Below are 228547 nucleotides of genomic sequence, written 5' to 3'. Positions count from 1 at the left end.
TGTCGACCTCTTCGCCGACGTCCAGCTGGAGCAGCGAGGACTCGAGCGCCTCGACGGAACCAGAAGCGTCACCCTTGATGATGAGGTTGAGCTGCTGGACCTCGCCGGCCTTGAGCACCTTGTCCAGGTCCTCGAGGGAGACGCGGCGCGTGCGCTTGGCGAACGCGGCGTTGCGCTCACGGGCGGCACGCTTCTCGGCGATCTGACGGGCCGTACGGTCCTCGTCCACCACCAGGAAGTTGTCGCCCGCACCCGGGACGTTGGTCAGGCCCAGGACCTGGACCGGCGTCGACGGGCCGGCCTCGGCGACGTTGTTGCCGTTGTCGTCGAGCATGGCGCGCACTCGGCCGTAGGCGTCGCCCACGACCATCGTGTCGCCGACCCGCAGCGTGCCTCGCTGGACGAGGACCGTCGCCACGGCACCACGGCCGCGGTCGAGACGGGACTCGATCGAGATGCCCTGCGCGTCCTGGTTCGGGTTGGCCCGCAGGTCGAGCGAGGCGTCCGCGGTGAGGACGACGGCCTCGAGGAGGCTGTCGATGTGCAGACCCTGCTTGGCGGAGATGTCGACGAACATGGTGTCGCCGCCGTACTCCTCGGCCACCAGGCCGTACTCGGTCAGCTGACCGCGCACCTTGGTCGGGTCCGCGCCCTCGACGTCGATCTTGTTGACCGCGACGACGATCGGGACGTCGGCCGCCTTGGCGTGGTTGAGCGCCTCGACCGTCTGCGGCATGACGCCGTCGTTGGCCGCGACGACCAGGATCGCGATGTCGGTCGACTTCGCACCACGGGCACGCATGGCGGTGAACGCCTCGTGACCCGGGGTGTCGATGAAGGTGATCTTGCGCTCTTCGTCGTTGACCTCGGTCGCGACCTGGTAGGCACCGATGTGCTGGGTGATGCCGCCGGCCTCGCCCGCGATGACGTTCGTCTTGCGGATGGCGTCGAGGAGTCGGGTCTTACCGTGGTCGACGTGACCCATGACGGTGACGACCGGCGGACGGACCACCAGGTCTTCCTCGTCGCCCTCGTCCTCGCCGAACTCGATGTCGAAGGACTCGAGCAGCTCGCGGTCCTCCTCCTCGGGGCTGACGATCTGAACCGTGTAGTTCATCTCGCCCGCGAGGAGCTGCAGCGTCTCGTCGGAGACGGACTGCGTGGCCGTGACCATCTCGCCGAGGTTCATCATGACCGCGACGAGGGACGCCGGGTTGGCGTTGATCTTCTCCGCGAAGTCGGTGAGCGACGCGCCACGGGAGAGACGGATGGTCTCGCCGCCGCCGCGCGGCAGCATCACGCCGCCGACGCTCGGGGCCTGCATGGCCTCGTACTCCTGGCGACGCTGCCGCTTCGACTTGCGGCCACGACGCGCGGGACCACCGGGACGGCCGAAGGCGCCCTGCGTGCCACCGCGGCCACCGGGACCACCGGGACGGCCACCGAAGCCGGGACGGCCACCGCCGCCACCGCCGGGACCACCGGGACGACCGGCGAAGCCACCGCCGGCACCGCCGCCACCGGGACCGCCGGGACGACCGGCGAAGCCGCCGCCGCCACCGCCGCCACCCGGACGACCGGCGAAGCCGCCGCCACCCGGACGACCGCCGCCGCCACCGGGACGACCGCCGCCACCGGGACCACGACCGCCGCCACCACCGGGACCGGGACGCGGGCCGGCAGCGGGACGCTGCGGCATCATGCCCGGGTTGGGACGCGGACCGGCCGGGCCGGGACGCGGACCGCCCTGCGGGCGGGGCATGCCGGACGGCGACGGACGCGAGCCGCCCGGAGACTGCGGACGAGGACCGCCGCCCTGAGCGCCGGGCGCCTGCGGACGGGGACCGGCGCCGGGAGCGCCGGGGCCGCCGTGGCCGCCACCGGGACGGGGACCGCCCTGCGGACGGGGCGCCTGCGGACGGGCCATGCCGGTGGAGCCACCGGACGTGAAGGGGTTGTTGCCCGGACGCGGACCGGCCGGACGGGCACCGGGACGCGCACCCTGGCCACCGGGGCGCGGGGCGCCCTGGCCCGGACGGGCCTGACCCTGCCCCTGACCGGGACCGGCCGGACGGCCGCCCGGCTTGGGAGCACCGGGACGGGAGCCGGGACGCGGACCCTGGGCGGCCGGAGCCTGCGGGGCCTGCGGAGCCTGCGGAGCCTGCGCGGCCGGAGCAGCCGGCGGAGCGGTGAACTCCGGGGCTGCCGGAGCCGGGCGCGGCGCGGGCTTGGGACCCGGAACCGGACGCGGGCCCGGAGCCGACGCGGGGGCCGACGGGGCCGCGGGGGCCGACGGAGCAGCGGGCTGCTGAGCCGTCGGAGGCTTGGGAGCCGGCGGCCTCGGGGCAGCCGGACGTGCCGCCTGCACCGGAGAGGGCGCGGCGGGCTTGGGGGCGGCCTTGCGCGGGGCGGGCTTACCGGCCTTGCCGGTGCCACCGCCCTGGAAGGCGTCGGTCAGCTTGCGTACGACAGGCGCTTCGATAGTCGAAGACGCCGAACGGACGAATTCACCGAGTTCCTGGAGCTTGGCCATGACGACCTTGCTCTCAACACCGAACTCCTTGGCGAGTTCGTAGACCCGGACCTTAGCCACTTCGCTCCTTTGAGGTCCGGGGAAGCCGGACCGTCGCTAGTTCATGGGCGTACTCATCGCGTACTCATCGAGTGCTCATCGCAATCTCGACCTGCTTTCGACTCGCGAGGTACCAGGCCGCACGGGGGGTTCCATGCGACGTGCTTTTTTGCCGTGTTGCCTGCTCAGCAACTGTCTGTCTGCTCGACGTACTGGCGCAACGCCTTTATGTCGAGCGGCCCCGGGACGCGTAGCGCCCTTGGGAACGCCCGGCGGCGTACCGCCTGGTCGAGACAGACCGGATCGGGGTGTACATAGGCACCCCGGCCGGGCAGCGTACCGCGAGGATCGGGAACACACTGCTCCTGATCCGCCACGGTACGCAGCAGATCGTCCTTGGCCGCTCGCTGCCTGCACCCCACACAGGTGCGTTCAGGGCATGCGCGGGCGCGCGTCCGGCCAGACACTCCTTAGTCTACCTCCCCGTAGCGACCTCACCCCTTCGGGGCAAAAGTCGAACAGTTGCCAACTGCAGGCTGTCGTGATCTCAGCCGCGCACGGCCGAGATCTATTCCCCGTCCTCGGCCTGCTCGGTGTCCGGCCGGATGTCGATCCGCCAGCCGGTGAGCCGGGCCGCGAGCCGGGCGTTCTGCCCTTCCTTGCCGATCGCCAGCGACAGCTGGTAGTCCGGCACGGTCACCCGGGCGGACCGGGAGGCCATGTCCACGACCTCCACCTTGCTCACCCGAGCGGGTGAGAGCGCGTTCGCCACCATCTCGGCCGGCTCGTCCGACCAGTCGACGATGTCGATCTTCTCACCGTTCAGCTCGCCCATCACGTTGCGCACCCGGCCGCCCATGGGGCCGATGCAGGCGCCCTTGGCGTTCAGGCCCGAGCGGGTGGACCGTACGGCGATCTTGGTGCGGTGACCGGCCTCACGGGCGATCGCCGCGATCTCGACCGACCCGTCGGCGATCTCCGGCACTTCCAGGGCGAAGAGCTTCTTCACCAGGTTGGGGTGCGTACGGGAGAGGGTCACGGACGGACCGCGCACACCCTTGGCCACCCGGACGACGTACGAGCGAAGTCGCATGCCGTGCGGGTAGGTCTCGCCGGGGACCTGCTCCTGCACCGGCAGGATGGCCTCCAGCTTGCCGATGTCCACGAGCACGTTCTTCGGGTCGCGGCCCTGCTGGACCACACCGGTGACGATGTCGCCCTCGCGGCCGGCGTACTCGCCGAGCGTGGCGTCGTCCTCGGCGTCGCGCAGCCGCTGCAGGATCACCTGCTTGGCCGTGGTGGCGGCGATCCGGCCGAAGCCGGAGGGGGTGTCGTCGAACTCGCGGGGCTCCTGGCCCTCGTCGAGGTCCTCCGGGTCCTCCTTCGCCCACACGGTCACATGTCCGGTCTCCCGGTTGAGCTCCACGCGCGCGTGCCGGCGGCTTCCCTCGGTGCGGTGGTAGGCGATGAGGAGGGCCGACTCGATCGCCTCGACCAGCAGGTCGAAGGAGATCTCCTTCTCCCGAACCAAGCCCCGCAGGGCGCTCATGTCGATGTCCACGGCTACGCCTCCTCCTCTTCCTTCATGTCCTTTTTGTCCTTGCGGTTGAACTCGACCTGCACGCGCGCCCTGGCGATCTCCGGGAAGCCGAGTCTGCGGGCGGTGGCCTTGCGGCCCTTGACGCCGGGCACCTCGACGTCGATGCCCTCCTCGTCGACCGTCAGGATCCTGGCGACCAGCTCGCCGTCCTCGGCCAGCTGGAACTTCACGAGCCGGTCGGTGGCGCGCACGAAGTGCCGGTGCTCGGTGAGGGGGCGCTCCGCGCCGGGGGTTCCGACCTCCAGGTCGTACGCGTCGTCGCCCATCGCGTTGGTCTCGTCGAGCTTCGCCGAGAGCGCGCGGCTCACATCGGCGATCGCGTCCAGGTCCGCGCCCGTGTCGGAGTCGACGACCACCCGCAGCACCCGCTTGCGTCCGACGGAGTCCACGGCAATCTCTTCGAGATCCAGCCCCTGGGAGGTGACGAGCGGTTCCAGCAGCTCTCGCAGCCTCTCGCTCTGGGTGGTGCTCATCCGGGTGACTCCTCGGCCGCGTGTGCTGTTGTGGGATGGGTCGCGTGTCTGGTCAAAGGGTATCCGGTCGCAGGGAGTGTTGCCGTCCACCTGTGTCCGGCCGGTGCCGGTGAGTGGTGTGCGCGGGGCGCGCGGGTACGGTGATCACGGGCGTGCCGCCCGTTGCCGGTCTTCCTTTCGTACGAGTGCCCCGAGGACGTCTGCAGTGCCGTATCCCCCGCCGCCGCGCACCCCCTCGGGTCCGCGCAGAAGATCCCTGCTCGTCTCGGCCGCCGGGGCCGCCCTGCTGGTGGGCTGCTCGGCCGATCCGGACTCCGGCGGCGCCGCCCCGTCGGCGACCGCGCGGACACGCGCGCGTGCGGCCCGGGACAGCGCGGGGCTGCTGCAGCGGTACGACGCGGTGCTCGCCGCCCATCCGGCACTGGCCCAGCGGCTGCGGCCGCTGCGCGCCCAGGTCGCGGCGCACGCGCAGGCGTTCGGCGGCGCCACGGCCGCCGGCTCCCCCTCCCCCGGGGCCTCCACGGCGTCCCCGTCCTCGCCGTCCTCGCCGTCCTCGCCGTCCTCACCGTCCTCACCGCCGGCCGTCCCCGCCGCCGAGAAGGACGCCCTCGCCGATCTCGCCGCCGCCGAGCGCTCCCTCGCCGACCGCCGGGCGAAGGACCTGCTGGACGCGGACGGAGAGCTGGCCCGGCTGATGGCCTCGGTGGCGGCGGCCGGGGCGGCACACGCGTATCTGCTGACCGAGGGGGTCAAGTGAGCGACGAGGACGGGAAGGCCGAGCTGACCGCGCTGCAGGCGGCGCTGGCGGCCGAGCACGCGGCGGTGTACGGGTACGGCGTCGTCGGCGGGCGGATCGACGCGCAGCGCCGGGGCGCGGCACGGGCGGCGTACGACGCCCACCGGGCCCGCCGGGACGCGCTGGTGCGCGAGGTGCGGGACCTGGGCGGCGAGCCGGTCGCCGCGAGCGCCGCCTACGCACTGCCGTTCCCGGTGCCGGACGCGGCCTCCGCGGTGCGGCTGGCCGCCCAACTGGAGGACAGGGTGGCCGGGGTGTACTCGGACCTGGTGCGGGCGGCGACCGGTGCGCGGCGCGGCTCGGCCGCCGGGGCGTTGCGCGAGGCCGCGGTGCGGGCGGTGGGGTGGAGCGGGGAGAGCGTAGCCTTCCCTGGGCTCGCCGAGCGGGCCGGTGACGAAGCAGGTGCGGCCGGACCCCGCACCTCGGCGTCCCCGACGACGTGACCGCGCAGCCGCCCTACGGCCGGCCCAGGAGGAAGGAACAACTCGCGCATGGCTTTCGAACCGCCCCAGCGGCTGGTGCGGGCGCTCGGTGAGACGGTGCCGGCCGGGGACGACTGGCTGGTGCGGCTGCCGGAGGCGGCCGAACGGGCGGTCGCCCGGCGCGAGTTGAGCGTGGAAAGGGTCCAGGTGCCCGGCGGGCGCAGCAGCCTGGTGGTGCTGGTCCGGCGGGCGGACGGCAGCCCGGCCGTGCTGAAGCTGGCCCCGCCCCGGGCCCGCCCGGAGAGCGAACGGGCGGCGCTGGCGCACTGGGCCGGCCTGGGCGCCGTACAGCTGCTCGCGGCGGATTCCGTGCATGCCGAGGATGCCGCCGAAGGGGCCCTGCTGCTGGAGCGGCTGCACCCGGACGTGTCGGTGCGGTCGCTGCCGGAGGCGAAGGCACTGCTGGAGGCCGCGGGGACGCTGCGGCGGCTGTGGGTGGAACCGCCGGGCGGCCATGCGTTCGAGACCGTGGCGGAGCGGACCGGGCGCCAGGCCGAGGCGATGCGGGCGAGCGCCGAGGCCGATCCCGAGGCGGCCACGCTGGTGGACGCGGCGCTCGCGGCACGCGAGGAGCTGCTGGCCGCACCGCCCGAGCACCGGTTGCTCCACGGTACGTTCCGGCAGAGCAAGGTGCTTTCCGGGGAGCGGATGCCGTGGCTGGCGGTGGGGCCGGACCCGGTGGTCGGGGAGTGCGCGTTCGATCTGGCGCGGCTGGTGCGGGACCGGGTGGAGGATCTGATCGCCATGCCGTCGGGGGCGGCCACCACCCGGCGGCGGATCAAGCGGCTCGCCGAGTCCTTGGACGTGGACCTGGAGCGGCTGCGGGGGTGGACGCTGTTCCGCGCGGTGGAGTCGGGGGTGCGGGCACGGAGGGTGGGGCGGCCGAAGGATGCGGAGCTGTTGCTGGAGTTCGCCGGGTGGCTTTAGGAAGGGCCGGCCGGTGAGCGGCGGTCCGGGGCGGTACCGGCCGTCGTGACACCGCGGGTCGAGTCCGGTTGATCGCGCAGTTCCCCGCGCCCCTTTTTCAGCCGACGCCGGCCGAAGAAAGACCACGCCGGACAGCGGAGCCTTTGCCGGACTTCGCCCAGCGGACTCAAGGCGGACCCGTGAACGGCGGTCCGGGGCGGTACCGGCCGTCGTGACACCGCGGGTCGAATCCGGTTGATCGCGCAGTTCCCCGCGCCCCTTTTTCAGCCGACGCCGGCCGATGAAGGTGCAGGCCGGGCGTGGCGGAGTCGGGGCGGGCTCGGAGCAGGGGGTGGCGGTGGCCGGGGGTGACGCCGCGCCCGGAAGGGGCGCGGCGTTCGTGCGTGGTCAGGCCGTCAGGCCGTCAGGCGGGTGATGGCCTCCTCGACCGTCAGCTCCTCGCGCTCACCGGTCTTGCGGTCCTTCAGCTCCAGCACACCCTCGCCGGAGCGGCGCCCGGCGACCAGGATCTGCGGCACGCCGATCAGCTCCGCGTCGGTGAACTTCACGCCCGGGGAGACACCGGCCCGGTCGTCGACGAGGACGCGGACGCCCGCGGCGGCCAGCTTCTCGGCGACGTCCAGCGCCAGCTCGGTCTGCAGTGCCTTGCCGGCCGCCACGACGTGCACGTCGGCCGGGGCGATCTCCTTGGGCCAGCACAGGCCCTGCTCGTCGGCGGTCTGCTCGGCGATCGCGGCGACGGCACGCGAGACGCCGACGCCGTAGGAGCCCATGGTGACGCGGACCGGCTTGCCGTTCTGGCCCAGCACATCGAGCTTGAGGGCGTCGGCGTACTTGCGGCCCAGCTGGAAGATGTGGCCGATCTCGATGGCGCGGTCCAGCTTCAGGCCGGTGCCGCACTTCGGGCAGGGGTCGCCCTCCTGGACGACCACGGCGTCCACGTACGCGTCGACCTCGAAGTCACGGCCGGCGACCACGTTCCGCGCGTGCGTGTGCTCCTTGTTGGCGCCGGTGATCCAGGCGGTGCCGGGGGCCACGCGCGGGTCGGCGATGTACGTGACCTTCTCGCCCAGGCCCTGGGGGCCGACGTAGCCGCGGACCAGGTCGGGGCGGCCGACGAAGTCCTCGGCGGTGACCAGCTCGACGGCCGCCGGGGCGAAGTGCGCCTCGACCTTGCCCATGTCGACCTCGCGGTCGCCGGGCACGCCCACGGCGATGATCTCGCCGTCGACCTTCACCAGCAGGTTCTTCAGCGTGGCGGAGGCCGGGACGCCGAGGTGGGCGGCGAGGGTCTCGATGGTCGGGGTGTCGGGGGTGGGAATCTCCTCGAGCGCGGGGACGGCGGAACCGTCGACCGGCTTCAGCTCGTAGGCGATCGCCTCGGTGTTGGCGGCGAAGTCGCAGTTCGGGCAGTCCGCGAAGATGTCCTCGCCGGCCTCGGCCGGGGCCAGGAACTCCTCGGACTTGGAGCCGCCCATCGCGCCGGCGGTGGCGGCGCAGATGCGGTAGTCGAGGCCGAGGCGCTCGAAGATGCGCTGGTACGCCTGGCGGTGCAGGGCGTAGGACTTGGCCAGGCCCTCGTCCTCCAGGTCGAAGGAGTACGAGTCCTTCATCAGGAACTCGCGGCCGCGCAGGATGCCGGCCCGGGGGCGGGCCTCGTCCCGGAACTTGGTCTGGATCTGGTAGAGGATCACGGGCAGGTCCTTGTAGGACGTGCACTGGTCCTTGACCAGGAGGGTGAAGATCTCCTCGTGGGTGGGGCCGAGGAGGTAGTCGCCGCCCTTGCGGTCCTTGAGCCGGAAGAGCTCCTGGCCGTACTCGTCCCAGCGGCCGGTGGCCTCGTAGGGCTCGCGGGGCAGCAGGGCGGGGAGCGTGACCTCCTGACCGCCGATGGCGTCCATCTCCTCGCGGACGATCCGCTCCACGTTGGACAGGACCTTCTTGCCGAGCGGCAGCCAGGACCAGATGCCGGCCGCGGTGCGGCGGACGTAACCCGCGCGGACGAGGAGCTTGTGGCTGAGGACCTCGGCGTCCGCCGGGTCGTCGCGCAGCGTCTTCGCCATCAACTGGGACATGCGCTGGACCGGTGCGTTCGCCATGGTTCTCGTACTCCTGCCGGGAAAACGGTGATGGCAAGGAGGTTAGCCGGGCCTGCTGTGCCGGTGGAAATCGGTTATCTCCGACGCAGCGGCAGCGGGGCACCCATCACGGCGTACGGCCTGGGGGCGCTCGGGAAGTGGACCTGGCGGGCGAGGTCCACATAGCCGAGGGAGTGGTAGAGGCCGCGGGCCGGGCTGTCGGTGTCGATCGCGGAGAGGATCGAGCGGGGTTCGGCGGCGCCGTCGGTGATGGTGGTGATCAGGCGGCGGCCGATGCCGCGGTTCTGGTGGCCGGGGTGGACGTGCAGCTCGGTGATGACGAAGGAGTCGTCCAGCCAGGAGTCGTTGTTCCGGGCCCGCAGGTAGGGCTCCACGACGGTGGACCACCAGTGGGTGCGGGAGTTGGGCATGCCGTACACGAAGCCCACGAGGAGCCCTTCGCTGAGGGCGCCGAGGGCGCGCGCGCCCGTGTACTGCATGTGCCGCTGGACGATCTGACGGCGTACGGCCACCTCGTCGGCGCCGAGTCCGAAGGCTACGGCTTGGACCGCCAAGGCCTCGTCTACGTGGGCTGAGAGGTCCAGGGGCCCGATCACGACGTCCATGCGGGGGAGCGTACAGGGGGACCCCTCGACGACGCCCCGACGCCGAACTGCCCGGGGAACCGCCGGTCGTCACCCACCTCACCGGGCCGATCGGCGGAGGCCCCGCCCGACCGCTCACGAAGGCATCCCGGAACAGGCGGTGTTCAGCGGCGGCTCACGGGGACGGCCGGCCGCACCGGCGTCCCGGGCTCTTCCCTCTCCCTCTCCGCAAGAGGCTGCTCATGTCCGCAAGAGACTGCTCATGCCCAGAAGAGGATGCTCGTGAACGTCTAGAAGAGGATGCTCGTGAACGCGCCGACCTCCTGGAACCCCACCCGCCGGTACGTACTTCTCGCCGCCGTGTTGAAGTCGTTCACATAGAGGCTGACCACCGGGGCGACATCCGCCAGGGCGTAGCGCAGTACCGCCGCCATGCCGGGCGCGGCCAGCCCCCTCCCCCGGTACTCGGGAGCGACCCACACGCCCTGGATCTGGCAGGCCCGGGACGTCGCCGCGCCGATCTCCGCCTTGAAGACGACCTTGCCGTGTTCGTCGACGCGCGCGAAGGAGCGGCCGGAGCCCACCAGCTCGGCGACGCGGGCCTGGTAGAGCAGGCCGCCGTCCCCGGCCATCGGGGAGACGCCGACCTCCTCGGTGAACATCGCCACGCACGCGGGCATGATCGTTTCGATCTCGTCCTTGCGGATGCGGCGGACGTAGGGATCCGGGGCGATGTCGGCGGGCATGCGGTCGGTGATCATCAGCGGCTGGTGGGCGCGGACCTCTCTGGCCTGTCCCCAGTGCGGCTCCAGCAGGCGCCACAGGGCGGCGGTGGGTTCGGAGGGGCCGACGATGGAGGAGCAGCGGCGGCCGGCCCGGCGGGCCCGGTCGGCGAAGGCGCGCACGGCGCGCGGGGTGGCGCAGATGGGGACGAGGTTGGCGCCCGCGTAGCACAGGGACGTGAGCATGCCGTCCTCGTACCAGCCCCACATCTCGCCGCCGAGGCGCCACGGGTCGAGGCCCGCGAGCTGGACCCGCGAGGTCACGAAGGCGTTCGCGACCGGCTCGCGGTCGAGGACGGCGAGCGCGGCGTCAAGGTCGCTCGGATCGAGCACCCGTGAGGTGGTCTGGGTCAACACGTGCGGGGCCTCACCCTGGGGTTCTGCTGATCTCCGCACTATAGCTGCGCCGCTTTGGCCGCGCCTGTGAGCTCGGGGTACTGCGGTCTCTTGGCGAGTACCGGTGGCCACTTGGCGCGTACCGGTGCTCTCCTGCCGGGTACCGGTCGTCCTGTCGCCTGTCGCGCGGTTCCCCGAGCCCCCTCGGGGCGCGCCGCCGTTCAGCCCGCCACCGAGACCGACGGCTCGCCCGACGTGACGCCGTCCGCCTCCATCTGCTCGGCGAGCTTCATGGCCTCCTCGATGAGGGTCTCCACGATCTTGGACTCGGGGACGGTCTTGATGACCTCGCCCTTGACGAAGATCTGGCCCTTGCCGTTGCCGGAGGCGACACCGAGGTCGGCCTCGCGGGCCTCGCCGGGGCCGTTGACGACGCAGCCCATGACGGCGACGCGCAGCGGGACATCCATGCCGGTCAGACCGGCGGTGACCTCTTCGGCGAGCTTGTAGACGTCGACCTGGGCGCGGCCGCAGGACGGGCAGGAGACGATCTCCAGGCCGCGCTGCTTGAGGTTGAGCGACTCCAGGATCTGGAGGCCGACCTTGACCTCCTCGGCGGGCGGCGCCGACAGGGAGACGCGGATGGTGTCGCCGATGCCCTGGGAGAGCAGGGCGCCGAAGGCGACGGCCGACTTGATGGTGCCCTGGAAGGCCGGGCCGGCCTCGGTGACACCGAGGTGGAGGGGGTAGTCGCAGGCGGCGGCGAGCTGGCGGTAGGCCTCGATCATGACGACCGGGTCGTTGTGCTTGACGGAGATCTTGATGTCCCGGAAGTCGTGCTCCTCGAAGAGGGACGCCTCCCACAGGGCCGACTCGACCAGGGCCTCGGGGGTCGCCTTGCCGTACTTCTGCAGCAGGCGGCGGTCGAGGGAGCCGGCGTTGACACCGATGCGGATCGGGGTGCCGTGGTCCTTGGCGGCCCTGGCGATCTCCTTGACCTTGTCGTCGAACTGCTTGATGTTGCCCGGGTTGACGCGGACGGCGGCGCAGCCGGCCTCGATGGCCGCGAAGACGTACTTGGGCTGGAAGTGGATGTCCGCGATCACCGGGATCTGCGACTTGCGGGCGATGGTCGCGAGGGCGTCGGCGTCGTCCTGGGTGGGGCAGGCGACGCGGACGATCTGGCAGCCGGAGGCCGTCAGCTCGGCGATCTGCTGGAGGGTGGCGCCGATGTCGGACGTGCGCGTCGTGGTCATCGACTGGACCGAGACGGGTGCGTCTCCGCCGACCGCCACGGATCCGACCTGGATCTGCCGGCTCTTCCGGCGCTCGGCGAGCTTGGTCGGAACGGACGGCATGCCGAGAGAAATCGCAGTCATCTGCTGTGCAACCCCAAGTCGTGGATCAAGGTCCGGTCCCGTGAACGGCGGGCTCCAGGCTTCGAGATTACGACACCGGCCCCGGCGCGAGCACATCCCTCCCGGCAAACCCACTCGATGGAGGGCGGACCGGAACTCCCCCGCTCCCGGCTGCGCCCGAGCGGGGGACCCCATGGTTCCGGACCGTCCGGAACGTCGGACGACTAGGAGATTTTCACCGGGTTAACCACGTCCGCGATGAGTACCAGGACGGTGAAGCAGACGAAGATCCCGGCCACCACGTAGGCCACCGGCATCAGCTTGGCCACGTCGAACGGACCGGGGTCCGGCCGGCGCAGCACCCGGGCCACGTTCCGCCTCAGCGACTCCCACAGCGCGCCCGCGATGTGCCCGCCGTCGAGCGGGAGCAGCGGGAGCATGTTGAACAGGAACAGGGAGAGGTTGAAGCCGGCCAGCAGCATCACGAACATCGCGACCTGCTGGGAGGCGGGGATGTCCAGGGTGGCGATGTCGCCGGTGATACGGGCCGCGCCGACGATGCCCATCGGGGAGTCCGGCTCGCGCGGGCCGTTGCCGAAGGCCGCGTCCCACAGGGCCGGGATCTTGCCGGGCAGGGCGGCGAGGGAGTCGACGGCGTCGCCGACCCGGTCGGTCATCCAGGTCACGGAGTCGCCGAAGTTCTGCTGGACGACACCGGTGGCGGCGCTGAAGCCGAGGAATCCGGCCTTGACGTACTGGCCCTGGACGTAGGTTCCGCTGGAGTCCTTCTTGGCGACCTGGTTGGTGGCGATCCTGGCGTGCAGGGTCAGGTCCCGGCCGCCCCGCTCGACGACGATCGGCACGGTCTTCCCGGCGCTCTCGCGGATGAGGTCGGACAGCGCGTTCCAGTCCTTGGTCGGCCGGCCGTCGAAGGAGACGATCTTGTCGCCGTTCTTCATGCCGGCCGCCGCGGCCGGGGAGGGCTGGTCGGACTTCTTGCAGCTGTCGCGGTTCTCGCTCGCGGCGATGACGCAGGGCGAGACGGAGGCGACGGTGGTGGTCTGCTGCTGGATGCCGAAGCCCATCAGCACGGTGAGGAACAGGGCGATCGCGAGGATCAGGTTCATGAACGGGCCCGCGAACATGACGATGACCCGCTTCCACGGCTTGCGCGTGTAGAACATGCGCGTCTCGTCACCCGGCTTGAGTTCCTCGAAGGCCGCGGAGCGGGCGTCCTCGATCATGCCGCGCCAGGGCGAGGTGGAGCGGGCGGAGACCCGGCCGGCGTCGTCGGGCGGGAACATGCCGATCATGCGGATGTAGCCGCCGAGCGGGACCGCCTTGATGCCGTACTCGGTGTCGCCCTTCGTGCGCGACCAGACGGTCGGGCCGAAGCCGACCATGTACTGCGGGACGCGGATGCCGAAGAGCTTGGCCGTGGACAGGTGCCCCAGCTCGTGCCAGGCGATCGAGACGAGCAGGCCGACCGCGAAGACCACTATGCCGAGGATGAACATCAAGGTCGTCATGCACGCGCCTCCGCGGTTGCCGTCCGGTGTGCCAGTTCGCGCGCCCGGGCCCGCGCCCAGGTCTCCGCATCGAGGACGTCCGACACGGTGAGTGAGGTTCCCGTGGCCGGGGTGCCGTGTTCCTCGACCACCCGGGTGACGGTCTCCATGATCCCGTTGAAGGGCAGTGCGCCGGTCCGGAAGGCCTCGACGCACTCCTCGTTGGCGGCATTGAACACCGCCGGGGCGGTCCCCGCGAGCTGCCCCACGTGCCGGGCGAGGTTCACCGAAGGGAAGGCCTCATTGTCCAGCGGGAAGAACTCCCAGGTGGAGGCCTTGCTCCAGTCGAAGGCCGGCGCCGCGTCCGGGACGCGTTCGGGCCAGCCCAGCCCGATGGCGATGGGCCCGCGCATGTCGGGGGGCGTCGCCTGGGCGATCGTGGATCCGTCGGTGAACTCGACCATCGAGTGAACATACGACTGGGGATGCACGACGACCTCAATGCGGTCGAAGGGAATGTCGTAGAGGAGATGTGCCTCGATGACCTCCAGGCCCTTGTTGACGAGGGTCGCCGAGTTGATCGTGATCACCGGGCCCATCGCCCAGGTGGGGTGGGCGAGGGCGTCCTCGACGGTGACGTCCGCCAGCTCGGCCCTGCTGCGCCCGCGGAACGGGCCGCCGGAGGCGGTGACGACCAGCTTGCGCACGTCGGCGCGGGTGCCGCAGGCGAGCGCCTGGAAGAGCGCGGCGTGCTCGGAGTCGACCGGAATGATCTGCCCGGGCTTGGCGAGCGCCTTGACCAGCGGGCCGCCGACGATCAGCGACTCCTTGTTGGCGAGCGCGAGGGTGTGGCCCGCCTCCAGGGCGGCCAGGGTGGGCGCGAGCCCGATGGAACCGGTGATCCCGTTGAGAACGGTGTGACACTGCGAGGAATCCGCGGCGGCGACCTGGGTGGCCGCGTCCGGTCCGGCGAGGATCTCGGGCAGCGGCTCACCGGCGCCGTACCGCCCGGCCAGCGCCTCGCGCAGAGCCGGTACGGCGTCCTCGCGGGCGACCGCCACGGTCCGCACCCGCAGGCGGTGCGCCTGCTCGGCGAGCAGGGTCACGCGGCTGCCGTTCGCGGAGAGGGCGGTGACCCGGAAGCGGTCGGGGTTGCGCAGGACGAGGTCGATGGCCTGGGTTCCGATGGACCCCGTGGAGCCGAGGATCACCACGTCCTTCGGGCCGTCGCCCGTGAGGGGGTCATAGACGAGGTGGGGGTCGGCGAGGGGTGCCGGACTGGCGGGACTGTCGGTCATCCCTCCATTGTTGCCGCAAGTGCCGGCCGCCAGGACAGGGCATCCCTCGGGCGGGTGCGTTAACAGCTTTCGTCGCCGGATGGAGTGATTCTCCCGTTGTGAAGTCTCAGTGAAGATCATGTGATAACACTTCAGTCCTGGGCCGGTGGACGACCGGCCCGGGACGACTTCGCGGACGACATCCTTGGGGGGATTTCTTCATGCGTACTGTGCGCCTGCGCGCCGCCCTGCCCGCCCTGGCGGGCGCTGCCCTGCTCACCGGCACCCTGCTCAGCTCCCCGGCCGAGGCGGCCGGCGGTGTGTACATCCACCACGTCTGGTTCGACAGCCCGGGCTCGGACAACCGGTCCAACAAGAGCCTGAACGGCGAGTGGGTGCAGATCAAGAACTCCGGCCGCTCGGCCGTCTCGCTCAAGGGCTGGGTCCTCAAGGACGCCTCGAACCACAAGTACGTCTTCCCGAACGTCAAGATCGGCGCCGGGAAGTACATGAAGATCCACACCGGCAGCGGCTCGGACACCGCGTCGGACAAGTTCCAGGACCGCCGCGCCTACGTCTGGAACAACGACAAGGACACGGCCACGCTGACGAAGGCGAGCGGCAGCAAGGTCGACACCTGCTCCTGGACGACGCGGGACCCCAGCGACAAGTACTGCTGAGCGGCGGCGCGCCGAGCCACCCGGGTCCGGCCGCAAGGCGCGGAGCGACGGCCCAACACTGCGGCAAATCGCGCGCCTTCGGCCGCCCGGGATGGCATCCTTCCTGTTCGGCCCGTCAAACAGGGCCCCAAAGGGGGAGGAGCCACCACGATGAACCGCATCCGCACGACCACCGCCGTCCTGGCCACGGCAGGACTCGTCACAGCAGCTCAACTCGGTCTCGGAACGGCCGCGTCGGCCGCGACCCGGGCACCGCAGCGCAGCGGCTGCCCGGTCGACCTCGTCTATCCGAGCCGCTTCTACGTCGACTCGCACGGCTGGGTGACCAACGGCGGACTCTACTTCGGGATCAAGAACAAGAGCACCGGTCAGAGCTTCAAGAAGGTCACGTTCACCGTCACCGACGTCAAGAACATCCGCTTCGGCAAGGCCAGGCCCACGGGCGGCAAGGTCACCAAGAACACGTCGAAGACGGTGTCCGTGTACACGACGACGCTCAAGAAGAAGGCCGGCCTCGGCGTGCGGGTTCCCACGCACCTGCTCAACACCCGCTCCTACAAGGTGAAGTTCACCCTGAAGGGTTCGGGCTGGAACTGCGCCGCGGACCAGGGCACCTGGGGCGCGTGAGCCCCGGCAGCCCCGGTCCGCGGGGAGCCGCCTAGGCTCCGAACGGGCGGCGCGCGTTCTCGTGCGCGGACGGTCCGGGGGTCGCGTCGGCGATCCACGGACCCTCGCCCGAGGGGTCGATGACCCCTTCCTCCAGCCAGGTGTAGGCCCCGTCGAGGACTCCCTTGACCACCGCGCGGTCCACGTCGTCGGTGTTGGACCACAGGCGGGTGAAGAGCTCCTCGACGCGGATGCGGGACTGGCGGCAGAAGGCGTCGGCGAGCCGGTAGGCCTCACGGCCGTGCTCGCCCTCGCCGCGCAGCCGTTCGGCCCGCACACAGGCCGCGCTCATCGCGAACAGCTCGGCGCCGATGTCCACGATCCGCCCGAGGAAGCCCTGCTTGGTCTCCATCCGGCCCTGCCAGCGGGACATGGCGTAGAAGGTGGAGCGGGCCAGCTTGCGGGCGTGCCGCTCCACGTAACGCAGATGCCCGGACAGGTCCGTCTCATGCTTGAACTCGTGGTACGAGGACGGCAGTTGACCGGGTCCCGCGACCAGCTTCGGCAGCCACTTGGCGTAGAAGACACCCGCGTTCGCGCCCGCCTTCGCCTTGTCCGACAGGGACTTGTCGGGGTCGATGAGGTCACCGGCGACCGAGAGGTGGGCGTCGACGGCCTCGCGGGCGATGAGGAGGTGCATGATCTCCGTCGAGCCCTCGAAGATGCGGTTGATGCGCAGGTCGCGAAGGATCTGCTCGGCCGGGACGGGCCGTTCGCCGCGCGCCTTGAGCGACTCGGCCGTCTCATAGCCGCGGCCGCCGCGGATCTGCACGAGTTCGTCGGCCATGAGCCAGGCCATCTCGGAGCCGTAGAGCTTGGCGAGGGCGGCCTCGATGCGGATGTCGTTGCGGTCCTCGTCGGCCATCTGCGAGGACAGGTCGAGCACGGCCTCCAGCGCGAAGGTGGTGGCCGCGATGAAGCTGATCTTGGAGCCGACGGCCTCGTGCAGCGCGACCGGCTTGCCCCACTGCTCCCGCTCGGCGGCCCACTCGCGGGCGATCTTCAGACACCACTTGCCGGCACCGGCGCACATCGCGGGCAGCGACAGCCGGCCGGTGTTGAGGGTGGTGAGCGCGATCTTCAGACCGGCGCCCTCCGGGCCGATGCGGTGGGCTGCCGGGACCCGCACCTGGTGGAAGCGGGTGACGCCGTTCTCGATGCCGCGCAGGCCCATGAAGGCATTGCGGTTCTCGACGGTGATGCCCTCGGAGCCGGCCTCCACCACGAAGGCGGTGATGCCGCCCTTGTGTCCCTCGGACTTCGGTACGCGCGCCATGACGACGAGCAGGTCGGCGACCACCCCGTTGGTGGTCCACAGCTTCACTCCGTCGAGGACGTAGTGGTCGCCGTCCGGGACGGCGGTCGTCGCGAGGCGGGCCGGGTCGGAGCCCACGTCCGGCTCGGTGAGCAGGAAGGCGGAGATGTCGGTGCGGGCGCAGCGGGGCAGGAAGGCGTCCTTCTGCTCCTGGGTGCCGAAGAGCTTCAGCGGCTGCGGCACGCCGATCGACTGGTGGGCGGAGAGCAGGGCGCCGACCGCGGGGCTCACGGAGCCGACCAGGGCGAGGGCCTTGTTGTAGTACAGCTGGGTGAGGCCGAGACCGCCGTACTTGGGGTCGATCTTCATGCCGAGGGCGCCGAGTCCCTTCAGGCCCGCGACGACCTCGTCGGGGATGCGCGCCTCGCGCTCGATGCGGGCGGAGTCGATCGTCGTCTCGCAGAACTCGCGCAGCCCGGCGAGGAACTCCTCTCCGCGCCGCACGCTCTCCGGGTCCGGGAGCGGGTGGGGGTGGATGAGGTCGAGCCGGAAGCGTCCGAGGAACAGCTCCTTGGCGAAGCTGGGCTTGCGCCAGTCCTGTTCCCGGGCGGCCTCCGCCACCTGACGGGCCTCGCGCTCGGTGACGTTGGTGCGTTGGGTGGTGGGGGCGGACATTGAGGCTCACCTCGCCGCGAAGAGGATGATGGGGGCCGTTCGTTACCGAACAGTGCTACTGGATCGTTGGTACCCGAAACGGGCCGACCCCACCACCCCTCGCGGTCCGATCGGTGGACATCTCGGCCGTCGCGGGCCGGGGCACAGCCGTCGAGGTGCTGGGAGGTCCTCCGTGTGCAGGGCGGCCCGCCGGTGCCCGGGCCGACCGGGGGAAGGGCCCCGGAGGATGGCGGATTCCGGGGCCCTTCGCTCACTCGGGGCTCGTGTTCCGGATGTAGCCCGCTGCCCTTGCGCCGGTCACACCGAGGGTGAAGCTCGCGACGAGGGTGCTGCCTCCAGCCGTGGCGACGGCGGTCAGGCTGCCGCCGAGCTGATGGAACAGGAAGGCTGCGAACTGTCCGAGGATGATCGAACCCTCGGCGATGACGGCAACTACGAACTTGTTCTGCGTGCCATCCGACGAACCGTGTTCGGCCATTTTTTCTTTTCTCCGCGTCTCATGCGCTAATGCACAATCACATCCTTGAGAGGTTCAGGGGAGTTGTGGCGGCCGATGGGCCACCGCCTCCCTCATGGACGTCGGGGCACGGGCTTGTCGGGGCCCTCGGACCGGATCACGGCCCTCTCGAGTTGTGCGGCAAGCCCCGCAGGATTACATGTTCACGCCATCGGAACATCGGCTCTCCTCTCCATTGCATCCCGGCCTACCCCGCGGCCGCCGGAGCCAATCGCGCGCGACAGCAGCGCCCCTCCGGGTCAACTACGCTTTCCCGCAGGCGTGTTCGCCATCATTCTCGCCCTGCAGGTCCGGACCCTCCTTCGACGGGCAACCCCGGGGACACCGGGGGCCGACCGGCGGACACGCTCCGCATCTCTCGCGTGTACACATCAAGGCGACAGGGTCCGCCGCGGCGGACCCGCGCCGTCCCGGCCCAACGCGCGCTCGGCCCTGTCCCGGACTAGAAAGGAAAGAGAACCGGGTGTGCCGGAGGGAGTGACCAGTGATGCAGATCCTGGTGGACCTCGCCCGTTGCCAGGGCTATGCACAATGCGTGTTCCATGCGCCGGAGATGTTCGCGCTGCACGGCGAGGAGTCCCTGCTGTACCACCCGGGAGTCCCCGACGAACAGCACGAACGCGTGCGTCAGGCCGCGGCGGCCTGTCCGGTCCAGGCCATTCTGCTGGGCGAGGAGGTGAACCCCGGTGCCCGATGACCTTCGGGAGGGCCGGATCGTCGTCGTCGGCGCTTCGCTGGCAGGGCTGCGGGCCGCCGAGAAGCTGCGCGAGGAAGGCTTCACCGGCTCCCTGACCATCGTCGGGGACGAGCCCCACCCGCCGTACGACCGTCCGCCGCTGTCCAAGCAGGTGCTGTTCGGCAAGATCCCGGCGCACAGCACCGGGCTGCCGATGCGCCGTGACCCGGAAGCGGAGTGGCGGCTGGGAGTGCGTGCCACCGGACTGGACATGGCGGGCAAGCGGGTGCTGCTGGCCGACGGGGAGCCGCTGCCCTACGACCGGGTGCTGATCACCACCGGGACACGGGCGCGGCCGTGGCCGAATCAGGAGGAGTCGGCCCTGGACGGAGTGTTCACCCTGCGCACCAGCGACGACGCGGAGCTGCTGGCCGAACGCCTGGCTGCCGGACCGCGCCGGGTGCTGGTGATCGGTGCCGGCTTCACCGGCTCGGAGATCGCCTCGGCCTGCCGGGAGCGCGGTCTGGAGGTCACGGTCACCGAGCTCGGCCCGGCACCGCTGGTGGGCGCGCTGGGCGGGACGCTGGGGAAGCTCGCCGCCGTCATGCACCGCAACCACGGCGTGGACCTGCGCTGCGGGGTCAAGGTCACCGCGCTGCGCGGGAACGGCCGCTTCACCGGCGCGGACCTGTCCGACGGCAGCCGGATCGACGCGGACGTGTGCGTCGTCGCCATGGGGGCGGTACGCAACGTCGAATGGCTGGCGGAGTCCGGGCTGGCCGCCGGCCCTCGCGGGGTCGCCTGCGACGCCGGATGCCGCGCCTTCACCATGTACGGGCTCGTCACCGACAACGTCTTCGTGGCCGGTGACGTCTCGCGCTTCCCGCACCCCTTGTTCGACTACCAGCTGTTGTCGCTCGAACACTGGCGCAATGCGGTGGAGCAGGCCGAGGTGGCCGCCCACAACATGGTCAGTCCGGAAGCGCTGCGGCGCCCGCACCTCGCGGTCCCCACGTTCTGGTCGAGCCAGTTCGGGCTCAACATCAAATCGGTGGGCGTCCCCACCTTCTCCGACCACGTGGTCATCGCCCAGGGCTCGCTGGAGGCTCGCCGTCTGGCCATGGTCTACGGCTACCGCGGCCGCGTGACCGCCGCGGTCACGGTCGACATGGCCAAGTCGCTGGAGTACTACCAGGACCTGATCGAGACCGCCGCGCCGTTCCCGCCCGCGGCCGGCGCCTCGGACCGTCCCCCGGCGGCCGAAGTCCCGATCCCTTCCGATGTGCCGGATCCGAGCGTGCTCTCCCACGGTCCCACCGTCGCGCTCACCGGTCACCTGCCGGACCGCCGACTGGTCATGACGCGGCCCACCGGGTGACCCACCGCCCCGCCCGTCCACGAGGAGTCCCGCCATGACCGCCGACACCCTGCTGGAGCGGATCACCGACTACGCCAACCGCCCCGACCCCTGGCCGCTGTACACGGAGCTCCGGGAGGCCGGTCCTGTGGTGCCGCAGCGGGACGGCAGCTATCTGGTCGGCACCTACCACGAGATCGTCGCCCTGCTGCACAACCCGCGGATCAGCGTGGATCCCCGCAACCGCAGCGTCCCGGACGCGGCGCCGTCCGAGGAACCACGGAGGCTGCCGTTCCTGCGGCTGGACGACCCCGAGCACCACAGGCTGCGGACGCTCGCCATGCGGCCGTTCGGCCCGCCGCACAGCCCCGGCCGGGTCGACGCCATGCGCGGCGAGATCACCCGGATCACCGAGGAACTGCTGGAGTCGCTCCGGGACCGCAAGCAGATCGACATCGTCGACGATTTCGCCTACCCCCTGCCCGTCACGGTCATCTGCCGGCTGCTCGGTGTCCCGCACGAGGACGAGCCGCTGTTCCGGGCGTGGACGGACACCCTCGTCGCGGGCGCCGACATCGGAGCCGACGAGGCGAGCAGGCAGCCGCAGAAGGCGGCCCTCCAGGCCCAGCAGGAGATGGGCCAGTATCTGCTGGGCCTCGCCCAGCAGCGCCACGGCCGGCCGACGGACGACATGCTCTCCGCGTTCATCAACGAACCCGACGCCGCCCTGCGGCTGACCCCCGAGGAACTGGCGGAGACGGCGATACTCCTGCTCATCGCCGGACACGAGACCACGGTCAACCTGATCACCAACGGTGTGCTCACCCTGCTGCGCCGGCCCGAGCAGCTGGACCGGCTGCGCCGGGAACCCGATCTGATGCCGCGTGCGGTGGAGGAACTGCTGCGCTACGAGCCCCCGGTCCACATGCGGGAGCGATTCCCCCTCGCCGACGTGGACTTCGCGGGCACCACCCTTCCCAAGGGCGCGACCGTGATCCTCGTGCTGGCGTCGGGCAGCCGTGACCCGAAGCGGTTCCCCGACGCGGACCTCTTCGACCCCGCCCGCCCGGACAACGAGCATCTCGGCTTCTGCAGCGGTGTCCACATCTGCTTCGGCGCACCGCTCGCCCGCACCGAGGCCCAGACCGCACTCGGCGCGCTGCTCCCCCGCCTCGGCGCCGCGACCCTGGCGCAGGACCCGCCCCCCTACCGGACCAACGCCATGCTGCGCGGCCCCCGCCACCTCCTCGTCGACTGCTGAACCCGGCAACCCGGCAGGCTCCGGGTCGCGCCGCGCAGCCGTCGTCAGGCGTCGTCAGGCGTCGTGCGAGGGGATGCGGACGGCGAGTTCGGCTGCGAAGTGCCGGGCCTGCGCCCCCCAGTCATGGTCGGTCGCACCGAAGTGCTGCAGGACGTCCAGCAGCTCGTGCGCCTCGGACAGGGTGAAGAGCGGCAGACGCGGCTCGCAGAGCTCCGGCGCGCCGAATGCGGGATCCAGAAGTTCGCCCATGCCGGACGCAACGGATGGCGGCGGCCCAGGTTACGGGGTACGGGCGGACAGGCGCACCAGCCGGCAGGCGCACAGGCCGGCAGGTGCACAAGCCGACAGGCACACAGGTCGGCAGACGCACAAGCCGGCAGACGCACAGGCCGACGGCCCGGGGTGTGCGACCCGGGCCGTCGGCGTCATGACTGTCGGGGACCGCGTCCCCGGAGCGGCAGCGCCGCGTCAGCCGTGGCGGCTCGCCTTCACGAGAGCCGGTACGAAGCGCAGGGCGTCCACCGTGCCCACGCCGGTGGCCATGTCGTAGCCGTTGACGGCCTTGTAGCCGGTGACGTGCTCGTAGCTGTTGTCCGTGCCGTCGTTGACGTCGACGATGCCGGTGCCCCGGTGCTTGGACAGGCTGTACAGCGCCGCGTTGATGTTGCCCAGCCGGTGTCCGGCCGCCTGGTCGGCGAGGGCGACGACGCCCGAGAAGAGCGGGCTCGCCTCGCTGGTGCCGCCGGAGACGTCCCAGCCGATGGCGGTCGGGTCGTAGCTGGAGTAGACCCAGGCGCCGCCGTTGACCGCGGCGGCCATCGAGATGTCCGGGGTGCCGCGGCGGGCGCCGACGACGTTCTTCACGCCGTTCTGGAAGGCGGGCCGGGAGAAGACGTGGGACTGGCCGCCGCCGCCCGCGCCGTAGTCGTTGTAGACGCTGTCCGGCTTGACGCGCTCGCCCTTGTCGTTCAGGTGGAGCTGGGTGCCGCCGATCGAGGTGACCAGCGGGTCCGAGGACGGCCAGGAGTTGACGCGCTTCTTGTAGTAGTTCTTGCCGTCCGCCTGCATGTCGGTGGCGCCGCCGTCGCCGGAGGAGGCGAGGACGGTCACGTGCTTGCGGTCCGCGTCCTGGAAGGCGTAGCGCAGCTTCTTGATGCTGGTGAAGTCGCCCCTGCCGAAACCGGGGAAGGTGTTCTCGGTGGCGCCGAAGCTCTGGGTGATGACGTCGCCGACGCCCTGGTCGATGAGGTGCTTCTCGGCGGACATCATCTCGGGCAGACCGGTGGTTCCCTCGGTCTCGGAGACGGCCGTCTCCACCAGGACGATCTTGGCACCGGGCGCCATGGCGTGGGCCATCTCGACGTCCAGCGCGGTCTCGCCGGCCCAGCCGGTCATCTCGGAGTTCTTGGGGTCGAAGGCGGGGACGTGACCCCACTTGACCACCTTGACCTTGGTGCTGGGCAGCCCGAACTGCTTGCTGTAGACGTCGAGGTCGTGCTGGACGGTCGGGGAACCGAACGAGTCGACGATGACGATGGTGCGGCCCTTGCCCGTGATGCCCTTGCGGTACAGCGGGTTGAGGTCGTACGCGGTGCGGTACTGGAGCGGGGTGTAGCAGTTGATGTGCCACTTGGCCTGGCACTGCTCGCTGGAGAGCGGGCTGGACACACCGTGGACCAGGTTGTGGCCGACGACGGCCGGAACCGCCTTGGTGTGCGGTACGGCGGCGGGCGCGGCAGCGGTGGCGCCGGCCTGCGAGGTGGTCGCCAGTGCGGCGGCGACGAGGGCGGCGGTGGCGGCCGCGGATGCCGCGACGCCACGCCCGGTGCGGGCTATGTGCATGAATTCCCCTGAGTGGCCCTGAGACGCCCGGAGTCGGACGAAAGTGGTCTGGGCGCATCTCATCGGGCGGGTCATGCACAGGACAAGAGTATTGAACTTTCGATGTCGAATCCTTTACCCGGTCCGTACCCCGGGGTGCACGATCCGTCGGGGCGGCGCCCGCCTCCCGCACCGGGCGGACGGGCGGCGCCCCTCTCGGGCCCTCGTCAGCTGAAGAGGACCGACCGGAGCTTCAGACGCTCGCTGCCGTACCCGGTGAGCGGGCGCAGCGAGAACCAGTCCCCGTCGCAGTCCGGTCCGGTGAAGACCACCGCGGTCGCGTCGGTCCGGTTGCGCGGGGAGTGGGCCGGGGAACTGGCGCCGGGGTCCGCGACCTCGGGCAGGGTGATGCACTCCCCGCTCGCCGGGTTCTCCAGCACCGCGATGCGCGGGGTGCCGTCCAGGCCGGTGTAGGCGTACTGGAACCGGCCCTCCGCGGCGGAGGCTGAGGCCGGAACGGTCAGGACCAGGGCGAGGGCGCCGAAGGCGGCGACCACGGCTTTGCTCAGACGCATGGAAAGGGTGTCCCTTCACAGGAAACGGCGACGTGCGGGAGTTTCCCTTCCCAGGTCACGCCACCGGCTGCGGCCGCCGGCCCGCCGAATCGATCCCCCCTCACCCGAATGGCCCACCGGCCCGCGGGCGCCCGCACACACGAACGGCCGCAGCCCCCGCACAGTGGGCTGCGGCCGTTCTGCTGACCTGTCCGTGGCAGGTCAGAGCGCGAGACCGGTGAGGACCAGCACGCGCTCGTATGTGTAGTCGTCCATCGCGAACTTCACGCCCTCGCGGCCCACACCGGACTGCTTGGCGCCGCCGTACGGCATCTGGTCGGCGCGGTAGGACGGAACGTCGCCGACGACGACACCGCCGACCTCCAGCGCGCGGTGGGCGCGGAAGGCGACCTGCAGGTCGTGGGTGAACACACCCGCCTGGAGGCCGTACTTGGAGGAGTTGACGGCGGCGAAGGCCTCGGCCTCGCCGTCCACCTTCTGCACGGTCAGGACGGGCCCGAAGACCTCCTCGCAGGAGATCGTCGTGTCGGCCGGCACCTCGGTGAGCACGGTCGGCGCGTAGGAGGCGGCCTCGCGCTTGCCGCCGGTGAGCAGCTTGGCGCCCGCGGCGACGGCCTCGTCCACCCAGGACTCGACACGCTTGGCGGCGTCCTCGCTGACCAGCGGGCCGACGTCGGTCTTGGCGTCGCCCGGGTCGCCGGTGACCTGGGCCTCGACGGCGGCGACGATGCGCGGCAGCAGGCGGTCGTACACGGACGCGTCCGCGATGACCCGCTGCACGGAGATGCAGGACTGGCCGCCCTGGTAGTTGGAGAAGGTCGCGATGCGGGTCGCGGCCCAGTCCAGGTCGGCGTCGCTCGCGAAGTCGCCGAGGACGACGGCCGCGCCGTTGCCGCCCAGCTCCAGGGTGCAGTGCTTGCGCGGCACCGAGTCCATGATCGCGTAGCCGACCTTCTCGGAACCGGTGAAGGAGATCACCGGCAGGCGCTCGTCCTGGACGAGGGCGGGCATGCGGTCGTTGGAGACCGGGAGGATCGACCAGGAGCCGGCGGGCAGCTCGGTCTCGGCGAGCAGGTCGCCGATGACGAGGCCGGAGAGCGGGGTGGCCGGAGCCGGCTTCAGGATGATCGGCGCACCGGCGGCGATGGCCGGGGCGATCTTGTGGGCGCACAGGTTCAGCGGGAAGTTGAACGGCGCGATGCCGAGGACGACGCCCTTCGGGAAGCGGCGGGTCAGCGCCAGGCGGCCCTGGCCGCCGGCGTCGGTGTCGAGGCGCTGGGCCTCGCCGCCGTTGAAGCGGCGGGCCTCCTCGGCCGCGAACCGGAAGACGGAGACCGCGCGGCCGACCTCGCCGCGGGCCCACTTGATCGGCTTGCCGTTCTCGGCGGAGATCAGCTGGGCTATCTCCTCGGTGCGCTCGACCAGGCGCTTGCTGACGTGGTCGAGGGCGGCGGCGCGGACGTGCGCCGGGGTGGCGGCGAACTCGTCCCGCACGGCGTACGCGGCGGCCACGGCCTCCTCGACCTGGGCGTCGGTCGGCACGCTGACCTTGCCGACGAGCCGGCCGTCCCACGGGGAGGTGACGTCGAAGGTGTCCTCGCCGGTGACCTGGCGGCCGGCGAGCCAGAAGGCGTGGGTGGAAGTCATAGGGAGTCCCGGCCCTTCCGCGTTGGGGGGTGTTCTTACGGTTCGTGGTCCACGGTAGGGCGGGGGCGGGCGGGGGTCGCTTGTCCGAGTCGTACTGATGGCGGACGGGGATGCGCCGGTTTGGCGTGGTGCCCGGCCGAGGCGGCCCTCCTGGCGCCCGTGCGCCTGTCCGCCCGTCCGCCTGTTCCGCTGAGATCAGCACCGCACGGGGCATGTTCGCCCGCCCGCCCGTGCGCCTGTCCGCATGTCCGCCCGGACCTCGGGCTCCGGACGGGCTCCCTCCCCCGGCTCACGGAGCCGTCCGGGACGGCTACTCCGGCGAGGTCGCCTTCAGCGCCAGCCACAGCTCCATCCGGACGTCCGGGTCGTCCAGGGAACGTCCGAGGATCTCCTCCACCCGCCGCATCCGGTACCGCAGCGTGTGCCGATGGACTCCGAGGTCGGCCGCCGCCGCGTCCCACTGGCCGTGACGGGAGAGCCAGGCCCGCAGGGAGGCGACCAGATCCCCGCGCCCCGTCGCGTCGTGCTCGTGCAGGGCCCGCAGCAGCCCGTCGGCGAACGCCTTCACCGCGTCGTCGGCCAGCAGCGGCAGCACGGACCCCGCCGCGAGCTGCTCGTGCTCCACCAGCACCCGTCCTCGCCGCCGTGCCACCGACAGCGCCTGCTCGGCCTGCTTGTAGGCCGCGGCCGCGGCGATCGGTCCGACGGGCGCGGACAGGCCTACGACCAGTTCGTCCTCCTCCCCGGCAGCCTGCTCGGGCACCGCCCGCGCGGTCTCCAGCGTCGCCGCGTACGCGGCACACCCGGCCACCGCCGCACCCTCGTCCGCGGCCAGCACCACCAGCCGCTCCCCCTCGGGTACGACCAGCACGGCCTCCCCGGCACGGGCCGCCGCCGACTCCGCGGCCTCCGCGATCCCGGCCAGCGCATCGCCGTCCGCCTCCGCCCGGCCCCGCGCGGCCGGGCCGGGCACCGACTCCGCGACGATGATCCGGAAAGGCGCGTCGAGCAGCCCGCCGTACAGGTCCCCGGCGACGGCCCGGGCATGGTCCGGCTCGCCGGCTAGCAGCATGCGCAGCACCGCCGCGCCGAGCCGCTGCTCGGCCGCGTGCAGGGAGCGGGAGCGTTCGGTGGTGAGGGTGAGCAGGGCGATCGCGGAATGGACGGCGTACCGCTCGGCGGTGCCGAGGGCGGCGGCCGTACCGACGGCGAGCGCGGCGCGCGGGCGCCGGCCGGTCCCCAGGGAGTGCAGCTCCACCCGGTCCTCGTTGTCGGGTCCGCCCACCACCGAGGAGGCGGGTGCGGGCCGCTCCCGGAGCCGTTCGACCTCGGCGGTGAGCCGGGCGGCCCGGCGGCCGGCCCATTCCGGTGCGGTGGCGACCACGGCGCCCGAGGCGTCGTACAGCGCCGCCCACCCGTCGACCTGAGCGGCGAGCGCGGCGAGCAGGCCTTCGGGGCCGGCGTTCAGGGCCTGCCTGGTCAGCTCGCGCTGGGCGGCGAAGCCCGCCGTGACCGCCCGGTACTGGTCCGCGGCGATGGCGGCGGACACGGCCTTGCTGATGGCGAGGAAGGGGGTGCGGCGGGGCACCTCCAGCAGCGGCAGCCCCTCCTCCTCGGCGGCGACGACGAGGGCCTCGGGGATCTGCTCGTAGTTCACGCCGACCGCGAAGCCGAGCCCGACGACGCCGGCACCGGCCAGCCGCTTCACGTACCGCCGCATCGCCTCCGGATCCTCCGCGTCCAGCTTGAGCGCGGTGATCAGCAGCAGCTCGCCGCCCTCCATGTAGGGCACGGGGTCGGCCAGCTCGCTCACGTGCGCCCAGCGGACGGGCACGTCGAGACGGTCCTCGCCGGCCCGCACGGTCAGCTTGAGCGCGGAGTGGTGGACGAGCGAGGCGAGCGTCGGGGGCATGAGGCCTTCAGGGGGAGAAGCGGAACAGCAGGTCACGGAGATCCGGTGATCATCGTGATCATTTGGCCGCCGCGTATGAACAGCCTATGCCGATTCTGCCTCCCCGTACGGTCCCTCTCCCCGCACGGTCCCTCTCCCCGTACGGTCGCACGCAAGGTCTCACCGCGCGGCCTCACGCAAGGTCTCATCCCGCGGCCTCACGCAAGCTCCCGCCGCAGGGTCCCGGTCTCACCGCAAGGTCGCGGTCGCACCGGGAGGTCGCACGCAAGGTCGCGCCGCGAGGTCTCACGCGTGGTCGCAGCGTACGGTCCGTGATGGGCCCCGTACGGCCGGCCGGGCCTCAGCCCCGCAGGTCCACCAGCAGCGGCGGAGCGTGCTCCCCCTGCACAGTCGTCAGCGACAGCACCGCGTGCCCCGGCGGCACCCCGTGCGCCAGTTCGGAGGCCGACCAGCGCTCGCGTTCGACCTTCCGCACCGTCACGGCGTCCGTGGTGACCGGCTTGCCCGTGCCCAGCTTCCGCACGGCGTGGATCATCCGGGTCAGCGGCTGGTCCGCGAACACCGTGTGCTTGGCGACCTCGGTGGTCTCCACCCACTCGGTGCCCCACACCTGCGCGAACTGGGCGCCCTCCCAGGTGGTGACGCCCGAGAAGGCGACATGGCAGCCGACCGCGGCGAGCAGCGGCTGACGCAGTTGCTCCGGTACGTCGCCCAGGGCCCTGAGGTTCAGCACGACGCCGGCGTTGTTCTGCCGCAGGCGCCGCAGGGAGCGCACGGATTCGGCGGTGATCGCGTGCGTGGCGTCGTCCAGGACGAGGCAGGCGAACAGGGACCGGTCCCGGCGGGCGGTCATCGCGGCCGTGAACTGGACCAGCAGCAGCCGGGTCAGCAGCCGGGCGGCCTCGGGGTGCGCGCGCTCCGGCAGGTCGACCCTGACCCGCAGCGGGTGGTCGAGGGAGCGCAGGGTGAAGGGCCGCGCGTCCGGGGAGGTGTCGAAGAAGCCCGTGAAGGCCGGGCGGTCGAGGCAGGCGATCCGGTCGGCGAGCACGACCCCCGGGTCCCCGGGCAGGCCCGCCTGCCGTGCGCGGGCGTCGAGTTCCCGGTGCAGGGCCGGGTGCGTCTCGGGGTCCAGCAGTGCCCTCAGCCCGTCCAGCGCCGAGGGCGCCCCGTCCAGGAGTTCCCGCAGCTCACCGACGGACGGGAACCGCCCGTGGGCGGCCCGGAAGGGGCCCAGCAGCTGGGCCAGCACGGTCCCCGCCCGGCGCAGGTCGACCTCGCCCAGGTCTCCCACGAGGGCGTCCGCGAGGAGCGCGGCGGCCTCGTCCGGGTCGTCCGAGCCTCCGTACAGGTCGAGGTCGTACACCGACGCCTGGTCCCCCGGCCGCACCACGATGTCGTAGCCCTGGTCGGCCCCGAGCGCGGTTCCGGCGGCGGACACGACGACGAGCGCCGCCTGCCCGGCCAGCGCCTGGAGCGCGAGGGACTCGGCGACGGGCCGCACCAGGCGGTCGGTCTTGCCCGCGCCCGAGGGGCCCACGGCCAGCAGGGAGGTGCCCAGCGTGCCCGGGTCGACGGCGGCGCCCACGTCCCGGCGGGCCGGCGGCGTGCGTTCGGCGTCCGCGTACCGGCCGATGCGCACCTGGGAGGTCAGCAGGTCGTGGACGGCGGTGCGGGCGGGCAGGTCACGCTGCCCCGACGGGTGCGCACAGGCGAGCGCGCCCTCCCGGAGCACCGCCGAGCCGAAGGCGTCCAGGCGCGAGGGGTGGGCCACCACGGAGGTCCAGGCGCGGCGGATGCGTGCGCAGTCCACGTCGTTCATCCGGCCGGTGCGCACCTCCTCCGCCAGCCGGTCGGCCGCCGTGTGCTGCCCGAGGGAGCGCAGCTCGGGCCAGTCGGCCGGGGTCTCGGCGACGGCCTCCTGGGACGTGTGGGACCCCTCCTCGGGGCGGCGCCGTGCGCGCAGCAGCCCCCGCCAGCCGCCCAGCACGGCGAACGGCCACAGGCCCAGCAGGGTGAGCAGCGTGTTGAACACGCGCAGCCGGTGCACGGTGCTCACGTCGGTGGGCCCGAAGAGCCAGTCGGACGGGGTCAGGCTGACGGCGAGCCGCTCGTACGGCAGCAGTTCGCGCCAGACGACCAGCCAGACGACCAGCGCCCCGAGCGCGGCGGCGCGCACCGCGCGGGAGGGCTGCGGACGGGCGATCACGTACCGCTGTGCCAGCTCTTTCCAGTTGCCGACCCGCCCGAAGTAGTAGAGCACCAGGGTGGCGAAGAGGCTGTCGTAGACGGCCCGTGCCGTGAGCGCCGCACGGGGCTCCGACAGCGGTGTCCACCAGTCGGACGGCGTCACCAGTTCGAGCAGGATGTTCTTGTGGGGGACCAGGTTGTTGGCCCACAGCGACCACACGAGGAGCGCGGCGAGCAGTGCGCCGACCGCCCCGGCCAGCAGCGCGCGGTCGGACACCCGGTCGGGCGCGTCCTCGCGGCGGGGACGGTACCCGTAGCGCCACAGCCCCGGCTCGGCCGCGGCGCGCGGGGTGAGCAGCCAGGCCAGCAGGCCGCCGGCGTCCGTGCCCGGTGCCCCGGGCTGGCCCGTACCGGGCTGGTGGGCGGGACGCGGCGGGAGGGCCGGGGCCGGTGGATACGCGGCGGGTCCCGACGGCGGCGGGCCGGCCTCACGGCCCGTACCGCTCGGCGGCGCGGAGGGCCGCGGCACGCCGTGCCGCCGCGTGCCGCGTGTGTCCTGCGTGCCGTCCGAGTCCATCGAGCCTGCCCCTTGACCAGCCGTTCCGTCCACCGTCAGCGAGCCAATCTAACGCGCCGGCAAGGGGAGTTCACTGCTTACGCGGCCGAGAGGACGGCCCGTCTGGGCGCACGCGCCGCCCGCTGCTATGTCCACGGCGGACAACCGGCGTCCCCGACAACGCCCACATGGAGCATGCCCACCCCTCACACCCCGCCTTAGCCTGCGAAAAAGAAGGTAAGCGTCCGTAATACCCCAGGAGCCCCGCATGACCGCACTTCCGCAGGAGCGCCGCGTCGTCACCGCCATTCCCGGACCGAAGTCGCAGGAGCTGCAGGCCCGCCGCCTCGCCGCGGTCGCGCAGGGCGTGGGCTCGGTGCTGCCCGTCTTCACCGCGCGTGCGGGCGGCGGCATCATCGAGGACGTCGACGGCAACCGCCTCATCGACTTCGGCTCCGGCATCGCCGTGACCTCCGTCGGCGCCTCCGCCGAGGCCGTCGTACGCCGCGCGAGCGCCCAGCTGGCCGACTTCACCCACACCTGTTTCATGGTCACCCCGTACGAGGGCTACGTGGAGGTCGCCGAGGCCCTCGCCGAGCTGACCCCGGGTGACCACGCCAAGAAGTCCGCGCTGTTCAACTCCGGCGCCGAGGCCGTCGAGAACGCCGTCAAGATCGCGCGTGCGTACACCAAGCGCCAGGCGGTCGTCGTCTTCGACCACGGCTACCACGGCCGTACCAACCTCACCATGGCGCTGACCGCCAAGAACATGCCGTACAAGCACGGCTTCGGTCCCTTCGCGCCCGAGGTCTACCGCGTCCCGGTCGCCTACGCCTACCGCTGGCCGACCGGTCCGGAGAACGCGGGCCCCGAGGCCGCCAAGATGGCCATCGACCAGATCACCAAGCAGGTCGGCCCGGACAACGTGGCCGCGATCATCATCGAGCCGGTGCTCGGTGAGGGCGGCTTCATCGAGCCGGCCAAGGGCTTCCTGCCGGCGATCAGCCAGTTCGCCAAGGACAACGGCATCGTGTTCGTGGCCGACGAGATCCAGTCCGGCTTCTGCCGCACCGGCCAGTGGTTCGCGTGCGAGGACGAGGGCATCGTCCCGGACCTGATCACCACCGCCAAGGGCATCGCCGGCGGTCTGCCGCTGGCCGCCGTCACCGGCCGCGCCGAGATCATGGACGCCGCGCACGCGGGCGGCCTGGGCGGCACCTACGGCGGCAACCCGGTCGCCTGCGCCGGTGCGCTCGGCGCCATCGAGACCATGAAGGAGCTGGACCTCAACGCCAAGGCGAAGAACATCGAGGCGGTCATGAAGTCCCGCCTCGGCGCCATGGCCGAGAAGTTCGACATCATCGGCGACATCCGTGGCCGCGGCGCCATGATCGCCATCGAGCTGGTCAAGGATCGCGCCACCAAGGAGCCGAACCCCGAGGCGACCGCCGCGCTCGCCAAGGCCTGCCACCAGGAGGGCCTGCTGGTCCTGACCTGCGGCACCTACGGCAACGTGCTGCGCTTCCTGCCTCCGCTGGTCATCGGCGACGACCTGCTGAACGAGGGCCTCGACATCATCGAGCAGGCCTTTTCGCGCATCTGAGCGAGGCCTGTGCCTCGTGGTCCGTACCTCTGAAGGGCACCTGCGGCAGGCGGTGTGAAGAAGGTGTGCGGGGTGGATGACGGGACGCGATTCCGTCTGCCCAAGCGCCTCGGGCTGCCGTAGGTTCTACCCAGATGAGAGATACACCCCGTCCACAGGGGACTGTGGACGGTCTCAGGCCGGGGCCTCCCCAGCTTCGACCTGGTCGTGCCCTCGCGCACACAACCGGGGCCTGACGGCTCCGGGATCTCCTCACCGATCGGACGGTCGCCGCCCCAAACCCCCCGGGGCGTGCGACGTCCCGGTCCGGACGGCCGCCTCGGAACCACCCCCCCTGTTCCGGGGCGGCCGACCTCCTTTTCTGCGCTCGACGGGCCCTCCGCCCCGGCGGCCTTCCCCCCTCCTCGCGCGCTCTCCCCCTGGCGGCCTTGCTCTCCCTCCGGGCCCGCACCTGCGAAGCTGGGGCCCGTGTCGACCACAGCCCGCCGTGTCCTGCTCCTCGGCCTCCCGGCCCTTCTCCTCGCCCTGATCACCTGGCAGGTCGTCGTCCACGGCCCGCTGCTGCGCCTGGACGCGCGGGTGAGCCGGGCGCTCGTCCACCCGGACCGGTTCTCCGAGCTGCTCGCCGACCTCGGCAATGTCCAGGTCGCCGTGCCGGTGCTCCTCCTTGCCCTGATCTGGTGCGCCTGGCGCGGCCGTGCGACCGGTATGGACCTGTGGTGGCTGCCCCCGGCCGCGGCGGCCGTGCTGATGGCGCTGGTCCCGGCGGTCGTCGTACCGCTGAAGGACTGGACCGCCCGGCCGGGGACCCCCGTGGTGCCCCCGGCCGTCGGCTACTTCCCTTCCGGCCATACGGCGACGGCGGCGATCGCGTACGGCTCCGCGACCCTGCTCCTGCTCCCCCGGCTCCGCACACCCGCCGCCCGCCGGTCCCTGGCCGGCGGCTGCGCGGCCCTCGTGCTCGGGGTCTCCTACGGGCTGGTCCGCCGGGGCTGGCACTGGCCGCTGGACGTGGTGGCCAGCTGGTGCCTGTGCACGGTGCTGCTGACCACCCTGTCCCTGGTGCTCGGCGGGGCCGTCAGCCGAAGTACCCGTCGAAGGTCTTCTGGAACTCCCAGCCGGAGTAGCGGTCCCAGTTCACCGACCACGTCATCAGACCCCGCAGAGCCGGCCACGTCCCATGGGTCGCGTACGAGCCGCAGTTCGTCTTCTTCGTCAGGCAGTCCAGGGTCCTGGTGACCTCGGACGGGGCCACATAGCCGTTGCCCGCGTTCGTCGACGCCGGCATGCCGATGGCGACCTGGTCGGGGCGCAGCGGCGGGAAGACGTTGTTCGCGTCGCCCGCGACCGGGAATCCGGTGAGCAGCATGTCGGTCATGGCGATGTGGAAGTCGGCGCCGCCCATGGAGTGGTACTGGTTGTCCAGACCCATGATGGGACCCGAGTTGTAGTCCTGGACGTGCAGCAGGGTGAGGTCGTCGCGCAGGGCGTTGATGACCGGGAGGTAGGCCCCGCAGCGCGGGTCCTGGCCGCCCCACTTGCCGGTGCCGTAGAACTGGTAGCCGTTCTGCACGAAGAACGTCTCCGGCGCCATGGTCAGCACGAAGGCCGGGCCGTACTTGGCCTTGAGGGTCTTCAGCGCCGAGATCAGATTGACGATCACGGGCGTGGTGGGGTTCCTGAAGTCCGTGTCGTTCGCGTCCAGGGACAGCGAATGGCCCTCGAAGTCGATGTCGAGGCCGTCGAGGCCGTAGGTGTCGATGATGTTCGAGACGGAGGAGACGAAGGCGTCCCGGGCCGCGGTCGTGGTCAGCTGGACCTGTCCGTTCTGGCCGCCGATCGAGATCAGCACCTTCTTGCCGGCCGCCTGCTTGGCCTTGACCGCCGCCTTGAAGTCGGCGTCGCTCTCGGCGTTGGGGCACTCGGTGACCGGACAGCGGTTGAAGCGGATGTCACCGGAGGTGGCCGAGGTGGGCTCGCCGAAGGCGAGGTCGATGACGTCCCAGCTGCCGGGTACGTCGGCGAGGCGGGTGTATCCGGAGCCGTTGGCGAAGGAGGCGTGCAGGTAGCCGACGAGGGCGTGGGCGGGCAGGCCGGGCGAGCCGCCGCCGGTGCCGGCCGTGGTCGTCGCGGTCACCGTGGCCGACCTGGCGGACTCGCCGGCGTCGTTGCCCGCGGTGACCTGGAACGCGTACGCCGTCGACGGCGCGAGTCCGGTGACGGTGGCCGAAGTGCCGCTCGCCGTCTGGACCTTGACCCCGTCGCGGTAGACCGCGTAGCCGGTGGCCCCGGTCACCGCCGACCAGGACAGCGCGACGGAGGAAGAGGTGACGGCGCCGGCCCTGAGGCCGGCGGGCGCGGCGGGCGGCTGCCCGGCGCTCGCGCCCGGACCGACCAGGGAGATGTCGTCGGCGTAGTAGGCGCCGGTGCCGTACCAGCCGTGGGTGTAGAGGGTCACCTTGGACGTGGTGGCGCCGGTGGTGAAGGTGGTGGTCAGCTTCTGCCAGTCGGCGGCGGACCGGGTCCAGGTGGAGACGTCGGTGGTGCCGGTGCCGTTCGCGCCCAGGTAGACGTAGGAGCCGCGGACGTATCCGGACAGCGTGTACTGCGCGTTGGGCTGGACGGTCACCGTCTGGGTGCACTGGGCGTAGTCGCTGCCGGCCGGGGTCGCCTGCAGCGCGGAACTCCCGCTGTGCACGGGCGTGCCGACGGTCGTACCTGCCGTACAGGTCCAGTTGTCGAGGCCGGATTCGAAGCCGCCGTTGCGGGCGAGGTCGGCGTCGGCCGCACGGGCGGCCGACGAGAGCGCGGTGATGCCGGGTACGGCCAGCAGCGCGGCCGTGAGCAGGGTGAGGACCGATCCGGGACGTCTGGCACTGGGTGCGCTGCGGGCGCGTTCCACAAGGACCTCCGGCAAAGGGGGAGTTGGAGGGGGCGGAGCGCACTCAACTTGGTCCAGACCAATCCTCTTGTCAAGGTGTCCGGGTGCTACCCGCCCTCACCCCCGCCCCGCACCGGCCCCGCCGCCGCCTCGTGCATCGCCAGTTCCAGCAACGCCGGGTCGGTCAGCGTTCCGGACCCGTCCGGCGGCATCAGCCAGCGCACCCCGTGCGTCGCCCGGCCCGGGTACGGCACGACGATCCAGGTGCCGGGTCCGGCGGTACGGATACCGGTGCCGAGCCAGCGGGCCGCGGTACCCGGCGGCACGAAGAAGCCCACCCGGCTGTCCCCGAAGTCGGCCAGCACCGGGCCGGGCCGGTCGAGGACGCGGGTGAGCACGTCGAGCGTGGAACAGCCGAGGTCACCCGGCAGGATCAGCACGTCCCAGGCCTTGCCGGCGGGCAGCAGGGCGACCCCGAGGGGGCTGCGCTCCCACTCCCAGCGGCAGGCCTCGGGATCCGGCGCGACGGATGCCAGCCATTCGACCGCTGTCTTGGCCCCAGTCATGAGAAGACCTCCCTCTCTCTCGCGGACGCGGTCACGTCCCGAAGGAGAGGGAGGCCTTGCGGCGGGCATTACGCGGGTTGCCGCTCCCCTTTCGAGTGAGCCGGATCACACCTTCCCGGGTGGGCCGCCGACCCTGCCAACGACGGTCGACCCGGCAGCAGAACTTCTAGTGCTTGCCGCAGTGGGACGTGTGGTGCCTGTCCCAGCAGTGGAACTTGTGATGCTTGCCGTGGTGATGGTGGTGGTGATGGTGATGGTGGTGGTGATGGTCGGCCACGCTCACCGTCGACGTCTCCGGCATCGGAGCCGCCGACGCGGCCGTGGCCGGCAGAAGGGCGCCGCCGGCGACAAAGGCGGCCGCCGCGGCCACGGCAGCGAAGTTCAGCCGGCTCCTGGAACGAGAATCGTCGCGCTTCCGAATGACTCGGTTCATGATTTCCTCCTGCTCGTTGATTCCGGTGCGGCCTCACCGTTTCCGGTCAGGCCGTGCTTCAAGTAGGCCGGAATCGCCCTGCAGGGTCACGCTCCGAGGATTCGGGACTTGACCGAGCCGAAAAGCATGGGTAAAAGACGCAAAAGACAAAGGCCCAGGTCGGTGACCTGGGCCTTTGTCTCAGAAAGGGCTCGGCGGGCGGGCTCAGCTGTCGAAGCCCAGCCCCAGCCGGTCCATCGCCCGCAGCCACAGATTCCGGCGGCCGCCGTGCGCGTCGGCACGGGCCAGCGACCACTTGGTGAGCGCGATTCCGGTCCAGGCGAACGGCTCCGGCGGGAACGGGAGCGGCTTTTTGCGGACCATTTCGAGGCGCGTGCGCTCGGTGTCCTCGCCGTCCAGCAGATCCAGCATCACGTCGGCACCGAAGCGCGTGGCACCGACGCCGAGGCCGGTGTAGCCGGCCGCATACGCCACGCTCCCCTGGTGGGCCGTGCCGAAGAACGCCGAGAAGCGCGAGCAGGTGTCGATCGCGCCGCCCCAGGCGTGCGTGAACCGGACGCCCTCCAGCTGCGGGAAGCAGGTGAAGAAGTGGCCGGCGAGCTTGGCGTAGGTCTCCGGGCGGTCGTCGTACTCGGCGCGGACCCGGCCGCCGTAGTGGTGGATCGCGTCGTAGCCGCCCCACAGGATCCGGTTGTCGGCGGACAGCCGGAAGTAGTGGAACTGGTTCGCCGAGTCCCCGAGGCCCTGGCGGTTCTTCCAGCCGATCGACGCCAGCTGGTCGGCGGAGAGCGGCTCGGTCATCAGCGCGTAGTCGTAGACCGGGACGGTGTAGGAGCGTACGCGCCGCAGCAGACTCGGGAAGATGTTCGTGCCGAGCGCGACCTTGCGGGCGCGGACCGCGCCGTACGGGGTGCGTACGGCCATGCCGGCGCCGTACTGCTGCAACGACAGGGCGGGCGTGTGCTCGTAGACCCGGACGCCGAGCCGGATGCAGGCCTGCTTCAGGCCCCAGGCCAGCTTGGCCGGGTGCAGCATGGCCACGCCCCGGCGGTCCCACAGTCCCGCCTCGAAGGTGGGCGAGGCGACCTGCTCGCGGACGGCTTCGGCGTCGAGGAACTCGATGCCGTCCGCGAGGCCCTTCTGCTCCAGCTCCCGGTGCCAGTCGCGCAGCTCCCAGGCCTGGTAGGGCTCGGTGGCGACGTCGATCTCTCCGGTGCGCTCGAACTCGCAGTCGATGCCGTGCCGGGCGACCGCCGCCTCGATCTCGTCGAGGTTGCGCTCGCCCAGCTTCTGGAGCCGGCGGATCTCGTCCGGCCAGCGGGCGAGGCCGTTGGGCAGGCCGTGGGTGAGGGAGGCGGCGCAGAAGCCGCCGTTGCGGCCCGAGGCGGCCCAGCCCACCTCGCGGCCTTCCAGCAGCACCACATCGCGCTGCGGGTCGCGCTCCTTGGCGTTGAGCGCGGTCCACAGTCCGCTGTAGCCGCCGCCGACGACCAGCAGGTCGCAGGTCTCGGTGCCGGTGAGGGCGGGCTCGGCATGCGGCTTGCCGGGGTCTTCCAGCCAGTACGGGACCGGCTGGGCTTCGGAAAGAGCGGCGATCCAGTTGTCTTTGCCACGACTCATGGCGCTTGGGGCCATGATTTCAACTCCCTACAGAGCTTTATGCCTTGCGACTGTTACGGCGATTGGTGATGAGCATGGAGACCAGGACGAACAGTACGGCGACCAGGAACATGGCCGTACCGATGACATTGATCTGAACGGGCGTTCCGCGCTGCGCCGAACCCCACACGAACATGGGGAAGGTGACGGTCGAGCCCGCGTTGAAATTGGTGATGATGAAATCGTCGAAGGAGAGCGCGAAGGACAGCAGCGCGCCCGCGGCGATTCCGGGTGCCGCGATCGGCAGGGTGACCCGCAGGAAGGTCTGCACCGGGCCGGCGTACAGGTCCCGGGCGGCCTCCTCCAGCCGCGGGTCCATCGACATCACGCGCGCCTTGACCGCGGTGACGACGAAGCTGAGGCAGAACATGATGTGCGCGATCAGGATCGTCATGAAGCCGAGTTGTGCACCCATGTTGAGGAACAGGGTGAGCAGCGAGGCGGCCATGACGACCTCGGGCATGGCCATCGGCAGGAAGATCAGCGAGTTGACGGCGCCGCGTGCGCGGAAGCGGTAGCGGACCAGCGCAAAGGCGATCATCGTGCCGAGTACGGTCGCGCCGAGCGTCGCCCAGACGGCGATCTGGAGGCTGATCGACAGCGAGCCGCACATGTCGGCGACACCGCACGGGTCCTTCCACGCGTCCGTGGAGAACTGCTGCCACTCGTAGTTGAAGCGTCCCTTCGGCTTGTTGAAGGAGAACACCGTCACGATGACGTTGGGCAGCAGGAGATAGGCGAGCGTCAGGAGACCCGCGATGACGACGAGACGACGCTTGAGCCAGGTGACGAGTGGCATCAGACCAGATCCTCCGTCCCGGACCGGCGGATGTAGACCGTGACCATGAACAGGATCGCGGCCATGAGGATGAAGGACAGGGCGGCGGCCGTCGGATAGTCCAGGATCCGCAGGAACTGCGTCTGGATGACGTTGCCGATCATGCGGGTGTCGGTCGAGCCGAGGAGTTCGGCGTTGACGTAGTCACCGGCGGCCGGGATGAAGGTCAGCAGCGTGCCGGAGACCACGCCCGGCATCGACAGCGGGAAGGTGACCTTGCGGAAGGTGGTCCACGGCTTGGCGTACAGGTCGCCGGCCGCCTCGTGCAGCCGCCCGTCGATCCGCTCCAGCGAGGTGTAGAGCGGCAGGATCATGAACGGCAGGAAGTTGTACGTCAGTCCGCACACCACCGCGAGCGGTGTGGCGAGGACGCGGTCGCCGGCCGTCCAGCCGAGCCAGTTGGTGAGGTCCAGGACGTGCAGCGAGTTCAGGGTGTGCACCACCGGGCCGTTGTCGGCGAGGATCGTCTTCCAGGCCAGGGTGCGGATCAGGAAGCTGGTGAAGAAGGGCGCGATCACCAGGACCATGATCAGGTTCTTCCAGCGGCCCGCGCGGAAGGCGATCAGGTAGGCGAGCGGGTAGCCGAGCACCAGGCACAGCAGGGTGGCGGCGGCCGCGTAGAAGACCGAGCGCAGGAACTGCGGCCAGTACTCGGACAGTGCGTCCCAGTAGGTCGCGAAGTGCCAGGTGATCTTGTAGCCCTGCTCCAGGGAGCCCGTCTGCACGGACGTGGAGGCCTGGTAGATCATCGGCAGCGCGAAGAAGACGACCAGCCACAGCAGGCCGGGCAGCAGCAGCCAGTACGGAGTGAACCGGCCGCGCTTGCGCGGGGGCTTCTTCGCGGCTTCGGCGGGGGCGAGAGGCGGGGGCGCCTCGGTGAGCGTCGACATGTCTATGCGGCCTCTTCCTCGACGGTCTCCACGCCGGCGTCGATGTCCTGGGACGCGTCCAGGCCGAAGGTGTGGGCCGGGCTCCAGTGCAGGACGACCTCGGCACCGGGGACGAGCCGGCCGTCGCGTTCGACGTTCTGGACGTACACCGCCAGCTCGTCGCAGACCGGGCTGTCGATGACGTACTGCGTGGAGACGCCGATGAAGCTCGCGTCGGCGATCTTCCCGGTGAGACGGTTGCGGCCGTCGGGGATGGTGCCGGCGTCGTCGGCGTGGGTGAGGGAGATCTTCTCGGGGCGGATGCCGACCAGCACCTTGCCGCCGGTCCTCGTCGGGGCGGAACATCGCGCCTCGGGCAGGACGAGCTTGCCGCCGGCGGCCTTGAGCACGATGTCGTCGCCGCTCTTCGTGTCGATCTCGGCCTCGATGAGGTTGGAGGTGCCGAGGAAGTTGGCGACGAACGTGGTCTGCGGGTTCTCGTACAGGTCGGTGGGGGCGCCGAGCTGCTCTACGCGGCCCGCGTTCATCACGGCGACCGTGTCGGCCATGGTCATGGCCTCCTCCTGGTCGTGCGTGACGTGGACGAAGGTGATGCCGACCTCGGTCTGGATGCGCTTGAGCTCCAGCTGCATCTGGCGGCGCAGCTTGAGGTCCAGGGCGCCGAGCGGCTCGTCGAGCAGCAGCACCTTCGGGTGGTTGATCAGTGCGCGGGCCACCGCGACACGCTGCTGCTGGCCGCCGGAGAGCTGGTGCGGCTTCTTGCGCGCCTGCTCGCCGAGCTGGACCAGGTCCAGCATGTCCTCGACCTGCTTCTTGACGCTCTTGATGCCGCGCCGGCGCAGGCCGAAGGCGACGTTCTCGAAGATGTCGAGGTGCGGGAAGAGGGCGTAGGACTGGAAGACGGTGTTGACCGGCCGCTTGTACGGGGGCAGGTGGGTGACGTCCTGGTCGCCGAGGTGCACGGTGCCGGAGGTGGGTTCCTCCAGGCCGGCGATCATGCGCAGGGTCGTCGTCTTGCCGCAGCCGGAGGCGCCGAGCAGGGCGAAGAAGGAGCCCTGCGGCACGGTCAGGTCCAGCGGCTGTACGGCGGTGAAGCCGTTGTCGTAGGTCTTGCCGATCCCGGCGAGGCGGACGTCGCCGCTGTTGTCTGTCGTCGTCATCGTCGTCGTCACGCCCCTGTGAGCTTCGAGAACTTCTGCTGGTAGGCCGTCTCTTCCTTCTGCGTCAGGGCGCGGAAGGCATGGGACCTGGCCTGCATGGCCTTGTCGGGAATGATCAGCGGGTTGCTCGCCGCCGATTTGTCTATCTTGGCGAGATACGGCGCCACTCCAGCGACCGGGCTCACGTAGTTGATGTAGGCGGCGAGCTCGGCCGCGGGCTCCGGCTCGTAGTAGAAGTCGATGAGCCGCTCGGCGTTCGTCTTGTGGCGCGCCTTGTTGGGGATCAGCATGTTGTCGGTCGAGGTCATGTAGCCGCTGTCCGGGATGACGTAGCCGACGTCCGGACTGTCGGCCTGGAGCTGGACGATGTCGCCGCCCCAGGCGATGCACGCGGCGAAGTCGCCCTTGGCGAGGTCGGACGTGTAGTCGTTGCCGGTGAAGCGGCGGATCTGGCCCTTGTCGACGGCCTTCTGGAGGCGGGCGATCACCGCGTCGAAGTCGTCGTCGGTGAACGTCGACGGGTCCTTGCCCATGTCGAGCATGGTCATGCCGACGCTGTCGCGCATCTCGGTCAGGAAGCCGACGCGGCCCTTGAGCCTGGGGTTGTCCAGCAGGTCGGAGACCGACTTCACCTCGATGCCGTCGAGCGCCTTCTTGTTGTACGCGATGACGGTGGAGATGCCCTGCCAGGGGTACGAGTAGGCGCGGCCCGGGTCCCAGTCGGGGGCACGGAACTGGTCCGACAGGTTGGCGAAGGCGTGCGGCAGGTTGGACTGGTCCAGTTTCTGGACGTACCCCAGCCGGATCATGCGGGCGGCCAGCCAGTCGGTGAGCACGATGAGGTCGCGGCCGGTGTCCTGGCCGGCGGCGAGCTGCGGCTGGATCTTGCCGAAGAACTCGTCGTTGTCGTTGATGTCCTCGGTGTACTTGACCTGGATGCCGGTCCGCCGGGCGAACGCGTCGAGCGTGGGATGGCGCTTGCCCTTGTCGTCCACGTCGATGTACTCGGGCCAGTTGGAGAAATTGACGGTCTTCTCCTTGGCCGAGTGATCGTCGGCCGGCACGCCGCCCTGCGTCTTGGTCGCCGCGGGGATTCCACAGGCGCTCAGCGCCCCGAGTCCACCGATCGCGAGCGCGCCCCCGGCGGAGGCGCGCAACAACGACCGGCGGGGCATGGCGGCCCGGCCGCCCTGCGGACTGCGCCGTACGGCGGCCGCTTCGGCCGGGGTCGGGCGGTCGGGCTCGTACTGCTCCATGCTCGTGGTGCCCTTTCGGGAGAGATCGGCCGGGTGGACGGCCGGGTCGTTTCTAGCGGTCCCCGAAGATGGTGCGGTGCCAGTCCTTCCTGGCCACCGCGGTGTTATCGAACATTACGTGCTTGACCTGCGTGTACTCCTCGAATGAGTACGCCGACATGTCCTTGCCGAAGCCGGAGGCCTTGTAGCCGCCGTGCGGCATCTCGCTGATGATCGGAATGTGGTCGTTGATCCACACGCATCCCGCCTTGATCTCACGGGTGGCGCGGTTGGCCCGGTAGACGTTGCTGCTCCACGCCGAGGCGGCCAGCCCGTAGGGGGTGTCGTTGGCCAGCCGGATGCCCTCATCATCACTGTCGAACGGAAGTACGACCAGTACCGGGCCGAAGAGCTCGGACTGGACGATCTCGCTGTCCTGGCCGGCGTCGGCGACGAGGGTGGGCCGGTAGTAGGCGCCGTCCTTGAGATCACCCTGCGGGGCCTCGCCGCCGGTCACCACGCGCGCGTAGCCACGCGCACGCTCCACGAAGCCGGCGACGCGGTCGCGCTGGACGTGCGAGATGAGCGGGCCGAGGTCGGTGCCGGGAGCGAACGGGTCCCCGAGGCGCACGGTCTCCATCAGGGCGGCCGTCCGCTCCACGAAGGCCTCGTACAGCGGCCGCTGCACGTACGCGCGCGTGGCGGCCGTGCAGTCCTGCCCGGTGTTGATGAGCGCGCCCGCGACCGCGCCGTTGACGGCGGCCTCCAGGTCGGCGTCGTCGAAGACGACGAAGGGCGCCTTGCCGCCCAGCTCCAGGTGGAGCCGCTTGACGGTGGCCGTGGCGACCTCGGCGACCCGCTTGCCGACAGCGGTGGAGCCGGTGAAGGAGGTCATGGCCACGTCGGGATGCCCGACGAGGTGCTCGCCGGCCTCCCTGCCGGTCCCGGTGACGATGTTGATCACGCCGTCCGGGATGCCCGCGTCCGTGGCGGCCTGGGCGAACAGCAGCGAGGTCAGCGGGGTCAGCTCGGCGGGCTTGAGCACGATGGTGTTGCCCGCGGCGATCGCCGGAAGGATCTTCCATGCGGCCATCTGCAGGGGGTAGTTCCAGGGGGCGATCGACCCGACGACCCCGATGGGCTCGCGCCGGACGTACGACGTGTGGTCGCCCGAGTACTCACCGGCGGACTGTCCCTGCAGATGCCGGGCCGCGCCCGCGAAGAAGGCGGTGTTGTCGATGGTGCCCGGCACGTCGAACTCGCGGGTCAGCTTGAGCGGCTTGCCGCACTGCAGGGACTCCGCACGGGCGAAGTCCTCGGCGCGCTCGGCGAGCACGGCGGCGAACCGGTGCAGGGCGTCGGAGCGCTCGCCCGGGGTGGCGGCGGCCCAGCCGGGGAAGGCCTCGCGCGCTGCGGCGACGGCCGCGTCGACGTCGTCGGGGCCGGCCAGCTCGTAGGTGTACACCTCCTCGCCGGTGGCGGGGTCGACCACGGCGTGGGTACGGCCCGAGGTGCCCTTGGTCAGGCGACCGGCGATGAACTGCGCGCCATCGGCGAATCGATCCTGTGCGGGGAATCGTTCCGGGGTGGCGGTGCCCGGGTTGTGCATGTCGCTCTCCTCCGCCGTGTGCCCCGTCCCGGGGGTGGGTGGCGTAGCTCCAGCTCGATTTGAGTGCCGATCCTGACAGAGCAATAAGCCTCCAACAAGTGATTCCGTTGTTGCCTTTTGGTTACGCGACGGAATCTGTCGACCAGGTGTCGAGTCGGCACGGAAAAGGGCGGACGGAGTGTCAGTGGTGCGTGCCAGACTCGCGTGCATGGGGAAGATCGACGACACGGAAGCCCTGATCAAAGAGGTGCGGACAGGCGCCCGCATCAAGTATCTGCACTTCTGGGGACACCGGCCGCGGCCGGACGGCCGGATCGGCGCGAGCTGTCTGAGCCAGTGGTGGCCGTCACCGTTCGTGGTGGGCGGCGTGCACTACGCCACGGCCGAGCACTGGATGATGGCCGGCAAGGCGCGGCTGTTCGGGGACGCGGAGGCCGAGCGGCAGGTGCTGGCGGCGGAGCATCCGGCCCAGGCGAAGAAGGCGGGGCGGCTGGTGCGCGATTTCGACGAGGCGGCATGGGAGCGGGAGCGCTTCCGGATCGTCGTCGAGGGCAGCGTCCACAAGTTCGCGTCGGACGACGGCCTGCGGGGGTTCCTGCTGGGCACCGGTGACCGGGTCCTGGTGGAGGCGAGCCCCGTGGACCGGGTCTGGGGCATAGGCCTGGCGGCGGACGACGAGGCCGCGTCGGATCCCGAGCGGTGGCGGGGGCCGAATCTGCTGGGGTTCGCGCTGATGGAGGCGCGGGAGCGGCTCACCGCCTCCGGGGGCTGAGCGCCCGGAGGCCGGCCCGGGGACCGAGCGGGCCTCCGGGGCCGGGAGGGCCTCCGGGACCGGGTCAGTCCTGGGCGAGCAGGGGTGCCGACACGCGGGGAGCCGAGTTGTAGTAGGGGTCGTAGTCGTCGTCGTGCTTCTTGTTCTCCTTGATGGCGGCCACGATGACGAAGATCATGAGCGTGAGCACGACCAGGCCGATGATGATGCCGATGATGCCCGTGATGAAGCCCGCCTGGGCCTGGCCGTGGTTGGTGGCCTCTCCGCGCTCGGCCCGCTTCTTGGCCTTGACGCCGAGCACCACGGCGATGACGCCGAGCACCACGGACAGCACGCCGTAGAGACAGAACAGACAGCAGGACAGGATGCCCAGCACCATCGCCGCGGTGCCCATGCCGTTCTGCGGGGCCATCGGCATCCCGGGCCAGCCGTAGCCCTGCGGGTACGCGGGGTGGCCGTAGCCGCCGGGCGTCGCCGGGCCCTGCCCGCCGGGGCCGTAGGGCGCGGCGGGCGGAGGCGGCATGGCGGACTCGGTCCAGCCCTGGGCCGGCGGCGTTCCGGGCTGACCGTAGCCGGGCGCACCGAAGCCGCTGCTCGGCAGGGACGTCATGGTGGCCTGGTCGTGCACGGTCGGCGGCTGCACCGGAGGCTGCTGCGGCGCGGAGCCCGGGGGCTGCGGCGCATACCCGGGCGGCTGGTCCTGCACCGCGGGCTGCTCCCCGGGAGCGCCCGGCCGCGGCCCCTTCTCCAGCGAAGGCTTGCTCTCCGGCGGCGCCCACGGGTCGAAGCCCGCGCCTCCGCTCCCACCCTGCTGCCCCTGGTCAGCCACGTTTCCAGCCCCCTCGGTCGATCGTCAGGCCATGGTAAAGCGTCCGTTCGGCGGCTCTCAGGCGGGTCCACCGCTCACCCGGGTGCCGTCATCACCGCCACCGGCCCGGCCTACGATGAGCCCGATTCACCGATCAGCCGATCACCCGCGCCCACCACCACGGACCATGCTCCGAGGGCGCCGTTCCCGGGGAGGAACCCTTGACCGACCGCGATCTGCACACCTTCATCGCCGGACTGCCCAAGGCCGAGCTGCACGTCCACCACGTCGGCTCCGCCTCCCCGCGCATCGTCTCGGAGCTGGCCGCCCGCCACCCCGACTCCAAGGTCCCCACCGACCCCGAGGCGCTGGTCGACTACTTCACGTTCACCGACTTCGCGCACTTCATCGACGTGTACCTGTCCGTCGTGGATCTGATCCGCACCCCGGAGGACGTACGGCTGCTCACCTACGAGGTGGCCCGTGACCTGGCCCGGCAGCAGGTGCGCTACGCCGAGCTGACGATCACCCCGTTCTCCTCGACCCGGCGCGGCATCGACGAGCTGGGCTTCATGGCCGCGATCGAGGACGCCCGCAAGGCGGCCGAGGCGGAGTTCGGGACCGTACTGCGCTGGTGCTTCGACATCCCCGGCGAGGCCGGTCTGGAGGCCGCGGAGGAGACCACCCGGCTCGCCACCGACGACCGGATCCGCCCGGAGGGCCTGGTCTCGTTCGGGCTCGGCGGGCCCGAGATCGGCGTACCCCGGCCGCAGTTCAAGCCGTACTTCGACCGGGCCATCGCGGCCGGGCTGCACTCCGTCCCGCACGCCGGGGAGACGACCGGCCCGCAGACGGTGTGGGACGCGCTGACCGAGCTGCGCGCGGAGCGCATCGGGCACGGCACCAGCTCGGCGCAGGACCCCGCGCTGCTCGCCCATCTCGCCGAGCACCGCATCCCGCTGGAGGTCTGCCCGACCTCCAACATCGCCACCCGCGCGGTCCGCACCCTCGACGAGCACCCGATCAAGGAGTTCACCGCGGCCGGCGTGCTGGTCACGATCAACTCCGACGACCCGCCGATGTTCGGCACCGACCTGAACACCGAGTACGCGGTGGCCGCCCGCCTTCTCGACCTGGACGAGCAGGGCGTGGCCGCCCTCGCCCGGAACGCCGTCGAGGCGTCCTTCCTGGAGGGTGCGGACAAGGCCCGGATCGCGCGGGAGATCGACACGTACACCAGCGACTGGCTCGCCCGCTGATCCCTGCACCACGGTCGCGGTCCGCACGGCCACAATGGGGGCCATGCAGACCGTGACCGCCGTGGCCCACCGCGGCGACCCCTACCGCTTCCGCGAGAACACCATCGACTCCCTGCGGTCCGCGCTCGAGGAGGGCGCGGACGCGGTGGAGGTCGACGTACGGCTCACCCGCGACGGCGTCCCCGTGCTCCTGCACGACGGGACGCTGAAGCGGCTGTGGGAACACGACCGTCCCCTGCTCTCGCTGTCGGCGGACGAGGTGCGCGGGCTCACGGAGGGCAAGGTGCCCACCCTGGAGGAGGCCCTGACCGCGACCGAGGGCAGCCGGGTGATGGTGGACCTGTGCGGCCGGGTCGACCGCCGGACCGTGCGCAGGGTCATGGACGTCGTACGGCAGGGCGGGGCCAGGGACCGCGTCTACTACTGCGCGCACGCCGAGGCCATGCTCGCCGTCCGTGCCGAAGACGCGTCCGCGGAGATCGCGCTGACCTGGACGACCCTGGCCCGGCCCCGGCCCGCGCTGCTGGAGGCGGTGCGCCCCCGCTGGCTCAACTACCGCTTCTCCCTGGTCGACCGGGACCTTGCGGCCCGTGTCCACCGCGACGGGTATCTGCTGTCCGTCTGGACCCCGGACACCCGTCGCTCCCTGCGCCGTCTGCTCGACCTGGGCGTCGACTCGATCACCACGAACCGCATCGGCACCCTGCACGCACTGCGCAACGGCGGCTGACCGGCGCAGCGCCGCCCGGCACAGCGCCGCCCCGCGCCCCGCCGCCCGGCGCCCCGCCGCCCGCGCGGCGCCCCGGCCGTCCTCAGGCGGCAGGGGCCGCGGAGCCGAGGGTCTCCAGTCGCTTGATCTTCTGCCGTACAACGTACAGCGGGACGGCCCCGAAGACGCCGAAGGACATGTCGATCAGGCTCCACCAGAAGGGAATTCCGCGCACCGGTCCGCAGATGAGTGCGAGCGGGACGATGCCGGCGCAGGCGATCATCCCGAACTCGACGACCCAGATGTTGCGGACCGGGTCGCGGTAGGGCCCGTAGAAGGCGACCGCGATGACGAGGTGGGCGAAGGCCAGCCAGTCCGTGCCGTACAGCACGAAGGGGTACTTGGCGTCGACGGCGTCCAGCCCCTGCCGCACCCGCGTGATCCAGCCCATCAGTCCCGGCAGGTGCTCCGGCACGGACAGGGACCGCAGCGCCTCCTCGGTCCAGCGCAGTTCGTGCACCAGCGGGAAGGCGGTGGCACCGCTGAGCACGAGGCACACGACGAAGGAGACCAGCCAGACGCGGATGCCCTTGAGCAGGGCGGCTCTGTCGCTCATGGCACGACCCTACGCCTGGAATTGAACATGTTCAAAACAGTGGACGGAGGATTTCCCCGCTCACCCCGCTCACCCCGCTCACCCCGCTCACCCCGCTCACCCCGCTCACCCCGCTCACCCCGCTCACCCCGCTCACCCCGCTCACCCCGCTCCAGCGGCCCCTCCCCCTCGCCTCACCCCAGCGGCTCCTCCAGCGGCACCTGCCGCACCCCCGGCAGATGACCGTCCAGTTCACCGGGTTCGAAGCGGGACATGCCGACCGCGTGCCAGAACTCGCCCGTGACGTCTCCCTCGTACTTGTAGCCGCCGGAGGGCGACAGGGCGGCCCAGCCCCCCGGCACGCCGACGAGGGTGGCGCGCAGGGTGGGCGGCGCGTCGGCGGTGACGGTCCACAGGCGCACCGTGCCGTCCTCTCCTCCGGAGGCGAGCCGGGAGCCGTCGGGGCTGAAGGCGACGGCCAGCACACGGCCGGTGTGGCCGGTGAGCACGGCGGTCCCGGCACCGGTGCGCGGATCCCACAGGCGCACGGTCCGGTCGTCGCCTGCGGTCGCCAGCAGGGGCCGCAGCGGATGCGCCGCCGCCGTCCACACCTTGCCGGTGTGGCCGGTCAGGCGGTGCTCGATCTCCCCGTCCCGCCAGATCACCGCCGTACCGTCCCACGAGGCACTGGCCAGCCAGGAGCCGTCGGGTGCGAACGCCACGGCGTACACCCGGTCCCGGTGCCCGTCCAGGACGGCGGTGATCCTGCGGCCGGCCAGGTCCCAGATCCGCACCTTGCGGTCGTCGCAGCCGGTGGCCAGGGCCGTGCCGTCGCCGCGGAAGGCGATCGCGCGGACCCGGCCGGAGTGCTCGGTGATCGTGGCCACATGCGCTCCGGTCACCCGGTACCACAGCCGCACCGTGTCGTCGTCGTTGGCGGTGGCCAGCAGTTCGCCGTCGGCGCTGAACGCCTCGGCCCACACGTGGTCCGTCTCGACGTCCAGTTCGCGCTGGTACTCGCCGGTGGCCGCGTTCCACAGATAGATGTCGCCGTCGCTGCTCGCGGTGGCCAGCAGGGCGCCGGCGGGACCGAACGCCGCCGAGACCAGCCGGTCGCTCTGCCCGGTCAGCTCCCGCAGCCGCCGGCCCGAGCCGGAGTGCCAGACGCGGACGACACCGTCGTTGCCGCCGGCCGCCAGCATCGAGCCGTCGGCGCTGAAGGACAGGGTGCCGATGCGGCGCCCGTGGCCGCGCAGGATGCGCCTGCCCTGGCCGGTGGAGGAGTCCCAGAGGCGTACGACGCCGTCGTTGCCGCCGGTCACCAGCAGCGGGCCGGCGCCCGGCGCGGGCGCCTCGCCGTGCGGCCGGAACTTGCACACCCACACCGAACCGCGGTGCTCGGCGGGCTGCCGGTTCAGTGGTACGGCGACGGGGTCGGACTCCGGGTCGATCCGCCACAGCCGGACCACTCCGGCGCTGTCCCCGGCGGCGAGCTGTGTCCCGTCCGGGTCGAACAGCACCTGGTAGACGGCACCGCGGCAGCCGCCGAGCAGCCCGGCGCTGCGCCCCGCGGCCAGGTCCCACAGCCGCACCTCGCCGTCGGTGTCGCCACTGACCAGGAACCGGCCGCCGGGATGGAAGTCCAGTGTGTAGACGCGCCCGGAGTGACCGGTGAACTCGTGCCGCCGGGTCCGGGTGGCGAGGTCCCACACCCGTACGGTGCCGTTGCGCCGCTCGTCGCCCCGGTCGCCGGTGGCCAGCAGGGTGCCGTCCGGGCTGAACCGCGCCCGGTACACGGCGCTGCGGTGACCGCCCAGTTCGCCGCTCTGCCGTCCGGTGGCCAGGTCCCACAGGCGTACGACGGTGGAGGCGTCCCCGGTGACCAGGGTGGTGTTGCCCGGCGAGAACGCCACGGTGTAGACGGGCGCGGTGTGTCCGGGCAGCCGGTGCAGGGGGGTGGCGGTGGCCGGGTCCCAGACGGTGACCACGCCGTCGGCGTCGCCGGTGGCCAGCAGGAGTCCGTCGGCGTCCAGGGCGAGCGGCCAGACCCCGCGCGGATGGATGTCCAGCCGGTGCAGACAGCGTCCGGAGACCGGGTCCCACAGCCGTACGGTGCCGTCGGAGCTGCCGGTCGCCAGTACCCGTTCGCGGAACTTGACCGCGTAGACCCGTCCGGTGTGGCCCTCCAGGGTGCGCAGGGCGAGGCCGGTGGCGGCGTCGCAGACCAGCACGCCGCCGTCCTCGCTGCCCACGGCGAGCAGTTCGCCGTCGGGGCTGTAGGAGATGGGCTCCGGCAGCCGGCTGGTCTGCATGTCGAAGCCGTAGGGGACACCGACCGCGGAGGGCCGGAAGCCGGAGTCGACGGCCATTCCGGGGGCGAGCGCGGCGGCGGCCAGTTCGGGCGTCCCGGCCAGGTTCCCGGTGGTCGCGGAGATCAGGGCCGCCTGCCGCCACCGGCCGCCGTCGACCCGGGCGCCGGTCAGATCGGTGCGGATCAGCCGGGCCCGCCGCAGATCGGCGCCGCGCAGGTCGGCGCCGCTCAGATCCGCGCCGTCGAGCCGGGCGCCGGTCAGCCGCGCGTGCCGCAGGACGGCGCCGCAGAGGTTGGCGCCGACCAGCCGGGCGTCGGTGAGGTCGGCGCGGGTGAGGTCGACTCCGGAGAAGTCGCGGTGCGACAGGTCCTCGCCGGCCAGGGCGGCGCCGCGCAGGTCGGTGTGGGCGGGCACGCGCAGCCGGCTGAGGATCTTCACGGCGTTGGCGCGGCCGGCCTCGGTCCCTTCGGGGTCGTCGCCGCCGCCCAGTTGCTGCTCGGCCCAGGCCTGGCAGACCCGGTGGTCGGCGAGGTCGCACAGGAACTCGACGGCCAGCGCGCTCAGTTGCCGCCGGGTCAGCAGAGCGGTGTCCTCGGCGGTCAGCCGGCGGGCGCACTCCCGGGCGACGAGCCACTCCACCACCGAGCCGTGGATGAACCGGAACAGGCCCTCGTCGCTGCGCACCAGCAGGCTGCCGGAGCCGATGGCGTGCGCGGTCTGCGGCACCGACAGCCGGGTGCCGGCAAGTCCGGTCAGGGTCTCGGCGACGTCGGTCAGCTCGTCCAGGCGCAGCGAGTCCTGGCCGCTCTCCCACAGCCTGAGGGCGAGCGCGGTGACCGCGTGCCACAGCTGGTCCGCGCTGAGCCCGGGCGCCCGGCCGGGGCCCGTGCCGGCGCGCTGTTCCTCGAAGGCCAGCCAGGCGGTGAGCACCTCCTGGTAGAGGCCGGCGGGGCTGAGCGCGCGGCCGGCGCCGGCGACCGCGCGCAGCTGGTCGTCGTCCAGGTCGGCGACGAAGCCGAGCAGCCGGGGGTTGCGGCACAGGGCGAGCAGGTCGGGGATGGCGTCGAGGAGCCGCAGCCGGCGGTCGGCGGCCCGGGCGTCGCCGTCGTAGCGGTTGACCAGGTAGGCGCGGATCTGCTGCGCCGTGAACTCCTGGACGGCCAGCACCCGGCGGTGCGGGAGCAGTCCGACGCGCTCGCCGAGCGCGGTCAGCACCTGGCCCTGGGAGCGGAAGTGCTGAGTGCGGCTGCTGACCAGGATCTTGGCGCTGTCCACGGCGGAGTCCAGCAGCACCTGGAGGCGCTCGGCGGCACGGTCGTAGGTGACCTGGTTGACGAGTTCGTCGAAGCCGTCGAAGAGGAGCACGATCCGGCCCTGCTGCAGCATGTAGCGGAAGGCGCGCAGATCGATGTTGTCGACGCCGTGGGCGGCGAGGTGGGCGGCGACGAGCCCCTCGAAGGAGTAGGCCCGGTCCAGGGCGTGCAGTTCGACCAGCAGGGGGACGAGGTGCGGCAGTTCGGCGGGGATGCGGCGGGCCAGCTCGCGCAGCGCGAAGGTCTTGCCGTGCCCGAAGTCCCCGAGGAGCAGCAGGAAGCGGCCCTGGTCGGAGTCGAGCAGCCGGAGCATCTCGTCCACCAGACCGTCGCGGTCCTCGGCGTCGAGGCGCTCCGCCTCCCGGTACCGCTGCGGCAGGTACATGCCCGGTGGATAGCGGGGGTCGGTGCGCAGCCGCTCGCTCTGCCCGGCGACGTATCCGCGCAGGTCGAGCAGGCCCTGGAACTCGGTGAAGCTGCGCACCCGCACGCCCCTGCGGCGGGCCGCGTCGCGCAGGTCGCGGGCGGGCGGGGGGCCGTCGTGGACGAGCTCGGCCTCGGTCTCGGAGTCGGCGGCGTGCACGAGGGCCACGAACCGGTCGATGTCCTGCGCGGTCGGGGTGCCGGTGTGCACCGCCACCCGCTGCTGGCGCACGAAGCCCGACTGGCTCCAGGTGACCAGGAGTTGCGGCACCGGTCCGTCCACCTGGCGGATCTGGGCGCCTTCGTGGCGGGTGCGGCAGACCTCGGTGACCCGGGCGAGCAGGATCTCGGCCGGAGTCTGCACCGCGCGCGGCTCGGGCTCGGTGCGCGGCGGCCCGTCCGGTGCCGGGCCGTCCGCCGGGCCGTCCGCCGGGCCGCCCGCCGGCGGGTCGGTGTCCTGCGGCCCGAAGGCCCGCCGGGCCCGCCGCCACTGGACCGGGCGGCGCTGCGGCTCCCCCGGGCCCTGCCAGGTCGCCAGGCCCTCGCGGGTGACACGGAGCAGCTGGTGCCGGCCCGGTCCGACGGCGCCGATCACCGGCACCTCGCCCGAGGCGGTGGCCAGGACGGGCAGCGCACCCGGGTCGGTGGGGCCGTGCAGCAGCAGATGCAGCCGGGGTGCGGTCAGCCGGGTGAGCACATCGGTGTCGCGCAGCGGCCCGGCGCCGTCCGGCGGGGCCGCGGTGCGGCGGGCCGCCGGCGGCCGGGCGGCGCCGGGTGAGTGGCGCAGTACGCCGATGCGCAGCCAGCCCTCGGCCTCGTGCGGGCGCAGCGCCTGGGCGAACCAGGCGGCCTGCTCGGGGCCGACCAGACCGTACTGGTCGTCGCGGCGGTGGCTGTAGGCCATCGAGGAGTTGAGTCCCGCGATCACGGTGTGCAGTTCGGGCACGGGGAACAGGGTCCACGGCTGGTCGCTGTCGAAGACCACGTCGAGGCCCTGGTACAGCTCCTGGAAGAGCCCGGCGAAATGCCGCCACTTGGGCCAGTACGGCGGCCGGGGCGGCATCTCGTCGGCCTCGCAGGTGCTGAAGTAGGCCTGGCAGGCGGCCTGGTTGACGTCCTGGCCGCCCGGGACGAGGGCGACCCGGTGCGGTTCGAGACCCAGTAGCGCCCGCATCCCGGTGAGGAAGGACAGCGCCTGTTCGAACTCCCGGCGGCTGCCGCTCGCGGTCAGGTCGCCGGTGACCACCAGCAGATCGGGCGGGGGCGCTCCGGCGTCGTTGAGTTCCACCAGGTCGCCCCAGATCGCCGCCTGCAGCTCGGCGGGGTCCAGGCCGCGCCCGAACGCGGGTCCGGCCAGATGGAGCAGGGTGACCGCCTCCCGCTCCCGGGCCTCGCCCAGGGCCCGTGGATACGACGGCGGGGCGGCGGGCCGGCGCCGCCCGGCCCAGCCCGGCCGGCCGAGCGGCCGGCCCGAGGACGGCAGGGACGGCAGGGACGGCACGGTCGGCGGCGTCGGCGGCGGGTGGCCGTTCCCGCCCGGGTAGTCGGGGCGCAGGGCGGGCCGGGCGCGGCCGTCGAGGGCCTGCCGGACGCGGGTGAGCAGCAGATCGCGGGCGGCCGACGGATCGGTGACCGGCACCAGGTCGACATAGGTGATGGTGGCCAGCAGCCCCTCCACCGGGATGTCCTCGACCCGCACGGTGAGCAGTCTTCGCTCCGGCGCGTCCGGATCCGCCCGCAGGGCCGCCTGCCACTCCATCCGGCCGTACCGGGAGCGCTCGTAGTTGCGCGAGAGTACGGCGATGACGGCGGCGGACTCGCTGACGCCGCGGTCCATGAAGTCGACGAAGTTCGTGCCCGGCACGAAGTCCCAGGCCTGGAGCACCGTGCGGTAGCCGGCCTCCTCCAGGGTCCAGGCGATCCAGGACGCCCAGCGTTCGTCGGCCGGCGAGTAGCTGATGAAGAAGTCCAATGGCCCGGTGTCCCCCGGGGTGATCTGACGAGCCACCATGTATCCATGATGCCGTGGGAAGAGAGCGCGATACCGGCCGTTTCCAGGCGTTGAAGGGCCCTCGGGTCACAGCGGGGCACGGATGTGCGACGCTTCCAGGCGTGCGTGTCTCTCTCCGTCTGCATGTCCTCGACCGGGTGGCGATCGGGCTGTTGGCGACGGGGCTGGTCTGCGTGGCGACGGGCGTGCTGCCCACCGGCTCGGCGTCCGACGCGATGACCCGCATCGCCCCGCTGCTGGCGTTCCTGGGCACGGTCGTCGTGCTGGCCGAACTGACCAGCAGGGCCGAGGTGTTCGACGTTCTCGCGGCCCGTGTGGCCCGGGCCGGCCGGGGCAGCTACCCGCTGCTGTTCCTGCTCTGCGTGGCCTTCGCCTCGCTCACCACCATCGCCCTGAACCTGGACACCACCGCCGTGCTGCTGACCCCGGTGATGCTGGCGCTCGCGTCCCGGGTGGGCATCGCGCCGGTACCGCTCGCGATGACCACGGTCTGGCTGGCCAACACGGCGAGCCTGCTGCTGCCGGTCTCCAACCTCACGAACCTGCTCGCCGCCAACCGGGTCGCGCTGTCACCGCTGGGGCTGGCGGGACGCATGTGGGTACCGCAACTGGCCGCCATCGCCGTGACAATGGCTTGTCTGTGGCTTTTCTTCTGGCGGCGGGGCAGGCGTGGGGCACCGGAGCAGGCGCCAACGTCGCCCGTGGACGGCCCCCGGCCGGCCGCCGCGCCGGTCTCCGGACCGGGCGCGGCCCGCGCCGACGACGTGCGCGCGGACACCGCTGACCGGTATGTGCCCCCCGGGGTGCACCGCCCCGCCGACCCGGTCCTCTTCCGCGTCTGCGCGCTCGCCTGCGCCGGTTTCCTGCTGGCCATCCTGGTGGCCGACGTACCGCTGTGGATGGCCTCCGCGACGGCCGCTGCGGTGGCGGTGGCGGCGTTCGCGGTACGGCACCGCTCCGCGCTCCGGCCGTCCCTGATCCCCTGGCGGCTGCTCATGATGGTGCCGGGCATGTTCCTCGTGGTCGAGACCGTCGACGCGCACGGTCTGCACGACCTCCTCGCGGCGGCGGTCGGCCACGACGGCGGCACGCTCGGCCTGGTCCGTGCGGCGGCGGTCGGCGGCGGCCTGTCGAACGCCCTCAACAACCTCCCCGTCTACCTGGCCGGGGAGGCCGCCGTCCCGGTCGCCAACCACGACCAGCTCCTCGCCCTGCTGATCGGCACCAACGCGGGCCCGGTGGTGACGCCGTGGGCCTCCCTGGCGACGCTGCTCTGGTACGAGCGCTGTGTGGCGCACGGGGTGCGTGTACCGGTGGCACGCCTGATGGGAACGGGCGCGGTCCTGGCCACGGCGGCGGTGCTGGCGTCGGTGACGGCGCTGGCGCTGACGCGCTAGGTGTGTGTCCCGGGAGGTCGGTTCATGCGGTCCGCCCGGTGATCCGTGAGAAGGCCCCTGGTTCCCGGCTGTCCGTGGCCCGCATGCGACGGTCAGGGGCGCTCGTGGCAGCGCCCCTGACCCGCCCTGCCTTTCCGCGGGGCCGTTGTCCGGTCAGGCTGCGGAGACCGCGCACTGGCCGCGGTCGGCCTTCATGGGGCCGGCGGCGCTGGGCCTGACCTCGAAATCGAAGATGGAGGTGGGGATGTACAGCGAGCAGCAGGCGTTGGGGATGTCCACGATGCCGCTGATGCGTCCCTCTACGGGAGCGGAGCCGATCAGCAGGTAGGCCTGCTCTCCGCTGTAGCCGAACTTCTTGAAGTACTCGACGGCGTTGAGGCAGGCCCGGCGGTAGGCCAGCGTCGCGTCCAGGTAGTAGTTCGTGTCCGTGTCGTGGTCGACGGATATTCCGATGAAGGTGAGGAACTCCGTGTACCTCGGCTCGACGTTGCCCGGTTCGAACACCGGGTTGGTGGAGATGCCGTACTTCTCCATGCCGCCCTTGATCAGGTCGACGTGGAAGTCGATGAAGCCGCCCATCTCGATGGCGCCGCAGAAGGTGATCTCCCCATCGCCCTGGCTGAAGTGCAGGTCACCTCCGGAGAGCTTGGCGCCTTTGACGTGTACGGGGTAGAAGACCCGCGATCCCCGGGTGAAGTTCTTGATGTCGTGGTTGCCTCCGTTCTCCCGGGCCGGCACCGTGCGGGCGCCTTCCTCGCCTATCTGCCGCGCGAGGTCCCCGGTGGCCGTGCCGGCGAGCGCGTTGCTGGCGTCCGGCGGTACGGCGAGCGGCGGGACCCGGTTCGGGTCGGTGTCGATCAGCGCCTTCTCGCGGGCGTTCCAGCGGGCGAGCATCTCGGTGGACGGGGCGGTTCCGAACAGCCCGGGGTGGGTGATTCCGGTGAAGCGGATGCCGGGCAGGTGGCGGGAGACCGCCTGCTGGCCGTGGAAGTCCCATATCGCCTTGTAGGCGTCCGGGAAGTAGTCCGTCAGGAAACCTCCGCCGTTGGCCTTGGCGAAGATGCCGGTGTAACCCCAGCTCTGGCCCGCCGCGTCACCGCTCTGCTGGGGCACGGGGCCGAGGTCGAGGATGTCGACGACGAGCAGGTCGCCGGGTTCGGCGCCTTCCACGCCTATGGGTCCGCTGAGCATGTGCGGGATGGTGAGGTCGATGTCCCGTACGTCGTTGGCGGAGTCGTTGTTGTTGATCTGGCAGTCGGTCCAGTCACGGCATTCCATGCGGAACTCCGCCCCTGGCTTCACCATGACGGCCGTGGGGACGTCCGGATGCCACCTGTTGTGTCCGGGGACGTCCTGATCACGCATGGACTTGGTCTGGTCCACTTTGAAGATGACTTCGGGCATGACAGCCTCTCAATTCCGATCCGGTCAGGACGTTGTGTCCGTACTTCCGGCTGCCCCGGCCGGGGCGGCCTGCCGCGGCTTCCTGGTGAGCGGCCACAGCAGCCCGAACACGACGACGGCAAAGACTCCGAGAGCGATGGCGATCTCCGTGGTGTGCTTCCAGTAGCCGGACAGCAGCAGGGCCGCGGGAATGACACCGGTGACCCAGCCCTCGATCGCCGTCACCCAGCCCACGTAGTCGGTCAACTGCGTCTTCTTCAGGCCGAGCAGCAGGAAGAACAGGAACCACAGGAAGGCCCAGTAGAGCCAGATGACTCCGAACGGGTAATCCTTGAAGAGGTGGAAATTGACGAACGAATACCCCAGGGCCACGATGGCCACAAAGAGGGAGTAGTAGCCGATGCAGTTATTTTCGATCTCGGCGAGCAGGGCAATTCCCACATAGAGGTAGGTGAAACCGAACAGATAGATCCCGGAGGCCGCCAGAATCTTCATGGGGTCATCACCGGCCGTGAAGATGAGGTAGGTCGGCGTCAGTACCTGCAAGGCGCCCACGAAAAGGTTGAAAATCCCTGCGGACTTGCCGTCGACCTTCCCGAGCAGCAACAGCCCGTTGATGAACAGCACCGCACCGACGAAGAGCAGTCCCACGTTACCCACGGAGACGCACCTCCTAGGTTCGAGCGGGGAGGACGTCCGTGTCCGGATGTCGACGCAAAGAAACGTTCTGCCGTGCCGATCAGCCCCTCAGGGCCGCGGCAACCGTGACAGCGCGGGGTGCGGTTTTCTACGCACCCTCCTGCCTGGCGGCACTTCGGACACCACCGCCGGGCTCTCACGGGACTGTTCCTCCCGGGCGTGGAGCGCAGCGACCGAACTCGAGGTCCGTGCGAAACCGGGGGCGGAGTACACACGCCGTCCCGCACCCGCGCAATCAGGGCAGTCCCAGGCTTTGGGTGCCGTGCCGATCGGCAACTGCACTTCGAATGCCCCGCAGCAGCTGCATAGATATTCGTAGGTTGCCATCAGCAGCCTCCGACGCTTCTTTTCTCACTTCCAGGAGACGTCTCGTAAATCTCTGTGTCAAGCCAGAGATGCCGGCCGGCGACGAGTGGAGAAGGCCGCACGAGCGCCACGGAAACATGCCGATAAAATTGGTGTGCGGGCCGTGGCGACGGATTCGCGTCACCGCAGGCTCGGCACCCCGTCACGGGCTCGGGATTCTCGAGGGGAGCGGCGCCGTGGGAGAGGCGCTCAGGCTCAGGGACGCCCGGCGCCGGCACGTGCACGTGTTCACCGTCGTCGCCGTGGGCGGATCGGCGGGCGCCTGCGCGCGGTACGCGGCCGCGTTGCTGTGGCCGGCCGGCGCGGCGGACTTCCCCTGGACCACGCTGTGCGTGAACGCCGTGGGATGCCTGATCATCGGTGCCTTCATGGTGGTGATCACCGAGGCGTGGACCGCGCCGCCGTTGCTGCGCCCGTTCTTCGGCACCGGGGTCCTCGGCGGCTTCACGACCTTCTCGACGTACTGCGCCGACATCGAGCGCCTGGTGCGGGAGGACAGGGCCGGCATCGCCCTGGCCTACCTGGCACTGACCGTGGTCGCGGCGATGACCACCGTGACGATCGGCGTGGCCGGCGCCCGCAGACTCCTCCAAGCGATGAGGGGATGAGGGGATGAGGGGACCGAGATGAGACTCCGAGGACGCGCACTGCATCTGGCGATATTCGTCGACGACACCGACACGTGGCATCACAAGCCCCTGTTCACGGAGATCGTGCACCGTGCCCACCAGGCCGGGCTGGCCGGGGCGACCGTGCTCCGCGGCGTGGAGGGGTTCGGCGCGAGTTCGATCGTCCACACGACACGGCTGCTGTCCATGGCGGAAGACCTGCCGGCGGTGGTCGTCATCGTCGACGAGGAGGAACGGATCCGCACTTTCCTGTCACAGCTGGAGGAGTTGCCCATCGAGGGTCTGATCACCGTGCACGAGGTCGAAGTGGTCCGCTACGCAGGCCGGGAGGCCGAGAGCGAATGAGATTCCTGCTGGTCGCACTCGGCGGCGCCGTCGGTGCCCCCTTGCGGTACCTCACGGACCGGGTGGTCCAGGCCCGTCACGACACCACCTTTCCGTGGGGCACCTTCGCCGCCAATGCCACCGGGTCGATGATTCTGGGCGCGCTGACGGGAGCGGTCCTGGCCGGGGCCGCCTCGCAGAATGTGCAACTCCTCCTGGGCACCGGCCTGTGCGGAGCCCTGACCACGTACTCCACGTTCTCCTACGAGACGCTGATGCTGGCCGAGGCCGGGGCGAGGTTCCTCGCGGCGGTCAACGTGCTCGTCTCGGTCATCGCCGGACTCGGGGCCGTCTTCCTCGGTCTGACCCTGGCGCAGGCCGTGTTCGGATAGGCAGCGGGTGCCCGACGTTCTGCCCGCATGCCTATCCACCCGCATGCCTGTCCAATGGTCCCGTGCCGTTGGCGGGGATTGAAGCGGCGGCACGCACTCGACTAAAATCGGAAGATCCTCGGTGTCCGGCCCGGTTTACCCCTACAGCGGACGCACCGATGGAGGACGGCCATGGCAAAGATTCTTGCGGTGCTCTACCCCGACCCGGTCGGCGGATACCCTCCGGACTACGCCCGTGACGAAATTCCCAGGATCACCGGATATCCGGGCGGACAGACCGCGCCGACCCCGCGAGCCATAGATTTCACCCCGGGCCAGCTCCTCGGCTGTGTCTCGGGCGAGCTGGGACTGCGCACATTTCTCGAGGACCGGGGCGACACCTATGTCGTGACCAGCGACAAGGAAGGGCCCGGCTCCACCCTGGACCGCGAGCTGCCCGATACCGACGTGGTGATCTCGCAGCCCTTCTGGCCCGCTTACCTGACCCCCGAGCGGATCGCCGCCGCTCCCCGCCTCAAACTCGCGATCACCGCGGGCATCGGCTCGGATCACGTCGACCTGCCGAGCGCCATCGACCACGGCATGACGGTGGCGGAGGTGACGTTCAGCAACAGCATCAGCGTCTCCGAGCACGCCGTGATGCAGATCCTCACCCTGGTGCGCGACTACATGCCGGCCCACGAGTGGGTGACCGCCAAGAAGGGCTGGAACATCGCGGACAGCGTCTCCCGCTCCTACGACATCGAGGGCATGGACGTCGGCGTCCTCGGCTCCGGCCGCATCGGCCAGGCGGTACTGCGCCGCCTCAGGCCGTTCGACGTCCGCCTGCACTACCACGACGTGCACCGGCTCCCCGAGGAGGTCGAGGAGGAACTGGGGCTGACCTGGCACCCCGACGCGCGTTCGCTGGCCTCTTCGGTCGACGTGCTGTCGATCCACACTCCGCTGCATCCGCAGACGAAGAACCTCTTCGACGACGACATGATCGGCGCCATGAAGCGGGGCTCCTACATCGTCAACACCGCACGCGCGCTCATCTGCGACCGGGACGCCGTGGTACGCGCGCTCAACAGCGGGCAACTGGCCGGTTACGCCGGTGACGTCTGGTATCCGCAGCCGCCGCCCGCGGACCACCCGTGGCGCACCATGCCGCACGAGGCGATGACACCGCACGTGTCCGGCTCGACCCTCTCGGCACAGGCCCGCTACGCGGCCGGTACCCGGGAGATCCTGGAGTGCTGGTTCGACGGGCGGCCCATCCGCACGGAGTACCTGATCGTCGACGGCGGCGGGCTCGCCGGAGCAGGAGCACGCTCCTACACGGTCGCCGGATAGCGAATAACGCCGGCGGGCGGGAAATCAGCCGGAGATTCACGAAGATCCACCGGGCGAATGGGGCATGGCCTTCGCAACGCGTCGCGCCCACTGCGGTCTGCACCCTTGTGAGGCGATTCACCCCAAAACCACTGGACCGGGCCCAACCGATGCCTTTAGCGTCCTTAAATAGGTTGATTTTTTTCCTTATGCGAAGGCACCGGCGCCGCGCATACCGTCTCGCATACGACCCTGGGTGTACGCCGGGAAGGTGGATCAGTGAGCAGCATGGACGCCGTATGGGTACGGAGCGTGAATGGCATTCAGATGCATCACGTGACCGACCTTCAGGATGCCGGAAGGTTTCTGGGCAACGCAGCGATGGCATTGCGGGCCGCACACGTGAGGACCGGCACCGACCACTACTCCGGCATCGCCGCCGAGCTCAAGGTTCTGATGGAGCGCGTGCGAGAGCTGGAGGACGAGGCGCGGACGAAGATGCACGACCTCCACTCCACCGATCCCGAGCGGTTCGCCCGCTGCCGGGACGGCCACGAGCCCTGGCCCGGCGAGATCCCCGCGGGGTTCATCCCCCGCCACACCTGCCGGGACGAGTGCCTCTACCACGACCACGACGTCCTCGACGCCCTCATGCAGTGCACCTGCGGCCAGCCGCCGTGCCGGGCCTGCGAGATCGGCGGAAAGCTCTGATCCGTTCGTCACGGCAGCCGTGGACGAGCCGGGTTCACAGGTAGTCGTCGTACGGCGAACGGGGCCGGTCGGCGCCCGTGCCGTCGGTGGAGTGCCGCGAGGGGGTGACCCTGCCAGGAGTGGTCAGGCGACGGCGGCGCCACAGCAGGCCGGCGGCGAGGAGGACCAGCAGGGCCGGCGGCAGCACCCACGCAGTGGGCAGGCCCGGTCCGGACCCACCCGATCCGTCGCCGGCCACGGGCTTACCCGGTCCGTCACCGTCACCGTCCTCGGACGTGCCGTGTTCCGCTGCCGCCTGGCGCGGAGTGCCGGAGCCCAGCCAGAGCGGGTCGTCGGCCCCGGCCCCGCCGGCCGGTGTCGTCAGGGAAGCCCCGATGTCCTTCGGCAGATCCGAGTAGCGCTCGGCGAAGGAGCTGTCCGGGAGTTTCCGCAGCGGCACGGAGGTGAGGTCCACGCCCCCGTACACATAGGTGTACGTGTAGATCGTGTTTCCCCTGGTCTCCTTGCGGGTGTAGCGGTAGTCGCCCTTGGTGTACGAGCGGACGTACTGGTCGAAGGTGTCCCTGGGCTTCCAACCGGTCCTGGTCGTCCAGGAGTTGATGTCACCGTGGTCGACGAGATCGCGGTAGGTGGTGTGCCGGGAGACGCTCAGGTCCCGGTACCACTGGGCGGCGACGCGGGAGAGGTGGACGCGGCGCAGGTCGGCGTAGTGCGAGTCGGTGTTCACCAGCCGGGTGAGCCTGGGCAGGATCAGGCTGCGGAAGAGCGACTCGTTGTGCCTGCGGGTCGACTCGTCCTCCTTGGGGCAGTCGCCCAGCTCGCTCTGCCCTTTGGGGAGACGGATGTACTCGGACTCCATCCTGACCCTGAGCGGCGCCTTGAGGATGTACAGCTTGTCACCGTCGACGTGGACGTCGGCCGGGTCGGGCACGATCCACACGCGTGACGACGAGCAGGTGCCCTGCAGCCGGTCGTGGTACTCCTTGCCCAGCTCCGTGGCCGGGTGGATGAGCCGGCCCACGTCCTTCTTCAGCCGCAGGTCCGCCTGGAGCATGACCCGGCCCACGTCCGTACGGCCCATGTCGGCGTCGACGATGCGGTCGGGTTCGGTGGGGTTGAGGTTCACCCAGAACGTCGAGGGGTTCAGCTCCAGCCAGACGAAGAAGGCGTCCGAACTGAGCCGGGCTGCGTTCGTCCCGTCCGTCGGAGAGGTTACGCCGGTGGTGGAGGCGGGGGCCTCGAAGGAGTACTGCAGGCCGCTGCCGTCGCCCGGGTCGGAGAGGTAACGCAGCTGGAGGGCGGAGAAGTCGATGCCGCCGGGTGCCTGGGCGACGGGTCCGGCCAGTGCGCGGCCCAGCCCGCTCGGGGCGGCCCGCTCAGCGGCCTTCGCGTCCGGCTCCCCGCAGTCGGCCGCCACGACGTGGCGGCCCGCCGCTCGTGCGAGGACACCGGAGCCGCCGCCCGTGAGCGGCGCCGCCAGCGGTGTCGCACAGGGTGCCGACGGCGTCTTCCCCCACAGATTCGCCAGCCGTTCCGCCTCCCGCGCCCGCTTGTCCAGCGTCCGCTGCCGCGCGCGTGCCACCGCCTTGGCGTTGCGCTCGCGGTCCGCGTCCGTCATGTTCGCCTCGTGGTCCGCGACCGCGGCGGCGTTGAGGATGCGCTCCCTGCGCTGGTACGAGCCCTCCCCCTGCTTGGTCATCCAGCGCACTTCGGTGTTGGCCGGGATCTTCGGCGCGCATCCGTCGCACGGCGACAGGTCGGAGTACAGGAGGAAGGTACGCGCGGGGTCCGTGACCCCCATGTACGTCAACTCCTGCGAGAAGAAGCGGATTTCGGAGTGCGCCCCGTCGACGTCGCCGGTGGAGGGGTTGTTGAAGGTGGGCACGATCACGAACCGCCCGACCTGCGGACGTCCGGCAAGGCCGAGCGACGTGTACAGCGCGGGGTCGTTCCGCTTCAGCTCCTCGGCCTCGACCACGCGGTAGCCGGTGGTGTCCACCTGGTCGAGGCCGGTGATGTCCACGAACCCGATGGCCAGGTTACGGCCGTAGGCCCGGTCGAGCCCGGCGGTCTTGCGCGCCTTCCACGCCATGTTGCCGACGGGGTCCTGGAACCACCTGGTGATCTGCTTGCCCCGGGGCTTCGGCGCCGGCTGCTTCTGCGCCCTGCCCTGGGCGGCGGTGTCGGCGGCCGCCGCGGGCCGGGCCGCCGCGACTCCCGGCGGCGGCACGGGCGTCAGCGTCAGCGCGACGGCGGTCGCACACGCGGACAGCCCCAGTGCGGCGCGACGTCTGAGAACACGGCATAAGAGTGCGGACAGCATGGGCTGCGGCTCCTTCCCCCGTTCCCGCGATTGTCCCCCTCGGCACCCGGATTCACCGGACGAGGCACCGACATCTTCACAGTGCCGATACAGCTCCGATGAACACCGACCAGGCGCGCGCCGTGAAGACGACCGCGGGACCGGTGGGGTTCTTGCTGTCGCGGACCGGGATGTGGGTGGGGGAAGCGGCGTCGTTCACTTCGAGGCAGTCGCCGCCGCTTTCACCGCTGTACGTCGACTTGCGCCAAGAGGTGACTTCGACGCAGTTGCTGCTGCCCCCTTCGCTGTACGACGACTTGCGCCAGCCGGACAGCACCGAGGCGTCAGGAATGGTGTGCTCGCTGCGCTTCATGTTCGTAATCCTCCGCGACGGACCTCAGCAGGTCCAGGGAACTTCGGTGCGACAGGGCATCGCCCAATGCGTGATCGTAAATCTCCTGGCACTCGCGCACCATGGACGGCAGTTCCATGATCCGCCCGCTCTTCACGCCTTCCGCATAGGCGATGGGCGGAAGGTCTTCGAACCACATGAGGGAGAGGAAGCCCGCCTGTAGGGCATGGGCGCCCAAGGCATACGGGAGCACGTGAACGCGGATACGGCGGCTCGCACCCAACTCTGCGATGTGACGCAGCTGCTCGCACATCACGACCGGCCCGCCGACCACACGCCGAAGCACTGCTTCATCGAGGAGGCAGCAGACCTCGGGTGAGTGGAAGCTGTCGAGAATGCGGGCTCGTTCCAGCCGCGTGGCGACAAGCTCGTCCAGTTCTTCGTCGCTCTTGCGCGGATGGCCGAAGCCCAGGACCTCGTATGCGTACTCCTTGGTCTGCAAGAGCCCCGGCACCACCGCAGGCGCATACTCCCGGATCTCTGTCGCCTTGCCCTCGAACTCCAGCGCATCCTCGAAGTACTCCGCAACCTTCCTGCCATCCAGCGTCGGCAGGAACCGCTCGAAGAACCCGCCCGTGTCCAGCACCTGATCGATCCGCCGCGCATCCTCCACATCCGGCCGTCGGCGCCCCGCCTCGATATGGGCGATGTGTGTGCGGGACATCACGACACGCTGGCTCAGCTCCTCCTGCGTGAGCCCGCCGCCTCCCTCCTCCGCTTCAGCTCCTGCCCGTACTGCTCCCGCGAGCGCGGATTGTCCTCGATGGCCACGTACTCAACTCCCGCAAGTGCGCACTCCGTTGTCACGCTCCGTCATCTACCGAGGTTACCCAGACCCACCTCACTCTGTGTCTGCATCACCACGGAAAGTGAAAGGCGTTGGCATGCAGCAGGACGAGGAAGAGGACATGATCGGCGCGTACCTCACGCTGAGGGTGCCCCGGGACGGGGGCCGGACCTGGGGACCGAGGGTGACGTACCGGCCGCCGAAGGACGCGGCGCCGATGGACCTGTCGGGGCGGTTCCCGCCGTGTGCGTGCCCCCGGTGCCGGGAGAGGACGCGGACGTAGCGACGAGGTCGAGCAGGTACGGCAGCACGTCGGGGCGCCCCGCGACGAAGGAGCGCCCCGTGTCCGGCCCGCTGAAGCCGCCGCCGAACTCGGCGCCGTCCAGGTGCCGCAGGGCCATCCCGGCCTCGCGGGCGAGCAGCGCACCGGCGGGCAGGTCGATGGCCTCGGCGCGGTAGCCGACGAAGCCGTCGATGTCGCCGCGGGCGAGCATGGCCCAGGCGACCAGGGGTGCCCAGAGCTGGAGCAGGCGCCGGGAGCGGAGTTCCAGGGTGTGCTTGAGGGCGCAGGCGGTGGGGTCGTCGCGGGCGACGGCGTGGCCCTGGGTCCAGGCGAGGAGCGGTCCGGCCGCGGGGAGCGGCCGTTCGCGGGCGGGGGCGGCGAGCCGGCCGCCGGGTCCGTGCGCGCCTGCGCCGCGCAGGGCGGACCAGGTGCGGCCGGTCATGGGGTCGTGGACGACGCCCACGACGGGGACGTCGTCCACGCACAGGGCGATGCCGACGACGTAGACGGGCAGGCCGATGACCACGTTGTTGCTGCCGTCGAGCGGGTCGACCAGCCAGGTGCGGCCGCTGCCGTCACCGGCGCCGTCGTGTGCGCCGGACTCCTCGGCGAGGATGCGGTCGTGCGGGAAGCGGTGGCGGATGCGGCCGACGACGAGTTGTTCGGCCAGGAGGTCCAAGTCGGTGACGACGTCGCCGAGCCGGCCCTTGGGACGGGCCGAGAAGCCGTCCGGGAAGCGGGACCGCAGGAGTGCTCCGGCCTCCTCCGCGGCGGCGACCGCCGTGCGGTGCTCGGGGGCGAAACCGGCCGGCGGGAGGGAGGGGTCAGGGTTCGGGCTCATGGATCCTCCTGAGGGCGGCCCGAGCGATCCGGGCGGTCTCGGTCGCGTCGCAGGTCCGGCGGACCATGCGGTGGCCCGGGGCCGACAGCGGGCCCAGGGACAGGTCCACCCGGCCGGGCAGGGTCCGTCCCAGCACCAGGGTGGCGGTGGGGCGGCCGTCCGGCACCGTGGTGGTGTGGAATTCACCCGCCGGGAGGGCGTAGGTCTGGCCGCGCCGGCTGGTCTGTTCCGCGCCGGGCAGACAGCGCACGAGCCGCTCGGTGGGACGGACGCGGTCGACGCCGGAGGGGTCGCTGAGCACCTCGAACACGCGGTGGGTGGGTTCCCCGGCCGTGTCGTCGACGTCCATGCGCCGGTTGCCGAGGCGGCCGTACAGGACCGTACTGGTCAGGTCCCAGCTGTGGCAGTGCACTTGGGGCACCGCTTCGGCGGGCTCGGCCCCGAAGGCCCCGAAGGCCCCGAAGACATGGACGCAGACCCCGTCGTCACCGTCGCGCAGGATCGGCAGACAGGCGAACCCCAGGGGGTGGTGCACCGCGCTCAGGGGGCGGCGGCCCGAGACGATCCGGTGCAGTTCGGACGCGGCGTGCCGCGTCAGCTCGGCGGTGGCGTGCCGCCGGGCGGCCCGTTCCAGGGCCGGGTAGTCCATCGTGTCCCCCTTGGCCGGAACACGGCGCTCACCCGCGGTAGGGGTTCTCCGCGCGCAGCGCCTTGTCGATGATGTCGCCGACGTCACGGTCGGTGAAGCTGGACGACAGCGGCAGGCCGAGCCGGTCGAGCAGTCGTCTCACCTCGTCGACGGTCGGCTCGTCACTCAGCGGGACGGCCTCCCGCAGGTCGAGCTTGACCGCCTGCTCCCTGTTCTGGTGCAGCTCGGTGACGTAGTAGTCGTACAGCGGCCGGTCCCGCTCGACGTACAGGCTGACCCGGCGCGGGTCGTCCTGGGTGATGATCAGGCAGGTGTCGGAGAGGTCGAAGCGCAGGGCCGGGGCCACCGAGGAGAGGTGGACGTCGATCTCCAGGGTGTCCAGCCGCTGCCGGTGCCAGACGGCGGCGACCACGGTGGCGTACGACTCCTTACGGGTGCGCTCGGTGGTCCACCGGGCGAAGTCGCCGCCGTGGTCCTGGCCGAAGGTGCGGCGGAACCGAGCGTAGGCGGCGCAGGCCTGGTCGTCGGCCGGGTTGACGATGTCGATCTTCATGCTGAGGGAGCGGCGCTGCCGCTGCGCCTCCAGGACGCACTCCGGCAGGGTGACGGCCCGCAGGTAGGTGCCGGTGCCGCCCTTGAACACCCAGCGGGCGGTGTTCCGCCGGGCCCGCTCGTGCGCCAGCGCCACCTCCGCCCCGGCCAGGGTCCGCACCATGGCCAGGTCCTCGATGGCGCGGCTGGTCCCCTCGGTCGCCCGGTGGATGTCGGCCACCCGGCGTCTGCGTTCGGTCAGGGAGCCGAAGACGAGCCCGGCGAGGACCAGCAGGGTGGCGCCGGAGACGATGTTGGAGTCCATGTTCTGGTTCAGGACGTCCATGATCCCGACCACCAGGGCGACACCGATGGCGACGACCCCGTCCGCGTTCCTGACCGCCCAGGCGATCGAGTCCTCCAGCCGGTGCCCGGCCCCCTCCGTTGTCCTGCGCGTCACGTCCACCCTCCCCCGACGGTGGCTTCCATCGTAGGAGGAACGGCACGCCCGCAGCCATGCCTCAATCGGCCTTAGCGGCCGGCGGCCTGGACGGACGTGTGCGCCCCGCAGGGACGGGATGTCCCGCGCGGTGCGAGGACGCGCCGGAGCCAGCGGGTGCGGGCGTCGCGGGCCTCCTGGCTGAGAGCCGCCCGTGGTGCGAAGGTGTCGAAGCCGTGGCACGCGCCGGGCCATACGTGCAGTTCGGCCTGGCCGCCTGCCTGCCAGAGCGCCTGGGCGTAGGCCACGTCCTCGTCCCTGAGGGTCTCGGCCGACCCGACGTCGATGTAGGCCGGGGGCAGCCCGGACAGATCCGTGGCGCGGGCGGGAGCCGCGTACGGCGGCAGGTCCGCGGCGCCGTACCGGTCGCCCAACAGGGCCTGCCAAGCGGTGGCGTTGGAGATCCGGTCCCAGGTGTCGAGGCCGGCCATCTGGTGGCTGGAGTCGGTGTCGCCGCGGTCGTCGAGCATCGGGCACAGGAGCAGCTGCCCGACGGGGGCGGGGCCGCCGCGGTCACGGGTGAGCAGGGCGAGTGCCGCGGCGAGTCCGCCACCGGCGCTCTTCCCCCCGATGACGACACGGTCCGCGTCGACTCCGAGTCGGGCCGTGTGTTCCGCCACCCAGACGAACCCGGCGTAGCAGTCCTCCACCGGTCCGGGGTACCGCACCCGCGGCGCCAACCGGTACTCGACGCTGACGACGGCCAGCCCCAGCGGGAGGGCCCATTCGCGCAGCAGCCGCGGCAGGACGGACCACGCATTGCCCGTGATCATTCCGCCGCCGTGCATGTAGTACAGCAGCGGCAGCGGCCCGGCGATCCCGGCGGGCCGTGCGCTCACGAGCGTGACGTCCGGCGCGCCCGCGGCGCCCGGCACCCGCAGCTCATCCACCTCGAACCGGCCGCCGGCCCGGAGATCCGCGAGCCTCGGCCGGGGCCGGGCCGCGGCGTCCCGCGCCTGCCGGACCGCGAGGTTCTCCGGCGTGAACGGCTCCCTCACCCCGTCCCCCGACTCGGCCAGCACCGCACTCAGTTCGGGGTCGAGAGGGGGCGCACCGCCGGCCGTCCGCGCGAGGTCCATGCGGGTAGTCAATCACCTGCCGGGCCGGAGGCGGTGACCGCTAGTGGGTGAAGTCGATCGGGCCGGAGCGGTCGACGAAACGCCCCGAGCCGGCGCCGGGCCCTTCGGTCGCGAGACGTACGACCGCGTCGGTGCCTTCGGTGACGGTCTGGAAACCCCTGTGGGCGTTGAGGTCGGTCGCCGTGTAGCCGGGGTCGACGGCGTTGACGCGGATGTCCTTGAAGGCCTTGGCGTACTGGGTGGTCAGCATCGTCAGGGCCGCCTTCGAGGCGGTGTAGAGCGGCGAGATCACCGTGGACTCGACCCGCGACGGGTCGTGGGTGATGGCGAGCGAGCCCAGTCCGCTGCTGACGTTGATGATGACCGGGTCCGCCGAGCGGCGCAGCAGCGGCAGGAAGGCGGTAGTCGTCCTGATCGCGCCGAAGAGGTTGACGTCGAACACGCCGATCGCGTCCGCGCCGGTCAGCTCGCCGGGGTCGACGTGCCGACCGGTGACGCCGGCGTTGTTGACCAGAACGTCGATCACGCCTTCGTGCGCGGCGACGTCGGCCGCCGCGGCTGCGACGGAGGCGTCGTCGGTGACATCGATCGGGACGAACCGCGCGCCCAGCGCGGCGGCTGCGGCAGCGCCCCGCTCCGGATCGCGGGCCCCCACGATCACGGTGTGCCCGAGTGCGACGAGACGGCGGGCGGTCTCGTAGCCGAGTCCCTTGTTGGCTCCGGTGATGAACGTGGTCGTCATGTATGCGATCGTCCTCGGCTCAGCGGATCCGTGCCAGGGACTGCCGGGCCGCAGGAACGGCAGTCCCGGGTTCGAGCCGGATCCGCGCCGAGGACTCCTGGGCCGCGGGAAGAGGCGTCATGGGGAGGGCGGCGCCGCGTGGAGGGGCGGCGCCGCGGCCGGTGCCATCCGGCGTGCCGGTGCCATCCGGCGTGCCGGTGCCATCCGGCGTGCCGGTGCTATTCGGCGTGCTCCCCTGCCGTGACCGGCTCGGCGAGACCTGCCGTCCACTTCTCCTCGATACGGCCGAACTTCCACACCAGCAGGGCGACCGCCCACGTGGCGAAGAACAGCCCGACGATGACGTAACCGATGATGTTCAGGTCCAGGCCGGAGACCCAGTCCCAGAACGCCCCGTGCAGGTCCGCCTTCTCGGCGATCAGGCCCAGCAGTTCGACGGTGCCGATGATGAGGGCGACGGCCACGGACAGGCCGGTGATGGTGAGGTTGTAGTAGACCTTGCGGACCGGCTTGGAGAAGGCCCAGCCGTAGGCGAAGTTCATGAACGAGCCGTCGATGGTGTCCAGGAGCGACATGCCGGCCGCGAACAGGATCGGCAGGCACAGGATGGCGTACCAGGGCAGGCCGGAGGCGGCGCCGGAACCGGCGAGCACGAGGAGCGCGATCTCGGTCGCCGTGTCGAAGCCGAGGCCGAACAGGACGCCCAGGGGGTACATCTGCCACGGCTTGGTGATCGACTTCATCACGCGGCCGAGGAGCCGGTTCATGAAGCCGCGGTTGTTGAGCTGCTCCTCCAGGGCCGCCTCGTCGAAGTGGCCGGAGCGCATCTCACGGAAGACCTTCCAGATCCCGGCCATGATCACCAGGTTGATGATCGCGATGACGTAGAGGAAGGTGCCGGAGACGGTCGTCCCGATCCAGCCGGTGACGCTGTGCAGCTGGGAGTCGTCGTTCTCGACCGGCCCCGCCAGCGACTTGACGCCGAGGGAGAGCAGGAAGGCGAGGGCGAAGACGATGGTGGAGTGGCCGAGGGAGAACCAGAAGCCGACCGACATCGGCCGCTGCCCCTCGTTCATCAGCTTCCGGGTGGTGTTGTCGATGGCGGCGATGTGGTCGGCGTCGAAGGCGTGCCGCATGCCGAGGGTGTAGGCGGTGATGCCGATGCCGATGCCGAAGGTCTTGGTGCCCAGGCTGTAGTGCTCCGGGGCGACGATCGCGACCAGGATGAACCAGCCGATGACGTGCAGCGCCAGGATGAAGGCGGCCATACCGCCCACGCGTGCCCATTCCCTGCGGGTCATCGACGTACGTATGCGGTGCCACGAGATGCCGCGGGCGGCGGCCGGAGCGGTCGGCCGGGCGGAGGCGGAATCAGGAGCGGTGGTCATGGGGCGTGACCCTTACTTTTCGGCTAGCGGCTGTTTTCAGCCGCGCCTTCTAGGTTTCTGCGAATTGGTTGCAGCTACAAGATGGCCGCAGCAAAGGCCATGTCAGGTTTCGGTCAATGGCTCGAAAAGACTGCTGCTCAAGGCGGGCGCACGGATCGAGCCGGAACACCTGCTCGGGATCGGGCACGGCGCGCACACCCTTGAGGACGGCCGGCCCGGGGGCGCCGCCGGACCGAGGGCGAGGGTGCTCTGCGGACCGCGGGCGTAGGAGCCGACGCCTGGGGGGGGGGACAGGTGCGCACTCCACCGGGCGGCGACTCGCACGCCCGTGCTCGGTTCACAGTCCGGCTGCGCTTATTGCACCATGGCCGCCGGGATGGCCGGGACCGCTGGGATGGCCGGGACCGCTGGGGCATCGGGGACCCGCTAGGTCATCCGGGGCATCCGGGTCTGCACGGGCGACGAGCTTCTCAGCCTGCGCGCCCGCCCGCCGTCCATGGCCGCACCGGCACGGCCGGGCGGCTCGGCGCCGGGACGCGCGGGGTCACAGGGGCTGGATCCGTGCGTGCAGGAGACAGAATTCATTGCCCTCGGGGTCGGCCAGGACGTGCCAGGTCTCGGTACCGGTCTGGCCGACGTCGGCGGGCCTGGCGCCGAGAGCGAGCAGCCGCTCCAGCTCGGCGTCCTGGTCGCGGTCGGTGGCGTTGACGTCGATGTGCAGCCGGAGCTTCCCGGCCCGCGGGACGCTGCTGGGGCTGAGGACGAGGGTGGGCTGCGGGCCTCCGAAGCCGGCGTCGGGCGGCCCGATCTCGATGCTTCCGTCGTCTTCCCGGCCGAGTTCGACGTAGCCGAGGACCTCGCTCCAGAACGCGGCGAGCCGGCCCGGGTCGGCAGCGTCGATGACCAGCTCACTGATGCGGCATGCCATGCCCGTCAGTGTACGGAGACAACCCGGGGGCCGACCGCCGTCCGCGGCAGGGCGTCCGACGACGCGGAATCCCCGGCACCGATCACCGTCCTGGCAGGATGGCGGCATGGAACGTGTGCTTGGAATCGGTGGATACTTCATGCGGGCCGCCGACCCGGCGGCCCTGACCGCGTGGTACCGCGACTGCCTGGGCCTGGACGTCGATGAGAACGGCCTGTGGCGTCAGGAAGCCGGGCCCACGGTGTTCGCGACGTTCGAGTCCGAGACCGACTACTTCGGGTCCCGCGCCCAGCAGACCATGCTCAACTTCCGGGTCCGCGACCTGGATGCGATGCTCGCGCAATTGCGCGCCAAGGGAGCGGACGTGGCCGAGGAGACGCAGGACATGGAGGGTGTCGGCCGCTTCGGCTGGGTCACCGATCCCGAGGGCCACCGGATCGAACTGTGGCAGCCCGCCTGACCACGCCTCCAAGCAGCCGGTGAGGCGCCGACGGCCCACCGGGCGACCGATGGTCCGACGGTCCCTCTCCTGTGCCGAGCGGAACCCCTCGTCACAACGTCTCCCGGCGCCCCTACAAGCCCACGATCTTGTTCCACCGCTTGGCGAACTCCACCCGTTCCGTCGACGTGATGTCGCGGGCGATCGCGAGCCGCTTGCGCATCGTGGTGTCGGGGAAGATCAGCGGGTTGTCGGCCAGGGCTGCCGTGTCCTTGTCCTTGGAGGCGGCCAGCACCTCCTTGGCCGCCGGGACCGGGCAGACGTAGTTGACCCAGGCGGCGAGCTTCGCGGCGACCTCCGGCTCGTAGTAGTAGTCGATCAGCCGCTCGGCGTTGGCCTTGTGGCGGGCCCGGTTGGGGATCATCAGGGAGTCCGACCACAGCTCGGCGCCCTCCTCGGGCACGAGGAAGCGGATGTCGGGGTTGTCCGCCTGGAGCTGAATGACGTCCCCGGAGTAGGCCTGACAGGCCAGGACATCGCCGCTGACCAGGTCCTTGGTGTAGTCGTTGCCGGTGAAGCGGCGGATCTGGCCCCGCTGGACCTCCCGCTCCACCTGGTCGCAGACCCGGTGGAAGTCGTCCGCCGTCCACCGGGTGATGTCCACGCCGTTGCCCTGCATCAGCAGCGCGAACGCCTCGTCGAGTCCGGACAGCAGCGTCACCCGCCCCTTGAGGTCGCTCGCCCAGAGGTCCTTCACATGCCGGATGTCGCGGCCCAGCTTGCGGCGGTTGTACGCGATCCCGGTGATGCCCGACTGCCACGGCATCGTGTACCGGCGGCCCGGGTCGAAGCCGGGCGAGCGGAGCAACGGGTCCAGGTACTTCGCCACGTTCGGCTGCCGGGCGCGGTCCATCCGCTGCACCCAGCCGAGCCGCACGAACCGCGCGCACATCCAGTCGCTGACGACGATCAGATCGCGGCCGGTCGACTGGTGGTTCATCAGCGCGGGGCTGATCTTGCCGAAGAACTCGTCGTTGTCGTTGATCTCCTCGGTGTAGTCGACGGAGATGCCGGTGCGCTTCTCGAAGGCGTCCAGCGTGGGCCGCTTGTTCGGGTTCTTGTCATCGGTGTCGATGTACAACGGCCAGTTCGCCCAGGTCAGCTTCCGGTCGGCGGCGGACTCGTCGGGTACGGCACGGTCACCGGGCTTGACGTAGGCGGCGGGCACCCCGCAGCCGGCCAGTGCGCCGAGCGCGGCGGTGCCGCCGAGCGCGCGCAACAGGGAACGGCGGGAGACGGAACGCGGAAGCGAGGATGTCTGGGGCACTACGGCAGCATGCCTCGGTGCCCCGCGCACGGACAATCGACGCTGCGTCGAGCCCACCGGGCGGGATCCGACACCTTGTCGATCAGCGATGGCCCGTCGGTCGGCGCGATGGCCCGTCGGCAGCGGCGACGGCGGCGGTGACGCCCCGCGCCCGCTGCGGGGCGACAGTGTGTCGACGGCGGAGTTTGTCGGCCGCCGACGGCGCGGCACGGTGGCGGCGCAGGCGCGGCAGACGGAGCGGCCCCCGGACGGGGAGGTGTCCCGTCCGGGGGCCGAGGTCCCTGGTGCCTTTGGCGTCCCTGGTGTCCCTGGTTTCCCTGGGGTCCCTGCTGCGGACGAGCCGCACGAGGCCCCTGACGCCCCTGAGGCCCCTGAGGCCCCTGAGGCCCCTGAGGCCCCTGAGGCCCCTGAGGCCCCTGAGGCCCCTGAGGCCGACGATCCCCGCACGAGGTATCTGAAACCCCTGCTGCGGACGAGCCGCACGAGATCTCCGGGGCCCTAGAGGCCCTTGAGGCGGACGAGCCGCACGAGGCCCTGAGGCCCGTCCCTGAGGCCGGTCCCTGAGGCCCCGGTGCGGCTGAGCCCTCCGCGGTTTACGCGTCCAGCGACGTCATCACGTGCTTGATGCGCGTGTAGTCCTCGAACCCGTACGCCGACAGGTCCTTGCCGTAGCCGGACTTCTTGAAGCCGCCGTGGGGCATCTCGGCGACCAGCGGGATGTGGGTGTTGATCCACACACAGCCGAAGTCGAGCTTCTTGGACATGCGCATCGCGCGGCCGTGGTCCTTGGTCCACACCGAGGAGGCGAGGGCGTACTCGACGCCGTTGGCCCACTCGACGGCCTGGTCCTCGTCCGAGAAGGACTGCACGGTGATGACCGGGCCGAAGACCTCGTTCTGGACGATCTCGTCGTCCTGGTTGAGCCCGGAGACGACGGTCGGGGCGTAGAAGTAGCCCTTGTCGCCGACCCGCTGGCCGCCCGCCTCGACCTTGGCGTGGGCGGGCAGGCGCTCGATGAAGCCGGCGACCTGCTTGAGCTGGTTCGGGTTGTTCAGCGGGCCGAACAGGACGTCCTCGTCGTCCGGCTGCCCGGTCTTGGTCTCGGCGGCAGCCTTGGCGAGCGCGGCCACGAACTCGTCGTGGATGGACTCCTGGACCAGCACCCGGGTGGCGGCCGTGCAGTCCTGGCCGGCGTTGAAGAAGCCGGCGACCGAGATGTCCTCGACGGCCTTGGCGATGTCGGTGTCCTCGAAGACGACGACCGGAGCCTTGCCGCCCAGCTCCAGGTGGACCCGCTTGAGGTCCTTGGAGGCGGACTCGGCGACGGACATGCCGGCGCGTACGGAGCCGGTGATGGAGGCCATCGCCGGGACGTCGTGCTCGACCATCGCGCGGCCGGTGTCACGGTCGCCGCAGATGACGTTGAAGACGCCCTTGGGCAGGATCGAGCCGATGATGTCGGCGATCAGGACGGTGGAGGCGGGGGTCGTGTCCGAGGGCTTGAGGACGACCGTGTTGCCCGCCGCGATCGCCGGGGCGAACTTCCACACGGCCATCATCATCGGGTAGTTCCACGGGGCGACCTGCGCGCAGACGCCGACCGGCTCACGACGGATGATCGAGGTCATCCCGTCCATGTACTCGCCGGCGCTGCGCCCCTCCAGCAGCCGGGCCGCACCCGCGAAGAAGCGGATCTGGTCGACCATCGGCGGGATCTCCTCGGAGCGGGTCAGCCCGACGGGCTTGCCCGTGTTCTCCACCTCGGCCGCGATCAGTTCCTCGGCGCGCTCCTCGAACGCGTCGGCGATCTTCAGGAGGGCCTTCTGCCGCTCGGCCGGGGTCGTGTCGCGCCAGGCCGGGAAGGCCGCCGCGGCCGCCTCCATCGCGGCGTCCACGTCCGACGCCCCGGACAGCGGAGCGGTGGCGTACGCCTCGCCCGTCGCGGGGTTGACCACCTCGGTGGTCCGTCCGTCGGCGGCGTCCCGGAACTCACCGTCGATGTAGTTGCGCAGACGACGCAGCTCGGTGCTCACTGCCGGCCTCCTGATCTGGTTCGAGGGTTCAAGCTGTGCAGCTCGTCCAGCCTGTACGGCTGTCCAATCACTGAGACACCCACCCTAGTCGCCGGACCCACGTTTTCAACACCCCCATCGCCACCACTTCTGCGAAATCCGCAAGTCTCGGACGTGCAAACAACGAATTTCATCGCTACGGCCTTGCGATACTGTCGAGACGTCGTGCACAGTGAGGTCGTGGCCAGTCGAAGCGCAGACCAGAGGGACTCGTCCCGCGAGTCCAGGAACGGCACCCCCCAGCTGGATGCCGTTTCCCTCGCCATCATTCAGCAGCTCCAGGAGGACGGCCGCCGGCCGTACGCCGCGATCGGCAAGGCCGTCGGCCTCTCCGAGGCGGCCGTGCGCCAGCGCGTCCAGAAGCTGCTGGACCAGGGCGTGATGCAGATCGTCGCCGTGACGGACCCGCTCACCGTGGGCTTCCGCCGACAGGCGATGGTCGGGGTCAACGTCGAGGGCGATGTCGAGTCCATCGCGGAAGCGCTGACCGGCATGTCGGAAGTCGAGTACGTGGTGATGACCGCGGGCTCGTTCGACATCCTCGCCGAGATCGTCTGCGAGGACGACGACCACCTGCTGGACGTCATCAACAAACGCATCCGGGCGCTGCCCGGCGTGCGCTCCACCGAGAGCTTCGTCTACCTCAAGCTCAAGAAGCAGACCTACATGTGGGGAACCCGATAACCGTGAGCTCAAAGGACCTCAGCCGCACCGCGTACGACCACCTGTGGATGCACTTCACCCGCATGTCCTCGTACGAGAACTCCCCCGTCCCGACCATCGTCCGGGGCGAGGGCACCTACATCTACGACGACAAGGGCAAGCGCTACCTGGACGGTCTGGCGGGTCTGTTCGTGGTCCAGGCCGGTCACGGCCGCACGGAACTCGCCGAGACCGCCTTCAAGCAGGCCCAGGAGCTCGCCTTCTTCCCGGTGTGGTCCTACGCCCACCCCAAGGCCGTCGAGCTGGCCGAGCGCATCGCCGACTACGCTCCGGGCGACCTGAACAAGGTCTTCTTCACCACCGGCGGCGGCGAGGCCGTCGAGACCGCCTGGAAGCTCGCCAAGCAGTACTTCAAGCTGCAGGGCAAGCCGACCAAGTACAAGGTCATCTCCCGTGCGGTCGCCTACCACGGCACCCCGCAGGGCGCCCTGTCCATCACCGGTCTGCCAGGTCTGAAGGCCCCCTTCGAGCCGCTGGTGCCGGGCGCGCACAAGGTCCCGAACACCAACATCTACCGTGCCCCGCTGTTCGGCGACGACCCGGAGGCCTTCGGCCGCTGGGCCGCCGACCAGATCGAGCAGGAGATCCTCTTCGAGGGCGCGGACACCGTCGCCGCGGTCTTCCTTGAGCCCGTGCAGAACGCCGGCGGCTGCTTCCCGCCCCCGCCCGGCTACTTCCAGCGCGTGCGCGAGATCTGCGACAAGTACGACGTGCTGCTCGTCTCGGACGAGGTCATCTGCGCCTTCGGCCGCCTGGGCACGATGTTCGCCTGCGACAAGTTCGGCTACGTCCCGGACATGATCACCTGCGCCAAGGGCATGACCTCGGGCTACTCCCCGATCGGCGCCTGCGTCGTCTCCGACCGGATCGCCGAGCCGTTCTACAAGGGCGACAACACCTTCCTGCACGGCTACACCTTCGGCGGCCACCCGGTGTCGGCGGCCGTGGGTCTCGCCAACCTCGACCTGTTCGAGCGCGAGGGCCTCAACCAGCACGTCCTGGACAACGAGGGCGCGTTCCTCTCCACGCTGCAGAAGCTGCACGACCTGCCGATCGTCGGCGACGTCCGCGGCAACGGCTTCTTCTACGGCATCGAGCTGGTGAAGGACAAGCACACCAAGGAGTCCTTCAACGAGGAGGAGACCGAGCGCGTCCTGTACGGCTTCCTCTCCAAGGCCCTGTTCGAGAACGGCCTGTACTGCCGTGCCGACGACCGCGGCGACCCGGTCATCCAGCTCGCCCCGCCGCTGATCTCCAACCAGGAGACCTTCGACGAGATCGAGCAGATCCTGCGCGCGACGCTGACGGAGGCGTGGACGAAGCTCTGAGCCTGCCCGCTCCGCGCCTCACGCCTGTGACCAGCTGATCAGCACCGGCCCCGGTGCCGTCCGTTCGAGTGAGAACGGCGGCCCGGGGCCGTGTGCTGTCCAGGCTCCCCGCCCCGGCTGCCTAGCGTTCCTGTGACCGATCGGCCCAGCCTTCGTTCCCCCGGACGGGGGAACGAACACGGGAACAACGGATCAGAACCGAGGTGTACGCCCATGGAGGCCCCGCCGGACAACGACGTGCTCTGGGCACGCTCGCTGCACTTCAGGCACCGGGACGGCTCGCCCGGTCTCGCCGGGGTCTCGCTCGGCGTGCGCGAGGGCGAGATCCTCGCCGTCAGCGGCCCGCGCGGCAGCGGCAAGACCACGTTGCTGCGGTGTCTGTCCGGACAGGTCAGGGCGGAGCGCGGCGAGGTCTGGTTCAACAGCGCACCGGTGCACACGATGGGGCCGACGGCCCGTGAGCGGCTGCGCCGCGACCGGTTCGGCTGGATCGACCCGGCCCCCGCACTCGTCCCGGAGCTGAACGTCTGGGAGAACGCCGCCCTCCCCCTGATGCTGCGCGGCACCGACCGCCGCCGGGCCAAGGTGGCCGCCCTGGAGTGGCTGGAGCGCCTCGACGTGGGCGACCAGGCCCGCCGGCGCCCGCACGAGCTGCGGCAGGCCGACCGCCAGCGCGTCGCCATCGCCCGTGCGCTCGCCCCCGGGCCCACGGTCCTCTTCGCGGACGAGCCGACCGCCCCGCTGCACCGCGCGGACCGCGCACACGCCCTGCGCACACTGACCACGGCGGCCCGCTCGCACGGCATCACCGTCGTGCTGGCCACGTACGACTCCGATACCGCGGCCCTCGCCGACCGCACGGTCTCCCTGCTGGACGGGCGGTGCGTGAAGACCGTGCACCTGCCGGACACACCGGAGGCGGAAGGCCGGGCCGCGTGCTCGCTCTCCGTCTGACCCGCGCCGCCCGGCCCGCCGTCCAGCTGCGCCGCCTCCTGGTGGCCGTGGCCTCCGCTGGCACCGGCTTCCTCCTCCTGTCCTGCCTCGGCTACGCGATGGGCCACCCCGGCACACCGGGCGCCGCCGTGCCGCGCCTGGCCTGGTGCGTGGTCCCGCTCGCCGCCACCTCGCACTTCGCGCTCGCCGTGGCCCGCACGGACCCCGGCACCAGGCCGCGACCGGGCCTGTCGGCGCTCGGCCTGGGCCCCGCCCGTCTGATGGGGATCTCGGCGCTGACCACGGCCCTGTTCTGCACCCTGGGCTCGCTGCTGGCACTGGTGGCCTTCCTGCATCTGCGCGGCGACCTGACGGGCATGCCCTTCGACGGCGCGGCGGCCGGTTTCCTGGCGGCGGACCAGCCCCTCCCGGTCCCGGCGACCCTGACCCTGCTGGCCCTGCTCCCGGCGATCGCATCGGCGACGGTGGCCCTGACCCTCCGCCCGACGGACCCCGGCCCGTGCTCAGCGGGCCCCGTCCGCGTCCTCGGCCGCTTCGGGCTGCGGGGCGACGGCACCCGGAAGGGGGCCACGGGACGCGTCGGAACGCAGAGCAGCCGTAGGCAGAGCAGCCGTACGGGGAGCAGCAGCACGGGGAGCGGTCGCACCGACAGCAGTCGTACGGACAGCAGCGCAACGGGGCGCAGCAGCACGGAGAGCTGCGGCACAGGGAACGGCCGCACCGGGGCCGGCGGTTCGCCCACGGCGCGCGGGGAAGCCGACGACGGTGCACGGACCGCCGGTGACTCCTCACCCGCCCCGGGCACCGCGTCAGGCCCCGGGCCGGCGACGCCGGACGCCGGCTGGCCCGATGCCCTCCGCGGCAGCCGGCCCGGCCGTGCGGCGACCGGCCTGCCCTGGGGCATCGCCACCCTCGCCGCGGGACTCACCGTGCAGACCTACGCGAGCCGTTCCGCGCCCGTCCCGGCCCTCACCCACCTGCCCGTCGACGGCGTGTCCGTGCTGGCCGGCTGGATCGTCACCGCCGTGGGGCTCGTGATCGCCTCCCCCGGCCTCACCGACCTCTGCGGCCGGCTGCTCCAGGCCTGGCGCCCCGGGGCGCTCCGGCTGCTGGCCGGCCGGGTCCTCATGGCGGAGGCCACCCGGATCGGCCGCCCCCTCGGCGTGGTCTGCGCGGTGGCGTCCGCCGCCTACGCCATGGCCGTCCTGTACGACCGTCCCGCCACCGCCTTCGGCCCCCTCACGGCCCTGGGTGTGCTGGTGGTCGCCGGTTGCACGGTGGCGACCCTGCTGACGGCGGCCGTGGAGGCCCGCCAGAGCCGCGCCGACACCATCGCCGCCCTGCTGCGCCTCGGGGCCCCCGCCACGATGCTGCGCAGCGCCGCGGTCCTGCGCGCGGCCGCGCTGCTCGCCCTGTTCGGCCCGTTCACCCTGGTGGTCGCCAACCTGGCGGCGCTGCCGAGGGCCCGCTGAGCCGTCGCGGGAGAGCCCTGCGAAAAGTTCTCCGGCGACCGATGAGTTCCGCGCCGGAGCGGTGTCCGTCCCATCGAACGACAGCGAGCGCACGGACCCGAGGGAGAGACCCCATGTACCAGCAGATGATCTTCGTGAACCTGGTCACCGGCGACGTGCCCGCCACGAAGAAGTTCTTCACGGAACTGGGCTACGGCATCAACCCGCAGTTCAGCACCGACGACTGCGCCTGTGTCGTGATCAGCGACACGATCGTCGCGATGCTCATGACCCGGCAGCACTACGCGCAGTTCACCGGGAAGGAGATCGTGGACTCGACCAGGTCCAGCGAGGTGCTGCTGTGTCTGAGCGCCGAGAGCCGCGAGAAGGTCGACGAGCTGGTGGACAGGGCTGTCGCGGCCGGCGGCAGTGCCCACGGCGAGCCCCGGGACCACGGCTTCATGTACGGCCGTGCCTTCGACGACCTCGACGGCCACACCTGGGAGGTCATGTGGATGGACCCGGCGGCGGTCCAGGGCTGACCCCTCACGAACCGAACGTCCGTGCCTAGCATGGGCGGGTGCATCCGACACCCGCCCAGCCCCATCACGCCGACCACGACCGCGAGATAGAGTCCCTCGCCGAGTTCGACGAGGTCATCGCCCGGCACGGCTCGCTCGCCCGGTTCCGCGTCCAGGCAGTCGATCTGACGGCCCGTACGGACGCCCTGCTCTCCGTCGACAGCACGGGCGCCGTCTTCCTCGGCTGCCCGATGACGCCCGAGGCGGCCGCCCGCATCAGGTCGTCCGGAGCCCTGGTGTTCCCGCCGGTCCCGGGACTCCCCTTCGACCCCTACCGCGGCTTCGTCTACACGCCCGGCGAACTGTTCGAGTCACTCGACGAGGGCTACGAGGGGACACCGGATGCCAAGGCCTACGCCTGGTTCCAGCGGACGAAGTCCGACGGGGACGTCTTCGCCTCGATGCTGCGCGCGATCCACGACGACGCCGTCTCCGACGCGCTGGACGAACTCCTGGCCGGCGCCCGGGTGGTGGGCGTCATGGGCGGCCACGCGATGGCCCGCGGCACGGACGCGTACGCCGGGGCGGCCCGGCTGGGCCGCGAGCTGGCGCGCGCCGGGTTCACGGTCGCCACCGGCGGCGGACCCGGCGCGATGGAGGCGGCGAACCTCGGCGCCTACGCGGCCCCCTTCGACGACACCATGCTCGACGACGCGCTGCGCCTGCTCGCCAAGGCCCCCTCGTTCCGGCCGTCCGTCACCGACTGGGCGGGCGCCGCCTTCGAGGTGCGCGAACGCTGGCCCGGCGGCGGGGAGTCGGTGGGCATCCCCACCTGGTTCTACGGCCATGAGCCGCCGAACGCCTTTGCCGCGCACATCGCCAAGTACTTCGCCAATGCGACACGCGAGGACGGCCTGCTGGCCCGCTCCACCGCCGGAGTGGTGTTCCTGCCGGGCGCCGCCGGGACCGTACAGGAGATCTTCGACAACGCAACGCCGAACTACTACGAGTCGCGGGGCGGCCCGACGCCCATGGTGCTGGTGAACGAGGAGCACTGGACGCGGGAGTTGCCGGCCTGGCCGCTGTTGCGGTCCCTCGCCCGGGGACGTGCCATGGAGTCCCGTATCGCCCTCGTTGACCGGATCGAGCAGGCCGCGGAGGCGTTGAAACGTCTCTGCAGTTAATAAGCAGGCAAAGCCAACGGCTGTCGGAGGCATATGCATTGACACTCCTTATGGAGCGCTTATAAACCTGTGAGCCTCTTGGGGGTGCTGGGACCTCACCTCGCACGTCGTCCCTTCCCTCCATCATCCCCCCGCAGTTGTGCACTCTGTAAAGGACAAACGTGTCCATAACCCGCCGCAGCGCACGCCGTTCCGTGCGCATCCTGGGTGTTGCCTCCGCTTCCGCCGCACTGGCGCTCGGTGTCGCCGGCCAGGCACTCGCCTGCAACATCAGTGAGTTCTCCGCCGCCGCCACCTGCACCGGTGACAAGGGCTCCCTCGTCGTCACCGACAAGGACGCCTCCGGCACCCCGGCCACCATCACCGTGTTCCTGAAGAGCGACGCCGGCGTCGAGACGCAGGTCGGCAAGGCGCAGGAGATCAAGGGCACCGCCCAGGGCGCCACCGTCAGCTTCTCCGAGGACTGGAAGCCCAACGCGACCTACCGCGTGCACGTCACGGCCGGTCACATCGTCGACGAGGACGTCAAGCCCGACCTCGTGACCCCGTCCACGGCCTGCAAGAAGGAGGAGTCCTCGACTCCGACCCCGCCGGCCACTCCGTCGCCGAAGCCCTCGAAGCCCACCGCGACCCCGACCCCGTCGTCCTCCGAGAGCAGCTCCGCCCCGGCGGGCTCGCCGAGCAACGCGCCGTCCCCGGCGGCCGGTGACTCGAACCTCGCCGAGACCGGTGCGAACTCCAACACCGGCCTGATCGCCGGTGCCGCCGGCGCCCTGGTCGTCGTCGGCGGTGGCGCGGTCTACTTCGGCATGCGCCGCCGTGGAGCGAAGAGCGGCAGCTGACGCCGCACTTCGCACACCGCTCGTACACCGCTGCGGCCCGTCCCCGTATCCCCGGGGGGCGGGCCGCAGTCGTGTTCAGCCGGAGGTGGCCCCGAGCACGACGATTTCGGCCGCGTCGAAGCCGGCGCCCACCTCGGCCCCTGCCTCCGGCGCGTCCCGCAGCGCGCACGCCGCTTCCAGGAGCGGGCCGCCGTCCCGGGGCCGCAGGCGGACGGCCACGTGGGTGCCCCTGAAGGTGCGAGCGGTCACCGTGCAGGGCAGGCCCTCGTCGGCCGCCACGAGCCGGACTCCGGCGGGCCGCACGAGCAGCGGGCGGTCGCCCTGGGGCGAGCCCCCGGGCACCGGCAGCTTGCCCCACGGGGTGTTCGCGACCGTCTCCGCGACGGTCGCCGGGACCACGTTGTCGAAGCCGAGGAAGCGGGCCACGAACTCGTCGGCAGGCCGCTGCCAGACCTCCAGGGGCGTCCCGGACTGGGCGATGCGCCCGTCCCGCATCACCACCACCCGGTCGGCCAGCGCAAAGGCCTCGCCCTGGTCGTGGGTCACGGCGAGCACCGTCGTACCCAGCCGCCCGAACAGCTCCCGGAGTTCGACCACCAGCCGCTCCCGCAGCGAGCGGTCGAGCTGGCCGAGCGGCTCGTCCAGCATCAGGAGCCGGGGCCGGGGAGCCAGCGCCCGGGCCAGGGCGACCCGCTGCTGCTCACCGCCGGACAGCGCGGCCACGGCCCGCCGAGCGGCCCCCGGCAGTCCGACCAGCTCCAGCAACTGCCCGACCTCGGCGTCCCGTTCGCCCTTGGGCACCCCGTGCATGCGCAGCCCGAACGCCACGTTGCCGCCGACGTCCCGCTGCGGGAAGAGCTGGTGGTCCTGGAACATCAGCCCGACGCCCCGCCGGTGCGCGGGCACACCCAGCTGGTCGCGGCCGTCGAGCAGGACCCGGCCCCCGTCCAGGGGCTGCAGCCCGGCCACCGCCCTGAGCAGCGTCGACTTCCCGCTGCCGCTCGGCCCCAGCACACAGACCACCTCGTGCTCCGCGACGTCCAGGCCGACCGAGTCGAGCACGGGCCGCCCGCCGAAGCGCACGGTCGCGGCCTCCAGGCTCAGCAGCATCAGAACTCCCCCGTCCGGTCGGTGCGCAGCCGCTCCAGGACGAGCAGGGCCACCGCGCACACCACCATCAGAATCGTGGACAGGGCCATCGCCTGCCCGTAGTTGAGGTCACCGGGCCGGCTCAGCAGCCGGGCCACGGCGACCGGGAGCGTCGGGTTGTCGGGCCGCGCGATGAACACGGTCGCCCCGAACTCCCCGAGCGACACGGCGAACGCGAACCCGGCCGCGACCAGCAGCGCCCGCCGCACCAGCGGCAGATCGACCTCCCGCCACACCCGCCAGGGCGAGGCCCCGAGCACGGCCGCCGCCTCCCTGAGCCGTCCGTCCACCGCCCGCAGCACGGGCAGCATGGTCCGTACGACGAAGGGGGCGCCCACCAGCGCCTGCGCGAGCGGTACGAGGATCCAGGACTGGCGCAGGTCCAGCGGGGGCTTGTCCAGCGCGATCAGGAATCCGAAGCCGACGGTCACCGCGGAGACGCCGAGCGGCAGCATCAGCAGCGCGTCGAAGCCGCGCACCAGCCGGCCCGCGTCCCGGCGGGCCAGCGCGGCGGCGGCGAGGCCTCCGATCAGCACGGCGATGGCGGTGGCGGCGACGGCGTACTCCAGGGAGGTCCACACGGCGTGCAGCGGTGCCACGAGGAAGGTGCCGCCGTCGGCGTTCGTCAGCGCCCGGTAGTAGCCGAGGCCGGGCGCGTCGAGGGAGCGCCGTACGAGCACGGCGAGCGGCAGGACCAGGAGCAGGGAGATGGTGACGAGGACCCCGGCGAGCAGCGCCCACTGCCCGGCCCCGCGCGGCCGACGGGCGGTCACGGAGGGATCCACCAGGCGCAGGGCGGTCTCCCGCCGCCGGACCGTCCAGGCGTGCACGGCGAGGATCGCGCCCACCGCGGCGAACTGGACGAGGGTGAGCACGGCGGCCGTCGACAGATCGAAGACCTCGGAGGTCTGCCGGTAGATCTCCACTTCGAGGGTGGAGAAGGTGGGCCCGCCGAGGATCTGCACCACACCGAAGGAGGTGAAGGTGAACAGGAACACCATCAGCGCGGCGGCGGCCACGGCGGGCATCAGGGCGGGCAGGGTGACCCTCCGCCAGGCCCGCAGGGGCGATGCGCCGAGCATCCGGGCGGCCTGCTCCTGCCGCGGGTCGAGCTGGGCCCACAGCCCGCCCACCGTGCGGACGACGACCGCGTAGTTGAAGAAGACGTGCGCCAGCAGGATCGCCCACACGGTGGTGTCCAGCCGCACGCCCCACAGGTCGTCCAGCAGTCCGCCGCGGCCGACCAGCGCCAGGAAGGCGGTGCCGACGACGACCGTCGGCAGCACGAACGGAACCGTGACGACGGCCCGCAGCAGCTGCTTGCCGGGGAAGTCGAGGCGGGCGAAGACGTAGGCGGCGGGCAGGGCGAACAGCAGGGTGAGCGCGGTGGAGGCGAGCGCCTGCCAGGTGGTGAACCACAGCACGTGCCGGATGTCCGGCTGCAGGACGACGTCCGCCATCCGCCCGAACTGCCAGGCGCCGTCCACCTTCAGCCCGCGCGCGACGATCGCGGCGACGGGCCAGGCGAAGAACACGGCGAAGAACGCGACGGGCAGGGCCATGAGCCCGAGCCGCGCCGCGCTCGCCCGTCGGCTCCCGGCCGCGGTCCCGGCTGCCGCACCGGGCGCAGCGTCGGCCCCGGCTCCGGCCGCAGTGCCGGCCGCGGCCCCGGCTGCCGTGTCGGCCGCGGCCCCGGCCGCTACTTCAGAACGAGCGACGTCCACGACTTGACCCACTGGTCGCGGTCGGCGGCGATCTTGCCGGGGGCCATCGTCTCGGGACTCTTGGCGGCCGGCCCGTACTCGGTGAAGTCGGCGGGCACCGCGGCGCCCTTCACCACCGGGTACACGAACATGTTCAGCGGCATGTCCTGCTGGAACTCCTTGGAGAGCAGGAAGTCGATGAACGCCTTGCCGCCCTTGGTGTTCTTCGCGTTGCTGAGCAGCCCGGCGAACTCGATCTGCCGGAAGCAGGTGCCGGCCGAGACGCCGGTCGGGGCCGTGCCGGGCCGCTTCTTGGCGTAGATCACCTCGGCGGGCGGCGAGGAGGCGTACGACACCACGAGCGGCCGGTCGCCGCCCGCCTTCCGGCCTCCGGACGAGCCGGAGAACTCCTGGTCGTAGGCCTGCTCCCAGCTGTCGACGACCTTGACGCCGTTGGCCTTGAGCTTCTTCCAGTAGCCCTGCCAGCCGTCGTCGCCGTACTGCGCGGCGCTGCCCAGCAGGAAGCCGAGGCCCGGCGAGGAGGTGGCCGCGTTCTCGGTGACCAGGAGGTTCTTGTACTCGGGCTTGGCCAGGTCGGCGAAGGACTGCGGCGGGGTCAGCTTGTGCTCGCTGAAGTAGGCCTTGTCGTAGTTGACGCAGATGTCGCCGTAGTCGACGGGCGTGACCCGGTGCTTGTCCCGGTCGAGCTGGTAGGCGGCGCCGACCGTGCCGAGGCCCTTCGCCGCGTACGGCTGGAACAGGCCGTTGTCGAGGGCTCTGGACAGCAGGGTGTTGTCGACGCCGAAGAAGACGTCACCCTGCGGGTTGTCCTTGGTCAGGATCGCCTTGTTGACGGCCTGGCCGGCGTCGCCGCCCGGCAGGACCCTGACCTTGTACCCGGACTGCTTCTCGAAGTCCTTGAGCACGTTCTTGGAGACGGCCCACGAGTCGTGGCTGACGAGGGTCACGGTCTTGGAGTCCGCCGAGCCCTTGGTGTCCGTCGATCCGCACGCGGACAGGGTGAGCAGGCCGAGGCCGACCGTCGCGGCCACGAGGGTCTTGGTGTGCACGTGAATGTCCTCCTGGGGGTTGGCCAGGAAGAACGCGGCCCCGCCCGGTCCTTCGGAGCAGGATCCGGGCAGGGCGCAACAGCATGAGTGAAGACCGAACTTCCTACCCAGAATGACCTGGGCGAGGTTCAGAGGGTCTGCGGCCCGATTGCCGCACTCTCAGCGCTGTGGCGCTCCCCTGTCGGAATGTGAAGTTGTGGTTCGCCCGGCCAGATTACCGCTCGGTGGCCGCGAGCTGACCGCACGCCCCGTCGATCTCCTGCCCCCGGGTGTCCCGGACGGTGACCGGCACCCCGTGGGCGGCGATCGCTTCCACGAACGCCTTCTCGTCCTCGGGCCGCGAGGCGGTCCACTTCGACCCCGGCGTCGGGTTCAGCGGAATCAGGTTGACGTGCACGGGCTTGCCCTTGAGCAGCCGCCCGAGCCGGTCACCGCGCCAGGCCTGGTCGTTGATGTCCCGGATCAGCGCGTACTCGATGGACAGCCGGCGCCCGGACTTCTCGACGTACTCGAACCCGGCGTCCAGCACCTCGCGCACCTTCCACCGCGTGTTCACGGGGACGAGGGTGTCGCGCAGCTCGTCGTCGGGGGCGTGCAGGGAGATCGCCAGCCGGCACTTGAAGCCCTCGTCGGCGAACCGGTGGATGGCGGGCACGAGCCCGACGGTCGACACGGTGATGCCGCGCTGCGACAGCCCGAGTCCGTCCGGCGCGGGGTCGGTCAGCGCGCGGATGGCGCCCACCACCCGCTTGTAGTTGGCGAGCGGCTCGCCCATCCCCATGAAGACGATGTTGGACAGCCGTGACGGGCCGCCGGGGACCTCGCCGTCGCGCAGCGCCCGCATCCCGTCGACGATCTGGTGGACGATCTCGGCGGTCGACAGGTTCCGGTCGAGCCCCGCCTGCCCGGTCGCGCAGAACGGGCAGTTCATCCCGCACCCCGCCTGCGAGCTGATGCACATGGTCACCCGGTCCGGGTACCGCATCAGCACCGACTCCACGAGCGTGCCGTCGAACAGCCGCCACAGCGTCTTGCGCGTCGTGCCCCGGTCGGTCGACAGGTGCCGGACGACGGTCATCAGCTCCGGGAACAGCGCCTCGCGCAGTCTGTCGCGCGAGCCGGCCGGGATGTCCGTCCACTGCTCGGGGTCGTGCGCGTAGCGCGCGAAGTAGTGCTGCGAGAGCTGCTTGGCGCGGAACGGCTTCTCGCCGATCTCGGCCACGGCGTCCTTGCGCTCGCCGGGCGTGAGGTCGGCAAGGTGCCGCGGCGGCTTCTTGGCTCCGCGCGGGGCGACGAAAATGAGTTCTCCGGGCTTAGGCATGGCTGTACCAGTGTCTCAGATCCAAATGGGTGACCTGGGGACTCAGCCGTGCGGGTGATCGTCATCGGTCGTCCCCGGCCGTCGGGGGTCTCCCTCGAACGGCCCGCAGACGGCCCGGGCCCCCATGGCCGTGCGGGCGTCTTCGCAGGTTGGAGCCCTGCATCTCCGCCGGGCGGCCGGCATGCGGGCCGCCGGCAGGCCCGCGGTGTCCGTGACGCAGTCCACCTGGAATCGAATGCGTGGACGAATCCCGGCCGTCCCGTCCGGAACTGCCGCTCTTCACGTGGAGCATCCGGTGTGCACGGCGTGTCCTCGGCCACGCCCTGACGTGCCCGGCCGATGTCCTTCAACCAGGTCGGTGCTCCTCAGCCGGTCGACGCCTTCGGCGTTCCCTCCCACGCGCGTGGGGTCCGGCGCCCCGGGACAAGCGCTCGGCTGCCCGCGCTCGACGGAGAACCTGCGCCGTTCCTGCTCGTCGCCGGTGCCGGAAACCGCTTGGCCGGACCCGGTGGGCTCCCTACGCTGTGCCCATGCCTGCCGCGAAGACCTCGTACGTCTGCCTGTCCTGCCGGGTCTCGTACCAGCAGCCGTACGGCCCGTGGCGGGAGCAGCGGACCTGCCCGCGCCGGGCCGACCTGCCGTGACGAGCCTGGACGCCCTCGCCCGAGCCGTTCCCCCGCCGGCCGACCCGGTCGACGCCCGTGGGGACTGGGCCGAGGCGGAGGCGCGGCTCGGGGTACGGCTGCCCGCGGACTACAAGCTGCTGGCCGAGACCTACGGCTGGGGCGAGTTCTGCGACTACCTCTATCTGCGCACGCCGTTCGGGACGCGTCCGCACAACCGCCTGGAGCGCTACGACGGCCTGCTGGTCTGGGGCTCCACGATGGACGCCGACCGGCTGTGCTGGCGTACCGAGGGGGACCCCGAGACGTGGCCGGTGGTGGTCGTGGGCCGGGGCGCCGGGCGGGAGGAGTTCGCGCCGGGTGCGGCCGCGTTCGTCGAGGGCTGGGCGTCGGGGCGGCTGCGCTCCGCGGTTCTGGCCGAGATGGAGCAGGATCTGGCGCCCTGGTTCACTGCGTCCCGGCCCCGGTTGCACCGCTGCCTGCGGCTGTCGGAGGGCTCACGGCCGTACGCCGAGCGGCTGCGGATCCTGCGGGACGTGCTGGCCCCGACCGTGGACCGGGGGTCGTGGCAGTCCGAGGACGGTGAGCGGGGCCAGGACCACTTCGCCACGGCCGGCCCGGACTGGCACCTCACCTACGAGCGTTCCCGCCCGCACCAGATCCGCGTCTCCTTCCCGCCCGAGGACCGCACCCAGGTCCGCGACCGTCTCTTCGCGGCCGTACGGCTCATGGGCTGCACGCTTCTGGAGATCACCACGGCCGGGGGCCGGCCGCTGGCGGACTGGGACGCGGGCGACACCTAGGACTCGCCTGGCTGAGCGGACTGGGACTCAGGCGACGCCCGGCGCTCGCCCGGCCGGCGGACCGGGACGCGGGCGACGCCTACCGCTCGCCTGGCCGGCGGACCGGGACGCGGGCGACGCCTACCGCTCGCCTGGCCGGCGGACCGGGACGCGGGCGACGCCTACCGCTCGCCTGGCTTAGCGGGCTGGGACGCGGGTGACACCTGGCGCTCGTCCGTCCGGCCGGCCGACGGTGGGTTTCGGCCGTTCCGTGAGCGGTCGGCTGACGGCAGCGGGCCCCGCCCTGTACTCAGGACGAGGCCCGGAAGCCGTTCGCGGAAGCACCCTCACGCGGAGCCGACGAAGATCACCATCAGCAGCCACACCACCGGAGCGGTCGGCAGGAGGGAATCCAGGCGGTCCATGATGCCGCCGTGACCGGGAAGCAGGGTGCCCATGTCCTTGATGCCCAGGTCGCGCTTGATCATGGACTCGCCGAGGTCGCCCAGAGTGGCGCTGGCCGCGACCGCGAGGCCGAGCAGCAGGCCCTGCCACCAGCTGCCGCCGTCGATCAGGAACTGCATGCACAGCGCGCCCGCGACCATGGCGAACAGCACCGCGCCGAGCAGGCCCTCACGGGTCTTGCCGGGGCTGATGCGCGGGGCGAGCTTGTGCTTGCCGAAGCGCCAGCCGACGGCGTACGCGCCGGTGTCGCTGACGACCGTCAGGAGCAGGAAGGTGAGGACGCGCCAGGGGCCGTCGTCGGCGGTGAGCATGAGCGCGACGAACGTGGCCAGGAAGGGCACGTAGAACGCCGCGAAGACGCCCGCCGTGACGTCCTTGAGATAGCCCTCGGGCGGCTCGGTCATGCGCCAGACCAGGACCGCGAGCGCGGTCAGGGCCATGGCGACCCAGGCGCCCTCGACCCCCCGCACATACCCGGCGACCACCATCGCCGCGCCGCCGACCGCGAGCGGCACCAGCGGCGCCTTGATGCCCTTGCGCTCCTGGAGCCTGCTGGTCAGCTCCCACAGGCCCACGACCACGGCGACCGCGACCACGCCGACGAACACGGCCTTGACGATGAACAGGGACGCAATGATCACCACACCGAGCCCGACACCGACCCCTATGGCCGCGCTCAGGTCACGGCCCGCGCTCTTCTTCTGCGGCGCTGGCGCCGGCTGCGGGGCGTCGGGCATGGGCTCCGGATTCTGCGAGAGATTCTGCGCGGGGCTCTTGGGGTGGCGGTGAGTGTTGCTCTGGGGGTGGGGCTGGGGGTGGGGGTGGGGGTGGGTCTGGAGGTGACTCTGGGTGTGGCCCGGCGTCGGATGCGGCACCGGACGTGACGTCCCGTCCCGGAACAAGGGGCCGCTCAGCCGAGCGGCCCCCCGGTCGTCGTCCTGGTGGTCTCCGCCGTACGCGGTCCCGTCGGGCACGAGGGGCATGGGGCGAGTCTGTTGCGCCTGAGGCGCATCGTACGCGGGACCCGCCGGGGCAGCCCCCTGGACAGGCCCACGCTCAGTGGGCCCCCAGTACCCGGATTGCGGCGGCGCCCCCCAGGAAGAGTCGCTCATCAGACTTCGAGCAGCTCCGCTTCCTTGTGCTTCAGGAGCTCGTCCACCTGGGCCACGTACTTCGCGGTGGTGTCGTCCAGCTCCTTCTCCGCACGGCGGCCCTCGTCCTCGCCGACCTCGCCGTCCTTGATCAGCTTGTCGATCGCGTCCTTGGCCTTGCGGCGCACGGAGCGGATGGAGACCCGGGAGTCCTCGGCCTTGCCCTTGGCGACCTTGATGTAGTCGCGGCGGCGCTCCTCGGTGAGCTCCGGGAACACCACACGGATGATGTTGCCGTCGTTGCTGGGGTTGACGCCCAGGTCGGAGTCGCGGATCGCCTGCTCGATGTTGCGCAGCGCGGTCTTGTCGAACGGGGTCACGACCGCCATGCGCGGCTCCGGCACGGAGAACGAGGCCAGCTGGTTGATCGGCGTCAGCGCACCGTAGTAGTCGGCCACGATCTTGTTGAACATCGCCGGGTGCGCACGGCCGGTGCGGATCGCGGCGAAGTCCTCCTTGGCGACCACGACGGCCTTCTCCATCTTCTCCTCGGCCTCGAGGAGGGTCTCTTCGATCACCACTTGCTCCTGCGTGTCTTGAGTGAGGCCCGGCTGCGGTTCCTCTTCGGGGCGGCGGCCGGCTGCGTCGCGTCTTCTTCCTGCACGGTTCCCGACCGGCAGGACATTGTCCATCCCCCGGCCAGGGTGCGTCCCGTCCGTCCCCCGGACAGGTGTCGTAACCCAGGTGGTGACGGGGGTTCGCCGGTCAGGCTTGGCTGCCCTGGTCACCCACCAGCGTGCCGATCTTCTCACCCTTGACGGCCCGCGCGATATTGCCCTCGGCGAGCAGCTCGAACACGAGGATCGGGAGCTTGTTGTCACGGCACAGCGTGACGGCGGTGGCGTCGGCGACCTTGAGGTCGCGGGTGATGACCTCGCCGTAGCCGAGGGCGTCGAACTTGACGGCGTCGGGGTTGGTCTTGGGGTCGGAGTCATAGACCCCGTCCACACCGTTCTTGCCCATGAGCAGCGCCTCGGCGTCGATCTCCAGGGCGCGCTGGGCGGCGGTGGTGTCGGTGGAGAAGTACGGCATGCCCATACCGGCGCCGAAGATGACCACGCGGCCCTTCTCCAGGTGGCGCACGGCGCGCAGCGGGATGTACGGCTCGGCGACCTGGCCCATGGTGATGGCGGTCTGCACCCGGCTGTCGATGCCCTCCTTCTCCAGGAAGTCCTGGAGGGCGAGGCAGTTCATCACGGTGCCGAGCATGCCCATGTAGTCGGAGCGGGCGCGGTCCATGCCGCGCTGCTGCAGTTCGGCGCCGCGGAAGAAGTTGCCGCCGCCGATGACGACCGCGACCTGCGCCCCGTCGCGCACGACGGCCGCGATCTCGCGGGCGATCTTGTGCACCACGTCCGGGTCCACGCCCAGGCCGCCGCCACCGGAGAAGGCCTCTCCGGACAGCTTCAGCAGAAACCGGCCGCGTACTTTGCCGTCGTCGCTCTTCTGGGCCTTGGTGGTCATGGAGATCCCGCCTCTTTCACGTGTTGCACATACGAAGAAGGCCATTGCCGATGGGGTCGCTTTTCGCTCCCATGCGCGGCAATGGCCTCCTCGTCAGATCTGCTGCCGTCCGCCACAAGCCCGGGTGTGGCGGTGTGCGCGGACGACTGCTGTCGACCCTACCGAGAATTCTCCGGGGGTCGCGCGTCGATCGCGGTACGGACTCAGATGCCGACCTTGATGCGCGAGAAGCGCTTCAGGGTGACACCGGCCTCGTCCAGCACCTTCTGGACCGACTTCTTGTTGTCCAGCGCGTACGGCTGGCCGAGCAGCGTGGCGTCCTTGAAGAAGCCGTTGAGACGACCCTCGACGATCTTGGCGATCGCGGCCTCGGGCTTGCCCTCGGCGCGGGTGGTCTCCTCGGCGACACGGCGCTCGGTCTCGACGACCTCGGCCGGCACGTCGTCCTTGGAGAGGTACTTCGGCGCGAAGGCGGCGATGTGCTGCGCGATGCCCTTGGCGACCTCGGCGTTCGGCTTGTCCAGCTCGACGAGGACACCGATCTGCGGCGGCAGGTCGGGCATCGTGCGGTGCATGTAGGCGGTGACAAAGCCGTCGGTGAACTGCGCGAAGCGGTCCAGGACGATCTTCTCGCCGAGGTTGGCGTTGGCCTCGTCCACGAACGCCTGGACGGTCTTGCCGGCCTCGATCTCGGAGGCGAGCAGGGCCTCCAGGTCGGCCGGGTTCGTCTTGGCGACGTGCTCGGCGATGGCCTTGGCCACGGCCTGGAACCTGTCGCCCTTGGCGACGAAGTCCGTCTCGCACTTCAGCTCGACGATGACGCCGGAGGAGTTGTCGTCGGCGATGATGGAGACCACGGCGCCGTTCTCGGCGGAGCGGCCCTCGCGCTTGGCGACGCCCTTCTGGCCCTTGATGCGCAGCGCCTCGACGGCCTTCTCGACGTTGCCCTCGGCCTCGTCCAGCGCCTTCTTGCAGTCCATCATGCCGGCGCCGGTGAGCTCACGGAGCTTCTTGACGTCGGCGGCGGTGTAGTTCGCCATGAGTCTGTGAGTCTTTCTCGAAGTCTTGGGAGATCTCGGAGATCTGCACGGTCCGTGATCCACATGTAGCCGTGGATCCCGGACGCTGTGCCTACCTACGGGTGAACAGCGGGGGCGGACTTCATGTCGCCGCCCCCGCCGTCAACCCTGACGTCAGGCCTGCTCGCCCTCGGCGGCCTTCTCGGCCTCGGCGGGGGCGGCCTCGGCGGCCGGAGCGGCCTCGGTGGCCTCGGTGGCCGGAGCAGCCTCGGCGGCCGGAGCAGCCTCGGCGGCTTCGGTGGCCGGAGCAGCCTCGGCGGCCGGTGCAGCCTCGGCGGCCGGAGCCTCGTCCTTCTTCTCGCCCTCGAGCAGGTCGCGCTCCCACTCGGCGAGCGGCTCGCCCGCGGCCTTCTCGCCCTTGTCACCGGTGGCGACGCGAGAGCGGGAGATGAGGCCCTCGGCGACGGCGTCGGCGATCACACGGGTGAGCAGGGTGACGGAGCGGATCGCGTCGTCGTTGCCCGGGATCTTGTAGTCGACCTCGTCGGGGTCGCAGTTGGTGTCGAGGATCGCGACGACCGGGATGTTGAGCTTCCGGGCCTCGCCGACCGCGATGTGCTCCTTCTTGGTGTCCACGATCCAGACGGCGCTGGGCACCTTCTGCATCTCGCGGATACCACCGAGGGTCTTCTCCAGCTTGGCCTTCTCGCGCGAGAGCACGAGAAGCTCCTTCTTGGTCAGACCCGACGCGGCGACGTCCTCGAAGTCGATCTGCTCGAGCTCCTTGAGGCGCTGCAGACGCTTGTAGACGGTCGAGAAGTTGGTGAGCATGCCGCCCAGCCAGCGCTGGTTGACGAAGGGCATGCCGACGCGGGTGGCCTGCTCGGCGATGGCCTCCTGCGCCTGCTTCTTCGTGCCGACGAACATGACCGTGCCGCCGTGGGCGACGGTCTCCTTGACGAACTCGTAGGCGCGGTCGATGTACGACAGCGACTGGAGCAGGTCGATGATGTAGATGCCGTTGCGCTCGGTGAAGATGAAGCGCTTCATCTTCGGGTTCCAGCGACGGGTCTGGTGACCGAAGTGGACGCCGCTCTCCAGCAGCTCCCGCATCGTGACGACGGCCATGGCCGTATCTCCTTGAAATTCTCGGTTGTGCCGCGTCCGCCGGACGGCGGCCGCGCCTGACGCCCGCAATGCGCCGTGCCGCAAAGGACCGAGGAGCGCTTGGTACGAACCGTTCCGGGTGCCGTACCGGGGCGTGCGAAGTCGACCCGGTGACCCGGATCGCCAGAAGAAGTGTACGGGACCGGCGGGGCACCGGGTGACGCCGCTCTCCACAACCCGCGAGTAGTCCACAGACCCCGGCCGTGACCGACAGGGCTGCGGGAGGGTTCCCGCATGCGACGAACGAGGCGATGCACGGCCTGGGCGGCGGCTTGGCTGCTGGCCGGCGCGGTGACGGTACTGGCCCCCTTGGCCTGGGCGGACACCTCCGCTCCGGTGCCCGCGCCACCCCCCGAGGAGCGAGTTCCGGCCATCGCCCGCACCTGGCCGGTGGGCGTCCGACCGGTGGTGGTACGGGGCTGGGAGCCTCCGGCGACGGTGTACGGCCCCGGGCACCGCGGCGTGGACCTGGGCGCACCCCCGGGTGCGCCGGTGCGCGCGGTCGCCGCCGGCCGGGTGACCTTCGCGGGCCGGGTGGCGGGCCGGGGCGTGGTGTCGGTGGAGCTGACGGGGACGGATCTGCGGACGACCTACGAGCCGGTGCGGCCGTCGGTGGAGAAGGGGGATGCGGTGCAGGCGGGCGAGGTGCTGGGCGTGGTCGAGGCCGGGGGTTCGCACTGCCCCGGCACGTGTGTGCACTGGGGTCTGCTCAGAGGCGGGACCTACCTGGACCCGCTGTCGCTGCTGCCGCCGTGGCTGCTGCAGCGGGGGCCGTCGCGCTTGCTGCCGGTCCTGGGAGTACCGCTACCGGCCTAACTGTGCCCACCCCGGCCGGCACGGGCACAGCCGCGTGCGACTCCGGCGGGTCCCGGCGAAGGCGCATGTGACTCCGGCGGGTCCCTGTGCAGCGGCGTCCGTCTGCGGCGGGTCCCTGTGCAGCGGCGTCCACCTCCGGCCAGTCCGGCGAAACCTCGCCCACCTCGGGCCGACCTCTGCGAAGCTGCGTGCGCCTCCGGCCAGTCCTGCGAAACCGCGCCCACGTCGGGCCGACCCCTGCGAAGCTGCGTGCGCCTCCGGCCGACCCCTGCGAAACCGCGCCCGCTCCGGCCGACCCCCGCCAAGCCGCGTCCGCCTCCGGCCGGTCCTGCGTGGGTGCAATCGGTCCCGGCCGGTGCCGGCGAAGGTCAGCCCTTTACTCCTCGCAGGGCCATGGCCACGGCTGCGTCCGTGATCGCGGCAGGATCCTCCGCCGCCCCCAGCTCGATCCTCCGCACCGCCGCGTCCACCACCCCCTGCAACAGCATCGCCGCCAGCCGGGGCTCCGCGTGCCCCATCTCCGCCAGCGCATCGACGACCATCGCGACCAGTCCCCCGTGCGCGGCCCGGATCTTCTCCCGCGCCCCCGCGTCCAGCTCACTCGCCGAGATCGCCACCACGGCCCGGTGCCGCCGGTCACCGACCAGCGCCAGCTGCTGCCGCACATACGCCTCGACCTTGCCCTCGGCCGAGGGGGCCCGCTCCATCGCCGTCGCGACCTCCGCCGCCCACAGGGGGAAGTCGACCTCGCACAGCTCTTCGACCACTGCGGCCCGCGAGCGGAAGTACTCGTACACGGACGACCGCGCCAGCCCCGTACGCTCGGCCAGCGCGGGGAAGGTCAGTGCCTCCGTCCCGCCCTCGGACAGCAGGGACCGCGCCGCGTCCAGCAGGGCGGCTCGCTGCATCGACCGGTGCTCGGCCACGGAGGCCGCTCGAATCCTTGGCACGTCAACCACTTTACGGACGCGCCCCCTGGAACGGGAGCGACTCAGCGCCCGAAGCTCGCCAGCTTGGCCCGCAGCTGCAGCACCGACTTGGTGTGGATCTGGCTGACCCGGCTCTCGGTGACCCCGAGCACATTGCCGATCTCCGCGAGGGTGAGCCCCTCGTAGTAGTAGAGCGTGACGACGGTCTTCTCCCGCTCGGGCAGTGTGTTGATCGCCCGCGCCAGGAACCGCCGCAACTCCCGGTCCTCGGCCACCTCCACCGGATTGTCGGCCGCGGTGTCCTCCAGCGTGTCCATGAGGCTGAGCCGGTCCCCGCCCTCGCCGCCGACGTGCAGCAGCTCCTCCAGGGCGACCACGTTGGCCAGCGACAACTGGCTGAACACGGCGTGCAGTTCGTCGACCTCCATGCCCAGCTCGACGGCGACCTCTCCTTCCGACGGCGTCCGCCGCAGCCGCGCCTCCAGCGTGGCGTAGGCCCGCTCCACGTTCCGCGCCTTCTGCCGGACGGACCGGGGGATCCAGTCCAGCGCCCGCAGTTCGTCGATCATCGCGCCCCGAATCCGGGTGATCGCATAGGTCTCGAACTTGATCTCCCGGTCGATGTCGAACTTCTCGATCGCGTCGATCAGCCCGAAGACGCCCGAGGAGACGAAGTCGGCCTGCTCCACATTGGGCGGCAGACCGACGCTGACCCGGCCCGCCACATATTTGACGAGCGGCGAGTAGTGCAGGATCAGCTGCTCCCGCAGCCGGTCGTCCCCCGTCGCCTTGTACGACCGCCACAGTTCGTCGAGTGTCGAGGGAGCCGGCGGCCGCACGCTGCCACCATCGCGGGCGGCTGGGGGGATCGCCGCCCGGTCGGACCCGGAGGTGTGCTGGGGCATTCGTCGCCTTGTGCCGTTCTGCCGTGAAGTGCTGTGAAGTGCTGTGAAGTGCTGCGTGGTGAGGCAAGTGAGCGGTGGTGAGGTCTCGTGGGGGGAAGTACGCCACCTGGGTGAGCTGTCGGTCTGATGTCGAGTTGGCGCGGTCTGCGCCCGGACTTTCGTGAGCGTAGCGTGACTGGGGAGTCGCGGTGCGCGAACAGCGAGGCTCCACCCGTGCGCGGGCCGGTTTCCTGGTCCGCACCATCACACCCCGGACCTCGCCCTGTGTGACCGGCCGAAGACGCCAACTCCGGGAAACCTCAAGGTCGTAGGGGCTTCCCCCGGACGGCCGAACACCCTCGGTCAACATGGACCACGACCTCCGCGGACGGAGATCATCGCCTGGCGTGTCAACTTCCAGCCGTCGCCGTGTCGTTCCACGTAGCCAAGTGCTCGGAGTTCGTACAGTCTCGCGATCGCCTCGTCCGGCGTGGTGCGGGCGCCGCGCGCGATCTCCCCGGCGGCGGCCGTGCGGTTGCCGGGCAGGGCGGCGAGGACAGCCCGGGCGGCGGGTTCCAGCAGGTCACGCGGGAGAACGGGGCCTCTTCGGGGTGGGGCCAGCTCACCCATGTCGCCCACGAGTTCGACGACCTCCGCGGCGTCGGTGACGAGGGCGGCCTCTCCGCGCAGCAGTTCGTGCACGCCTGCGGAGAGTGAGCTGGTGACGGGGCCGGGGACACCCATGGTGAACCTGCCGAGGCGCTGGGCGGCCCGCGCGGTGACCAGCGAACCGCTGCGGCAGGCGGCCTCCACCACGACGGTGCCCCGGGTGAGCGCGGCGATCACGCGGTTGCGCAGGATGAAGCGGCTCGGTGTGGGGTGATCGCCCGGCGGCAACTCGCCGACCACCAGCCCCTGCTCCGCGATCCTGTTGATCAGCGCGGTGTGGCCGCGGGGATAGGGACGGTCGATGCCGCAGGCCAGGACCGCGACGGTGGCTCCGCCGGCGGCGAGGGCACCGCGGTGCGCGGCACCGTCGATCCCGTACGCACCCCCCGACACGACGACCCACCCCCGCTCGGCGAGCCCTGAGGCGAGGGAGGCCGCCGCATGCGCGCCGTACTCGGTGCAGGCGCGGGCTCCCACGACGGCCACGGACCTGAGCGCCCACATCCGCAGTCCCGGCGCTCCACGCACCCACAGCCCCGTCGGCCGGGCGTCCCCCAGATCATCGAGCTGTCGCGGCCACTCTGCGTCCCCCGGACACACGAACCGCATCCCCGCGGCTCGCGCGGCCTCGAGGTCCCGCTCCGGCTCGGCCCGCGCGGCCCGGGCCAGCAGTCCGGCCCACCGCGTCCCGCCGACCCCGGGCAGCGGCTCCCCGCCCTTCCGTAACCGCCGCACCACCTCCCCCACCCCGAACTCCCGCAACCACCTGCCCGCGACTTCGTCCCCCGGCTCCATGACCCGGGCGAGAAACACCCGCCCGGCCAGTTCCTCGCACCTGGCGTCTCCGCCGGTCACGGCGGGGTCGAAGGGACCACTGCAGTCCGTCATGCCCCACCTGCCCCCGCGAGCGCGTCACCCCGGGTTCCGGCGAGCGGTCCTCCGGCGTCTTCCGGGAGGACCACGCGCCGGTTGCCGCCGCGCCGCTCACCGCCGTACGGCTCGGGCCACGTCCCGAGGCCGGGGTCCGCAGGGAGTCGGACGCCGGTCCGGCCACCGCCGTACGGCGTGCGACGCCCTCTGCGGGGCCCAACCGGGCCGGGCCGGCGGAGCCTTGCCGGCCCGGTCGCCGAGGGCGCCCTCCCCCTCATCGGCCGATTCCTTCGAGGACTGCGCCGCGTCGCACGCCGGTGCGAAGTTCCAGGGCCCAGTTCACGTCGTTCGCCGAGGGGCGGTCCCGGCCGGCCAGGTCGGCGAGCGTCCAGGCGACGCGGAGCACACGGTCGAGGCCGCGGGCCGTGAGCAGGCCCCGGTCCAGGTCGTCCTCGGCCTTGGCGAGGGCCCCGGGCCGCACGTGCCAGCGGGTGCGCAGTTCATGGCCGGGCACCTCGCTGTTCGTCCGCCAGGGCAGCCCCTCGTAGCGGCACGCGGCGCGCTCCCGGGCGAGCCGGACCCGGTCGGCCACGACGGCCGATGTCTCGGCACCGGTGTGCAACCGGAGCAGCTCGGCCTTGGCGACCGGCTCCACGGTCACCCGCAGGTCCACGCGGTCCATCAGGGGACCGGACAGCCGGGCGCGGTACCGCTTGATCGAGGACGGCCGGCATTCGCAGATGTCCTCGCCCCTGCCGTGCCGGCCGCACGGGCACGGATTCGCGGCCAGCACCATGAGGAACCGGGCCGGCATCCTCAGCATGCCGGCGGCGCGGGCGATCACCACGTGCCCCGATTCCAGCGGCTGGCGCAGGGCGTCCAGGACACTGCTGTGGAACTCCGCGGCCTCGTCCAGGAACAGGACACCGTGGTGGGACAGGGATACCGCTCCGGGCCGTGGCAGTCCGTTCCCGCCGCCGACGAGGGAGGCCATCGTGGCCGAGTGGTGCGGAGCGCAGTAGGGGGGTTTGTCGACCAGCGGATGCCCGGGCGGCAGCATTCCGGCCACCGAGTGCACCGCCGTGACCTCCAGGGACTCCTGCCGGCTCAGTGCCGGCAGGAGCCCCGGCAGCCGTTCGGCCAGCATCGTCTTGCCGGCGCCGGGCGGCCCTTTGAAGAAGATGTGGTGCCTGCCGGCCGCGGCCACCTCCAGTGCCGCCCGGGCCATGTGCTGCCCCGCCACATCGGCGAGGTCCGGGGCGTGCACCCCGCGGGGCGCGCCGGTGCCGAGCCCCGTCCCCGGCAGGGCCAGACCCGCGAGGAAGGGGTCGGGGCGGATGTCTCCCGGCACGGGTTCCTCGTCGGGCACCGGTTCCTCGGCGAGGACGGCGATCAGCTGCCGCAGGCTGCGCACCCCCAGGACCGAGACGCCCGGCACCAGCGACGCCTCGGGCACCGCGCACTCCGGTACGACCACCTGTTCGTATCCCGCGTCGGCCGCGGCGAGGACCGCGGGCAGGATCCCGCGGACCGGACGGACCCGGCCGTCCAGGCCGAGTTCGCCGATCATCACGATGTCGGCCAGCACGCGCGGGTCGATCCGCTCGGCGGCGCCGAGGACCGCGGCGGCGACAGCCAGGTCGAAGCCGCTGCCACTCTTGGGGACGGACGCGGGGCTGAGGCCCACCGTGAGCTTCCTGGACGGCCAGGCACCGCCCGAGTTCACCACGGCCGCCCGGACCCGGTCGCGGCTCTCCGTCAGGCTCTTGTCCGGGAGGCCCACCAGGGTGAAGGCGGCCACTCCGGGTTCCAGGTCGGCCTGGACCTCGACGACCACTCCCTCGACGCCGGCCAGGGCCACCGAGCACGTACGCGCGAACCCCATCTCAGGCCACCCCCCGCGCGTGCTCGACGGCCGGGGCGCCGCGCCGGGGCAGGAGGACGCCGATCAGGTCGATGCGGACGCCACCCGGCGGGGCTCCTCCGTGGCTCTGGATCCAGCGTTCGGCAAGGGTCAGCAGGCGTTGTGCCTTCTCGGGCGTCACGGCGGCCATCGGCTGTTCGTAGCCGCCGCCCCTGCGGGTCTTCACCTCGCAGACCACCAGGACGTCGCCCTCCCGGGCCACGATGTCGATCTCGCCCGTCCTGCCGCAGCGCCAGTTCCGCTCCAGGACGGTCATCCCGGCCTCGCTCAGCCGCCGCGCGGCGAGCCCTTCCCCGTACCTGCCGAGTGCGCTTCGTGCGTTCATGTCGGCACCACCTCCGGTGCCAACGGTCACGCATCCGACCCGATCGAGTTGATCTTGGTGTGCTACTCACCGGTTGTGGACAACTCGGTCACCCACACGAGCGACCTCACCCGCCGGGAAGCTCCAGGTCGCTCTTGTTCAGCTCTTCGATGTTCACGTCCTTGAACGTGAGGACGCGTACCTGCTTCACGAAGCGGGCCGGCCGGTACATGTCCCAGACCCAGGCATCCGCCATGGACACCTCGAAGAACACCTCGCCCTGGACCGAGTGCACCTGCATCTCGTAGTCGTTGGTGAGGTAGAAGCGCCGCTCCGTCTCGATCACGTATTTGAACAGACCGACGACGTCTCGGTACTCCCGGTAGAGCTTGAGCTCCATCTCGGTCTCGTACTTCTCGAGGTCCTCGGCGCTCATGGCATGTTCCCCTTCAGCCGTGCGATCCCACCATTGTGCGCCAGTCCGACGAGCCCTCAGACGATTTCCGTGTCCAGGGTCACGGGCCTGGCGGGGGGACCTTCGTCGAGCAGCGTGCGCAGCAGCTCGGCGAGTCTGGTCGGATACACCGTCTCATGCGCCCGGGTCAGTTCCTGACACGTCCACCAGCGTGCTCCGGCGACACTGCGCCGCTCCAGCTCCGTCAGCCCCAGCGCCCCGGTGGCCGTCTGGGCCGTGCGGGCCAGGTAGTACCACTCGTCCTGGTCCCAGCGGCGGCCCGCGAACGGGAAGGAACACCTGCGCCGCCACAGCACAGGACCGAGTTCGACGTCGGTGATGCCGGTCTCCTCGGCGAGTTCCCTGAGCGCGGCCTCCTCCCGTGTCTCCGTGCCCTCCAGGCCGCCGCCGGGGGTGAACCACCAGTCGTCGGCCGGATCGTCCGGCTCATGGCCGTGCAGGAGGAGGATGCGGTCCTCGGGGTCGAGCAGGACCACCCGGGCCACCTTGCGCAGGCCGCCCTCGTAGGTGTCCTCGCCCGTCCGCCTGGTCTCAGCGGACACCGGCGGGCTCCGGACGGGTACGGGTGCGGGAGCGGCCCAGCCGCTTCTCGATCGGGCCGTACGCGCCGCCGCCGAGGATCAGGACGACGCCGGCGACGATCAGCAGCTCGATGGTCCCGAGCGGACCCGGCCGGGAGAGGGCGCCCAGGGTCTCGAACCCGGTGGGGCGCTTGAGCATGCCGTTCATGGGCCAGACGACGGCGTCGACGCGGGCGGAGACGGCGCCCCGGGACACCGTGCCCTTGGCGGCGTCGGTGAGGTGGGCGGTGGAGTCCAGGGAGCCCTGGCGCTCGTCGCCGAGGAGGAAGAGCCGGCCCTCGGGGACGGTCACGGTCGGGATGTTCTGGTTCTCGGCCAGGCTGCCCGCCGGCAGGTACGGCTCGTCGATCTGCTTGCCGTTGACGGTGAGCTTGCCGTTCGTGCAGCAGGAGACGGTGTCGCCGCCGACCGCGACGACCCGCTTGACCACGTTGGCATTGGTGACCCAGCTCTTGTCGCGGAAGACGACCACGTCACCGCGCCGCACCTGGTCGCCGTCGACGCGCTGGGCCAGCACCCGGTCGCCGACGTGGATCGTCGGGGACATCGAGCTGGTGGGCACGGTGTACGGCCGGTACGCCACCGCTCCCCACCCGAATCCGCCGAGGAACAGCACCAGACCCAGTGCCACGGCCAGCCCGGACAGTCGCTGCCCGATCCGGCTGCCGCCGGCCGGTGCCGTGCCTGTGCCCGCGCCGTGCGGGGCCGTACGCGTCGTGCTCTCGCCACCCATGGACCCGCACCCTACCCGGCGGTACCGGGCAGGGGCAGCCCCTCTTTCCCGGCCCGGTCAGCTCCTTACCGCTTCTTGGACTCCGGGCGCTCCGCCCGCCTGCGCCGGCGGGCCGCCAGCGGCAGCACCGGCAGGACGGCCGCGACGGCCACGCCCTCGGGGGCCACCGTCAGGGAGGCCGCGGCGGAGGACTTCTGGTCGAGGCCCTGGTCGAAGGTGTCCGGTACCGGCAGCGTGCCCCAGCGGTTGATCGGCCAGGCCTTCACGATGGCGCGGCCGACGACCTTGTCGACCGGGACCATGCCGTGGTTCTTGTCGGACTGGTTGTAGCGGGAGTCACGGGAGTTCTGGCGGTGGTCACCCATCACCCAGATGTAGCCCTTGGGGATCTTCACCTTGAACTGGCCGCCCTGGTCGTCCTGGGTGCACGGCGTGTTGCCCGGGTAGACGTACGGCTCGTTCAGTGCCTTGCCGTTGACCACGAGGGGGCCGGTGCCCTTGCACTGGACCGTGTCGCCGCCGACGCCGATCACCCGCTTGATCAGGTCCTTCTCCTCCGCGGACGGCATCAGGCCGATCCAGCTGAGCACCTTCTGCACGGGGTTCGGGGTGGGCGTCGGCTCGCCCGCGAGCCAGTCGGCCGGGTCGTGGAAGACCACGACCTCGCCGCGCTCCGGCTTCGAACCGAACCACGGAGTCAGTTTGTCGACCAGGACGCGGTCACCCTGCTGGAGGGTGTTCTGCATCGAGTCGGACGGAATCGAGAACGCCTGCACCAGGAACGTCTTGATCAGAAGCGCCAGGACCAGCGCGATGACCACCAGGATCGGCAGCTCTTTCCAGAAGGAGCGCGGCTTCTTCGGCTGGCGGGCGCCCTCGCCCGTGCCCTCTCCCTCGGCCCGAGGCTCCTGCTCGTCCCCGGACCCGTCGTCGGCCGCCGAGAAGTCGGAGTTCCCGGAGGTCACGGCGCCGTCCTGAGCGGGACCGTTCGCCTCCACGGGGTGCCCGCGGTGCTCCTCGCCGTCGTGTCCCGACCGTGCGCCAACCGCCACATCCCCCACGCCAACTCCTTACTCTCTGCCGCCGCCTGCCCCGGATACGGTGCAGGCCCACCACTCCCATAACGAGCGGGAGTTCCGCAGGGGTCGGGAGTCGGGTCATTCCGTTCGGATCGTCGGGGGCAACCCTATGCGACGGCCGAGGGGCCGCGGTCGACCCCGACACGGTGTTCGCAACGCTTGCGAAGGTTTTAGGTTCGTCGAGACTGGTCCAGTGGCCGACGGGCCAGCCGATGACCATGGCCCGGCCGACCACCGAGTTCTCGGAGACCGTTCCGCCGTACGGGGTGTTCTGGTGGGCGCGGGAGTCCGCGGAGTTGTCCCGGTGGTCGCCCATGACCCACAGGCGTCCCTTGGGCACGGTGATGTCGAAGGGCGTGGAGGACGGGGAGTTGCCCGGGTACAGGTAGTCGCCTTCGGTCAGCGGGACGCCGTTCACGGTGACCCGGCCCTGCGCGTCACAGCACTTGACGTGGTCCCCGCCGACCCCGATGACCCGTTTGATCAGGTCCTTCTCGTTGTCGGAGGGCAGCAGGCCGATGAAGGTGAGGCCTTCCTTGAGCTGCTTGACGCCGACCGGGTCGTGCTTCTTGGCGGTCTGCTCGTCGGCCAGCCAGCCGCCCGGGTCATGGAACACGACCACGTCCCCGCGCTGCGGCTTGGAGCCGAACCACGGGGTGAACTTGTCGACCAGGACGCGGTCGCCGATGCGGATCGTCTGCTCCATGGAGCCCGAGGGGATCACGAACGCCTGGACGAGGAAGGTCTTCAGGACCAGCGCTATGAGGACGGCGACACCGACCAGCAGAGGGATCTCCCGGACGGCCGATCGCCTGCGCTTGCGCTTCACCTTGCGCTGGAGCTTGCGCCGCTCCGCGCGCGTGCGGCCGCCGGCCGGCGCCGTGATGCGGCGGGAGCCGGTGGGCAGCAGGTTCTCTGCGGGCGTGCTGGGCACTCCGCGCGGCTTGCCGCGGTTACCCATGCGCGCCCTCCGGGGCCGGGACGCGCGCGTAGGCGGGGGGCCGCGTCAGGTGCGTCCAGTGGGCGTACGGCCAGGCGATCCAGTCGGCCCGGCCGATGACGTCGCCGACGGGGATCATGCCGCCGCCGGGCGAGCCGAGGTGGTCGCGGGAGTCGCTGGAGTCGCTGCGGTGGTCTCCGAGGACGAAGAGGCGGCCCGCGGGCACGACGACGTCGAAGGGGACGCTGGAGGGGCTGTCCCCGGGATACAGGAACGCCGTCTCGTCGACCGGCCGGCCGTTCACCTGGAGCCTTCCCTCCTTGTCGCAGCAGACAACGTGGTCTCCCCCCACCCCTGCAACGCGCTTGATGTAGTCGGCGTCCCCGAAATACCCGGTCCCGTCGAAGACAATCACGTCGCCGCGGCGCGGCTGCGCACCGAAACGGTACGCCAACTTATTTACGAGAACGCGGTCGCCGATCCTCAATCCCTGTTCCATCGATCCGCTCGGAATCTGGAACGGTTGCACCACGAAAGCGTTGAGGAGCAGCAAAAACGCCAGGCAGACGAAGAGGGTGAGGGTGATCCTGCCGCCGGGCACCCACTCGGCGACCCGCGACACCAACGCGAAACGCGACCGGCCCTCCGTGCCCCGAGTGGTACCGGGGCGGGAGGAGCGGTCGCGTTGCGTCGGCTGTGCTTCGGTGTCCATCGGGGCCAGATGCTATCCGGCCCCGCTGTGACTCCGGGAAAGCGCTCAGTTGTCGCGCTTCTCCTTGATCTTCGCGGCCTTGCCGCGCAGGTCACGGAGGTAGTACAGCTTGGCGCGACGCACGTCACCGCGGGTGACCAGCTCGATCTTCTCGACGATCGGGGTGTGCACCGGGAAGGTGCGCTCGACGCCGACGGAGAACGAGACCTTGCGGACCGTGAAGGTCTCGCGGACACCGGAGCCCTGACGGCGGATGACGACGCCCTTGAACTGCTGCACACGGGAGCGGTTGCCCTCGATGACGCGGACGTGGACGTTGACGGTGTCACCCGGGCGGAAGGCCGGGATGTCGCTGCGCAGCGACGTGGCGTCGACGGAGTCGAGCAGGTGAGACATTTCGTCTGCTTTCTTCGCTGATGCCACAGGTCATCAACGGGAACTAGGTGTTCAAGAGGTTGTGCCGTGCGCGTCGGGACGGGCGTCGTGTCCCCCTGTGGCAGGGGCGCACGCCGGACGAGCGCACAACAGCCGCCTATTCTTCCACGGCCTCGGTCCTGCGCCAAAATCGGCCGTACGGCTCGCCCGCCGGGTCCGGGGACCAGCCCAGGATGGACAGCATCTCCCGGTCCTTCTTGTCGAAGGCCTTGGGGTCGCAGCGCTCGATCAGGTCGGGCCGGTGGGCCGTCGTACGCCTCAGGGCCTCGTCGCGTCGCCAGCGGGCGATCCTGCCGTGGTGGCCGCTGAGCAGCACCTCCGGGATGTCCCGGCCGCGCCACAGGGGCGGCTTGGTGTAGACGGGGCCTTCCAGGAGGTTGGCCATCGCGCCGGGCGCGAAGGAGTCGTCCCGGTGGGACTCGGCGTTGCCGAGGACGCCGGGCAGCAGGCGCGCGACGGCCTCCGTGATCACCAGTACGGCCGCCTCGCCGCCGGCGAGGACGTAGTCGCCGATGGACACCTCGTAGACCGGCATCCGGGTGGCGTACTCGTCCATGACGCGCCGGTCGATGCCCTCGTAGCGGGCCGGTGTGAAGATCAGCCAGGGGCGTTCGGAGAGTTCGACGGCCAGTTCCTGGGTGAACGGGCGGCCGCTCGGGGTGGGGACGATCAGCGCGGGTGCCCGAGCGCCGGTCTCGTAGCCGTCGGCGAGGGCCGAGTCGAGGGCGTCGCCCCAGGGGTCGGTCTTCATGACCATGCCGGGGCCGCCGCCGTAGGGCGTGTCGTCGACCGTGTTGTGGCGGTCGTAGGTCCAGGCCCGCAGATCGTGCACGTGGACGTCGAGCTGTCCACGCGCGCGTGCCTTGCCGACGAGGGAGACGTTCAGGGGGTCGAGGTACTCGGGGAAGATCGTGACGACGTCGAGGCGCATCAGGACTCGTCCTCGTCCCGGGAGGACGCGATCTCGGCGCGGTCGTCGATCAGGCCCGGCGGAGGCGCGATGACCGCCCTCTGCTCCTCCAGGTCGATCTCGGTGACGATCTCCTGGACGAAGGGGATCAGCACCTCGCTGCCGTCCGGGCGCTCCACGATGAAGAGGTCCTGGGAGGGCAGGTGCGAGACCTCCGTGATCCGGCCGACCTCCGTGCCGTCCTCGGTGACCACGTCGAGGTCCATGAGCTGATGGTCGTAGTACTCGTCCTCGCCCTCGGGAAGTTCCTCGGGGTCGATCTCGGCGATCAGCAGGGTGTTGCGCAGGGCCTCGGCGCCGGTGCGGTCGCCGACGCCCTCGAAGCGCAGGAGCAGGCGGCCGCTGTGGACGCGGCCGGTGGCGATGGTGAGCGGCCCGGTGCCGGCCGGGTCGGTGGCCAGAACGGCGCCCGGGGCGAGCCTGAGCTCGGGCTCGTCGGTACGTACCTCGACGGTGACCTCGCCCTTGATGCCATGGGCGCGGCCGATCCGTCCGACTACCAGCTGCACGTGTACAGATCTCCTGTCGTACGACTGCGGGCCGGGGACGGCCCAGTGGCCCTCCCCGGCCCGAGCCGGTTGCGATGAAGCGTCAGCGGACGTGGTCCACGTCGACGAGGTCGACGCGGACACCGCGACCGCCGATGGCGCCCACGACGGTGCGCAGAGCGCGCGCGGTACGGCCGTTGCGGCCGATCACCTTGCCGAGGTCGTCGGGGTGGACCCGGACCTCCAGCACGCGCCCGCGGCGCAGGTCGCGCGAGGCGACCTGCACATCGTCAGGGTTGTCGACGATGCCCTTCACGAGGTGCTCAAGCGCCTCTTCGAGCATGCTGCTCAGGCCTCGGTCGACTCGGACTCAGCCGCAGCCTCGTCCTTCTTCTCAGCCTTCTTCTTCTGGGTGATCGCCTCACCCTTGCCCTCGTCGTCACCGCCGAGAGCCTCGAACGACGGACGCGTGGCCTTGGGCTCGGCGACGAGCAGCGGCGCCGGGGCGGGCTCGCCCTTGAACTTCTGCCAGTCGCCGGTCTTCTTCAGGATGGCGAGGACGGGCTCGGTCGGCTGCGCGCCGACACCCAGCCAGTACGCCACGCGCTCGGCGTCCACCTCCATGACCGACGGGTTGTAGGTCGGGTGGTACTTGCCGATCTCCTCGATGGCCCGGCCGTCACGGCGGGTACGGGAGTCGGCGACGACGATGCGGTAGTGAGGCGAACGGATCTTGCCCAGACGCTTCAGCTTGATCTTGACTGCCACGGGAGTGGGTTCTCCTGGATTTGACGTGGGTGGGCACGGCGAGAGAGCCGCGTGGGGTTGCGGTACCCGAGTGCCCGATGGACGCGTCAGCCGGAGGAGAGAGGGGTCCTATGCGACTGTCGAGTACAGCTAGCCATTGTGCCATACCCTGCGGACCGCTTCCGGCCGAGGCCCGAGAGGCGGGTGTGCGTGGAGGGGCGCGGATGGGCGTGGGCATGCCGTTGGGGCACCCGGCGTGGAGGTGAGGGACGTCGGGTGCGCCTGGCCCGGCCGGGGGGAGCCGGGTACGGCTGCCACGAGCAGCCGTACCCCTAGCTCGCCGCCGCTCCCACGACCTCCGGGATGCGGAACGGCTTGCCGCAGCCGCCGCACACGATGGGAGCCTGGGCCAGGACCGACGGGACCACCCGGACGTTGCGGCCGCAGTCGCAGACCGCCTTCACGCGGACGCCGCCGCCGGAGGAGCCGTGCCGGGCGGCCGGGCCGCGGAAGGTGCGGGAGGTGTCGGCGGAGGTGGCCACCGTGTGGGCCTTCAGGGCGCGCTGGAGCCGCTCGATCGTCGGGCGGTAGCGCCGCTTGGCCTCGGGGTTGAGAGTGACCAGGGAGAACCCGCTGCTGGGGTGCGGTTCCTCGGGGTGATCCAGACCCAGCTCCTCGGCGATCGCGAGGAATCTGCGGTTGTGGTAGCGGCCGGCTCGGGAGGTGTCGCGTACGCCGCGGGCGGCGGCGATGCCGTGGACTGCCTCATGGAGCAGCCGTTCGAAGGAGAGTTCGTGACCGCACGCGGACGACGACTCTCCGATCAGGGACTCTGGCGCGGCAAGGTCCGGCAGCTCGGGGTGGTACCGCTGAATGTCGGCCCACGCCTGTGCCAGCTCTGCGGCGAGAACAGGTGGTGTCTGTGTCGTGCTCACGTAATGACAACGAGCGGGGGTGCCGCTGTGTTCCTATTCCGGGGCATCCCAAATAATTTGCACGTACCCGTCAGTTGCCACTGATGCGTCCTGACGAGGGCGGGTGCGCTGATCTGCGGAGAAGCCTCACAGCTCATACCAAGCCGGTGCGTAGTCCGACGTACGGCCCAGCACGTAGACCCGGTGCGGCTGCGGTCGGCGGAAGGCACAAGGGGCCTTTCGGCCGCTCTCGTGGATCGGGCCCTGTCTCACTCAGCGCCCGGGACGCCGGCGACGTTACCGGGTGCCGGTGCCTGCCCCGGCACCGGGAGGTCCCCGAGGTTGCGTGGATGTGAAATCTCGCCACAGTGGCGTGCCGGCCCCAAGCCGGGCCCCACGACCCCTGGACGGCACCGCGAGCCGGGAGTTACCTGACATACGTGGATGGTGCGAGCGCACGGCACGGGGGCCACGCAATCGGGCACTGCGGCGAACTGTCGGCGGATTGGGGCGCTTACCTATGACACCTACGCTCGTGCGGGAACACCTGTCTCACGCGGGTTCCGTACCGTTCCGCGTGAACCAGTACGCACGCGCGCGTGACTGGTCCGAGATCCAGGAGCGGATGCTGGTCCCGCTCTACGAGGCCGTCTACGAGCGACTTGAAGTGGGCCCGGCCACCCGGCTGCTGGGCCTGCACTGCGGTTCCGGGCTCGCCCTGCTGATGGCGGCTTCCAGAGGGGCCGCGGTCACCGGTGTCGATGCCTCCCCCGAGCGGCTCGCCCTCGCCCGCCAGCGCCTGCTGCCGGATCCGGTGCGCGCCACGCGCGCGCGTGCGGCCGCGCGGCTCGTCGACGGCTCGCCCGCGGACGCGGCCGGCGCGCAGACGCCGGCGTACACCGTGGTGACCGTCTTCGAGCCGATCGGCTGCCTGGCCGGGGAGCTGGCCAGCGCGCTGCCGCTGGCCGGGCGCGGCGCGGCCGTGGTGCTGGCCGGCTGGGGCCCGCCGGAGCGCTGTGCCACCTCCTCGGTCCTGCGGGTGGCGACCAAACTGGCCGATCCCCTGCGCAGCGCCGGGAGCTGGCGGCCCGCCCGCCGCGACGACCTGGAGGAGGTCGCCCAGCGGGCCGGGCTGAAGCCGGACGGCTCGGGGCGGGTGGCCTGTCCGTTCGGGTACGCCGACCTCGACAGTGCCGTACGCGGTCTGCTGTCGACGGGCCTGTTCGACGCGGCCGTCGCGGCGACGGACCCCAAGCAGGTGGACAAGGAGCTGACGGAGGCGCTGCACCCGCACCGCCGCCCGGACGGGACCGTCTGGATGCCGAACGTGTTCCGTTACCTGATCGCGCGCGTGCGCTGACGCTCCGAGGGAGCGAGGCTCCTTCGGTGGGCACTCTTTCGTGGGAGCCCCTTCGGTAGGCGCTCCTTCAGCGGATGCCCATCGGTAGGCGCTCCTTCAGCGGATGCCCATCGGTAGGCGCTCCTTCAGCGGATGCCCATCGGTGGGCGCTTCTCCGCGGGTGGCCGGTGGGGCCCGTGCGGCGGGGCGCACATGGGTACGGCCCCGCGCCCCTGTGACGGCGCCGGCTACGCCTCGGCGTCCTTGGCGAGGCGCGTGATGCCCGCGATCCGGTAGGCGTCGGCCTCCTCCAGCGTCTCGCTCTCCAGGAGCGCCTGGGCCAGTGCGTCCAGCCGGCCGCGGTGTTCGCGGAGTTTGCGGCAGGCCTCCTCGTAGCAGCCGTCGACGATCCTGCGCATCTCCTCGTCGATCACGTCGAGGGTGTGCGGGGCGGCCGAGAGACCGTAGGCCTGCTGGGCGTCGCTCGGGAGGGCGGACAGTCGGCCGACGCGTTCGCTCATGCCCCAGCGGGCCACCATCCCGCGCGCGATGTTGGTGACCTGTTCGAGGTCGTTCTCCGCTCCCGTGGTGACGACCCCGTAGACGACGTCCTCCGCCGCCATGCCGCCCAGGGCGCCGATGATGCGGCCGCGCAGGTACTCCTCCGAGTGCGCGTACCGCTCCACCTCGGGCGTGGACATCGTCACGCCGAGTGCCCGGCCGCGCGGCACGATGGTGATCTTGCGGACCGGGTCGGCGCCGGGCTGCAGCATGCCGAGGAGAGCGTGGCCGCTCTCGTGGAACGCGGTGCGGCGGCGGTCCTCCTCGGGCATCACCAGGGTGCGTTCGGCGCCCAGCTGGACCTTCTCCAGCGCCTCGGACAGGTCCGCGCCGGTGACCTGGGACTGCTTGCGCTTGACCGCGAGGAGGGCGGCCTCGTTGGCGAGATTGGCCAGATCCGCACCTGTCATGCCCGGGGTCACCCGGGCCAGCTGGGTCAGGTCGACGCCGGAGGCGAGCGGGATCTCCCGGGTGTGGATGCGCAGGATCGCCTCGCGCCCGCCGCGGTCCGGCGGGGACACGCTCACCACCCGGTCGAAGCGGCCCGGCCGGGTCAGCGCCGGGTCCAGGATGTCCGCGCGGTTCGTGGCGGCGATGACGATCACGCCTTCCGAGCCCGAGAAGCCGTCCATCTCCGTGAGGATCTGGTTCAGCGTCTGCTCGCGCTCGTCGTGGCCGCTCATCGACGCGCCACCGCCGCGCATCCGTCCGATGGTGTCGATCTCGTCGATGAAGATGATCGACGGTGCCACCTTGCGCGCCTCGGCGAACAGCTCACGCACGCGGGAGGCGCCGACGCCGACGATCATCTCGATGAACTCGGACGCCGAGGCGGAGAAGAACGGCACGCCGGCCTCTCCCGCCACCGCCCGTGCCAGCAGGGTCTTGCCGGTGCCGGGCGGCCCCGCGAGCAGCACACCGCGCGGGAGCTTCGCGCCCATCGCGCGGTAGGCGTCGGGGTGCTCCAGGAAGTCGACGACGTCGTCCAGCTCGCCCTTGACCTCGTCGATGCCGGCGACGTCCGCGAACGTCGTGCGCCCGGTGCCCGGTCTGAGTCCGACCGGTTTCGGTGGTGCCTTCCGGCCGAACATGCCGCCCGCGCCGCCCAGGCCCGCACCCATCCGCCGTGCGAAGAAGACCCACACGGCGACCAGGAGCACGATCGGGATGAGGGAGATCAGCAGGTTGGACAGGAAGCCGCGCTCCTGCACGACCGGCCGGGCGGTCACCGTGACCCCGTGGCTGCTCAGGTTCTGCCACAGCTTGTCGTCCGCGAAGGCCGGACGCTGCGTCTTGAACTTGGTGTACGTGCCATGGCCCTCGGGGTTGGCCTGGGCGCTCTTGAGCTGGCCCTGGATCGCGTCGCCCTTGGAGTAGATCTTGGAGACGTTGCCGTCGCCGACCTGCTTGCTGAACTCCGTGTACGAGATCGTCGGCTCGTTGCCCTGGCCGAGGTAGTTCAGCCCGACGTAGGCGAGCAGGAAGACGATCACCGCGGTGATGAGCAGACCCCACCACTTGCCGCCCCAGCGTCCGCCGGTCCGCCGGGGCGTCTCGTCCGGGGTGCCCTCGGCGCGCCACGGCTGGTCAGGGGCCTTGCGTGGGGGCGCCGCATTGCTCATATCTGGACGTTACGGCACATGACGGCACACGGCACACGCTGAGGGCGCCCCCCTTGGCAGAGGAGCGCCCTCAGTGACGTACGGCTTCGGCGGGTGACGGCCCGGGAACGGCGTCAGCCCGAGAACCGGGCCGGCGCAAGAACCGGGCCGGCGAAGGAACCGCGTCAGCCCATGAACTTCTTGAACTCGTCGGGCAGCTCGAAGTCCTGGCCGCCCTGCTGCGGCAGCCCGAAGGCACCGCCCTGCGCGGCCGCCTCGCGGCGCTGAGCCTCCTCCAGCTCCTGCTGCTTGCGCTTCATCGGGTTGCCCGAGCGCTGCTTGCCCTTGGCCTTCTTCGGCTGCTTCTTGCTCCGGCCGGGGCCGCCGCCCATGCCCGGGATCCCCGGCATGCCGGGCATGCCGCCGCCCTGGGCCATGCGGGACATCATCTTGCGGGCCTCGAAGAACCGCTCGACCAGGTTCTTCACCGCGCTGACCTCGACACCGGAGCCCTTGGCGATACGGGCGCGGCGCGAGCCGTTGATGATCGTCGGGTCCTGGCGCTCGACCGGCGTCATCGACTTGATGATCGCGGCGGTGCGGTCGACGTCCCGCTCGTCCAGGTTCTGGATCTGGTCCTTGATCTGGCCCATGCCCGGGAGCATGCCGAGCAGCTTGGAGATGGAGCCCATCTTCCTGACCTGCTCCATCTGGGCCAGGAAGTCGTCCAGGGTGAAGTCCTGGCCCTTCTTGGACGCCAGCTTCGAGGCCATCTTCTGGGCCTCTTCCTGGCTGAACGTCTTCTCCGCCTGCTCGATCAGGGTGAGCAGGTCACCCAAGTCGAGGATGCGGGAGGCCATCCGGTCAGGGTGGAACGCGTCGAAGTCGTCGAGCTTCTCGCCGTTCGACGCGAACATGATCGGCTTGCCGGTGATCTGCCGGATCGAGAGGGCCGCACCACCGCGGGCGTCGCCGTCGAGCTTGGAGAGCACCACGCCGTCGAAGCCGACGCCGTCGCGGAAGGCCTCGGCGGTGTTGACGGCGTCCTGGCCGATCATCGCGTCGACGACGAAGAGGATCTCGTCCGGCGAGACCGCGTCACGGATGTCCGCGGCCTGCTGCATCATCTCCTGGTCGATACCCAGGCGGCCGGCGGTGTCCACGATCACGATGTCGTGGACCTTGGACTTCGCGAAGTCGATGGAGTCCTTGGCGACCTTCACCGGGTCACCGACGCCGTTGCCCGGCTCCGGGGCGTAGACGGCGATACCGGCGCGCTCGGCGACCACGCTCAGCTGGTTCACTGCGTTCGGGCGCTGGAGGTCGCAGGCGACCAGCAGCGGCGAGTGGCCCTGCTCCTTGAGCCACCGGCCGAGCTTGCCCGCGAGGGTGGTCTTACCGGCACCCTGCAGACCCGCCAGCATGATCACGGTGGGGGGCTGCTTGGCGAAGCGCAGGCGCCGGGTCTCGCCGCCGAGGATCGTGACCAGCTCGTCGTTGACGATCTTCAGGACCTGCTGGGCCGGGTTCAGCGCCTTGGAGACCTCGGCACCGAGCGCGCGCTCCTTGACGTTCTTGATGAACGTGCGAACGACGGGCAGTGCCACGTCCGCCTCGAGGAGCGCGATGCGGATCTCACGTGCGGTGGCGTCGATGTCCGCCTCGGAGAGCCGTCCCTTGCCGCGCAGGTTCTTGAAAGTCGCTGACAGGCGATCGGAGAGAGTGTCGAACACGGCGCTCGCGGTCCTCGGGGTCGGTGATGGCTTCTGGGAATCGCCCTCCAGGGTATCCCGGCGGTGAACTCACCGGGGCAGGGTCATCCCCGCAGGGTCTCCTCCAGCACCCTGGCCAGCGATGCCGCGTCCTGTGCCGGCAGGGGTGCGCCCGTGCCGGTGGTGACGTAGAAGGCGTCGACGGCGTTGGAGCCCAGCGTGCTGACGTGCATGCTGCGGACCCGCACCCCCGCCTTCTCCAGGGCCATGCCGATCCGGTGCAGCAGCCCCGGAGCGTCCTGGGTCCTGACCTCGATCACGGTGGCGTGGTGGGAGGCCGCCGGGGCCACGGTCACCCGGGGCGGCGGAGCGGCCCAGCCGCGGCGGCGGGGGTAGGCCGCGTCACGCTCGGCGAGGCGGCCCGCGATGTCCAGGGAGCCGTCCAGGGCGCGGACGAGATCGGCGCGCAGCCGGGCCGCCTGGGGCAGCGAGCCGTACTCGGCTGCGACCCGCCAGTCGAGCAGCAGCACGGAGCCGTCGTCGACGTCGTCGGGCAGGCTCAGGGCACGCAGCTCCGCCGTCCGCACGGTCAGGCGGTGCACGGCGAGGACTCCGGCGACCGCGGGCAGCACGGCGGGCTGGTCCGGTACGGCGATGAGCAGCTCGACGCCGAGCGGCTCGGGCTCGCCGGCGGCCTTCTCCTCCGGCGCCGGCTCGGTCTGCGCGCGCAGGGCGAGGACCGGGCTGCCGGTGCGGAAGGCCTCGATGGCGAGGCGCTCCTGCTCGGCCGTGGGGGCGCCGGGCTCGGGTTCGTCGGGGGTGTCTCCGGCCAGGACGGCCGCGACGCGCCGTACCAGGTCGGCGACGAGGGAGCCGCGCCAGGAGGACCAGGCGGCCGGGCCGGTGGCCAGTGCGTCCGCCTCGGTGAGGGCGTGCAGCAGTTCCAGCGTGCTCTGCGTGCCGACGGCCTCGGCGACCGAGCGGACCGTCGCCGGGTCCTCCAGGTCACGGCGGGTGGCCGTCTCGACGAGCAGCAGGTGGTGGCGGACCAGGGTGGCCAGCACCGCCACGTCCGTGCGGTCGAAGCCGATCCGGGCGGCCACGTCCCTGGCGATGATCTCGCCGGCCACGGAGTGGTCGCCGGGCCAGCCCTTGCCGATGTCGTGCAGCAGTGCGGAGACGAGGAGCAGGTCGGGGCGGCTGACGCGGCGGGTCAGCTCGGAGGCGCGCACCGCCGTCTCGATCAGGTGCCGGTCGACGGTCCAGATGTGGACGGCGTTGCGCTGAGGGCGGCAGCGGACCCGTTCCCAGTCCGGCAGCAGGCTGCTGATCAGGCCTTCCGCCTCCAGTGCCTCCCAGACGTCGACGGTGGGGCGGCCCGAGCCGAGCAGGGTCACCAGCTGCTCGCGGGCCTCGGCGGGCCAGGGCGTGGGCAGGGGGCGCGCGGTGGTGGCCATGCGCCGTACGGCGTGCAGGGAGAGCGGCAGGCCTGCCTGGGCGGCGGCGGCCGCGGCGCGCAGCGGGAGCACGGGGTCGCGTTCGGGGCGCGCGGCGCGGGCCAGCACCACCTCGCCGTCCTGTTCCACCACGCCCTCGGCCAGCGGGGAACGCTCGGCGACCGGCTTGGCGCCGCCCAGCATGGCGCGCAGGCGTGGCCGCACGGCGCGCGATCGCAGCACGCGCCCCACTTCGCGCCAGGTGACGTCACTGGCGTACGAGATCACCCGCGCGGCCTCGTACACCTGTCGCAGCAGGGTGTCGGCGTCCAGCAGACCCAGCTCTGCCGCCACCTGGTCCTGTTCCTGGAGGGCGAGCCGGTCGGTGGCGCGGCCGGTGGCCAGGTGGAGGGCGTCACGGACGTCGAGCAGGCGCCGGCGTGCGTCCGCGAGGCCCTCGCGCGGGGCGTCGGCCACCCAGGAGGCGGCCACGGCGCGCAGCGCGGTGGCGTCCCTGAGGCCGCCGCGGGCCTCCTTGAGGTCGGGCTCCAGGAGGTAGCGCAGCTCGCCCTGGCGTTCGGCGCGGTCGGCGCAGAGTTCCTGGAGTTCGGGCAGCCGCTTGGGCGCCTGGTTGCGCCAGTCGGCCAGCACGGCCGTACGCAGTCCGGCGGTCAGACCGAGGTCGCCGGCGAGGTGGCGGGCGTCCAGGAGGCCGAGCTGGACCTTCAGATCCTCTCCGGCCGTCCTGCGGGCCTCCGCCGGGGTCCGCACGGAGTGGTCGAGGGCGAGGCCGAGGTCCCAGACCGGGTACCAGAGGCGGTCCGCCAGGGCGGCGACCGCGCTCGGATCGCCGCCGTCGTGCAGCAGCAGGAGGTCGAGGTCGCTGCGCGGGGACAGCTCGCCGCGGCCGTAGCCGCCGACGGCGACGAGCGAGACGCCGCCGCCCGGGTGCCCGGCCGCCGCCGTGAAGAGACCGGCGAGCCAGTCGTCGGTCAGCCCGGCGAGGGCGGCACGGCGCGGCGGCCCGGACCGCGCCTCCTCGGTGAGGAGGCGCAGCCGGGCCGCCGCATAGCCGCTGGGTCCCGCGTCATCCGCTTCGTTCCGCACATCCGTACCGGTCACCCAGCGACTCCTGTCCTTGTGCGTGTCAGAGCGCGTCCGGGCCGCGCTCACCGGTACGGACCCGTACGGCCGTCTCGACCGGCAGGGACCAGACCTTGCCGTCACCGATCTTGCCGGTGCGGGCCGCCTTGACGATGACCTCGATGAGCTGCTCGGCGTCGCCGTCCTCGGCCAGCACCTCGATGCGGATCTTGGGGACCAGGTCGACGGTGTACTCGGCCCCGCGGTAGACCTCGGTGTGGCCCCGCTGACGACCGTAGCCGCTCGCCTCGGTGACCGTCAGTCCGTGGACGCCGAAGGCCTGGAGGGCCTCCTTGATCTCGTCGAGCCGGTGGGGCTTGACGACGGCGGTGATGAGCTTCATGCGTCCACCTTCTTGCTCGGAGTGCCGGCCGGAGCGGAAGCGGAGACGCTGCCGAGGACACCGCCGCCCGCGCCGCTGAAGTCGTATGCGGTCTCGGCGTGCTCGGCCTGGTCGATACCGGAGATCTCCTCGTCCTCGGTGACCCGCATCCCGATGGTCCTGTCGAGGAGGAAGGCGAGGATCGCGGAGGCGATCAGGGAGTACGCGAGGACCGCGCCGACACCGGCGCACTGCTTCCACAGCTGGCTGAAGCTGTGGTCGCCGTAGAAGACGCCGGTCGCGGTGGACTGGCCCTTGCCGGTGGCGAAGAAGCCGATGAGCAGGGAGCCGATGATGCCGCCGACCATGTGGACGCCGACGACGTCGAGCGAGTCGTCGTAGCCGAACCTGAACTTCAGGCCGACGGCCGCGGCACAGGCGACACCGGCGATGGCGCCGACGGCGATCGCGCCGAGCGGGGAGACCGCGCCGCCGGACGGGGTGATCGCGACCAGGCCGGCGACCGCACCGGAGGCGGCGCCCAGCGTGGTGAACGCACCGTGCCGGATCTTCTCGTAGGCAAGCCAGGCCAGCATGGCGGCGGCGGTCGCCACCTGTGTGTTGACGAACATCAGCGCGCCGACGCCGTCGTCGTTGCCCAGCCAGGAGCCGGCGTTGAAGCCGAACCAGCCGAACCAGAGCAGACCGGCGCCGAGCATGACCAGCGGGAGGCTGTGCGGGCGCATCGGATCCCGCTTGAAGCCGACGCGCTTGCCGATGACCAGGATGACGCCGAGCGCCCCGGCACCCGCGTTGATGTGGACCGCCGTACCGCCCGCAAAGTCGATCACGCCGAGCTTGTAGGCCCAGCCGTCGGCGCCCCAGACCCAGTGGGCGACGGGGACGTAGACGATCGTGACCCACAGGGCGATGAAGAGCGCCCAGGCCGAGAACTTGACGCGGTCCGCGAGGGCGCCGCTTATCAGGGCCGGCGTGATGATGGCGAACATCATCTGGAAGACCATGAAGACGAAGATCGGGATGGAGTAGCCGTCCCAGAGCTCCGTCAGCCCGATGTTGCTCAGGCCGAACCAGTCGGAGTTCCAGCCGATGAGGCTGTTGTTCGTGCCGAAGGCGAGGGAGAAGCCGTAGAGCACCCACAGGATGGTGACGATGCCCATGCTGATGAAGCTCATCATGAGCATGTTGAGCGTGCTCTTGACGCGGACCATGCCTCCGTAGAAGAAGGCCAGGCCTGGGGTCATGAGCAGTACCAGGGCGGAACAGATGAGCATGAAGCCTGTGTTCGCGGAGGACAGCTTGGGTGCCTCCGCGGCAAGCATGATGGCTGGTGCCATCGGCGTCTCCTCGTCGATTGGTACGGCCCCGTGCGGGCGGTGCCTGTGCGGTCCGGTCAGTGAGGGGTGGGCCGGTTATGCGCCATGAGACTGACGCAGCGCGGTTTCGGTCGGAGCCCCTCGTTGTTTCGCCGGGGTGACGAAGGCGCATGGCGTGTTACGCGTGCATGAACTGCCGGATGTCCGGCGCACCGATCGTTATCGTGACGCAACCATCGCGCACGGCACGGCAACCACGCACTCGCGCGTGGCGCGGCGACCACGCGCCGGGCACCGCGACGGCGGGCAGCCGGGCTGCCGGGAGCGGGGCGGGGCGGGGTGCAAAAGAGGGGTGCAAAAGATAGGGACCGGCCGCGGCGGGCCTCTCGATGACCTGGCATGGGGGAGCCGAGTCGGGCAGTTCGGGAGGACCGGCCGCGGCCGGAGCATGGGGGTCCTGCGGTGGTCAGACGGCCTCGGCGGTCTCCGGCAGATCGACGGCGAGCTGGTCGGTGAGGTCGACCACGGAGCTGAGGTCGCCGAAGTCGCGCGCGGCCGTGTCGACCGTCTTCCGGATCCGGGTGTTCACGCGCTCGGAGCGGACCTTCTTGGCGATTTCCATGGCCTGTGAGGCGTACTCCGTGCTCCGCTCGGGCTCGCGCCGGAGCAGGTGCACGGTGGCCATGCCGATCAGGTTCAGCGCATACGACCGCTGGTGCTCGCTGTCCTTGGCGAACAGCTCCACCGCCCGCTGCATCAGCGGCTCGGCGAGGGAGGCGTAGGCGGGGCTGCGTCCGGCGACGTAGGCCAGGTCGCGGAAGGAGTGGGAGTTCTCGCCGTACAGCTCGGCCTCGGAGAAGAAGCGGATCCAGTCGGGGTCCGGATCGTCCCACTCGTCGGCCTCGGAGAAGGTGTCCTCGGCCATCCGGACCGCCCGCTTGCACTTGCCGGGCTGGCCCATGTTGGCGTAGGCGCGGGCCTCCATCGCATACAGCATGGACTGGGTGCGCGGGCTCGCGCAGTCGCGGCTGCCGTACTGCGCGAGGTGGATCAGCTCCAGGGCGTCGTCGGGTCGGCCGAGGTGGATCATCTGGCGGCTCATGCTGGAGAGGATGTACGAGCCGAGCGGCTTGTCACCGGCCTCCTTGGCCGCGTGCAGGGCGAGCACGAAGTACTTCTGCGCGGTGGCCTGGAGCCCGATGTCGTACGACATCCAGCCCGCGAGTTCGGCCAGCTCGGCGGCGACCTTGAAGAGCAGGCGGGTGGTGGCCTCGGGCTGGGGTTCCTGGAGGAGGTCGGTGACCTCGTGCAGCTGGCCCACGACCGCCTTGCGGCGCAGACCGCCGCCGCACTGGGCGTCCCACTGGCGGAACATCTGCGTGGTGGACTCCAGCAGGTCCAGCTCGGGCTTGGACAGGCGGCCGGGCCTGCGGGACTCCAGGAGCCGGTCGGGCTGGGGCTCGGGCGCGAGCGGCGAGGAGGGGGCCGGCACGAGCCAGCGCTGCATGGGCTCGATGAGGGACGGGCCCGCCGACAGGGCCAGCGAGGTTCCGAGGAAGCCGCGCCGCGCCAGCATCAGGTCGCTGCGCGAGAACTCGCTGAGCAGGGCCACCGTCTGCGGGCCCGTCCAGGGCAGGTCGACACCGGACGCGGAGGGTGACTGACGGGCGGCGCGCAGGCCGAGGTCCTCGATGGAGACGACACAGCCGAAGCGCTCGGAGAACAGCTCGGAGAGGATCCGCGGGATGGGCTCGCGCGGGTTCTCCCCGTCCAGCCAGCGCCGCACGCGGGAGGTGTCCGTGGAGATGTGATTGGCGCCCAACTGGCGTGCCCTGCGGTTCACTTGGCGGGCCAGCTCGCCCTTGGACCACCCGCTGCGCACGAACCACGAGCCGAGCAGCTCGTTGGGGCCCTTGTCAGCGTTTGTCACGCTACCGTTGCCGCCGCCCACTGGAACGCCCCCATCCTTGAGATCACTTGTCGCCGTTGCGATCGTCGGTCGCCCCGAAAGGGAGACCAGCACGCGCCAAGCCCTAACAGAATGCCGGTAAATACGGCTTCTCGTCTGCCGGTTCTCACCGTTCGAACGAGATGACGACTTGCCTCCGGCATACCCACGGGTGCATGTGCCTTCAGGCCTCGCACACTCACAGTAATCCTACGATCACTGGTGCAGCCATGGCGATCCCAGAAACGCCACCATTCGCCACCCCTTCGAATGAACTCACGGCCACCCCCACGCGATTCACTTGACATAGGACGACCAGGAGTAGGCGGAGTGAAGCACTCAGGGGCGCACAGCCCCCGGTGCACCACCTGCGGTGCTGCGAAGCGCTGCCTTGCCCTGACGGCAGCGAGGGAAGTCGGAGCCGTAGCGTCACGTTCCGCTTTCGTCTCACTCCGTGTCGTAACCACCGGCGCGCTGGACCCGTTGGAGGGGGCATGGGCTTCACGATCGGCGGCATTCGCGAGATCCGCTCCGGCACGCGTCGGCGCGGCCGCTCGTCCGAGTGCACCGCGGTCGCCGAGTTCACCGGACTGTGGGGCTGGGAGGTGGTCCCGGGGGCCCGGGCCGCGGCCGGCGCCTGCTCGTGCGGTCACTCCGAGTGCCCGGCGCCGGGCGCCCACCCGCTCGACTTCGCGCCCCAGGTTCCGGCCGGAGCCACGCTGGACGACGTGACCAAGGCCTGGTCCGAGTTCCCGGGCGCCTCCGTGATGCTGCCCGTCGGCCGTGCGTTCGACGTCATCGAGGTCGCCGAGCCCGCCGGGCGCCGCGCCCTGGTCCGCCTGGAGCGCATGGGGCTCCCGCTCGGCCCGGTCACCGCGACCCCCGACGGCCGTGCCCACTTCTTCGTCGCCCCCGGCGCCGCCGCCGAACTCCCGAAGCTGCTCTACCGCATGGGCTGGGACGACCCGTCCGCCCTGGATCTGCGCGGTCTCGGCCCGGACAGCTACGTCACCGCCCCGCCCTCCGACCGGGGCGGCCTGGGCCCGGTGCGCTGGCTGCGCCCGCCGGCCCTGGACTCGGCGACGAGGCCTCCGGCGGCCCGGCTGCTGCTGGGCACGCTGGCGTACGTGGCACACCGGTCGCGGGCCCGGGCATGACCGCGCCGCAGGGCCCCGTACATGGCGAAGCGCCCGTCCCCCACTGCACTTCGGGGCGGGCGCTTCCTCGAACGGGGTGAAGGTCCCGCCCCACGGCGGTCAGTCACCGATAAGGGCATCCACGAACGCCTCCGGCTCGAACGGCGCAAGATCGTCCGCGCCCTCGCCGAGACCGACCAGCTTGACCGGGACGCCCAGCTCGCGCTGGACCGCGACCACGATGCCGCCCTTCGCCGTGCCGTCCAGCTTGGTCAGCACGATGCCGGTGATGTTCACGACCTCCGCGAACACCCGGGCCTGCACCAGACCGTTCTGGCCGGTGGTGGCGTCCAGGACGAGCAGCACCTCGTCCAGCGGCGCGTGCTTCTCGACCACGCGCTTGACCTTGCCCAGCTCGTCCATGAGGCCGGTCTTGGTGTGCAGGCGGCCGGCGGTGTCGATGAGGACGACGTCGACCCCCATCTCCTTGCCCTCCTTGACCGCGTCGAAGGCGACGGAGGCGGGGTCGCCGGCCTCCGGCCCGCGCACGGTGTAGGCACCGACGCGCTCGCCCCAGGTCTGGAGCTGGTCGGCGGCGGCGGCCCGGAAGGTGTCGGCGGCGCCCAGGACGACGGTGCGCCCGTCGGCGACCAAAACACGGGCGAGCTTGCCGGTGGTGGTGGTCTTGCCCGTGCCGTTGACACCGACGACCATCACGATGCCGGGCTTGCGGTCCTCGGGCTCGGTCTTCACCGTGCGGTCGACGTCGGTGCCGACGAGCTTGAGCAGCTCATCGCGCAGCAGACCGCGCAGTTCGTCGGGGGTGCGGGTGCCGAGTACCTTGACGCGCTCGCGCAGGTTCTCGACCAGCTCCTGGGTGGGCTGCACGCCGACATCGGCGGTGAGCAGCGTGTCCTCGATCTCCTCCCAGGTGTCCTCGTCGAGGTGCTCACGGGACAGCAGCGTGAGCAGACCTTTGCCGAGGGCGTTCTGGGAGCGGGACAGGCGGGTGCGCAGGCGGACCAGCCGGCCCGCGGTGGGCTCCGGGATCTCGATCTCGGGCGCTTCGACGGCCGGGCCGGCGGGAGGCTCCTCCACGGCGACCGGTGCCGAACCGCCCGGGAGGTCCACCTCCTCGATGGTCCGGCGCGGTTCGTCGCGCGGCGTCTCGGCCTCGTCGCCGACGTGCGGCTCGGCCGGGGGCGCGGTGATGTCGGGCGTCGTGGGCGGAGGCGGGGGCAGCGGCTTCCGGCGCCGGCTGCCGATGACCAGCCCGCCGAGCGCACCGAGCACGACCACGGCGATGACTACAGCAAGGATGACGGTTTCCATAACCCGACCAGTATCGGCCATGCGTTCCGACGGGACCCTGATTGTGGCTTCCTCCGAGGGACAAAGGCCCCTGTACGGTATGAGTCGGATCAAAGTACGATGGCACCGACTCCGTCAACGCGCGTAGAGTCCGGACGTCCCCTGTCCCCCCACCCTGAGGCACCCCTCTTTCATGAGCAAGACAGCCGAGACCGAAGGCGCTCTCGAAACCCGCGGCATCGAGCAGGTACCGGACCACGAGCGCACGGCGAGAACCCGTGAGCTGTTCCCCACCTGGGTCGGCGCGAACATCAGCGTGCTGCTGCTCACCATGGGCGCGAGCCTCGTGGTGGCGTACCACCTCAACATCTGGCAGGCGCTCGTCGTCGCGGTCGCCGCGCCGGTCGTGTCGTACGGCCTGGTCGGACTGATCGGCATCGCGGGCAAGCGGGGCGGGGCGCCGGGCATGGCGCTGTCGCGCGCGGTCTTCGGGCAGCGCGGCAACCTGCTGCCCGGTTCGCTGATCTGGGTCGCCCGCTGGGGCTGGGAGACGATCAACGCGGTGACCGGCGCCTACGCGATGCTCACCATCCTGGACATCGTGCTCGGCATCAAGGCGAACAGCGTGCTGGATATCGTGATGCTGCTGGTCTTCGTCGTCGCGACGTTCGCGATCTCCGGCCTCGGCATCAACGCCGTGCAGAAGTGCAACAAGTACGCGACCTATTTCTTCGGCGTCTTCTCGGTCCTCGTCCTGGTGTACCTGGCCGTGAACACCGACTGGTCGAAGGTCATGGACCACAGCGCCGGGTCCACGGCCGCGGTGATCACCGGCATCGGCATGATCGCGGCGGGCGGCGTCAGCTGGATCCCGACCGCCCCGGACTTCACCCGCTATCTGCCGCGCACCGCGTCCTCGAAGGCGATCGTGGGCACGGCGGTCGGCGGCGCCGGGATCGTCGTGCTGCCGATGGTGCTGATGGGCGTGGTGATGGCGGTCTCCACGCCGGACCTGGCCTCGGCCTCCGACCCGGTCTCCTTCCTCGGCGAGATCCTGCCGACCTGGATCGCGGTCCCGTACCTGCTGATCGCGCTGATCGGCATGCTCCTGATCAACTCGATGTCGATGTACTCGGCGGGCTTCACCGCGCAGACCCTCGGTTTCAAGGTGCCGCGCCACTGGGCGGTCTCGGTCAACGCGGTGATCTCGCTGGTCTTCGGCGGTGTGCTGATGCTGGTGGCGACGAGCTTCCTGGGCTCGTTCATCGCCTTCCTGTCGCTGCTCGCGGTGGCCTTCTCCGCCTGGGTCGGCGTCTTCGGCGCGGACATGTTCCGCCGGACCGAGTACGACGGCCGGGCCATGAGCGACACCACCCGCACCAGCGCCTACTGGTACCGGGGCGGTTTCTCCCCGGCCGCGGTGGCCGCCTGGGCGATCGGCCTGGTGGCGGGCCTGATGTTCACCACCTCGGACTGGTTCACCGGCCCGCTCGCGAAGAACAACGTCATCGGCGAGTACGGCCTCGGCTGGGTCGCCACGATCGTGATCTCGGGCCTGCTGTACCTGGCCCTGCCGAAGCCGGCGGTGGTGAGCCCCGCGGCCGGGCAGCCGGCGGAGGAGCCCGAACCCCTGGCCGTCTGACGCACTGTCAGCTACCGTCCCCCTCCACCGAGTCCTACCGGAGGGGGACTTCCCATGCCCGTCACGGTCGTACGTTTCAACCTCGTCGCACCCGGCGCCACCCCCGCCTCCCTCGCCGCCCGCTACCGGGCCGCCCTGGAGATGGCCGCGTACGCGGACGAGCACGGGATCACCACCGTGCAGACGGAGGAGCACCACGGCGCCGACAACAACTGGCTGCCCTCGCCGTTCGCCTTCGCGGGCGCGGTGTTCGGGGCGACCCGGAACATCGCGGTCACGGTGTCGGCGGTGATCGGCCCGCTGCACGACCCGCTGCGGCTGGCCGAGGAGATCGCGGTGCTGGATCTGCTCAGCGGCGGCCGGCTGGTGACGGTCGCCGGCATCGGCTACCGGCCCGAGGAGTACGCCCTGTTCGACGTCGACTGGAAGCGACGGGGCCGGCTCCAGGACGAGCTGCTGGAGACCCTGCTGAAGGCGTGGACCGGCGAGGAGTTCACCTACCGGGGCCGTACGGTACGGCTCACCCCGCGCCCCTGCACCGATCCGCACCCCCTGCTCCTGGTCGGCGGCTCCTCCAGGGCCGCCGCCCGCCGGGCCGCCCGGCTCGGCCTGCCGTTCTTCCCAAGCGCGCACCTGCCGGAGCTGGAGGCGTACTACAAGGAGCAGCTCACGCAGTACGGCACCGAGGGCTGGACGATGATGCCCGCGGCCGAGACCCCGCTGCTGCACGTCGCCGAGGATCCGGACCGGGCATGGGCCGAGTACGGCGGGCACTTCCTGCACGAGGCGCGGACTTACGCCGCCTGGCAGTCCGGTGAGATCAGGTCGGCGGTGAAGTCGGCCGCCACGACGGTCGAGGAGCTGCGCGCGGAGGGCGTCTACCGGATCCTCACGCCGCAGGAGTGCGCGGCCCAGGGCCTGGACAGTCTCGTGCTGCATCCGCTGGCGGGCGGGATGCCGGTGGAGGAGGGGTGGCGCAGCCTCAGGCTGTTCGCGGAGCAGGTGGTCCCGGCGCTGGGGGGCTGAGCTGCGTCGATATCCGGTGGTCCGGCCGGGTCCGGCGGTGTTCCACTGGGCCATGAGTCTTTGTGTGGACGTGGTCGTCCGGGGACCGAACGGCGAGTTCGACGTGCTCGACGTGCCCGAGGGGTGCAACGACTCGGCCGGATTCGAGTCCTGACGCTGGAAGGTGTGGGGATCGGACGTGGTGCGCTCGCTGGGTGCCCGTTACCTTCCCTTGCCGGACGGCGAATGGATGGAGGTCCCGACCGAGGAACTGCCCGGCTTCCTGGAGGAGATCGCCCTGCTCCGCGCCCACCTGGACATGATCGCCGCGGCGCTCGGGGAGCATCCGTCGGGGATCGAGAGCCGTCTGGACAACATCGAGTCGGCCACCCTGCGCGCCCGGCGGCTCGGAGCCCGCGTCCTCATCTGGTGACCGCCGCACACAGCACCGCCGCCCCCGGTCCGGGCAGTGGCCGGGCCGGGGGCGGCGGACGGTACGAGGAGAGGGGCAGCGGGGACTTGGCCCTTCTCCCCGAGTCCAGGGGGCTGCTCAGCCCATCTCCTCCAGGGACTTGCCCTTCGTCTCCTTGACGAACTTGAGGACGAACGGGATGGAGAGCGCGGCGAAGACCGTGTAGATCACGTAGGTGCCGGACAAATTCCAGTCGGCCAGCGACGGGAAGCTCGCGGTGATGGCCCAGTTGGCGATCCACTGCGCGGCGGCGGCCACGCCCAGGGCGGCGGCGCGGATCTTGTTCGGGAACATCTCGCCGAGCATGACCCAAACGACCACACCCCAGGACAGGGCGAAGAAGAGGACGAACACGTGGGCGGCGATCAGGGCCACCCAGCCCTGGGTCGCGGGCAGCTTGCCGTCCACCAGGTGGTACGAGAACGCCCAGGCCTCCAGGGCCAGACCGACGGCCATGCCGACCGAGCCGATGAGGGCGAGCGGCCTGCGGCCGATGCGGTCCACGAAGATCATCGCGATCACGGTGCCGACGATGTTGATGATCGACGTCGTGAAGGAGTAGAAGAACGAGTCCGCCGGGTCGACGCCGACCGACTGCCACAGCGTCGAGGAGTAGTAGAACGCGACGTTGATGCCGACGAACTGCTGGAAGACCGACAGGCCGATACCGACCCAGACGATCGGCTTGAAGAAGAAGCCTCCGCCGAGCAGGTCCTTGAAGGTGGACTTGTGCTCGCTCTTCATCGCGTGCTCGATCTCGGCGACGCGGGCGTCCAGGTCGGAACCCTTGCCCTCGACCTCGGCGAGGATCTCCTTGGCGCGCTCGCGCTTGCCGACCGAGAGCAGGAAGCGGGGGGACTCGGGGATCGCGAAGGAGAGCAGGCCGTACAGGGCGGCCGGGACGACCATGACGCCGAGCATGACCTGCCAGGCCTCCAGGCCCATCAGCTTGCCGCGCTGGTCACCGCCGGCGGCGTTGAGGAGACCCCAGTTGACCAGCTGCGAGATGGCGATACCGATGACGATCGCGGCCTGCTGGAAGGAGCCGAGGCGGCCGCGGTAGGCGGGCGGGGCGACCTCGGCGATGTAGGCGGGGCCGATGACCGAGGCCATGCCGATGGCGAAGCCGCCGACGATGCGCCAGAACGCGAGGTCCCACAGCGCGAACGGCAGCGCCGAGCCGACGGCGCTGATGGTGAACAGCACGGCGGCGATCTGCATGCAGCGGATGCGGCCGATCCGGTCGGCTATGCGGCCGGCGGTCGCGGCGCCTATCGCACAGCCGATCAGGGCGATGGCGATGACCTGGGCCAGCGCGGCGGAGCCGATGTCGTAACGGTCCCGGATGGCCTCGACGGCGCCGTTGATCACGGAGCTGTCGTAGCCGAAGAGGAAACCGCCCATCGCGGCTGCCGCCGCGATGAAGATGACATGCCCGAGATGTTCGGGGTGAGCCGTCCCGGCTCCTGGCTGGGGTGCCTGCGCTGTGCTGGTCACGTCTTCTCCTCGGGCCACCGGCAACGCTGCCGGGTGGGGGTGAGCCCTTCCAGGATTCAAGTGGCGCACACGTCCGCACCGCTCACACCTGAAGGTAAAAGCAACGTTGCAGAGACTATGCCTTCAAGTTTCGAAGTCAATAGTTCAACTGCTGTGAGCTTTGAGATATGCCCGCGGGAGTTGTGTTCACTTCTTGAACAAGTCGTGAACGGCGGCCGGTTGCCGGAACCGCTCCTATCGCAGCCGCTGCGAGATGACCTTTGACACACCGTCGCCCTGCATGGAGACGCCGTACAGCGCGTCGGCGACCTCCATCGTGCGCTTCTGGTGCGTGATCACGATCAGCTGCGAGGCCTCCTGCAGCTCCTGCATGATCCGGATCAGCCGCTGGAGGTTGGTGTCGTCGAGGGCGGCCTCGACCTCGTCCATGACGTAGAAGGGGCTCGGCCGCGCCTTGAAGATCGACACCAGCAGCGCGACGGCGGTCAGGGACCGCTCGCCGCCGGAGAGCAGGGAGAGCCGCTTGACCTTCTTGCCCGGCGGACGCGCCTCGACGTCGACGCCCGTGGTGAGCATGTTGTCGGGATCGGTCAGGATCAGCCGTCCCTCACCGCCCGGGAACAGCCGGCCGAACACGCCCTCGAACTCGCGGGCCGTGTCCCGGTAGGCCTCGGTGAACACCTGCTCGACGCGCTCGTCCACCTCCTTCACCACCTGGAGCAGGTCGGCGCGGGTCTTCTTCAGGTCTTCGAGCTGCTCGCTGAGGAACTTGTGCCGCTCCTCCAGGGCCGCGAACTCCTCCAGCGCCAGCGGGTTGACCTTGCCCAGCTGCTGATACGCCCGCTCGGCGGCCTTGAGCCGCTTCTCCTGGTCGGCGCGGAGGAACGGCTTCGGCTGATTGCGGGGATGCTCCGGGTCCTCCGGCAGCACCTCCCCCTCGGCGGGCGGGGAGGGCGGCACGAGCTGGTGCGGGCCGTACTCGGACACGAGCCCGGCCGGTTCCACGCCCAGTTCTTCCAGGGCCCTGGTCTCCAGCTGCTCGATCCGCAGCCGCTTCTCGGCGCCGAGCACCTCGCCCCGGTGCACCGAATCCGTCAACTTGTCCAGCTCGGACTTGAGTTCGCGCCCTGCGGTGCGCGCCGCGGTCAGCTCCCGCTCGCGCACGGCCTTGGCGGCCTCGGCGGCGGCCCGCTCCTGCTCGGCCCGGCCGAGAGACACCTCGACATGGGCGAGCAGCTGCCGGGCGCCGGCCGCGACGGCCTCGGCGACGGCGGCCTCGTGCCGCAGCCGGGCCTGCCGCTGCTCGGCACGCGCGCGTGCCTCGCGCTCCGCGCGGGCGCCCCGGTCCAGCGCGTCGGCCCGTCCGGCGAGACCCTTGACCCGCTCCTCGTGCGTACGGACCTGAAGGCGGGCCTCCATCTCGGTCTGCCGGGCGTTGGCACCGTCGGCGACGAGCCGGTCCCGTACCGAGGTGTCCGGTTCCTCCTCGACCGGCATCTCCTCGGCGACGGCCAGCCGCTCGGCCAGCTCCTCGGCATCCTGCGCGGCCGTCTCCAGCGCCTCCTGCGCACGTGCGGCCGCCGCGGCCGACCGCTCGGCCTCCCCCGCGGCCCCTCGCGCCTGCCCGGCGAGCCGGCCGAGCTGCTGGGCCACGGCCGACTTCTCCCGGTCGGCGGCCCGGCGCCGTTCGCCCAGCTCCTCCACGAGCGCGGCGGCCTCGACGCGCCGCTCGGCCGCCGCGCGCTGGGCCTCGCCCAGTTCCTCGCAACGCACGGCCAGCTCCTCCAGCTCCGCCGCGGCCTCGTCCACGGAGGCCTGCACCTCCAGCAGGCTGGGCGCCCCGGCCGACCCACCGTGCGCGAAGTGCGCACCGAGCAGATCGCCTTCGGCGGTGACGGCGGTGAGGTCGGGGTGGGCGTAGACGAGGTCCTCGGCGTCTTCGAGCGTGCCCACGACGACGATCCCGTGCAGCAGCCGCCGCACGGCGGGCATGAGTTCAGCGGGGCCGCCGACCAGATCGGCCGCATACGCCTGGCCGACGGGGCGGGGCACCTCGGGGGCCGGGGGGCCCGCGAGCAGCAGTGCCGCACGCCCTCCGTCCTGCTTGCGCAGCAGCCGGATCGCCTCGGCCGCCGATGCCGGGTTCGTCACGGCGATCGCGTCGGCCGCCGCGCCGAAAGCGGCGGCGAGCGCCACCTCATGGCCCGGGGCCACCGTGAGCAGTGCCGCCGCCGGGCCGAGGACTCCGGTCAGGCGGTCCCGGGCGCCGAGCAGTATGCCGGTGCCGTCCTTGCGGCGCAGGCCCAGCGCCAGCGCCTCGTGGCGGGCCTGGGTCGCGGCGCGCCTGCGTTCGGCCCCGGTGGCCGCCTCGCGGGCCGAGCCGAGCGCGGCCTCCGCCTCCGCGAGCCGCCGTTTGGCCGCCTCGTGCTGCTCGGCGAGGTCCACGTCGTCCGCGTCGAGGCCGTCGACCTCGGCCTTCAACGCCTCGTACTCCTCCTGGGCCGAGGCCGCGCGGTCCTGGGCCTCGTCGCGGGCGGCGGCCAGCCGGTCGATCTCCGCCTGGGCGGAGGCGGCGCGTGAGCGGGCCGCGTTGACCTGGCCGGAGAGCCGGGCCAGTCCCTCGCGGCGGTCGGCGATGGCGCGGGCGACGTCCTTCAGCCGGCGTTCCTCGACCGCCAGCTCGCGCTCCAGTTCGGAACGGTGGGCGACCGTGTCGTCCAGGGCACGCTGGGCGGCCTCCAGTGCGGCCTCCAGCTCGGCCTCCTGCTCACGGATGCGGGCCGCCTCGCGCTCCAGGTCCTCGGGGTCGCGGCCGCGGCGCTCCTCGGGGGGTGCCGAGGTGGCGCTCTTGACCCGGGCGTCGGCCAGCGAGATGGTTCCGCGCACCCGCTCGGCCAGCTGGGACAGCTCGTACCAGGTCTGCTGGGCACCCTGCAGGCGCGGGGTGAGCCGGCGTACCTCGTCCTCCAGCAGGGCCTCGCGCTGGAGCGCCTTCTTCAGTTCCTGCTCGGCGGCTTCCTTGCGTTCCTTGAGCGCGGCCTCGTCGGCGATCTCGGCCTTGAGCGCCCCGCGCAGCCGTACGAGGTCGTCGGCGAGCAGCCGCAGGCGCGCGTCGCGGAGGTCGGCCTGGATGACGGCGGCCCGGCGCGCGACCGCCGCCTGGCGGCCGAGCGGCTTCAGCTGGCGGCGCAGCTCGTCGGTGAGGTCCTGCACGCGCGCGAGATTGGCCTGCATCGCGTCCAGTTTCCGCAGCGCCTTCTCCTTGCGCTTGCGGTGCTTGAGTACACCCGCGGCCTCCTCGATGAAGGCCCTGCGGCCCATCGGGTCCGCGTGCAGCACGGAGTCGAGCTGGCCCTGGCCGACGATGACGTGCATCTCGCGGCCGATACCGGAGTCGGACAGCAGATCCTGGATGTCCAGGAGACGGCAGGTGTCGCCGTTGATCTGGTACTCGCTGCCGCCGTTGCGGAACATGATCCGCGTGATGGTGACCTCGGCGTACTCGATGGGCAGCGCCCCGTCGGAGTTGTCGATGGTCAGGGACACCTCGGCGCGGCCCAGCGGCGGGCGGCCGGTGGTGCCGGCGAAGATGACGTCCTCCATCTTGCCGCCGCGCAGCGACTTGGCGCCCTGCTCGCCCATGACCCAGCTGAGCGCGTCCACGACATTGGACTTGCCCGAGCCGTTCGGGCCGACGACACATGTGATCCCCGGTTCGAACCGGAGCGTGGTCGCCGATGCGAACGACTTGAACCCGCGGAGGGTCAGGGCCTTGAGGTGCACGCCGCTGGACTCTACCTGCCGCCGCTATCCCACTCCACGAACACTCGCAACCGTTCCCGGAGACTGGGACGCCGCCGACGGACAGCCGCCCCACACCCACGGTTTCACCGTTGAACTTGCAGGGCACACCAAACGTTAAAGAGGGTGAAAGGATGCGCGGGGGAAAGAAAGAAGGGACGCCGAAGCGTCCCTTGCAACTCTGACAACGGGGATTCCGTAATCTGACAACTGTGCGGTTGATACGGGCAGCCCAACCGCTGCGACTGCTGTCGTGGAGCGATGCAGCGATCAGGTGAGCGCAGGCTCCGCCTGGTGTGCGTCGATGCTCTCCATGATCCTGTCCTGAGAGGCGGCAGCCGTCAGCGCGTCATTCTCCGCCTGGATCCGTACCAGCTCGGACTCCAGGTCCTGGACACGCTGCTGCAGCCGTCGCATCTCGGCGAGGAGTCGAGGGTCGGAGCCGCCGACGTAACCGAGAAGCGCCTTTGCCATGATGGATGGTCCTCCACACTGAGTGACCGACCGATGCGGTGTGGGTCGTGAGGGATTCGCACCCGCGGTGCTTGGCACACTCGAGTGTTGCTCTGCCGTTCTTACATGCCAAACAGCTAAGGTGCGCGGGGCTTTCAGCGTCTCACCAAAAAGTTTGACGGTCAACACGATCACGCCCTGTATTGACGGGCAAACCCGGGGCGCACGGCCTTCGAGCGGCGGTGCTGCGTCTCCTGCGGGGCCCTCAGGGCGTGACGATCAGCTGTACCAGCGGAGCCTGCCATGCCGTGCTCTTCTTGGCAACCACCAGGACGTTTCTGCTTCGAGCATGTGCCCGGGGCAGCTCACCAGGCACCGGCCTGCAGGGCTTTACAGAAACGACTCAGCGGATGGCGAAGCCGTCGTAGCCACCGCGGGGTGTGTCCCAGATCTCGGTGACACCGGCCACGGCCCCGGGCGTGTCGTCGCCCTGGAGCCAGTCCAGCAGTCCTTCGCATCCCTCGCGCGCGCCCTCCGCGACGACCTGGACGCGGCCGTCACCCAGATTGAGAGCAAAACCACTCAGGCCGCCTATCTCCAGTGCCTTCGCACGTGTGAACCAGCGGAAACCCACGCCCTGGACGCGTCCGCGCACCCAGGCGACCAGCCGTACATCCTCGCTCATGGGTGCAACCTAACCGGCCGATGTCATTTGGAACACTTCCTCCCCCGACGGCATGCGGTACCGTCCGAACCCAATGAATCCCATTTGAAACTCGCTCGATCGAGTGAGTCGGGTTGGCCAGAAGGAGTCACGCGCCATCACGGCGCCGGGCCGACCGCGAGGACACCGCGAGGACGAGGAAGAGGGCAAGGACATGGGACGCCACCGTCGCTCCGCCGCCGGCCGCGCCACGGGGGCCGCCCACACGCACGGCCCGGCCACGGGCAGCGAGGACGCACAGGACGCGTACGCGGGTGGACACGCGCCCAGGGGCATCGCGCCCTACCTGAACCCGGAGGCGTACACCGAGGCCAACGCCCGCAGCTCCGCCTACCTGTACGCGATGGAGGCCCAGCCGTCGCCGGGCGCCACCGGCGACGGCGGCTTCACCCCGGACGGCGGCCCGTCCCGGGACCACCGGCACCGGAGCAGGATGGCCAAGCCGGTGCGCACCGGTCTGCTCGGTGTCTCCGCCGCCGTCGCCCTCGGCACGATCGCCGTGGCCACGGGCGCGGTGCCCGGCCTGGAGAAGTACCAGCTCGGCGGCAGTACGCACGCCGCCGGCGGCGACCGGGTGCAGGCCGCGGGCTCCCCGTCCAACACGGCCGCCGAGCAGGGCGGCACCTCCGGCAGCGTGACCGGTCCGGGCCACAGCGGCTCGCCCACGAGCCGGAACACCGGGCACTCGGCGTCACCGACCCCGCCCGCCTCCCCTTCCTCCCCGGTCTCCTCCTCCCCCTCCGCCCCGCCCTCCCCTTCCGCCCCGGCCTCTCCCACGCGCACGGAGAAGCCCTCGCAGAAGGCGACGCCGAAGCCGCGGCCGACGGACAGGGCCGCTCGGTCCACGCCCCGGCCGTCGCGTACGGCGACCAAGGCGCCGACGGCGGGTTCCGCACCGGTGACGGTCTCGACGGAGGCCGCCGCCGAGACGGAGGTGCTGAAGCTCGTCAACGAGGAGCGGGCGAAGGTCGGCTGCACCGCGCTGTCGGCGAACTCCACGCTGACCAAGCTGGCCGAGTCCTTCAGCGGCGACATGGCCGCGCGGGACTTCTTCGACCACACCGACCCGGACGGGGCGACTCCGTGGGACCGGGCCGCGAAGGCGGGCGTCACCGATCTCGGCGGCGAGAACATAGCCCGCGGCCAGGCGGACGCGGCGGCCGTGATGGCGGCCTGGATGGACAGCCCCGGCCACCGCGCCAACATACTGAACTGCGACTTCAAGACCCTCGGCGTCGGCGTGCACTTCGGCCCGGGAGGTCCTTGGTGGACGCAGGACTTCGGCTACTGAGACAACCGCAGGTCAGATACCTCGGCGCCGCTCCGGTCCGCCTCGGGGCCGTCTTCCGGACCTTCGGCGTTCCCGAAGACGCGACCGACGGCGGCCGGGGTTCGGGTCACGCTCGACGGCATCGGGTGCGTGTACGGGCTGCGTGGTGACAGGACTCATCGGCAGATGAGTATGCCGCCCAGGCAGGTGACGCGAAAAGCGCCTTCTGCCCCAATGGCCTCGTTGACCCGCTCTCGCGCGCGCTCGATCGTCTCCGGGAATGGAACGCCCATCTTGTCCGCCCATGCCTCGTACGAGGCCAAGTGCGCGACAACCGGTTCAGCCTCGGTCACCTCGATCACCCCGGAGAGGGGGATCGTGCGGATCTCGCCGAAGACCGTACCGAGGATCGCCGGCGCGTCCTCCAAGGTGAAGCGGGCCGACAGCTGCACCCGGGCCGGCCCTTCCTGGATGCCCAGCACGTCGCCCGCGGCCTGGCGCCAAAGGTGTTCCAGTTCCAGCTTGTCGGTCCCGCTGTTGGTGGAGACGATCGCGATACCGCCGGGCGCCAGTACTCGGCCCAGCTCCCGCACTGCCTGGGCCTGGTCCTCCACGTGGTACAGCATGTGCAGCGCAAGGACGGCGCCGAGGGCTCCATCGGCGATGGGAAGCTGTTGCACGTCCGCGACGACGGCTCCCGGGATGGCACCGAGGATGCCGTGAGACAGGTCCATAGGGAGCACGGCCAGGTCGGGACGGTCCGCCCGCACCCGGGCAACGAACTTCCCGTTACCGCAACCCACGTCCGCGACCGCACCGCGTATGCCGGCAAGCTCGTTCACGACGATGCCCGGAAGATCATGGCTAGGGGTCTGCCATTGGTAGAGGGACTGGCGGGCGGCCAGGTGCTGACCCGTGCCGTACGCCTTGGTGGAAAGAAGGCTGCGATCGGTGACCAAATGATCATGCGTGGGATGGGCGGCCATCGGGGCTCCGTGGGGTTGCTGGCGAGAGCGGGCCGGACGGTCACCTCGTGAATGTGCGCGCGGAGATCGACTGCCGACTGTGCGCCACGGTACGGCTCGCTTCCGAGGAGTGCGGCCAGACTGCGGAGCCTGATGGTGATGCTCGCTGTGTATCCCTCGGCGGTGAACACCTCCGAGAGCTTCGCGCCGGCTCCCTCGACCTCACCGCTGGCAAGGTATGCCGTGGCCAGGTCCAGGTGGGCGGCCTGTAGATCGCCTGGGGAGCGGTCGCCTTCAGGCCTGGCCTGGTACAGCTCCACGGCGCGATCGGACGCGCTTATGGCCTGCCGGAGCTGCTCGTCGCCCCCGACGGCCAACAGGGTGGTACCGGCGTAGGCCCACTGCTTGGCCTCGGGAAACGAGAAGACCCCGGGCAACTCGTCGGGTCCTGCAGTGCCCCGTGCCTCATGGGCCAGTGCAAGCATCCGCAGTGCACTGTGGTTGTCCCCTTCGGCTGCGCGGGCACGTGCCGCCAAGCTCAGCAGCCGGACCTTGATCGTTCCCGTGCCGGGGCCTCGACCCTCGTTCTGCCCGGCCTGCGCAAGGTCTCCTGCCCGCCGGTAGTCCCCCGCCCAGTAGGCGGCCAGTGACTGGAACGACCGTGCCCATGCGCGTAACTGTGAGTGCTCCGAGATCTCCGCGCACTGCACCACGGCGCGGGCATGGGTAGCTGCGGCGGAGCGGTCCCCCAGGTCGAGCGAGACATGCGCCGCAAGACCGGACAGCCACCCCGCGACCACGTACAGGTGACGGGTCTGGCTGGGGTGCTGTCGGCCCCCAGTAACCGGTACACCTCGCCCCGAGCCGTGCGGATCTCCGGGACCAGGAGGGAGAGAGGCCGGCTGACGAAGTCCCGGGCGAGTCGTTCGACGTCAGCGTCGAACTGCTCCAGTACGAGGGCGTTGACGTTGGTCTCCGCCGCATGCCGAGCCAGCCGGGCGGACAGCTCCGTATCGGCGGCCAGGGGTCGGACATCACCAGGTAGAGCCTCTGCGGCCGGCGTTCCTTCCGGTGCGGCGGACCCCTTCGGGTAGAGACCCAGGTCCGCCTCGCCGGCGACCTGGAACACCGCGCACAGGGCGGCTCTGTAGTCACCGGAAGGCCATGTGATGGCTCCACGTTCAAGGCGGGATACCCAGTTCGCATCGAGCTCCGGGTCCCGCCCGGTGGTGACCTGGACCTGAGCGCAGACGCGCTCCGCGACCTGGGTCTGAGTCCATCGCTGGGCGTTCCTGAGTCTACGGAGAGCTGCGTTCGCCATCATCCCGCCGTCCGCTGGTCGAGTCGGGGCGGCGAAAGCGTAGCGGGAATCTCTGCCTTGCGCGTGCCTTCAACATGCCTAGCGGAATGCCCTGTTGGGCGTCTGGCCAGCGGAGTTGACTGATCTCAGCCGCCCGGAGGGGCGGTCTCCCCCTCGCAGCGGGCCGTAGGTACGTCCGAAACGTCACACCTGCGGCCCGCTGTGTCCCCGGAGTGCAGTGCCCGAACGAGACCGAGGAGAGGCGCAGTGTCCACCAAGAGCCGTATTCGTCAGCGTCAGACCGTGCCCGGCTGGGTCAGCGAAGGCACCCTCATCCGCGACCCGCTGAGCGGCCGTACCGGCATCGTGCAGTTCATCGGCGAGTTCGAGGACCCGAAGACCTGCGTGGTCATGCAGAACACCGTCTTCGCCCGGCCGGAGGGCGGTGGGGTGGAGTGGGTGGTCGAGGACCCCTCCAGCCTGGAACGCGGCTGACCGCACACGCCCCTTGGGGCTGGCGCCAACAGCTCGCCGTCCTCCTGTATTCGTCGCCGTCGGCGTCCTGATGGTCACCCTGGCCGTAGCCGGAGACCCCGGGAGCTGACCCACAGATTCCCCGCCGGGCCCCCGACGGGGACCCATCGAGATCAGGAAGGAGTACGGGATGAACGAGAACGCTCCCACCGAGCAGACCAGCGGCCTGCTGATCGGTGTCCGCCGCATCGCCGCGGCCCGCTCGCGTGCCGAGGAAGCCTCGGACAACACCGGCGGCAAGTCGGACATGAACGACACCTGATCGACCGAGGAGACCCACGGTGATTGATTCCGCATCGTGGGCCGAGCGTCTGGGCGGGGACACGTTCCTCGCCCAGACGTGCTTCCGGGCCCACAAAGTGATCCGCTCCAATGGCACCGCCCACCCCGCGCTGCTGGCCTGGGATGATCTCAATGAGATCGTGGCCGCTCACCGACTCGAACCGCCTCGGATGCGGCTCTCCCGTGCCGGGGAAGCCGTCCCCGCCACCGCGTACTCGATCCTCCGCACGAGCCGTCGCGGGGTGCCCTGGTACCAGCCGCAGCCTGCAGAGTTCCACGCCCGGCTTGCCGAGGGCGCGTCCCTGGTCATCGACGCGATCGACCAGATCCACCCGCCCGTCCGGGAAGCCGCGGCCGGCCTCGAACGGTTCTTCCGCACCCCTGTACAGGTCAACGCGTACGCCTCGTGGACCGCCGAGGAAGCCTTCGGCACCCACTGGGACGACCACGACGTGGTGGTACTCCAGCTCGAAGGCTCCAAGCGGTGGAAGATCTACGGCCCCACCCGCCAGGCCCCCGCCTGGCGCGACGTGAAAGCACCCGAGGCCCCGACCGGCGAACCGGTCGCGGACATCCTCCTGACGCCCGACGACCTGCTCTATCTCCCGCGCGGCTGGTGGCACGCCGTGAGCGCCGACCAGGGCACCACATCCCTCCACCTCACCTTCGGACTCGCCACCCAGACCGGCGCCGAGTTCCTGGGCTGGTTGTGCGACGACCTCAGGGCGAGCGTGAACGTCCGGGCGGACGTACCGCGTTTCGGCACCTCGGAGGAGCGGGCGGACTACCTGGCTGCCGTACGAAAGGACGTACTGGCCGCCCTGGACGACCCTGCGGTTCTGGACCGCTGGGAAACTTCCCTGGACGCCACACACCCCGGGCGCCCGCGCCTGTCGCTGCCCCACCTCGCCGCCGTTCCTGCCGAAGCGGGCATCACCGTGCAGGCCACCGTGCCCCGTGCCCGCATCGGCCAGGACGACCAGGCCGTGACCTTCGCCGGGGCGGGGAACGAGTGGACCTTCGCCCTCCCCGTCGCCCCGGTTCTCCGCCTCCTCGCTGGTGGACCGCCGGCCACCCTCGCGGACTTGGCCGCCGAGTCCGATCTCACTCTCGTGCAGGTGGCAGAGGTCGTCTCCGCGCTGGTTGCCGGTCAGGCGGTCGCCGTGGTCGGGGGTTCCTCATGACCGCTTCGCTGGGACTGGGGACGTACCGGGTGCGCGTCGTTGAACGGGCGGCCCGCACCGCGTGCGCCGACGGGCTCGTGTGGATTGACACCGCCCCCAACTACGGCAGCGCCCACCAGGCGCTCGGCACCGTCATCGCCGACCACCCGCGCGCCATGGTGGCGACGAAGACAGGCTTCTTCGCCCCGGATGAAGGCGCGGCTGCTCTTCGAGCCGGGCTCCTCACCGGCGCCCAGGTCCGGGCCGGACACAGCCTCGGCCCCGGCTTCGTCCGCTGGCAGACGGAAAGGTCCCTGGCCGCTCTCGGCCGGATCGACCTCGTGTTCGTCCACAACCCGGAGCACGCCGGCCTCTGCCCCACGGAGCTTCATCCGGCGCTTCGTGATGTGTTCGCGGCGCTGGAGGAGTTCGCTGCCACGGGCAGGATCGGCGGGTACGGCGTGGCCACCTGATCGGGGTTTCAGCACGACGCCTTCTCCGTATCCGAACTCCTGGGTCTGGCCATCGAGGCCGCTGGTTCGGGTGAACATCACCTGAGGGCCGTCCAACAGCCGGTTAGCCTCGTCATGGCAAGGCCGATCGCCCTCGCCCTCGACGGCAGGGGCCCTCTCGTCCTGGCCCGTGCGGCGGGCCTGATCACCTTCGGCTCCTCGCCTCTGCACGGCGGCGAACTGCCCGGCCTCATCACGCCCGAACTCGCCGAGTTCATCCGCCCGGGGGCCTCGCCAGGCACCGCCGGTCTCCTCGCTGCGGCCTCCTGCCCGAGCCTGGACGTGGTACTGCTGTCTGCTGGCACCGCTCCCCATTGGGCCGCCGCAAAGGCCACCATTGCCGCCCCGCTCGACCCGGGCCACCTCAGGAAGGTCACCGATGTACTCGCCCAAGGATGAGACCACCCGGGCACGTATGGAGGACGCCCTGGCCCACGCCGCTGCCCGCCTGTCCACCACGACGACGGGGGCGCCGGCCTGGGGATGGCTCGGCCGCACCATCGGCAGCTGCACCGAGGGCGGCCACTGGCTCCGCGTCCACTGCGGCGAGGCAGCCAAGACCCCCGCCACCCGGAACGAAGGGATCGCCCTCGCCGAGGAACGAGTGTCCGACAAGGTGTCCCGCCCTCACCTCCACGACCGGTACCGCTGGGACGGCGGCGAGTACGTCTTCGAAGCGGAGCTGATCGACTACATCGCCCAGCCCGTCATCTCGCCGGAAACGCCCGATCTCACCGAAGATCCGGGCCTGCCGGACTCCTGGTGGACGACCCTGCGGGAGAGCCTGGACACCCTCAGCACCGCCGAACCGCCCCGCGAGACCATCCGCCAGTCCTGGGCCGACCGGGTCTTCCCTGAATTCCTGGGGATCGCCGCCCCGGCCATCACAGAACGCGTTACCGGGCACGCCGACCTTCAGTGGGCCAACCTCACCCACGATCCCCTCGTCATTCTGGACTGGGAACGCTGGGGCGCCGTCCCCGTCGGCTACGACCCCGCGATGCTCTACGTGAACAGCCTCCGCGTCCCCGCCGTCGCCGACCGCATCCGTGCCGAGTTCGCCCACGTCCTCGACACCCCCGGCGGCCGAATCGGCGAACAGATCGCCCTCGCCGAGATGCTCCAGGCCGTGGGCCGTGGCTGGTACGTCGAGCTGGCCCCGCTCCTGCGCCAACGCGCTGAGGACCTGACGGGGGTCCGTCCTCCGGCCCCCTCCCCCGCCCGTCCGACCGCCTGATCGTCGCCTCCCGCACAAGCCCCAGCGCACCCCTCCGCGCTGGGGCTCAGCTGCGTCAACTCCCGCCCCATCTCCGGCATTTGATGCCGACAAGCCACAGGCTCTCCCACCGCCGCATAAGCACAGGTCAGCATCTTGTGGTCCGACAAACCATGGTCCACGCCTGGTCCACACACCATGATCCAAAGCGGTACACGGGCGGGTCAGGGTGAGACAGGACCGCATGCCGAAGGGGTGCCCTTGGCCGGGACACCCTTCTGATCAGCACCTTCTCTGACCTGCTGAGGTGAGTGTGGGACTTGAACCCACGGTGACTCGCGGAACGTGCGCAGGACGCGGCTTGTCGACGCAGCCCCCGCGCCCTGAACCGACCGCTCACGAAGATGCCGACGCCTGAAGTGGAGCCAACAGGCCGGAGAATCCGCGGGTCACGCCCGCTCTGTCCCACCTCGCTCCGCACGTGGGGCCCTGGCGTCGAGGGCCGTGGTCCGGCAACGGCCGGACATCGGGGCGGACTGACGCCGCTTGTGTTCCCTGCGCGCCGAGGTCGGCGCGCTCCCGTTCACTCACCGTCATCGTCGGGGGTGCGCGGCCGCCCACCTGCACATAACGTCGCAGGTGGGGGCCAGCCAGGGAGTGGACATGAGCCGAACCAAGCGCAGCAGGACCCTCAGCACGGCTCGTAAGCGGACGCCGAGGATCGCGTCCCGCATCGTGACGGCACCCGGACCCGAGTCGCCGCGGCCGGCGCCGACCGGTGATCGCACCCTCCCGCACGCCCCCCCGCGCCGGTCCCTCCGCATGCGCATATCCGAGACCAACCCCTGGTCGGTCACGCTGATGAGCTTCCTCTTCCTGGGGGGCCTGGGGGTGTGCGTCCTCGGCGCCGTGCTCTCCACGTCGGTGATTTTGGACATCGTGGCCCCGGGCGAGGGGCCGACACCGTCGCAGACGCTGATCATCGCCACCGCGGTCGTCGCACTGGACGTCCTCCTGGGCACCGCCGTGGCATGTCTGTACGGCTTCATGCACAACTACACCGCGCGGTTCAACGGCGGTGTCAAAGTGACCCTGGCCGACGATCTCAGCGATCCGACACCGGCAGGAACCCAGGAAGAACAGGCGCAGGATCCGCAAGAAGCGCCGTCTCCGATCTCGATGGAGTGACCTCCCAGCTCATCGGTCGACCGCATACTCGATCTTCCAAACTGCGACGGCCGCGGAATGGTCCCGGGGCCGTCCCCGGGCCGCCGGAGGGCACTCAACGACGACCGACGCTGCAACCACCGACGGCCAAGTCGCGGGTTGCAGCGTCGGCTGGGCGCAGGGTCGCAGGTCACAGACCCGGCCCTGCGCTTCTTCGGCTACTGAGGCAGCCCGCAGGGCGCCGGGTCCGTCACGCGGTGGCGCGACCCCGCGCGAACACCTGCGCGGTCTGCGTCACCCGGCGGCCCAGGTGCTCGGCCGTGGCGATGTCGGCCTTGTGCACGCCCTCCGGGCCCTCGTCCACATTGGTCTGAGCCGCCGCGCCGGCGAAGACGCCGAGGCGGTTGAGGTCGTGCTCGCTGGCCTCGCTGTTGTTCCAGCCCGGGTGCAGGCCGAGGTTGACCCAGTGCATGCCGTGCTGACCGGCGAGTATCTGGAAGAACTGCAGGGTGTGCAGCTTGTCGCCGCTCTTGGAGCCGGAGTTGGTGAAGCCGGCCGCCAGCTTGTCCTTCCAGTCCTGGCCGAACCAGCGCTTGGAGGACGCCTCGGCGAAGACGTGGAAGGCCCCGGACGCGGTGCCCATGTAGGTGGGCGAGCCGAAGACGATCGCGTCGGAGCGGTCCAGCGTCTCCCACTGCTCGTCGGTGATCTCGTCGACCTTGATCAGGTGAACCTCGGCACCGGCCTCGGCGGCACCGGCGCGGACGGCCTCGGCGAGCACGGCGGTGTGGCCGTAGCCGGAGTGGTAGGCGATGGACACGACAGGGGTGGTCACGATGATCGCTCCTAGAAGCAGGCGAATAACACGATGGACCCGAACGGGCAGCTCGGAAGCAGCAACCCCAGGAAAGCACTAACTTCTAGATAGTGCAACCCATCGGTTAGCGCTGCGCTCGCGTACCCTTGCCCCATGACCAGCACCCAGGACCTGACCGACGCCCGGGACCAGGACGACCTCGCCTACGACGTGTTCGCCAAGGCATGCCCGTCGCGCGGCACGCTGGAGCACGTCACCGGCCGCTGGGGCGGACTGACGCTCGGCGCGCTGTACGAGGGATCGCTGCGCTTCAACGAGCTGCGCCGCCGGGTCGACGGAGTCAGCGAAAAGATGCTGTCCCAGACCCTGCACGCACTGGAGCGCGACGGACTGGTCCACCGCGAGGCCCAGCCGACCAACCCGCCCCGCGTGGACTACGACCTGACCCCCCTGGGCCACCAGGTCGCCGAACGGCTGCTCGCCCTCATCCACTGCGTGGAGGGCGCCATGGACGACGTCCTCGCCGCCCGTGCGCGCTACGACGAGACGCGCGGCGGCCTCTGACACCTGGGGCAGAAGTAGCTGGACCGGTTCATCCAGGGGCGGCGGCGCATGGGGGTGCCGCAGCGTTTGCAAGGCAGGCCCTCGCGGCCGTACGCGTCCAGGGACCGGTCGAAGTAGCCCGATTCGCCGTTGACGTTGACGTACAGGCTGTCGAAGCTGGTGCCGCCGACGGAGAGGGCCGCGTTCATGACGTCCCGGACGTGGCCGAGGAGTTCGGCCGTACGCGGGCGGGTGAAGGTCGCCGTCGGACGCTCGTAGTGGACGCGGGCGCGCCACAGGGCCTCGTCCGCGTAGATGTTGCCGACCCCGCTGATCAGGGACTGGTCGAGCAGGGCCCGTTTGATGGTGGTGCGCTTGCGGCGCAGGGCCCGGTGGAAGGCCTCGTCGTCGAACAGGGGGTCCAGGGGATCCCGGGCGATGTGCGCGATGACGTCGGGCAGGCCGTCGGGGGTGTTGTCGTGCAGCGACAGACCGCCGAAGGTCCGCTGGTCCACGAAGCGCAGCTCGGTGCCCAGGCCGTCGGCGAACCGGACGCGGATGCGCAGATGCTTCTCGTCAGGGGCGTCCTGCGGCTGGACCAGCAGCTGGCCGCTCATGCCGAGGTGGGCGAGGACGGACTGGTCGGTCTCCTCCAGCGGCAGCCACAGGTACTTGCCGCGCCGGCTGGGTGTGCCGATGTGGTGGCCCTTGAGCCGGTGCGCGAAGTCGTCCGCGCCCGCGACGTGCCGGCGCACGGCACGGGGATGCAGCACCTCGACCTCGGCCACGGTGCGATGGGCGACCCACCGCTCCAGACCGCGCCGGACGACCTCGACCTCGGGCAACTCGGGCACAGGGCTCCTCGGGCAGTTGTGCGGGGCAACGGCAGCGTAGCGCCGGCGCGGAGCGTTCCGGCAGCCGGGCCCGGCAAGCCGGCCGCCGGCCGTGAGACCGCAGGACGTGCACGCCTCGGCGCCCGCGCCCCTTGCCCGTGCCCCGGGCAGGGCGTGCACGCCTCGGCGTCGGCGCCCCTTACTCGTGCCCGCCGCGGATGAGCCGAGCGCCCGCCCCCGGTGACTACGGGGCGGGCGCTCGGGTGTGCTCACTCAGGCGGGCGTGGACGACGTGTCGTCCGTGACGGCCTCCTCGGCCGTCGCGGCCTCCTCGGCCGCCTTGGCACGCTCGTCCGCCGCGGCCCGGATGGCCCGCCAGGCGGACTCGGCGGCCTGCTGCTCCGCCTCTTTCTTGCTGCGGCCGGTGCCGGTGCCGTACGAGACGCCTCCGACGCGGGCAGCAGCAGTGAAGGTCTTCTCGTGGTCGGGTCCGGTCTCCGTGACCAGGTACTCGGGCACGCCGAGCCCCTCGATCGCGGTGAGCTCCTGGAGACTGGTCTTCCAGTCCAGGCCGGCTCCGAGGTTCGAGGACTTCTCGATCAGCGGGTCGAAGAGCCGGTGCACCAGCTCGGACGCCGCTTCGAGGCCCCGGTCGAGATAGACCGCGCCGATCACCGCTTCCAGGGTGTCGGCAAGGATGGACGCCTTGTCCCGGCCGCCCGTGCCCTCTTCACCACGGCCGAGCCGGATGAAGGCGCCCAGGTCGAGGCCACGTCCGACCTCCGCCAGCGCACGCGAGTTGACCACCGCGGCCCGCAGTTTGGCCAGCTGGCCTTCGGGCAGGTCGGGGTGGGTACGGTACAGCGTGTCCGTGACGACGAGGCCGAGCACGGAGTCCCCGAGGAACTCCAGCCGCTCGTTCGTCGGCAGACCGCCGTTCTCGTACGCGTAGGAACGGTGGGTCAGCGCGCGCACCAGAAGGGCGGACTCGAGCTGGTAGCCGAGCCGCCCTTCCAGGAGCGTATGGGACGAGGCCTGGTTGTCCGCCTTCTTCTTGGCGGGTGCGTCCGCCTTGGCGTCTTCCGCCTTCTTGGGACTGGACACAGTGCCTCTCACCAGCCCGCTCAGACTTCGAGGACCTGGCGCTTGTTGTAGGTGCCGCAAGACGGGCACGCAATGTGCTGCTGCTTGGGCTCGTGGCAGCGCTCGCACGCAACCAGGGTGGGGACCGCAGCCTTCCACTGCGACCGGCGGTGGCGCGTGTTGCTGCGCGACATCTTCCGCTTCGGAACAGCCACGGCTACTTCTCCTGCTTCTCGGCGGCGGAAGCTGATCCTGGCCCGTCGCCGCTCATCTCGTCCTTCTCGCCGGGTTCGAGCGAACCGGCGAGTCCCTGCAGTGCCGCCCAACGGATGTCGACGGCGTCGTGGTGGTGGTCCGGGTCGTCCGTGAGCCGCGCTCCGCACTCGGAGCACAGGCCCAGGCAGTCGTCCTGGCACACCGGCTGCATCGGCAGTGCGAGCACCACCGCATCGCGCAGCAGAGGTTCGAGGTCGAAGAGTCCGTCCTCGAGGAAGAACCTGTCCTCGTCGTCCTCGGCGTCGTCGCCCGGTTCCGCGATCACGCGGCCCCGGTCGTCGGCGTCAGGGTACGAGAACAGCTCCTGGAAGTCCGCTTCGAGCTCCAGCCCGACCGGCTCCAGACACCTTACGCACTCCCCCTCGGCCTGTGCACGGGCGGTGCCTGTGACGAGCACCCCTTCCATGACCGACTCGAGCCGGAGGTCGAGCTCCAGCGGGGCGCCTTCCGGCACCCCGATGACTCCCTGGATACCGAGGTCCCGGGGGGCGTCGATCGTGCGGGTCAGGCGCTGCAGCGCGCCAGGACGCCGACCCAGCTCGTGCGTATCGAACACGAGGGGGTTGCGGTGGTCGAGGCGGGCGTTGGAGGCCATTCCTGCTTTCGATCTTTGAACTCGAGGGGACGCCGCCCGTCGGTGTTGCGGGCAGCGGTGATCGCGGACGTACACGCGACCGAACAGCCAGGATACTGGACCTTTCGCTCAGGGCCCAATCCGGTGGTGGCTACAGGCCGCGGCCCTGCTCGTAGGCCCGCAGCTGCTCCGCGCTGATCATGCCGGTGTCGAAGAGGCTGGTCTCGTCGAGGGCATAGCCCTGCTGGGCCTGCTGGGCCTGCTGGGCCTCGTAGGCGGCCTGCTGCGGGTCGTAGCCCTGGAAGGGGGCACCGCCCGCCTGGGCGTAGCCGGCGGTGGAGGAATAGGGGTCGGCCTGCTGATAGCCGTACGGGTCGTGCTGGGCGTAGTCCTGCTGCTGCGGGAAGCCCGCGTACGGGTCGGGCTGCTGCTGGACCGGGGCACCGCCCGCCTGGGCGTAGCCGGCGGCGGGGGCGTACGCCGGCTGCGGCTCGTACGACGGCTGCTGCGGCGGCTGGGCCTGGGGCTGAGGCGGCTGCGCCGGGCGCTCGGCCGGGGTGTCGGCGAGGGCCGCGAGGTCGGCGAGGTAGTCGGCGTCGCTGGAGTGCTGGAAGGTCGTGGTGTCGTCGGCGAGGGCGCCGAGGTCGTCGCTGGCGATCCGGCCGTGCAGTTTCTGCCGGCCGCGGCCGACGGCCTCCAGGGTCTTGGCCAGGACCGCCTCGAAGGCGCCCAGCTTGACGTCCACGTAGGCGTCGGCGTCGTGGCGCAGGGTCTCCGGGTCCTGGCTGCGCTCGGGGGCGTCCTCGTCCTCGTAGCCGTTCTCGTCCAGGCCGGGCCCGGTGCCGAGCAGCTTCTCGCGGCCGCGGCCGACCGAGCCGAGGGTCTTGGTGAGCACGACCTCGAAGTTGGCGAGCTTGGAGTCGACGTAGTCGTCGGCCTCGGCGCGGACCTCCTCGGCCTCCCTGCGGGCCTCGGCCAGGATCCGGTCGGCCTCGGCCTGGGAGCGCCGGGCGATCTCGGTGTCGGAGATCAGCGAGCCGCGTTCGGCGTGGGCGTTGCCGATGATCCGCTCGGCCTCCTGGCGGGCCTGCTCGACCATCTGCTCGCGGTCACCGATCAGTTCCTGCGCCTGCGCGAGGGAGCCCGGCAGGGCCTGGCGCACCTCTTCGAGCAGTGCGAGCAGGTCGGCGCGGTTGACCACGCATGACGCCGACATGGGCATGGACCGGGCGCCGGAGACCGCGGAGACGATCTCGTCGAGCTTTTTCTGGACGTCCACCTGTGCTCGCCACTCTCTACAGCTGTGTTGGAGACGGACGGGACGACTGTACGGCCCTGAGGTGACCGCCGGACACCGGGTGACGGCCGGTCACCTCAGGACCCGGCTCTCCGTGCGGTCCCGGTGTCGCGCTCAGTTCTGCTCGAGGCGGCCGGCCAGGGCGGTCAGGACCTGCGGCGGCACCAGATGGGAGATGTCGCCGCCCCAGGCCGCCACCTCCTTGACCAGCGAGGAGGAGAGGAAACTGTAGGTGGGGTTGGTGGGTACGAACAGCGTCTCGACCCCGGTGAGGCCGATGTTCATCTGGGCCATCTGGAGTTCGTAGTCGAAGTCGCTGACCGCGCGCAGGCCCTTGACGATGGCCGGGATGTCGCGCTGCTTGCAGAAGTCGACGAGGAGGCCGTGGAAGGCCTCGACGCGGACGTTGGCGTAGTCGGCGGTGACCTCGCGGATCAGCTCGATCCGCTCCTCGATCCCGAACAGGCCCTTCTTGGACTTGTTGATCATCACCGCGACATACACCTCGTCGTACAGACGGGAGGCGCGGGCAATGATGTCGAGGTGTCCGTTGGTGATCGGGTCGAACGACCCGGGACAGACGGCGCGGCGCACTTGTGATCCCTCGCTCTCCGGTCCGGTCATCGTGCGTCTTCGCACGTAGAGGCGGCGCGACCGTACCAAAACGTTCCCTCGCCGTAGCGACGGGACCGTAGAGCCTCGAAGCCGTCCGGCCAGTGGAATTCGCCGCCTCTGGTGCTGCGCTCCACGGTGACGAGGGCTTCGGCCGCGAGCCAGCCCTCCGTGCGGAGTGTGAGCAGAATCTCCCGAAGATCGTCGTCCGTGACGGCGTACGGGGGGTCGAGGAAAACGAGGTCGTACGGTTCGGCCGGGGGCGGTGTCCTGATGATCTGTTCCGCTTTGCCCGCTCTCACCTCGGCGCCGGGCAGGCCGAGGCTCTTCACGTTCTCCCGGACGACCTTGGCGGCGCGGGCGTCCGCCTCGACCAGCAGGGTGTGTCCCGCGCCGCGGGACAGGGCCTCCAGGCCCACGGCGCCCGAGCCGGCGTAGAGGTCGAGGACGCGCTCTCCGTCCAGCGGGCCGCCGAGGAGGGACTGCCAGGTGGAGAAGAGTGCCTCGCGCGCGCGATCGGAGGTCGGGCGGGTTCCGGTGCCGGGCGGTACCGAGAGGCGGCGTCCGCCGGCCGTGCCGGCGATCACGCGGGTCATTTCGAGGTCCTTCTCCGTGGGCGGCTTTACGGGGTCAGTCTGGCAGGCGGGCGTACGGGGCGCTTGGTGCCCCGGGCTCCGGCAGGACGGCGGCGGGGCTCCGGGGACGCGCCCCTCGGTACGGCTCGGAGCCCGGGGAAATCCCCTGGGCAGCCCGGGCGTGCCACGGCGTCAGCCCTTCTCCAGGTACTGCTCCCGCTCCTCGTCCAGCAGGGCGTCCAGGGCCGTGCGCAGGCCGGGGAGGCGCTCCAGACCGGGGTCGGCCGCCACGACCGCCGCCGCCTCCTCTCTCGCCTCCGCGATGACCTCCTCGTCCTCGATGACCGCGAGGACCCGGAGGCTGGAGCGGGCGCCGGACTGGGCCTGGCCGAGGACGTCGCCCTCGCGGCGCTGTTCCAGGTCGATGCGGGAGAGCTCGAAGCCGTCACGGGTGGAGGCGACCGCGTTCAGGCGCTGGCGGGCGGGGCTCGCCTCGGGCATCTCGGTGACCAGGAGGCACAGTCCGGGGGCGGAGCCCCGGCCCACGCGGCCGCGGAGCTGGTGGAGCTGGGAGACGCCGAAGCGGTCGGCGTCCATGATCACCATGGCGGTGGCGTTGGGGACGTTCACGCCGACCTCGATGACCGTGGTGGCCACCAGGACGTCCGTGTCGCCCGCCGCGAACCGGCGCATGACGGCGTCCTTGTCGTCGGGGTGCATACGGCCGTGGAGGACCTCGACCCGCAGGCCCTGGAGCGGGCCGCCGCTCAGTTGGTCGGCCACCTCCAGGACGGCCAGCGGGGGGCGCTTTTCGGCCTCGTCCTCGGGGGACTTCTGCTTGCCGGACTTCTTCGGGTCGGCCGCCTCGTCGATGTCGTCGCCGATCCGGGGGCAGACCACGTACGCCTGGTGGCCGTTCGACACCTCCTCGCGCACCCGCTCCCAGGCCCGGGCCAGGAAGTGGGGCTTGTCGGCGGCGGGGACGACATGGCTGGCGATCGGCGAGCGGCCCGCGGGGAGCTGGTCCAGGACGGAGGTCTCCAGGTCGCCGAAGACGGTCATGGCAACGGTGCGCGGGATGGGCGTCGCCGTCATGACCAGCAGGTGCGGGGGCTGCCTGCCCTTCCCGCGCAGGGCGTCGCGCTGCTCCACGCCGAAGCGGTGCTGTTCGTCCACGACCACGAGCCCGAGGTCGTGGAACTGCACCTTGTCCTCGATCAGCGCGTGTGTGCCGATCACGATCCCGGCCTCACCGGTGATGAGGTCCAGCAGGGCCTGACGGCGGGCGGCGGCCCCCATCGAGCCGGTGAGCAGCACCACCTTGGTGGCGTGTTCGGCGCCGCCCAGCATGCCTCCCTCGGCCAGCTCGCCCATCATCTCGGTGACCGAGCGGTGGTGCTGCTGGGCGAGGACCTCGGTGGGCGCGAGCATGGCGGCCTGGCCGCCGGCGTCGACCACGGCGAGCATCGCGTGCAGGGCGACGAGTGTCTTGCCCGACCCCACCTCGCCCTGCAGCAGCCGGTGCATGGGGTGCTCGGTGGCGAGGTCGTCGAAGATCTCCTTGGAGACCTTCCGCTGGCCCTCGGTGAGGGTGAAGGGCAGGCGGTCGTCGAAGGCCGCGAGGAGGCCGTCCGGCTTCGGGGAGCGCGCCACGGCCGGGAGTTGGGCGTCGTCGTGGCGGCGGCGGGCCAGGGCGATCTGCAGGACGAAGGCCTCGTCCCACTTCAGGCGGGCGCGGGCGTCGGCGACATCGGCCTTGGTGTGCGGGCGGTGGATCTTGAGCAGGGCCTCGGGGAGGGGGACCAGGCCCCGGCCCTCGCGCAGCGTGGGCGGCAGCGGGTCGAGGGCCTCCTGGGCGCTGGGCAGTACCGTCTGGACGGCCTTGCCGATCTTCCAGGACTCCAGCTTGGCGGTGGCGGGGTACAGGGGGATCAGGGCGCCGGCCCAGGTCTCGACCGCCTCCTCGCCGTCTCCTCGCAGCAACTCATAGGCGGGGTGGGCCAGTTGGAGGCGGCGGTTGAAGACGGAGACCTTGCCCGCGAACATCGCGCGGGTGCCCGGCAGCAGCTCCTTGTGGGGTTTGTGCACGCCGTTGCCGAAGAACACCAGCTGGAGCCGGCCGCTGCCGTCCGTGATGGTGACCTCCAGCCGCTGCCCCTTGCCGCGCGGGGCCTTGGCGGAGGCGAAGGAGTGCAGTCGGGCGTCGGCGACCTGGGCGACCACCGTGACGTGCTCGTCCATGGGGAGGTCGGCGAGGTGCGTGAGCTGGCCGCGCTCCTCGTATCTGCGGGGGTAGTGGTGCAGGAGGTCGCCGACGGTGTGCAGGCCGAGGTGCTCGGCCATCACCTTCGCGGTGGCGGGGCCGAGCACTGACTTCAGCGGTTGTTTCAGTGGTTCTTCCAGTGCGGGCACGAGATCCATTGCACACCACACCACCGACAATGCCGCACAGCTGCCCTGCGGATTCGTCGGGCCACGCCGTTTACATCCGGGAAAGTGCTGGTCAGGTAGCCCGTTCCGGCTCTAGGATGGCGCGCTCCGGCCATCCCCCGCGGTCACCGCCCCATCCGGGACCGCCCGACCCCGCGCCGAACGCGTGCTCCCCCCACCGGCGCTGCGACGATGGACTCCCAGACCTCACAGTCATCCCAGGCATCCCAGTCACCTCATACGTTCCAGGTCGACCTGCGTGGTCTGGTGGACCTGCTATCCCATCACCTCTACTCGAGCCCCAGGGTCTACCTGCGCGAGCTGCTGCAGAACGCCGTGGACGCCATCACCGCACGGCAGGCCGAGGAGCCCGGCGCCCCGGCCCGGGTGCGGCTGCATGCCGCCGACGGCGGCCTGCGGGTGGAGGACAGCGGCGTCGGACTCACCGAGTCGGACGTGCACAGCCTGCTGGCGACCATCGGCCGCAGTTCCAAACGGGCCGACGGCCTGCAGGAGGCACGCTCCGACTTCCTCGGCCAGTTCGGGATCGGCCTGCTCGCCTGCTTCGTGGTCGCCGAGCGGATCCGGGTGGTCAGCCGCAGCGCCCGTACGCCCGGGGCGCCGCCGGTCGAGTGGACGGCGAGCGACGACGGCTCGTACACCGTGCGCACCCTGCCCGACTCGGCACGGCCCGAGCCGGGCACCACCGTGCATCTGACGGCGCGGGCCGGTGCGGGCGAGTGGCTGGCCGCGCCGCGGGTGCTCGCGCTCGCCCGGGACTTCGGCTCGCTGCTGCCGTACGACATCCGGGTCGGCGAGGAGCCGGTCACGGACCTCCCGGCGCCCTGGGACCGCACATATCCGAGTCCCGCCACGAGAAGGGTCGCGCTGGCCCGGCACTGCCACGAGCTGTTCGGTTTCACCCCGCTCGACTCGATCGGGCTGGACGTGCCGCTGGCCGGGATCCGCGGGGTGGCGTACGTGCTGCCGGCGGCGGTCAGCCCGGCGCAGCGGGCCACGCACCGTGTGCACCTCAAGGGCATGCTGCTGACCGAGCGCGCCGAACAGCTGCTGCCCGACTGGGCGTTCTTCGTGCGCTGCGTCCTGGACACCGACAGCCTGCGGCCCACGGCCTCGCGCGAGTCGCTGTACGAGGACGAGACGCTCTCCGCCGTACGGGAGGCGCTCGGCGAAAGGATCCGGTCCTGGCTCACGGGGCTCGCGGCCGGCGACCCGGAGCGGCTGGCCGCGTTCCTCGCCGTGCACCACCTGGGGGTGAAGTCCCTGGCCCGGCACGACCGGGAGATGCTGCGCACGATGCTGCCGTGGCTGCCCTTCGAGACGACCGACGGACAGCTGTCCCTGGAGGAGTTCGCGCAGCGGCATCCGGTGGTGCACTTCACGCGGACGGTCGAGGAGTACCGACAGGTCGCGCCGATCGCCTCCGCCCAGGGCGTCGGCGTGGTCAACGGCGGCTACACGTACGACGCCGAACTCGTCGAGGCGCTGCCGTCGGTGCGGCCGCGGACGGTGGTCGCCGAGCTGGACGCGGACACCGTGACCGCCCACCTGGACGCGGTGGACCCGGCCGAGGAGCTGGCGCTGTCCGGCTTCCTGGCGGCCGCGCGGGCCAGGCTCGACCCGCTGGGCTGCGACGTCGTCCTGCGTGCCTTCCACCCGCTGTCCGTGCCCGCGCTCCACCTGGACGACCGGGCCGCCCGGCACGAGCAGGCGCGGGCGGAGGCCGAGGAACAGGCGGACGACCTGTGGGCGGGCATCCTGGGCTCGCTGCGCGGCAGCGCGACGCGCGCGCGGCTGGTGCTCAACCATCTCAACCCGCTGATCCGCAGGATCAGTTCGCTGGGGGACCCGGAGCTGATCGGCACCGCGACCGAGTCGCTGTACGGGCAGGCGCTGCTGATGGCGCAGCGGCCGCTCAGGCCGGCCGACTCCGCACTGCTGAACCGGGCGTTCATCGGCCTCCTGGAGTGGGCCACGCACAGGGAGGACGGCCGCTGATGGGCGAGTTCACGGACTTCGACGCCCTGCGCCGGGCGATGGCGGAGAACTCCGAGCAGCCGGAGGGCCCGGCGCGCAACGCGCGCGCGGAGCTGCTGCTCGCCGAGGCCGAGAAGCTGAACGTCCCGCTCGCCGTGATCGAGGCGCTCGGGCACCAGCTGAAGGTCTACAACTACAGCTCCGAGAAGGACCGGATGTTCGTCCCGTTCGCGCGGCTGCTGCGCCTGTGGGACGAGCGTCCGGAGGACTTCGACGAGTACGAGGCGCACTCCCTGCACTGGGTCTTCAAGTGGGTGTCGGCGGGCATGCTGGACCAGCCGCACATCCCGCTCGGCTCGATCGAGAAGTGGCTCGGCGAGATGGAGTACCGCTACCGGCTCGCCGGACACTCCGAACGGGCCGTGCGCAGCGCCGAGTTCAGTGTGGCCGCGCACACCGGCGACCTGGAGCGCGCGCAGCGGGCGTACACCGCATGGCTGGCCGCGGACCGGGACCGGATGGCCGACTGCCACGCCTGCGAGCTGCACGGGCAGGGCGTGTGGCAGGTCGCCTGCGGCCGGGAGGCCGAGGCGCTGGAGCTGTGGCGGCCGGTGCTGGAGGGCGAGTACAGCTGCGCCCACGAGCCGCACACGGTGCTCGCCTCCTCGCTCGCGCCGCTGCTGCGGCTGGGCCGTCCGGACGAGGCCCGCGCCCACCATCTGCGGGGCTTCCGCCTCGTGCGCCCCATGGAGAGCATGCGGGGCGCCTACGCCGACCATGTGGAGTTCTGCGCGCTGACCGGGAACGAGGCGCGCGGTCTCGAACTGCTCGCCGAGCGGCCGGCGTACTTCACGGACACCGGGCATCCGCGCAGCCGGCTGGAGTTCCTGACCGTGGTGACCCTGCTGATGGACCGGCTGACCGAACTGGGGCTGGGCGAGCGGCAGGTACCGGGCCCCGCCGGACGGTCGTGGACCGCACGCGAACTGGCCGTCCACACGCGCGCGCAGGCCCTGGAACTGGCCGCGCGGTTCGACACGCGCAACGGCACGTCGTACGTCGGCGACCGCGTCCTCGCGCGCATGGCACAGCGCCCGCTGGTGGAGCGGCTGGCGCTGGGGGTGCGGACGGCGCGCTCCACGCCGGCGCCCGTGGCCGCGCCCCAGGCACCCCGGCCCGCCTCCCCGCCGGACCTGTCCACGCTGCTCGACGAGGCGCGCCGGATGTCCGACACCCTGCAGCCGCACGCCCTGGAGGCCTGGGCGGCGGTCGCGCGGGCCGCCGGGGACGACGCACTGGATGCGCGCGACCGCGCGGAGATCGCCGATCACGAGGCGATGGCCCGCGGCCCCGAGGGCATCGCCCTGTTCGAGCGGGCCGCCGCGCTGTACGCGGAGGCGGGCGACCCCGGTGAGGCGCTGGCGGCACGCGCGCGCGGCGCGTACGTACGCGCGCTGACGGGCGAGGTGACCGCGGCGCTGACGACGGTCGCCGGGCTCTACGACGAGGCGCTCGCGCTGTACGCCGAGGGGGGCACCGGCGTACGGCAGACGGCGTCCGTGGTGATGAGCCGGGCACGGATCCTCATGCGACGGGTGCACGAGCGGGCGCCGGGTGCCCCGGATGCACCGTGGGCCGCGGAGGAGACGGTCGCGAACGGACCGTGGCCGGGCCCGGACGGCGACGCGGCGGACACGAGCACCCAGGCCGGCCCCGCCCTCGGGCACGCCCAGGACCCCCTTGCGGACTCCGGGGCGGCGGACACCGGTGCCCCGGCACCGGGGGCGCGGCCCGGACTCTCCGGCGAGCCCGCCCAGGATCCTGTTGCGGCCGCGGAGGCGGCCGTGCGCGAGGTGCTGGCGCTGGTCGAGGGGCGGGCGAAGGGCGACGTGCGGCTGGCGGCGCGGGCCGCCGAGGCGCTGGCGATGCTGGCCGAGCTGGCCGGGCAGTCCGGCGCCGCCGAGCGGGCGGCGCGGCTGTTCGGGCGGGCCGCCGCCGAGTACGTGGCGGCAGGGCTGCCGTGGTTCGCGGTCGAGTACGAGGTCCAGGCCGCGGCGCTGGCCCACCAGCTCGGCGACCCGGGCGAGGCGGAGCGTGCGCTGCGGTCCGCCCTGGAGCACGGCGGGCCGTACGTGGAGACGGCCGGGCGGGCCCAGCTGCATCTCCAGCTCGCCGAGGTGCTCGGCGCCCGGGAGGAGCCCTGGGAAGCCGCCGAGCACGCCCTGGAGGCCGCGCACTGGGCCGACGAGGCGGGCGAGAGCGCCACGCTGGGCGCCTGGGCGCGGCACCAGCTGGGCGGCTTCCTGCTGCGCCAGGGACGGTGCGCGGAGGCCGCCGAGGTGCTGGAGTCGGCGCTGCATGACCTGTCCGCCGAGACGCACGGCGACGGGGCCCTCGTCCAGGCGCAGTGGTGGCTCGGGGACTGTCTGAGCGAGCTGGGCGAGCACCGGGCGGCCGCCGAACGCCGGCTCCAGGCCGCCGAGATCGCCCGGCACTGGCCCGAGCAGCAGGATCACGCCACGCTCGCCCACCTGGCCGCCGAGTCCCTGGGCAGCGCCGGGCTGCTGGACGAGGCGGACCAGGCCTACGCGCGCGCGGGCGAGCTGTGGCGCTCGCTCGGCAATCCGCACTTCCTCGTCCGCTCGCTGCGCGCCCGCGCCTGGCTGGCGCTGCGCCGAGAGGCCGGGACACAGGGCGCGCGGGAGGCGATGGCCAACGCGGTGCAGGAGTGCGAGCGCGCTCTGGAGGCCGCCGGGGACCCGGTGGCCGAGGAGCAGCTCATCGCCGAACTCGGCAGCACGCACCGGCAGTTCGGCGACCTGCTGGCCCGCTCGGCGGCCGGGGAGACCGAGGAGTCCGGGGAGTCGGAGGAGTCCGGGGAGTCGGAGGAGTCCGGGGAGTCGGAGGACGCGGTGATCCAGGCCGCGTTCGAGGACGCGCTGGCCCAGATGGAGCGCGCGGCCCGGCTGTTCGGCTCGCTCGGCGCGGAGGGACTGCACAGCCGTACCGGCGCCGAGCTGGCCGCGGGCTGGCTGGAGGCCGACCTCGGGCGACCCGCCGGGGCAGCGGCACGCGCGCGTGGCGTACTCGCGGCCTACGAGACCGCCGACGAGCAGGACGAGACGGCCGGGGAACGGCGGGCGGAGGCGACCCGGATGCTCCAGCTGGCGGAAACGGAACAGAACACAGCACAGAACACAGCACAGAGCACGGCACGGAACAGCGAGCGGTGAGGGACCGCTCGCCGAGATCACTCCACCCCGATGAGCAGCAGCGCTCCCTGACGACCGCCGCCCTGCACCACCGTGTCCACGGCGAGGAACGACAAACGGAAGCGACCGTACGCTCCAGCCGGCGGAGACGGCACAGAACAGCGAGGGGTGAAGGACCGCTCGCCGAGATCACTCCACCCCGATGAGCAGCAGCGCTCCCTGACGACCGCCGCCGTACACCACCGTGTCCACGGCGAGGTAGAACTCGCGTACGCGTGTCTCCAGGTGGTCGGCGACGCTCGGCGGTGCCTCGTCGCCGACGACGAGGGTGACCAGCTCGCCGCCGGCCTGGAGCATGCGGTCCAGGACCGTCTCGGCGATGGCGGTGACGTCCGCGCCGATCACCGCGACGTCGCCGTCGATCAGGCCGAGGACGTCCCCGGCCTGGCAGATGCCGGCCGTCGTCCACGACTGGTGTTCGGCGACGAGGACCTCGGCGTAGCGGGTGGCGCCCGCCGCCGAGGTCATCTGGACGACGTCCTCGTCGAACCGGCGCTGCGGCTCGTGCACGGCGAGCGCGGCGATGCCCTGCACTGCCGAGCGGGTCGGGATCAGGGCCACGCGGATGCCCTCGGTGCGGGCCTGCTCGGCAGCCGCCGCGGCCGTGTGGCGCAGCTCGGCGTCGTTGGGCAGCAGCACGACCTCGCGCGCGTGGGCACGCCGTACCGCCTGCACCAGCTCCCCGCTGGCCGGCGGCTCCCCGGGGCGCGCGAGGACGGCGGTCGCGCCGGCCTCGGTGTACAGCCCCGCCAGGCCCTCCCCGGGCACGACGGCGACGACGGCCCGCTGGGCGCGCTCGCGCGGCGGCCGCTCGCCGCCGGTGTGCACGTCGCCGAGCCCGAAGTGGGTGATCCGGATGCGGTACGGCCGCCCGGCCTCGACGCCCGCCTCCACGGCGGCACCCGCGTCGTCGACGTGCACATGGACGTTCCACAGCCCGTCGCCGCCGACCACGACGAGGGAGTCCCCGAGGACGTCGAGACGCTGCCGCAGCCGGGCCACGGCCTCGTCACGGGCCTCCAGGAGGTAGATCACCTCATAGGCGGGCCCGCCGGCCTCGGCGCCCTCCGCGCACGGCTCCCCCGGCACCGCGGAAACGGCCTCCACGCGCGCGTGCACAGCGGAATCGGGACCGGGACCGCCGGCGGCACGGGAGGCGGCGGGAGGAGCGGCCCCGGCGGCGGCACGCGAGGCGGCGTGAGCAGCGGCCCCGGCGGCGGCGCGGGAGGGGGCAGGAGAGGCGGCCCCGGAAGCTGCACGGGAACCGGCAAGGGACGTTCCCTCGGAAGCTGTGCCAGAGGCGGCTTCGGCGACTGCTCCGGTGACAACTCCGGTGACGGCCTCCGGCGGTTTCGAGGCTTCCCGCGCCGCCGCCTCCCGTACCGACTCCCCCGTGAACGCCTCCACCAGCGCCCCCAGTACCTCCACCAGCCCCCTGCCGCCCGCGTCGACCACCCCGGCCCGCTCCAGCACGGCCAGCTGGCCCGGAGTCGCCGCCAACGCCTCCCTGGCGCCCTCGTAGGCGGCCCGCGCGACCGTCCCGCAGTCCCCCTCGGCCTCCTCGGCGGCCTCGGCCGCGGCCGAGGCGACCGTCAGCACCGTGCCCTCGACCGGGTGGGCCACGGCCTCGCGGGCGGAGTCGGCGGCGTGCCGCAGGGCCAGCCGCAGCCCCGCGCCGTCGGCGTGAGACGCCTCCCCCGCCTCCCGCGCGGCGAGCACCTGGGCCATGCCCCGCAGCAGCTGGGCGAGGATCGTCCCGGAGTTCCCGCGGGCCCCGATGAGCGCCCCGTGGGCCATCGCGCGCACGGCGTCCGCGAGCGACGGCTCCTGCGCGCCCGTCCCGTACCCGGCGAACACGGCCTCCACGGCGGTCGCCGCCGACTCCAGGGTCAGGTACAGGTTCGTCCCGGTGTCCCCGTCGGCCACCGGATAGACGTTGATCGCGTCGATCTCCTCGCGCGCCCGCCCCAGCGCCCCGAGCGCCAGACCGCACCAGGTGCGTACCGCGAGAGCATCGAAGAATGTCTGCGGCACCTGCGCCACCTGTGCCTCCCTGGCTGGCTGGACGTGGACGCAGCGTAGACCCCGGAGTGGTGTGCTCCGGAAGAGGGCCGGGAGCGGACCCCTGAGCTGCCATGGTAGTTTCGTTGTGCTGGCGCAGCCGTTGTATGCTGCTCCGGTTGCCCGATCCACATCGGGCCGTTCCCCTGGCAACGCCACTCAGATCTCTGATCCTGCGATCTCGATCCCGGCAAGCCGGGATTATCCGTAAGTGCATCTGAAGTCTTTGGAGTGACCCGTGGCTGCCAACTGCGACGTCTGCGGCAAGGGGCCGGGCTTCGGCAACAACATCTCGTTTTCGCACCGCCGTACGTCCCGCCGCTGGAACCCGAACATCCAGCGTGTGCGTACCGTGGTCGGCGGGACGCCGAAGCGCGTGAACGCTTGCACCTCGTGCATCAAGGCCGGCAAGGTCTCGCGCTGACGCTACAGCTGAGCGCGCGGCCACCGTCTGGTTCGCTGCATTGAGCCGGTCCACCTGAGGGTGGGCCGGCTTTTTGCCGTACCTTCTCGCAGCGCCTCTGCCCGCAACACCTCCACCCGCAGCCGCGCCTCTGTCCACGGCTTCCCCTGTTGCGTCCCTTGTTGCGACGGCTTCCCTGTCGCCACGGCTCCTGCCGTTGCCACGGCTTCCCCCGTTGCCGTGGCCGCGACCGGTTCAGTTCCTGAACCGCCACCCGTGGTCCACCGGACCGATCCCCGCCCCCAGCGCGAACCCGGCGGCGATCGCCCCGGTGACGTACGCCTTGGCCTCCGCGACGGCCTCCGGCACGGTCAGCCCTTTCGCGAGCCCCGAAGCGACCGCCGAGGCGAGCGTGCAGCCCGTTCCGTGCGTGTGCCGGTTGTCGTGCCGGGGAGCCCGCAGCCAGTGCTCGGCGGAGCCGTCCGTGAGCAGATCCACCGCGTCCCCCGCCAGATGGCCGCCCTTGATCAGCACCCACCGCGGCCCGTACCCCAGCACGGCCGCCGCGGCCCGGCGCAGATCGTCCTCCGAGTCGACGCGGACCCCCGTGAGTTGGACCACCTCGTCAAGGTTCGGGGTGGCCACGGTCGCCGCCGGCAGCAGCTTCGTGCGGACCGAGTCCAGCGCGGAGGCGGCCAGCAGCGGGTCACCGTGCTTGGAGACGCCCACCGGATCCACCACGACCGGCACGTCCGTGGCGGAGATCAACTCGGCGACGGCCTCGACCAGTTCCGCGGAGGCCAGCATCCCGGTCTTCACGGCCTGGACGCCGATGTCGTCCACGACGCTGCGGTACTGGGCCCGTACCGCCTCCACGGGCAGCTCCCAGGCCCCCTGCACGCCCAGGGAGTTCTGCGCGGTCACGGCCGTGATCACGCTCATGCCGTGCACACCGAGCGCCAGCATCGTCTTCAGGTCGGCCTGGATGCCCGCGCCGCCGCCGGAGTCCGACCCCGCCACCGTGAGAACCCTGGGAATCATGACTCGATGTCTCCGAAGTGGTCCCAGCCGCCCTTACTGGTCCAGGGCGCCCCGTCGACGGTCACCTGGGGCAGCGCCGAGGGGTTGAGGACCTCGCCGATGACCTTCCAGCGGGCCGGCAGCTTGGCGTCCGGCGGGAAGGTCGCCACGATCGCGTGGTCCTCTCCCCCGGTCAGCACCCACTGCAGCGGGTCGACGCCGACGGCCTGCCCGATGTCGTTCATCTGCGTGGGGATGTCGATCGCGCCCGAGCGGATGTCGATGCGCACCTTGCTGGCCTCGGCGATGTGCCCGAGGTCGGCGATCAGCCCGTCGCTCACGTCGCACATGGCGGTCGCGCCGAGCCCGGCGGCGGCCGGGCCCGCGTGGTACGGGGGCTCGGGACGCCGGTGGGCCTCCACGAAGGCGCGCGGGGAGCGGAAGCCGCGGGAGAGCACCGCATAGCCGGCCGCGGACCAGCCCAGCCAGCCCGTGACGGCCACGAGGTCGCCGGGCTGGGCGCCGGACCGGGTCACCGGCTCCTGGTTGCGCAGATCGCCGAGCGCGGTGATCGACACCATGATCGTGTCGCCGCGGACCACGTCGCCGCCGACCACCGAGGCGCCGGCCACCTGGCACTCGTCCCGGATGCCGTCCATCAGCTCGCTGGGCCAGGTCACGGGCAGTTCGGCCGGGACGACCAGGCCGAGCAGCAGCGCGGTCGGCACGGCACCCATCGCGGCGATGTCCGCGAGGTTCTGCGCGGCCGCCTTGCGGCCGACGTCGTACGCCGTGGACCAGTCGCGGCGGAAGTGCCGGCCCTCCAGCAGGATGTCGGTGCTCGCCACCACCCGGCGGTCGGGCGCGGCCACCACCGCGGCGTCGTCGCCGGGGCCGACCCGGACGGCCGGAGTGGTGGTGAGACGGGAGGTGAGCTCCCTGATGAGCCCGAACTCCCCGAGCTCACCAACAGTGCCCTTCATTGCCCTTGCTCCCCTTCTGTCCCTTGTTCTGTCCCTTGCGGTGCCCGGTCGCGCGTCATCAGTGTCCCCGATACGGTCGAGGTGACCGTCAACTTCTGTCGTGCCTGCACCCTGGCGCGCAAGCCCGCTGCCCGGGGGGTCTCCCCGCGGACAGCGGCGACGCGATACCGTGGCGTTCCTTTTCCCCACATGATCCTCGTGGCCGCCCTGGAGGTTCCGTGGTACAGGCGTACATCCTGATCCAGACGGAGGTCGGCAAAGCGTCGACCGTCGCCGAGACGATCAGCAAGATCCCTGGAGTGATCCAGGCCGAGGACGTGACGGGACCGTACGACGTCATCGTGCGCGCCCAGGCCGATACGGTCGACGACCTCGGTCGCATGGTGGTCGCCAAGGTCCAGCAAGTGGACGGCATCACCCGCACCCTGACCTGTCCGGTGGTGCATCTGTAGCCCCCGTCTACGCTTGGCCGGTGAACAACTTCCGTCACCGGCCCCTAGGCCTGCTCGCGCCCGCGTTGCTGATCGCGGTCGCGGGCTGCTCCTCGGCAGACGACAGCGGCACGGTCGCGGTTCCCAGCCCCGACGCCAGGACGGCGCCGGTGTGCCGGGAGCTGGACCGGGCGCTGCCCGGGAAGCTCGACGGACGGAGCCGTAACGACCCCGAGCCCCGGTCCGCCTACACGGCGGCCTGGGGAAGCCCGGCGATCATACTGCGCTGCGGTGTCGTGCGGCCTCCGAAGATGATCGACCCCAAGGTGGCCGAGGGCGGCGACGCGGACGCCCTGCCGGGCGGAGTGGACGGCGTCGACTGGCTGATGGAGAAGCAGAGCGACGGCACCTGGCGGTTCACCACGGCCAACCGCGTGGCCTATGTGCAGGTGAGCATGCCCGAGGGCATGTCCGCGCAGGACGGCACGCCGGTGCTCACCGGCCTCGCGGCCGCGGTCAAGAAGGCGATCCCGAAGGGGATCGCCTCCATGCGCTGACGGTACGACCGCGCCCGAAGGGGCGCGGGGAACCGCGCGACCGGCCACAACGCACCCGCAGGTGCCGACCGGCCCCCGACCGACCTCAACGCACCCGCAGCTGTCGACCGGCCCCCGACCGGCCACAACGCACCCGCAGCTGTCGACCGGCCCCCGACCGGCCACAACGCACCCGCAGGTGCCGACCGGCCCCCGGCCGGCCTCCCCGGCGGAGCGCTACCGCAGCCCGGTCGGGCGGCGCAGCGCGGCCTGCACCAGCAGGTCCACCAGCTCCGGGTAGCTGACCCCGCAGGCCTGCCACATCTGCGGGTACATCGAGATCGGGGTGAAGCCGGGCAGCGTGTTGACCTCGTTGATCACGAACTCGCCGTCCTCGGTGAGGAAGAAGTCCGCGCGGACCAGGCCCTCGCAGGAGACCGCCTCGAACGCCTCGACCGCGAGCCGCCGCACCTCGGCGGTCTCCTCGTCGGTCAGCGGGGCCGGGACGATGCCGGGCGTGGAGTCGATGTACTTGGCGTCGAAGTCGTAGTACGCGTGCGTCTCGGGGGGCGGGATCTCGGCCGGGACCGAGGCACGCGGGCCGTCCTCGAACTCCAGGACGCCGCACTCGATCTCCCGGCCGCGCACCGCGGCCTCCACCAGGATCTTCGGGTCGTGCCGCTGCGCCTCGGCGATCGCCTCGTCCAGGCCGGAGAGGTCGTCGACCTTGGTGATGCCGATCGAGGAGCCCGCGCGCGCGGGCTTCACGAACAGGGGCCAGCCGTGCTCGCCGGCGAAGTCGATGATCTTCTTGCGGGCGGCGGACTCGTCCCGCTCCCACTCGCGCGGCCGGATCACCACGTACGGGCCGACCTTGAGCCCGAAGGAGGTGAACACCCGCTTCATGTACTCCTTGTCCTGGCCGACGGCCGAGGAGAGCACGCCCGAGCCCACGTAGGGCACGCCGGACAACTCCAGGAGGCCCTGCAGGGTGCCGTCCTCGCCGTACGGGCCGTGCAGCACCGGGAAGACCACGTCGACGTCGCCGAGGGCCTTGGGAACGGCCCCGGGCTCGGCGTAGACGACCTCGCGGCTGGCGGGGTCGACGGAGAGCACCACGCCGCCCTCGGTGGACTCGGCCAGATCCTCGACGGCGGGCAGGCGGCGGTCGGTGATGGCCATCCGCTCCGGTTCGTCGGCCGTCAGCACCCAGCGGCCTTCCCGCGTGATGCCGATCGGCAGGACGTCGTACTTCGTCCGGTCGATGGCGTTCAGGACGGCGCCGGCGGTGACCATGGAGATCCCGTGTTCGGAGCTGCGCCCGCCGAACACGACGGCCACGCGGGGCTTGCGTGCGGGCTGCTCAGGGCTCTGGGGGAGGTTCTCGGTGCTCATATCGCGTTGAGAGTACCCGTTGGTAGAGCCCGGACACAGCGTCGGCGGGCCGCCGGAAGGGGGGGCGTCGCTCAGCGTCGCTCAGCGTCGCTCGGGCTTCGCGCTGCGCGACATCAGCTCCTTGAGGGCGACCACCGGCGGCTTGCCCTCGTGCACGATGTCCACGACCGTCTCGGTGATGGGCATGTCGACCCCGTGCCTGCGGGCCAGATCCGCCACGGACTCGCAGGACTTGACGCCCTCGGCGGTCTGCCTGGTGACCGCGATGGTCTCCTGCAGGGTCATGCCCTTGCCGAGGTTGGTGCCGAAGGTGTGGTTGCGGGACAGCGGCGAGGAGCAGGTGGCGACCAGGTCGCCGAGTCCGGCGAGGCCGGAGAAGGTCAGCGGGTCGGCGCCGAGCACGACCCCGAGGCGGGCGGTCTCCGCCAGGCCGCGCGTGATGAGCGAGCCCTTGGCGTTGTCGCCGAGCCCCATGCCGTCCGCGATGCCGACGGCGAGGCCGATGACATTCTTCACGGCACCGCCCAGCTCGCAACCGACCACGTCCGTCTCCGTGTACGGCCGGAAGTACGGGGTGTGGCAGGCGGCCTGGAGCCGCTGGGCGACCCCCTCGTCGGTGCAGGCCACCACGGCCGCGGCGGGCATGCGGGCGGCGATCTCGCGGGCCAGGTTGGGGCCGGTGACGACCGCGATCCGGTCGGCGCCGACCTTGGCGACGTCCTCGATGACCTCGCTCATCCGCATGGCTGAGCCGAGTTCGACGCCCTTCATCAGGGAGACCAGTACGGTGCCGGACGCCAGCAGCGGGGTCCACTCGGCGAGGTTGGCGCGCAGGGTCTGGGAGGGGACGGCGAGGACGGTGAAGTCGGCGTCCCGCAGGGCCTCGGAGGCGTCCGCGGTGGCCCGCAGGTTCTCCGGGAGCTCGACACCGGGCAGGTAGTCGGGGTTGGTCCGTGTGGAGTTGACCGCCTCGGCCAGCTCGGGGCGGCGGGCCCACAGGGTGACCTCGCAGCCGGCGTCGGCGAGGACCATGCCGAAGGCCGTGCCCCAGGAGCCGGTGCCCATCACGGCCGCCCGGACTGGCTTGCTCACTTGCCGCTCTCCTCTTCCGTGCCGCTGCGCGAGACTTCCTTGCCGGCCTGGGCGGCCTCCGGGCCGGTCACCGGGCCCTCCCCGTCGGGCTGCGTCCGCGCGCCCGTCCGAGGGGCGAGCGGCAGCGGGGCGGCGCCGCTGGTCTGCACGACCGCCTCCGCACCCGCCTCCACGGTCGTTCTCGCGCCCGCCTCCGCACCCGTCTCCGCGGTCGTTCCCGCGCCCGTCTGCGCGGCCTCCTGCCCGGTCTGCGCGCGGGTCTTGCGGCGCTGCTCGATCCGTTCGCGGCGGGGGTCGTAGGGCCTCTCGGGGGCCTTCTCGCCGCGGATCTCCTCCAGCTGGCGGGTGATGGCCGCCATGATGACCTCGGTGGCCTCCTTCAGGAGGTCGGTGGTCATCTCCTTGTCGTAGAAGCGGGAGAGGTCGACGGGCGGGCCCGCGAGGACGCGATGGGTCTTGCGCGGGAAGAGGTGGGGCTTCTTGGAGTAGGGCGGCAGCAGTTCGTTGCAGCCCCACTGGGCGACCGGGATCACCGGGCACTTGGTCTGCAGGGCCACGCGGGCGGCGCCGGTCTTGGCCGTCATCGGCCAGCCGTCCGGGTCACGGGTCAGGGTGCCCTCGGGGTAGAAGGCGACGCACTCACCGCGCTCCACGGCGTCGATGGCGGCCCGGAAGGCGCTGAGCGCGTCCGTGCTCTCGCGGTAGACGGGGATCTGCCCGGTGCCGCGCATCGCGGCACCGACGAATCCCTTCTTGAAAAGCCCGCTCTTCGCCAGGAATCGCGGAACCCGTCCGGTGTTGTACTGATAGTGCGCGTACGCGAAGGGGTCCACATGGGAATTGTGGTTCACCGCGGTGATAAATCCACCCTCGGCCGGAATGTGCTCCATTCCACGCCAGTCCCGCTTGATCAGAACCACCAGCGGCGGTTTGCAGAGGACCGCTGCGAAGCGGTACCAGAACCCGATTCTGCGGCGGGACACGCGGACACCTTCCTCTAGGACTTGCTCCGGGCCCGGGGGCCGCACAAGTGTCGCCCCAGGCCGCCGGTCTGTCGAGAACACCGTACGCCCGCCCGTCACCCGCCACCGCCTTCGGACGGAGCTTCGCGCCCCTCCCCTTCTCCGGCGTGCCGGAGGGCCCGGGTGACAATGAGCGCGACGAGAGAGGGGCGGTACGCCGGTGCAGTGGAGCTTGGTCATCCCCCTGAAGCCTCTGGCGCGGGCCAAGAGCAGGCTTGCGGACACCGCCCACGACGGGGTGCGTCCGGGGCTGGCCCTCGCGTTCGCCCAGGACACGGTGGCCGCGGCGCTGGCCTGCCGGGCGGTCGCGGATGTGGCGGTCGTCACGGACGACGAGCTGGCCGGCCGGGAGCTGGCGGCCCTGGGCGCCCGGATCGTCCCGGACGCACCGGGCAGCGGCCTGAACGCCGCCCTGGCGCACGGCGCGGCCGTCGTAAGGGAAATGCGGCCGTACGCCGCCGTCGCGGCCCTGAACGCCGATCTGCCGGCCCTGCGCCCCGGGGAATTGTCTCTGGTGCTGGACGCGGCGACCGAATTCCCGCGGGCTTTTCTCCCGGACGCGGCCGAACTCGGCACCACCTTGCTGGCCGCGGCCCCCGGCCACGCATTGCAACCGGTTTTCGGCGCCGGTTCCCGCGCCCGGCACCGCGCCTCCGGTGCGACGGAACTCCTGCTCGCCGCGGTCGATTCGGTACGGCAGGACGTGGACACCGGCGAGGACCTGCGCGCGGCGCTGGCCCTGGGGGTCGGTCCGCACACGGCGGCGGCGAGCGCACGCCTGCCGGCCGCCGGACAGTAGGCTGCGGTCATGCAGGCGACCGCATACACGTACGACCCCGAGACCCGCAGCGGCGAGGTGCTGCTCGACGACGGCACCCCGGTGCCCTTCGACGCGGCGGCGTTCGACGCGGGCGGGCTGCGGCTGCTGCGGCCGGGGCAGCGGGTGCGGATCGAGACGGAGCGCGCGGGCACCGCCGTCCGGATCACCCTCGTGACGCTCCAGACCTTCTAGCCGCCCACACCTTCCGGCCGCCCAGGCCTTCTAGCCGCCCACACCTTCCGGCCGCGGCCGCCACCCGCACCACGGGCGCCCGGGGCACCAGGGCACACACGCCGCGGGCCGGGCTCCCGCGGGGAGTCCGGCCCGGCATGAGTGCCCTGGTGACCTACGACGCCTTGCGGGCGGTGGCCTTCTTGGCGGTGGTCTTGCGTGCCGTCGACTTCTTGGCCGGGGCCTTCTTGGCCGTGGCCTTCTTCGCCGGGGCCTTCTTGGCCGTGGTCTTCTTGGCGGCGGCCTTCGTCGCGGTGGCCTTCTTGGCGGCGGCCGTGGTCTTCTTGACCGTCGCCTTCTTCGCGGTGGCCTTCTTCGCCGCGGCCGTGACCTTCTTCGCCGGCGTCGCCTTCTTGGCCGTGACCTTCTTCGCGGCGGCCTTGGTGGTCTTCTTGGCGGCGGCCTTCTTGACCGTCGCGGCAGCACCGCCGGTCAGGCTGCCCTTGGGCGCCTTCTTGACCGAGACCTCGCCGCCGCGCGGGAGCTTCTTCGAGCCGCTGACCAGGTCCTTGAAGCCCTGGCCTGCGCGGAAGCGCGGCACGGAGGTCTTCTTGACCCGAACCCGCTCACCGGTCTGGGGGTTACGGGCGTACCGAGCCGGGCGGTCCACCTTCTCGAAGGACCCGAAGCCGGTGACCGAGACCCGCTCGCCCGCGACGACCGCGCGGACAATGGCGTCCAGGACATGATCGACGGCTTCGGCGGCCTGCTGTCGGCCGCCCACCTTGTCGGCAATCGCTTCTACGAGCTGCGCCTTGTTCACGTCTTCCCCTTCGGAGACATCGCCAGAACGAAAGTGTTCAAGCTTTTTCGCACGTTAGGCAGATATATACCGCAAATCAAACACGAAACGGGCTTATCACCCTTGTGCCGCAACGGACTCGGCCGTCTCGGACTGTTCAGCGGTCCTCTTCAGGGATCCGACCCTCGTCGAGGTCCGTCATGAACCGCTCGAGTCGCCTTGCCGCATCGGCGAGATCGTGCTTGGCCACGGCCGTAATGACCAGCAGCTTCCGGGTCAGCGCCATCCGTACGCCCTCCGGGACTTGCAGTGCGCGCACTGTTGTGTGCGCTTCCTTCAGTCGGTCCGCGACTGCCGCATAGAGCTCGAGTTGGCCGTCGTGTTCCATGCACAGATTGTGCCATCTGGGGCGAGTTGTCGCCTGCGCAGGGTGCAACTGCCGCCTCAAACGGCCTTCCGGGCACTTGCGGAAGTCGCGATCACAGCACTCACGTACCCGGACAACAGCCCTGGTAACGTGGGGAGTTGAGGCGACCTGCGGGAATGTTCAGGGCCGTTCGGGTGCAGACATGGCTGTACCCCCAATCGTGGCGATCGGGGGTACAGAGGGGGCGTTGCGGTGGCCGAAACCTGATGTGTTCGGCCGCTCGGGATCAGCTCTGGAGCGTGCGCGGCTTGTAGGAGGGCCGCTTGCCCTCGTAGGCGGCGATGTCCGCCTCGTTCTGGAGGGTGATGGAGATGTCGTCCAGCCCGTTCAGCAGCCGCCAGCGGGAGTTCTCGTCCAGCTCGAAGGCGGCGGTGATGCCCTCGGCACGCACCTCGCGGGCCTCCAGGTCGACGGTGATCTCGGCCTCGGGGTCCTGCTCGGTCAGCTCCCACAGCGCGTCCACGACCTTCTGGTCGAGAACCACGGTGAGCAGGCCGTTCTTCAGCGAGTTGCCCCGGAAGATGTCCGCGAAGCGGGAGGAGATCACGGCCTTGAAGCCGTAGTTCTGCAGCGCCCAGACGGCGTGCTCGCGGGAGGAGCCGGTGCCGAAGTCGGGGCCGGCGACCAGAACGGTGGCACCCTGGCGCTCGGGCCGGTTGAGGACGAAGGACCCGTCCTTGCGCCAGGCCTCGAACAGCCCGTCCTCGAAGCCGTCCCTGGTGACCTTCTTGAGCCAGTGAGCAGGGATGATCTGGTCGGTGTCGACGTTGGAGCGGCGCAGCGGGACGGCCCGGCCGGTGTGGGTGGTGAAGGCTTCCATGGTTCTCAGACTCCAGCGGGCGTACGGGTGTCGGCGTCGGACAGGTCGGCGGGGGACGCGAGGTGGCCCAGGACCGCGGTAGCGGCCGCGACCTGCGGCGACACCAGGTGCGTACGGCCGCCCTTGCCCTGCCGGCCCTCGAAGTTGCGGTTGGAGGTGGAGGCGGAGCGCTCGCCCGGTGCCAGCTGGTCGGGGTTCATGCCCAGGCACATCGAGCAGCCCGCGTGCCGCCATTCGGCGCCGGCGTCCTTGAAGACCACGTCCAGACCCTCGGAGACGGCCTGCAGACCCACCCGCGCGGAGCCCGGGACGACCAGCATCCGTACGCCGTCGGCGACTTTGCGGCTGCGCAGGATCTCGGCGGCGGCGCGCAGGTCCTCGATGCGGCCGTTGGTGCAGGAGCCTACGAAGACGGTGTCCACCTTGATGGAGCGCAGCGGCTGCCCGGCCGCCAACCCCATGTATTCCAGGGCCTTTTCGGCGGCGAAGCGCTCCGAAGCGTCTTCGTACGAAGCCGGATCGGGGACGGACGCCGAAAGCGGCGCACCCTGGCCAGGGTTGGTGCCCCAGGTGACGAACGGCGAGAGCGATGCGGCATCGATGTGGACCTCGGCGTCGAAGACCGCGTCCTCGTCCGTCCTCAGCGTCTTCCAGTACGCGACGGCGGCGTCCCAGTCCTCGCCCTCGGGAGCGTGGGCGCGGCCCTTGAGGTACGCGAAGGTGGTCTCGTCGGGGGCGATCATGCCCGCGCGGGCGCCGGCCTCGATCGACATGTTGCAGATGGTCATCCGGGCCTCCATCGAGAGCTTCTCGATGGCGGAGCCGCGGTACTCCAGGATGTAGCCCTGGCCGCCGCCGGTGCCGATCTTCGCGATGATCGCCAGGATCAGGTCCTTGGCGGTGACGCCGTCGGGCAGCTCGCCGTCGACCGTGATGGCCATGGTCTTCGGGCGGGCCAGCGGCAGCGTCTGGGTGGCCAGCACGTGCTCCACCTGGGAGGTGCCGATGCCGAACGCCAGCGCGCCGAAGGCACCGTGCGTGGAGGTGTGCGAGTCGCCGCAGACGACGGTCGTACCGGGCTGCGTCAGGCCGAGCTGCGGGCCGACGACGTGCACGACGCCCTGCTCGACGTCGCCCAGCGGGTGCAGCCGCACACCGAACTCGGCGCAGTTCTTGCGCAGCGTCTCCAGCTGGGCGCGGGAGACCGGGTCGGCGATGGGCTTGTCGATGTCGAGGGTCGGGGTGTTGTGGTCCTCGGTCGCGATGGTGAGGTCGAGCCGGCGCACCTGCCGGCCGCTCTTGCGCAGTCCGTCGAAGGCCTGCGGGCTGGTCACCTCGTGCAGCAGGTGCAGATCGATGTAGAGGAGGTCGGGCTCGCCCTCGGCGCGCCGGACGACGTGGTCGTCCCAGACCTTCTCCGCGAGTGTCCTACCCATCGCTTTCCCTCCGGCCGGCAAAGGTCCACCGGCCCAACTAGAGATCTTGAGCAAGCGGTGCCCGTGCCCCTGATGTCGTGATTCCGGGCCTCCACCGCCAGGCCCGTTGGTCTGCGGGCCGCTGTGTGATTCCAGGGTGGCGCGTTCCACGGAAAATTGAACTTGCGTTTCACAGAGTGAGACGTGAGTATCGTTGCATGGACAACAGTAGCGGCGTCGGCGTTCTGGACAAGGCGGCCCTCGTCCTGAGCGCTCTGGAGTCCGGTCCGGCCACCCTCGCGGGTCTGGTCGGCGCCACCGGACTGGCACGACCCACGGCCCACCGCCTGGCCGTGGCTTTGGAACACCACCGCATGGTGGCACGCGACATGCAGGGCAGGTTCATCCTCGGCCCGCGCCTCGCGGAGCTTGCGGCAGCGGCGGGCGAGGACCGCCTGCTCGCCACGGCGGGCCCCGTGCTCACCCACCTCCGTGATGTCACCGGCGAGAGTGCACAGCTCTACCGCCGCCAAGGTGACATGCGGATCTGTGTGGCCGCGGCGGAACGCCTGTCCGGCCTTCGGGACACCGTCCCGGTCGGCTCCACGCTGACGATGAAGGCGGGCTCCTCGGCGCAGATCCTGATGGCCTGGGAGGAGCCGGAGCGCCTGCACCGCGGTCTGCAGGGCGCCCGTTTCACGGCGACGGCCCTGTCGGGCGTACGGCGGCGCGGCTGGGCCCAGTCCATCGGCGAGCGCGAGCCTGGCGTGGCCTCCGTCTCCGCGCCCGTCCGCGGCCCGTCCAACCGCGTCGTGGCCGCCGTGTCCGTCTCCGGCCCGATCGAGCGCCTGACCCGCCACCCGGGCCGCATGCACGCCCAGGCGGTCATCGACGCGGCCGGCCGCCTGTCGGAGGCCCTGCGCCGCTCGGGCTGAGCCCCGCCCCCCTGGAACACCGGACGAACGCCGAGCAGGGCCTGCCTCAACGCCGCGGCAGGCCCTGCTCGCTCCCCGGTCCCCCCTGTCAGCCCGTCTTCCCGGCCACCGGCGCCCCCTGCGACCGGTGGGCGAACCGGTCCTTGGCGTACCGGCCCCGCTTCTCCAGCGGGATCTGCCCGTGCGCCGCGGCCAGCCCGAACTCGGGCATGTCGCCGTAGATCGCCTCGTACGACCCCTCGGGCACGACATACGTCTCGTGCCAGATGCCGACCTGCCCGCGCAGCTTGCCGTCCCGCTCCTTGCGGTTGAGGCGCGCCCAGGCCTTGTGATGGAAGGCGTCCGACGCGGTCGCGTAGGCGTACAGCTTCTCCTTCGACTCCCAGTACTGCACGACGTAGTACGTCCGCGGTGAGGCCGTCAGCAGGACGTGGCTGAGCAGACCGCGCTCGGGTTCCTTCCGCAGATCCCGCAGCATCCGGAGCATCCGGAGCATCGCGAGCATCACCGGCAGCCACAGGTGCGCCGCCAGGAAGCGGTTGATGCGCATGCCGATCAACAGGACGACGACCTCGCCCTTCGCGTCAGCAGTCGTACGGGTCACCATGACGACTCCCCCTCATTGGTGAGCGGTGCTATCCAAGATGCGATGCTTGGATAGTGCCGTTATCCGAGAGGGAGCGCAAGAGATGAGCAAGAGATGCGGCTGGCGGAGCTGAGCGAGCGCAGCGGTGTGTCCACGGCGACGATCAAGTACTACCTGCGCCAAGGACTGTTGCCGCCGGGCCGCCAGATCAACGCCACCACGGCCGACTACGACGAGGAACATCTGCGCCGGCTGCGCCTGGTGCGCGCGATGATCCAGGTGGGCCGGATGCCGGTGGCGAAGGTGCGCGAGGTGCTCGGGCACGTGGACGACGACTCCCTGCCCCGCACGATCCGTCTGGGCGCGGCGCTGTGGGCGCTGCCGCAGGTGCCGGAGCCGGACGCGGACGACGAGTACGTCCAGGCCGCGCACCAGGAGGTCGACAAGCTCCTGGACCAGCTCGGCTGGGAGAACGCCAAGCAGCTCGTCACCATCTCGCCCGCGTACCGCTCGCTGGTGGTGGCAGTGGCCGCGTTCCGCCGGATCGGTTACACCTTCGGGGCCGAACTGCTCGCGCCGTACGCCGAGTTGATGTACCGGACGGCCGTCCTCGACCTGGACAACATGGAGGCGTACCCGTCGGAGGCGGAGCGGATCGAGTTCGCGATCCTGGGTGTGATCCTCAACGAGCCGGTGAAGCAGGCGCTGCACCGACTGGCCCAGGAGGAGGAGACGGCGCGGCGGTACGGCTTCGAGTAGCCCGCGCGGGGCATGACGAAGGCCCTCCGCCGAAGCGAAGGGCCTTCCTCTTGTACCCCCGACCGGATTCGAACCGGCGCTACCGCCTTGAGAGGGCGGCGTGCTAGGCCGCTACACAACGGGGGCGAGGATCTTACGTTTCCGCAGATCCGAGCTGGTCTACCTGGACTCGAACCAAGACTAACTGAACCAGAATCAGTCGTGCTGCCAATTACACCATAGACCAATGATGGTTTAGACCAGTCGTACCCCCGACCGGATTCGAACCGGCGCTACCGCCTTGAGAGGGCGGCGTGCTAGGCCGCTACACAACGGGGGCCCTAGCGATCCTGCATCGAAGACGGTGGGAGCTACCCTGGCCGTCCTCGCGGGAAGGATCAGTACCCCCGACCGGATTCGAACCGGCGCTACTGCCTTGAGAGGGCAGCGTGCTAGGCCGCTACACAACGGGGGCTTTGCAGATGAGCTCTGCGAGCTGGCCTACCTGGACTCGAACCAAGACTAACTGAACCAGAATCAGTCGTGCTGCCAATTACACCATAGGCCACTGGAACTCAAGCCCCTGCGGGGTCCTCGTTCTAGTTTGCTCCTCCGGTTCCTGGCCTTTCGGCCCGCTCCCCGGCGGCGCAGGAAGAACATTACCCGAAGGTGGACGGGGCTCCAAAACGGGTATCCGTGCGGACGAGCGCGGGGAGTTCGGCGAGGGTCGAGATCCGGTGCGCGACGACGCTGTGCGGGCCCCGCGCGTACGGGCCGCCGCGGTCGATCCACACGGACAGCAGCCCCGCCTCGGCCGCGCCCCGCCCGTCGATCTCCGGGTGGTCCCCGACGTAGGCCACCTCGTGCGGGGGCAGCTTCAACGCCTCGCAGGCCGCCAGGAAGGCCTCGGCCTCCGGCTTGGACACGCCCAGCTCCGCGGCGCACAGCACGCTCTCGAAGCGGTCGCGGACACCGAGGGTGCGCAGCTTGTGCTCCTGCACGGTGAGGCTGGAGTTGGACAGCACCGCGTGCCGGTGGCTGACGGCGAGGGCGTCCAGGACGGGGAGCACGTCCGGGAACAGATTCCAGGCGCCCTCGTAGTGAGCGATGTAACGCTGGAACCAGGCGTCGGCCTCGGCGTCGGTCAGCTCCTGGTCGAGGAAGACCCGTACGCGCTCGCGCCGCTGCCCCTCGAAGGAGACCTCTCCGGCCGAGAAGCGTGCCCACTGCCGGTCGGTGGTCTCCCGCCACCGCACGAGGGCCTGCTCGGGGGTGTCGTACCCGGCGAGCAGGCCTTCCGCCGCCAGATGGGCTCGCATGCCCTCCCGGTCCGCCGAGGTGTAGTCGAAGAGGGTGTCGTCGATGTCCCAGACGATCGCTCGGATGGCCATGAGCCGACGGTATCGCCGGTGCGGGGCCAGTGCGCCGGTTTCCGTGGCCGTGATGTGGGCGGATGTCCTAGCGTGGATGCCATGACCGAGTACCGAGTCCAGTTCACCGTTGAGGCCCGCGCCTCTTACGACGCCCTGCCCGGGGAACGTCGGGACCAGCTGGACAGGGCCGTGCGCATACTGGCCCGCGATCCCTTCCGGAAGAACTCGACCGCGCAGCTCGGACCCGACCAGCACCTGCGCAAGGCATACGTGGCCCCCGGTGTGGTGCTGGAGTACATGGTGGCCGGCGCGATCATGGTCGTCGTCGTGCTGGAGATCTTCGACGAGAGCGCCTACCTGATCGACGAAGCCGACGCGCAGTGACCAACGCGTCAGGGGCGGCACCCGGAGTTCCGGGTGCCGCCCCTCACACATGAGCCGGCTACGCGCTCAGCTTTGCCAGGGCCGCGTCGATGCGGGCCAGGGCCTTCTCCTTGCCCAGGACCTCCAGGGACTCGAACAGGGGCAGGCCCACCGTGCGGCCGGTGACGGCGACGCGGACCGGGGCCTGGGCCTTGCCGAGCTTGAGGCCGTGGGCCTCGCCGGCGGCCAGGACGGCCTCCTTGAGAGACTCGGGCGAGGTCCAGTCGGCCGCCTCCAGCTTCTGCCGCGCCGTGCCGAGCAGCGCGTCCGAGCCCTCCTTCATCGCCTTCGTCCAGCTCGCCTCGTCGACGGCCGGCTCGGCGAGGAAGAGGAAGTCGACGTTGTCGGTGATCTCCGAGAGGACCTTGAGGCGGGTCTGGGCGTGCGGGGCGATCGCCTGCCACTTGGCCTCGTCGAAGTCCTCCGGCGCCCAGGTGGCGAACGGGGCCTTCAGCCAGGGGCGGCAGCGCTCGGTGAACTCCTTCGCATCGAGCATGCGGATGTGGTCGGCGTTGATCGCCTCGCACTTCTTCAGGTCGAAGCGTGCCGGGTTGGGGTTCACATCGGCGATGTCGAAGGCCGCGACCATCTCGTCGATCGTGAAGATGTCCTGGTCGGCCGAGAGCGACCAGCCGAGCAGCGAGAGGTAGTTGAGCAGGCCCTCGGGCAGGAAGCCCTGCTCGCGGTAGAGGTTGAGGGAGGCCTGCGGGTCGCGCTTGGAGAGCTTCTTGTTGCCCTCGCCCATCACGTACGGCAGGTGGCCGAAGGCCGGGGTCTGCTTGGCGATGCCCAGCTCGGCCATCGCCTTGTACAGGACGATCTGCCGCGGGGTGGAGGAGAGCAGGTCCTCGCCGCGCAGGACGTGGGTGATTTCCATCAGGGCGTCGTCGACCGGGTTCACCAGCGTGTACAGCGGGGCGCCGTTGGCACGCACGATGCCGTAGTCCGGGACGTTCTCCGGGGTGAAGGTCAGCTCGCCGCGGACGAGGTCCGTGAAGGTGATCGTCTCGTCGGGCACGCGGAAGCGGACGATCGGCGTGCGGCCCTGGGCCTTGTACTCCTCGACCTGTCCGGCACTCAGGTCGCGGCAGTGGCCGTCGTAGCCGGAGGGCTTGCCGGCCGCGCGGGCGGCCTCGCGACGGCTGTCCAGCTCCTCCTGGGAGCAGTAGCAGTGGTAGGCGTGACCGGCGTCCAGCAGCTTCTGGGCGACGTCCTTGTAGAGGTCCATGCGCTGCGACTGGCGGTACGGCGCGTGCGGGCCGCCGACCTCGGGGCCCTCGTCCCAGTCGAAGCCCAGCCAGCGCATCGAGTCGAGCAGCTGGTCGTACGACTCCTCCGAGTCACGGGCCGCGTCGGTGTCCTCGATGCGGAAGACCAGGGTGCCCTGGTGGTGCCGGGCGAACGCCCAGTTGAACAGGGCGGTGCGGACCAGGCCCACGTGGGGGTTACCGGTGGGCGAGGGGCAGAAACGGACGCGTACGGGGGAGCCGGATGCGCTAGCCACGCTTGACAACCTTGTTGGTGAGAGTGCCGATGCCTTCGATGGTGACGGCGACCTCGTCGCCGACGTTCAGGGGGCCGACCCCCGCGGGGGTGCCGGTGAGGATGACGTCGCCGGGGAGCAGGGTCATGGCCTCGGAGATGTTGACGACCAGGTCCTCGATGGAGTGGATCATCTCGCTCGTACGGCCCAGCTGGCGCTGCCCGCCGTTGACCGTGAGCTGGATGGTCAGGTCGTTCGCGCGCTCCAGGTCCAGGTCCGTCTCCACCCAGGGGCCGAGCGGGCAGGAGGTGTCGAAGCCCTTGGCCCGGGCCCACTGCTTCTCGCGCTTCTGGACATCGCGGGCGGTGACGTCGTTGGCGCAGGTGTAACCGAAGATCACGTCCTTGACGCGCTCGCGCGGGACCTCGCGGCACATCCGGCCGATGACGACGGCCAGCTCGGCCTCGTGGTGCAGTTCCTGCGAGAACGGCGGGTACTGGATCTCGTCGCCGGGGCCGATCACCGAGGTGGACGGCTTGAAGAAGGCGAACGGGGCGTCGGGCACCTCGTGGCCCAGCTCCCTGGCGTGCTCGGCGTAGTTGCGGCCGAAGGCCACGACCTTGTTCGGCAGGACCGGCGGGAGCAGCCTGACCTTGCTCAGCGGCACCTTCGTCCCGGAGAGCTCGTAGTCCGCGAACGGGATGCCCTTGATGATGTCGAGGACGAGTTCGTCCTGCTTGTCGCCCTCGACCGCGCCGAAGGCGACGTTCCCGTCGATGGAGAACCTGGCGATGCGCACGGGATCCTTGCGCCCCTCACTGAGAACCGGCGTACTGACGCCCCAGGTTAACCGGTCCGACCGGCCGGCGTTCGGGCAGCACAGCGGGCACCCCGGTGTTTTCCGGACGCAAAAACCGCCGGAGCGGTTTTTTTGAATTCCACAGTTCCGGCACGCGGGAATCATGTGAAAAAGCAGAACGCGGCCGGGAGGATCATCACGGGTGTGTGATCTCCGGGCCGCGCTCGGCGGAGGTGCTGTCCGCGCCTATTCGCCGGCCGGGGCCGCCGCGCCGACGGGGGCCTCCATCAGGATCGTGCGCCTCGGGTTGGCGGTCTGGGCAGGGAGGTCGACGGAGTGCTCCGGCAGTTCGGGCGTCTGGAGTTCGTCGGCGTCCTCGAGGTGCGCCAGCGTCGTGCGCCGCGGGTTGGCTATGTTGCGGAACATCATCGTCGTCTTCACCGTTGTCGTCCTGTGGCCTCGTGTGCGGGGTTGGCAGAGCTGTTCATCTTGTAAAGCGTCAGGCTAAACATCCGATTCCCCGCCACAGACGTGAAGTGCCCATGATCTGCGTGTGAGTTTGCTCACGAATCAGCGGGCAAACCGGTCAATTCCGGCCCGCACTTCTCTGCAACGAAACGGACATTGGCCATCTGAACCCACCATTCCGCTCCTGATCATGGCGACTGGGACACCTGACACCGGGCGGCAACTCGCAGCGATACGCCCGATTTGCCACGGATCGACTTCCACAGCTCGTAACTTCGCCCTCACAAGCCGTCACGGAGGTCACAGCTCGGGACACGGCCCTTGTTGGAGATCCTGCACTGTGCTGGAATTCCACGGACCGCCGCGGGATCGAACCGGCGCGCAGGGGCGCAACGCAGCGCCGAGTGGCGGCGGGATAGGGGGAACCAGCGCCGGTCACTCAAGACCACCGGGGGGCGTAATTCAGGGCGCTCTCCAAAGACGCCGACACCGTGTCCCTTCGTTCACGCGAAGGGGTGCCTGGTCCAGAGGTTGCGACGCTAGTGCAGGGACGTTTCAAGAGGGATGGCAGCGCTTCGGCGGAGCCGGAGGCGCACGGCGGGACCGACCGCGGTTCCTCGCCCCAGCACGCCCAGAACCCGGGCCAGGGCCCGGGCCCGTCCGGAGACGGCGAGCGCCTCGGGCGCCCCGGCACGTCGTCCCCCACCAACACCACGACGGCCGACGGCACCCCCGCCTCGGCCGTCAAGTCCGCCAAGAGCCCCTCCGGCCCCGGTTCGCGCGTGGCCCTGCGCAACTGGCGCATCTCCACCCGTCTGGTCTCGCTGCTCGCGCTGCCCGTGGTCGCCGCGACCTCGCTGGGCGCGCTGCGCATCGACCAGAACATCACCGACATGCAGCAGCTCGACAACATGAAGCTGCTGACGGACATGACCAAGCAGGCCACCGAACTGGCCGCCGCGCTCCAGGAGGAGCGCGACCAGTCCGCCGGTCCGCTGGCCCACGGTCTGACGCCGACCGACTACCAGGTCAAGGCCTACGAGGACAAGACCGACCGCGCCCGCGAGAACTTCCTCGACGCCTCCGAGCAGATCGACTCGGCGAGCAAGGACGGCAACCTCCAGGGCGTCCGCGACACCCTGGTGAGCCTCGCCAACCAGCTGGACGACCTGGCCAGGATCCGCAAGACCGCCTACACGTCGAAGAACAACTCGACGCAGACGGTCGAGTCGTACCACCGGCTGATCACCCAGCTGATCGACCTCTCCCAGTCGATGGCCGAGGCGTCCAGCAACCCGGAGATGATCTCGCGCACCCGCGCCCTGGCGGCCTTCTCCACCGCCAAGGAGTACGCGTCCGTGCAGCGCGCCGTCATCGCCGCGGCCCTGACCTCCAGCAACACCGCCAAGGGCAAGCTCTCCGAGAACGACCGCCTCTACGGAGCGTCGGCGTACGAGAGCGAAGGCTCCGAGATCGCGATCTTCCGGAAGATCTACAGCGCCCAGAACCCGGACGAACTCCTCAAGCCGATCGAGGAGGGCAACCCGACCATCCAGGCCGCGGACCTGTACGCCAAGCGCACCTTCGAGTCCCGCGACGGCCTCGACGGACTGCCGGCGCGTTCCTACCGGGACTGGGTGGACGACAGCTCGACCAAGATCGAGCAGATGAAGAAGATCGAGCACACACTGCTCGAGGACATGGAGCAGAAGGCCCGCGAGCTGCGCAGCGCCTCCGAGCAGGACGCGATCATCTCCGGTGCGCTGATCCTGCTCGTGCTCGGCATCTCGCTCGTCGGCGCGTTCGTCGTGGCCCGGTCCATGATCCGCTCGCTGCGCCGGCTGCAGGAGACCGCGACCAAGGTCGCCCAGGACCGGCTGCCCGAGCTGGTCAAGCAGCTGTCCGAGTCCGACCCGCAGGACGTCGACACGTCCGTGGAGTCGGTCGGTGTGCACTCCCGTGACGAGATCGGCCAGGTGGCCGCGGCCTTCGACGACGTGCACCGCGAGGCGGTCCGCCTCGCCGCCGAGCAGGCCCTGCTGCGGGGCAACGTCAACGCGATGTTCACCAACCTCTCGCGCCGCTCCCAGGGCCTCATCCAGCGTCAGCTCTCGCTCATCTCCGAGCTGGAGTCCCGCGAGGCCGACCCGGACCAGCTGTCCTCGCTGTTCAAGCTCGACCACCTCGCGACGCGTATGCGCCGTAACGGTGAGAACCTCCTCGTCCTCGCGGGTGAGGAGCCCGGCCGCCGCTGGACCCGCCCGGTCCCGCTGGTCGACGTGCTCCGCGCCGCCGCGTCCGAGGTGGAGCAGTACGAGCGCATCGAGCTGGCCGCCGTGCCGACCACCGAAGTGGCCGGCCGCGTGGTCAACGACCTCGTGCACCTGCTCGCCGAGCTCCTCGAGAACGCCACCTCGTTCTCCTCGCCGCAGACCAAGGTCAAGGTCACCGGTCACGCGCTGCCCGACGGCCGCGTCCTGATCGAGATCCACGACACCGGTATCGGCCTCTCCCCCGAGGACCTCGCGGCGATCAACGAGCGGCTCGCCTCGCCGCCCACCGTGGACGTGTCGGTCTCCCGCCGCATGGGTCTGTTCGTGGTCGGTCGTCTGTCCCAGCGGCACGGCATCCGCATCCAGCTGCGCCCGTCCGACTCCGGTGGTACGACCGCGCTGGTCATGCTGCCCGTCGACGTCGCCCAGGGCGGCAAGAAGCCCGCTCCGGGCAAGCCCGGCGCCCCCGCGACGACCGGCGGTCCCGCCGCCGCGCAGGCCGCGGCCGGTGCCGCCGCCGCCCGTCGCAACAGCGGTGGCAACGGCCCGGGCGGTGCCCTCGGCGGTGCCCCGTCCGGTGGCGGCCGCCTCGGCGCCGGTCCCGGCCCGCGCGGCCAGGTCGGCCCCGCCCAGGGTCCCCGGGCCGCGCTGCCCGGCACCGGCCAGGGCGGCCGTCCGGGTGCGCCCGGCACGGCGCGTGGCCCGCAGGGTCCGGGCGCCGCGCAGCAGGGCCGTCCGATGCCCGCCGGTGCGGGCGCGGGAGGCTTCGGCGGCGGTCAGGTGCCGGGTGCCCCGCAGGGCCTGCAGGCCGCGAACCCCGGCGGACCGCAGCAGGACGCCTTCGGCGGCGGCCGTGGCCCGGTCGCGCCGCGCGGTGGCGCGGGTTCCCCGGACCAGGACCGTCAGCCCCAGCTGCCGCCTCGCGGCGGCCCGCGGGCCGAGCTGCCCGGCGGCAACCAGCCCTCGCGCACCCCGGACTGGAGCGACAACGCTCAGGCCCCGGTGTCCCGTGCCTCGCTGGACACCCCGCGCGGCCATGACGAGCAGGACCCGTCGCAGACCTCGCGCATGCCGCGCATCGACGACCGGCAGAGCCCGGGCTCGACCGCCGAGATGCCGGCGATACCGAGGTCCGACGCTCAGGGGCCGTCCGCCACGGGCGAGTTCCCCCGCCCGGACTTCGGCCTGAACGGCTCCACGGGCCAGTACCCGCGCCCGGACCTGAACGGCGCGGGCGGCTCCCAGAACACCGGCCAGTTCGCCCGGCCCGGCGCCCCGCAGGGCAACGGCCAGTTCCCCCAGCAGGGCGGCGGCCAGCAGGGCCACCAGGGTCAGCACGCTCAGCAGAACCAGCACGGCCAGCAGGGCAGCAACAGCCAGTTCGTCCGCCCCGACGTCTACGGCACGCAGGCCCACGGCCAGCAGGACCCTCAGAGCACCGGCCAGTTCCCGGCCCCGCAGGCCTATGACGCCGGGTTCGACGGCAGCTCCACCGGTCAGCACGCGCTGCCCGGCCGCCCGGGCCACAGCCCGGCGAACACCGGTCAGTTCGAGCGCCCGCAGCCGGGCGGCCGTGGCGACTTCGGTGGGCAGCGCCCGCCGGCCGCTCAGCGCCCGGTCCGCCAGGAGCCCGAGGCCCTGCCTCCGGCCTCCGGCCCGGGCGACGGCCGTACCCCCCTGTACGACACGCTCGAGACCAACTGGTTCCACGGCCAGCAGGGGCAGCAGGACAACACCCAGGTCCCCGCACCCCAGCAGCAGCAGTCGGCGCCGGCGCCCGCGCCCCAGCGTCCGACCTCCGCTTCCGCCTCCGCCACCGGCTCCTGGCGCACCTCGCCCAACGACGAACTCGTCCGGCAGGCGGAGCGCGTACGGCAGCCCGCGGCGGGCGGTGTCACCACGTCCGGCCTGCCGCGCCGGGTGCCCCGGGCGAACCTCGTGCCGGGCACGGCTCAGCAGCAACAGCACCAAGCCGGTCCGCAGGTCTCGCGTGCGCCTGATGACGTACGCGGTCGGCTGACCAATCTCCGTCGGGGTATCGCGCAGGGTCGTCAGGCCGGCAACGGCCAGACCGGCAGCTTCCCGAACCCCACTCACCAGCAGGAGCGTTAGTTGAGTCCGATGAGCCAGGCGGCACAGAACCTGAACTGGTTGATCACCAACTTCGTGGACAACACCCCTGGGGTGTCGCACACGGTGGTGGTCTCCGCCGACGGCCTTCTGCTGGCGATGTCCGAAGGTTTCCCGCGGGACCGCGCCGATCAGCTGGCGGCCGTCGCGTCCGGGCTGACCTCCCTCACGGCCGGGGCGTCCCGGATCTTCGAGGGCGGCACCGTGGCGCAGACGGTCGTCGAGATGGAGCGCGGGTTCCTCTTTTTGATGTCCGTCTCGGACGGGTCGTCCCTCGCGGTCCTGGCCCACCCCGAGTGCGACATCGGTCTCGTCGGCTACGAGATGGCGCTGCTCGTCGACCGCGCGGGTGCGGTTCTCACCCCGGACCTGCGCGCCGAACTCCAAGGCAGTCTGCTCCACTGACCCGCCCCGGCACCACCCACCTCACCAAAACACCGTCCGGCCGCCACAATCCCCCCACCGGCCCACGTCAGACGGCACGACTGACCGACTTGCTGTCCCGCCCGGAGGATTCATGACCCCGCCCACCGCCTCTCATGATCCGTACGCGGAGCCGTACGGGGACGAGGGCGACCAGCCGCTGGTACGTCCGTATGCGATGACCGGCGGCCGGACGCGGCCGCGCTATCAGCTCGCCATCGAGGCGCTGATCAGCACCACGGCCGACCCGGCAGCACTCATGGGACTGCTCCCGGAGCACCAGCGCATCTGCCACCTGTGCCGGGAGGTCAAGTCGGTCGCGGAGGTCTCCGCGCTGCTGGCCATGCCGCTCGGCGTGGCCCGGATCCTGGTTGCCGACCTCGCCGAGGCCGGCCTGGTCGCCATCCACCAGCCGGGTGGCGACGAGAACAACGGCGGCGCTCCGGACGTGACGCTGCTCGAAAGGGTGCTCAGTGGACTTCGCAAGCTCTGACGCGGGCCGGGCCACCACCTCGGCGAAGATCGTGGTGGCGGGCGGCTTCGGCGTGGGCAAGACCACGTTCGTCGGCGCCGTCTCGGAGATCAACCCGCTGCGCACAGAGGCCGTCATGACGTCCGCTTCGGCCGGCATCGACGACCTCACCCACACCGGAGACAAGACGACCACCACGGTCGCCATGGACTTCGGCCGTATCACCCTGGACCAGGACCTGATCCTGTACCTCTTCGGTACACCCGGCCAGGACCGCTTCTGGTTCATGTGGGACGACCTGGTCCGCGGCGCCATCGGCGCGGTCGTCCTGGTCGACACCCGGCGTCTGGCCGACTGCTTCCCGGCCGTGGACTACTTCGAGAACAGCGGTCTGCCGTTCGTCATCGCCCTCAACGGCTTCGACGGCCAGCAGCCCTACACCCCCGATGAAGTGCGCGAAGCCCTGCAGATCGGCCCGGATGCACCGATCATCACCACGGACGCCCGTCATCGCGCGGATGCCAAGAGTGCGCTGATCACGCTGGTGGAGCACGCCCTGATGGCACGGCTGAGGTAGCACTCAAGTACGACATGCCTTACGGCAGTTGCCGTACGGAGATCGGAGCCGACTGTGGCCTTTGACACGGTCGGCTCCGGTGTTCATAACAGTTCGGCAGAGGAATCGCCCGGTATCACCACGCGACGCGGTCGAGCGGTACCGCTGTGCTCACAAACGCCCCGCCTTTTGGCGGGGCTCGCTCTTTATGACCGTTTTATCTAGTGCTTACAAGAGCGGCACTCGGGGGTTTGCACTGTTTGGAAGTGCGCTGGTCCACGTGCTGGAATGCCTGAACTGCCCATTAGTCAATGACGTACTCACCAGTCGATGACGAACCGGGCTCTGAGAGACTGCGGCACGAGGTAGGTGCCGACCGCCGAGAGGTTGTTGGTCGAGTGAGGCGAAGCAAGAACGGTCCCGAGCCGTCGGCGCGGGGCAACTTCACCCCGCCGCCGCGCGCTGCGGCGCCCACCCCTGTGACCGGTTCGGAGCCGGCGGCCACACCCGCGCCCAGCGGCGGCCGTTTCTCCCCGCGCAACTGGCGCGTACCGACCAGGCTGAACGCGATCCTGCTCATACCCGTGGCGGTCGGCCTGGTCATGGGCGGCTTCCAGGTGAAGAGCTCGATCGACACCTGGCAGGAGGCCCGGGACGCGGAGAACACCGCCCGCCTGGTGCGCGCCGCCCTCAGCTACGCCGATGCCCTCGAGAACGAGCGTGACGTCACCGCGGCGCCTTTGCTTCTGCACAAGAAGGACGCCGCCAGCAAGCAGACCGTCGAGTCGGCCCGCAAGGCCACCGACCAGGCCGCCGACGCGTTCACCGACGCCGCGAAGAACATGCCGCACAAGTCGGGCCTGGAGCGCCGGCTGAAGCTGTTCCGCGAGGCCGAGCCCAAGCTGGTCAAGCTGCGCCAGCTCGCGTACACCTCCAGGATGCACGGCGTGCAGACCGAAGAGGGCTACGTCGACGTCAGCCACCCGCTGATGGAGTTCGCCAACGAGCTCGGTCTGGGCACCGGCAACATCACCTCCTACGGCCGTACCGTCTACGCCATCTCGCTGACCAAGGCCGCGCTGTCGCTGGAGCGGTCCATCGGCACGCACCTGCTGGTCAACCCGGGCCCGGACGCGCCCAACCTGGCGACCCAGCGGGTGTCCCTGTCCTCGTACGCCTACCTGGAGCGCATCGCCCGGGAGGAGTACCTCGGCGGTGGCACCGACGCGGACGCGCAGAAGCTCAGCGACGCCGAGCAGAAGATGAAGTCGGACGGCGCCGCGATGGCCGAGCAGGCCAAGGCGGCGAACCCGAACTTCATCGCCCCGCCGTCCGAGCCGACCGCGATGGTCGCGGCGCTCGCCACCATGCAGGACACCAGCCTCCTCACCCGTCAGAAGCTGGCGGGCCAAGGCATCAACGCCCAGAACTGGTACGCGGTCAACACGCTCAAGTACAAGGGCTACCGCAAGATCGAGTCGGACCTCGCCGACAAGGCGGTGAACGAGGCCTCGAGCATCGCCGGTGACGCCAAGACCTCGGCGATCACCACCGGTGCCGTGGTCGTGGTCGCGCTGCTCCTCGCGTTCATCCTGGCCGGTGCCGTGGCCCGCCAGATGAGCCGCTCCATGCGCCAGCTGCGCAACGCCGCCTTCGGCATCGCCGAGCAGCGCCTGCCGATGCTGGTCGACCAGCTCTCGCGCACCGACCCCGGCCGGGTCGACACCCGGGTCGCCCCGATCCCGATCACCACCAAGGACGAGATCGGCGAGGTCGCCCGCGCCTTCGACCAGGTCCACCGCGAGGCGGTCCGGCTCGCCTCCGAGCAGGCCCTGCTGCGGGGCAACATCAACGCGATCTTCACCAACCTCTCGCGCCGCAACCAGTCGCTGATCGAGGGCCAGCTGACCCTGATCACCGATCTGGAGAACAACGAGGCCGACCCGGACCAGCTGGAGAACCTCTTCCGCCTGGACCACCTCGCAACCCGTATGCGCCGCAACGGCGAGAACCTGCTGGTCCTCGCCGGCGAGGAGCCCGGCCGCCGCTGGGACCAGCCGGTCCCGCTGGTCGACGTCCTGCGCGCCGCCTCCTCCGAGGTGGAGCAGTACGAGCGCATCGAGCTGTCGGGCGTCCCGGAGGCCGAGATCCACGGCCGCGCCGTGACCGACCTCGTGCACCTGCTCGCCGAGCTGCTGGAGAACGCGACGACGTTCTCGTCCCCGCAGACCAAGGTTCGCGTCACCGCCACCCGTCTCCCGGACGGTCGGATCATGATCGAGATCCACGACAAGGGCATCGGCCTGACCGCCGAGGACTTCGCGGACATCAACCACAAGCTGGCCAACCCGCCGACCGTGGACGCCGCGATCTCCCAGCGCATGGGCCTGTTCGTGGTCGGCCGGCTGTCCGACCGGCACGGCATCCGCGTCCAGCTGCGTCCCTCGGGCGAGCAGGCGGGCACGACCTCCCTGGTCATGCTGCCGGACGCCATCACGCACGGCGGTGGCGGCGAGATGCCGCTGGACCGCGAGGAGTTCACGGTCTCCCAGATCATCCCGGAGCAGCAGTTCCAGGGTGAGAGCTTCGGCCAGGTGGCGCCGCCCCTGCGCACCGCCGCCGAGCTGGGCTTCGACGACAGCCAGTACACCGATGTCCCCGACGACCTCCGCGAGCTGGACCCCGTCGGCCGTTCGCTGGCACGCGAGGGGCGCCGCGCGGCCCTGGAGGCCCAGAACCACGGTCAGCCCGAGCAGGAGAACGGCGAGCAGTCCGCGTACCGCGACGAGTTCGACGTACCGCAGGGCTACGACGGCAGCAGCACGGGCTACACCGAGCAGCCGTCGTACCAGGAGCAGCCGCAGCAGGCGTACCAGGAGCAGACGTACGAGGAGCAGCAGCGCCCCGCGTACGAGGAGCCGTACGAGAAGTCGTACGACAACCAGTACTACGCGCCGAACGGCGGCCTGCCGCAGAACGACGGCTTCTCCTCGAACGACGGCGGCTACCCCGGATCCGCGTATGCGGAGCCTGCTCAGGAGGAGCCCGCGTCGAGGCACGGCTCCGCGTCCGAGGGCTTCGGGTCCTACGAGACCCAGTCCTACCAGGACGACTGGCCCCAGCAGGACACCTACCAGAACGGCTATCCGGCCCAGTACGCTCCGGAAGCGGAATCGTCGCAGGCCGGTGACGCGAGTGAGCGGAACCGCGTAGGCTTCGACCGTCCGGGACCGGCCTCCCCCGCCCCCCACGCGCTGACCGACGCCGGGCTGCCCCGCCGCGGATCCGTCCCGAGCGGATCCAACGGCTCGAGTGCCCCGAACGGCACGGCGCGCGTGCAGCGGGAAGCGCCGGCCACCGCACCGGGCAGCACTCCGGCGGCGGGCGGCGACAGCAGCTGGCGCTCGGCGAACGACGAGCGCTGGCAGCAGGCCTCCCAGCTCCGGAAGCCCAAGGCGGGCGGGGTCACCTCCTCCGGCCTGCCGCGGCGGGTACCCAAGGCCAACCTGGTCGAGGGCGCCGCCGAGAACACCCCTCAGGGAGGCCCACAGGTCTCCCGCGCCCCGGAGGACGTCCGGGGCAGGCTGAGCAACCTGCGTCGAGGCGTCCAGCGCGGACGCAGCGCAGGCAGTGAAACGAACGGCCAGGGCCTCGGTCCTGACAGCACCTACAACCAGGAGCGTTAGTGTGAGCCCGATGAGCCAGGCGGCACAGAACCTGAACTGGTTGATCACCAACTTCGTGGACAACACCCCGGGGGTGTCCCACACGGTGGTGGTCTCCGCCGACGGACTCCTTCTGGCGATGTCCGAAGGCTTCCCCCGCGACCGCGCCGACCAGCTCGCGGCCGTCGCCTCCGGTCTGACGTCGCTGACGGCAGGCGCCTCCCGGATCTTCGAAGGGGGTGCCGTGAACCAGACGGTTGTGGAGATGGAGCGGGGATTCCTCTTCATCATGTCCGTATCCGACGGTTCGTCGCTCGCGGTGCTGGCCCACCCGGAGGCGGACATCGGCCTCATCGGGTACGAGATGGCGCTTTTGGTGGACCGCGCCGGCACGGTTCTCACCCCGGATCTCCGCGCGGAGCTCCAGGGAAGCCTTCTCAACTAATAGTCAGACGGTGCGTTTTCGCGTCCCGTGGCCGTAAGGTTTCGGGACGCGGCTCCACACGGATGGGTGCCCGGCGCGGTTCGGAGGAGGAGAGAAAGTGGCAACACCCCCAGGCGGTTCGTCTTCGGGCAACTGGTCGTACGGCCCTGCCCAGGGCGACGGTTCGCCGAACCGGTACAACTTCCCCTCCGCCCCGAGCCACCGGCAGCCGTACGCGCCGCAGGGTCCCGGCCCTTCGCCGTACGACCAGCCGGCGGCGCCGCGTATCCAGCCGGTACAGCCCCAGCGCCGCCCCGAGCCGGCGCCGGCTGCCAACAACCCCCTGGTGCGTCCGTACGCCATGACCGGCGGCCGGACTCGCCCGCGCTACCAGCTCGCCATCGAGGCACTGGTGCACACCACCGCCGCTCCGCATCAGATGCAGGGCCAGCTGCCCGAGCATCAGCGGATCTGCAACCTGTGCCGGGAGATCAAGTCGGTCGCCGAGATCTCGGCGCTGCTGACCATCCCCCTCGGCGTGGCCAGGATCCTCGTCGCCGACTTGGCGGAAGCGGGCCTGGTCGCCATCCATCAGCCCGGCGGCGACGAGAACGCCGGTGGCCAGCCAGACGTGACACTGCTCGAAAGGGTGCTCAGTGGACTTCGCAAGCTCTAGCGGCGGTCCTTCCCGCTCCACCACCTCCGCGAAAATCGTGGTGGCGGGCGGCTTCGGCGTGGGCAAGACCACGTTCGTCGGCGCCGTCTCGGAGATCAACCCGCTGCGCACAGAGGCCGTCATGACGTCCGCTTCGGCCGGCATCGACGACCTCACCCACACCGGAGACAAGACGACCACCACGGTCGCCATGGACTTCGGCCGTATCACCCTGGACCAGGACCTGATCCTGTACCTCTTCGGTACACCCGGCCAGGACCGCTTCTGGTTCATGTGGGACGACCTGGTCCGCGGCGCCATCGGCGCGATCGTCCTGGTCGACACCCGGCGTCTCGCCGACTGCTTCCCCGCGGTCGACTACTTCGAGAACTCGGGCCTGCCCTTCGTCATCGCCCTCAACGGCTTCGACGGCAACCAGCCGTACAACCCGGACGAGGTGCGCGAGGCGCTGCAGATCGGCCCCGACACCCCGATCATCACGACCGACGCCCGCCACCGCGGGGACGCCAAGTCGGCACTGATCACGCTGGTGGAGCACGCGCTGATGGCGCGTCTGCGGTAGGACGCCCGCACGTCGCGACGACGGCCCCTGACCCGAACCGGGTTCAGGGGCCGCGTCGCGTTCGGCGCAGGGTCGGTGGCCGGCGTCGCCGACGGGCCCGGTTCCGGTTCGCCGGTGATCGGCGTCGCCGACGGCCTGGTCCCGGTTCACTCGTTCGCCGGAGCGCATGGGGGCATGCGGCGGGCGCGCACGCCGAAGCCCCACCCTCCCGCGCGCACGCCAAGGCCCCGCCCTCCGCGAGGAGGAGCGGGGCCCAGGTCGTGCTGAGAGCTCAGTGCCAGCTGTGCGGTGCGCGGAAGCCGGGCTCGCGCTCCAGGCGGCGCCAGCCTGCCTTCGCTCGGCCCCGGTGCGCCGGTGCCGCGGACTGTACGGCCGCGCGGGCCAGGAGGACGGCCGTGATGGCGGCGACTTCCTCCGGGTCTGCGTGGCCCTTCTCGACGCGGATGTCAGGCGTGTTCATGGATGTCAGTCTCCGTGAGAGAGAGGTCCGCGGGGTTGCCGCGGAGGGTCCGCTCGGTTACTGCGGGGGGTTGCCGTGCTTGCGGGACGGCAGGTCGGCGTGCTTGGACTGCAGCATGGCCAGGGACTTGGCCAGGACCTCGCGGGTCTCGGCGGGGTCGATGACGTCGTCGACCAGACCGCGCTCCGCCGCGTAGTACGGGTGCATCAGCTCGGCCTTGTACTCCTTGACCATCTTCTGCCGCATCGCCTCGGGGTCCTCGGCGTCGGCGATCTGACGGCGGAAGATGACGTTGGCCGCGCCCTCCGCGCCCATCACCGCGATCTCGTTGGTGGGCCAGGCGTAGGTGAGGTCGGCGCCGATCGACTGGGAGTCCATGACGATGTAGGCACCTCCGTACGCCTTGCGCAGGATGAGCGAAATCCTCGGCACGGTCGCGTTGCAGTAGGCGTAGAGCAGCTTCGCGCCGTGGCGGATGATTCCGCCGTGCTCCTGGTCGACACCGGGGAGGAACCCCGGTACGTCCAGGAAGGTCACGATCGGGACGTTGAAAGCATCACACATCTGGACAAAGCGTGCAGCTTTTTCGCTCGCCTCGATGTCCAGGACGCCGGCGAGGACCTGGGGCTGGTTGGCGATGATGCCGACCACCTGGCCGTCCACCCGGGCCAGTGCGCAGATGATGTTCCGCGCCCAGCGCTCGTGGACCTCCAGGTACTCCCCGTCGTCGACGATCTCCTCGATGACCTTGGCCATGTCGTACGGCCGGTTGCCGTCCGCCGGGACCAGGTCGAGCAGGACGTCGGAGCGGCGGTCCACCGGGTCGCCGCACTCCACCCGCGGGGGGTTCTCCCGGTTGTTCTGCGGGAGCAGCGAGAGGAGGTAGCGCACCTCGGCGATGCACGTCTCCTCGTCGTCGTAGGCGAAGTGGCACACGCCCGAGGTCTCCGCGTGCACGTCCGCGCCGCCGAGGCCGTTCTGCGTGATCTCCTCGCCCGTCACGGCCTTGACCACGTCCGGGCCCGTGATGAACATCTGGGACGTCTCGCGGACCATGAAGACGAAGTCGGTCAGGGCGGGGCTGTAGGCCGCGCCGCCCGCGCACGGGCCCAGCATCACCGAGATCTGCGGGATGACACCGCTCGCCCGGGTGTTGCGCTGGAAGATGCCGCCGTAGCCGGCGAGCGCGCTGACGCCCTCCTGGATACGGGCGCCCGCGCCGTCGTTCAGGGAGACCAGCGGGGCACCGGCCGCGATGGCCATGTCCATGATCTTGTGGATCTTGGTGGCGTGGGCCTCGCCCAGCGCGCCGCCGAAGATCCGGAAGTCATGCGCGTAGACGAAGACGGTACGGCCCTCGACCGTGCCCCAGCCGGTGATGACACCGTCCGTGTACGGCTTCTTGGCCTCCAGGCCGAAACCGGTCGCCCGGTGCCGGCGCAGCTGCTCGACCTCCTGGAAGGACCCCGGGTCCAGGAGCAGCTCGATGCGCTCCCGCGCCGTCAGCTTGCCCTTGGCGTGCTGCGCCTCGGTCGCCTTCTCGCTGGGGCCCGCCACGGCCTGCGCACGGATCTCGTGCAGCTCGGCGACCCGCCCGCGCGCGTCCGTCGGCTCACCGGTCGGCTCACCCGTCGTCTCTTCCAAAACGGTCATGTAGCGACCTTACGAAGGACACCAAGGAATGCGAGACGTCGACTCCGTACAGTCTCCAGCCCGTTTTCCTGGTGCCACTGAACAGAACCAGAACCGCATGCAGCCGTTCCGACTGCTCAGAGGCCGCCGGTGTTGTAGGAGGGCCACAAAGCCGTCACCTGAGAGCCACCTCACATTCGTGGGTGGCACATGCCATCCCTGGAGTGACACGCAGCCTCAGACGGCCCCTTGCGGAGAGGATTTCGACGGTGTCGTCGGCTCGCACGATGGAGCGCACCGCACGGTCCCAGACGATCTCCAGCGGCACGCCCGTGCGGGGCGGCTCGCTCACGCACAGGGTAGCGGTTCGGCCCCGGCGCCGGACGAGCACACCGGCGGGCCCGGAGGCGGCCAGACCACCCGCTTCTCCGGCCTCCCAGAAATTGGCGGCGGTCAGGCCGCAGGCGGGGACGGCCACGGCCTGGCGGCGGGCGTCATTGGCGAGGACGCACAGCCAGTGGCGGTCGGCGGCGCGTGCCGCGACCTCGGCACGGGAGGCGCCGGGCAGCAGCACGTAGACGTACCCGGCGCCGTCCGGGTCGGTGCCGTGGTCGAGCCAGAGGGTCTGCCAGCGGCGGGTGCGCCGCTCGTCCGTGCTGGTGGTGTTGATGTCGGACCAGGCGCCGGTGCGGTCCTCACGCAGGGTGCGCAGGGTGCCGCCGCGGGGCAGGAGCCAGCCGCCGTGGTCCTCCAGGTGGGCCCAGCCGGGGCCGCGGACGAAGGCCTGGGTGCCGCTCTCGCCGAGGTTGCGGTTGTCCACGACCGTCTCGACCGGGACGCCGTCGGTGCAGCTGATCCCGGCGCCGAGGCAGACGATCGCGTCGGCGAGGAAGAACCAGGACTTGCGGGCCCGGAGGGTCGAGCCGAGCCCCTTGAGGTGCTGGCCCACGACCGCGTAGGTGCCGTCGGTGGTGCCGCCGACCCAGCGGACGTCCGGCCTGGGGGCGCCCCACTCGCCGCCGGCCCGGTCGGCGAGGCGCCTGGTGGAGACGGTGGTGCCCGGGAGCCGGTACCAGTCGACCGTCGGCCAGAACCAGTCCGTGTACTGGTCGCTGCGGCCCCTGGGCCACCAGTACAGCATTCCGGAGCCGGTGTGCCAGCCGCGCGGGTTCTCGCCGTTGCCGCACTCGTAGTGCGCGATGCGGTCACTGGCCATGGAGAGCGCGGCGGTGAAGCGGGGGCTGCGGTGCACGGCCCGGTCCATGGCCGGGAAGAGGCGGTGGCCGAGGGTTTCCGGGACTGCGGGTACGGGTGCGGAGGCGATCGTGTGCAGCCGGGCAAGGTCGGCCACCGCGAGCTGACCGGACGTCAGGACCGGTGTCACGGTGTCCCGTTCGATCCAGCCCTTGATCCGGCCGTGCCAGCGTTCGCGTTCCGCCGCGCTCGCGCCGTCCGCGAGCAGGGCGACGGCCGCGATCAGGGCCTGGCCGTGGTAGTGGTCGCTGCGCATGAGGTGCAGGTCGTCCTCGCGGAGGTAACCCCGGCTGACGGCACGGCCGTTGACACAGTCCATCACCAGTCCGTCGTGCACCAGCGGGGCGTAGCCGCGCTCGATGCCGTCGAGGACGTTCTGCCGGGCCGGGTCGGTGACGGCCCAGCCGGATCCGGCGAGCAGGGCGAAGAGCCGGCCGAGCCCGTCCAGCAGGACCTGGCCGTAGGTCCCGGAGTACGCGACCGAGGTGTGCTGGACGAAGGAGCCGTCGGCATAGAGCCCGTCGCCCCGGGTGACGTACGGGAAGACCGGCGAGAGGGCGTCCCGGGCGAGCGCGATGCGGTCGCCGGCCCGGCCGAGGATGCCGCGCAGTGCGACGGACCGGCACAGGTCGACGCGGTTGGCGCCGGTGGAGGTGCCGGAGTAGTCGGTGAGCATCGCGTCGGGGATGAAGTGGTCGACGGCCGCACAGGCCGAGGCGATGCGGTCCTCGCCGAGGTGGTCGTGGAGGGCGGCCGTGATGTCCATGAGGAGCCGGGGGCTGCCGATCTGCCACTCCCACCAGTTGCCGTAGCGGGCGGTGGCGGGGTTGTAGACGGTGGCGCGGAGGTGGTCGAGCCCGCGCACGACGGCGGCCAGGAGGCTGCCGTCCCCGGTGACGCCGGTGCCGGGCTGGACGTGGGCCTGGGTCATGGTCCACAGGCGGTCGTAGCTGAGGGTGATGCCGGAGGGCGGGTCGAAGGGCCGGCCGGGCCAGAGCGAGTCCGGGCCCGGGGCCATGGTGGCCCGGAACTCCCGGGCCAGCGCGCCGAGTCGGGCGAGCCGCGAGGCGTACGGCTCGGCGGTGGCGTCGTAGCCGGTGCCGAGCGCCAGGTCCAGCCAGCGGCGGCGCAGGGAGTCGTAGGGATCGGCCGAGGCCGCGCGGCCCCTGACGGTCCTGGCGTCACGGGAGGCCCGGAGGACGGGGCCGGCCGCGAGGGCGGTGGCCAGCAGGAGCCGGCGCCGGGTCGGTCCGGTCGGGTCCATGTCGTCGGCCACCGCCCCCCGTTCAGCAGCCGCCGCAGTTGTAGTAGAGGGCGTCCCAGTGGCTGCCCTCGTCGGCGTAGACGTTGCCGGATCCGGACTGCCACTGCGGGTAGCCGTCGCCGCGCAGGCCGATGTAGGTGAAGTTGTTCTTGATGTACGACGTGATGCAGGTGTTCTTGCCGTAGTCGAGCTTGTAGCCGTTCCAGTGGGAGTAGGTGCCGGAGGCGTGGCCGGTCTCGGTGCCGCCGGTGATGTTGAGGGCGCAGCCGCTCGCCCGCTTGAGGGTCTGGGCGCCCTGGGCGGTGGCGAGGTTCAGCTGGTCGAAGGATGTGCAGATGGAGTTGTTCCGGTCGGAGCAGTTGCCCGAGGACGACCAGGTGATGCCGGCGTCGCGGAACATCTGGGTGGCGGTCGCGTGGCTGATCTTGGTGACGGCGAAGGCGTCGGTGGCGCTGCCGACGACGGCGATGCCGGGGGCGACGACGAGGGCGAGGGCGGTCAGGACGGAGCGGACCTTCGTGGCCTTCGTGGCCTTCATGGGGACCCTTCCTGCGGTCGGCCGTGCTTCTTGTGGGTCGGCTGTGCAGGTGGTGCAGGGAGATGGTGCCCGAGCTCCGTGCGGGTTCGCCAGAGGGCACACATGGTCACTCTCCGCTATCGTGACAACACATTGCGGATGATGTTGAAAACCGTACGGAATAGGTCTACGGTCGAGAGCGTTCACTTCGTTGAACGTTAAACAGAAAGCTTCGCGGCTTCGGTGACAGCCGGCCGCGTCCGTCCCAAGGAGCACGTCATGGGCATTTTCGGCCGTAAGGAAAACACCTCCTCCCCCGCCTCGGCGCCGGCCGCCGCCAGCCCCGAACTGGCCGCGCTGACCGGTGAGTACACGCTCGACCCGGCCCACACCACGATCGGCTTCGTCGCCCGCCACGCGATGGTGACCAACGTCAAGGGCAGCTTTCACGACTTCACCGGCACACTGCACCTGGACGGCGCGGACCCCGCCGGCTCCACCGCCACCATCGATGTGCAGATGGACAGCGTCGACACCGGCAACGCCGACCGTGACGGCCACCTGAAGTCCGCCGACTTCTTCAAGACCGACGAGTTCCCGGCCATGACCTTCCGCTCCACCAAGGCGGAGGCCCTGGGCGGCGACGAGTACCGCCTCACCGGCGACCTCTCCATCCTCGGCGTGACCAGGCCGCTCACCATCGACCTGGAGTTCAACGGCTCCGCCAAGGACCCGTTCGGCAATGAGCGCGTCGGCTTCGAGGGCAAGGCCGAGATCATGCGCTCCGACTGGGGCCTTACCTGGAACGCGGCCCTGGAGACCGGCGGCTTCCTGGTCTCCGACAAGATCAAGCTGAGCTTCGACATCTCGGCGATCAAGAACGCGTGAGTCCCGGCGGTCCGCCGGGGCCGCCACGCCCGCGCCCCGGGTGCGCCCGCCCGCCGCTCCCCCGCAAAAGGGAGGGCGGGCGCTCGTGCGTGCATGCCAGGATGGCCCGGTGACATCGTCCTCGGAGCGGTACGAGCGGTACCGCCAGACCGACTGGGTCCACCTCGCCTCCTACCCGAACCTGCCGGGGTGCCCCCGCCCGGGCTCCGTTCTGCTCGGTTGACTGCGCGCACGCGGCATCGACTGGATGCCGTTCGCGGAGCACGAGATACGGATCGACCTGATGTGCCGGACGGACGAGGAGCGGCACTGGCACGGCACGTTCGGACTGAACGTGGACGCGCGGGCGCTGTGGCGCCTCGGACTGCACCCCGCCCAGCCGACCTCGGTCGTCGACGGGCCCTCCCCGCCCGCCTGGTGGCATGCCGCCGGTGAGCGCTACGCCGCCCGTTCCGCGGTACGCCGACGCCACGACGGCCGCTGAACCGGCAACAGGTACCAGGACGCCCCGACCGACAGGAGCGCACCCACGGCGATCCCGGCCAGCCGGGTGGGCAGCAGGCCTGCCGCGTCCTGGCCGAACCAGCCGAGGAGGAGGGAGAGGGCGGTCGTCATGCCGGCCGCCCAGTAGGCGTAGTTGAGCGGGCGCAGCCACAGCGCCACGGCCAGCACGGCGAACATGACCGCCACCGCCGTACGGCCGGTGATGCCGACGGCCGCGACGCCCGTGGCGAGCAGGGTGCCGGCACAGGCCCCGAGGAGACGCTCGACTCCCTTGCGCAGGACGTCGGTACGGCCGCGGTTGCCGCTCACCACGACATAGGCCGTGAGGACCGGCCAGGGCCAGTGGTCGTCGAAGAGCAGCCGTCCGAGGGCGAAGGACGCGGCCACTCCCACCGCCGTCTGGACGGCCATGCGGGTGCTGGGGCGCGGGTGCAGCCGGGATGCGCGCCGGGGCCGCACCGGGTCCGCCGCGGCGGGCCGGGGCCCGCAGGCGTCGGCCAGCGTCTGGACCAGACAGACGGACGACCACGCCAGCACGCCGATCAGGGCCGACCAGGCCCAGTTCACTAGCGCGTGCCGGGCGTCCGGCGGCAGAGCCGGCCCCGGAACGATCAGCAGCGCCACCAGCGGGAGCGTGATCAGGGTGCCCGCCCTGGTCGCGGCGGGGCCGTAGCGGCGGATCCAGACGGCCAGGGAGAGGGCGGCGGTGAAGACGGCCGCGCCGAGCCAGTAGTGGGCCGCGAGCAGACGGCCGGCCAGGGCGCAGACCGCTGCCACGGCCGGCAGCAGGACCAGGGCCGTCAGGCGGTCGCGCCACTCGGCCGTGCGCTGCGTCCGCGCCAGCGTCACCGTCAGGACCACCGCGAGGACGACCGAGTCCGTGTGCAGTCCGGCCGCGCCCTCCAGCCACAGGGCGATCGACCAGGACAGCAGAACGGCCGTCATCGTGACGGCAGATTCGTAAGCGTTGCGTATCAGCTTGTCGGCCACTACCCCAGAATATGGGGCAGATGAGATCTGCAGAAGTACGCATCACGTACCATCATGAACTATGGATCACCTTTCCGAGGCCGCCCGTCTCCGGCGTGGTGCCGTCCGGCTGAACCGGCGCCTGAGGCAGGAGCGCGGGGACGGGAGTCTCAGTCCCAACCAGCTCGCCGTGCTCGGGCATCTGCACCGGCACGGGCCGGCGACGCCCGGCGAGATCGCGGCCGAGGAGCGGCAGCGGCCGCAGTCGCTCACCCGGGTCTTCGCGGAGCTGGAGGCGGAGGGCCTGATCGCGCGGGAGACGGGCACGGTGGACCGGCGTCGGTCCGTCCTCACCCTCACCGAGCCGGGGCGGCGGGCGCTGGAGCGGGACATGGCCGAGCGGGACGCGTGGCTGGCCGAGGCGCTGGGCGCGCTCGGCGAGACGGAGCGCGGGGTGCTGGCGCTGGCGGCGACGCTGATGGAACGGCTGGCGCTGATGGAAGGGCCGTCGCTGATGGATCGGCCGAGGACGATGGAACGGCCGGCGACGGCGGAACGGCCGGCGACAGCGGAACGGCCGACGACGGCGGATGCGCCCGGGCAGCAGGACTGACGGGCCTCAGAAGCCCCCGCCGAAGTCCCCGCCGCCGCCTCCGCCCCCGTCGAAGCCTCCGCCGTCGCCGAAGCCGCCCCCGAAGTCCCCGGGGTCGAAGTCCGCGCCCGACACGTCTCCGCCCTGGTATCCGCCGCTGCCGAAGTCGCCGTATCCGGTGCCGTAGTCGGCCGCGTAGGACGGGGTGGACATGACGCCGCCGAGCAGGGTGCCCACGAGCAGGCCGGGCAGGATGCCGCCGCCGAAGTAGCCTCCGGCCCAGGGGCCGTAGGCGGGACCCGCGTCCCAGTAGGGGCGGCGGCCGTAATCGGTGTCGACCTCTCGGATCACCGGGTCGCGGCCGTCGGCCAGCCGGGTGGCGTCGGCCGCGCAGACCGGGACCTCACGCGGGGCGCCGGCGGGCGGGGCCCAGGCGGCGTCGGTGACCGAGGGGCCGTGGCGCGGGTCGAAGAAGCAGGGCGGGCGGCGTTCCGGCAGGGGGCGGCCCGTGCGGCGGGCGGCGAGCTGGGCGAGGGAGAAACGGCCGTCCTCCAGGGCCTCGGTGACCGCGCGGACGTCCTCGGGCCTGCGCGCGTCGGCCATGTACTGCTTCGCCTTCTCGTAGGCGTCCAGGGCCCGCTCGTAGTCCGCGCGCATGGCGTCGTCGGCGCCCGCCTCGGCCGGGTGGAAGTCCAGCCGGTCGAGTTCCTCGCCGAAGGCGGTGATGTCCTCGTCCACGACGACCCGCAGCCGTTCCAGGGCCGCCCGCTGTTCCTCGGCGCGCCGGTGGCGGCTGCGGCGGACCAGCGCGTAGGCGCCCGCCCCGCCGGCCACCAGCACCGCGCCGACGGCGATGAGCGCCGTGCCGGACACCCCGCTGCCCGAGCCGGAGGAGCCCCAGGAGGAAGGGGCGTGGCCGCCCATGTTGGCCAGGGCGCGGTCGGTGAAGTCGGTGAGCTGTGTCTTGGCGTTCTCGCCCTGGACGCCGGCGACGAGGTTCTGCACGGCGTTGTGCGAGAGGACCGAGGCATCGGCGCGGGCGTCGAAGCGGTCGCCGAGGCGGATGGCGTACAGGCCGGTGACGCCGGTGGCCGTGCGCAGCACGGAGAAGAGGTTCTGCGTGGGGTAGCCGGCGGGCAGGACGGCGATGAACAGGGGTTTGTTCGCGCCCTTGATCTGCTGCGCGAGCGTGCCCGCATCGGCGGCCGACAGCTGCGCGGAGGCCGCCGGGTCGACGTAGACCGGACTCTTGCGCAGGGCATCGGCGATCGCGGAGACGCTGGTGGCCGCCGTCGCGCCGGGTGTCAGCGCCGTCACGATCACGAGCGTCAGGGCGGCCAGCAGCAGTGCCGGGAGGCTTCGGGTCCGCAGGACGGCCTTCATCCTTCGAAGCTACCCGAAGCCTCCCAAAATGGTTCATCCATATCTATCGGTGCACCGAAGCCCATCGGTCCGCCGGGACCTTTCGGTCCGCCGAGATCCTTCGGTCCACCGGGGTCCTTCTCGGTCCGCCGGGATCCTTCGGTCCACCGGGATCCTTCGGTCCGCCGGGATTCTTCTCGGTCCACCAGGACCCTTCGGTCCACCGAGCGGATGGATTCCCACGGCCCTGTCCGGCCCACGGATTTCACGCGGCCGTGTCCCGGCGGACCGAGTCCTGCGGCCGTGTCCCGGCGGACCGGTTCACGCGGCCCGGTAGGCCTCCGTCAGCTTCTGCACCGCCTTCCCGTACCTGCCGGTCAGCAGAAGGTGGTCGGCGTCGGCGAACGGTGCGGCCACCGCCTGTGTGATCCGCTGCCCGGCCTTCTGCTGGACGATCAGCCGCGCCTTGGCGACCAGTTCCCGTCCGGCCCGGTCGTCGCCCGCCCGTTCGGCCGCCGCTGCCGCCGCGCCGAGCGCCCGCAGCGTCGCCGCGCCGCCCCGCGGGACCCGGGAGAGGGTGGTCAGGCCCCAGCCGTAGGGGAACTGGGGGTCGTACGACGCATCGCCGACGTTGATCGGCAGCTGGGCCTCGGACCTGGGCCAGGTGACGGGGAGCTGCCCGGTGAAGGGCCGGGAGCCGTAGAGGACGTCGGCGACACCCTCTCCCTCGGTGCCGGGCAGCCAGGAGGCCACGAGCGCGTCGATCTCGTCCAGCCGGTCGCCGATCAGCTGCGGCCGCCCTGAGACGACCAGCACGACGCACTTCATCGCCGCGCACACCTTGTCCACGGCGGCCTGGTCGGCGGCCGACAGCCGGAGGGTGTGACCGTTGCCGACATCGCCCACGCCCTCGGCGTACGGGGTCTCGCCGACGACGACCACTCCGGCGTCGTAGCCACCGGTCGGTGCGGAGGCGTCCTTGGAGTAGGTGACGTTGCCGCCCGCCTCGCGCATGCCCTGGAGGATGGTCGTGCCCGGTGCGGTGTTCCCGGAGGAGCCCTGCCAGGTGAGGGTCCAGCCGCCGGTCTGGTTGCCGATGTCGTCGGCGTTGGACCCGGCGACGTACACCTTCTGGCTCTTCTTCAGGGGCAGCAGTCCGCCGGTGTTCTTCAGCAGCACCTGCGACTCGGCGGCCGCCTGCCGGGCCACGGCCCGGTGCGCCGGGGAGCCGATCCGCGCGGCGCCGGACGTGTCGGCGTACGGGTGCTCGAAGAGGCCCAGCCGGAACTTCTGGGTGAGGATGCGGGAGACGGCGTCGTCGATCCGCCGCTCGCTGATCCGTCCGGCCTTCACCTCGTCGATGAGCGTGCTGGTGAAGTCCTTGTAGGTGTACGGCACCATCATCATGTCGACGCCCGCGTTCACCGAGGTGCGGACGTGGGACGCGTAGTCGCCGGGCAGCTGGTCGATGGCGTTCCAGTCGCTGATGACGAAGCCGTCGAAGCCCATCCGGCCCTTGAGGACACCGTTGATCATGTCGGCCCTCGCGTGCATCTTCACCGGGCCCTGCCCGTCACCGAGCACGTCCAGGGAGGAGTACGACGGCATGACCGTACCGATGCCCCGGTCCACGGCGGTCCGGTACGGCGCCAGGTGGACGGCCTCCAGCTGCTGCCGGGTCACCCGGGTGACGCCCTGGTCGGTCGTGTACGTCCCGGTGGTCGAGGAGCCGTACGCGGTGCCGCCGTCGCCGACGAAGTGCTTGGCGGTGGCGAGAACCTTGTCGTCGCGGCTCAGGTCCTTGCCGTTCGCACGGCCCTGGAGGCCCTGGATGATCGTCTCCATGGACTGGACGAGGGCCGGGTCCTCGCCGAAGGACTCGTAGGAGCGGCCCCAGCGTTCGTCGCGGCTCACGCACAGACAGGGCGCGAAGTCCCAGGGGATGCCGGTGGCCCGCACCTCGGCCGCCGTCACCGCGCCCGTCCTCCCGGCGAGTTGCGGGTCGCGGGTGGCGCCGATGCCGATGTTGTGCGGCATGATCGTGGCGCCGGCCAGGTTGTTGTGGCCGTGGACCGCGTCGACGCCGTAGATCAGCGGGATCTGGAGGCGGGTCGCCCGCGTGCGCAGCTGGAAGCCGTCGATCATCTTCGCCCACGCCTCGGGGGTGTTGGGCGTGGGGGTCGAGCCGCCTCCGGACAGCAGCGAGCCGAGCGCATAGCCGGAGATGTCGCCCTGGTCCGTCAGGGCGGCGCGCTCGGCCTGGGTCATCTGGCCGGCCTTCTCCGCCAGGGACATGCGGGACAGCAGGTCGGCGACGCGCTTGCGCACGGGCAGCCCGGCGTCCAGGTACGGCAGTCCGTGCGCGTCGATGACGACCTGCGGGGTCTCGGCGGGGGCCTTGGCGCCGGTGACCGTGAGCTTCAGGGGGATCGTCCTGGCGGTCGCGGGGCCGGCGTTCTTCAGCGTCGGCAGCCGGATCCTCCGCGTGGCGCCGGACGCCGTGCCGGCCGGGAAGGTGAGGGTGCCCGAGACCGGGGTGTAGTCCTTGCCGGGGGTCGCGGTGCCGCCGGCCGTCTCGTACCCGACCGTCACGGGCTCGTCGATCGGGGCGGAACCGGTGGTGGCGACGGCGACCCTGACCGTGGCCGTGCCGCCCGCCTCGACCGGGTGGACGGCCGCGTCCGTGGTGACGGAGGCGCGCAGCGACTGGTCGGCCCTGCCGTACAACTCGACGCCGTCCATGGCGAACCGGCCCTTGGTGCCGGCCGGCAGGGTGACGGCGTACCCCCACATCCCGGTGAGGCCGAGAACGTGGTCGATGCCGCCGACGGGCTGGTAGTCGGTGCGATAGGCGAAGTCGGTGAAGGGGATCTCGATCTGTTTCCAGCCGGTGAAGTCGTCGGTGAAGGACGTCGTCCACAGCTCGGAGGCCTCGCCGTTCGCGCCGCCGTCCTTGATCTCGAAGGCGATCTTCCGGTCGTTGTCCTGGCCGTCCCACCAGAAGCGGACGCCCCGGTGGGCGGACCAGTCGTGGGCGGGCTCGCCGGCGGCGAAGTCGTGGGTGAAGCCGCCGTAGCCGCTGATGTCGTAGCTGCCGGTGAGGACCTTGGCGCCCTCGGGGGCGTCGGCACGGTCGGCGAGCAGGAGGGAAGGCGCATCGTCACTGTCGCCGCCCCAGGTGAAGATGCCCTCGGCGGGCTGGGAGGCGAAGGGGACCTCGCCTTCGAAGCGGTCGACGGGGACGGGGACGGGATCGTCGGCCGCCCGCGAGACGGCGGGCGACAGCAGTGCGGCGAACAGGGTGGCGGCAGCGGCGGAGGCGAGCAGGGCGGTTCTTGGCATGGACCTTCCCTCGGCTCTCTGGTTCACTCGGGCTCTCACAGTTCACTCATGACTTAGATCACGTCGTGAGTTAACTAACGGCTCGCAGACCCGTCAAGACGTCCCGTCAGGAAGGGCTACGCATCCATGAGGAGAACCCCCCGCGCACTCCGGCTGCTGCTGGCCGGACTGCTCTCCGCGGCCGGCATCACCGCGGCCACCGCCCCCGCACACGCCACCGGCGAACAGGTCACCGCCTGGCTCACCACCACCGACGACACCGGCGGGCGCCATGTGGTCCGGGGCCTGCAGGCCCAGACGCCGTTCGCGTTCCAGGCGGGCGCCGGCGGCAGCGGCGAGAACATCACCGTCGACGAGAACACCCGCTACCAGACCTTCACCGGCGGCGGCGCCTCCTTCACCGACACCGCGGCCTGGCTGATGAACAGCAGCGGGGCACTGTCGCAGTCGACGCGGGACGCGACCATGCGCAAGCTGTTCTCGCCGACGGACGGCATCGGGCTGTCGTTCCTGCGCAACCCGATGGGCGCCTCCGACCTGGCGCGGTACGGCTACACGTACGACGACGTGCCCGCCGGCCGGACGGACCCCGCGCTGTCGGAGTTCTCGATCGCGCACGACCTCGCGGACGTCGTGCCGCTGACGAGGCAGGCCCTCCAGCTGAACCCGTCCCTGACCGTGATGGCCTCGCCGTGGACGGCGCCGGCCTGGATGAAGGACAGCGGCTCACTGAACGGGGGCTGGCTGAAGGCGGAGGACTACGGGGCGTACGCCTCCTACTTCGTGAAATACCTCCAGGCCTACGAGGACCAGGGCGTCCACGTCTCGTACGTCACCGCACAGAACGAGCCGACCTGCTGCTCGGGCTATCCGTCGATGAGCTGGAACGCGAGCGGGCTGGCGTACTTCACCAAGAACGAACTCCTGCCGAAGCTGCAGGCGGCGGGCCTCACCGCCAAGGTGCTGGCGCACGACTGGAACTGGGACGTCTACGACTCCTACGCCGCCCAGACCGTGGACGACCCGGCGGTGCGCAACCACCCCAACTTCGGCGGGATCGCCTGGCACGGCTACGGCGGCGACATCGGCAAGCAGACGTCCGTGCACGAGCAGTACCCGGCGCTGGACGCCTTCGGCACCGAGCACTCCGGCGGCACCTGGATCGCCGACCAGCAGCGCGAGGACATGTCCAACATCATCGACTACACGCGCAACTGGGCGAAGTCGGTGACCAAGTGGTCGCTGGCGGTGGACCAGAACATGGGGCCGCACAACGGCGGCTGCGGCACCTGCACCGGGCTGGTCACCGTGCACAACGGGGACGGCGCGAGCGGGAGCGTCGACTACACCGTCGAGTACTACGACATGGGCCATCTGACGAAGTTCGTCCGGCCGGGCGCCGCGCGGATCGCCTCCACGGCGTCCACCGCCGTGCCCAACGTGGCCTGGCGCAACCCGGACGGCAGCAAGGCGCTGATCGCGTACAACGACTCCTCCTCGGCCAGGACCGTCACGATCGACTGGGGTGCGCAGCACGCCACTTACTCGCTGCCCGGGAAGACCTCGGCGACCTTCACCTGGTCCGGCACCCAGTCCGGCGGGGGCGGCCGGAGCGGGAGCTTCGCGGGCCTCGCGGGCAAGTGCCTGGACGTCGCGGGCGGTTCGAGCGCGAACGGCACGGCGGTGCAGCTCTACGACTGCAACGGGAGCGCGGCGCAGCGGTGGACGGTGCAGGCCGACGGGTCCGTGCAGGCGCTCGGCAAGTGCCTGGACGTGACGTCGGGGTCGACGGCGGACGGGGCGAAGGTGCAGGTGTACGACTGCAATGGGAGCGGTGCGCAGCGGTGGTCGTACGACGCGTCCACCGGTGATGTGGTGAACACGGCGGCGGACAAGTGTCTGGACGTGACGGGCAACTCGTCGGCGAACGGGGCCAGGGCGCAGATCTGGTCCTGCACGGGGGCTGCCAACCAGAAGTGGAAGCTCCAGTAACCCCAGACCGCCCCGTTCCCCCCTCCCCCGCCCCCAGGCCACCGCTCCCTACGCCACCCAGGCCACCGCTCCCTACGCCACCCAGAGCACCGTCCTCTACGCCGCCCAGAGCACCGTCCCCTACGCGCCACCTCCACGGGGCTCCGCCCCCTGGCCCCCAACCCCTGCCCACCCACCACTCGACTCGGCAGGCTGGCGGGGGCGGGGGCCGACGGTAGGGGGCGGGGCGGGCAGTCGGTGCGGAACAGGGGAGGGCGGGGCAGGGGCCCGGCGACAGGGGGCGGGGCGGGGCGGGCACTCGGGGCGGAGAGGAGGAGGGCGGGGGGCAGGAGCCCGGCGACAGGCGGCGGGGCGGGGCGGGCACTCGGGGCGGAGACGAGGAGGGCGGGGGGCAGGAGCCCGGCGACAGGCGGCGGGGCGGGGCGGGCACTCGGGGCGGAGGGGGGAGGGTGGGGCAGGGGCCTGGCCACAGGGGGCGGGACCTTCGGGGGGACGGCGCCTTCGGGGGCGGGGCTGAGGGGCGGGGGGCCGCTGGGTGGGGGACGATGAAGGGGTGCGGCAGCCCGCCCGGCGGGTCAGTGAGGGAGCGGGATGATGCGTGAGTTCCTGGTCGAGATCACCACCTCCGGGCGCGAGGGGTCCAGCCAGGAAGAGACCGGGGAGCGGCCGGCCGCGGAGGCCGTCCGTACCCGGGAGCCGGATCCCGCCGGTCGTCCGCCGGAACTCGGCCCGTCCGGTCGCCCGGCACGACTGTGGCACCCAACCGGCGAGAAGCGCGGCATCGGCCTGCACCCGGCCGCCGACGTGCAGAAGCTGCACGAGAACATGACCCGTGCCGGGACCGCCGACAAGCAGAAGCAGCACGAGAACATGACCGGTACCGGCACCGTCGGCGGGCAGGGGCTGTGCGAGAACGTGCCCGGTGCCGGTGGCGTCGGTGGGCCGGGGCTGTGTGGGAGTGTGGTCGGTACGCTTTTGCCGCGGTTCCGGGCGGCCCTCCGTGTCACGGTGTTCGAGCCGCACCCGGGCGGCCCGGGCCGCACCTGACGTTTCCGATCTGGAGTCCGACATGACCACAGCGCGGGACCTGTTGATCGTCACCCTGGACGTCCCGTCCGGCCGGCCCGTGGGGCAGGGCGACCTCTCGCTCGCCCTGGCGGGAGCCGAGCTGGTCGACCTGATCGCCGCCGAGGCCGTCACCCTGGACGACGAGCGCATCGTGCCCGGCCTGGGGCCGGCCACGGGTGACCGGATGCTGGACGCGGCGTCGACGGCGCTCGTCCGGCAGGCGCCGTACGAGTCCGTCGAGGACTGGCTGTGGCGCCGGGGGCGCGGGCTGGCCGCGTCCTACGCCGAAGACCTGGAGGCACAGGAGCGGCCCGCCGGGTCCCGGCACCGCTGGCTGCCCCGCCGGAACTCGGGCGGCGCTCCCGCGGACACTCCGGAGCGCCGGCACGCCGCCGAGCGCTGGGCCGCCCGTGAGCCCGTCCTCGTCGGTCTCGCGGCCGCCCTCGGGATCCCCGAGGACGCGCCGGAACAGGCCCCGGAGGACCTTCCCGGCGACGCGGTGGTCACCGTCCTGGCGGCCGTCAACGGCGCGCTGACGGAGCTGGAGGCCGTACGGCAGCGGCGACGCATCGAGGAGGACGCGTTCGACAACGTCTGGCGTGCCCCCTGAGCCGGATCACTCGGCCGGCTCGACCCCCGCGCGCAGCAGACCGTAGGTGTAGGCGTCCTCCAGGGCCTGCCAGGAGGCGGCGATGACGTTCTCCGCCACGCCGACCGTGGACCACTCGCCCGTGCCGTCGGAGGTGGAGATCAGCACGCGGGTGGTGGAGGACGTGCCGTGCTTGCCCTCCAGGATGCGGACCTTGTAGTCCACCAGCTCCAGCTTGGCGAGCTGCGGGTAGATCTTCTCCAGGGCCACGCGCAGCGACCGGTCCAGGGCGTTGACCGGTCCGTTGCCCTCCGCGGTGGCGACGATCCGCTCGCTCTTGGCCCACAGCTTGACCGTGGCCTCGTTGGCGTGGGTGCCGTCGGGGCGGTCCTCGACGATGGCCCGCCAGGACTCGACCTCGAAGTACTTCAGCGGCCTGCCCTCGGCCTCGGCGCGCAGCAGGAGCTCGAAGGAGGCGTCCGCGGCCTCGTAGGTGTAGCCCTTGAGCTCGCGCTCCTTGACGCGCTCGACCACGCGTCCGACCAGCTCGCGGTCGCCGCCCAGGTCGATGCCGAGTTCCTTGCCCTTCAGCTCGATGGAGGCCCGGCCGGCCATGTCGGAGACCAGCATGCGCATGGTGTTGCCGACCTGCTCGGGGTCGATGTGCTGGTACAGGTCCGGGTCGACCTTGATCGCGGAGGCGTGCAACCCGGCCTTGTGCGCGAAGGCCGAGACGCCGACGTAGGGCTGGTGCGTGGACGGGGTGAGGTTGACGACCTCGGCGATGGCGTGGGAGATGCGGGTCATCTCGCGCAGGTGGCCGTCCGGCAGCACCTTCTTGCCGTACTTGAGCTCCAGGGCCGCGACCACGGGGAAGAGGTTGGCGTTGCCGACCCGCTCGCCGTAGCCGTTCGCCGTGCACTGGACGTGGGTCGCGCCCGCGTCCACCGCGGCCAGCGTGTTCGCGACCGCACAGCCGGTGTCGTCCTGGGCGTGGATGCCGAGCCGGGCGCCGGTGTCGGCGAGGACCGTGGAGACGACCGCCTGGACCTGGGCGGGGAGCATGCCGCCGTTGGTGTCGCAGAGGATCACGACGTCCGCGCCGGCCTCCGCGGCCGTACGGACGACGGACTTCGCGTACTCGGGGTTGGCGCGGTAGCCGTCGAAGAAGTGCTCGCAGTCCACGAACACCCGGCGGCCCTGCTCGCGCAGGTAGGAGACGGTGTCCCGGACCATCTCCAGGTTCTCGTCCAGTGTGGTGCGCAGCGCCAGCTCCACATGCCGGTCGTGCGACTTGGCGACCAGCGTGATCACCGGGGCGCCCGACGCCAGCAGCGCGTTGACCTGCGGGTCCTCGGCGGCCCTGGCGCCGGCGCGGCGGGTGGCGCCGAAGGCGACCAGCTGGGCGTGCCGGAAGGCGATCTCCTGCTGGGCGCGGGCGAAGAACTCGGTGTCCCGCGGGTTCGCGCCGGGCCAGCCGCCCTCGATGAAGCCCACGCCGAAGTCGTCCAGGTGCCGTGCGATGGCGAGCTTGTCCGCGACGGTGAGGTTGATGCCCTCGCGCTGCGCGCCGTCGCGCAGCGTGGTGTCGAAGACGTGGAACGAGTCGTCGAGCTCGCTGGTTGCCGTCTCGGTCATGGTCTCAAGGCTCCTGTTGTGGATCTTCGGTCTTACCGGAATGACCGGCTCCACCGTCCCCCCAATACTCCCTCGCGCTCCGCCTCCGGCTGTGGGTGGGCCGGAAAACGAAAAAACCCCTCGCGGGTGCGAGAGGTCTGCGCGCGGGTCGAGGACGACGGTGGCCACCCGTACCTGGTCGTACGTGTGGTCACTGCGGACCGGCGCGCCTGCTGCCAATAATCATGGCGAACGAGAGCACGGAGGCAGTCTCGCACAGCGCTGCCCCCGGCTCACCGACCGTCTCAGGATGCGGTCGTCAGGCGTCCGGCGTGAGAAGCGTCTCGCCGAGAAACTCCCGGACGTGGGCGATCACTTGCTCCCGGCCCGTGCCGCGCAGACCGATGGCGACATGGATGGAGAAGCCGTCCAGCAGGGCGCGCAGCCGGGCCGCGTAGCGGTCGGCGTCGACCGGGCGGAACTCGCCGCGCGAGACGCCCTCGGCGAGCAGCGCGACCAGGTCGCGGTGCCAGGCGCCCTCGATGCCGGCCTGCCGGTCGCGGGCCACATCGTCGGCGGCAGCGCTCTGCGAGCGGTTCCAGACCTCCAGCCACAGCGTCCAGTGCGGATCGCGATGGCCGTCGGGGACATAGAGGTCGACGTACGCCTCCAGGCGCTCCCGGGCCGAGCCCGGGCGGGTGAGCAGGCGGCTGCGCTCGGCGCCCAGCCGGCCCTCGCTCCACTCCAGGGTCTGCAGCAGCAGCTCGTCCTTGGAGCGGAAGTAGTACAGCAGATGGCCGCTGCTCATCCCGACCTCACGGCCGAGCGCCGCCATGGTGAGCTTCTCCAGACCGCGCTCGGCAATCATGTCCATGGCGGCGACGAGAACCTCCTCGCGCGGCGGCGCGTTCCTGCGCGCTCGGCCCGCACCGGCCATCTGCTGCTCCTGTGTGTGTCAGACCTTCGGCTGCTGCTGGGTGATGCAGTGGATGCCACCACCACCGGAGAAGATCGTACGGGCGTCCACCAGTGTCACCGTCCGCTCCGGGAAGAGACGGCGGAAGATCCCGGCCGCGATCTCGTCGCGCGGGTCGTCGAAACCGCACAGGACGACGCCGTCGTTGCAGAGGTAGTGGTTGATGTAGGAGTAGTCGGCCCAGTGGCCGTCGGCCTCCAGGGCGGTCGGGGCGGGCACCTCGACGACCTCCAGGCTGCGGCCGCGGGCGTCGGTCGCCGACTTCAGCAGGCCGATGACCTCCTTGGTGACCTCGTGGTCGGGGTGGGCCGGGTCCGGCTGGTGGTGGGCGACGACCACGCCGGGGCGGGCGAAGGCGGCGACGATGTCGACATGGCCGAGGGTGCCGAAGCCGTAGGGCGGGTAGTCGCCGGTCAGGCCGCGCGGCAGCCAGATCGCCTTGCTGGTGCCGAGGTGGGCGTGGATCTCGGCCTCGACCTCCGCGCGCGACCAGTGCGGATTGCGCTCAGGGCCCAGCTGGACCGTCTCCGTCAGCAGCACGGTGCCCTCGCCGTCGACGTGGATCGCACCGCCCTCGTTGACCAGCTTCGAGGCGTACGTCTTCGCGCCCGCGAGGTCGGAGACATACGCGGCGATCTTGGAGTCGTGCTCCCAGCGGGCCCAGTCCTGGGCGCCCCAGCCGTTGAACGTCCAGTCCACGGCGGCCAGTCCGCCCTTGCCGTCGGTGAGGAAGGTGGGGCCGATGTCACGCATCCAGGCGTCGTCGAGTTCCCGCTCGACGGTGTCGATGTCCGGGCCGAGCAGCGCCTGTGCCTCCATGGCCTGACCGGGGCCGCACACGACGGTCACGGGCTCGAAACGGCGGACGGCACGGGCCACGGACGCCCAGGCCGTGCGGGAGGCGGCCAGGTCCTCGGGGTCCTCGAAGGTGGGGTTGGAGCCCGGCCAGGCCATCCAGGTGCGCTCGTGCGGGGTCCACTCGGCGGGCATGCGGAAGCCGTCGGCAGCGGGAGTGGTCATGAGTCGGGTCCTTGTGTCCGGAGGGTCAGAGGAAGTAGAGGCGGTTGAGGGAGACGGATTCGGCGGGCTCGGAGCGCAGCGGGTCGCCGTCGAGGGTGACCAGCCCGGTGCGCTGGTCGACGTCGACCGCACCGACGCGGGCGTTCAGCCGCAGATCGGCCGGGCCGATTCCGCGGGTGCCGCGCACGGCGACCCTGCGGCGGCGGGTGGGCATCGTGTCGTTGCCCTGGTCGAGGGCCGCCTTGGCGACGAAGGCGACCGAGATGTCGGCGGCCGTGGCCCCGTACGAGCCGAACTGCGGTCCCAGTACGAGGGGTTCGCAGGTGTCGGTGGCCGCGTTGGGGTCGCCGGTCACGCCGTACGCGGGGAAGCCGGACTTGAGGACCAGTTGGGGCTTGGCGCCGAAGTACTCGGGGCGCCAGAGCACGATGTCGGCGAGCTTGCCGGTCTCGATCGAGCCGACCTCGTGGGCGAGGCCGTGGGCGATGGCGGGGTTGATGGTCAGCTTGGCCATGTAGCGCAGGACGCGGGCGTTGTCGTCGTGCGCGCCGTCGCCGTCCATGGGGCCCAGCTCGGCCTTCATCTTGCCGGCCATGGCGAAGGTGCGGCGCACGGTCTCGCCGGCGCGGCCCATGCCCTGGGCGTCGGAGGAGGTGATGCCGATCGCGCCCAGGTCGTGCAGCACGTCCTCGGCGCCCATCGTGCCGGCCCGGATGCGGTCGCGGGCCATGGCCGCGTCGCCGGGCAGGTCGGTCTTCAGGTCGTGGACGGAGACGATCATGCCGTAGTGCTCGGCGACCGCGTCCCGGCCGAAGGGCAGGGTGGGGTTGGTGGAGGAGCCGATGACGTTCGGGACCCCGGCCATCTTCAGCACGTTGGGCACGTGTCCGCCGCCGCAGCCCTCGATGTGGAAGGCGTGGATGGTCCGGCCCTCCAGCACCTTCAGGGTGTCCTCCACGGACAGGCACTCGTTCAGCCCGTCGCTGTGCAGGGCCACCTGGACGTCGTGCTCCTCGGCCACCCGCAGCGCCGTGTCCAGCGCGCGGGTGTGGGCGCCCATGTCCTCGTGGACCTTGAAGCCGCAGGCCCCGCCCTCGGCCAGGGCCTCGACGAGGGGTGCGTCGTGGGACGACGAACCCCGGCCCAGGAAGCCGATGTTGACCGGCCAGGCGTCGAAGGCGTTGAAGGCATGGCGCAGCGCCCAGGGCGAGTTGACGCCGACGCCCCACACCGGGCCGAACTCCTGTCCGATGACCGTGGTCACGCCGGAGGCGAGGGAGGCCTCCATGATGCGCGGCGACAGCAGGTGCACATGGGTGTCGACGGCACCGGCGGTGGCGATCAGCCCCTCGCCGGAGACGATGGAGGTGCCGGTGCCGACGACCACGTCGACCCCGTCGAGGGTGTCGGGGTTGCCGGCGCGCCCGACGGCGCAGATGCGGCCTTCCCGGATCCCGATGGACACCTTCCTGATCCCCTGCACCGCGTCGATCACGACGACGTTGCTGATCACCACGTCACAGGTGTCGCGGACGGCGGCGGCCTTCAGGTGCAGTCCGTCGCGGGCGGTCTTGCCGAAGCCGGCCAGGAACTCGTCGCCGGGCTTCTGGGAGTCCGACTCCACCCGGATCACCAGTCCGGAGTCGCCGAGCCGGACGCGGTCGCCGGCACGGGGGCCGTGCGTGGCCGCGTAGGCGTGCGGGTCGACGTGGATCGACTCATTGATCTCGCGCCCCTTGGAGCGGCTCATCGTTCTCCTCCTTCCGGTGTCACTCCCAGATATCCGCAGGCCGTGGCCCTGCGCAGTGCCTCTTCCCGTGCTCCGGGCGCGTCCAGCGGCCCGTCGACCAGGCCGGCGAAGCCGATCGCGATCCGGTCGCCGCCGATCGGGACCAGCCCGACCTCGGCGCTCTCCCCCGGCCCGAACCGGACCGAGGACCCGGCGGGCACGGCGAGCCGCATGCCGTAGGCCCGCTCCCGTGCGAAGTCCAGGCGCGGGTTGGCCTCGAAGAAGTGGAAGTGGGAGGTGACGGAGACCGGCACGGTCGCGGTGTTGGTGACCGTGAGCCGGTCGGCCGGCTCGGGGTCGGCGTGCGCCGGGGCCGGCAGCAGCGCGCCCGGGGCCTGCTCGCCCAGGCCGCCGCCGATGGGGTCGGAGACCACCGCGAGCCGGGAGCCGTCGTCGAAGACGGCCTCCACCATCACCTCGGTGACGACGTCGGCGACGCCCGGCAGCACGTCCTCGGGACCGAGGACCGACCGGGCCGCCTCGATGGCCTCCGCGAGCCGCCTGCCGTCCCGTGCGGCCTCGCAGACGGTGTCCGCGATCAGCGCGGTGGCCTCCGGCACATTGAGCCGGAGGCCGCGCGCCCGGCGGGTCCGGGCCAGCTCGGCGGCTCCGAAGAGCAGCAGCCGGTCACGTTCCGTGGGGGTGAGTCTCACGAGGCGGCACCTCCTTGCCTTCCACACTTTAGAGCATCACTCTAAACGCAGAATTCATGAAACTGAAGCATTGACCTGGGAACTGCGTTCACGTCACATTGAACGTCGCTCAAACAACGAAGGCGGCCGTCGAAGGAGACCAGCCATGCCGATAGAACAGCGCGGAGTCGACACCATCCCGGACGAGGAACGGACCAGCGGTCCACGGGACCTGGTCTCGATCCTGCTCGGGTCCAACCTCTGCCTCGGAGTGATCATCTTCGGCTGGCTGCCGCCGTCCTTCGGGCTCGGCTGGTGGGCGTCGGTGAGCGCGATCGTGGCGGGCACGGTGATCGGCACGCTGTTCACGGCCCCGCTGGCCCTGGTCTCGCTGCGCACCGCGACCAACCTGTCCACCTCCTCCGGCGCCCAGTTCGGCGTCCGCGGCAGGCTGGTCGGATCGGTCGTCGGTCTGCTGCTGGCCCTCGGCTACACCGCGCTGACGGTGTGGATCGGCGGTGACGTGATGGTGGGCGTCCTCGGCCGGCTGTTCGGGCTGCCCGCGGACGGGGCGTCGTACGCCGTCGTCTACGCGGTGCTCGCCGCGGCCACGGTCGCGGGCGCGGTCTACGGCTACCGGGTGCTGCTCGCCATGTCCCGGGTGCTGGCCGTCGGCATGACGGCCCTGCTGGCGCTCGGCGTCCTCGCCTACGGCCCGCACTTCACGACCGCGGCGCTGCCGGGAGCGGGCGGCTGTCTGCTGGGCTCCTTCTGGCCGACCTGGTTCCTGGCCGCGGTGGCGGCGGGTCTGTCCGGCCCCATCGCCTTCATCACCCTGCTCGGCGACTACACCCGCTACATCTCCCCCGCCCGCCACTCCAGCCGCCGTGTCCTGCACGCCACCTGGCTCGGCCTGATCCTGGGCCTGCTGGTGCCCCAGCTGTTCGGCACCTTCACGGCGTACGCGGCCCGCGCGGCCACCGACTACGCGGGCCCCCTGGTGTCCGCCTCACCCGTCTGGTACCTGGTCCCGCTGCTGCTGTCCGCCTCCGCCGGCTCGGTCGGCAACGCGGGTCTGATGCTCTACTCGATGGGCCTGGACCTGGACGCGATCCTGCCCCGCGCCTCCCGCGCCCGCGCCACCTACACGGTCGCCATCGTCGCCACCGCCTGCGTCTTCGTCGGCCACTACGCCTGGAACGCGCAGTCCGCGATGACGTCCTTCGTGCTGCTGCTCACCGCCATCGGCACTCCGTGGGCGGTCATCACCCTCATCGGCTTCGCCCGCTGTCGCGGGGTGTACGACGCCGACGCCCTGCAGGTCTTCAACCGCCGCTCGCGGGGCGGGATCTACTGGTACCGGGCCGGCTGGAACGTCCGGGCCGCCGTCTCCTGGGCGGCCGGCGCGGCGGTCGGACTGCTGGCGGTGTCCCTGCCGTCGTACGAGGGCCCCCTGCTGCACCTCACCGGCGGGGTGGACTGCAGCTTCCTGCTGTCGGGCGCGGTCGGCGGGCTGGTGTACCTGCTGCTGACGGCCGCTCCGGAAGGCGCACGGGCCGCCGTGGAACTCGACGACGAGTCCGCGGCGGCCCTGAGCATGTCCGGGAAGGGCTGAGCGCAAGCGCCCCGAGGGGACGCCGGCTGTTGTCGGTCTGCGGGTCCGCCGCATGGCCACGAGGGGCCACGGCGGACCCGCGGACGGCCCGGCGGACCCTCGGGGCACACTGCGACCGCGCGGTCAGCCGATCTTGTGCATCCAGCCGTGCCGGTCCTCGGCCGTGCCGCGCTGGACGTCGAGGAGGGCCTGGCGCAGGCGGAGGGTGAGCTCGCCGGGCTCTCCGCCGGACTGCTTCCACTCGGCGCCCGCGCGCTTGACCGTGCCGACCGGGGTGATCACGGCCGCGGTACCGCAGGCGAAGACCTCGGTGAGGGTGCCGTTCTCGGAGTCGCGCTGCCACTGCTCGGCGGAGACGCGGCCCTCCTCGGACTCGTAGCCGAGGTCGCGGGCGACGGCCAGCAGGGAGTCACGGGTGACGCCCTCCAGGATGGAGCCGGTCAGCGTCGGCGTGACGATCTTGTTCCCGTACACGAAGTACAGGTTCATGCCGCCGAGCTCCTCGACCCACCGGTGGTCGACCGCGTCGAGGTAGCAGACCTGGTCGCAGCCCTTGGCGGCCGCCTCGGCCTGGGCCAGCAGGGAGGCGGCGTAGTTGCCGCCGGTCTTCGCGTCGCCCATGCCGCCGGGGACGGCGCGGACCCGGTCCTCGGAGACCCAGATCGACACCGGCTTCACGCCGCCCGGGAAGTAGGCACCGGCCGGGGAGGCGATGACGATGAAGAGGTACTCGTTGGCCGGCTTGACGCCCAGGCCGACCTCGGTGGCGATCATGAACGGGCGCAGGTACAGGGACTCCTCGCCGCCGTGCGCGGGCACCCAGTCCCTGTCCTGCTGGACCAGCGCGTCACAGGCCTCGACGAACGTCTCGACCGGCAGTTCCGGCATGGCGAGACGGCGGGCGGAGCGCTGGAAGCGCTTGGCGTTCTGGTCCGGGCGGAACGTGGCCACCGAGCCGTCGGGCTGACGGTAGGCCTTCAGGCCCTCGAAGATCTCCTGGGCGTAGTGCAGGACGTTGGTGGCCGGGTCGAGGGGGATCGGCGCATACGGAACGAGCTGGCCGTCGTGCCAGCCGCGGCCCTCGGTCCACTTGATCGTCACCATGTGGTCCGTGAAGTGGCGGCCGAATCCGGGGCTGGCCAGGATCGCCTCGCGCTCCGCGGCTGCGAGCGGATGGGCGGAGGGCTTGAGCTCGATCGTGGGCGTCGTCATGAGTGGGCGTCCTTCACTTCCTGATATAGAGCGGAGCAGCTCCGGTCTTCCGGCCGGGGATCCGGGGGCCGTCCCCCGGGAGATGCAGCACCGGTTGTGGTGTCGGGCCGCGCTCACTCCCGCCTCGGCCATCCAGCCGGTGCTAGGACGTCCGAGCTTTCCCTCATTCCGCGGCTCCGCGTCCGATTATCGCGCGGGGCTGCGGCCGGAAGGAATCGGGGTGAAGGCGGCCCAGGGTCGATGGTGGCACCCGGCGGGGCACAGGAAAAGCCGCCGGGTGCGGATGCGACCCGGCGGCTGGTGGTGGCGCGGTGGGTCAGCCGGCTACTCGTACGGCGAGCGCGTCGCCGGTCTCCGAGGTGCTGCGGGCGGGCTTGCCGACGCGTTCGGTGAGGTCGGCGGCGACCGCCGCGTCGATCCGGTCCGCCTCGGCGTCGTAGCCGAGGTGGCGCAGCAGCAGGGCCACGGACAGCACGGTGGCCGTGGGGTCGGCCTTGCCCTGGCCGGCGATGTCCGGGGCCGAGCCGTGGACCGGCTCGAACATGGACGGGAACGCGCCGCTGGGGTTGATGTTGCCGGAGGCGGCCACGCCGATGCCGCCGGAGACGGCCGCGGCGAGGTCGGTGATGATGTCGCCGAAGAGGTTGTCGGTGACGATCACGTCGAAGCGCTGGGGCTGGGTCACCAGGTAGATGGTGGCCGCGTCGACGTGGATGTAGTCGGTCTCGACCTCGGGGTACTCCGCGCCGACCTTGGTGAAGACGTTCGTCCACAGGTGCCCGGCGAAGGTCAGCACGTTGTTCTTGTGGACCAGCGTGAGCTTCTTGCGGGGACGGGCCTGGGCACGCTCGAAGGCGTCGCGGACCACGCGCTCGACACCGAAGGCCGTGTTGACGGAGACCTCGGTGGCGACCTCGTGCTCGGTGCCCTTGCGGATGGTGCCGCCGTTGCCCGTGTAGGGACCCTCGGTGCCCTCGCGGACGACGACGAAGTCGATCTCCGGCTGGCCGGCCAGCGGGGTGGCGACACCGGGGAGCAGCTTGGACGGGCGCAGGTTGACGTGGTGGTCGAAGGCGAAGCGGAGCTTGAGCAGGAAGCCGCGCTCCAGGACGCCGGAGGGCACCGACGGGTCGCCGATCGCGCCGAGCAGGATGGCGTCGTGCTGCTTGAGGGCCGCGAGGTCGGCGTCGGTGAGGGTCTCACCGGTGGCGTGGTAGCGCTTGGCGCCGAAGTCGTACTCCTTGGTCTCCAGCTTCACATCCTGCGGCAGGACGGCGGAGAGGACCTTGAGACCCTCGGCCACGACCTCCTGGCCGATGCCGTCACCGGGGATCACTGCGAGATTGATGCTGCGAGACATGTCGGCACCCTACTCCTCGTCCCAGGGGATGACATGCCCTGTCCGTCATACGGACACCCGGATGGGTCGTCGGCGTCATCCTGTCGGCTGCCGTTCACCCCTGTGTGGCACGGGTGTTGGCGCCCCGTGGAAAGTTCCGGGGCATGGAGACCCCCGACGTCGGCATCCCCCGCCCGCTCGCGGAGCGGATGAGCATGGCCGAGCAGTACGAGTACCTGCACGCCCGGCTGGTCCGCCGCCGCACCCTGGTGACGGCGGGCGCGGTGGCGGGCGGCCTGCTGACCGGCTGTTCCGGGGGCTCGGGTGCGGCGGGACACCCGGCCCCGGCCGCCTCGCGGGTGTCCGGCTCGGTGGTCCGGCCCTTCGGCCGCCATCTGGCCTTCGGCGCCGACCCGAAGACACAGATGCGCATCTCCTGGCAGGTGCCGTTCGCGGTGAAGCGGCCGTACGTGCGCGTCGGGCTGCGCCCCGACGACCTCGGCCGGCGCGTCGAGGCCGAGGTGCGCCATCTGCACACGCCCGCGGCGCAGGGGGTGCGGCCGGCGGTCGAGCAGTACTACGTGCACGCGGCCCTGGACGGACTCGAGCCCGGTACGGCGTACTACTACGGTGTGGGCCACGACGGCTGGGACCCGGCCGCCCCCGCCCACCGGTCCGCGATCACCTCCTTCCGCACCGCGCCCGCGGGCCCGGAGCGCTTCGTCTTCACGGCCTTCGGCGACCAGGGCGTGGGACAGGCGGCGAACGCCAACGACCACCTCGTGCAGCGCCAGAACCCCGCCCTCCACCTGCACGCGGGCGACATCTGCTACGCGGACGTCAACGGCACCGGGCAGACCTCGGACGGCTACGACCCCACCTACTGGGACCTGTTCCTGAAGCAGAACGAGCCGGTGGCCCGCTCCGTGCCGTGGATGGTGACGACCGGCAACCACGACATGGAGGCCTGGTACTCGCCCGACGGCTACGGCGGCCAGCTGGCCCGCTTCTCCCTGCCCGAGACCGGCTTCGACCCCCGGGGCACGCCCGGCGCCTACGCCTTCACCTACGGCAACGTCGGCTTCGTGGCACTGGACGCCAACGACGTGTCGTACGAGATCCCCGCCAACTTCGGGCGCAGCGGCGGCCGGCAGACCAAGTGGCTGGACGCCAGGCTGGGCGAGCTGCGCACGACGCCGGGCGTGGACTTCCTGGTCGTCTTCTTCCACCACTGTGCGTACTCCACCTCGCAGCACGCCTCCGACGGCGGGGTACGGGCCGAGTGGCTTCCGCTGTTCGCCAGGCACCGGGTGGACCTGGTGATCAACGGGCACAACCACGTCTACGAGCGCACGGACGCGATCAGAGACGGGGAGGTCGGCCGGGCGGTTCCGGTCGGCGGTTCCACGGACCCCGCGCGCGACGGGATCGTCTACGTCACCGCGGGCGGCGGCGGCCGGGACCTGTACTCCTTCCCCGCGGGCGTCAAGGACAGCTACGAGGGGCACGTCACCGGGCACGACGCGGTGGAGACCTTCCACTGGACCAGGGACAGGGAGCGGGCGCCGGAGACGGCCCCGTGGTCGCGGGTGCGGTACACCGGCTTCTCGCTCCTCGCGGTGGAGGCACGGCCGGGGCCGTCCCCACGGCTCACGGTGTCGGCGCTCGCCCAGGACGGGCGGCGGATCGACCACTTCGAGGTGCGGCGCGGCGGGTGAGACCGCGCCGCACCCCATCGGGTCCCCCCGCCCGGGCGAGGCCGAGCGTGGGGGCGGGTGCGGCTCCCGGATCGATGGCCGACCGGCGGTTCAGTGGCCGGTCTCGCCGCCGTTGTCGCGGCGGTCGAGGGCGCGCTGGAGGGCGGCGGCGGCGTTCTTGCGGTCGGACTCGCTCGTGCGGGTCACGTGGCGGACGCGGCGGCGGACGGTCGTCTCGGCCATGGGAATCGGCTCCTTCGGCAGAACGGAGTACGACAAGAGGGGTTTCGAGACGCCGGAGGGGCGGGGAGCGAGTCCGCAGGGGTTGCCTGCACGCGGCTCGGCTCACGACCGCCATTCGCTGGATCGAGCGAGACGTTCGGCTCCTACAAAACTAAGCGAGCCGGCCGCGTCTGTCTGCACGATTACTCGGACTTCCTACTATCTGAGACGGCGACCCCGATCACACCGCCGTGACCTGCACTCTTCCCGCACGGGGGTGGAGGGAGCGCAGCTTCCGGACGAGCGTCCGCCGTACGACTTCGCCGTACCGCACCTGCGCAGCGGGGCGCTGGTGCCGGACGGGACGGTGACGGACGGTTTCGAGCTGATCGTGGAGGCGTTCCTGCTGATGCTGCGGGGCGGCAACACGGGCAGGACGCTGATCCGCAAGGCGTGACGCACCGGCCCCGACGCACCGCTTCCGACGCACCGCTTCCAACGCACCGGCTCCCACGCACCGCTTCCGACACACCGGGCCCGGCGTACCGCTTCCGGCACACCGGCCCCGACGCACCGGGCCGGCGTGCCGTCAGGCGACGTCCCCGTCACGCCAGTCGAAGACGAGGTCATGGGCCGGGTCCGGGGTTCCGGCGAGCACGGGGCGGATGTACACATCCCCCTCCTCGTCCGGCAGACGGACGATCCCGTGCGGCGAGAGGGCGCTCAGGAATTGGAAACGGGCCGGGAAGCCTGCTCGTGAGTCAGGCTTCCCGGCCCGTCGCTCGAGGGAAAGGGCCGGTCAGCCCATGTGCGGGTACGTGTAGTCGGTCGGCGGGACCAGCGTCTCCTTGATGGCGCGGGTCAGGGTCCAGCGCAGCAGGTTCTGCGGCGCGCCGGCCTTGTCGTTGGTGCCGGAGGCGCGGCCGCCGCCGAAGGGCTGCTGGCCGACGACGGCGCCGGTCGACTTGTCGTTGATGTAGAAGTTGCCCGCCGCGTAGCGGAGCTTCTCCATCGTGTACGCCGCCGCGGCGCGGTCGTTGGAGATGACGGCACCGGTCAGGGCGTAGTCGGAGACCGACTCCATCTGCTCCAGCATCTCGTCGTACTTGTCGTCCTCGTAGACGTACACACCGAGGACCGGGCCGAAGTACTCCGTGCGGAAGACCTCGTTCTCCGGGTCGGTGGACTCGATGACCGTCGGGCGGACGAAGTAGCCGACCGAGTCGTCGTAGGAGCCGCCCGCGACGATCGTGCAGGTCGGGTCCTCCTTGGCGCGGTCGATGGCGGCCTTGTTCTTGGCGAAGGCACGGTCGTCGATCACGGCGCCGATGAAGTTCGACAGGTCGGTGACGTCACCCATGGTCAGGTAGTCGACCTCGGCCGCGAACTCCTCCTTGAAGCCGGAGTTCCAGATGGAGGCCGGGATGTAGGCGCGGGACGTCGCCGAGCACTTCTGCCCCTGGTACTCGAAGGCACCGCGGGTCAGGGCGGTCTTCAGGACGGCGCGGTCGGCGCTCGGGTGGGCGACCAGGAAGTCCTTGCCGCCGGTCTCGCCGACCAGACGCGGGTAGGAGCGGTACTTCTCGATGTTGTTGCCGACCGTCTTCCACAGGTACTGGAAGGTCTTGGTCGAACCGGTGAAGTGGATGCCGGCCAGGTCCCGGTGGGCCAGGACGACGTTGGAGACCTCGATGCCGTCACCGGTGACGAGGTTGATGACGCCCTTGGGCAGGCCCGCCTCCTCCAGCAGCTGCATGAGGAGGACGGCCGCGTGGGTCTGGGTGGGGGACGGCTTCCAGACCACCACGTTGCCCATCAGGGCGGGCGCGGTGGGCAGGTTCGCCGCGATCGCCGAGAAGTTGAACGGGGTGATCGCGTAGACGAAGCCCTCCAGCGGGCGGTGGTCCATCCGGTTCCACACGCCCGGCGAGTTGGCCGGGGGCTGCTCGGCCAGGATCTGGCGGGCGTAGTGGACGTTGAAGCGCCAGAAGTCGACCAGCTCGCAGGGGCTGTCGATCTCCGCCTGCTGGGCGGTCTTGGACTGGCCGAGCATGGTGGAGGCGGCGATGGTCTCGCGCCACGGGCCGGCCAGCAGCTCGGCGGCGCGCAGGATGATCGCGGCGCGGTCGTCGAAGGACATGGCGCGCCAGGCGGGCGCGGCGGCCAGGGCCGCGTCCACGGCGTCCTGGGCGTCCTGCTCGGTGGCGTTGCGCAGGGTGCCGATGACGGACTTGTGGTTGTGCGGCTGGACCACCTGCATGGTCTCGCCGCCGCCCATCCGCTTCTCGCCGCCGATGGTCATCGGCAGGTCGACCGGGTTCTCGGCCAGCTCCTTGAGCTTGACCTCCAGGCGGGCGCGCTCGGGCGAGCCGGGGGCGTAGCCGTGCACCGGCTCGTTGACGGGGGTGGGGACCTGGGTCACAGCGTCCATGAGATCCTTGACTCCTTGTACGTGAGCGGGTGTTTCGGGCTCAGCCCTTGCTGACCATGCTGCGCAGGAAGAAGCGCAGGTTCGCCGGCTTCTCGGCCAGACGGCGCATGAAGTAGCCGTACCAGTCGGTGCCGTAGGCGGTGTAGACGCGCATGCGGTGGCCCTCGGCGGCCAGCCGCAGGTGCTCCTCGCCGCGGATGCCGTAGAGCATCTGGAACTCGTACTCGTCCAGTTTGCGCCCGGCCTGGTGGGCCAGCTCCTGGGCGATGGCTATCAGACGCGGGTCGTGGGACCCGATCATCGGGTAGCCCTCGCCCTCCATCAGCGTCTTCAGGATGCGCACGTAGGCCTTGTCGATCTCGTGCTTCTGCTGGTACGCGACCTCCGCGGGCTCCTTGTAGGCGCCCTTGACCAGGCGCACACGGCTGCCGGCGGCGGCGAGACGGCGGGCGTCGGCCTCGGTGCGGAAGAGGTAGGCCTGGATGACACAGCCGGTCTGCGGGAAGTCCTTCCGCAGCTCCTCGTGGATCGCGAACATCGAGTCGAGGGTGGTGTGGTCCTCGGCATCGAGGGTGACGGTCGTGCCGATGGCGGCGGCGGCCTCGACGACCGGCCGGACGTTGGCGAGCGCCAGCTCGTGGCCGCCGTCCAGAGCCTGCCCGAACATGGACAGCTTGACGGACATCTCGACCTTCTCGCCCAGCTCCAGCAGCCTGAGGTGGTCGATCAGCTCCAGGTAGGCGTCCCGGGCGGCGCCGGCCTGCTCGGGGGTGGTGATGTCCTCGCCGACGACGTCCATCGTCAGCTCCAGGCCCTTGTCCGTCAGGTCCCTGATGATCGGGACGATGTCGGCAACGGCCTCACCGGGGATGAAGCGGTCCACGACCTGCTTGGTCACCGGGGCCGCCGAGATCAGACGGCGCATCCGGTCGCTGCGCGACGCGGCAAGAATCACGGGACCCAGCACGGGGCACCTCCACAACAAAAGCACCAGAGACGGCCGACAGCCCACGATTCGGGTACGGCACGGAGAACCACCGTGAAACCTATGGATCTCTCCGATCGTCGGCCATCGACAGCTGTCACGCATCCGTGCCCTGGATCTCAGACAGATGTATGAAGGCGTCACGGAAATGCGGGAGAATGCCCGGATGGCGGCCGATACTCCATCCTTCAAAAGCGCGGGTGACTACCAGGAGCTGGTGGACGAGATCTCGGAGCTGCTGGGCGCGCCGGCGACCCTGGAGAACCGGGACTTCGAGCTGATCGCCTTCGGTGCGTACGACAGTGAGGGCGATCTGGATCCCTCGGCGCTGGACCCGGTGCGCACCCGCTCGATCCTGACCCGGCGCTCCACGACGGCGGTGCGCACCTGGTTCGAGGGCTTCGGCATCACCCGCGCGACCGGACCGGTGCGGATCCCGCCGACGCCCGAGGCCGGGGTCTACCGCGGCCGCATCTGCCTGCCGGTCCGCCATCGGGGCGTCGTCCTCGGCTATGTCTGGCTGCTGGACGACGATCCCGGTCCGACGGATGCCCAGCTGGCCGCCGCCATGCAGGTGACGGCCCGGATCGGGGCGCTGCTCGCCGACGAGGCGCAGGCGGGCGCGGGTCTGAGCCGGGAGCTGCGGGCGGTGCTGACCGGGGAGCGCGGCTGGCAGCAGGACATGGCGGTGGCCGAACTCCGCACGGCCCTGGGCCCGCGCGCGGCCGCGCCCCACACGCTGGTCTGTGTCGCCCCCTGGCCCACGGCCGACCCCGAAGAGGCCCCGTCCGCGCGCGCGGTGCCGCACGCCACGGCGCTGTGCACGGTTCCGTGGGGGGCCACCGCCCAGAGCCTCGCGGTGCTGGTGCGGCTGCGCTCGACGGACGTGGGGGCGCCCGCGCTCACCGTGGCCGCACGGCTGCTGAAGGAGGCGGAGGGGGCGCGGGGCGGCGGGCGCACGTCCGGCGGCAGACCGGGGACCGGCGGGGCCGGTGCCGGGTTCGCGGCCGGTGTCGGTGAACCGCGGTCCGGGCTGGCCGAGCTGGGGGCCGTCTGGCAGGAGGCGTCCGCCGCCGCGCGCGCCGCGCTGGCCGAGCCGCGGCTCGGGCCCGTCGCCGAGTGGCGGGGCATCGGTCCGTACCGGCTGCTGACCGCGCTGGCGCCGGAGTCCGCCCAGGATCCGGTGGTGGGGCCGCTCCTGTCCCCCGCCCACCAGGAGCTGGCCCGCACCGCCGAGGTCTACCTCGACTGCGCGGGCCAGGCCGGCCGCACGGCTGCCGAACTGGGCATCCACCGCCAGACCCTCTACTACCGCCTCTCCCGCGTGGAGCAGCTGACGGGCCTCGACCTGGACGACGGCGAGGACCGGCTGCTGCTGCACATGGCGCTGAAACGGGCACGCCTCTAGCCGGCGCCGCAGCGGGCACGCCTCCAGCCGGCCGGAGCGGGCACGCCTCTGGTCGCAGCGGGCGCGGGTCCGGTCGGCCCGTCTCCGCGGTGTGGCACGTCTACGCGGTGCGGCACGTCTACGCGGTGCGGGTCCGCCCGTCGAGCAGGTCGGCCACCGCCGCGATGCCCTGGGCGACCGAGCGTTCGGGCACATCGCCGAATCCGAGGACCAGACGGGGCGGCTCCGCGGCGGACGAGTCCGCGCGGCAGTCACTCATGCCGTAGAGACCCACGCGCCGGGCCCGCGCGGCGGCGATCACCGTCTCCTCGTCGACCCCGCAGGGCAGGTGGGCCACCGCATGGAAGCCCGCCTCCAGCCCGGTCAGCCGGACCGCCGGGGCGTGCGCGGCGAGGGCGGCGCGCAGGGCCTTGCGGCGAGCCGCGTACAGGGTGCGCATGCGGCGCAGATGGCGGTCGTAGCGGCCGGACTCGATGAGCAGCGCGAGGCTCAGCTGGTCGAGGGTGGGGGTGCCGCGGTCGGCGATCCGCTTCAGCTCGGTGAGCGGTGCGGTGAACGCGGGCGGGCACAGCAGCCAGCCGATGCGCAGGGCCGGCGCGAGGGACTTGCTGACCGTGCCGATCGAGATCACCCGGTCGGCCGCGAGGCCCTGGAGGGCCCCGACCGGCTCCCTGTCGTAGCGGAACTCGGCGTCGTAGTCGTCCTCGATGACGTACGCGTCGCGCCGCCGCGCCCAGGCGAGGAGCGCACGGCGGCGTTCCGGTGCGAGGACGACCCCGGTCGGCCACTGGTGGGCGGGGGTGACGATCACCGCGCGCGCTCCGGTCGCGTCCAGGGCCTGTACGTCGATGCCGTGCGCGTCGACGGGGACCGGGACCGGGGTCAGGCCGGCCGCCAGCACGGAGGCCGTCGCGGTGGCGGGGCTGCCGGGGTCCTCATGGGCGACGGCGCGGACACCGGTGCGGGCGAGGGCCTGGAGCGCGAGGCCGAGGCCCTGGGCGTAGCCGGAGCAGACGAGGGTGTGGCCGGGGTCGGCCGCCGCCGCGCGGACGCGGCGCAGATAGCCGGCGACGACCGTGCGCAGGGCCGGACTGCCGCACGGGTCGCCGTAGTCGAGGTCGGCCGTCGGCATACGGCGGGCCGCCTCCCTGACCGCCCACAGCCAGTCGGCGCGCGGGAAGGAGGCCAGGTCGGGGACTCCGTGCCGGAAGTCGGCGATGAGGCGCGGGAGTTCGGCCGCCGGTGCGGGGGCGGCGGACACGGAGGGCTGCGCGCAGGGTGCCACCCGGGTGGCCGAGCCGACGCGGGTGACCAGGTACCCCTCGGCCTGCAGTTGGGCGTAGCAGTCCTGGACGAGGCCGCGGGACAGGCCCAGGGCGCGGGCGAGTTCACGGGAGGAGGGCAGGCGTTCGTCCACCCGCAGCCGCCCGCTACGGATCGCGTCGCGCAACTGCCGTTCCAGCTGCGCCCGCAGCTGTTCGCCGCTGCTCCGGTCGACGGTCAGCAGCAACTCGGGGGACAGACCGGCCCACTGCACAGGCATGGAATTGGAGCTTACCGGGGGGCCGGCCGCCACCTAGCGTCGAGCGCATGACGACTTCCGCGAACCCTCGTGCCGGGGGCGGGACTTCGCCCGCCCGGCCACCCCTGCTGACCCCTCCCCTGCTGCTGCGGTTCGTGAGCATGACCGGCTCCTCGGTGAGTTTCTTTCTGCTGCTGTCGGCGGTGCCCACGCACGCCGGCCGCGGCGGGGCCGGTCCCGCCACCGGCGCGCTGATGCTGTCCACGGTCTGCGGCGAGCTGGCCGGACCCTGGATCGTCGCCCGGTACGGCAGCCGGGGACCGCTCATGGCCGGGCTGTTCCTGCTCGGCGCGCCCGCGCTGGCGCTGCCCGCCGCCGACGGCGCGGCCTGGACCGTGGCGGTCTGCCTGGTGCGCGGGCTGGGGTTCGCGCTCACGCTGGTGGCGGGCGGCGCGCTGACCGCCGCGCTGATCCCGGCGGAGCGCCGGGGTGAGGGACTCGCCGTCGTCGGCCTGGTCGGGGGCGTCCCCTCGTTCGTCGCCCTGCCGCTGGGCGTGTGGCTGGCCGGGCACGTCGGGTACGGGCCGGTCAGCGTGGCCGCGGCCGTGGCGGCCCTGGCGACGATCCCCTCGGTGCCCGCGCTGCGGGAGGGCTCGCCGCGGGAGCGGAAGGAGCCGGGCGCCGCGCCGAAGGCCCTCGGCATGACGGGGGCGGTGCGCCACGCCGGGCTGCGGCGGCCGGCGGTGGTCTTCGCCGCCACCGCGCTCGCCGCCGGGATCGTGGTCACGTTCCTGCCGCTGGCCGTCGCGGGCGCGTCGGCCGGTACGGCGACGGCGGCGCTGCTGGTGCAGAACGCCACCTCGACCGCGGCCCGCTGGGTGGCGGGGCGCTACGGCGACCGGCGCGGCTCCGCGCGGCTGGTCGCCCCGGGCCTGCTCCTGTCGGCCGCCGGGACATCGGTCCTGGCGGCGACCTCCAGTCCGGTCGCCGTACTGACGGGTGCGGCGGTCTTCGGGTGCGGCTTCGGCGTCACCCAGAACGCGACCCTCGCCGTCATGTACGGCCGCGCCTCCCGCCCCTCCTACGGCACGGTCACCGCGCTGTGGAACCTCGCCTACGACGGGGGCATGGGCCTGGGTGCCGCGGTCTTCGGCCTCCTCGCGGGGCACACGGGGTACCCGTGGGCGTTCGCGCTGACGGCGGCGCTGATGCTGGGCGCGCTGGCCCCGGCGGTGCGGGACGGGCGCCGTGCGGCAGAGCCGGCAGACGCCCCGTGACGCCGCCCGGGGTCAGCCCTTTGCGGCTGCCCCGATCATCCGCCGCAGTCCCTCCGTGAGCTGTTCCGCGCTGGTCGCCGAGTCCGGGTCGAAGAGCCACTGGACCATGAGGCCGTTGAGGAGGGTCTGGTAGAAGCGGCCCTCGGTGTCGGCGGTCTCCTCGTCGATGTCGGCCTCCGGGACGCCGCTGAACAGGGAGGCGAGTCCCGAGCGGCCCTCGTCCTGCGCCTCGGCCAGCAGCTTGCGCACCTCGGGAACCCGGTCGCCCTGGAAGATGAGCTCGAAGCTCAGCAGCCAGATCGCCCGCGACTCGGGGACGGCGCGGATGATGCTCGCCCACACCTCCTGGAATCGCTCCAGCGTCCCCGGAGGCTGCGTCACCTGCCCGCCCAGACCGGGATCGAAGCTCTCGCTCACGCCCTCGATCAGGGAGATGTAGGCCTGCACCAGCAGCGCGTCCTTCGACCCGTAGTGGTAGCCGATCGACGCCAGGTTGGTGCCCGACTCCTTGACGATGTCCCGCGCGGTCGTGCGCGCGAAACCCTTCTCCAGCAGGCAGCGCCTGGCGCCTTCCAGCAGATCCTCGCGGTGTCCCATGCGGACCACCCTACCGTCGTTCCATACAACCGTCCTAGACGGCCGTCCTATACAACCGACTTACACAATCGTTCTAGACAAGCGTTTAAGACGCCCGTACAGTCATCGGCATGACGAACCCGACAAGCACCAACTCCCCTGCCGGGCGCGCCGGTCGCCGCGAGTGGACCGCGCTGTGCGTGCTGATGCTGCCGCTGCTGCTGGTCTCGATGGACGTCTCGGTCCTCTACTTCGCCGTCCCGGCGATCAGCGCCGACCTGGAGCCGAGCGGCACCCAGCAGCTGTGGATCTTCGACATCTACGCCTTCGTCCTGGCCGGGCTGCTGATGACGATGGGCTCGCTGGGCGACCGCATCGGCCGGCGCCGGCTGCTGCTGGCCGGCGCCGCCGCCTTCGGCGCCGCGTCCCTGGTGGCGGCCTACGCGGACAGCGCCGAGACCCTGATCGCGGCCCGCGCGGTCCTCGGCATCGGCGGGGCGACCCTGATGCCGTCGACGATGGCCCTGGTCCGCACGATGTTCACCGACCCCGGGCAGCGGGCCAAGGCGGTCGGCATCTGGTCCGGCGTGATGACGGGCGGCATCGCCCTCGGCTCGGTGCTGAGCGGTGTCCTGGTCCAGTACTTCTGGTGGGGCTCGGTCTTCCTGGTCAACCTGCCCGCGATGGTGCTGCTGCTGATCCTCGGCCCGGTCCTGCTGCCCGAGTCGAAGAACCCGGAGCCCGGCCGATTCGACCTGCTGAGCGTGCCGCTGTCGATGGCGGCCGTGCTCCCCGTGATCTACGGCCTCAAGGAGATCCCGTCCGAGGGCTGGCACCCGCAGTACGTCGTCTCGGTCACCGTCGGCCTGCTCTTCGCGGCCCTGTTCGTGCACCGCCAGCGCACGGCGGCCTCGCCGATGATCTCGCCGTCCCTCTTCCGCGGCCGTGGCTTCGCCCCCGCCATCGTCCTGAACCTCGTCTCCACGCTGGCGATGATGGGCTCGGCGTTCTTCACCACGCAGTACCTGCAGTCGGTGCTCGGAAAGAGCGCGATGGAGGCGGCCCTGTGGGCGCTGCTGCCGTCGGTGCCGATCGGGATGGCCGCCCCGGTGGCGACGGCCCTGGTCCAGAAGGGCGTGAACCGCGCCTACGTGGTCACCGCGGGCTTCGTCATCGGCGCGGCGGGCTACGGCATGCTGGCCCTGGTCGGCACGGACTCCCTCTGGACCGTCCTCGTGGCGTGCGGTGTGCTGTCCTCCGGCATCGTCATGGTGATCTCGCAGATGGCGGACCTGGCCCTGAGTTCCACCCCGGTGGAGACGGCGGGCGCCGCCTCCTCGCTGCTGGAGACGGGCTCCGAGTTCGGCGGCGCGCTGGGCATGGCGGTCCTCGGCTCCATCGGTACGGCGATCTACCGCCACGAGATGCCGGCTTCGGCCCCGGCCGCGGCCCACGAGACCCTGGGCGGCGCGCTGGCCGTCGCCGGACAGCTGCCCGGGCGTGCGGGAGAGACCCTCGCGACCGCGGCACGGCAGGCGTTCACCGACGGGATGCACGGCGCGGCCCTCGCGGGGACGGCGATCCTCGTCCTCGCCGCGGTCGCGGCGGCGAGGACCCTGCACCGGATCCAGGTGCGCGAGACGCCTGCGGCACAGGCCGTCACAACGCCGGAGGAGGCTGCGGTCTGAGCCTCCTCCCCACGACGGAAAAGCACCGGGCGGGCTGAGAAACCTCAGCCCGCCCGGCTTTTGACACCACTTCCGCTCCTGCGACCCACCCGATACCCGAGACCGGGGTCCAGCCCTTCGGCCCAGCCGAGTGGGAGGACGGGGCCAGCCTTTCGGCCCACCCGAGTCGGAGGACGGGCCCAGCCCTTCGGCCCACCCGAGTCGGAGGACGGGCCCAGCCTTTCGGCCTGCCCGACGCCCGAGGACGGGGTTCCGCCCCTCGGTTCAGCCCTTCAGCCCACCCGAGTCGGGTGGGTGGGCGGTGGGGGTCTGGGGGCGGAGCCCTCAGGACGCCGCCCTCAGACCAGGTTCACCGAACGGGCCGACGTCGCCCCGATCTCGTCGCCGACCTCACCCAGCACACCGGGGGCAACCGTGTCGTCCACGGTCAGCACGGCCAGCGCCTCCCCGCCCGCCGCCGCGCGAGCGACCTGCATGCCGGCGATGTTGATGCCCGCCTCGCCGAGGATGCGGCCGACGGTGCCGACGACACCCGGCCGGTCCTCGTAGCGCAGCACGAGCATGTGCTCGGCGAGCGCGAGGTCGACGTCGTAGTCGCCGACCGCCACGATCTTCTGGACGTTCTTCGGACCGGCCAGCGTGCCGGAGACCGACACCTCCTCGCCGCCCGAGAGCGTGCCGCGCACGGTCACCACGTTGCGGTGGTCGGCGGACTCGGAGCTGGTGGTCAGGCGCACCTCGACGCCCCGCTCCTGCGCGAACAGCGGCGCGTTGACGTACGACACCGTCTCGTCGACGACGTCCTCGAAGACACCCTTGAGCGCAGACAGCTCCAGCACCTTCACATCGTGCTGGGTGATCTCGCCGTAGACCTCGACGTCCAGGCGGACGGCCACCTCGCCGGCGAGCGCCGTGAAGATGCGGCCCAGGCGTTCGGCGAGCGGCAGACCGGGCTTGACGTCCTCGGCGATGACACCGCCCTGGACGTTCACCGCGTCCGGCACCAGCTCGCCGGCGAGCGCGAGGCGCACCGACCTGGCGACGGCGATACCCGCCTTCTCCTGCGCCTCGTCCGTGGAGGCGCCGAGGTGCGGGGTGCAGACGACCTGGTCCAGCTCGAACAGCGGGGAGTCCGTGCAGGGCTCCTTGGCGTACACGTCGAGTCCGGCGCCGGCGACCCGGCCCTCCTTCAGCGCCGCGTACAGCGCCGCCTCGTCCACGATGCCGCCGCGGGCCGCGTTGACGATGCGCACGCTGGGCTTGACCTTGCGCAGCGCCTCGTCGCCGATCAGGCCGAGGGTCTCGGGGGTCTTGGGCAGGTGGACGGTGATGAAGTCGGAGACCTCGAGCAGCTCGTCCAGGGACAGCACCTTGACGCCCATCTGCGCGGCCCGCGCGGGCTGCACGTAGGGGTCGTAGGCGACGACCTTCATGCCGAAGGCGGACATGCGCTGCGCGACGAGGGCACCGATGCGGCCCAGGCCCACGACGCCCAGCGTCTTCTCGGCCAGCTCGACGCCCGTGTACTTGCTCCGCTTCCACTCGCCGTTCTTCAGCGCGGCGTTGGCCTGCGGGATGTTGCGGGCGGTGGAGACGAGCAGGCCGCAGGCCAGCTCGGCGGCCGTGACGATGTTGGAGGTCGGGGCGTTGACGACCATCACGCCGGCCTTGGTGGCGGCGGAGACGTCGACGTTGTCCAGGCCGACGCCGGCTCGCGCGACGACCTTGAGGTTCTTGGCGGCGGCGATGGCCTCCGCGTCGACCTTGGTGGCGGAACGGATCAGGATCGCGTCGACCTCGGCGATGGCGGGGAGCAGTTCGGCGCGGTCCGCTCCGTTGCAGTGCCGGATCTCGAAGTCGGGCCCGAGCGCGTCGACGGTGGCGGGCGACAGCTCTTCAGCGATGAGTACCGTGGCTTTTCGACTGGGGTACGAGCTCACGTGAGTCCTCACAAGTCCAATGCGGACGGCCGTCCCGACGGCCGCTGGCGGTGGAGGGGTGCTAGCCGCGTGGAAGACGCACGACGCTGTGGGCCTGACGCGTATGTTGGGCAGCAGTCTAGTGGCGCCGCAGTCGTCGTTTTGCGCCGCTGCGGAAGTATCACCCGTCCGGGGCTGGACGGGTTGGACAACGCCTGCGGGTCGTCCTCGGCCCGGCGCCGCCCTGGTTCGCCGATCGTTGGGAAAGGGGGCCGGAGCAGCTTGCCCCGACCCCCTGACATGAGGCTTACGCCTCCTCGTTCACCCAGCTCATCAGCTTGCGCAGCTGCTTGCCGGTGGTCTCCAGCAGGTGCTCGGAGTCCTGCTGCTTGTACTCGTTGTACTTCTTCAGACCGCCGTGGTACTCGTCCATCCAGGTCCGGGCGAAGGTGCCGTCCTGGATCTCGGTGAGGACCTGCTTCATCTCGGCCTTGGTGGCGTCGGTGATGATGCGCGGACCGGTGACGTAGTCGCCCCACTCGGCGGTCTCGGAGACCGACCAGCGCATCTTCTCCAGGCCGCCCTCGTACATGAGGTCGACGATCAGCTTCAGCTCGTGCAGGCACTCGAAGTAGGCGATCTCCGGCTGGTAGCCGGCCTCGACCAGGGTCTCGAAGCCGGCCTTGACCAGGGCGGAGGCACCGCCGCACAGCACGGCCTGCTCACCGAACAGGTCGGTCTCGGTCTCCTCGGTGAAGGTCGTCCTGATGACGCCGGCACGGGTGCCGCCGATGGCCTTGGCGTACGACAGGGCCAGCGGGAAGGCGCCTGCGGTGGCGTCCTGCTCGACGGCGGCGATCGCCGGGACGCCACGGCCCTCTTCGTACTGGCGGCGCACCAGGTGGCCGGGGCCCTTGGGGGCGACCAGGGCGACGTCGACGCCGGCCGGGGGCTTGATGAAGCCGAAGCGGATGTTGAAGCCGTGGGCGAAGAACAGCGCGTCGCCGTCCTTCAGGTTCGGGGCGATCGACTCCTCGTAGACCTGGGCCTGGATCGGGTCCGGGATGAGGATCATGATGACGTCGGCCTCGGCGGCGGCCTCGGCCGGGCTCACCACGCGCAGGCCCTGCTCCTCGGCCTTGGCCTTGGACCTGGAGCCCTCGTGCAGACCGACGCGGACGTCGACACCCGAGTCGCGCAGCGACAGGGCGTGGGCGTGGCCCTGGCTGCCGTATCCGATGACCGCGACCTTGCGGCCCTGGATGATCGACAGGTCGGCGTCGGCGTCGTAGAACAGCTCGGCCACTTTGGGTTCTCTCCTTGGTGTGCAGGTTGTGCGTCCCACCGTATGCCGGTGAGGGGGCGGGAAGTTTCGGGGTCTCGGCATACGGGCGGAGGGACCGCCCGTATTCAGCCTTACGCGTTCAGCCTTACGCGGATCGGTCGAGCGCGCGCAGCGAGCGGTCGGTGATCGAGCGGGCGCCGCGGCCGATGGCGATCGTGCCGGACTGGACCAGCTCCTTGATGCCGAACGGCTCCAGCATCTTGAGCATGGCGGACAGCTTGTCGCCGGATCCGGTGGCCTCGATGGTGACGGCCTCCGGGGAGACGTCGACGGTCTTGGCGCGGAACAGCTGGACGATCTCCACGATCTGGGAGCGGGTCTCGTTGTCGGCGCGCACCTTCACCAGGACGAGTTCGCGCTGGACGGCCTGGCCGGGCTCCAGCTCGACGATCTTCAGCACGTTGACGAGCTTGTTGAGCTGCTTGGTGACCTGCTCCAGTGGCAGGTCCTCGACGCCCACCACGATGGTGATGCGGGAGATGTCGGGGTGCTCGGTGACGCCGACCGCGAGCGAGTCGATGTTGAAGCCGCGGCGGGAGAACAGGGCGGCGATCCGGGCGAGGATGCCCGGTGTGTTCTCCACCAGGACGGAGAGCGTGTGCTTGGACATGGTGTTCTGCTCTTCCTTGCCAGTCGTCGTCAGTCGTCGTCGTTGTCGCCGAAGTCGGGGCGGACGTCCCGGGCGGCCAGGATCTCGTCGTTGGAGGTGCCGGCGGCGACCATCGGCCACACCATCGCGTCCTC

The 228547-nt window shown here is 71.2% G+C and carries 198 protein-coding genes, 5 tRNA genes and 5 pseudogenes (1 of these 208 cut by a window edge); 73 read left to right on the top strand and 135 right to left on the bottom strand.

Translation table 11 applies throughout. From position 1 onward, the window contains the following. The 4 genes from infB to rimP form a co-directional block, all read right to left on the bottom strand. Positions 1-2593, bottom strand: the 5' portion of a protein-coding gene (infB, locus tag ACZ7P3_RS30255; protein ID WP_472086443.1) for a translation initiation factor IF-2. 518 nt of this gene lie to the left of the window's left edge; only the first 2593 of its 3111 coding nucleotides appear in the window; its start codon is at positions 2591-2593; the stop codon falls past the left edge of the window. Between the two features lie 164 nt (positions 2594-2757). Continuing rightward, complete coding sequence (locus ACZ7P3_RS30250) at positions 2758-3039, bottom strand: YlxR family protein (RefSeq protein WP_079146598.1); 282 nt, start codon at positions 3037-3039, stop codon at positions 2758-2760. A gap of 101 nt (positions 3040-3140) precedes the next feature. Beyond that, positions 3141-4133: a transcription termination factor NusA gene (nusA, locus tag ACZ7P3_RS30245; RefSeq protein ID WP_472086441.1), complete on the bottom strand. Its 993-nt coding sequence runs from the start codon at positions 4131-4133 to the stop codon at positions 3141-3143. 2 nt (positions 4134-4135) lie between these two features. After that, positions 4136-4645: a ribosome maturation factor RimP gene (gene rimP, locus ACZ7P3_RS30240; protein WP_472086439.1), complete on the bottom strand. Its 510-nt coding sequence runs from the start codon at positions 4643-4645 to the stop codon at positions 4136-4138. A gap of 205 nt (positions 4646-4850) precedes the next feature. Here rimP and ACZ7P3_RS30235 point away from each other — a divergent pair, with 205 nt between their 5' ends. The 3 genes from ACZ7P3_RS30235 to ACZ7P3_RS30225 are packed head-to-tail and all read left to right on the top strand — an operon-like array spanning position 4851 to position 6850. Then, complete coding sequence (locus tag ACZ7P3_RS30235; protein WP_472086438.1) at positions 4851-5402, top strand: hypothetical protein; 552 nt, start codon at positions 4851-4853, stop codon at positions 5400-5402. Beyond that, the gene (locus tag ACZ7P3_RS30230) at positions 5399-5884 is read left to right on the top strand and encodes a ferritin-like domain-containing protein (RefSeq protein ID WP_472086437.1); all 486 of its coding nucleotides are present in this window, start codon (positions 5399-5401) and stop codon (positions 5882-5884) included. The genes ACZ7P3_RS30235 and ACZ7P3_RS30230 overlap by 4 nt, the downstream gene beginning before the upstream one ends. 48 nt (positions 5885-5932) lie before the next feature. Next, positions 5933-6850: an aminoglycoside phosphotransferase family protein gene (locus ACZ7P3_RS30225; RefSeq protein WP_472086435.1), complete on the top strand. Its 918-nt coding sequence runs from the start codon at positions 5933-5935 to the stop codon at positions 6848-6850. A gap of 395 nt (positions 6851-7245) precedes the next feature. Here ACZ7P3_RS30225 and ACZ7P3_RS30220 read toward each other — a convergent pair whose 3' ends face one another. From ACZ7P3_RS30220 to dxr, 6 genes are all read right to left on the bottom strand, one after another. Further along, positions 7246-8949, bottom strand: a complete 1704-nt coding sequence (locus ACZ7P3_RS30220; RefSeq protein WP_472086434.1) for a proline--tRNA ligase — start codon at positions 8947-8949, stop codon at positions 7246-7248. Between the two features lie 74 nt (positions 8950-9023). Beyond that, positions 9024-9554, bottom strand: a complete 531-nt coding sequence (locus ACZ7P3_RS30215; RefSeq protein ID WP_472086433.1) for a GNAT family N-acetyltransferase — start codon at positions 9552-9554, stop codon at positions 9024-9026. A gap of 269 nt (positions 9555-9823) precedes the next feature. Next, the gene (locus ACZ7P3_RS30210; protein ID WP_472086432.1) at positions 9824-10672 is read right to left on the bottom strand and encodes a GNAT family N-acetyltransferase; all 849 of its coding nucleotides are present in this window, start codon (positions 10670-10672) and stop codon (positions 9824-9826) included. A 200-nt stretch (positions 10673-10872) separates the two neighbouring features. Then, positions 10873-12030, bottom strand: a complete 1158-nt coding sequence (gene ispG / locus ACZ7P3_RS30205) for a flavodoxin-dependent (E)-4-hydroxy-3-methylbut-2-enyl-diphosphate synthase (RefSeq protein WP_472086431.1) — start codon at positions 12028-12030, stop codon at positions 10873-10875. A gap of 203 nt (positions 12031-12233) precedes the next feature. Beyond that, positions 12234-13538, bottom strand: coding sequence for a M50 family metallopeptidase (locus ACZ7P3_RS30200; protein WP_472086429.1), 1305 nt, complete (start codon positions 13536-13538; stop codon positions 12234-12236). After that, a complete protein-coding gene (dxr, locus tag ACZ7P3_RS30195; protein WP_472086428.1) occupies positions 13535-14815 on the bottom strand; it encodes a 1-deoxy-D-xylulose-5-phosphate reductoisomerase in 1281 nt (426 codons plus the stop codon). The genes ACZ7P3_RS30200 and dxr overlap by 4 nt, the downstream gene beginning before the upstream one ends. Before the next feature lie 200 nt (positions 14816-15015). Here dxr and ACZ7P3_RS30190 point away from each other — a divergent pair, with 200 nt between their 5' ends. Continuing rightward, a complete protein-coding gene (locus ACZ7P3_RS30190; RefSeq protein ID WP_472086427.1) occupies positions 15016-15474 on the top strand; it encodes a lamin tail domain-containing protein in 459 nt (152 codons plus the stop codon). A 150-nt stretch (positions 15475-15624) separates the two neighbouring features. Continuing rightward, entirely contained in the window at positions 15625-16101 is a 477-nt protein-coding gene (locus tag ACZ7P3_RS30185; protein ID WP_472086425.1) for a hypothetical protein, read from the top strand. A gap of 31 nt (positions 16102-16132) precedes the next feature. Here ACZ7P3_RS30185 and ACZ7P3_RS30180 read toward each other — a convergent pair whose 3' ends face one another. Continuing rightward, positions 16133-18070: an acyl-CoA dehydrogenase family protein gene (locus tag ACZ7P3_RS30180; RefSeq protein ID WP_472086423.1), complete on the bottom strand. Its 1938-nt coding sequence runs from the start codon at positions 18068-18070 to the stop codon at positions 16133-16135. Positions 18071-18320: 250 nt separating this feature from the next. Beyond that, positions 18321-18548 carry a hypothetical protein gene (locus ACZ7P3_RS30175; protein WP_472086422.1) on the bottom strand — a complete coding sequence of 76 codons (228 nt, stop codon included), beginning with the start codon at positions 18546-18548 and terminating at the stop codon, positions 18321-18323. Between the two features lie 526 nt (positions 18549-19074). On the opposite strand from ACZ7P3_RS30175, the gene ACZ7P3_RS30170 reads away from it, so the two are divergent. From ACZ7P3_RS30170 to ACZ7P3_RS30160, 3 genes are read left to right on the top strand one after another with little or no spacing between them, the layout of a single operon-like run. Further along, positions 19075-19284: a ferredoxin gene (locus ACZ7P3_RS30170; protein ID WP_472086421.1), complete on the top strand. Its 210-nt coding sequence runs from the start codon at positions 19075-19077 to the stop codon at positions 19282-19284. Further along, positions 19274-20641, top strand: coding sequence for an NAD(P)/FAD-dependent oxidoreductase (locus tag ACZ7P3_RS30165; protein WP_472086419.1), 1368 nt, complete (start codon positions 19274-19276; stop codon positions 20639-20641). Before ACZ7P3_RS30170 ends, ACZ7P3_RS30165 begins: the two co-directional genes overlap by 11 nt. A gap of 34 nt (positions 20642-20675) precedes the next feature. Further along, positions 20676-21881, top strand: a complete 1206-nt coding sequence (locus ACZ7P3_RS30160; protein ID WP_472086418.1) for a cytochrome P450 — start codon at positions 20676-20678, stop codon at positions 21879-21881. Positions 21882-21935: 54 nt separating this feature from the next. Here the strand turns inward: ACZ7P3_RS30160 and ACZ7P3_RS30155 are convergent, their stop codons facing one another. The 6 genes from ACZ7P3_RS30155 to ACZ7P3_RS30130 form a co-directional block, all read right to left on the bottom strand. Next, positions 21936-22130 (bottom strand): hypothetical protein, encoded by a 195-nt coding sequence (locus ACZ7P3_RS30155; protein WP_472086417.1) that lies wholly within the window; start codon positions 22128-22130, stop codon positions 21936-21938. Positions 22131-22349: 219 nt separating this feature from the next. Then, on the bottom strand, positions 22350-23723 hold the full coding sequence (locus ACZ7P3_RS30150) for a S53 family peptidase (protein WP_472086416.1): 1374 nt from the start codon (positions 23721-23723) through the stop codon (positions 22350-22352). A 206-nt stretch (positions 23724-23929) separates the two neighbouring features. Beyond that, the gene (locus tag ACZ7P3_RS30145) at positions 23930-24277 is read right to left on the bottom strand and encodes a hypothetical protein (protein WP_472086414.1); all 348 of its coding nucleotides are present in this window, start codon (positions 24275-24277) and stop codon (positions 23930-23932) included. Between the two features lie 201 nt (positions 24278-24478). Next, on the bottom strand, positions 24479-25924 hold the full coding sequence (locus tag ACZ7P3_RS30140) for an aldehyde dehydrogenase family protein (RefSeq protein WP_472086413.1): 1446 nt from the start codon (positions 25922-25924) through the stop codon (positions 24479-24481). A gap of 310 nt (positions 25925-26234) precedes the next feature. Beyond that, on the bottom strand, positions 26235-27836 hold the full coding sequence (locus tag ACZ7P3_RS30135; RefSeq protein ID WP_472086412.1) for a PucR family transcriptional regulator: 1602 nt from the start codon (positions 27834-27836) through the stop codon (positions 26235-26237). Positions 27837-28176: 340 nt separating this feature from the next. Further along, entirely contained in the window at positions 28177-30600 is a 2424-nt protein-coding gene (locus ACZ7P3_RS30130) for an ATP/GTP-binding protein (protein WP_472086411.1), read from the bottom strand. 247 nt (positions 30601-30847) lie between these two features. Between ACZ7P3_RS30130 and gabT the strand changes: the two genes are divergently transcribed. Both gabT and ACZ7P3_RS30120 read left to right on the top strand, forming a co-directional pair. Continuing rightward, positions 30848-32182: a 4-aminobutyrate--2-oxoglutarate transaminase gene (gene gabT / locus ACZ7P3_RS30125; protein ID WP_472086409.1), complete on the top strand. Its 1335-nt coding sequence runs from the start codon at positions 30848-30850 to the stop codon at positions 32180-32182. Positions 32183-32890: 708 nt separating this feature from the next. Beyond that, positions 32891-33181 (top strand): annotated as a pseudogene (locus ACZ7P3_RS30120) (phosphatase PAP2 family protein); the annotation flags it as partial. Between the two features lie 79 nt (positions 33182-33260). On the opposite strand, the gene ACZ7P3_RS30115 reads toward ACZ7P3_RS30120, so the two are convergent. The 9 genes from ACZ7P3_RS30115 to ACZ7P3_RS30075 form a co-directional block, all read right to left on the bottom strand. After that, positions 33261-35084 carry a chitinase gene (locus tag ACZ7P3_RS30115; RefSeq protein WP_472086408.1) on the bottom strand — a complete coding sequence of 608 codons (1824 nt, stop codon included), beginning with the start codon at positions 35082-35084 and terminating at the stop codon, positions 33261-33263. 86 nt (positions 35085-35170) lie between these two features. Next, complete coding sequence (locus tag ACZ7P3_RS30110; RefSeq protein WP_472086407.1) at positions 35171-35629, bottom strand: hypothetical protein; 459 nt, start codon at positions 35627-35629, stop codon at positions 35171-35173. A 166-nt stretch (positions 35630-35795) separates the two neighbouring features. Next, a complete protein-coding gene (locus tag ACZ7P3_RS30105) occupies positions 35796-36062 on the bottom strand; it encodes a hypothetical protein (protein WP_472086406.1) in 267 nt (88 codons plus the stop codon). A 204-nt stretch (positions 36063-36266) separates the two neighbouring features. After that, on the bottom strand, positions 36267-37697 hold the full coding sequence (locus ACZ7P3_RS30100; protein WP_472086405.1) for an NAD(P)/FAD-dependent oxidoreductase: 1431 nt from the start codon (positions 37695-37697) through the stop codon (positions 36267-36269). Positions 37698-37719: 22 nt separating this feature from the next. Continuing rightward, a complete protein-coding gene (locus tag ACZ7P3_RS30095; RefSeq protein ID WP_472086403.1) occupies positions 37720-38520 on the bottom strand; it encodes an ABC transporter permease in 801 nt (266 codons plus the stop codon). Further along, a complete protein-coding gene (locus ACZ7P3_RS30090; RefSeq protein WP_472086402.1) occupies positions 38520-39449 on the bottom strand; it encodes an ABC transporter permease in 930 nt (309 codons plus the stop codon). The genes ACZ7P3_RS30095 and ACZ7P3_RS30090 overlap by 1 nt, the downstream gene beginning before the upstream one ends. A 2-nt stretch (positions 39450-39451) precedes the next feature. Beyond that, positions 39452-40609 (bottom strand): ABC transporter ATP-binding protein, encoded by a 1158-nt coding sequence (locus ACZ7P3_RS30085; RefSeq protein ID WP_472086400.1) that lies wholly within the window; start codon positions 40607-40609, stop codon positions 39452-39454. Between the two features lie 8 nt (positions 40610-40617). Beyond that, positions 40618-41865, bottom strand: coding sequence for a polyamine ABC transporter substrate-binding protein (locus ACZ7P3_RS30080; protein WP_472086398.1), 1248 nt, complete (start codon positions 41863-41865; stop codon positions 40618-40620). Positions 41866-41917: 52 nt separating this feature from the next. After that, on the bottom strand, positions 41918-43453 hold the full coding sequence (locus ACZ7P3_RS30075) for a gamma-aminobutyraldehyde dehydrogenase (protein ID WP_472086396.1): 1536 nt from the start codon (positions 43451-43453) through the stop codon (positions 41918-41920). Positions 43454-43661: 208 nt separating this feature from the next. Here ACZ7P3_RS30075 and ACZ7P3_RS30070 point away from each other — a divergent pair, with 208 nt between their 5' ends. Beyond that, positions 43662-44225, top strand: a complete 564-nt coding sequence (locus ACZ7P3_RS30070) for an NADAR family protein (protein WP_472086394.1) — start codon at positions 43662-43664, stop codon at positions 44223-44225. A gap of 64 nt (positions 44226-44289) precedes the next feature. Here the strand turns inward: ACZ7P3_RS30070 and ACZ7P3_RS30065 are convergent, their stop codons facing one another. Further along, positions 44290-45054, bottom strand: a complete 765-nt coding sequence (locus ACZ7P3_RS30065) for a DUF4190 domain-containing protein (RefSeq protein ID WP_472086393.1) — start codon at positions 45052-45054, stop codon at positions 44290-44292. A gap of 90 nt (positions 45055-45144) precedes the next feature. Between ACZ7P3_RS30065 and ACZ7P3_RS30060 the strand changes: the two are divergent. Together ACZ7P3_RS30060 and ACZ7P3_RS30055 are read left to right on the top strand one after the other, a co-directional pair. Next, positions 45145-46292, top strand: a pseudogene (locus ACZ7P3_RS30060) (adenosine deaminase). A gap of 43 nt (positions 46293-46335) precedes the next feature. Next, positions 46336-47022, top strand: a complete 687-nt coding sequence (locus ACZ7P3_RS30055; RefSeq protein ID WP_472086391.1) for a glycerophosphodiester phosphodiesterase — start codon at positions 46336-46338, stop codon at positions 47020-47022. An 82-nt stretch (positions 47023-47104) separates the two neighbouring features. Here the strand turns inward: ACZ7P3_RS30055 and ACZ7P3_RS30050 are convergent, their stop codons facing one another. After that, positions 47105-47617 (bottom strand): hypothetical protein, encoded by a 513-nt coding sequence (locus tag ACZ7P3_RS30050; protein ID WP_472086390.1) that lies wholly within the window; start codon positions 47615-47617, stop codon positions 47105-47107. A gap of 173 nt (positions 47618-47790) precedes the next feature. Continuing rightward, a complete protein-coding gene (locus ACZ7P3_RS30045; protein WP_472086389.1) occupies positions 47791-53655 on the bottom strand; it encodes a WD40 domain-containing protein in 5865 nt (1954 codons plus the stop codon). 101 nt (positions 53656-53756) lie between these two features. Here ACZ7P3_RS30045 and ACZ7P3_RS30040 point away from each other — a divergent pair, with 101 nt between their 5' ends. After that, positions 53757-55052: an SLC13 family permease gene (locus ACZ7P3_RS30040; protein ID WP_472086387.1), complete on the top strand. Its 1296-nt coding sequence runs from the start codon at positions 53757-53759 to the stop codon at positions 55050-55052. 153 nt (positions 55053-55205) lie between these two features. On the opposite strand, the gene fmdA is transcribed toward ACZ7P3_RS30040, so the two are convergent. From fmdA to ACZ7P3_RS30025, 3 genes are all read right to left on the bottom strand, one after another. Beyond that, the gene (gene fmdA / locus ACZ7P3_RS30035; protein ID WP_472086386.1) at positions 55206-56456 is read right to left on the bottom strand and encodes a formamidase; all 1251 of its coding nucleotides are present in this window, start codon (positions 56454-56456) and stop codon (positions 55206-55208) included. A gap of 24 nt (positions 56457-56480) precedes the next feature. Further along, entirely contained in the window at positions 56481-57116 is a 636-nt protein-coding gene (locus ACZ7P3_RS30030) for an AmiS/UreI family transporter (RefSeq protein ID WP_472086385.1), read from the bottom strand. Positions 57117-57203: 87 nt separating this feature from the next. Further along, positions 57204-57482 (bottom strand): FmdB family zinc ribbon protein, encoded by a 279-nt coding sequence (locus tag ACZ7P3_RS30025; RefSeq protein ID WP_472086384.1) that lies wholly within the window; start codon positions 57480-57482, stop codon positions 57204-57206. 215 nt (positions 57483-57697) lie between these two features. Here ACZ7P3_RS30025 and crcB (ACZ7P3_RS30020) point away from each other — a divergent pair, with 215 nt between their 5' ends. The 5 genes from crcB (ACZ7P3_RS30020) to ACZ7P3_RS30000 all read left to right on the top strand — a co-directional run bounded on the left by crcB (ACZ7P3_RS30020) (position 57698) and on the right by ACZ7P3_RS30000 (position 60891). After that, a complete protein-coding gene (gene crcB, locus ACZ7P3_RS30020; protein ID WP_472086382.1) occupies positions 57698-58129 on the top strand; it encodes a fluoride efflux transporter CrcB in 432 nt (143 codons plus the stop codon). An 18-nt stretch (positions 58130-58147) separates the two neighbouring features. Further along, positions 58148-58495 (top strand): DUF190 domain-containing protein, encoded by a 348-nt coding sequence (locus tag ACZ7P3_RS30015; protein ID WP_472086381.1) that lies wholly within the window; start codon positions 58148-58150, stop codon positions 58493-58495. Continuing rightward, entirely contained in the window at positions 58492-58866 is a 375-nt protein-coding gene (gene crcB / locus ACZ7P3_RS30010; protein WP_472086379.1) for a fluoride efflux transporter CrcB, read from the top strand. The genes ACZ7P3_RS30015 and crcB (ACZ7P3_RS30010) overlap by 4 nt, the downstream gene beginning before the upstream one ends. 171 nt (positions 58867-59037) lie before the next feature. Then, on the top strand, positions 59038-60201 hold the full coding sequence (locus tag ACZ7P3_RS30005; protein WP_472086378.1) for an NAD-dependent formate dehydrogenase: 1164 nt from the start codon (positions 59038-59040) through the stop codon (positions 60199-60201). 267 nt (positions 60202-60468) lie between these two features. Then, the gene (locus tag ACZ7P3_RS30000; RefSeq protein ID WP_472086500.1) at positions 60469-60891 is read left to right on the top strand and encodes a hypothetical protein; all 423 of its coding nucleotides are present in this window, start codon (positions 60469-60471) and stop codon (positions 60889-60891) included. 34 nt (positions 60892-60925) lie between these two features. On the opposite strand, the gene ACZ7P3_RS29995 is transcribed toward ACZ7P3_RS30000, so the two are convergent. From ACZ7P3_RS29995 to ACZ7P3_RS29950, 10 genes are all read right to left on the bottom strand, one after another. Then, on the bottom strand, positions 60926-63214 hold the full coding sequence (locus ACZ7P3_RS29995; RefSeq protein ID WP_472086376.1) for a hypothetical protein: 2289 nt from the start codon (positions 63212-63214) through the stop codon (positions 60926-60928). A gap of 76 nt (positions 63215-63290) precedes the next feature. Next, entirely contained in the window at positions 63291-63566 is a 276-nt protein-coding gene (locus ACZ7P3_RS29990) for a DUF397 domain-containing protein (protein ID WP_472086374.1), read from the bottom strand. Beyond that, positions 63538-64269 (bottom strand): Scr1 family TA system antitoxin-like transcriptional regulator, encoded by a 732-nt coding sequence (locus ACZ7P3_RS29985; protein WP_472086373.1) that lies wholly within the window; start codon positions 64267-64269, stop codon positions 63538-63540. The genes ACZ7P3_RS29990 and ACZ7P3_RS29985 overlap by 29 nt, the downstream gene beginning before the upstream one ends. 260 nt (positions 64270-64529) lie before the next feature. Next, a complete protein-coding gene (locus tag ACZ7P3_RS29980) occupies positions 64530-65516 on the bottom strand; it encodes an inositol monophosphatase family protein (RefSeq protein WP_472086371.1) in 987 nt (328 codons plus the stop codon). Next, positions 65500-66165, bottom strand: coding sequence for a hypothetical protein (locus ACZ7P3_RS29975; protein ID WP_472086369.1), 666 nt, complete (start codon positions 66163-66165; stop codon positions 65500-65502). Before ACZ7P3_RS29975 ends, ACZ7P3_RS29980 begins: the two co-directional genes overlap by 17 nt. A 28-nt stretch (positions 66166-66193) precedes the next feature. Next, the gene (locus tag ACZ7P3_RS29970) at positions 66194-67156 is read right to left on the bottom strand and encodes a hypothetical protein (RefSeq protein ID WP_472086368.1); all 963 of its coding nucleotides are present in this window, start codon (positions 67154-67156) and stop codon (positions 66194-66196) included. A 71-nt stretch (positions 67157-67227) separates the two neighbouring features. Continuing rightward, entirely contained in the window at positions 67228-68274 is a 1047-nt protein-coding gene (locus tag ACZ7P3_RS29965; RefSeq protein ID WP_472086366.1) for an alpha/beta hydrolase, read from the bottom strand. A gap of 40 nt (positions 68275-68314) precedes the next feature. Continuing rightward, complete coding sequence (locus ACZ7P3_RS29960) at positions 68315-69016, bottom strand: SDR family NAD(P)-dependent oxidoreductase (protein WP_472086365.1); 702 nt, start codon at positions 69014-69016, stop codon at positions 68315-68317. Positions 69017-69234: 218 nt separating this feature from the next. Beyond that, the gene (gene nicT / locus ACZ7P3_RS29955; RefSeq protein ID WP_472086363.1) at positions 69235-70404 is read right to left on the bottom strand and encodes a Nickel transporter NicT; all 1170 of its coding nucleotides are present in this window, start codon (positions 70402-70404) and stop codon (positions 69235-69237) included. Between the two features lie 544 nt (positions 70405-70948). Next, the gene (locus ACZ7P3_RS29950; protein WP_472086361.1) at positions 70949-71332 is read right to left on the bottom strand and encodes a VOC family protein; all 384 of its coding nucleotides are present in this window, start codon (positions 71330-71332) and stop codon (positions 70949-70951) included. A 106-nt stretch (positions 71333-71438) separates the two neighbouring features. Between ACZ7P3_RS29950 and ACZ7P3_RS29945 the strand changes: the two genes are divergently transcribed. Further along, positions 71439-71792, top strand: coding sequence for a VOC family protein (locus ACZ7P3_RS29945; RefSeq protein ID WP_472086360.1), 354 nt, complete (start codon positions 71439-71441; stop codon positions 71790-71792). A 112-nt stretch (positions 71793-71904) separates the two neighbouring features. Here the strand turns inward: ACZ7P3_RS29945 and ACZ7P3_RS29940 are convergent, their stop codons facing one another. Then, positions 71905-73098, bottom strand: a complete 1194-nt coding sequence (locus ACZ7P3_RS29940) for an extracellular solute-binding protein (protein ID WP_472086359.1) — start codon at positions 73096-73098, stop codon at positions 71905-71907. Between the two features lie 593 nt (positions 73099-73691). Then, a complete protein-coding gene (locus tag ACZ7P3_RS29935; RefSeq protein ID WP_472086357.1) occupies positions 73692-75131 on the bottom strand; it encodes a gamma-aminobutyraldehyde dehydrogenase in 1440 nt (479 codons plus the stop codon). Positions 75132-75335: 204 nt separating this feature from the next. On the opposite strand from ACZ7P3_RS29935, the gene ACZ7P3_RS29930 reads away from it, so the two are divergent. From ACZ7P3_RS29930 to ACZ7P3_RS29900, 7 genes are all read left to right on the top strand, one after another. Beyond that, positions 75336-75854, top strand: coding sequence for an Lrp/AsnC family transcriptional regulator (locus tag ACZ7P3_RS29930; protein WP_472086355.1), 519 nt, complete (start codon positions 75336-75338; stop codon positions 75852-75854). Further along, the gene (locus ACZ7P3_RS29925) at positions 75839-77221 is read left to right on the top strand and encodes an aspartate aminotransferase family protein (protein ID WP_472086353.1); all 1383 of its coding nucleotides are present in this window, start codon (positions 75839-75841) and stop codon (positions 77219-77221) included. The genes ACZ7P3_RS29930 and ACZ7P3_RS29925 overlap by 16 nt, the downstream gene beginning before the upstream one ends. Positions 77222-77434: 213 nt before the next feature. Next, on the top strand, positions 77435-78175 hold the full coding sequence (locus ACZ7P3_RS29920; protein WP_472086352.1) for an ABC transporter ATP-binding protein: 741 nt from the start codon (positions 77435-77437) through the stop codon (positions 78173-78175). After that, positions 78157-79647, top strand: a complete 1491-nt coding sequence (locus ACZ7P3_RS29915) for a hypothetical protein (RefSeq protein ID WP_472086350.1) — start codon at positions 78157-78159, stop codon at positions 79645-79647. The genes ACZ7P3_RS29920 and ACZ7P3_RS29915 overlap by 19 nt, the downstream gene beginning before the upstream one ends. Positions 79648-79760: 113 nt before the next feature. Next, positions 79761-80168 carry a VOC family protein gene (locus tag ACZ7P3_RS29910; protein ID WP_472086348.1) on the top strand — a complete coding sequence of 136 codons (408 nt, stop codon included), beginning with the start codon at positions 79761-79763 and terminating at the stop codon, positions 80166-80168. Positions 80169-80206: 38 nt separating this feature from the next. Then, entirely contained in the window at positions 80207-81331 is a 1125-nt protein-coding gene (locus ACZ7P3_RS29905) for an LOG family protein (protein WP_472086346.1), read from the top strand. 161 nt (positions 81332-81492) lie between these two features. Then, entirely contained in the window at positions 81493-82173 is a 681-nt protein-coding gene (locus ACZ7P3_RS29900) for an LAETG motif-containing sortase-dependent surface protein (protein WP_472086345.1), read from the top strand. A gap of 75 nt (positions 82174-82248) precedes the next feature. On the opposite strand, the gene ACZ7P3_RS29895 is transcribed toward ACZ7P3_RS29900, so the two are convergent. The 4 genes from ACZ7P3_RS29895 to rlmN all read right to left on the bottom strand — a co-directional run bounded on the left by ACZ7P3_RS29895 (position 82249) and on the right by rlmN (position 87416). After that, the gene (locus ACZ7P3_RS29895; protein ID WP_472086344.1) at positions 82249-83283 is read right to left on the bottom strand and encodes an ABC transporter ATP-binding protein; all 1035 of its coding nucleotides are present in this window, start codon (positions 83281-83283) and stop codon (positions 82249-82251) included. Then, positions 83283-84884 (bottom strand): ABC transporter permease, encoded by a 1602-nt coding sequence (locus ACZ7P3_RS29890; protein WP_472086342.1) that lies wholly within the window; start codon positions 84882-84884, stop codon positions 83283-83285. The genes ACZ7P3_RS29895 and ACZ7P3_RS29890 overlap by 1 nt, the downstream gene beginning before the upstream one ends. A 137-nt stretch (positions 84885-85021) precedes the next feature. Beyond that, entirely contained in the window at positions 85022-86095 is a 1074-nt protein-coding gene (locus tag ACZ7P3_RS29885) for a thiamine ABC transporter substrate-binding protein (protein ID WP_472086341.1), read from the bottom strand. 214 nt (positions 86096-86309) lie between these two features. Then, positions 86310-87416: a dual-specificity RNA methyltransferase RlmN gene (rlmN, locus tag ACZ7P3_RS29880; protein ID WP_472086339.1), complete on the bottom strand. Its 1107-nt coding sequence runs from the start codon at positions 87414-87416 to the stop codon at positions 86310-86312. A 640-nt stretch (positions 87417-88056) separates the two neighbouring features. Between rlmN and ACZ7P3_RS29875 the strand changes: the two genes are divergently transcribed. Further along, complete coding sequence (locus ACZ7P3_RS29875; protein ID WP_472086338.1) at positions 88057-88842, top strand: SMI1/KNR4 family protein; 786 nt, start codon at positions 88057-88059, stop codon at positions 88840-88842. Between the two features lie 326 nt (positions 88843-89168). Here ACZ7P3_RS29875 and ACZ7P3_RS29870 read toward each other — a convergent pair whose 3' ends face one another. From ACZ7P3_RS29870 to rpsB, 5 genes are all read right to left on the bottom strand, one after another. After that, positions 89169-90398, bottom strand: a complete 1230-nt coding sequence (locus ACZ7P3_RS29870; protein ID WP_472086337.1) for a phosphatidate cytidylyltransferase — start codon at positions 90396-90398, stop codon at positions 89169-89171. Continuing rightward, positions 90398-90955, bottom strand: coding sequence for a ribosome recycling factor (gene frr, locus ACZ7P3_RS29865; protein ID WP_472086335.1), 558 nt, complete (start codon positions 90953-90955; stop codon positions 90398-90400). Before frr ends, ACZ7P3_RS29870 begins: the two co-directional genes overlap by 1 nt. Positions 90956-91142: 187 nt before the next feature. Beyond that, positions 91143-91901: a UMP kinase gene (gene pyrH, locus ACZ7P3_RS29860; RefSeq protein ID WP_472086333.1), complete on the bottom strand. Its 759-nt coding sequence runs from the start codon at positions 91899-91901 to the stop codon at positions 91143-91145. Positions 91902-92104: 203 nt separating this feature from the next. Beyond that, on the bottom strand, positions 92105-92941 hold the full coding sequence (gene tsf, locus ACZ7P3_RS29855; protein WP_472086331.1) for a translation elongation factor Ts: 837 nt from the start codon (positions 92939-92941) through the stop codon (positions 92105-92107). A gap of 153 nt (positions 92942-93094) precedes the next feature. After that, positions 93095-94048: a 30S ribosomal protein S2 gene (rpsB, locus tag ACZ7P3_RS29850; protein ID WP_472086329.1), complete on the bottom strand. Its 954-nt coding sequence runs from the start codon at positions 94046-94048 to the stop codon at positions 93095-93097. Positions 94049-94321: 273 nt separating this feature from the next. Here rpsB and ACZ7P3_RS29845 point away from each other — a divergent pair, with 273 nt between their 5' ends. Further along, entirely contained in the window at positions 94322-94903 is a 582-nt protein-coding gene (locus tag ACZ7P3_RS29845; protein ID WP_472086328.1) for a murein hydrolase activator EnvC family protein, read from the top strand. A 368-nt stretch (positions 94904-95271) separates the two neighbouring features. Here ACZ7P3_RS29845 and ACZ7P3_RS29840 read toward each other — a convergent pair whose 3' ends face one another. From ACZ7P3_RS29840 to ACZ7P3_RS29760, 17 genes and pseudogenes are all read right to left on the bottom strand, one after another. Next, positions 95272-95829: a TetR/AcrR family transcriptional regulator gene (locus ACZ7P3_RS29840; protein ID WP_472086499.1), complete on the bottom strand. Its 558-nt coding sequence runs from the start codon at positions 95827-95829 to the stop codon at positions 95272-95274. Positions 95830-95894: 65 nt separating this feature from the next. Then, positions 95895-96737 (bottom strand): RNA polymerase sigma factor WhiG, encoded by an 843-nt coding sequence (gene whiG / locus ACZ7P3_RS29835; protein WP_472086326.1) that lies wholly within the window; start codon positions 96735-96737, stop codon positions 95895-95897. Between the two features lie 342 nt (positions 96738-97079). Further along, positions 97080-98273, bottom strand: coding sequence for a DNA-processing protein DprA (dprA, locus tag ACZ7P3_RS29830; RefSeq protein ID WP_472086324.1), 1194 nt, complete (start codon positions 98271-98273; stop codon positions 97080-97082). A 256-nt stretch (positions 98274-98529) separates the two neighbouring features. Continuing rightward, the gene (locus ACZ7P3_RS29825) at positions 98530-100140 is read right to left on the bottom strand and encodes a YifB family Mg chelatase-like AAA ATPase (RefSeq protein WP_472086322.1); all 1611 of its coding nucleotides are present in this window, start codon (positions 100138-100140) and stop codon (positions 98530-98532) included. Between the two features lies 1 nt (position 100141). Beyond that, a complete protein-coding gene (locus ACZ7P3_RS29820; RefSeq protein ID WP_472086321.1) occupies positions 100142-100504 on the bottom strand; it encodes a YraN family protein in 363 nt (120 codons plus the stop codon). 106 nt (positions 100505-100610) lie between these two features. Then, entirely contained in the window at positions 100611-100919 is a 309-nt protein-coding gene (locus ACZ7P3_RS29815; protein ID WP_003965949.1) for a DUF2469 domain-containing protein, read from the bottom strand. A 56-nt stretch (positions 100920-100975) separates the two neighbouring features. Next, positions 100976-101500 (bottom strand): NUDIX hydrolase, encoded by a 525-nt coding sequence (locus ACZ7P3_RS29810; RefSeq protein ID WP_472086319.1) that lies wholly within the window; start codon positions 101498-101500, stop codon positions 100976-100978. Beyond that, positions 101490-102272: a signal peptidase I gene (lepB, locus tag ACZ7P3_RS29805; RefSeq protein ID WP_472086317.1), complete on the bottom strand. Its 783-nt coding sequence runs from the start codon at positions 102270-102272 to the stop codon at positions 101490-101492. Before lepB (ACZ7P3_RS29805) ends, ACZ7P3_RS29810 begins: the two co-directional genes overlap by 11 nt. Positions 102273-102337: 65 nt before the next feature. Next, positions 102338-103333, bottom strand: a complete 996-nt coding sequence (gene lepB, locus ACZ7P3_RS29800) for a signal peptidase I (protein WP_472086315.1) — start codon at positions 103331-103333, stop codon at positions 102338-102340. Further along, positions 103224-104312: pseudogene (gene lepB, locus ACZ7P3_RS29795) on the bottom strand (signal peptidase I); the annotation flags it as partial. The gene lepB (ACZ7P3_RS29800) and the pseudogene lepB (ACZ7P3_RS29795), both read right to left, overlap by 110 nt. Then, a complete protein-coding gene (gene lepB / locus ACZ7P3_RS29790; protein WP_472086314.1) occupies positions 104305-105003 on the bottom strand; it encodes a signal peptidase I in 699 nt (232 codons plus the stop codon). The pseudogene lepB (ACZ7P3_RS29795) and the gene lepB (ACZ7P3_RS29790), both read right to left, overlap by 8 nt. Positions 105004-105048: 45 nt before the next feature. Beyond that, positions 105049-105399 (bottom strand): 50S ribosomal protein L19, encoded by a 351-nt coding sequence (rplS, locus tag ACZ7P3_RS29785; protein WP_472086313.1) that lies wholly within the window; start codon positions 105397-105399, stop codon positions 105049-105051. Between the two features lie 136 nt (positions 105400-105535). Further along, positions 105536-106369, bottom strand: coding sequence for a tRNA (guanosine(37)-N1)-methyltransferase TrmD (gene trmD / locus ACZ7P3_RS29780; RefSeq protein ID WP_472086311.1), 834 nt, complete (start codon positions 106367-106369; stop codon positions 105536-105538). Next, positions 106369-106917 (bottom strand): ribosome maturation factor RimM, encoded by a 549-nt coding sequence (gene rimM, locus ACZ7P3_RS29775; protein WP_472086309.1) that lies wholly within the window; start codon positions 106915-106917, stop codon positions 106369-106371. The genes trmD and rimM overlap by 1 nt, the downstream gene beginning before the upstream one ends. Positions 106918-106999: 82 nt before the next feature. Next, complete coding sequence (locus tag ACZ7P3_RS29770) at positions 107000-107239, bottom strand: RNA-binding protein (protein WP_005479813.1); 240 nt, start codon at positions 107237-107239, stop codon at positions 107000-107002. A gap of 5 nt (positions 107240-107244) precedes the next feature. Beyond that, complete coding sequence (gene rpsP / locus ACZ7P3_RS29765; protein ID WP_361234953.1) at positions 107245-107664, bottom strand: 30S ribosomal protein S16; 420 nt, start codon at positions 107662-107664, stop codon at positions 107245-107247. Positions 107665-107975: 311 nt separating this feature from the next. Next, on the bottom strand, positions 107976-108578 hold the full coding sequence (locus tag ACZ7P3_RS29760) for a hypothetical protein (protein WP_094220509.1): 603 nt from the start codon (positions 108576-108578) through the stop codon (positions 107976-107978). Positions 108579-109077: 499 nt separating this feature from the next. Here ACZ7P3_RS29760 and ACZ7P3_RS29755 point away from each other — a divergent pair, with 499 nt between their 5' ends. After that, on the top strand, positions 109078-109917 hold the full coding sequence (locus ACZ7P3_RS29755; protein WP_472086307.1) for a class I SAM-dependent methyltransferase: 840 nt from the start codon (positions 109078-109080) through the stop codon (positions 109915-109917). 227 nt (positions 109918-110144) lie between these two features. Here the strand turns inward: ACZ7P3_RS29755 and ftsH are convergent, their stop codons facing one another. The 6 genes from ftsH to nsdA form a co-directional block, all read right to left on the bottom strand. Continuing rightward, positions 110145-112079: an ATP-dependent zinc metalloprotease FtsH gene (gene ftsH, locus ACZ7P3_RS29750; protein ID WP_472086305.1), complete on the bottom strand. Its 1935-nt coding sequence runs from the start codon at positions 112077-112079 to the stop codon at positions 110145-110147. A 164-nt stretch (positions 112080-112243) separates the two neighbouring features. Then, complete coding sequence (ffh, locus tag ACZ7P3_RS29745; protein WP_472086303.1) at positions 112244-113791, bottom strand: signal recognition particle protein; 1548 nt, start codon at positions 113789-113791, stop codon at positions 112244-112246. A gap of 83 nt (positions 113792-113874) precedes the next feature. Further along, on the bottom strand, positions 113875-116328 hold the full coding sequence (locus ACZ7P3_RS29740) for a [protein-PII] uridylyltransferase (RefSeq protein WP_472086302.1): 2454 nt from the start codon (positions 116326-116328) through the stop codon (positions 113875-113877). Between the two features lie 25 nt (positions 116329-116353). Continuing rightward, complete coding sequence (locus ACZ7P3_RS29735) at positions 116354-116692, bottom strand: P-II family nitrogen regulator (RefSeq protein ID WP_404058637.1); 339 nt, start codon at positions 116690-116692, stop codon at positions 116354-116356. Continuing rightward, the gene (locus ACZ7P3_RS29730; RefSeq protein WP_472086300.1) at positions 116689-118029 is read right to left on the bottom strand and encodes an ammonium transporter; all 1341 of its coding nucleotides are present in this window, start codon (positions 118027-118029) and stop codon (positions 116689-116691) included. Before ACZ7P3_RS29730 ends, ACZ7P3_RS29735 begins: the two co-directional genes overlap by 4 nt. Positions 118030-118474: 445 nt before the next feature. Continuing rightward, complete coding sequence (gene nsdA / locus ACZ7P3_RS29725; RefSeq protein WP_472086298.1) at positions 118475-119959, bottom strand: transcriptional repressor NsdA; 1485 nt, start codon at positions 119957-119959, stop codon at positions 118475-118477. Positions 119960-120450: 491 nt separating this feature from the next. Here nsdA and ACZ7P3_RS29720 point away from each other — a divergent pair, with 491 nt between their 5' ends. Next, positions 120451-121113 (top strand): bifunctional DNA primase/polymerase, encoded by a 663-nt coding sequence (locus ACZ7P3_RS29720; RefSeq protein WP_472086296.1) that lies wholly within the window; start codon positions 120451-120453, stop codon positions 121111-121113. 99 nt (positions 121114-121212) lie between these two features. Here ACZ7P3_RS29720 and ftsY read toward each other — a convergent pair whose 3' ends face one another. Beyond that, on the bottom strand, positions 121213-122424 hold the full coding sequence (ftsY, locus tag ACZ7P3_RS29715) for a signal recognition particle-docking protein FtsY (protein WP_472086295.1): 1212 nt from the start codon (positions 122422-122424) through the stop codon (positions 121213-121215). A gap of 172 nt (positions 122425-122596) precedes the next feature. On the opposite strand from ftsY, the gene ACZ7P3_RS29710 reads away from it, so the two are divergent. From ACZ7P3_RS29710 to ACZ7P3_RS29700, 3 genes are all read left to right on the top strand, one after another. After that, on the top strand, positions 122597-124045 hold the full coding sequence (locus ACZ7P3_RS29710) for a cytosine permease (protein WP_472086293.1): 1449 nt from the start codon (positions 122597-122599) through the stop codon (positions 124043-124045). 54 nt (positions 124046-124099) lie between these two features. Then, the gene (locus ACZ7P3_RS29705; RefSeq protein ID WP_472086291.1) at positions 124100-125071 is read left to right on the top strand and encodes an LLM class flavin-dependent oxidoreductase; all 972 of its coding nucleotides are present in this window, start codon (positions 124100-124102) and stop codon (positions 125069-125071) included. Between the two features lie 178 nt (positions 125072-125249). Then, the gene (locus tag ACZ7P3_RS29700) at positions 125250-125483 is read left to right on the top strand and encodes a hypothetical protein (RefSeq protein ID WP_472086290.1); all 234 of its coding nucleotides are present in this window, start codon (positions 125250-125252) and stop codon (positions 125481-125483) included. A 117-nt stretch (positions 125484-125600) separates the two neighbouring features. On the opposite strand, the gene ACZ7P3_RS29695 is transcribed toward ACZ7P3_RS29700, so the two are convergent. The 4 genes from ACZ7P3_RS29695 to ACZ7P3_RS29680 all read right to left on the bottom strand — a co-directional run bounded on the left by ACZ7P3_RS29695 (position 125601) and on the right by ACZ7P3_RS29680 (position 131958). Next, a complete protein-coding gene (locus tag ACZ7P3_RS29695) occupies positions 125601-127019 on the bottom strand; it encodes a sugar porter family MFS transporter (protein ID WP_472086288.1) in 1419 nt (472 codons plus the stop codon). Positions 127020-127253: 234 nt separating this feature from the next. Beyond that, positions 127254-130802 carry a chromosome segregation protein SMC gene (gene smc / locus ACZ7P3_RS29690; protein ID WP_472086286.1) on the bottom strand — a complete coding sequence of 1183 codons (3549 nt, stop codon included), beginning with the start codon at positions 130800-130802 and terminating at the stop codon, positions 127254-127256. A 288-nt stretch (positions 130803-131090) separates the two neighbouring features. After that, on the bottom strand, positions 131091-131294 hold the full coding sequence (locus ACZ7P3_RS29685; protein ID WP_023546484.1) for a hypothetical protein: 204 nt from the start codon (positions 131292-131294) through the stop codon (positions 131091-131093). Between the two features lie 382 nt (positions 131295-131676). After that, entirely contained in the window at positions 131677-131958 is a 282-nt protein-coding gene (locus ACZ7P3_RS29680; RefSeq protein ID WP_472086284.1) for an acylphosphatase, read from the bottom strand. A gap of 193 nt (positions 131959-132151) precedes the next feature. Between ACZ7P3_RS29680 and ACZ7P3_RS29675 the strand changes: the two genes are divergently transcribed. Then, positions 132152-133288 carry a CAP domain-containing protein gene (locus ACZ7P3_RS29675; protein WP_472086283.1) on the top strand — a complete coding sequence of 379 codons (1137 nt, stop codon included), beginning with the start codon at positions 132152-132154 and terminating at the stop codon, positions 133286-133288. Positions 133289-133443: 155 nt separating this feature from the next. Here ACZ7P3_RS29675 and ACZ7P3_RS29670 read toward each other — a convergent pair whose 3' ends face one another. Together ACZ7P3_RS29670 and ACZ7P3_RS29665 are read right to left on the bottom strand one after the other, a co-directional pair. Continuing rightward, positions 133444-134253 (bottom strand): class I SAM-dependent methyltransferase, encoded by an 810-nt coding sequence (locus tag ACZ7P3_RS29670; RefSeq protein ID WP_472086281.1) that lies wholly within the window; start codon positions 134251-134253, stop codon positions 133444-133446. A gap of 517 nt (positions 134254-134770) precedes the next feature. Continuing rightward, positions 134771-135553, bottom strand: a complete 783-nt coding sequence (locus ACZ7P3_RS29665; protein ID WP_472086498.1) for a helix-turn-helix domain-containing protein — start codon at positions 135551-135553, stop codon at positions 134771-134773. Between the two features lie 246 nt (positions 135554-135799). Between ACZ7P3_RS29665 and ACZ7P3_RS29660 the strand changes: the two genes are divergently transcribed. The 7 genes from ACZ7P3_RS29660 (at position 135800) to ACZ7P3_RS29630 (ending at position 140427) form a co-directional block, all read left to right on the top strand. Further along, complete coding sequence (locus tag ACZ7P3_RS29660; RefSeq protein ID WP_472086279.1) at positions 135800-136027, top strand: hypothetical protein; 228 nt, start codon at positions 135800-135802, stop codon at positions 136025-136027. Positions 136028-136196: 169 nt separating this feature from the next. After that, entirely contained in the window at positions 136197-136328 is a 132-nt protein-coding gene (locus ACZ7P3_RS29655; protein WP_267883507.1) for a hypothetical protein, read from the top strand. A gap of 19 nt (positions 136329-136347) precedes the next feature. Further along, positions 136348-137532: a cupin domain-containing protein gene (locus tag ACZ7P3_RS29650; protein ID WP_472086278.1), complete on the top strand. Its 1185-nt coding sequence runs from the start codon at positions 136348-136350 to the stop codon at positions 137530-137532. Further along, positions 137529-137984: an aldo/keto reductase gene (locus tag ACZ7P3_RS29645; protein ID WP_472086276.1), complete on the top strand. Its 456-nt coding sequence runs from the start codon at positions 137529-137531 to the stop codon at positions 137982-137984. Before ACZ7P3_RS29650 ends, ACZ7P3_RS29645 begins: the two co-directional genes overlap by 4 nt. Positions 137985-138098: 114 nt before the next feature. Beyond that, a complete protein-coding gene (locus tag ACZ7P3_RS29640; RefSeq protein ID WP_472086274.1) occupies positions 138099-138422 on the top strand; it encodes a hypothetical protein in 324 nt (107 codons plus the stop codon). Continuing rightward, positions 138403-139260 (top strand): hypothetical protein, encoded by an 858-nt coding sequence (locus ACZ7P3_RS29635; RefSeq protein ID WP_472086272.1) that lies wholly within the window; start codon positions 138403-138405, stop codon positions 139258-139260. Before ACZ7P3_RS29640 ends, ACZ7P3_RS29635 begins: the two co-directional genes overlap by 20 nt. A gap of 642 nt (positions 139261-139902) precedes the next feature. Continuing rightward, on the top strand, positions 139903-140427 hold the full coding sequence (locus tag ACZ7P3_RS29630; protein ID WP_472086271.1) for a DUF3566 domain-containing protein: 525 nt from the start codon (positions 139903-139905) through the stop codon (positions 140425-140427). 229 nt (positions 140428-140656) lie between these two features. On the opposite strand, the gene ACZ7P3_RS29625 is transcribed toward ACZ7P3_RS29630, so the two are convergent. Then, positions 140657-141241, bottom strand: coding sequence for a flavodoxin family protein (locus ACZ7P3_RS29625; protein ID WP_472086270.1), 585 nt, complete (start codon positions 141239-141241; stop codon positions 140657-140659). A 135-nt stretch (positions 141242-141376) separates the two neighbouring features. On the opposite strand from ACZ7P3_RS29625, the gene ACZ7P3_RS29620 reads away from it, so the two are divergent. Next, entirely contained in the window at positions 141377-141787 is a 411-nt protein-coding gene (locus tag ACZ7P3_RS29620; protein ID WP_472086268.1) for a winged helix-turn-helix transcriptional regulator, read from the top strand. Here the strand turns inward: ACZ7P3_RS29620 and mutM are convergent. The 8 genes from mutM to recG form a co-directional block, all read right to left on the bottom strand. Beyond that, the gene (gene mutM / locus ACZ7P3_RS29615) at positions 141760-142620 is read right to left on the bottom strand and encodes a bifunctional DNA-formamidopyrimidine glycosylase/DNA-(apurinic or apyrimidinic site) lyase (protein ID WP_472086267.1); all 861 of its coding nucleotides are present in this window, start codon (positions 142618-142620) and stop codon (positions 141760-141762) included. The genes ACZ7P3_RS29620 and mutM overlap by 28 nt on opposite strands. Positions 142621-142872: 252 nt before the next feature. Next, positions 142873-143715, bottom strand: a complete 843-nt coding sequence (gene rnc, locus ACZ7P3_RS29610; RefSeq protein WP_472086265.1) for a ribonuclease III — start codon at positions 143713-143715, stop codon at positions 142873-142875. A gap of 8 nt (positions 143716-143723) precedes the next feature. Beyond that, positions 143724-143897: a 50S ribosomal protein L32 gene (rpmF, locus tag ACZ7P3_RS29605; protein ID WP_003951102.1), complete on the bottom strand. Its 174-nt coding sequence runs from the start codon at positions 143895-143897 to the stop codon at positions 143724-143726. Between the two features lie 2 nt (positions 143898-143899). Further along, positions 143900-144553: a YceD family protein gene (locus tag ACZ7P3_RS29600; RefSeq protein ID WP_472086263.1), complete on the bottom strand. Its 654-nt coding sequence runs from the start codon at positions 144551-144553 to the stop codon at positions 143900-143902. Positions 144554-144683: 130 nt separating this feature from the next. Then, the gene (locus ACZ7P3_RS29595; protein WP_472086261.1) at positions 144684-145811 is read right to left on the bottom strand and encodes an ATP synthase F0 subunit B; all 1128 of its coding nucleotides are present in this window, start codon (positions 145809-145811) and stop codon (positions 144684-144686) included. Between the two features lie 132 nt (positions 145812-145943). Further along, on the bottom strand, positions 145944-146423 hold the full coding sequence (gene coaD, locus ACZ7P3_RS29590; RefSeq protein WP_472086496.1) for a pantetheine-phosphate adenylyltransferase: 480 nt from the start codon (positions 146421-146423) through the stop codon (positions 145944-145946). Between the two features lie 26 nt (positions 146424-146449). Beyond that, positions 146450-147190, bottom strand: coding sequence for a 16S rRNA (guanine(966)-N(2))-methyltransferase RsmD (gene rsmD / locus ACZ7P3_RS29585; RefSeq protein WP_472086495.1), 741 nt, complete (start codon positions 147188-147190; stop codon positions 146450-146452). A gap of 18 nt (positions 147191-147208) precedes the next feature. Further along, positions 147209-149437 (bottom strand): ATP-dependent DNA helicase RecG, encoded by a 2229-nt coding sequence (gene recG / locus ACZ7P3_RS29580; RefSeq protein WP_472086259.1) that lies wholly within the window; start codon positions 149435-149437, stop codon positions 147209-147211. A 201-nt stretch (positions 149438-149638) separates the two neighbouring features. On the opposite strand from recG, the gene ACZ7P3_RS29575 reads away from it, so the two are divergent. Together ACZ7P3_RS29575 and ACZ7P3_RS29570 are read left to right on the top strand one after the other, a co-directional pair. Next, positions 149639-151465 (top strand): HSP90 family protein, encoded by a 1827-nt coding sequence (locus ACZ7P3_RS29575; RefSeq protein ID WP_472086257.1) that lies wholly within the window; start codon positions 149639-149641, stop codon positions 151463-151465. Beyond that, on the top strand, positions 151465-154677 hold the full coding sequence (locus ACZ7P3_RS29570) for a tetratricopeptide repeat protein (RefSeq protein WP_472086256.1): 3213 nt from the start codon (positions 151465-151467) through the stop codon (positions 154675-154677). The genes ACZ7P3_RS29575 and ACZ7P3_RS29570 overlap by 1 nt, the downstream gene beginning before the upstream one ends. 168 nt (positions 154678-154845) lie before the next feature. On the opposite strand, the gene ACZ7P3_RS29565 is transcribed toward ACZ7P3_RS29570, so the two are convergent. Next, complete coding sequence (locus ACZ7P3_RS29565) at positions 154846-156759, bottom strand: DAK2 domain-containing protein (RefSeq protein WP_472086255.1); 1914 nt, start codon at positions 156757-156759, stop codon at positions 154846-154848. Positions 156760-157015: 256 nt separating this feature from the next. Between ACZ7P3_RS29565 and rpmB the strand changes: the two genes are divergently transcribed. Further along, positions 157016-157201, top strand: a complete 186-nt coding sequence (gene rpmB / locus ACZ7P3_RS29560) for a 50S ribosomal protein L28 (RefSeq protein ID WP_009190838.1) — start codon at positions 157016-157018, stop codon at positions 157199-157201. 234 nt (positions 157202-157435) lie between these two features. Here the strand turns inward: rpmB and thiD are convergent, their stop codons facing one another. Together thiD and ACZ7P3_RS29550 are read right to left on the bottom strand one after the other, a co-directional pair. Continuing rightward, entirely contained in the window at positions 157436-158221 is a 786-nt protein-coding gene (gene thiD / locus ACZ7P3_RS29555) for a bifunctional hydroxymethylpyrimidine kinase/phosphomethylpyrimidine kinase (RefSeq protein WP_472086254.1), read from the bottom strand. Beyond that, entirely contained in the window at positions 158218-159183 is a 966-nt protein-coding gene (locus ACZ7P3_RS29550; RefSeq protein ID WP_472086253.1) for a thiamine-phosphate kinase, read from the bottom strand. Before ACZ7P3_RS29550 ends, thiD begins: the two co-directional genes overlap by 4 nt. A 218-nt stretch (positions 159184-159401) precedes the next feature. On the opposite strand from ACZ7P3_RS29550, the gene ACZ7P3_RS29545 reads away from it, so the two are divergent. Together ACZ7P3_RS29545 and ACZ7P3_RS29540 are read left to right on the top strand one after the other, a co-directional pair. Continuing rightward, positions 159402-159635: an Lrp/AsnC family transcriptional regulator gene (locus tag ACZ7P3_RS29545; RefSeq protein WP_003997603.1), complete on the top strand. Its 234-nt coding sequence runs from the start codon at positions 159402-159404 to the stop codon at positions 159633-159635. Between the two features lie 20 nt (positions 159636-159655). Then, positions 159656-160171, top strand: coding sequence for a DUF3515 domain-containing protein (locus ACZ7P3_RS29540; RefSeq protein ID WP_472086252.1), 516 nt, complete (start codon positions 159656-159658; stop codon positions 160169-160171). Positions 160172-160387: 216 nt separating this feature from the next. Here ACZ7P3_RS29540 and ACZ7P3_RS29535 read toward each other — a convergent pair whose 3' ends face one another. From ACZ7P3_RS29535 to ACZ7P3_RS29525, 3 genes and pseudogenes are all read right to left on the bottom strand, one after another. Continuing rightward, entirely contained in the window at positions 160388-161545 is a 1158-nt protein-coding gene (locus ACZ7P3_RS29535; RefSeq protein WP_472086251.1) for a D-alanine--D-alanine ligase family protein, read from the bottom strand. A gap of 81 nt (positions 161546-161626) precedes the next feature. Next, complete coding sequence (locus ACZ7P3_RS29530) at positions 161627-162637, bottom strand: NAD(P)H-dependent glycerol-3-phosphate dehydrogenase (RefSeq protein ID WP_472086250.1); 1011 nt, start codon at positions 162635-162637, stop codon at positions 161627-161629. A gap of 224 nt (positions 162638-162861) precedes the next feature. Continuing rightward, positions 162862-163620: pseudogene (locus ACZ7P3_RS29525) on the bottom strand (lysophospholipid acyltransferase family protein); the annotation flags it as partial. A gap of 199 nt (positions 163621-163819) precedes the next feature. On the opposite strand from ACZ7P3_RS29525, the gene cofC reads away from it, so the two are divergent. Together cofC and ACZ7P3_RS29515 are read left to right on the top strand one after the other, a co-directional pair. Next, positions 163820-164458 (top strand): 2-phospho-L-lactate guanylyltransferase, encoded by a 639-nt coding sequence (gene cofC, locus ACZ7P3_RS29520; RefSeq protein ID WP_472086249.1) that lies wholly within the window; start codon positions 163820-163822, stop codon positions 164456-164458. Positions 164459-164467: 9 nt separating this feature from the next. After that, positions 164468-164671, top strand: a complete 204-nt coding sequence (locus ACZ7P3_RS29515) for a hypothetical protein (protein WP_472086247.1) — start codon at positions 164468-164470, stop codon at positions 164669-164671. A 154-nt stretch (positions 164672-164825) separates the two neighbouring features. Here the strand turns inward: ACZ7P3_RS29515 and ACZ7P3_RS29510 are convergent, their stop codons facing one another. The 4 genes from ACZ7P3_RS29510 to leuC all read right to left on the bottom strand — a co-directional run bounded on the left by ACZ7P3_RS29510 (position 164826) and on the right by leuC (position 168135). Next, entirely contained in the window at positions 164826-165473 is a 648-nt protein-coding gene (locus tag ACZ7P3_RS29510) for an HU family DNA-binding protein (protein WP_472086246.1), read from the bottom strand. A 136-nt stretch (positions 165474-165609) separates the two neighbouring features. Beyond that, entirely contained in the window at positions 165610-165840 is a 231-nt protein-coding gene (locus ACZ7P3_RS29505) for an SCO5555 family protein (RefSeq protein ID WP_472086244.1), read from the bottom strand. 265 nt (positions 165841-166105) lie between these two features. Further along, complete coding sequence (gene leuD / locus ACZ7P3_RS29500; RefSeq protein ID WP_472086243.1) at positions 166106-166699, bottom strand: 3-isopropylmalate dehydratase small subunit; 594 nt, start codon at positions 166697-166699, stop codon at positions 166106-166108. Positions 166700-166704: 5 nt separating this feature from the next. Next, positions 166705-168135 (bottom strand): 3-isopropylmalate dehydratase large subunit, encoded by a 1431-nt coding sequence (gene leuC, locus ACZ7P3_RS29495; RefSeq protein ID WP_472086242.1) that lies wholly within the window; start codon positions 168133-168135, stop codon positions 166705-166707. Positions 168136-168332: 197 nt separating this feature from the next. Between leuC and ndgR the strand changes: the two genes are divergently transcribed. Continuing rightward, positions 168333-169049 carry an IclR family transcriptional regulator NdgR gene (gene ndgR, locus ACZ7P3_RS29490; protein WP_145883474.1) on the top strand — a complete coding sequence of 239 codons (717 nt, stop codon included), beginning with the start codon at positions 168333-168335 and terminating at the stop codon, positions 169047-169049. A gap of 88 nt (positions 169050-169137) precedes the next feature. Here ndgR and ACZ7P3_RS29485 read toward each other — a convergent pair whose 3' ends face one another. Then, positions 169138-169656 carry a DUF4188 domain-containing protein gene (locus tag ACZ7P3_RS29485; RefSeq protein ID WP_472086241.1) on the bottom strand — a complete coding sequence of 173 codons (519 nt, stop codon included), beginning with the start codon at positions 169654-169656 and terminating at the stop codon, positions 169138-169140. 93 nt (positions 169657-169749) lie between these two features. Between ACZ7P3_RS29485 and ACZ7P3_RS29480 the strand changes: the two genes are divergently transcribed. Continuing rightward, complete coding sequence (locus ACZ7P3_RS29480) at positions 169750-170394, top strand: MerR family transcriptional regulator (RefSeq protein ID WP_472086240.1); 645 nt, start codon at positions 169750-169752, stop codon at positions 170392-170394. 53 nt (positions 170395-170447) lie between these two features. On the opposite strand, the gene ACZ7P3_RS29475 is transcribed toward ACZ7P3_RS29480, so the two are convergent. The 6 genes from ACZ7P3_RS29475 to ACZ7P3_RS29450 all read right to left on the bottom strand — a co-directional run bounded on the left by ACZ7P3_RS29475 (position 170448) and on the right by ACZ7P3_RS29450 (position 171764). After that, positions 170448-170520 (bottom strand) — tRNA-Glu (locus ACZ7P3_RS29475). A 28-nt stretch (positions 170521-170548) separates the two neighbouring features. Next, positions 170549-170620: transfer RNA gene (locus ACZ7P3_RS29470), tRNA-Gln, on the bottom strand. Between the two features lie 20 nt (positions 170621-170640). Then, a tRNA-Glu gene (locus ACZ7P3_RS29465) sits at positions 170641-170713 on the bottom strand. 62 nt (positions 170714-170775) lie between these two features. Further along, positions 170776-170848 (bottom strand) — tRNA-Glu (locus ACZ7P3_RS29460). Positions 170849-170869: 21 nt separating this feature from the next. Then, positions 170870-170941, bottom strand: a tRNA-Gln gene (locus ACZ7P3_RS29455). Between the two features lie 91 nt (positions 170942-171032). After that, the gene (locus ACZ7P3_RS29450) at positions 171033-171764 is read right to left on the bottom strand and encodes an HAD family hydrolase (protein ID WP_472086238.1); all 732 of its coding nucleotides are present in this window, start codon (positions 171762-171764) and stop codon (positions 171033-171035) included. A gap of 81 nt (positions 171765-171845) precedes the next feature. Between ACZ7P3_RS29450 and ACZ7P3_RS29445 the strand changes: the two genes are divergently transcribed. Further along, positions 171846-172130, top strand: a complete 285-nt coding sequence (locus ACZ7P3_RS29445) for a type II toxin-antitoxin system RelE family toxin (protein WP_472086237.1) — start codon at positions 171846-171848, stop codon at positions 172128-172130. A gap of 58 nt (positions 172131-172188) precedes the next feature. Here the strand turns inward: ACZ7P3_RS29445 and gltX are convergent, their stop codons facing one another. From gltX to ACZ7P3_RS29430, 3 genes are all read right to left on the bottom strand, one after another. Further along, complete coding sequence (gltX, locus tag ACZ7P3_RS29440; RefSeq protein WP_472086235.1) at positions 172189-173673, bottom strand: glutamate--tRNA ligase; 1485 nt, start codon at positions 173671-173673, stop codon at positions 172189-172191. Continuing rightward, a complete protein-coding gene (locus ACZ7P3_RS29435) occupies positions 173666-174451 on the bottom strand; it encodes a fumarylacetoacetate hydrolase family protein (RefSeq protein WP_472086234.1) in 786 nt (261 codons plus the stop codon). Before ACZ7P3_RS29435 ends, gltX begins: the two co-directional genes overlap by 8 nt. A gap of 246 nt (positions 174452-174697) precedes the next feature. Next, positions 174698-174892 carry a hypothetical protein gene (locus tag ACZ7P3_RS29430; RefSeq protein WP_472086233.1) on the bottom strand — a complete coding sequence of 65 codons (195 nt, stop codon included), beginning with the start codon at positions 174890-174892 and terminating at the stop codon, positions 174698-174700. Between the two features lie 569 nt (positions 174893-175461). Here ACZ7P3_RS29430 and ACZ7P3_RS29425 point away from each other — a divergent pair. The 8 genes from ACZ7P3_RS29425 to ACZ7P3_RS29390 all read left to right on the top strand — a co-directional run bounded on the left by ACZ7P3_RS29425 (position 175462) and on the right by ACZ7P3_RS29390 (position 186100). Continuing rightward, positions 175462-179304, top strand: coding sequence for a sensor histidine kinase (locus tag ACZ7P3_RS29425; protein WP_472086231.1), 3843 nt, complete (start codon positions 175462-175464; stop codon positions 179302-179304). A 9-nt stretch (positions 179305-179313) separates the two neighbouring features. After that, positions 179314-179727, top strand: a complete 414-nt coding sequence (locus tag ACZ7P3_RS29420; protein ID WP_023546525.1) for a roadblock/LC7 domain-containing protein — start codon at positions 179314-179316, stop codon at positions 179725-179727. 112 nt (positions 179728-179839) lie between these two features. Then, positions 179840-180238, top strand: coding sequence for a DUF742 domain-containing protein (locus tag ACZ7P3_RS29415; protein ID WP_019058642.1), 399 nt, complete (start codon positions 179840-179842; stop codon positions 180236-180238). Next, positions 180219-180794: a GTP-binding protein gene (locus ACZ7P3_RS29410; RefSeq protein ID WP_067301226.1), complete on the top strand. Its 576-nt coding sequence runs from the start codon at positions 180219-180221 to the stop codon at positions 180792-180794. The genes ACZ7P3_RS29415 and ACZ7P3_RS29410 overlap by 20 nt, the downstream gene beginning before the upstream one ends. Positions 180795-181171: 377 nt before the next feature. Beyond that, entirely contained in the window at positions 181172-184459 is a 3288-nt protein-coding gene (locus ACZ7P3_RS29405) for a nitrate- and nitrite sensing domain-containing protein (RefSeq protein ID WP_472086229.1), read from the top strand. A gap of 10 nt (positions 184460-184469) precedes the next feature. Next, a complete protein-coding gene (locus ACZ7P3_RS29400) occupies positions 184470-184883 on the top strand; it encodes a roadblock/LC7 domain-containing protein (protein WP_003993185.1) in 414 nt (137 codons plus the stop codon). 97 nt (positions 184884-184980) lie between these two features. After that, complete coding sequence (locus ACZ7P3_RS29395) at positions 184981-185538, top strand: DUF742 domain-containing protein (RefSeq protein ID WP_472086227.1); 558 nt, start codon at positions 184981-184983, stop codon at positions 185536-185538. Continuing rightward, positions 185519-186100: an ATP/GTP-binding protein gene (locus tag ACZ7P3_RS29390; RefSeq protein ID WP_100828419.1), complete on the top strand. Its 582-nt coding sequence runs from the start codon at positions 185519-185521 to the stop codon at positions 186098-186100. Before ACZ7P3_RS29395 ends, ACZ7P3_RS29390 begins: the two co-directional genes overlap by 20 nt. 271 nt (positions 186101-186371) lie before the next feature. On the opposite strand, the gene ACZ7P3_RS29385 is transcribed toward ACZ7P3_RS29390, so the two are convergent. From ACZ7P3_RS29385 to ACZ7P3_RS29370, 4 genes are all read right to left on the bottom strand, one after another. Continuing rightward, entirely contained in the window at positions 186372-186560 is a 189-nt protein-coding gene (locus ACZ7P3_RS29385) for an acyl-CoA carboxylase subunit epsilon (protein ID WP_472086225.1), read from the bottom strand. 57 nt (positions 186561-186617) lie between these two features. Next, positions 186618-188213 carry an acyl-CoA carboxylase subunit beta gene (locus ACZ7P3_RS29380; protein ID WP_472086224.1) on the bottom strand — a complete coding sequence of 532 codons (1596 nt, stop codon included), beginning with the start codon at positions 188211-188213 and terminating at the stop codon, positions 186618-186620. A 154-nt stretch (positions 188214-188367) separates the two neighbouring features. Then, positions 188368-190710: a polysaccharide lyase 8 family protein gene (locus ACZ7P3_RS29375; RefSeq protein ID WP_472086494.1), complete on the bottom strand. Its 2343-nt coding sequence runs from the start codon at positions 190708-190710 to the stop codon at positions 188368-188370. A 22-nt stretch (positions 190711-190732) separates the two neighbouring features. Continuing rightward, entirely contained in the window at positions 190733-191248 is a 516-nt protein-coding gene (locus ACZ7P3_RS29370; protein ID WP_472086223.1) for a hypothetical protein, read from the bottom strand. A 258-nt stretch (positions 191249-191506) separates the two neighbouring features. Between ACZ7P3_RS29370 and ACZ7P3_RS29365 the strand changes: the two genes are divergently transcribed. Together ACZ7P3_RS29365 and ACZ7P3_RS29360 are read left to right on the top strand one after the other, a co-directional pair. After that, positions 191507-192115 (top strand): YceI family protein, encoded by a 609-nt coding sequence (locus ACZ7P3_RS29365; protein ID WP_472086222.1) that lies wholly within the window; start codon positions 191507-191509, stop codon positions 192113-192115. Positions 192116-192362: 247 nt separating this feature from the next. Further along, on the top strand, positions 192363-192599 hold the full coding sequence (locus ACZ7P3_RS29360; RefSeq protein WP_472086221.1) for a hypothetical protein: 237 nt from the start codon (positions 192363-192365) through the stop codon (positions 192597-192599). On the opposite strand, the gene ACZ7P3_RS29355 is transcribed toward ACZ7P3_RS29360, so the two are convergent. Continuing rightward, on the bottom strand, positions 192554-193609 hold the full coding sequence (locus tag ACZ7P3_RS29355; protein WP_472086219.1) for an FUSC family protein: 1056 nt from the start codon (positions 193607-193609) through the stop codon (positions 192554-192556). The two genes, ACZ7P3_RS29360 and ACZ7P3_RS29355, sit on opposite strands and share 46 nt — an antisense overlap. A gap of 61 nt (positions 193610-193670) precedes the next feature. Between ACZ7P3_RS29355 and ACZ7P3_RS29350 the strand changes: the two genes are divergently transcribed. Continuing rightward, positions 193671-194201 carry a MarR family winged helix-turn-helix transcriptional regulator gene (locus tag ACZ7P3_RS29350; RefSeq protein ID WP_472086218.1) on the top strand — a complete coding sequence of 177 codons (531 nt, stop codon included), beginning with the start codon at positions 193671-193673 and terminating at the stop codon, positions 194199-194201. Between the two features lie 6 nt (positions 194202-194207). Here ACZ7P3_RS29350 and ACZ7P3_RS29345 read toward each other — a convergent pair whose 3' ends face one another. Both ACZ7P3_RS29345 and ACZ7P3_RS29340 read right to left on the bottom strand, forming a co-directional pair. Continuing rightward, positions 194208-195563, bottom strand: a complete 1356-nt coding sequence (locus ACZ7P3_RS29345; RefSeq protein WP_472086217.1) for a hypothetical protein — start codon at positions 195561-195563, stop codon at positions 194208-194210. 300 nt (positions 195564-195863) lie between these two features. Then, a complete protein-coding gene (locus ACZ7P3_RS29340; protein ID WP_472086216.1) occupies positions 195864-198884 on the bottom strand; it encodes a glycoside hydrolase family 3 N-terminal domain-containing protein in 3021 nt (1006 codons plus the stop codon). A gap of 126 nt (positions 198885-199010) precedes the next feature. On the opposite strand from ACZ7P3_RS29340, the gene ACZ7P3_RS29335 reads away from it, so the two are divergent. From ACZ7P3_RS29335 to ACZ7P3_RS29325, 3 genes are all read left to right on the top strand, one after another. Beyond that, positions 199011-200876 carry a lectin gene (locus ACZ7P3_RS29335; RefSeq protein ID WP_472086215.1) on the top strand — a complete coding sequence of 622 codons (1866 nt, stop codon included), beginning with the start codon at positions 199011-199013 and terminating at the stop codon, positions 200874-200876. Between the two features lie 591 nt (positions 200877-201467). Then, positions 201468-201923: a hypothetical protein gene (locus tag ACZ7P3_RS29330; RefSeq protein ID WP_472086214.1), complete on the top strand. Its 456-nt coding sequence runs from the start codon at positions 201468-201470 to the stop codon at positions 201921-201923. A 22-nt stretch (positions 201924-201945) separates the two neighbouring features. Next, a complete protein-coding gene (locus ACZ7P3_RS29325) occupies positions 201946-202554 on the top strand; it encodes a GOLPH3/VPS74 family protein (RefSeq protein WP_472086213.1) in 609 nt (202 codons plus the stop codon). Between the two features lie 6 nt (positions 202555-202560). Here ACZ7P3_RS29325 and cimA read toward each other — a convergent pair whose 3' ends face one another. From cimA to ureA, 5 genes are all read right to left on the bottom strand, one after another. Beyond that, positions 202561-204171 (bottom strand): citramalate synthase, encoded by a 1611-nt coding sequence (gene cimA / locus ACZ7P3_RS29320; RefSeq protein WP_472086212.1) that lies wholly within the window; start codon positions 204169-204171, stop codon positions 202561-202563. 298 nt (positions 204172-204469) lie between these two features. Beyond that, positions 204470-205087: a TetR/AcrR family transcriptional regulator gene (locus ACZ7P3_RS29315; RefSeq protein WP_472086211.1), complete on the bottom strand. Its 618-nt coding sequence runs from the start codon at positions 205085-205087 to the stop codon at positions 204470-204472. Between the two features lie 18 nt (positions 205088-205105). Then, positions 205106-206146, bottom strand: coding sequence for an agmatine deiminase family protein (locus tag ACZ7P3_RS29310; RefSeq protein ID WP_472086210.1), 1041 nt, complete (start codon positions 206144-206146; stop codon positions 205106-205108). Between the two features lie 25 nt (positions 206147-206171). Further along, the gene (locus tag ACZ7P3_RS29305; RefSeq protein WP_472086209.1) at positions 206172-207896 is read right to left on the bottom strand and encodes an urease subunit alpha; all 1725 of its coding nucleotides are present in this window, start codon (positions 207894-207896) and stop codon (positions 206172-206174) included. Beyond that, positions 207893-208588, bottom strand: a complete 696-nt coding sequence (ureA, locus tag ACZ7P3_RS29300) for an urease subunit gamma (RefSeq protein WP_472086208.1) — start codon at positions 208586-208588, stop codon at positions 207893-207895. Before ureA ends, ACZ7P3_RS29305 begins: the two co-directional genes overlap by 4 nt. 145 nt (positions 208589-208733) lie before the next feature. Between ureA and ACZ7P3_RS29295 the strand changes: the two genes are divergently transcribed. After that, complete coding sequence (locus tag ACZ7P3_RS29295) at positions 208734-210182, top strand: cytosine permease (protein WP_472086207.1); 1449 nt, start codon at positions 208734-208736, stop codon at positions 210180-210182. Positions 210183-210305: 123 nt separating this feature from the next. On the opposite strand, the gene ACZ7P3_RS29290 is transcribed toward ACZ7P3_RS29295, so the two are convergent. Both ACZ7P3_RS29290 and ACZ7P3_RS29285 read right to left on the bottom strand, forming a co-directional pair. After that, complete coding sequence (locus tag ACZ7P3_RS29290) at positions 210306-211394, bottom strand: branched-chain amino acid aminotransferase (protein WP_472086205.1); 1089 nt, start codon at positions 211392-211394, stop codon at positions 210306-210308. Between the two features lie 316 nt (positions 211395-211710). Further along, the gene (locus ACZ7P3_RS29285; RefSeq protein ID WP_472086203.1) at positions 211711-212754 is read right to left on the bottom strand and encodes a 3-isopropylmalate dehydrogenase; all 1044 of its coding nucleotides are present in this window, start codon (positions 212752-212754) and stop codon (positions 211711-211713) included. Between the two features lie 143 nt (positions 212755-212897). Here ACZ7P3_RS29285 and ACZ7P3_RS29280 point away from each other — a divergent pair, with 143 nt between their 5' ends. Continuing rightward, entirely contained in the window at positions 212898-214451 is a 1554-nt protein-coding gene (locus tag ACZ7P3_RS29280) for a purple acid phosphatase family protein (RefSeq protein WP_472086201.1), read from the top strand. Positions 214452-214541: 90 nt separating this feature from the next. Here ACZ7P3_RS29280 and ACZ7P3_RS29275 read toward each other — a convergent pair whose 3' ends face one another. Beyond that, positions 214542-214673 carry a hypothetical protein gene (locus ACZ7P3_RS29275; RefSeq protein ID WP_153545374.1) on the bottom strand — a complete coding sequence of 44 codons (132 nt, stop codon included), beginning with the start codon at positions 214671-214673 and terminating at the stop codon, positions 214542-214544. A 292-nt stretch (positions 214674-214965) separates the two neighbouring features. Here ACZ7P3_RS29275 and ACZ7P3_RS29270 point away from each other — a divergent pair. Next, positions 214966-215109: pseudogene (locus ACZ7P3_RS29270) on the top strand (NADP-dependent oxidoreductase); the annotation flags it as partial. 342 nt (positions 215110-215451) lie between these two features. Here the strand turns inward: ACZ7P3_RS29270 and pruA are convergent. Together pruA and ACZ7P3_RS29260 are read right to left on the bottom strand one after the other, a co-directional pair. Beyond that, positions 215452-217083, bottom strand: a complete 1632-nt coding sequence (pruA, locus tag ACZ7P3_RS29265) for an L-glutamate gamma-semialdehyde dehydrogenase (protein WP_472086200.1) — start codon at positions 217081-217083, stop codon at positions 215452-215454. Positions 217084-217123: 40 nt separating this feature from the next. Beyond that, positions 217124-218050 (bottom strand): proline dehydrogenase family protein, encoded by a 927-nt coding sequence (locus tag ACZ7P3_RS29260; RefSeq protein ID WP_472086198.1) that lies wholly within the window; start codon positions 218048-218050, stop codon positions 217124-217126. Between the two features lie 184 nt (positions 218051-218234). On the opposite strand from ACZ7P3_RS29260, the gene ACZ7P3_RS29255 reads away from it, so the two are divergent. Next, positions 218235-219476, top strand: a complete 1242-nt coding sequence (locus ACZ7P3_RS29255) for a PucR family transcriptional regulator (RefSeq protein ID WP_472086197.1) — start codon at positions 218235-218237, stop codon at positions 219474-219476. 118 nt (positions 219477-219594) lie between these two features. Here the strand turns inward: ACZ7P3_RS29255 and pdxR are convergent, their stop codons facing one another. After that, positions 219595-221019, bottom strand: a complete 1425-nt coding sequence (gene pdxR, locus ACZ7P3_RS29250) for a MocR-like pyridoxine biosynthesis transcription factor PdxR (RefSeq protein WP_472086196.1) — start codon at positions 221017-221019, stop codon at positions 219595-219597. Between the two features lie 47 nt (positions 221020-221066). Between pdxR and ACZ7P3_RS29245 the strand changes: the two genes are divergently transcribed. Next, the gene (locus ACZ7P3_RS29245) at positions 221067-222275 is read left to right on the top strand and encodes an MFS transporter (RefSeq protein WP_472086195.1); all 1209 of its coding nucleotides are present in this window, start codon (positions 221067-221069) and stop codon (positions 222273-222275) included. A gap of 12 nt (positions 222276-222287) precedes the next feature. On the opposite strand, the gene ACZ7P3_RS29240 is transcribed toward ACZ7P3_RS29245, so the two are convergent. Continuing rightward, complete coding sequence (locus ACZ7P3_RS29240) at positions 222288-222872, bottom strand: TetR/AcrR family transcriptional regulator (protein ID WP_472086193.1); 585 nt, start codon at positions 222870-222872, stop codon at positions 222288-222290. Positions 222873-222982: 110 nt separating this feature from the next. Between ACZ7P3_RS29240 and ACZ7P3_RS29235 the strand changes: the two genes are divergently transcribed. Beyond that, the gene (locus ACZ7P3_RS29235) at positions 222983-224539 is read left to right on the top strand and encodes an MFS transporter (RefSeq protein ID WP_472086192.1); all 1557 of its coding nucleotides are present in this window, start codon (positions 222983-222985) and stop codon (positions 224537-224539) included. A gap of 338 nt (positions 224540-224877) precedes the next feature. Here the strand turns inward: ACZ7P3_RS29235 and serA are convergent, their stop codons facing one another. The 3 genes from serA to ilvN form a co-directional block, all read right to left on the bottom strand. Continuing rightward, positions 224878-226479, bottom strand: a complete 1602-nt coding sequence (gene serA / locus ACZ7P3_RS29230; protein ID WP_472086191.1) for a phosphoglycerate dehydrogenase — start codon at positions 226477-226479, stop codon at positions 224878-224880. Between the two features lie 286 nt (positions 226480-226765). Beyond that, positions 226766-227764, bottom strand: a complete 999-nt coding sequence (gene ilvC, locus ACZ7P3_RS29225; RefSeq protein ID WP_472086190.1) for a ketol-acid reductoisomerase — start codon at positions 227762-227764, stop codon at positions 226766-226768. A gap of 124 nt (positions 227765-227888) precedes the next feature. After that, positions 227889-228413: an acetolactate synthase small subunit gene (ilvN, locus tag ACZ7P3_RS29220; protein ID WP_472086188.1), complete on the bottom strand. Its 525-nt coding sequence runs from the start codon at positions 228411-228413 to the stop codon at positions 227889-227891. Positions 228414-228547: the final 134 nt, after the last annotated feature.

This window comes from Streptomyces sp. NPDC107581 (assembly GCF_055657175.1).
Note: the sequence above shows the minus strand (reverse complement) of the source record. Positions and strands in the feature narration are given on the sequence as shown.

Bases quoted from the DNA above. Each gene is read 5' to 3' on its own strand.
- rimP (WP_472086439.1), bottom strand. From the start codon at position 4,645: ATGAGCACCACCCAGAGCGAGAGGCTGCGAGAGCTGCTGGAACCGCTC.
- ACZ7P3_RS30225 (WP_472086435.1), top strand. From the start codon at position 5,933: ATGGCTTTCGAACCGCCCCAGCGGCTGGTGCGGGCGCTCGGTGAGACG.
- ACZ7P3_RS30220 (WP_472086434.1), bottom strand. From the start codon at position 8,949: ATGGCGAACGCACCGGTCCAGCGCATGTCCCAGTTGATGGCGAAGACG.
- ACZ7P3_RS30215 (WP_472086433.1), bottom strand. From the start codon at position 9,554: ATGGACGTCGTGATCGGGCCCCTGGACCTCTCAGCCCACGTAGACGAG.
- ispG (WP_472086431.1), bottom strand. From the start codon at position 12,030: ATGACTGCGATTTCTCTCGGCATGCCGTCCGTTCCGACCAAGCTCGCC.
- ACZ7P3_RS30200 (WP_472086429.1), bottom strand. From the start codon at position 13,538: ATGACGACCTTGATGTTCATCCTCGGCATAGTGGTCTTCGCGGTCGGC.
- dxr (WP_472086428.1), bottom strand. From the start codon at position 14,815: ATGACCGACAGTCCCGCCAGTCCGGCACCCCTCGCCGACCCCCACCTC.
- ACZ7P3_RS30190 (WP_472086427.1), top strand. From the start codon at position 15,016: ATGCGTACTGTGCGCCTGCGCGCCGCCCTGCCCGCCCTGGCGGGCGCT.
- ACZ7P3_RS30185 (WP_472086425.1), top strand. From the start codon at position 15,625: ATGAACCGCATCCGCACGACCACCGCCGTCCTGGCCACGGCAGGACTC.
- ACZ7P3_RS30180 (WP_472086423.1), bottom strand. From the start codon at position 18,070: ATGTCCGCCCCCACCACCCAACGCACCAACGTCACCGAGCGCGAGGCC.
- ACZ7P3_RS30175 (WP_472086422.1), bottom strand. From the start codon at position 18,548: ATGGCCGAACACGGTTCGTCGGATGGCACGCAGAACAAGTTCGTAGTT.
- ACZ7P3_RS30170 (WP_472086421.1), top strand. From the start codon at position 19,075: ATGCAGATCCTGGTGGACCTCGCCCGTTGCCAGGGCTATGCACAATGC.
- ACZ7P3_RS30160 (WP_472086418.1), top strand. From the start codon at position 20,676: ATGACCGCCGACACCCTGCTGGAGCGGATCACCGACTACGCCAACCGC.
- ACZ7P3_RS30155 (WP_472086417.1), bottom strand. From the start codon at position 22,130: ATGGGCGAACTTCTGGATCCCGCATTCGGCGCGCCGGAGCTCTGCGAG.
- ACZ7P3_RS30150 (WP_472086416.1), bottom strand. From the start codon at position 23,723: ATGCACATAGCCCGCACCGGGCGTGGCGTCGCGGCATCCGCGGCCGCC.
- ACZ7P3_RS30145 (WP_472086414.1), bottom strand. From the start codon at position 24,277: ATGCGTCTGAGCAAAGCCGTGGTCGCCGCCTTCGGCGCCCTCGCCCTG.
- ACZ7P3_RS30140 (WP_472086413.1), bottom strand. From the start codon at position 25,924: ATGACTTCCACCCACGCCTTCTGGCTCGCCGGCCGCCAGGTCACCGGC.
- ACZ7P3_RS30135 (WP_472086412.1), bottom strand. From the start codon at position 27,836: ATGCCCCCGACGCTCGCCTCGCTCGTCCACCACTCCGCGCTCAAGCTG.
- ACZ7P3_RS30130 (WP_472086411.1), bottom strand. From the start codon at position 30,600: ATGGACTCGGACGGCACGCAGGACACACGCGGCACGCGGCGGCACGGC.
- gabT (WP_472086409.1), top strand. From the start codon at position 30,848: ATGACCGCACTTCCGCAGGAGCGCCGCGTCGTCACCGCCATTCCCGGA.
- ACZ7P3_RS30110 (WP_472086407.1), bottom strand. From the start codon at position 35,629: ATGACTGGGGCCAAGACAGCGGTCGAATGGCTGGCATCCGTCGCGCCG.
- ACZ7P3_RS30105 (WP_472086406.1), bottom strand. From the start codon at position 36,062: ATGAACCGAGTCATTCGGAAGCGCGACGATTCTCGTTCCAGGAGCCGG.
- ACZ7P3_RS30100 (WP_472086405.1), bottom strand. From the start codon at position 37,697: ATGGCCCCAAGCGCCATGAGTCGTGGCAAAGACAACTGGATCGCCGCT.
- ACZ7P3_RS30095 (WP_472086403.1), bottom strand. From the start codon at position 38,520: ATGCCACTCGTCACCTGGCTCAAGCGTCGTCTCGTCGTCATCGCGGGT.
- ACZ7P3_RS30090 (WP_472086402.1), bottom strand. From the start codon at position 39,449: ATGTCGACGCTCACCGAGGCGCCCCCGCCTCTCGCCCCCGCCGAAGCC.
- ACZ7P3_RS30085 (WP_472086400.1), bottom strand. From the start codon at position 40,609: ATGACGACGACAGACAACAGCGGCGACGTCCGCCTCGCCGGGATCGGC.
- ACZ7P3_RS30080 (WP_472086398.1), bottom strand. From the start codon at position 41,865: ATGGAGCAGTACGAGCCCGACCGCCCGACCCCGGCCGAAGCGGCCGCC.
- ACZ7P3_RS30075 (WP_472086396.1), bottom strand. From the start codon at position 43,453: ATGCACAACCCGGGCACCGCCACCCCGGAACGATTCCCCGCACAGGAT.
- ACZ7P3_RS30070 (WP_472086394.1), top strand. From the start codon at position 43,662: ATGGGGAAGATCGACGACACGGAAGCCCTGATCAAAGAGGTGCGGACA.
- ACZ7P3_RS30055 (WP_472086391.1), top strand. From the start codon at position 46,336: ATGCAGACCGTGACCGCCGTGGCCCACCGCGGCGACCCCTACCGCTTC.
- ACZ7P3_RS30050 (WP_472086390.1), bottom strand. From the start codon at position 47,617: ATGAGCGACAGAGCCGCCCTGCTCAAGGGCATCCGCGTCTGGCTGGTC.
- ACZ7P3_RS30045 (WP_472086389.1), bottom strand. From the start codon at position 53,655: ATGGTGGCTCGTCAGATCACCCCGGGGGACACCGGGCCATTGGACTTC.
- fmdA (WP_472086386.1), bottom strand. From the start codon at position 56,456: ATGCCCGAAGTCATCTTCAAAGTGGACCAGACCAAGTCCATGCGTGAT.
- ACZ7P3_RS30025 (WP_472086384.1), bottom strand. From the start codon at position 57,482: ATGGCAACCTACGAATATCTATGCAGCTGCTGCGGGGCATTCGAAGTG.
- ACZ7P3_RS30015 (WP_472086381.1), top strand. From the start codon at position 58,148: ATGAGACTCCGAGGACGCGCACTGCATCTGGCGATATTCGTCGACGAC.
- crcB (WP_472086379.1), top strand. From the start codon at position 58,492: ATGAGATTCCTGCTGGTCGCACTCGGCGGCGCCGTCGGTGCCCCCTTG.
- ACZ7P3_RS30005 (WP_472086378.1), top strand. From the start codon at position 59,038: ATGGCAAAGATTCTTGCGGTGCTCTACCCCGACCCGGTCGGCGGATAC.
- ACZ7P3_RS30000 (WP_472086500.1), top strand. From the start codon at position 60,469: ATGGACGCCGTATGGGTACGGAGCGTGAATGGCATTCAGATGCATCAC.
- ACZ7P3_RS29995 (WP_472086376.1), bottom strand. From the start codon at position 63,214: ATGCTGTCCGCACTCTTATGCCGTGTTCTCAGACGTCGCGCCGCACTG.
- ACZ7P3_RS29990 (WP_472086374.1), bottom strand. From the start codon at position 63,566: ATGAAGCGCAGCGAGCACACCATTCCTGACGCCTCGGTGCTGTCCGGC.
- ACZ7P3_RS29985 (WP_472086373.1), bottom strand. From the start codon at position 64,269: ATGTCCCGCACACACATCGCCCATATCGAGGCGGGGCGCCGACGGCCG.
- ACZ7P3_RS29980 (WP_472086371.1), bottom strand. From the start codon at position 65,516: ATGAGCCCGAACCCTGACCCCTCCCTCCCGCCGGCCGGTTTCGCCCCC.
- ACZ7P3_RS29975 (WP_472086369.1), bottom strand. From the start codon at position 66,165: ATGGACTACCCGGCCCTGGAACGGGCCGCCCGGCGGCACGCCACCGCC.
- ACZ7P3_RS29965 (WP_472086366.1), bottom strand. From the start codon at position 68,274: ATGGACCTCGCGCGGACGGCCGGCGGTGCGCCCCCTCTCGACCCCGAA.
- ACZ7P3_RS29960 (WP_472086365.1), bottom strand. From the start codon at position 69,016: ATGACGACCACGTTCATCACCGGAGCCAACAAGGGACTCGGCTACGAG.
- nicT (WP_472086363.1), bottom strand. From the start codon at position 70,404: ATGACCACCGCTCCTGATTCCGCCTCCGCCCGGCCGACCGCTCCGGCC.
- ACZ7P3_RS29950 (WP_472086361.1), bottom strand. From the start codon at position 71,332: ATGGCATGCCGCATCAGTGAGCTGGTCATCGACGCTGCCGACCCGGGC.
- ACZ7P3_RS29945 (WP_472086360.1), top strand. From the start codon at position 71,439: ATGGAACGTGTGCTTGGAATCGGTGGATACTTCATGCGGGCCGCCGAC.
- ACZ7P3_RS29920 (WP_472086352.1), top strand. From the start codon at position 77,435: ATGGAGGCCCCGCCGGACAACGACGTGCTCTGGGCACGCTCGCTGCAC.
- ACZ7P3_RS29910 (WP_472086348.1), top strand. From the start codon at position 79,761: ATGTACCAGCAGATGATCTTCGTGAACCTGGTCACCGGCGACGTGCCC.
- ACZ7P3_RS29895 (WP_472086344.1), bottom strand. From the start codon at position 83,283: ATGCTGCTGAGCCTGGAGGCCGCGACCGTGCGCTTCGGCGGGCGGCCC.
- ACZ7P3_RS29890 (WP_472086342.1), bottom strand. From the start codon at position 84,884: ATGGCCCTGCCCGTCGCGTTCTTCGCCGTGTTCTTCGCCTGGCCCGTC.
- rlmN (WP_472086339.1), bottom strand. From the start codon at position 87,416: ATGCCTAAGCCCGGAGAACTCATTTTCGTCGCCCCGCGCGGAGCCAAG.
- ACZ7P3_RS29870 (WP_472086337.1), bottom strand. From the start codon at position 90,398: ATGAGCGACTCTTCCTGGGGGGCGCCGCCGCAATCCGGGTACTGGGGG.
- pyrH (WP_472086333.1), bottom strand. From the start codon at position 91,901: ATGACCACCAAGGCCCAGAAGAGCGACGACGGCAAAGTACGCGGCCGG.
- tsf (WP_472086331.1), bottom strand. From the start codon at position 92,941: ATGGCGAACTACACCGCCGCCGACGTCAAGAAGCTCCGTGAGCTCACC.
- rpsB (WP_472086329.1), bottom strand. From the start codon at position 94,048: ATGGCCGTCGTCACGATGCGGGAGCTGCTGGAGAGCGGCGTCCACTTC.
- ACZ7P3_RS29845 (WP_472086328.1), top strand. From the start codon at position 94,322: ATGCGACGAACGAGGCGATGCACGGCCTGGGCGGCGGCTTGGCTGCTG.
- whiG (WP_472086326.1), bottom strand. From the start codon at position 96,737: ATGCCCCAGCACACCTCCGGGTCCGACCGGGCGGCGATCCCCCCAGCC.
- dprA (WP_472086324.1), bottom strand. From the start codon at position 98,273: ATGACGGACTGCAGTGGTCCCTTCGACCCCGCCGTGACCGGCGGAGAC.
- ACZ7P3_RS29825 (WP_472086322.1), bottom strand. From the start codon at position 100,140: ATGGGGTTCGCGCGTACGTGCTCGGTGGCCCTGGCCGGCGTCGAGGGA.
- ACZ7P3_RS29820 (WP_472086321.1), bottom strand. From the start codon at position 100,504: ATGAACGCACGAAGCGCACTCGGCAGGTACGGGGAAGGGCTCGCCGCG.
- ACZ7P3_RS29815 (WP_003965949.1), bottom strand. From the start codon at position 100,919: ATGAGCGCCGAGGACCTCGAGAAGTACGAGACCGAGATGGAGCTCAAG.
- lepB (WP_472086317.1), bottom strand. From the start codon at position 102,272: ATGGGTGGCGAGAGCACGACGCGTACGGCCCCGCACGGCGCGGGCACA.
- lepB (WP_472086314.1), bottom strand. From the start codon at position 105,003: ATGGACACCGAAGCACAGCCGACGCAACGCGACCGCTCCTCCCGCCCC.
- rplS (WP_472086313.1), bottom strand. From the start codon at position 105,399: ATGTCTCACCTGCTCGACTCCGTCGACGCCACGTCGCTGCGCAGCGAC.
- trmD (WP_472086311.1), bottom strand. From the start codon at position 106,369: ATGCGCCTCGACGTCGTCACGATCTTCCCCGAGTACCTCGACCCCCTG.
- ACZ7P3_RS29770 (WP_005479813.1), bottom strand. From the start codon at position 107,239: ATGCTCGAAGAGGCGCTTGAGCACCTCGTGAAGGGCATCGTCGACAAC.
- ACZ7P3_RS29755 (WP_472086307.1), top strand. From the start codon at position 109,078: ATGACACCTACGCTCGTGCGGGAACACCTGTCTCACGCGGGTTCCGTA.
- ftsH (WP_472086305.1), bottom strand. From the start codon at position 112,079: ATGAGCAATGCGGCGCCCCCACGCAAGGCCCCTGACCAGCCGTGGCGC.
- ACZ7P3_RS29735 (WP_404058637.1), bottom strand. From the start codon at position 116,692: ATGAAGCTCATCACCGCCGTCGTCAAGCCCCACCGGCTCGACGAGATC.
- ACZ7P3_RS29730 (WP_472086300.1), bottom strand. From the start codon at position 118,029: ATGGCACCAGCCATCATGCTTGCCGCGGAGGCACCCAAGCTGTCCTCC.
- ACZ7P3_RS29720 (WP_472086296.1), top strand. From the start codon at position 120,451: ATGGGCTTCACGATCGGCGGCATTCGCGAGATCCGCTCCGGCACGCGT.
- ftsY (WP_472086295.1), bottom strand. From the start codon at position 122,424: ATGGAAACCGTCATCCTTGCTGTAGTCATCGCCGTGGTCGTGCTCGGT.
- ACZ7P3_RS29710 (WP_472086293.1), top strand. From the start codon at position 122,597: ATGAGCAAGACAGCCGAGACCGAAGGCGCTCTCGAAACCCGCGGCATC.
- ACZ7P3_RS29705 (WP_472086291.1), top strand. From the start codon at position 124,100: ATGCCCGTCACGGTCGTACGTTTCAACCTCGTCGCACCCGGCGCCACC.
- ACZ7P3_RS29685 (WP_023546484.1), bottom strand. From the start codon at position 131,294: ATGGCAAAGGCGCTTCTCGGTTACGTCGGCGGCTCCGACCCTCGACTC.
- ACZ7P3_RS29680 (WP_472086284.1), bottom strand. From the start codon at position 131,958: ATGAGCGAGGATGTACGGCTGGTCGCCTGGGTGCGCGGACGCGTCCAG.
- ACZ7P3_RS29675 (WP_472086283.1), top strand. From the start codon at position 132,152: ATGGGACGCCACCGTCGCTCCGCCGCCGGCCGCGCCACGGGGGCCGCC.
- ACZ7P3_RS29670 (WP_472086281.1), bottom strand. From the start codon at position 134,253: ATGGCCGCCCATCCCACGCATGATCATTTGGTCACCGATCGCAGCCTT.
- ACZ7P3_RS29665 (WP_472086498.1), bottom strand. From the start codon at position 135,553: ATGGCGAACGCAGCTCTCCGTAGACTCAGGAACGCCCAGCGATGGACT.
- ACZ7P3_RS29655 (WP_267883507.1), top strand. From the start codon at position 136,197: ATGAACGAGAACGCTCCCACCGAGCAGACCAGCGGCCTGCTGATCGGT.
- ACZ7P3_RS29645 (WP_472086276.1), top strand. From the start codon at position 137,529: ATGACCGCTTCGCTGGGACTGGGGACGTACCGGGTGCGCGTCGTTGAA.
- ACZ7P3_RS29640 (WP_472086274.1), top strand. From the start codon at position 138,099: ATGGCAAGGCCGATCGCCCTCGCCCTCGACGGCAGGGGCCCTCTCGTC.
- ACZ7P3_RS29635 (WP_472086272.1), top strand. From the start codon at position 138,403: ATGTACTCGCCCAAGGATGAGACCACCCGGGCACGTATGGAGGACGCC.
- ACZ7P3_RS29630 (WP_472086271.1), top strand. From the start codon at position 139,903: ATGAGCCGAACCAAGCGCAGCAGGACCCTCAGCACGGCTCGTAAGCGG.
- ACZ7P3_RS29620 (WP_472086268.1), top strand. From the start codon at position 141,377: ATGACCAGCACCCAGGACCTGACCGACGCCCGGGACCAGGACGACCTC.
- ACZ7P3_RS29600 (WP_472086263.1), bottom strand. From the start codon at position 144,553: ATGGCCTCCAACGCCCGCCTCGACCACCGCAACCCCCTCGTGTTCGAT.
- recG (WP_472086259.1), bottom strand. From the start codon at position 149,437: ATGGATCTCGTGCCCGCACTGGAAGAACCACTGAAACAACCGCTGAAG.
- ACZ7P3_RS29575 (WP_472086257.1), top strand. From the start codon at position 149,639: ATGGACTCCCAGACCTCACAGTCATCCCAGGCATCCCAGTCACCTCAT.
- ACZ7P3_RS29570 (WP_472086256.1), top strand. From the start codon at position 151,465: ATGGGCGAGTTCACGGACTTCGACGCCCTGCGCCGGGCGATGGCGGAG.
- thiD (WP_472086254.1), bottom strand. From the start codon at position 158,221: ATGATTCCCAGGGTTCTCACGGTGGCGGGGTCGGACTCCGGCGGCGGC.
- ACZ7P3_RS29550 (WP_472086253.1), bottom strand. From the start codon at position 159,183: ATGAAGGGCACTGTTGGTGAGCTCGGGGAGTTCGGGCTCATCAGGGAG.
- ACZ7P3_RS29535 (WP_472086251.1), bottom strand. From the start codon at position 161,545: ATGAGCACCGAGAACCTCCCCCAGAGCCCTGAGCAGCCCGCACGCAAG.
- ACZ7P3_RS29515 (WP_472086247.1), top strand. From the start codon at position 164,468: ATGCAGGCGACCGCATACACGTACGACCCCGAGACCCGCAGCGGCGAG.
- ACZ7P3_RS29505 (WP_472086244.1), bottom strand. From the start codon at position 165,840: ATGGAACACGACGGCCAACTCGAGCTCTATGCGGCAGTCGCGGACCGA.
- leuD (WP_472086243.1), bottom strand. From the start codon at position 166,699: ATGGAAGCCTTCACCACCCACACCGGCCGGGCCGTCCCGCTGCGCCGC.
- leuC (WP_472086242.1), bottom strand. From the start codon at position 168,135: ATGGGTAGGACACTCGCGGAGAAGGTCTGGGACGACCACGTCGTCCGG.
- ndgR (WP_145883474.1), top strand. From the start codon at position 168,333: ATGGACAACAGTAGCGGCGTCGGCGTTCTGGACAAGGCGGCCCTCGTC.
- ACZ7P3_RS29485 (WP_472086241.1), bottom strand. From the start codon at position 169,656: ATGGTGACCCGTACGACTGCTGACGCGAAGGGCGAGGTCGTCGTCCTG.
- ACZ7P3_RS29480 (WP_472086240.1), top strand. From the start codon at position 169,750: ATGCGGCTGGCGGAGCTGAGCGAGCGCAGCGGTGTGTCCACGGCGACG.
- ACZ7P3_RS29450 (WP_472086238.1), bottom strand. From the start codon at position 171,764: ATGGCCATCCGAGCGATCGTCTGGGACATCGACGACACCCTCTTCGAC.
- ACZ7P3_RS29445 (WP_472086237.1), top strand. From the start codon at position 171,846: ATGACCGAGTACCGAGTCCAGTTCACCGTTGAGGCCCGCGCCTCTTAC.
- ACZ7P3_RS29420 (WP_023546525.1), top strand. From the start codon at position 179,314: ATGAGCCAGGCGGCACAGAACCTGAACTGGTTGATCACCAACTTCGTG.
- ACZ7P3_RS29415 (WP_019058642.1), top strand. From the start codon at position 179,840: ATGACCCCGCCCACCGCCTCTCATGATCCGTACGCGGAGCCGTACGGG.
- ACZ7P3_RS29400 (WP_003993185.1), top strand. From the start codon at position 184,470: ATGAGCCAGGCGGCACAGAACCTGAACTGGTTGATCACCAACTTCGTG.
- ACZ7P3_RS29385 (WP_472086225.1), bottom strand. From the start codon at position 186,560: ATGAACACGCCTGACATCCGCGTCGAGAAGGGCCACGCAGACCCGGAG.
- ACZ7P3_RS29380 (WP_472086224.1), bottom strand. From the start codon at position 188,213: ATGACCGTTTTGGAAGAGACGACGGGTGAGCCGACCGGTGAGCCGACG.
- ACZ7P3_RS29375 (WP_472086494.1), bottom strand. From the start codon at position 190,710: ATGGACCCGACCGGACCGACCCGGCGCCGGCTCCTGCTGGCCACCGCC.
- ACZ7P3_RS29370 (WP_472086223.1), bottom strand. From the start codon at position 191,248: ATGAAGGCCACGAAGGCCACGAAGGTCCGCTCCGTCCTGACCGCCCTC.
- ACZ7P3_RS29365 (WP_472086222.1), top strand. From the start codon at position 191,507: ATGGGCATTTTCGGCCGTAAGGAAAACACCTCCTCCCCCGCCTCGGCG.
- ACZ7P3_RS29360 (WP_472086221.1), top strand. From the start codon at position 192,363: ATGCCGTTCGCGGAGCACGAGATACGGATCGACCTGATGTGCCGGACG.
- ACZ7P3_RS29350 (WP_472086218.1), top strand. From the start codon at position 193,671: ATGGATCACCTTTCCGAGGCCGCCCGTCTCCGGCGTGGTGCCGTCCGG.
- ACZ7P3_RS29345 (WP_472086217.1), bottom strand. From the start codon at position 195,563: ATGAAGGCCGTCCTGCGGACCCGAAGCCTCCCGGCACTGCTGCTGGCC.
- ACZ7P3_RS29340 (WP_472086216.1), bottom strand. From the start codon at position 198,884: ATGCCAAGAACCGCCCTGCTCGCCTCCGCCGCTGCCGCCACCCTGTTC.
- ACZ7P3_RS29335 (WP_472086215.1), top strand. From the start codon at position 199,011: ATGAGGAGAACCCCCCGCGCACTCCGGCTGCTGCTGGCCGGACTGCTC.
- ACZ7P3_RS29330 (WP_472086214.1), top strand. From the start codon at position 201,468: ATGATGCGTGAGTTCCTGGTCGAGATCACCACCTCCGGGCGCGAGGGG.
- ACZ7P3_RS29325 (WP_472086213.1), top strand. From the start codon at position 201,946: ATGACCACAGCGCGGGACCTGTTGATCGTCACCCTGGACGTCCCGTCC.
- cimA (WP_472086212.1), bottom strand. From the start codon at position 204,171: ATGACCGAGACGGCAACCAGCGAGCTCGACGACTCGTTCCACGTCTTC.
- ACZ7P3_RS29315 (WP_472086211.1), bottom strand. From the start codon at position 205,087: ATGGCCGGTGCGGGCCGAGCGCGCAGGAACGCGCCGCCGCGCGAGGAG.
- ACZ7P3_RS29310 (WP_472086210.1), bottom strand. From the start codon at position 206,146: ATGACCACTCCCGCTGCCGACGGCTTCCGCATGCCCGCCGAGTGGACC.
- ACZ7P3_RS29305 (WP_472086209.1), bottom strand. From the start codon at position 207,896: ATGAGCCGCTCCAAGGGGCGCGAGATCAATGAGTCGATCCACGTCGAC.
- ACZ7P3_RS29295 (WP_472086207.1), top strand. From the start codon at position 208,734: ATGCCGATAGAACAGCGCGGAGTCGACACCATCCCGGACGAGGAACGG.
- ACZ7P3_RS29290 (WP_472086205.1), bottom strand. From the start codon at position 211,394: ATGACGACGCCCACGATCGAGCTCAAGCCCTCCGCCCATCCGCTCGCA.
- ACZ7P3_RS29285 (WP_472086203.1), bottom strand. From the start codon at position 212,754: ATGTCTCGCAGCATCAATCTCGCAGTGATCCCCGGTGACGGCATCGGC.
- ACZ7P3_RS29280 (WP_472086201.1), top strand. From the start codon at position 212,898: ATGGAGACCCCCGACGTCGGCATCCCCCGCCCGCTCGCGGAGCGGATG.
- ACZ7P3_RS29275 (WP_153545374.1), bottom strand. From the start codon at position 214,673: ATGGCCGAGACGACCGTCCGCCGCCGCGTCCGCCACGTGACCCGCACG.
- pruA (WP_472086200.1), bottom strand. From the start codon at position 217,083: ATGGACGCTGTGACCCAGGTCCCCACCCCCGTCAACGAGCCGGTGCAC.
- ACZ7P3_RS29255 (WP_472086197.1), top strand. From the start codon at position 218,235: ATGGCGGCCGATACTCCATCCTTCAAAAGCGCGGGTGACTACCAGGAG.
- pdxR (WP_472086196.1), bottom strand. From the start codon at position 221,019: ATGCCTGTGCAGTGGGCCGGTCTGTCCCCCGAGTTGCTGCTGACCGTC.
- ACZ7P3_RS29245 (WP_472086195.1), top strand. From the start codon at position 221,067: ATGACGACTTCCGCGAACCCTCGTGCCGGGGGCGGGACTTCGCCCGCC.
- ACZ7P3_RS29240 (WP_472086193.1), bottom strand. From the start codon at position 222,872: ATGGGACACCGCGAGGATCTGCTGGAAGGCGCCAGGCGCTGCCTGCTG.
- ACZ7P3_RS29235 (WP_472086192.1), top strand. From the start codon at position 222,983: ATGACGAACCCGACAAGCACCAACTCCCCTGCCGGGCGCGCCGGTCGC.
- ilvN (WP_472086188.1), bottom strand. From the start codon at position 228,413: ATGTCCAAGCACACGCTCTCCGTCCTGGTGGAGAACACACCGGGCATC.